The sequence below is a fragment of the Tenacibaculum soleae genome, assembly GCF_001693415.1.
Lineage (GTDB): Bacteria > Bacteroidota > Bacteroidia > Flavobacteriales > Flavobacteriaceae > Polaribacter > Polaribacter soleae.
In genome coordinates this window covers 57,672-288,357 of the sequence record NZ_MAKX01000002.1, presented here as the reverse complement: position 1 = coordinate 288,357, position 230,686 = coordinate 57,672, and the positions used below count along the sequence as shown (strand labels likewise).

The 230,686-nt window shown below is 29.5% G+C and carries 214 protein-coding genes and 4 tRNA genes (2 of these 218 only partly in view); 121 read left to right on the top strand and 97 right to left on the bottom strand.

Features of this window, described 5'->3' with window-relative positions; genetic code table 11:
• From BA195_RS08585 to BA195_RS08575, 3 genes are all read left to right on the top strand, one after another.
• A protein-coding gene (locus BA195_RS08585) for a FixH family protein (RefSeq protein WP_068704478.1) crosses the window boundary here: on the top strand, positions 1-355 show its 3' portion. Its footprint begins 92 nt before the window's first position; only the last 355 of its 447 coding nucleotides appear in the window; its start codon lies beyond the left edge, outside the window; the stop codon is at positions 353-355.
• 1 nt (position 356) lies between these two features.
• Positions 357-1,055 carry a sulfite exporter TauE/SafE family protein gene (locus BA195_RS08580; RefSeq protein WP_068704476.1) on the top strand — a complete coding sequence of 233 codons (699 nt, stop codon included), beginning with the start codon at positions 357-359 and terminating at the stop codon, positions 1,053-1,055.
• 86 nt (positions 1,056-1,141) lie between these two features.
• Positions 1,142-1,975, top strand: a complete 834-nt coding sequence (locus BA195_RS08575) for a universal stress protein (RefSeq protein ID WP_068704474.1) — start codon at positions 1,142-1,144, stop codon at positions 1,973-1,975.
• 74 nt (positions 1,976-2,049) lie between these two features.
• On the opposite strand, the gene BA195_RS08570 is transcribed toward BA195_RS08575, so the two are convergent.
• From BA195_RS08570 to BA195_RS08530, 10 genes are all read right to left on the bottom strand, one after another.
• Positions 2,050-2,754: a DUF4369 domain-containing protein gene (locus BA195_RS08570; protein ID WP_068704472.1), complete on the bottom strand. Its 705-nt coding sequence runs from the start codon at positions 2,752-2,754 to the stop codon at positions 2,050-2,052.
• 39 nt (positions 2,755-2,793) lie between these two features.
• Entirely contained in the window at positions 2,794-4,056 is a 1,263-nt protein-coding gene (locus tag BA195_RS08565; RefSeq protein ID WP_068704470.1) for a DUF819 family protein, read from the bottom strand.
• A gap of 30 nt (positions 4,057-4,086) precedes the next feature.
• Complete coding sequence (locus BA195_RS08560; RefSeq protein ID WP_068704468.1) at positions 4,087-4,746, bottom strand: DUF2490 domain-containing protein; 660 nt, start codon at positions 4,744-4,746, stop codon at positions 4,087-4,089.
• A gap of 100 nt (positions 4,747-4,846) precedes the next feature.
• Positions 4,847-8,059, bottom strand: coding sequence for a WD40/YVTN/BNR-like repeat-containing protein (locus tag BA195_RS08555; protein ID WP_068704466.1), 3,213 nt, complete (start codon positions 8,057-8,059; stop codon positions 4,847-4,849).
• Positions 8,060-8,260: 201 nt separating this feature from the next.
• Complete coding sequence (locus tag BA195_RS08550) at positions 8,261-8,425, bottom strand: type II toxin-antitoxin system antitoxin (protein WP_068704464.1); 165 nt, start codon at positions 8,423-8,425, stop codon at positions 8,261-8,263.
• A 2-nt stretch (positions 8,426-8,427) separates the two neighbouring features.
• Positions 8,428-9,336, bottom strand: a complete 909-nt coding sequence (locus tag BA195_RS08545; protein ID WP_068704462.1) for an alpha/beta hydrolase family protein — start codon at positions 9,334-9,336, stop codon at positions 8,428-8,430.
• Positions 9,333-9,836, bottom strand: a complete 504-nt coding sequence (locus BA195_RS08540) for a DUF6141 family protein (RefSeq protein WP_068704460.1) — start codon at positions 9,834-9,836, stop codon at positions 9,333-9,335. The genes BA195_RS08545 and BA195_RS08540 overlap by 4 nt, the downstream gene beginning before the upstream one ends.
• Before the next feature lie 3 nt (positions 9,837-9,839).
• On the bottom strand, positions 9,840-10,004 hold the full coding sequence (locus BA195_RS14200) for a DUF4177 domain-containing protein (protein WP_084443138.1): 165 nt from the start codon (positions 10,002-10,004) through the stop codon (positions 9,840-9,842).
• A complete protein-coding gene (locus BA195_RS08535) occupies positions 9,991-10,452 on the bottom strand; it encodes a hypothetical protein (RefSeq protein WP_068704458.1) in 462 nt (153 codons plus the stop codon). The genes BA195_RS14200 and BA195_RS08535 overlap by 14 nt, the downstream gene beginning before the upstream one ends.
• Positions 10,453-10,454: 2 nt before the next feature.
• Positions 10,455-11,315 (bottom strand): SPFH domain-containing protein, encoded by an 861-nt coding sequence (locus BA195_RS08530; protein WP_068704456.1) that lies wholly within the window; start codon positions 11,313-11,315, stop codon positions 10,455-10,457.
• 119 nt (positions 11,316-11,434) lie between these two features.
• Here BA195_RS08530 and BA195_RS08525 point away from each other — a divergent pair, with 119 nt between their 5' ends.
• The 4 genes from BA195_RS08525 (at position 11,435) to BA195_RS08510 (ending at position 15,303) form a co-directional block, all read left to right on the top strand.
• The gene (locus BA195_RS08525; protein ID WP_068704454.1) at positions 11,435-12,223 is read left to right on the top strand and encodes a S1/P1 nuclease; all 789 of its coding nucleotides are present in this window, start codon (positions 11,435-11,437) and stop codon (positions 12,221-12,223) included.
• 149 nt (positions 12,224-12,372) lie between these two features.
• Positions 12,373-13,416 (top strand): flavin-containing monooxygenase, encoded by a 1,044-nt coding sequence (locus BA195_RS08520; RefSeq protein WP_068704452.1) that lies wholly within the window; start codon positions 12,373-12,375, stop codon positions 13,414-13,416.
• A gap of 15 nt (positions 13,417-13,431) precedes the next feature.
• Complete coding sequence (gene ctlX / locus BA195_RS08515; protein ID WP_068704450.1) at positions 13,432-14,361, top strand: citrulline utilization hydrolase CtlX; 930 nt, start codon at positions 13,432-13,434, stop codon at positions 14,359-14,361.
• Between the two features lie 78 nt (positions 14,362-14,439).
• The gene (locus tag BA195_RS08510; RefSeq protein ID WP_068704448.1) at positions 14,440-15,303 is read left to right on the top strand and encodes an OmpA/MotB family protein; all 864 of its coding nucleotides are present in this window, start codon (positions 14,440-14,442) and stop codon (positions 15,301-15,303) included.
• A 76-nt stretch (positions 15,304-15,379) separates the two neighbouring features.
• Here BA195_RS08510 and BA195_RS08505 read toward each other — a convergent pair whose 3' ends face one another.
• The 4 genes from BA195_RS08505 to hglS all read right to left on the bottom strand — a co-directional run bounded on the left by BA195_RS08505 (position 15,380) and on the right by hglS (position 20,776).
• The gene (locus BA195_RS08505; RefSeq protein WP_068704446.1) at positions 15,380-15,823 is read right to left on the bottom strand and encodes a hypothetical protein; all 444 of its coding nucleotides are present in this window, start codon (positions 15,821-15,823) and stop codon (positions 15,380-15,382) included.
• 63 nt (positions 15,824-15,886) lie between these two features.
• Positions 15,887-18,784 (bottom strand): FAD-binding and (Fe-S)-binding domain-containing protein, encoded by a 2,898-nt coding sequence (locus BA195_RS08500; protein WP_068704823.1) that lies wholly within the window; start codon positions 18,782-18,784, stop codon positions 15,887-15,889.
• A 7-nt stretch (positions 18,785-18,791) separates the two neighbouring features.
• Positions 18,792-19,250, bottom strand: a complete 459-nt coding sequence (locus BA195_RS08495) for an Lrp/AsnC family transcriptional regulator (protein WP_068704444.1) — start codon at positions 19,248-19,250, stop codon at positions 18,792-18,794.
• Between the two features lie 98 nt (positions 19,251-19,348).
• Positions 19,349-20,776, bottom strand: a complete 1,428-nt coding sequence (gene hglS / locus BA195_RS08490) for a 2-oxoadipate dioxygenase/decarboxylase HglS (RefSeq protein ID WP_068704442.1) — start codon at positions 20,774-20,776, stop codon at positions 19,349-19,351.
• Between the two features lie 730 nt (positions 20,777-21,506).
• On the opposite strand from hglS, the gene BA195_RS08485 reads away from it, so the two are divergent.
• Together BA195_RS08485 and BA195_RS14195 are read left to right on the top strand one after the other, a co-directional pair.
• Complete coding sequence (locus tag BA195_RS08485; RefSeq protein ID WP_068704441.1) at positions 21,507-24,011, top strand: M14 family metallopeptidase; 2,505 nt, start codon at positions 21,507-21,509, stop codon at positions 24,009-24,011.
• Positions 24,012-24,121: 110 nt separating this feature from the next.
• The gene (locus BA195_RS14195; protein ID WP_084443134.1) at positions 24,122-24,277 is read left to right on the top strand and encodes a YqaE/Pmp3 family membrane protein; all 156 of its coding nucleotides are present in this window, start codon (positions 24,122-24,124) and stop codon (positions 24,275-24,277) included.
• A 238-nt stretch (positions 24,278-24,515) separates the two neighbouring features.
• Here BA195_RS14195 and pafA read toward each other — a convergent pair whose 3' ends face one another.
• On the bottom strand, positions 24,516-26,156 hold the full coding sequence (gene pafA, locus BA195_RS08480; RefSeq protein ID WP_068704439.1) for an alkaline phosphatase PafA: 1,641 nt from the start codon (positions 26,154-26,156) through the stop codon (positions 24,516-24,518).
• Positions 26,157-26,272: 116 nt separating this feature from the next.
• Here pafA and BA195_RS08475 point away from each other — a divergent pair, with 116 nt between their 5' ends.
• The 14 genes from BA195_RS08475 (at position 26,273) to BA195_RS08410 (ending at position 38,821) form a co-directional block, all read left to right on the top strand.
• On the top strand, positions 26,273-27,013 hold the full coding sequence (locus BA195_RS08475) for an MlaE family ABC transporter permease (protein ID WP_068704437.1): 741 nt from the start codon (positions 26,273-26,275) through the stop codon (positions 27,011-27,013).
• 1 nt (position 27,014) lies between these two features.
• Positions 27,015-27,779: an ABC transporter ATP-binding protein gene (locus BA195_RS08470; RefSeq protein WP_068704435.1), complete on the top strand. Its 765-nt coding sequence runs from the start codon at positions 27,015-27,017 to the stop codon at positions 27,777-27,779.
• A gap of 130 nt (positions 27,780-27,909) precedes the next feature.
• Positions 27,910-27,982 (top strand) — tRNA-Lys (locus BA195_RS08465).
• 50 nt (positions 27,983-28,032) lie between these two features.
• A tRNA-Tyr gene (locus BA195_RS08460) sits at positions 28,033-28,115 on the top strand.
• A gap of 177 nt (positions 28,116-28,292) precedes the next feature.
• Positions 28,293-28,365, top strand: a tRNA-Lys gene (locus BA195_RS08455).
• Positions 28,366-28,415: 50 nt separating this feature from the next.
• Positions 28,416-28,498, top strand: a tRNA-Tyr gene (locus BA195_RS08450).
• 116 nt (positions 28,499-28,614) lie between these two features.
• Entirely contained in the window at positions 28,615-31,014 is a 2,400-nt protein-coding gene (locus tag BA195_RS08445; protein ID WP_068704433.1) for a TonB-dependent receptor, read from the top strand.
• A 64-nt stretch (positions 31,015-31,078) separates the two neighbouring features.
• The gene (locus tag BA195_RS08440) at positions 31,079-32,194 is read left to right on the top strand and encodes a C1 family peptidase (protein ID WP_068704431.1); all 1,116 of its coding nucleotides are present in this window, start codon (positions 31,079-31,081) and stop codon (positions 32,192-32,194) included.
• A 108-nt stretch (positions 32,195-32,302) separates the two neighbouring features.
• The gene (locus BA195_RS08435; RefSeq protein WP_068704429.1) at positions 32,303-32,992 is read left to right on the top strand and encodes a GNAT family N-acetyltransferase; all 690 of its coding nucleotides are present in this window, start codon (positions 32,303-32,305) and stop codon (positions 32,990-32,992) included.
• Positions 32,993-33,143: 151 nt separating this feature from the next.
• Positions 33,144-34,589 carry a DUF389 domain-containing protein gene (locus BA195_RS08430; protein WP_068704427.1) on the top strand — a complete coding sequence of 482 codons (1,446 nt, stop codon included), beginning with the start codon at positions 33,144-33,146 and terminating at the stop codon, positions 34,587-34,589.
• Between the two features lie 231 nt (positions 34,590-34,820).
• Positions 34,821-35,177, top strand: coding sequence for a response regulator (locus tag BA195_RS08425; RefSeq protein ID WP_084443132.1), 357 nt, complete (start codon positions 34,821-34,823; stop codon positions 35,175-35,177).
• The gene (locus BA195_RS08420) at positions 35,174-36,067 is read left to right on the top strand and encodes a hypothetical protein (protein ID WP_068704423.1); all 894 of its coding nucleotides are present in this window, start codon (positions 35,174-35,176) and stop codon (positions 36,065-36,067) included. The genes BA195_RS08425 and BA195_RS08420 overlap by 4 nt, the downstream gene beginning before the upstream one ends.
• A 15-nt stretch (positions 36,068-36,082) precedes the next feature.
• Positions 36,083-37,513, top strand: a complete 1,431-nt coding sequence (locus tag BA195_RS08415; RefSeq protein ID WP_068704421.1) for a glycosyltransferase family 2 protein — start codon at positions 36,083-36,085, stop codon at positions 37,511-37,513.
• 18 nt (positions 37,514-37,531) lie between these two features.
• Entirely contained in the window at positions 37,532-38,821 is a 1,290-nt protein-coding gene (locus BA195_RS08410) for a YaiO family outer membrane beta-barrel protein (protein ID WP_176714974.1), read from the top strand.
• 7 nt (positions 38,822-38,828) lie between these two features.
• On the opposite strand, the gene BA195_RS08405 is transcribed toward BA195_RS08410, so the two are convergent.
• The 3 genes from BA195_RS08405 to pdxH are packed head-to-tail and all read right to left on the bottom strand — an operon-like array spanning position 38,829 to position 40,901.
• Positions 38,829-39,725 (bottom strand): Ppx/GppA phosphatase family protein, encoded by an 897-nt coding sequence (locus BA195_RS08405; protein WP_068704413.1) that lies wholly within the window; start codon positions 39,723-39,725, stop codon positions 38,829-38,831.
• 9 nt (positions 39,726-39,734) lie between these two features.
• Positions 39,735-40,223, bottom strand: a complete 489-nt coding sequence (locus tag BA195_RS08400; RefSeq protein ID WP_068704412.1) for a SixA phosphatase family protein — start codon at positions 40,221-40,223, stop codon at positions 39,735-39,737.
• 30 nt (positions 40,224-40,253) lie between these two features.
• The gene (gene pdxH, locus BA195_RS08395; RefSeq protein ID WP_068704411.1) at positions 40,254-40,901 is read right to left on the bottom strand and encodes a pyridoxamine 5'-phosphate oxidase; all 648 of its coding nucleotides are present in this window, start codon (positions 40,899-40,901) and stop codon (positions 40,254-40,256) included.
• A gap of 233 nt (positions 40,902-41,134) precedes the next feature.
• On the opposite strand from pdxH, the gene BA195_RS08390 reads away from it, so the two are divergent.
• Positions 41,135-43,294, top strand: coding sequence for a TonB-dependent receptor (locus BA195_RS08390; protein ID WP_068704409.1), 2,160 nt, complete (start codon positions 41,135-41,137; stop codon positions 43,292-43,294).
• 79 nt (positions 43,295-43,373) lie between these two features.
• Here BA195_RS08390 and BA195_RS08385 read toward each other — a convergent pair whose 3' ends face one another.
• Positions 43,374-46,436: a M43 family zinc metalloprotease gene (locus BA195_RS08385; protein ID WP_068704407.1), complete on the bottom strand. Its 3,063-nt coding sequence runs from the start codon at positions 46,434-46,436 to the stop codon at positions 43,374-43,376.
• A gap of 700 nt (positions 46,437-47,136) precedes the next feature.
• On the opposite strand from BA195_RS08385, the gene BA195_RS08380 reads away from it, so the two are divergent.
• Entirely contained in the window at positions 47,137-47,763 is a 627-nt protein-coding gene (locus BA195_RS08380; protein ID WP_068704404.1) for a hypothetical protein, read from the top strand.
• Positions 47,764-47,818: 55 nt separating this feature from the next.
• Positions 47,819-48,481 (top strand): HAD family hydrolase, encoded by a 663-nt coding sequence (locus BA195_RS08375; RefSeq protein ID WP_068704402.1) that lies wholly within the window; start codon positions 47,819-47,821, stop codon positions 48,479-48,481.
• 11 nt (positions 48,482-48,492) lie between these two features.
• Here BA195_RS08375 and BA195_RS08370 read toward each other — a convergent pair whose 3' ends face one another.
• Both BA195_RS08370 and BA195_RS08365 read right to left on the bottom strand, forming a co-directional pair.
• Positions 48,493-49,074 carry an SGNH/GDSL hydrolase family protein gene (locus BA195_RS08370; protein ID WP_176714973.1) on the bottom strand — a complete coding sequence of 194 codons (582 nt, stop codon included), beginning with the start codon at positions 49,072-49,074 and terminating at the stop codon, positions 48,493-48,495.
• 102 nt (positions 49,075-49,176) lie between these two features.
• Positions 49,177-50,823, bottom strand: a complete 1,647-nt coding sequence (locus BA195_RS08365) for a M1 family metallopeptidase (protein ID WP_068704398.1) — start codon at positions 50,821-50,823, stop codon at positions 49,177-49,179.
• A 96-nt stretch (positions 50,824-50,919) separates the two neighbouring features.
• Between BA195_RS08365 and BA195_RS08360 the strand changes: the two genes are divergently transcribed.
• From BA195_RS08360 to BA195_RS08345, 4 genes are all read left to right on the top strand, one after another.
• On the top strand, positions 50,920-51,720 hold the full coding sequence (locus tag BA195_RS08360) for an SDR family oxidoreductase (RefSeq protein ID WP_068704396.1): 801 nt from the start codon (positions 50,920-50,922) through the stop codon (positions 51,718-51,720).
• Positions 51,721-51,871: 151 nt separating this feature from the next.
• The gene (gene fsa, locus BA195_RS08355) at positions 51,872-52,525 is read left to right on the top strand and encodes a fructose-6-phosphate aldolase (protein WP_068704394.1); all 654 of its coding nucleotides are present in this window, start codon (positions 51,872-51,874) and stop codon (positions 52,523-52,525) included.
• 277 nt (positions 52,526-52,802) lie between these two features.
• A complete protein-coding gene (gene menD / locus BA195_RS08350; RefSeq protein ID WP_068704392.1) occupies positions 52,803-54,455 on the top strand; it encodes a 2-succinyl-5-enolpyruvyl-6-hydroxy-3-cyclohexene-1-carboxylic-acid synthase in 1,653 nt (550 codons plus the stop codon).
• 1 nt (position 54,456) lies between these two features.
• Positions 54,457-54,870, top strand: a complete 414-nt coding sequence (locus BA195_RS08345) for a S1 RNA-binding domain-containing protein (RefSeq protein WP_068704390.1) — start codon at positions 54,457-54,459, stop codon at positions 54,868-54,870.
• 68 nt (positions 54,871-54,938) lie between these two features.
• Here the strand turns inward: BA195_RS08345 and BA195_RS08340 are convergent, their stop codons facing one another.
• Positions 54,939-56,171 carry an alpha/beta hydrolase gene (locus BA195_RS08340; protein ID WP_068704388.1) on the bottom strand — a complete coding sequence of 411 codons (1,233 nt, stop codon included), beginning with the start codon at positions 56,169-56,171 and terminating at the stop codon, positions 54,939-54,941.
• 93 nt (positions 56,172-56,264) lie between these two features.
• Between BA195_RS08340 and BA195_RS08335 the strand changes: the two genes are divergently transcribed.
• The 7 genes from BA195_RS08335 (at position 56,265) to ftsY (ending at position 61,279) form a co-directional block, all read left to right on the top strand.
• Positions 56,265-57,104 carry a 1,4-dihydroxy-2-naphthoyl-CoA synthase gene (locus BA195_RS08335; RefSeq protein WP_068704386.1) on the top strand — a complete coding sequence of 280 codons (840 nt, stop codon included), beginning with the start codon at positions 56,265-56,267 and terminating at the stop codon, positions 57,102-57,104.
• A 186-nt stretch (positions 57,105-57,290) separates the two neighbouring features.
• Positions 57,291-57,899, top strand: coding sequence for a fumarylacetoacetate hydrolase family protein (locus BA195_RS08330; protein WP_068704821.1), 609 nt, complete (start codon positions 57,291-57,293; stop codon positions 57,897-57,899).
• Positions 57,900-57,938: 39 nt separating this feature from the next.
• The gene (locus BA195_RS08325; protein ID WP_068704384.1) at positions 57,939-59,207 is read left to right on the top strand and encodes a competence/damage-inducible protein A; all 1,269 of its coding nucleotides are present in this window, start codon (positions 57,939-57,941) and stop codon (positions 59,205-59,207) included.
• 236 nt (positions 59,208-59,443) lie between these two features.
• On the top strand, positions 59,444-59,683 hold the full coding sequence (gene rpmB / locus BA195_RS08320) for a 50S ribosomal protein L28 (protein WP_068704819.1): 240 nt from the start codon (positions 59,444-59,446) through the stop codon (positions 59,681-59,683).
• A 27-nt stretch (positions 59,684-59,710) separates the two neighbouring features.
• Positions 59,711-59,893 carry a 50S ribosomal protein L33 gene (gene rpmG / locus BA195_RS08315; RefSeq protein ID WP_029034962.1) on the top strand — a complete coding sequence of 61 codons (183 nt, stop codon included), beginning with the start codon at positions 59,711-59,713 and terminating at the stop codon, positions 59,891-59,893.
• A 37-nt stretch (positions 59,894-59,930) separates the two neighbouring features.
• On the top strand, positions 59,931-60,083 hold the full coding sequence (locus BA195_RS08310) for a DUF4295 domain-containing protein (protein WP_068704382.1): 153 nt from the start codon (positions 59,931-59,933) through the stop codon (positions 60,081-60,083).
• A 242-nt stretch (positions 60,084-60,325) separates the two neighbouring features.
• Entirely contained in the window at positions 60,326-61,279 is a 954-nt protein-coding gene (ftsY, locus tag BA195_RS08305) for a signal recognition particle-docking protein FtsY (RefSeq protein ID WP_068704380.1), read from the top strand.
• A 78-nt stretch (positions 61,280-61,357) separates the two neighbouring features.
• Here the strand turns inward: ftsY and BA195_RS08300 are convergent, their stop codons facing one another.
• The 5 genes from BA195_RS08300 to BA195_RS08280 all read right to left on the bottom strand — a co-directional run bounded on the left by BA195_RS08300 (position 61,358) and on the right by BA195_RS08280 (position 64,036).
• Positions 61,358-62,086, bottom strand: a complete 729-nt coding sequence (locus BA195_RS08300) for a YggS family pyridoxal phosphate-dependent enzyme (RefSeq protein WP_068704378.1) — start codon at positions 62,084-62,086, stop codon at positions 61,358-61,360.
• Positions 62,086-62,667, bottom strand: coding sequence for a MarR family winged helix-turn-helix transcriptional regulator (locus BA195_RS08295; RefSeq protein ID WP_068704376.1), 582 nt, complete (start codon positions 62,665-62,667; stop codon positions 62,086-62,088). Before BA195_RS08295 ends, BA195_RS08300 begins: the two co-directional genes overlap by 1 nt.
• 7 nt (positions 62,668-62,674) lie before the next feature.
• A complete protein-coding gene (locus tag BA195_RS08290; RefSeq protein ID WP_068704374.1) occupies positions 62,675-63,394 on the bottom strand; it encodes an AAA family ATPase in 720 nt (239 codons plus the stop codon).
• A 93-nt stretch (positions 63,395-63,487) separates the two neighbouring features.
• On the bottom strand, positions 63,488-63,745 hold the full coding sequence (locus BA195_RS08285) for a DUF2024 family protein (RefSeq protein ID WP_068704372.1): 258 nt from the start codon (positions 63,743-63,745) through the stop codon (positions 63,488-63,490).
• Positions 63,746-63,802: 57 nt separating this feature from the next.
• Positions 63,803-64,036, bottom strand: a complete 234-nt coding sequence (locus BA195_RS08280) for a thioredoxin (protein ID WP_068704370.1) — start codon at positions 64,034-64,036, stop codon at positions 63,803-63,805.
• Between the two features lie 406 nt (positions 64,037-64,442).
• Here BA195_RS08280 and rimO point away from each other — a divergent pair, with 406 nt between their 5' ends.
• The 7 genes from rimO (at position 64,443) to BA195_RS08245 (ending at position 71,435) form a co-directional block, all read left to right on the top strand.
• Positions 64,443-65,798, top strand: a complete 1,356-nt coding sequence (rimO, locus tag BA195_RS08275) for a 30S ribosomal protein S12 methylthiotransferase RimO (RefSeq protein ID WP_068704369.1) — start codon at positions 64,443-64,445, stop codon at positions 65,796-65,798.
• Positions 65,799-65,916: 118 nt separating this feature from the next.
• Positions 65,917-67,602, top strand: coding sequence for a hypothetical protein (locus BA195_RS08270; RefSeq protein WP_068704367.1), 1,686 nt, complete (start codon positions 65,917-65,919; stop codon positions 67,600-67,602).
• 126 nt (positions 67,603-67,728) lie between these two features.
• On the top strand, positions 67,729-68,316 hold the full coding sequence (locus BA195_RS08265; protein ID WP_068704365.1) for a Crp/Fnr family transcriptional regulator: 588 nt from the start codon (positions 67,729-67,731) through the stop codon (positions 68,314-68,316).
• Positions 68,317-68,411: 95 nt separating this feature from the next.
• Entirely contained in the window at positions 68,412-69,326 is a 915-nt protein-coding gene (locus BA195_RS08260) for a DUF6268 family outer membrane beta-barrel protein (protein ID WP_068704363.1), read from the top strand.
• A 10-nt stretch (positions 69,327-69,336) separates the two neighbouring features.
• Positions 69,337-69,726: a hypothetical protein gene (locus tag BA195_RS08255; RefSeq protein ID WP_068704361.1), complete on the top strand. Its 390-nt coding sequence runs from the start codon at positions 69,337-69,339 to the stop codon at positions 69,724-69,726.
• Between the two features lie 6 nt (positions 69,727-69,732).
• Positions 69,733-70,644: an NmrA family NAD(P)-binding protein gene (locus BA195_RS08250; protein ID WP_068704359.1), complete on the top strand. Its 912-nt coding sequence runs from the start codon at positions 69,733-69,735 to the stop codon at positions 70,642-70,644.
• A 53-nt stretch (positions 70,645-70,697) separates the two neighbouring features.
• Positions 70,698-71,435, top strand: coding sequence for a Dph6-related ATP pyrophosphatase (locus BA195_RS08245; protein ID WP_068704356.1), 738 nt, complete (start codon positions 70,698-70,700; stop codon positions 71,433-71,435).
• 121 nt (positions 71,436-71,556) lie between these two features.
• On the opposite strand, the gene BA195_RS14545 is transcribed toward BA195_RS08245, so the two are convergent.
• The 4 genes from BA195_RS14545 to BA195_RS08225 form a co-directional block, all read right to left on the bottom strand.
• Positions 71,557-71,937 (bottom strand): DUF6122 family protein, encoded by a 381-nt coding sequence (locus BA195_RS14545; RefSeq protein ID WP_084443130.1) that lies wholly within the window; start codon positions 71,935-71,937, stop codon positions 71,557-71,559.
• A gap of 2 nt (positions 71,938-71,939) precedes the next feature.
• On the bottom strand, positions 71,940-72,701 hold the full coding sequence (locus tag BA195_RS08235; protein WP_068704354.1) for a TIGR02757 family protein: 762 nt from the start codon (positions 72,699-72,701) through the stop codon (positions 71,940-71,942).
• A gap of 180 nt (positions 72,702-72,881) precedes the next feature.
• The gene (locus BA195_RS08230; RefSeq protein WP_068704353.1) at positions 72,882-73,544 is read right to left on the bottom strand and encodes an ABC transporter ATP-binding protein; all 663 of its coding nucleotides are present in this window, start codon (positions 73,542-73,544) and stop codon (positions 72,882-72,884) included.
• Between the two features lie 91 nt (positions 73,545-73,635).
• Complete coding sequence (locus BA195_RS08225) at positions 73,636-76,170, bottom strand: DUF5916 domain-containing protein (RefSeq protein WP_068704352.1); 2,535 nt, start codon at positions 76,168-76,170, stop codon at positions 73,636-73,638.
• A gap of 217 nt (positions 76,171-76,387) precedes the next feature.
• Here BA195_RS08225 and sucC point away from each other — a divergent pair, with 217 nt between their 5' ends.
• Positions 76,388-77,584 carry an ADP-forming succinate--CoA ligase subunit beta gene (gene sucC / locus BA195_RS08220; RefSeq protein ID WP_068704350.1) on the top strand — a complete coding sequence of 399 codons (1,197 nt, stop codon included), beginning with the start codon at positions 76,388-76,390 and terminating at the stop codon, positions 77,582-77,584.
• Positions 77,585-77,777: 193 nt separating this feature from the next.
• On the opposite strand, the gene BA195_RS08215 is transcribed toward sucC, so the two are convergent.
• From BA195_RS08215 to BA195_RS08145, 15 genes are all read right to left on the bottom strand, one after another.
• The gene (locus BA195_RS08215) at positions 77,778-78,971 is read right to left on the bottom strand and encodes a porin family protein (protein WP_245662335.1); all 1,194 of its coding nucleotides are present in this window, start codon (positions 78,969-78,971) and stop codon (positions 77,778-77,780) included.
• A 110-nt stretch (positions 78,972-79,081) separates the two neighbouring features.
• Entirely contained in the window at positions 79,082-81,070 is a 1,989-nt protein-coding gene (gene uvrB, locus BA195_RS08210) for an excinuclease ABC subunit UvrB (RefSeq protein ID WP_068704348.1), read from the bottom strand.
• 230 nt (positions 81,071-81,300) lie between these two features.
• The gene (locus BA195_RS08205) at positions 81,301-84,588 is read right to left on the bottom strand and encodes a T9SS type B sorting domain-containing protein (RefSeq protein WP_068704346.1); all 3,288 of its coding nucleotides are present in this window, start codon (positions 84,586-84,588) and stop codon (positions 81,301-81,303) included.
• A gap of 44 nt (positions 84,589-84,632) precedes the next feature.
• Positions 84,633-85,238 (bottom strand): T9SS type B sorting domain-containing protein, encoded by a 606-nt coding sequence (locus tag BA195_RS14390; RefSeq protein WP_068704344.1) that lies wholly within the window; start codon positions 85,236-85,238, stop codon positions 84,633-84,635.
• A gap of 379 nt (positions 85,239-85,617) precedes the next feature.
• The gene (locus BA195_RS08195; protein WP_068704343.1) at positions 85,618-87,480 is read right to left on the bottom strand and encodes a hypothetical protein; all 1,863 of its coding nucleotides are present in this window, start codon (positions 87,478-87,480) and stop codon (positions 85,618-85,620) included.
• Positions 87,481-87,530: 50 nt separating this feature from the next.
• Positions 87,531-88,379 (bottom strand): ABC transporter permease, encoded by an 849-nt coding sequence (locus tag BA195_RS08190; protein WP_068704342.1) that lies wholly within the window; start codon positions 88,377-88,379, stop codon positions 87,531-87,533.
• A gap of 10 nt (positions 88,380-88,389) precedes the next feature.
• Complete coding sequence (locus BA195_RS08185; protein WP_068704340.1) at positions 88,390-89,289, bottom strand: ABC transporter ATP-binding protein; 900 nt, start codon at positions 89,287-89,289, stop codon at positions 88,390-88,392.
• A 121-nt stretch (positions 89,290-89,410) separates the two neighbouring features.
• Positions 89,411-90,109, bottom strand: a complete 699-nt coding sequence (locus BA195_RS08180; RefSeq protein ID WP_068704338.1) for a response regulator transcription factor — start codon at positions 90,107-90,109, stop codon at positions 89,411-89,413.
• A gap of 10 nt (positions 90,110-90,119) precedes the next feature.
• Complete coding sequence (locus tag BA195_RS08175) at positions 90,120-91,685, bottom strand: sensor histidine kinase (RefSeq protein WP_068704337.1); 1,566 nt, start codon at positions 91,683-91,685, stop codon at positions 90,120-90,122.
• Positions 91,686-91,794: 109 nt separating this feature from the next.
• Complete coding sequence (gene coaE, locus BA195_RS08170) at positions 91,795-92,385, bottom strand: dephospho-CoA kinase (protein ID WP_068704334.1); 591 nt, start codon at positions 92,383-92,385, stop codon at positions 91,795-91,797.
• Positions 92,385-93,308 (bottom strand): CdaR family protein, encoded by a 924-nt coding sequence (locus BA195_RS08165; protein WP_068704332.1) that lies wholly within the window; start codon positions 93,306-93,308, stop codon positions 92,385-92,387. The genes coaE and BA195_RS08165 overlap by 1 nt, the downstream gene beginning before the upstream one ends.
• Positions 93,309-93,389: 81 nt before the next feature.
• A complete protein-coding gene (gene yajC, locus BA195_RS08160) occupies positions 93,390-93,698 on the bottom strand; it encodes a preprotein translocase subunit YajC (RefSeq protein ID WP_068704329.1) in 309 nt (102 codons plus the stop codon).
• Positions 93,698-94,165: a DUF1573 domain-containing protein gene (locus tag BA195_RS08155; protein WP_068704815.1), complete on the bottom strand. Its 468-nt coding sequence runs from the start codon at positions 94,163-94,165 to the stop codon at positions 93,698-93,700. The genes yajC and BA195_RS08155 overlap by 1 nt, the downstream gene beginning before the upstream one ends.
• Before the next feature lie 40 nt (positions 94,166-94,205).
• Positions 94,206-95,144: a transcription antitermination factor NusB gene (gene nusB / locus BA195_RS08150; protein WP_068704325.1), complete on the bottom strand. Its 939-nt coding sequence runs from the start codon at positions 95,142-95,144 to the stop codon at positions 94,206-94,208.
• 77 nt (positions 95,145-95,221) lie between these two features.
• Complete coding sequence (locus BA195_RS08145; RefSeq protein WP_068704323.1) at positions 95,222-96,322, bottom strand: Glu/Leu/Phe/Val family dehydrogenase; 1,101 nt, start codon at positions 96,320-96,322, stop codon at positions 95,222-95,224.
• Between the two features lie 162 nt (positions 96,323-96,484).
• Between BA195_RS08145 and BA195_RS08140 the strand changes: the two genes are divergently transcribed.
• Both BA195_RS08140 and BA195_RS08135 read left to right on the top strand, forming a co-directional pair.
• Positions 96,485-98,239 carry an ABC transporter ATP-binding protein gene (locus BA195_RS08140; RefSeq protein ID WP_068704321.1) on the top strand — a complete coding sequence of 585 codons (1,755 nt, stop codon included), beginning with the start codon at positions 96,485-96,487 and terminating at the stop codon, positions 98,237-98,239.
• A gap of 81 nt (positions 98,240-98,320) precedes the next feature.
• A complete protein-coding gene (locus tag BA195_RS08135; protein WP_068704318.1) occupies positions 98,321-98,695 on the top strand; it encodes a PUR family DNA/RNA-binding protein in 375 nt (124 codons plus the stop codon).
• A gap of 113 nt (positions 98,696-98,808) precedes the next feature.
• On the opposite strand, the gene BA195_RS08130 is transcribed toward BA195_RS08135, so the two are convergent.
• Positions 98,809-99,861: an isochorismate synthase gene (locus tag BA195_RS08130; protein ID WP_068704316.1), complete on the bottom strand. Its 1,053-nt coding sequence runs from the start codon at positions 99,859-99,861 to the stop codon at positions 98,809-98,811.
• A gap of 5 nt (positions 99,862-99,866) precedes the next feature.
• Complete coding sequence (locus BA195_RS08125) at positions 99,867-100,283, bottom strand: PaaI family thioesterase (RefSeq protein WP_068704314.1); 417 nt, start codon at positions 100,281-100,283, stop codon at positions 99,867-99,869.
• A gap of 57 nt (positions 100,284-100,340) precedes the next feature.
• Here BA195_RS08125 and BA195_RS08120 point away from each other — a divergent pair, with 57 nt between their 5' ends.
• Complete coding sequence (locus tag BA195_RS08120) at positions 100,341-100,829, top strand: IS1096 element passenger TnpR family protein (RefSeq protein ID WP_068704312.1); 489 nt, start codon at positions 100,341-100,343, stop codon at positions 100,827-100,829.
• Positions 100,830-100,899: 70 nt separating this feature from the next.
• Here the strand turns inward: BA195_RS08120 and BA195_RS08115 are convergent, their stop codons facing one another.
• Complete coding sequence (locus BA195_RS08115) at positions 100,900-101,484, bottom strand: Crp/Fnr family transcriptional regulator (RefSeq protein WP_068704813.1); 585 nt, start codon at positions 101,482-101,484, stop codon at positions 100,900-100,902.
• Positions 101,485-101,503: 19 nt separating this feature from the next.
• Positions 101,504-103,888 (bottom strand): TonB-dependent receptor, encoded by a 2,385-nt coding sequence (locus BA195_RS08110; protein ID WP_068704310.1) that lies wholly within the window; start codon positions 103,886-103,888, stop codon positions 101,504-101,506.
• A 127-nt stretch (positions 103,889-104,015) separates the two neighbouring features.
• Here BA195_RS08110 and BA195_RS08105 point away from each other — a divergent pair, with 127 nt between their 5' ends.
• The gene (locus BA195_RS08105; protein WP_068704309.1) at positions 104,016-104,636 is read left to right on the top strand and encodes an L-threonylcarbamoyladenylate synthase; all 621 of its coding nucleotides are present in this window, start codon (positions 104,016-104,018) and stop codon (positions 104,634-104,636) included.
• 187 nt (positions 104,637-104,823) lie between these two features.
• On the opposite strand, the gene BA195_RS08100 is transcribed toward BA195_RS08105, so the two are convergent.
• The 3 genes from BA195_RS08100 to BA195_RS08090 are packed head-to-tail and all read right to left on the bottom strand — an operon-like array spanning position 104,824 to position 106,857.
• The gene (locus BA195_RS08100) at positions 104,824-105,822 is read right to left on the bottom strand and encodes a glycosyltransferase family 2 protein (protein WP_068704307.1); all 999 of its coding nucleotides are present in this window, start codon (positions 105,820-105,822) and stop codon (positions 104,824-104,826) included.
• Between the two features lie 31 nt (positions 105,823-105,853).
• Positions 105,854-106,405, bottom strand: a complete 552-nt coding sequence (locus tag BA195_RS08095) for a nucleotidyltransferase family protein (RefSeq protein ID WP_068704305.1) — start codon at positions 106,403-106,405, stop codon at positions 105,854-105,856.
• Positions 106,406-106,413: 8 nt separating this feature from the next.
• On the bottom strand, positions 106,414-106,857 hold the full coding sequence (locus BA195_RS08090) for a type I restriction enzyme HsdR N-terminal domain-containing protein (RefSeq protein WP_068704304.1): 444 nt from the start codon (positions 106,855-106,857) through the stop codon (positions 106,414-106,416).
• Between the two features lie 17 nt (positions 106,858-106,874).
• Here BA195_RS08090 and holA point away from each other — a divergent pair, with 17 nt between their 5' ends.
• The 14 genes from holA (at position 106,875) to BA195_RS08020 (ending at position 120,748) form a co-directional block, all read left to right on the top strand.
• On the top strand, positions 106,875-107,876 hold the full coding sequence (gene holA / locus BA195_RS08085; protein ID WP_068704303.1) for a DNA polymerase III subunit delta: 1,002 nt from the start codon (positions 106,875-106,877) through the stop codon (positions 107,874-107,876).
• A gap of 165 nt (positions 107,877-108,041) precedes the next feature.
• Positions 108,042-108,455, top strand: a complete 414-nt coding sequence (locus BA195_RS08080) for a response regulator (RefSeq protein WP_068704302.1) — start codon at positions 108,042-108,044, stop codon at positions 108,453-108,455.
• Positions 108,456-108,998, top strand: coding sequence for a heme NO-binding domain-containing protein (locus BA195_RS08075; RefSeq protein ID WP_068704301.1), 543 nt, complete (start codon positions 108,456-108,458; stop codon positions 108,996-108,998).
• A complete protein-coding gene (locus BA195_RS08070; protein ID WP_068704299.1) occupies positions 108,995-111,361 on the top strand; it encodes a PAS domain-containing sensor histidine kinase in 2,367 nt (788 codons plus the stop codon). Before BA195_RS08075 ends, BA195_RS08070 begins: the two co-directional genes overlap by 4 nt.
• Before the next feature lies 1 nt (position 111,362).
• Entirely contained in the window at positions 111,363-111,683 is a 321-nt protein-coding gene (locus BA195_RS08065) for a histidine kinase (RefSeq protein WP_068704297.1), read from the top strand.
• Between the two features lie 6 nt (positions 111,684-111,689).
• On the top strand, positions 111,690-112,403 hold the full coding sequence (locus BA195_RS08060; protein ID WP_068704295.1) for a LytR/AlgR family response regulator transcription factor: 714 nt from the start codon (positions 111,690-111,692) through the stop codon (positions 112,401-112,403).
• 104 nt (positions 112,404-112,507) lie between these two features.
• Positions 112,508-113,206: a LytR/AlgR family response regulator transcription factor gene (locus tag BA195_RS08055; RefSeq protein ID WP_068704293.1), complete on the top strand. Its 699-nt coding sequence runs from the start codon at positions 112,508-112,510 to the stop codon at positions 113,204-113,206.
• 309 nt (positions 113,207-113,515) lie between these two features.
• Positions 113,516-114,157: a hypothetical protein gene (locus BA195_RS08050; protein WP_068704291.1), complete on the top strand. Its 642-nt coding sequence runs from the start codon at positions 113,516-113,518 to the stop codon at positions 114,155-114,157.
• Positions 114,158-114,401: 244 nt separating this feature from the next.
• Positions 114,402-115,190, top strand: a complete 789-nt coding sequence (locus tag BA195_RS08045; protein WP_068704289.1) for a WxL protein host-binding domain-containing protein — start codon at positions 114,402-114,404, stop codon at positions 115,188-115,190.
• A gap of 58 nt (positions 115,191-115,248) precedes the next feature.
• Positions 115,249-118,302 carry a porin family protein gene (locus BA195_RS08040; RefSeq protein WP_068704287.1) on the top strand — a complete coding sequence of 1,018 codons (3,054 nt, stop codon included), beginning with the start codon at positions 115,249-115,251 and terminating at the stop codon, positions 118,300-118,302.
• On the top strand, positions 118,295-118,897 hold the full coding sequence (locus BA195_RS08035; protein ID WP_068704285.1) for a hypothetical protein: 603 nt from the start codon (positions 118,295-118,297) through the stop codon (positions 118,895-118,897). Before BA195_RS08040 ends, BA195_RS08035 begins: the two co-directional genes overlap by 8 nt.
• Positions 118,898-118,902: 5 nt before the next feature.
• On the top strand, positions 118,903-119,493 hold the full coding sequence (locus BA195_RS08030; RefSeq protein ID WP_068704283.1) for a hypothetical protein: 591 nt from the start codon (positions 118,903-118,905) through the stop codon (positions 119,491-119,493).
• 134 nt (positions 119,494-119,627) lie between these two features.
• On the top strand, positions 119,628-120,293 hold the full coding sequence (locus BA195_RS08025; protein ID WP_068704281.1) for a hypothetical protein: 666 nt from the start codon (positions 119,628-119,630) through the stop codon (positions 120,291-120,293).
• Between the two features lie 2 nt (positions 120,294-120,295).
• Entirely contained in the window at positions 120,296-120,748 is a 453-nt protein-coding gene (locus BA195_RS08020; protein ID WP_068704276.1) for a hypothetical protein, read from the top strand.
• Here BA195_RS08020 and BA195_RS08015 read toward each other — a convergent pair.
• The 5 genes from BA195_RS08015 to BA195_RS07995 are packed head-to-tail and all read right to left on the bottom strand — an operon-like array spanning position 120,745 to position 122,929.
• Positions 120,745-121,116: a hypothetical protein gene (locus tag BA195_RS08015; RefSeq protein WP_068704274.1), complete on the bottom strand. Its 372-nt coding sequence runs from the start codon at positions 121,114-121,116 to the stop codon at positions 120,745-120,747. The two genes, BA195_RS08020 and BA195_RS08015, sit on opposite strands and share 4 nt — an antisense overlap.
• Before the next feature lie 55 nt (positions 121,117-121,171).
• Positions 121,172-121,897, bottom strand: a complete 726-nt coding sequence (locus BA195_RS08010; RefSeq protein ID WP_262509357.1) for a tRNA-uridine aminocarboxypropyltransferase — start codon at positions 121,895-121,897, stop codon at positions 121,172-121,174.
• 46 nt (positions 121,898-121,943) lie between these two features.
• A complete protein-coding gene (locus BA195_RS08005) occupies positions 121,944-122,288 on the bottom strand; it encodes a hypothetical protein (protein WP_068704269.1) in 345 nt (114 codons plus the stop codon).
• Positions 122,239-122,655 (bottom strand): hypothetical protein, encoded by a 417-nt coding sequence (locus BA195_RS08000; protein WP_068704267.1) that lies wholly within the window; start codon positions 122,653-122,655, stop codon positions 122,239-122,241. The genes BA195_RS08005 and BA195_RS08000 overlap by 50 nt, the downstream gene beginning before the upstream one ends.
• A gap of 1 nt (position 122,656) precedes the next feature.
• Positions 122,657-122,929 (bottom strand): hypothetical protein, encoded by a 273-nt coding sequence (locus tag BA195_RS07995; RefSeq protein ID WP_068704266.1) that lies wholly within the window; start codon positions 122,927-122,929, stop codon positions 122,657-122,659.
• Between the two features lie 413 nt (positions 122,930-123,342).
• On the opposite strand from BA195_RS07995, the gene BA195_RS07990 reads away from it, so the two are divergent.
• The 3 genes from BA195_RS07990 (at position 123,343) to BA195_RS07980 (ending at position 124,677) form a co-directional block, all read left to right on the top strand.
• Positions 123,343-123,819, top strand: a complete 477-nt coding sequence (locus tag BA195_RS07990; protein WP_084443124.1) for an Hsp20/alpha crystallin family protein — start codon at positions 123,343-123,345, stop codon at positions 123,817-123,819.
• 97 nt (positions 123,820-123,916) lie between these two features.
• Positions 123,917-124,177: a YodC family protein gene (locus BA195_RS07985; protein ID WP_068704264.1), complete on the top strand. Its 261-nt coding sequence runs from the start codon at positions 123,917-123,919 to the stop codon at positions 124,175-124,177.
• A gap of 11 nt (positions 124,178-124,188) precedes the next feature.
• Entirely contained in the window at positions 124,189-124,677 is a 489-nt protein-coding gene (locus BA195_RS07980) for a hypothetical protein (RefSeq protein WP_068704262.1), read from the top strand.
• 62 nt (positions 124,678-124,739) lie between these two features.
• Here the strand turns inward: BA195_RS07980 and BA195_RS07975 are convergent, their stop codons facing one another.
• The 7 genes from BA195_RS07975 to BA195_RS07945 all read right to left on the bottom strand — a co-directional run bounded on the left by BA195_RS07975 (position 124,740) and on the right by BA195_RS07945 (position 131,797).
• Positions 124,740-125,402 carry an AbiU2 domain-containing protein gene (locus BA195_RS07975; protein WP_068704260.1) on the bottom strand — a complete coding sequence of 221 codons (663 nt, stop codon included), beginning with the start codon at positions 125,400-125,402 and terminating at the stop codon, positions 124,740-124,742.
• A gap of 208 nt (positions 125,403-125,610) precedes the next feature.
• On the bottom strand, positions 125,611-125,940 hold the full coding sequence (locus BA195_RS07970) for a DUF3817 domain-containing protein (protein ID WP_068704258.1): 330 nt from the start codon (positions 125,938-125,940) through the stop codon (positions 125,611-125,613).
• A 24-nt stretch (positions 125,941-125,964) separates the two neighbouring features.
• Positions 125,965-126,711, bottom strand: coding sequence for an HD domain-containing protein (locus BA195_RS07965; protein ID WP_068704256.1), 747 nt, complete (start codon positions 126,709-126,711; stop codon positions 125,965-125,967).
• A 35-nt stretch (positions 126,712-126,746) separates the two neighbouring features.
• A complete protein-coding gene (locus BA195_RS07960) occupies positions 126,747-127,208 on the bottom strand; it encodes a hypothetical protein (protein ID WP_068704254.1) in 462 nt (153 codons plus the stop codon).
• 73 nt (positions 127,209-127,281) lie between these two features.
• A complete protein-coding gene (locus BA195_RS07955; RefSeq protein WP_068704253.1) occupies positions 127,282-128,196 on the bottom strand; it encodes a helix-turn-helix domain-containing protein in 915 nt (304 codons plus the stop codon).
• A gap of 196 nt (positions 128,197-128,392) precedes the next feature.
• A complete protein-coding gene (locus tag BA195_RS07950) occupies positions 128,393-128,950 on the bottom strand; it encodes a hypothetical protein (RefSeq protein ID WP_068704252.1) in 558 nt (185 codons plus the stop codon).
• 231 nt (positions 128,951-129,181) lie between these two features.
• Positions 129,182-131,797: a TrlF family AAA-like ATPase gene (locus BA195_RS07945; protein WP_068704247.1), complete on the bottom strand. Its 2,616-nt coding sequence runs from the start codon at positions 131,795-131,797 to the stop codon at positions 129,182-129,184.
• A gap of 165 nt (positions 131,798-131,962) precedes the next feature.
• Between BA195_RS07945 and BA195_RS07940 the strand changes: the two genes are divergently transcribed.
• On the top strand, positions 131,963-133,594 hold the full coding sequence (locus BA195_RS07940; protein WP_068704246.1) for an ABC-F family ATP-binding cassette domain-containing protein: 1,632 nt from the start codon (positions 131,963-131,965) through the stop codon (positions 133,592-133,594).
• 11 nt (positions 133,595-133,605) lie between these two features.
• On the opposite strand, the gene BA195_RS07935 is transcribed toward BA195_RS07940, so the two are convergent.
• Both BA195_RS07935 and tsaD read right to left on the bottom strand, forming a co-directional pair.
• Complete coding sequence (locus BA195_RS07935) at positions 133,606-135,456, bottom strand: LTA synthase family protein (protein WP_176714972.1); 1,851 nt, start codon at positions 135,454-135,456, stop codon at positions 133,606-133,608.
• A gap of 26 nt (positions 135,457-135,482) precedes the next feature.
• A complete protein-coding gene (gene tsaD / locus BA195_RS07930; RefSeq protein ID WP_068704240.1) occupies positions 135,483-136,511 on the bottom strand; it encodes a tRNA (adenosine(37)-N6)-threonylcarbamoyltransferase complex transferase subunit TsaD in 1,029 nt (342 codons plus the stop codon).
• Between the two features lie 119 nt (positions 136,512-136,630).
• Between tsaD and BA195_RS07925 the strand changes: the two genes are divergently transcribed.
• The 5 genes from BA195_RS07925 (at position 136,631) to BA195_RS07905 (ending at position 145,725) form a co-directional block, all read left to right on the top strand.
• Positions 136,631-141,091 (top strand): translocation/assembly module TamB domain-containing protein, encoded by a 4,461-nt coding sequence (locus BA195_RS07925; RefSeq protein WP_084443122.1) that lies wholly within the window; start codon positions 136,631-136,633, stop codon positions 141,089-141,091.
• A 9-nt stretch (positions 141,092-141,100) separates the two neighbouring features.
• Positions 141,101-142,024, top strand: coding sequence for a polyprenyl-phosphate transporter (locus BA195_RS07920; protein WP_068704238.1), 924 nt, complete (start codon positions 141,101-141,103; stop codon positions 142,022-142,024).
• A 25-nt stretch (positions 142,025-142,049) separates the two neighbouring features.
• Positions 142,050-143,057 (top strand): DUF368 domain-containing protein, encoded by a 1,008-nt coding sequence (locus BA195_RS07915; RefSeq protein WP_068704236.1) that lies wholly within the window; start codon positions 142,050-142,052, stop codon positions 143,055-143,057.
• The gene (locus BA195_RS07910; protein ID WP_068704235.1) at positions 143,038-143,802 is read left to right on the top strand and encodes a shikimate dehydrogenase family protein; all 765 of its coding nucleotides are present in this window, start codon (positions 143,038-143,040) and stop codon (positions 143,800-143,802) included. Before BA195_RS07915 ends, BA195_RS07910 begins: the two co-directional genes overlap by 20 nt.
• Before the next feature lie 78 nt (positions 143,803-143,880).
• A complete protein-coding gene (locus BA195_RS07905) occupies positions 143,881-145,725 on the top strand; it encodes a DUF349 domain-containing protein (RefSeq protein ID WP_068704233.1) in 1,845 nt (614 codons plus the stop codon).
• A gap of 1,029 nt (positions 145,726-146,754) precedes the next feature.
• Here the strand turns inward: BA195_RS07905 and BA195_RS07900 are convergent.
• From BA195_RS07900 to BA195_RS07880, 5 genes are all read right to left on the bottom strand, one after another.
• On the bottom strand, positions 146,755-147,873 hold the full coding sequence (locus BA195_RS07900) for an energy transducer TonB (protein ID WP_068704231.1): 1,119 nt from the start codon (positions 147,871-147,873) through the stop codon (positions 146,755-146,757).
• Positions 147,874-148,174: 301 nt separating this feature from the next.
• The gene (locus BA195_RS07895; RefSeq protein WP_141677672.1) at positions 148,175-148,780 is read right to left on the bottom strand and encodes a hypothetical protein; all 606 of its coding nucleotides are present in this window, start codon (positions 148,778-148,780) and stop codon (positions 148,175-148,177) included.
• 179 nt (positions 148,781-148,959) lie between these two features.
• Positions 148,960-149,889, bottom strand: a complete 930-nt coding sequence (locus tag BA195_RS07890) for a peptidylprolyl isomerase (protein WP_068704226.1) — start codon at positions 149,887-149,889, stop codon at positions 148,960-148,962.
• Between the two features lie 125 nt (positions 149,890-150,014).
• The gene (locus BA195_RS07885) at positions 150,015-151,607 is read right to left on the bottom strand and encodes a hypothetical protein (RefSeq protein WP_068704225.1); all 1,593 of its coding nucleotides are present in this window, start codon (positions 151,605-151,607) and stop codon (positions 150,015-150,017) included.
• Positions 151,608-151,638: 31 nt separating this feature from the next.
• On the bottom strand, positions 151,639-153,228 hold the full coding sequence (locus tag BA195_RS07880) for a peptide chain release factor 3 (protein ID WP_068704224.1): 1,590 nt from the start codon (positions 153,226-153,228) through the stop codon (positions 151,639-151,641).
• A 107-nt stretch (positions 153,229-153,335) separates the two neighbouring features.
• Here BA195_RS07880 and idi point away from each other — a divergent pair, with 107 nt between their 5' ends.
• The 3 genes from idi to BA195_RS07865 are packed head-to-tail and all read left to right on the top strand — an operon-like array spanning position 153,336 to position 155,234.
• Positions 153,336-153,854: an isopentenyl-diphosphate Delta-isomerase gene (gene idi / locus BA195_RS07875; RefSeq protein WP_068704223.1), complete on the top strand. Its 519-nt coding sequence runs from the start codon at positions 153,336-153,338 to the stop codon at positions 153,852-153,854.
• A complete protein-coding gene (locus tag BA195_RS07870) occupies positions 153,847-154,257 on the top strand; it encodes a 6-pyruvoyl trahydropterin synthase family protein (RefSeq protein ID WP_068704222.1) in 411 nt (136 codons plus the stop codon). The genes idi and BA195_RS07870 overlap by 8 nt, the downstream gene beginning before the upstream one ends.
• A gap of 5 nt (positions 154,258-154,262) precedes the next feature.
• Positions 154,263-155,234: a type I phosphomannose isomerase catalytic subunit gene (locus tag BA195_RS07865; protein ID WP_068704221.1), complete on the top strand. Its 972-nt coding sequence runs from the start codon at positions 154,263-154,265 to the stop codon at positions 155,232-155,234.
• Between the two features lie 43 nt (positions 155,235-155,277).
• Here BA195_RS07865 and BA195_RS07860 read toward each other — a convergent pair whose 3' ends face one another.
• Positions 155,278-155,628: a hypothetical protein gene (locus BA195_RS07860; protein ID WP_068704219.1), complete on the bottom strand. Its 351-nt coding sequence runs from the start codon at positions 155,626-155,628 to the stop codon at positions 155,278-155,280.
• A gap of 478 nt (positions 155,629-156,106) precedes the next feature.
• Between BA195_RS07860 and kdsB the strand changes: the two genes are divergently transcribed.
• From kdsB to BA195_RS07835, 5 genes are all read left to right on the top strand, one after another.
• On the top strand, positions 156,107-156,841 hold the full coding sequence (kdsB, locus tag BA195_RS07855; protein ID WP_068704217.1) for a 3-deoxy-manno-octulosonate cytidylyltransferase: 735 nt from the start codon (positions 156,107-156,109) through the stop codon (positions 156,839-156,841).
• On the top strand, positions 156,834-157,520 hold the full coding sequence (locus tag BA195_RS07850; protein WP_068704215.1) for an HAD family hydrolase: 687 nt from the start codon (positions 156,834-156,836) through the stop codon (positions 157,518-157,520). Before kdsB ends, BA195_RS07850 begins: the two co-directional genes overlap by 8 nt.
• On the top strand, positions 157,521-158,147 hold the full coding sequence (locus tag BA195_RS07845; protein ID WP_068704214.1) for a chloramphenicol acetyltransferase: 627 nt from the start codon (positions 157,521-157,523) through the stop codon (positions 158,145-158,147).
• 22 nt (positions 158,148-158,169) lie between these two features.
• Positions 158,170-158,436, top strand: coding sequence for a hypothetical protein (locus BA195_RS07840; RefSeq protein WP_068704212.1), 267 nt, complete (start codon positions 158,170-158,172; stop codon positions 158,434-158,436).
• Between the two features lie 138 nt (positions 158,437-158,574).
• Complete coding sequence (locus tag BA195_RS07835; protein WP_068704210.1) at positions 158,575-158,772, top strand: hypothetical protein; 198 nt, start codon at positions 158,575-158,577, stop codon at positions 158,770-158,772.
• A gap of 18 nt (positions 158,773-158,790) precedes the next feature.
• Here the strand turns inward: BA195_RS07835 and BA195_RS07830 are convergent, their stop codons facing one another.
• The 4 genes from BA195_RS07830 to BA195_RS07815 all read right to left on the bottom strand — a co-directional run bounded on the left by BA195_RS07830 (position 158,791) and on the right by BA195_RS07815 (position 161,883).
• Positions 158,791-159,264 (bottom strand): hypothetical protein, encoded by a 474-nt coding sequence (locus tag BA195_RS07830; protein WP_068704205.1) that lies wholly within the window; start codon positions 159,262-159,264, stop codon positions 158,791-158,793.
• Complete coding sequence (locus BA195_RS07825; RefSeq protein ID WP_068704203.1) at positions 159,264-159,800, bottom strand: hypothetical protein; 537 nt, start codon at positions 159,798-159,800, stop codon at positions 159,264-159,266. The genes BA195_RS07830 and BA195_RS07825 overlap by 1 nt, the downstream gene beginning before the upstream one ends.
• A gap of 33 nt (positions 159,801-159,833) precedes the next feature.
• Positions 159,834-160,379 (bottom strand): RNA polymerase sigma factor, encoded by a 546-nt coding sequence (locus BA195_RS07820; protein WP_068704201.1) that lies wholly within the window; start codon positions 160,377-160,379, stop codon positions 159,834-159,836.
• Positions 160,380-160,440: 61 nt separating this feature from the next.
• Positions 160,441-161,883 carry a nicotinate-nucleotide adenylyltransferase gene (locus BA195_RS07815; protein ID WP_068704200.1) on the bottom strand — a complete coding sequence of 481 codons (1,443 nt, stop codon included), beginning with the start codon at positions 161,881-161,883 and terminating at the stop codon, positions 160,441-160,443.
• A gap of 81 nt (positions 161,884-161,964) precedes the next feature.
• On the opposite strand from BA195_RS07815, the gene BA195_RS07810 reads away from it, so the two are divergent.
• Together BA195_RS07810 and yaaA are read left to right on the top strand one after the other, a co-directional pair.
• Positions 161,965-162,741, top strand: a complete 777-nt coding sequence (locus tag BA195_RS07810; RefSeq protein ID WP_068704199.1) for an MBL fold metallo-hydrolase — start codon at positions 161,965-161,967, stop codon at positions 162,739-162,741.
• Positions 162,742-162,839: 98 nt separating this feature from the next.
• Positions 162,840-163,598 carry a peroxide stress protein YaaA gene (yaaA, locus tag BA195_RS07805; protein ID WP_068704198.1) on the top strand — a complete coding sequence of 253 codons (759 nt, stop codon included), beginning with the start codon at positions 162,840-162,842 and terminating at the stop codon, positions 163,596-163,598.
• Between the two features lie 39 nt (positions 163,599-163,637).
• On the opposite strand, the gene BA195_RS07800 is transcribed toward yaaA, so the two are convergent.
• Positions 163,638-165,062: an L-serine ammonia-lyase gene (locus BA195_RS07800; RefSeq protein ID WP_068704196.1), complete on the bottom strand. Its 1,425-nt coding sequence runs from the start codon at positions 165,060-165,062 to the stop codon at positions 163,638-163,640.
• Positions 165,063-165,148: 86 nt separating this feature from the next.
• Positions 165,149-165,490, bottom strand: coding sequence for a DUF2853 family protein (locus tag BA195_RS07795; protein WP_068704195.1), 342 nt, complete (start codon positions 165,488-165,490; stop codon positions 165,149-165,151).
• Positions 165,491-165,720: 230 nt separating this feature from the next.
• On the opposite strand from BA195_RS07795, the gene BA195_RS07790 reads away from it, so the two are divergent.
• Positions 165,721-167,067 carry a tetratricopeptide repeat protein gene (locus BA195_RS07790; RefSeq protein ID WP_245662334.1) on the top strand — a complete coding sequence of 449 codons (1,347 nt, stop codon included), beginning with the start codon at positions 165,721-165,723 and terminating at the stop codon, positions 167,065-167,067.
• Positions 167,068-167,094: 27 nt separating this feature from the next.
• Here BA195_RS07790 and BA195_RS07785 read toward each other — a convergent pair whose 3' ends face one another.
• The 3 genes from BA195_RS07785 to BA195_RS07775 form a co-directional block, all read right to left on the bottom strand.
• The gene (locus BA195_RS07785) at positions 167,095-168,825 is read right to left on the bottom strand and encodes a sodium:solute symporter family protein (RefSeq protein ID WP_245662333.1); all 1,731 of its coding nucleotides are present in this window, start codon (positions 168,823-168,825) and stop codon (positions 167,095-167,097) included.
• A gap of 112 nt (positions 168,826-168,937) precedes the next feature.
• Complete coding sequence (locus BA195_RS07780) at positions 168,938-169,645, bottom strand: LytR/AlgR family response regulator transcription factor (RefSeq protein WP_068704192.1); 708 nt, start codon at positions 169,643-169,645, stop codon at positions 168,938-168,940.
• 10 nt (positions 169,646-169,655) lie between these two features.
• A complete protein-coding gene (locus tag BA195_RS07775; protein WP_068704190.1) occupies positions 169,656-170,717 on the bottom strand; it encodes a sensor histidine kinase in 1,062 nt (353 codons plus the stop codon).
• A 194-nt stretch (positions 170,718-170,911) separates the two neighbouring features.
• Here BA195_RS07775 and BA195_RS07770 point away from each other — a divergent pair, with 194 nt between their 5' ends.
• From BA195_RS07770 to BA195_RS07725, 10 genes are all read left to right on the top strand, one after another.
• Positions 170,912-173,995 (top strand): SusC/RagA family TonB-linked outer membrane protein, encoded by a 3,084-nt coding sequence (locus BA195_RS07770; RefSeq protein WP_068704184.1) that lies wholly within the window; start codon positions 170,912-170,914, stop codon positions 173,993-173,995.
• 3 nt (positions 173,996-173,998) lie between these two features.
• Positions 173,999-175,588: a SusD/RagB family nutrient-binding outer membrane lipoprotein gene (locus BA195_RS07765; protein ID WP_068704183.1), complete on the top strand. Its 1,590-nt coding sequence runs from the start codon at positions 173,999-174,001 to the stop codon at positions 175,586-175,588.
• Positions 175,589-175,733: 145 nt separating this feature from the next.
• A complete protein-coding gene (nagB, locus tag BA195_RS07760; protein WP_068704182.1) occupies positions 175,734-177,671 on the top strand; it encodes a glucosamine-6-phosphate deaminase in 1,938 nt (645 codons plus the stop codon).
• A gap of 119 nt (positions 177,672-177,790) precedes the next feature.
• The gene (locus BA195_RS07755) at positions 177,791-179,773 is read left to right on the top strand and encodes a beta-N-acetylhexosaminidase (protein ID WP_245662332.1); all 1,983 of its coding nucleotides are present in this window, start codon (positions 177,791-177,793) and stop codon (positions 179,771-179,773) included.
• A 110-nt stretch (positions 179,774-179,883) separates the two neighbouring features.
• Positions 179,884-180,465 carry a LacI family DNA-binding transcriptional regulator gene (locus tag BA195_RS07750; protein ID WP_068704180.1) on the top strand — a complete coding sequence of 194 codons (582 nt, stop codon included), beginning with the start codon at positions 179,884-179,886 and terminating at the stop codon, positions 180,463-180,465.
• A gap of 1 nt (position 180,466) precedes the next feature.
• On the top strand, positions 180,467-181,345 hold the full coding sequence (locus tag BA195_RS07745) for a BadF/BadG/BcrA/BcrD ATPase family protein (protein WP_068704175.1): 879 nt from the start codon (positions 180,467-180,469) through the stop codon (positions 181,343-181,345).
• Positions 181,346-181,414: 69 nt separating this feature from the next.
• Positions 181,415-182,398 carry a 6-phosphofructokinase gene (gene pfkA, locus BA195_RS07740; RefSeq protein ID WP_068704173.1) on the top strand — a complete coding sequence of 328 codons (984 nt, stop codon included), beginning with the start codon at positions 181,415-181,417 and terminating at the stop codon, positions 182,396-182,398.
• A gap of 23 nt (positions 182,399-182,421) precedes the next feature.
• The gene (gene gap / locus BA195_RS07735; RefSeq protein ID WP_068704171.1) at positions 182,422-183,414 is read left to right on the top strand and encodes a type I glyceraldehyde-3-phosphate dehydrogenase; all 993 of its coding nucleotides are present in this window, start codon (positions 182,422-182,424) and stop codon (positions 183,412-183,414) included.
• A gap of 153 nt (positions 183,415-183,567) precedes the next feature.
• On the top strand, positions 183,568-184,560 hold the full coding sequence (gene gap / locus BA195_RS07730; RefSeq protein WP_068704168.1) for a type I glyceraldehyde-3-phosphate dehydrogenase: 993 nt from the start codon (positions 183,568-183,570) through the stop codon (positions 184,558-184,560).
• A 67-nt stretch (positions 184,561-184,627) separates the two neighbouring features.
• Positions 184,628-184,990 (top strand): methylglyoxal synthase, encoded by a 363-nt coding sequence (locus BA195_RS07725; RefSeq protein ID WP_068704167.1) that lies wholly within the window; start codon positions 184,628-184,630, stop codon positions 184,988-184,990.
• A gap of 27 nt (positions 184,991-185,017) precedes the next feature.
• Here the strand turns inward: BA195_RS07725 and BA195_RS07720 are convergent, their stop codons facing one another.
• The 4 genes from BA195_RS07720 to BA195_RS07705 form a co-directional block, all read right to left on the bottom strand.
• Complete coding sequence (locus BA195_RS07720) at positions 185,018-185,470, bottom strand: DoxX family protein (protein WP_068704166.1); 453 nt, start codon at positions 185,468-185,470, stop codon at positions 185,018-185,020.
• 61 nt (positions 185,471-185,531) lie between these two features.
• Positions 185,532-186,098: a Crp/Fnr family transcriptional regulator gene (locus BA195_RS07715; RefSeq protein WP_068704165.1), complete on the bottom strand. Its 567-nt coding sequence runs from the start codon at positions 186,096-186,098 to the stop codon at positions 185,532-185,534.
• 48 nt (positions 186,099-186,146) lie between these two features.
• A complete protein-coding gene (locus BA195_RS07710) occupies positions 186,147-186,527 on the bottom strand; it encodes a Rid family detoxifying hydrolase (protein WP_068704164.1) in 381 nt (126 codons plus the stop codon).
• Positions 186,528-186,567: 40 nt separating this feature from the next.
• Positions 186,568-189,276, bottom strand: coding sequence for a putative LPS assembly protein LptD (locus BA195_RS07705; protein ID WP_176714971.1), 2,709 nt, complete (start codon positions 189,274-189,276; stop codon positions 186,568-186,570).
• Between the two features lie 93 nt (positions 189,277-189,369).
• Between BA195_RS07705 and BA195_RS07700 the strand changes: the two genes are divergently transcribed.
• The 9 genes from BA195_RS07700 to BA195_RS07660 all read left to right on the top strand — a co-directional run bounded on the left by BA195_RS07700 (position 189,370) and on the right by BA195_RS07660 (position 198,763).
• A complete protein-coding gene (locus BA195_RS07700; protein WP_068704161.1) occupies positions 189,370-190,569 on the top strand; it encodes an N-acetylmuramoyl-L-alanine amidase family protein in 1,200 nt (399 codons plus the stop codon).
• A gap of 64 nt (positions 190,570-190,633) precedes the next feature.
• Positions 190,634-191,599 (top strand): MlaD family protein, encoded by a 966-nt coding sequence (locus tag BA195_RS07695; RefSeq protein WP_068704159.1) that lies wholly within the window; start codon positions 190,634-190,636, stop codon positions 191,597-191,599.
• Between the two features lie 33 nt (positions 191,600-191,632).
• The gene (locus BA195_RS07690; protein WP_068704155.1) at positions 191,633-192,949 is read left to right on the top strand and encodes a 4Fe-4S dicluster domain-containing protein; all 1,317 of its coding nucleotides are present in this window, start codon (positions 191,633-191,635) and stop codon (positions 192,947-192,949) included.
• A gap of 106 nt (positions 192,950-193,055) precedes the next feature.
• On the top strand, positions 193,056-193,835 hold the full coding sequence (locus BA195_RS07685; RefSeq protein WP_068704153.1) for a (Fe-S)-binding protein: 780 nt from the start codon (positions 193,056-193,058) through the stop codon (positions 193,833-193,835).
• Positions 193,836-193,926: 91 nt separating this feature from the next.
• Entirely contained in the window at positions 193,927-194,844 is a 918-nt protein-coding gene (gene menA / locus BA195_RS07680; protein WP_068704151.1) for a 1,4-dihydroxy-2-naphthoate octaprenyltransferase, read from the top strand.
• A 41-nt stretch (positions 194,845-194,885) separates the two neighbouring features.
• Positions 194,886-195,398: an SRPBCC family protein gene (locus BA195_RS07675; protein ID WP_068704149.1), complete on the top strand. Its 513-nt coding sequence runs from the start codon at positions 194,886-194,888 to the stop codon at positions 195,396-195,398.
• Between the two features lie 101 nt (positions 195,399-195,499).
• Positions 195,500-196,540 (top strand): o-succinylbenzoate synthase, encoded by a 1,041-nt coding sequence (locus BA195_RS07670; protein WP_068704148.1) that lies wholly within the window; start codon positions 195,500-195,502, stop codon positions 196,538-196,540.
• 41 nt (positions 196,541-196,581) lie between these two features.
• Positions 196,582-197,511, top strand: coding sequence for a CPBP family intramembrane glutamic endopeptidase (locus BA195_RS07665; RefSeq protein WP_068704147.1), 930 nt, complete (start codon positions 196,582-196,584; stop codon positions 197,509-197,511).
• 205 nt (positions 197,512-197,716) lie between these two features.
• The gene (locus BA195_RS07660; RefSeq protein WP_176714970.1) at positions 197,717-198,763 is read left to right on the top strand and encodes an AMP-binding protein; all 1,047 of its coding nucleotides are present in this window, start codon (positions 197,717-197,719) and stop codon (positions 198,761-198,763) included.
• Positions 198,764-198,767: 4 nt separating this feature from the next.
• On the opposite strand, the gene BA195_RS07655 is transcribed toward BA195_RS07660, so the two are convergent.
• Complete coding sequence (locus tag BA195_RS07655) at positions 198,768-199,373, bottom strand: zinc-ribbon domain-containing protein (RefSeq protein ID WP_068704139.1); 606 nt, start codon at positions 199,371-199,373, stop codon at positions 198,768-198,770.
• 155 nt (positions 199,374-199,528) lie between these two features.
• Here BA195_RS07655 and BA195_RS07650 point away from each other — a divergent pair, with 155 nt between their 5' ends.
• The gene (locus BA195_RS07650) at positions 199,529-200,920 is read left to right on the top strand and encodes a vWA domain-containing protein (protein ID WP_068704137.1); all 1,392 of its coding nucleotides are present in this window, start codon (positions 199,529-199,531) and stop codon (positions 200,918-200,920) included.
• A 57-nt stretch (positions 200,921-200,977) separates the two neighbouring features.
• On the opposite strand, the gene BA195_RS07645 is transcribed toward BA195_RS07650, so the two are convergent.
• From BA195_RS07645 to BA195_RS07630, 4 genes are read right to left on the bottom strand one after another with little or no spacing between them, the layout of a single operon-like run.
• On the bottom strand, positions 200,978-201,697 hold the full coding sequence (locus tag BA195_RS07645) for a YebC/PmpR family DNA-binding transcriptional regulator (protein ID WP_068704135.1): 720 nt from the start codon (positions 201,695-201,697) through the stop codon (positions 200,978-200,980).
• 58 nt (positions 201,698-201,755) lie between these two features.
• Complete coding sequence (locus BA195_RS07640) at positions 201,756-203,744, bottom strand: DUF3352 domain-containing protein (RefSeq protein ID WP_068704131.1); 1,989 nt, start codon at positions 203,742-203,744, stop codon at positions 201,756-201,758.
• Positions 203,745-203,762: 18 nt separating this feature from the next.
• On the bottom strand, positions 203,763-205,391 hold the full coding sequence (locus BA195_RS07635) for an acyl-CoA carboxylase subunit beta (protein WP_068704130.1): 1,629 nt from the start codon (positions 205,389-205,391) through the stop codon (positions 203,763-203,765).
• Between the two features lie 59 nt (positions 205,392-205,450).
• Positions 205,451-206,929 (bottom strand): helix-turn-helix domain-containing protein, encoded by a 1,479-nt coding sequence (locus BA195_RS07630; RefSeq protein WP_068704129.1) that lies wholly within the window; start codon positions 206,927-206,929, stop codon positions 205,451-205,453.
• 150 nt (positions 206,930-207,079) lie between these two features.
• Between BA195_RS07630 and aceB the strand changes: the two genes are divergently transcribed.
• Positions 207,080-208,675, top strand: coding sequence for a malate synthase A (gene aceB, locus BA195_RS07625; RefSeq protein ID WP_068704128.1), 1,596 nt, complete (start codon positions 207,080-207,082; stop codon positions 208,673-208,675).
• A gap of 82 nt (positions 208,676-208,757) precedes the next feature.
• The gene (locus BA195_RS07620) at positions 208,758-210,380 is read left to right on the top strand and encodes an isocitrate lyase (protein WP_068704800.1); all 1,623 of its coding nucleotides are present in this window, start codon (positions 208,758-208,760) and stop codon (positions 210,378-210,380) included.
• A gap of 89 nt (positions 210,381-210,469) precedes the next feature.
• Here BA195_RS07620 and BA195_RS07615 read toward each other — a convergent pair whose 3' ends face one another.
• The gene (locus tag BA195_RS07615) at positions 210,470-210,937 is read right to left on the bottom strand and encodes a GNAT family N-acetyltransferase (protein WP_068704127.1); all 468 of its coding nucleotides are present in this window, start codon (positions 210,935-210,937) and stop codon (positions 210,470-210,472) included.
• A gap of 116 nt (positions 210,938-211,053) precedes the next feature.
• On the opposite strand from BA195_RS07615, the gene BA195_RS07610 reads away from it, so the two are divergent.
• The 10 genes from BA195_RS07610 (at position 211,054) to ettA (ending at position 219,223) form a co-directional block, all read left to right on the top strand.
• A complete protein-coding gene (locus BA195_RS07610) occupies positions 211,054-211,407 on the top strand; it encodes a DoxX family protein (protein WP_068704125.1) in 354 nt (117 codons plus the stop codon).
• A gap of 3 nt (positions 211,408-211,410) precedes the next feature.
• Positions 211,411-211,818 carry an OsmC family protein gene (locus BA195_RS07605; RefSeq protein WP_068704124.1) on the top strand — a complete coding sequence of 136 codons (408 nt, stop codon included), beginning with the start codon at positions 211,411-211,413 and terminating at the stop codon, positions 211,816-211,818.
• A 1-nt stretch (position 211,819) separates the two neighbouring features.
• A complete protein-coding gene (locus tag BA195_RS07600) occupies positions 211,820-212,350 on the top strand; it encodes an NADPH-dependent FMN reductase (RefSeq protein ID WP_068704123.1) in 531 nt (176 codons plus the stop codon).
• 10 nt (positions 212,351-212,360) lie between these two features.
• Positions 212,361-212,612 carry a glutaredoxin family protein gene (locus tag BA195_RS07595; RefSeq protein ID WP_068704122.1) on the top strand — a complete coding sequence of 84 codons (252 nt, stop codon included), beginning with the start codon at positions 212,361-212,363 and terminating at the stop codon, positions 212,610-212,612.
• 4 nt (positions 212,613-212,616) lie between these two features.
• Positions 212,617-213,054: a MarR family winged helix-turn-helix transcriptional regulator gene (locus tag BA195_RS07590; protein ID WP_068704120.1), complete on the top strand. Its 438-nt coding sequence runs from the start codon at positions 212,617-212,619 to the stop codon at positions 213,052-213,054.
• 57 nt (positions 213,055-213,111) lie between these two features.
• On the top strand, positions 213,112-213,981 hold the full coding sequence (locus BA195_RS07585) for a pirin family protein (RefSeq protein ID WP_068704118.1): 870 nt from the start codon (positions 213,112-213,114) through the stop codon (positions 213,979-213,981).
• A 111-nt stretch (positions 213,982-214,092) separates the two neighbouring features.
• The gene (locus BA195_RS07580) at positions 214,093-216,120 is read left to right on the top strand and encodes an oxidoreductase (RefSeq protein ID WP_420882848.1); all 2,028 of its coding nucleotides are present in this window, start codon (positions 214,093-214,095) and stop codon (positions 216,118-216,120) included.
• A gap of 101 nt (positions 216,121-216,221) precedes the next feature.
• Positions 216,222-217,208 (top strand): UDP-3-O-(3-hydroxymyristoyl)glucosamine N-acyltransferase, encoded by a 987-nt coding sequence (gene lpxD / locus BA195_RS07575; RefSeq protein WP_068704116.1) that lies wholly within the window; start codon positions 216,222-216,224, stop codon positions 217,206-217,208.
• A gap of 125 nt (positions 217,209-217,333) precedes the next feature.
• Complete coding sequence (locus BA195_RS07570) at positions 217,334-217,510, top strand: CAL67264 family membrane protein (RefSeq protein WP_245662341.1); 177 nt, start codon at positions 217,334-217,336, stop codon at positions 217,508-217,510.
• Positions 217,511-217,531: 21 nt separating this feature from the next.
• Positions 217,532-219,223: an energy-dependent translational throttle protein EttA gene (gene ettA, locus BA195_RS07565; RefSeq protein ID WP_068704101.1), complete on the top strand. Its 1,692-nt coding sequence runs from the start codon at positions 217,532-217,534 to the stop codon at positions 219,221-219,223.
• 543 nt (positions 219,224-219,766) lie between these two features.
• On the opposite strand, the gene BA195_RS07560 is transcribed toward ettA, so the two are convergent.
• The 4 genes from BA195_RS07560 to argS all read right to left on the bottom strand — a co-directional run bounded on the left by BA195_RS07560 (position 219,767) and on the right by argS (position 225,054).
• Positions 219,767-220,228, bottom strand: coding sequence for a hypothetical protein (locus BA195_RS07560; protein ID WP_068704100.1), 462 nt, complete (start codon positions 220,226-220,228; stop codon positions 219,767-219,769).
• A 99-nt stretch (positions 220,229-220,327) separates the two neighbouring features.
• On the bottom strand, positions 220,328-221,554 hold the full coding sequence (locus BA195_RS07555) for an erythromycin esterase family protein (RefSeq protein WP_068704098.1): 1,227 nt from the start codon (positions 221,552-221,554) through the stop codon (positions 220,328-220,330).
• A 62-nt stretch (positions 221,555-221,616) separates the two neighbouring features.
• Positions 221,617-223,005, bottom strand: a complete 1,389-nt coding sequence (gene lpdA / locus BA195_RS07550) for a dihydrolipoyl dehydrogenase (protein ID WP_068704097.1) — start codon at positions 223,003-223,005, stop codon at positions 221,617-221,619.
• Between the two features lie 273 nt (positions 223,006-223,278).
• Positions 223,279-225,054, bottom strand: coding sequence for an arginine--tRNA ligase (gene argS, locus BA195_RS07545; protein WP_068704096.1), 1,776 nt, complete (start codon positions 225,052-225,054; stop codon positions 223,279-223,281).
• A gap of 177 nt (positions 225,055-225,231) precedes the next feature.
• On the opposite strand from argS, the gene BA195_RS07540 reads away from it, so the two are divergent.
• Together BA195_RS07540 and BA195_RS07535 are read left to right on the top strand one after the other, a co-directional pair.
• On the top strand, positions 225,232-225,759 hold the full coding sequence (locus BA195_RS07540; protein WP_068704095.1) for a YkgJ family cysteine cluster protein: 528 nt from the start codon (positions 225,232-225,234) through the stop codon (positions 225,757-225,759).
• A 34-nt stretch (positions 225,760-225,793) separates the two neighbouring features.
• Positions 225,794-226,621: a sterol desaturase family protein gene (locus tag BA195_RS07535; protein WP_068704093.1), complete on the top strand. Its 828-nt coding sequence runs from the start codon at positions 225,794-225,796 to the stop codon at positions 226,619-226,621.
• A gap of 409 nt (positions 226,622-227,030) precedes the next feature.
• Here BA195_RS07535 and BA195_RS07525 read toward each other — a convergent pair whose 3' ends face one another.
• Complete coding sequence (locus BA195_RS07525) at positions 227,031-227,600, bottom strand: hypothetical protein (protein ID WP_068704090.1); 570 nt, start codon at positions 227,598-227,600, stop codon at positions 227,031-227,033.
• A 55-nt stretch (positions 227,601-227,655) separates the two neighbouring features.
• On the opposite strand from BA195_RS07525, the gene BA195_RS07520 reads away from it, so the two are divergent.
• The 4 genes from BA195_RS07520 to BA195_RS07505 all read left to right on the top strand — a co-directional run.
• Entirely contained in the window at positions 227,656-228,351 is a 696-nt protein-coding gene (locus BA195_RS07520; RefSeq protein WP_068704088.1) for a toxin-antitoxin system YwqK family antitoxin, read from the top strand.
• Between the two features lie 69 nt (positions 228,352-228,420).
• Complete coding sequence (gene mnmA / locus BA195_RS07515) at positions 228,421-229,632, top strand: tRNA 2-thiouridine(34) synthase MnmA (protein WP_262509358.1); 1,212 nt, start codon at positions 228,421-228,423, stop codon at positions 229,630-229,632.
• Between the two features lie 19 nt (positions 229,633-229,651).
• Complete coding sequence (locus BA195_RS07510; RefSeq protein WP_068704084.1) at positions 229,652-230,458, top strand: hypothetical protein; 807 nt, start codon at positions 229,652-229,654, stop codon at positions 230,456-230,458.
• A protein-coding gene (locus BA195_RS07505) for an NAD(P)H-dependent flavin oxidoreductase (RefSeq protein ID WP_068704082.1) crosses the window boundary here: on the top strand, positions 230,451-230,686 show its start. It continues 706 nt past the right edge of the window; 236 of the gene's 942 nt are visible here — the first part of the coding sequence; it begins with the start codon at positions 230,451-230,453; its stop codon lies beyond the right edge, outside the window. The genes BA195_RS07510 and BA195_RS07505 overlap by 8 nt, the downstream gene beginning before the upstream one ends.

The following is a 230,686-nucleotide window of genomic DNA, read 5'->3' as shown; positions in this document are numbered from 1 at the left end:
AAACTATAATCATGATTTGGTTACCGAAAAATATTATCAACAAGAATTAACATACCAAAACAGCATTAATGCAACAAGGAATGCTAAAGAATTAGAAGAAAATATTAAAATTAAAAGAGTTGCAGGAGGTTTAAAAGTTTATTTTCCTGCAATCTTTAAACCAGAAAATGTTAAAGGAAAAGTGTTCCTATACAGACCATCTAATAAGCAATTAGATTTTGAAATTCCTATTTCAATCTCTAATACATATTTGCTCGTGCCTGAGAAACGTTTGTTAGGTGGTCGTTGGAACATTAAAGTTTCTTGGAGCTACGAAAATACAGCATATTTATATCAGAAAGAACTAAATTATTAAAATGTTCTTATCAGCTCTTATATTTGGATTACTAGGTAGCTTTCATTGTATCGGTATGTGCGGGCCAATCGCATTTATGTTACCAGTTGATAGAAGTAATAGCATAAAACAGTTTTTTCAAATTTTTAGCTATCATTTAGGTAGGCTTTTTACTTATAGTTTAATTGGATTATTATTTGGTTTTTTAGGAAAAGGATTTTATTTTTTCGGATTTCAACAACAACTCTCAATTGTAGTAGGAATTTTAATGATTCTAACGATTATTTTACCTAAAGCTTTTAAAAAATATAACTTTTCAAAATCAATTAATAAATTGGTAATGAAAGTAAAATCAGCTTTAGGAAAAGAGCTTAAAAAGAAAGGAAATGATACTTTTTTTACTATTGGTTTTTTAAATGGTTTACTTCCTTGTGGCTTAGTGTATATGGCTATTTTTGGCGCTTTGGCAACAGCAAATACTTTTTCAGGAAGTTTGTATATGTTTGTTTTCGGGTTGGGTACAATTCCGTTAATGACTGTGGTTGTTTATATGGGGAATTTTGCCAATGGATTGGTGAGAAAAAGAATTCAACAAACAATTCCATATGTAGTAATTTTTATAGGTATTTTATTTGTTTTAAGAGGTTTGGGTTTAGGTATTCCTTATATATCACCTATACCAGTTACAAATTTAGTAACTTCGGTAAAGGGTTGTCATTAAGAGTATTAAATGATATTAATCATGTTTTTTATGAATAGTTTCTAGTAACTTTATGCTATAAGTTAAACCTAAATAAATCATATTCTATGAAAAAAATTATAGTTCCTGTCGATTTTTCAATTTATTCAGAAAATGCATTACAAACTGCCGCATTTATGGCAAAACAAAATAATGCAGAAATAGTGGTAGTACACATGCTTGAGCTTTCACATGCGTTAATAAATCAATCAGAAAGTGAAAGTCAGCAAGAAATGATTTTTTATTTAAAATTAGCTGAACGAAAGTTTAATGATTTTTTACAAAAAGACTATTTATCACCATTAAAAGTAACACCAATAATTAAACATTTTAAAATATTTAGTGAACTAGATGAATTAGCTAAAGAAGAGAAAGCCGATTTAATTATTATGGGGTCAAAAGGAACCAGTGGCTTACAAGAAATGTTTATAGGTTCTAATACCGAAAAAGTAATTCGTTATGCGAATGTACCAGTGTTAGTTGTTAAAGAAGATAAAATTACTAAAAAGGTTGAAAATGTTGTTTTTGCTTGTGATTTTACCCAAGATGATATAGCTCCTTATATAAGAGCAAAAGCTTTATTTAAAAAATTAGATTGTAATTTACAATTAGTATATGTAAATACACCAACATCAAAATTTAAAAACAGCAAAGAGATTAAAGAAAAAATGAAAGCGTTTTTTAAAAATGTAAATGAAGATGTTAGTAGTATCAAAAATGTTAAAGTCGTTGCTGATTATAGTGTAGAAAAAGGCGTTTTATATTATGCAGATGAAAGCAAGGCCGATATTATAGCAGTAGCAACTCATGGCAGAAAAGGTATTTCACATTTTTTTGAAGGAAGTATTTCAGAAGATATTGCAAATCATAGTAAATTGCCTATAATTTCATTTAAAATATAATTCATAAATATTAAAAAATTAAAAGACTCGATACCAATAAGTATCGAGTCTTTTGTTTTACAAAAAAGTTAAAATTATTTACCTTCTTTACTTTTTATATTGCTTACAAATTTTTGTAAACGTTTTCCGTAATTAGAGTTTTTAACTTTATCTGATAAACTATTATTAATGGTATCTAATAACATAATATTAGCATCATACAATTCAGACAAAGCAATGTATGGAGCGGCTTCACTATCAGCATTAGCAATAGCAAAGTTTGTTGAAAATAAAAAACGACGACGAATCATTTTTTTATAATCAACTTCTAATTGCTTTAATAATTCTTCATCTTTTGCCTTACGAGCTTCAAGATCTTTTTTAAGAAACTCTAAACGTTGGTCTTTAAATTTACGATCAATATCTCGAAATTTATCCATCACTTCTTGATTTTTAGATCCTTTTATTTCAGGTTTAAAACCAAATTCTTCAATATTATCGTTAATTGTAATCTCTCCTTCTTCTCCAAAAAACATTAAACTTTTTTCATTTGTATTTCCATCAAAAGTTAGGTAATACATTTCAGGAGATGTTACATTATCAGTTAAAATAAACTTATCATCACCTAATAAAGTCATAGAGTCTACCGATACTAATACAGTATCTTTCATCTTTTGAAGGTATAAGTTACCTTTTTTTAAACCTTTAATTTGACCTTTAACAATCATGTTTCCTTCTTTTTTAGAAGAACAAGCGAAAGCTAATATTGAAAACGCACAAATAGCGATAAGTTTTTTCATGTTATTTAAAATTTAGAGTTGCAAATATGCAGATTTCTCTTATAATGTAGCCGATAATTCCATTAAAATTGTACACAAAATTGCTCCATAGGTACCAACAACATAACCAAAAACTGCTAATAATACACCAACTGTAGCTAATGAAGGGTGGAAGGCAGCAGCAACAACAGGGGCAGAAGCAGCTGCACCTACATTTGCTTGGCTACCTACAGCTAAGAAGAAATAAGGGGCTTTGATTAATTTTGCAACTAATATTAACAAACCTGCATGAATACCCATCCAAACAATACCAATTATAAGTAAACCTGGATTGTCAAAAATTGTTGTTAAATCCATCTTCATACCTATGGTAGCGACTAAAATATAAATAAAAACACTACCAATTTTGCTAGCACCAGCTCCTTCATAATTTTTAACTTTTGTAAACGATAATGCAATTCCGATAAGAGTAGCTATGGTAACCATCCAAAAGAATTTTGAAGAAAAAGATGATAAGGATGATGTTCTATCAGCAACGGCATCAAAGTTGGTAATTAAATAACTTGATATATTGTCTGCGCCAAAATGAGCGATACCAACAGCACTAAAGGCTATAGAAAGAATAATTATCAAATCAGTTAAAGAGGGTATACGTGTTACGTTTTCAGTAAATTTTGAAACCCTATTTTTTAATTTTTCTATAGCAGTAGTATCTGCATTTAACCATTTATTTATTTTTTTGTTTTTACCAATACCAATTAATAAAATAGCCATCCAAATATTACCAACAATAATATCCACGAGTACCATTTTACCGTAATTAGCAGGGTTATATTGATAAATTTCGAGCATTGCAGCTTGATTAGCTCCACCACCAATCCAACTTCCAGCAAGTGTTGATAACCCCCTCCATACAGCATCAAATCCAGCACCGCCAACAGTTTCAGGAGAAAATAATGAGATTAATAAAATAGCAATTGGCCCTCCTATAATTATACCTATGGTACCTGTAAAAAACATAATTAATGCTTTAGGCCCTAAATTAAAAATTGCTTTTAAGTCGATGCTCAAAGTCATTAAAACTAATGATGCTGGTAAAAAATATCTACTAGCAATAAAATAAGTTTGCGTTTTCTCAGCAGAAATAAACCCCAATGAGTTAAAAACGGATGGGATTAAATAACACATTAAAACTCCTGGAACAATTTTATAAAATTTGTACCAAAAACCATCGGTTTTAGATTCTGTATAAAATACAAATCCTAATGAAAACATTAGAATTCCAAAAACAATTGCATCATTTGTAAAAGTAGGTGCTGTCATTTAATTTAGTTTTATTGCTAAAATAGCTTTTTATTTCTTTTTACGGTGATCTGTATTTATTGCTATACCTAAAAGTAGTCTATCAAAACTACCTCCATTATTTACACCTATTTTTTGATACCCAATTTTTAGTTTTGTAGCCTTTGAAATTTTGTATTGAAAGCCAGCTCCTAACCAGTTTTGATTGTATGCTTCATCATCAAAATCAAAAAATATTTCATTGTACAAATAAGTACTCCAATTATGGCTTAAAGGATAACTTAACCCAATTTGATAACGAATAAAATGTGCAGTTGTAGCATTAAAAAAACGTTGTTCAGCTCTAAAACGGTGCGCAAAACCTAATTTGTTTGCCTTGTGTTTTATATTAAAATCTTCATAAATTCGGTGTTCGTTTACGTTACCTCCCTCAAGACCAAAAGAACTATCGGTGTTTAAATAGGCATATCCTAAAGTAGCACTTAAATTATTGTTTATTTTATAATTACCGCCTAAACGACCAATAAATTGCTGCATATCATCTCCAATTTCAAAAAAACGAAAATGAGCCATTGTTTTTAAGCTAAATTTATCTGAAACTTGGTGTGAACCATTATACATATACCAAGCACCTAATTCGGTTTGCGAATTTTTTTGCGCAATACTTTTTAAAGAGCATAAAAAAATAAGTATTAAAAGCGTTTTTTTCATTTAAGTAGTGGTTTTTAAAATTAAAATTTGTTAAATTTTTTATTTGAAAAAATCCCCCACATAAGTAGGAGATTTTATTTTTAATAGCTGTCAAAAATACTTAATTTAAAGAAAAGTTAGTTGTTTTTTTAAATGGAGAAATTTCAATTTTTTCAACAGTCGATTTATATTTTGTCCAGTCTTCTTCGAAAAAAGTGTTTACCTTTTTTAAAGTTTCATTAAAAGAAGTTTTAAACTGATTTACTAATTGTTTTTCAGTTTCGGTTTGTACACCAAATCGACTACCTACATACCAACGTGCGGTACCAAAACGATTACTTACTGTAACTTCTGGGTTTCTAGTAATTCCTTGACGTTTATCTATTTTACCTAAATACATCGCAATTAAAACGTCAATTTTTTTAATGATTTCTTTAGATGATTTTATAGCTTCTTTATACTTTTTTTTGTCTTCTTTGGTAAATTTAGATTTTAAAGAACTAGCAGTGTTTTTGCTTTCTACTAATTGTTTTACAATAGTTGCCATTTTTTCTTGATAGGTTTCAAGCTCTTTACTAGCATTGTATTTTTGATTGATAGCTTCGTTTGAAATTTGTAATCTAGGATCAAATTCAACCTTAATATTTTGTTCAGAAACCACATCTCCAAAAGTCATTTTTAATTTATAAATTCCTGGTTTTACAGTTACACCACCAGGTTCTCTACGTTGTTTTCTAATACGTCTTGAAGCTCTAGTAACTCCTTTTTCTCTTAAATACCACGTAGTTTTGTGTAACCCGTTTTCTTTAGGAGTTTTAAATTTTAGAGTTCTTATTTTTCTTATTCCGTCAAAAATTTCTAATTTAATTGAGTCGTGTTTGATTTTTTCCTCTATTTTTTTAGAGTTCTCGGCTACGCTCGAACTGACATCTTTTTTCTTACCTCTTTTTTCTTGCTTCTTTTTCGCAGGTTTATTGATATAGTAAGAAATAATTGCACCACGTCTTCTGTTTTCACCTTGATACATTGCGTCTGCACCAAACCTACTTCCTGTTGGTTGTTGACTTGCAGCTTGATAAGTAGTTGGTGGCGCAAACAAGGTTAATTTTTGATTGGTAACATTACTTTTAGCCATAGCACGCAGTGGGCGAATGTCATCTAACACCCAAGCAGCTCTACCAAAAGTACCAATTACTAAATCGTTTTCACGAGGATGAATTACTAAATCTTTTACAGGAACGGTAGGAAAACCATTGGTCCATTTAGTCCATTTTTCACCAGCATTTAAAGAAATGTATAATCCGTCATCGGTTCCTAAAAACAATAAATTTTCATTTTTAGGATCTTCAATAATACAAAGCGTATAGCTTTCTACATCATTCTTATCAACAATACGTTGCCATGTTTTTCCGTAATCTTTAGTTCTGTATGCATACGGTTCGTAGTTAAAACGTCTGTAATCGTTGGCAACTAAAAGTGCTTCACCTTTATTTTTATTAGATGCTTTTATTTGTGTAATCCAAGAGTTTTTAGGTAAGTCTTTAATGTTGTTAGCAACGTTTGTCCAAATTGCACCACCATTTTTTGTGATGTGCACTTGTCCGTCATCAGTAGCAGCCCATAAAACATCTTTTTCAAGCGGAGTTGGTTCAATCACCAAAACGGTACAGTGATTCTCAGCACCAGTAGCATCCATGGTTAAACCACCACTTTCGGCTTGTTTTAATTTTGCTGGATTGTTGGTTGATAAATCAGGCGAAATCACCTCCCAAGTTAATCCTTTATCTGTCGATTTGTGCACAAATTGACTTCCAAAGTAAATGGTTGAGTTATCAAAAGGATCAATATTAATGGCCGAGTTCCAGTTAAAACGTAATTTTACATTCGCATCTTTATGTGTTGGTTTTACGTTGTAATTATTTCCTGTTTTATAATCGTAACGAGAAACCGAACCTTGCTGACTCATCGTCCATCCATAACGCGAATCATCTTTATCAGGAACCACATCAAAACCATCACCAAAACTAATTTCTTGCCAGTAGCTATTTCTAATTCCTTGTGCTTTCCAAACATAAGCAGGCCCGCGCCAAGAACCGTTGTCTTGCATTCCGCCATAAACGTTATATGGATATTCATTATCAACATTGATATGATAAAATTGTGCAACCGGAAGATTACCAATAAAACGCCAAGATTTACCGCCATCTTTGGTAATATTTAATCCACCATCATTACCATCAATCATGAATTTTCCGTTCTTCGGATGAATCCACCACGCATGATGATCAGGATGCACTCCGTTATCAACACCATAAGCAGGCATTAATTGTTTGAATGATTTTCCGCCATCTTGTGAAACATTGATGTAAGTAAAAACCGTATACAATCTATTTTCATTTTGTGGATCTACGTAAATTTCAGAATAATAAAAAGGACGATTTCCAATACCAGGCTTATCGTTAATTTTTTTCCATTTAAATCCTCCGTCTTCACTTTTGTAAAGCGCATTCTTTTTAGCTTCCACTAAAGCATAAATTACTTCAGGATTGTTAGGAGCAATGGCAACACCAATTCTACCTAATTCTCCTTTAGGGAAACCATCTTTTTCGGTAATTCGCTTCCAGTTTTCACCACCATCGTGTGTAATGTACATTCCACTTCCTTTTCCACCAGACTTAAAAAACCAAGGATCCCGTTTGTGTTCCCACATGGCAGCAATTAATTTATTAGGGTTTGACGGATCCATTATTAAATCGGCCGCTCCGGTTTTTATATTATTGAATAAAATTTGTTTCCAAGTTTTTCCGCCATCAATAGTTTTATAAACACCACGTTCTTTATGCTCACCCCAAGGCGAACCAATTGCGCCAACATACACAATATCTGGATTTGTAGGATGAATAATAACTCTATGAATATGACGTGTTTTTTCTAATCCCATCGCTTTCCAAGTTTTACCAGCGTCTAACGATTTGTAAATTCCGAAACCACCGTTTAAACTATTTCTTGGGTTTCCTTCACCAGTTCCTGCCCAGATAACGCTTGGGTTTGATTGCTGAATGGCAACGGCACCAATAGATGCTGTTAGTTCTTTTTCGAAAATAGGTTTCCATTTAATTCCGCCCGAAGTAGATTTCCAAATTCCGCCTGATGCTGTACCAACGTACATTATTTCGGGATTTGTTTCTACAACATCAATAGCAGTTACACGTCCGCTCATTCCACCCGGGCCAATGTTTCTTGGTTTCATGTTTTTTACCATTTCCATAGAAAATTCTTGAGAAAATAGGAGTGTAGTTGTCAGTAAAAACACGATTGAAAATATTCTTTTCATTATAGTTGATTTGTTTTTGCAGAACAAGTTACAAAATAGAAAACCACTCAATAATTCATTGAATGGTTTTAACATATTATTAAGAAATTATTTCTTTCAGATTATCATAAGTTTTGACTAATTATTAAGGTGTGATTCTGAAATAAATTAAGAATGACGTTCTGGTATCTTGTTATAGATTAAAGCGGATGTTTATTAATTTTATTCTTCTTTCTTTTTAGGTTCGCGTTTAGCTTCTTTTAGTGTTTGCATCAGCATCCATTCAATTTGTCCGTTGGTTGAACGAAATTCATCAGCAGCCCATTTTTCAATAGCTTTAATCATATCTTCATTGATACGAAGTGCAAACGCTTTTTTCTTAGCCATGGTTATTTTTTTACAAATGAAACTACAGTTTCGATTAATTTTTCTGATAAAGGAAAATCTGCCGAATAATACGATTTTATGTTATCTTCTTCTTTTTGAATATCTTTTAAAACATGATTCATATTATCAATAATTACTAAAGAAGCATTTGGTTTTGATTTTTTAAGGTTTTCGGCATCTGTTACTTGTACTTGTAAGTCTTTATTACCGTTAATAATTAAGGTTGGTATTTTTACTTTTTTGATTTCTTTTAAAGGATTTAGAGCGATCCAAGAACTTAAAAAGGGTTGGTTTTGTGGCGCAAACAAAGACCTTAAATTAAGGTCAATATTTTTTATTTGTCCAGTTTCTTTTAGCTCTTTTAAATATTTTTCAGTCAATTTTCCAAAATATTCGTTTTGTTTTGTAACCTGTTTAATTAATGTTTTATCAATGGTTTCACCAGTACCAGCAATAGAAATGTATTTTTCCACATCTTTTAAAGCTAACATTGCTACTAATGAACCTTGACTATGACCAACTAAAATGATTTTTGTAAAACGTTTGTCATTTTTAAAGTGATTGACTACTTTTTTTGCATCTAACACAAAATCGTTAAATAAAACTCCTTGTTTTAAAAAAATAATATTGTTTTTATTAGCAGTTCTTTTATCGTAACTAAAAAAGGCTATGTTTTGTTTATTTACAGCTTCTCTAAATTGTTTAATATATTGTGGTTGGTTTCCATTTCTATCAACACCGCCAGAACCGTGAATCCATATGATTAAAGGTGTTTTTTCTTTAGTAAACGATAAGGTTCCAGGTAATTGAATTCCGTCGTTTTTTACTATAACTTCTTCATTTGTAACCTGCGAAAATGAAAAAGCAATGGTTAAGATATAGATAAAAAGATAGGTTGTAAATCGTATCATGATGTTTTTATTTTTGTATTGTAATTAACTAACACTTGTTTGACCTCGTTTTCTTTTTTGGTACCAATTAAAACTTTTTTCCCATCTTTTAAATCAAGTTGAATACCTATGTTACCAGAAATTGTATAAGAACCATTCTTGATTCCCCAACCTCCGAATTCACCAATAGGATTGTAAGTTCTAATATAAATTTTATTAATGTCAGACCAATAAGTAGTTTTATCTTTTAAATGAAACGGAAAAAATTGATAATGAATTCCGATTTCATCAATACGTGTTTTTAGTTTAAAAATAAAAATTAATAAAGAAACTAATAACATGCTAATTGTAAATAAAATTAAACCAGAGTCAGACATTGGCTTGTCTCCGAAAGGAGTCTTATTAATTATCTGTTGATAAATACCATAAACACCAATTAAAAAAGGAGTTATAGTACATAAAATGATAATTAATATTAGCCAAGTTTGTGAAAAACGTTGTTCCTCTTTAAAAACTTTCATTTTTTAACGGTTTTTGTCTTTTTCTAATACAGCCATAAGTACACTGTTTCTTTCAAAAACATTAATAACTCTCCAGCCTTGTTTAGCATAATTATTTAGACTGTCTTCAAATTTTTGTAGAGAATTACTCCAACTAAAATCTTGTTTAATTATTTTATATTCTTTCATCTCTTATAATAAATCTACTATTACGTTTTTTTAAATATTCTATAAACTGTTTATAATCATCTTCAGTTTGTCTAAAAGTTATAGCTATTGTGCTAAATTTTCCTTTTAATTCAAAATCTATATTCCTTGGAGAATCTTCATCTAGACTTATAGTAAGTTTAGAAAGATTTTCAATTTTTATTTTATTAGACCAAACAGTTTTAAACCAACTAAAGTATATTAAAAACAAAACCAATAAGGTTAAAATACCATAAACAACACATGTGAAAATTAAATGGCCGAGCGAATGTTCTTTTTCTAATTTAAGAGTAATTCTATCATATAAATAAAATACACCAACTATTGAAAAAACCATCCCTTTTATCTTATTCCAAATAGTGTTTTTATCTGTTTTTATATGAGTATTATCTATTGAAATTTTCCCTTCTAAAAGATGAAATTTTTTCATATTTAATGACTTAAAGTTCCAGTGTTTACTACAGGAGAAGCTTCTTTATCGCCACATAAAATAACTAATAAATTACTAACCATTGCAGCTTTTCGTTCTTCGTCAAGCTCAACAATTTCCTTTTTATTTAATTCTTCTAAAGCCATTTCAACCATTTCTACAGCCCCTTGCACAATTTTATGACGTGCAGCAACAATAGCCGTAGCTTGTTGACGTTTTAACATGGCGCTTGCAATTTCTTGTGCGTACGCTAAATACCCAATTCGAGCTTCTAAAACTTCAATTCCGGCAATAGCTAAACGCTCTTCCAGTTCTTTTTCTAATGCCTCAGAAACTTCATTAACGCTAGAGCGAAGTGTAATATCTTCTTCATGACCTTCATCAGCAAAGTTGTCGTATGGGTACATACTTGCTAGTTTACGTACTGCAGCATCTGTTTGTACACGAACAAAATTTTCGTAATTATCAACATCAAAAGCAGCTTTGTAAGTTTCGGTAACTCGCCAAACTAAAATGGTAGAAATCATTACAGGATTACCTAGCTTATCATTTACTTTTAAACGTTCGCTATCAAAATTACTTGCTCTTAATGATATTGTTTTCTTTTTATATAATGGGTTTGCCCAGTATAAACCATTGTCTTTTATAGTTCCAACATATTTACCAAACAGTAAAATTACTTTAGACGTGTTTGGGTTGACTAAAATAAAACCAAATAAACCAATAAAACCGATAAGTGTAAGAGGAAGATAAGCAGGAGTTTCATTTATAATACTCATAATTATACTACCAAAGAAAAGTGTTAACGCTATTAATAACATTAGATAACCGTTTGCAGGTTTTATTATTTTTTCTGTTTTCATATTTTTTTATTTAAAGTGATGTTAAAATGATATCATAAAGATATAGTTATTTCTTTGTTAAATCCAAATTTTTGAGTAAATATTTTATATTTTAGCAAAAAATTAATAAGAATTTATTTATGAAAACTAAGGTATTATTATTGTTTTTTGCTTTGTTAATAAGTATTTCAGTTACAGCAAATGCTGATGATTTTTGGGGGCAAACAGGTCATAGAGCAACGGGTAAAATTGCAGAGGGTTATTTGAAAAAAAGTGTTAAAAATAAAATTGATAAATTATTACAAGGTGAAAGCCTAGCCTTTGTATCTACCTTTGCTGATGAAATAAAGTCTGACAGAAAAAAATATGGTAAATTTTCTACTTGGCATTATGTAAACATGCCTTTTGATACGAAGTATGAAGCTTCAGTAAAAAATCCGAAAGGAGATTTGGTTACCGGAATTAAAGAGTGTGTTAAAGTTTTAAAGGATAAAAATAGTTCACTAGAAGGTAAGCGTTTTCATTTAAAAATGTTGGTGCATTTAATAGGAGATTTACACCAACCAATGCATATTGGACGAAAGGAAGATAAAGGAGGAAACACAGTTCAGGTACAATGGCACGGAAAAGGAACAAATTTACACAGAGTTTGGGATGAGGATATGATTGGTGGCTGGAAAATGAGTTACCTAGAGTTAGCAAGTAATGCTAAAAAATTATCAAAACAGCAAATTAAAGTGCTACAAAGCGGAACCGTAATTGATTGGGTACATGATACGCATGAATTAACCAAAAAAGTATATGCTTCAGCAAAATCAGGGGATAAATTACGTTATCGTTATTCGTATGATTATTTTCCTATTGTTAGAGAGCAATTACAAAAAGGAGGTTTGCGTTTAGCTAAATTATTAAACGATATTTTTTGTTAAAAAGTAACTTTTATTAAAAATAAACGAAACTCGAAAGTTCATCTTTCGAGTTTTTTTATGGTTTCTTTTTACGTTATAATTATCTTTAAAAATAACTCATAGCTGTTATTTAGTTTATACCTTTGAAGGGTAAATATAAAATAAGATTGATGTTAGATTATGTAATTGTTGGAGGCGCTCAAGCCGGATTATCAATGGGGTATCATTTAAAAAAAATGAATAAGAAATTTTTGATAATTGATGGAGAAAAAGAAATAGGTGCTTCTTGGTTAAATAGATGGAATTCTTTAAAATTATTTACACCAACGGAATATAATCATTTACCAGGAATGAAATTTAATGCACCCAAAGGACATTATCCAACAAAATTTGAGGTTAGTGATTATTTTAAATCATATGTGCAAAAATTTGATATTCCTGTACAGTTAAATACTTTAGTAACTTCGGTACGTAAAAGTAAAAATACATTTTATGTAACTTATAACGAAGGTGAAATTGAAACAAAGAATGTAATTGTAGCAACAGGGCCTTTTCATATTCCATACACACCTCCTTGTAATACTAAAATATCTGAAAGTGTATTTCAAATGCATAGTAATTACTATAAAAATATAGATCAATTACAAAAAGGAGATGCTTTAGTTGTTGGAGCGGGTGATTCTGGATATCAAATTTTAGATGAAATTTCAAAAGATAAAAACAGAACAGTATATTTTTCAGGAAATACCAATGTAAAATCATTACCACAACAGTTTTTAGGTAAAACGCTTTGGTGGTGGTTTACCTTAATCGGTTTTTTAAGTTATAGTAAATATAGTTGGATTGGTAAACGAATTAACTCATCAGTACAACCCGTTATTGGTACCGATGTAAAAGAAATTTTATCGAGAAAAAATGTAATATCTGTAGGTAGAACAAAAGATGCTTTAGATGATGAAATCATTTTTGAAAAAGACACTATAACATCTATAAAAAATATTGTTTGGGCAACAGGGTATCGCCCGAACTTTAAATGGATTGAAGGTTTAGAACTAGATGAAGATAACTATCCAAAAAATTACAGAGGTGTAAGTAATATAGAAGGTTTATACTTTATAGGTTTACCTTGGATGTTTACAAGAGGATCAGCAACTTTGGGTGGAGTTTCAAAAGATGCAAGCTACCTAGCAGATATTATAAGTAAAAGAAATTAATAAATACATTTAAGCATGCAACAAACTACTAATACTATTTTAATGGTGCGTCCGGCTAGTTTTAGAATGAACGAGCAAACGGCGGTAAATAATTATTATCAAAAAGAATTAGCAGGTATGTTACCGGCAACAATTAATGCAAAAGCGCAACAAGAATTTGATGCTTTTGTACTTAAGTTAAGAGCAATGAAAGTTGATGTTATTGTTGTTGAAGATACTAAAACACCAGATACACCAGATGCGTTATTTCCTAATAACTGGATTTCTTTTCACGAAAATGGAGACGTTGCTATTTATCCGATGTTTGCAAAAAACAGGCGTTTAGAAAAACGAGAAGATGTATTAGAAATTTTAGAAGAAAAAGGTTTTGAAATAAAAAATGTAATTGATTATTCTGAAGCAGAAGATGAAGGCGTTTTTTTAGAAGGAACCGGGAGCATGATTTTAGATCGTGTAAATAGTAAGGCGTATTGTGCTTTGTCGCCAAGGGCGGATGAAGAATTGTTTATAGAGTTTTGTGAAGATTTTGAATACACGCCTGTAATTTTTACCGCCAACCAAACGGTTAACGGAAAACGAGAAGCAATTTATCATACCAATGTTATGATGAGTGTTGCTGAAACTTTTGCAGTTGTTTGTTTAGATGCGATAGATGATAAAAAAGAAAAAAAAGAACTAGTAAAGCAGTTAAAGTCTGATAAAAAAGAGGTGATAGCTATTACCGAAAAACAAGTACAGCAATTTGCAGGAAATATGTTGCAAGTAAGAAGTGTTAATAATGAATTTTTTTTAGTGATGAGTACATCAGCATATAATTCATTAACAGTACAGCAAATTAAAACGATTGAAAAACATTGTAAAATACTACATAGCTCATTAGAAACCATTGAAACCTGTGGTGGTGGAAGTGCACGTTGTATGATGGCAGAAATATTTTTAAAATAACAAGGTATTTATAATAAAGAAGATAATAATACGTTTCAGATTACTTAAACTATTAAAAACTATTAAAAACTATTAATAATGAAAAAAGTATCCCTTTTATTAACCATAGCAATTATTGCAACATCTTGTGTTTCTAAAAAAAAATATGTAGAGTTAGAGCAAAGATATACCAACACTAAAGGTACTCTTCAAAAAAGAACACTAGAAAAGGAAGAGCTAGAAGCTAAATTTGCTAAAATTGAAAAAAGAGTAGATAATTACAACAGTAAAATAAACTCTTTAAAAGGAATAAATTCAAATCTTAAAAAAGAAAATGATGTAAAATTAGATATGGTTGAAGGGGCTGTAATATCTAATTCGATGAAGGTTAAAATGCGTAAAACTTTGGCAAATGTAGATGCGGCTGAATTGGCAAAAGCAAAAACATTAAAAGATTCTATGAATTTAGCAGTTTCATACAAGTTAAAAAAATCAATTAATGTTTCTGAATTACAAAACTCTGATGATATTGATGTAAATATTGATAAAACGGTAGTAATGATATCTATTTCAGATAAAATGTTGTTTAGAACGGCTAGCTATAATGTAAATAGTAAGGCATACAAAACATTAAAAAAATTAGCAGAGATTATTAAATCAGAACCAAGCATGGATGTAATGATTGAAGGACACACCGATTCAAGAAAGATTCATAATGATGTAATACAGGATAATTGGGATTTAAGTGTAAAAAGAGCTACATCAATAGTTCGTATTTTAGAAAAAAAATATGGAATTAACCCTAACAGATTAATCGCTTCAGGTAGAGGTTCATCTTTACCGTTAGTAGATAATAAAACAAGCGCAAATAGAGCTAGAAATAGAAGAACTAAAATTGTTATTTTACCTAACTTAGATAAGTTTTTTGGTTTATTAGCTGAAGAAGAAGTAATTCAGCCATAATATATAATTCAAAACAAAAAAGCCTTCGATTTTAATCGGAGGCTTTTTTTTGTGTTTTAAATTAATATAAGAAAGATCAAATAACTACAGGTTTGTAGTTTTTATAATACTGCATTAAAATAAAAGAACAAATAACTGAAGAGGCAATTCCTTCAATAGCTAAAGCGAAAACAATTAAACCTAAACTTAAATTTTTTCCCCAAAAAGCAGCGTCTTCTAAGATGTTAATAAGAGAAGGATTTATGAAATCTACATAAAATATTAGTCCTATAATTGTAAATCCAACAGCAGCAATAGAGGTTCCTATACCAACAGAAAAATTATTAAAATATAAAGATTCTTTATTTGCATTGATATTCGTTTTTATGGCATTGTTTATTCCCCAAAGCACAAAAGCAAAATTTAAGAAACGTAATTCTGAAACATGATCTAAGCCTAAAATTTTCATCAATAGAAAAAAGCCTACAATTCCTGCAAAAATTAATAAAGCATTGTTAATTATTATTTTAGTACTACTCATAACATGGTGTTTTAAATTAACATATGTCTAAAAATACAAAATAAATAATTAGAAATCAACTAATTAAAGTAATGCTTCTTTTAAAATAGTAATTGGGTGTTTAGCAATTCGCTTGGTACCGTCATAAATTTGATGTCGACAACTTGTTCCCGCTGCTGCAATTTCAGTTTCAGCAGAACAATTTCGTATCTTCGGAAAAAGAGTGTCTTCACCAACTTGCATACTTACTTTATAATGCTCTTTTTCGTATCCAAAACTACCAGCCATTCCGCAACAACCGGTATTCATGATGGTAACTTTGTAGTTTTTCGGAATATTTAACATTGAAAAACTAGCATGTGTTGATGATAATGCTTTTTGATGACAATGACCGTGTATTTTAAGCTCCTTATTTTTATGTGTAAATAAAGAGGGATTGATGTTTCCTTTATCAAGTTCGGAAGCTAAAAATTCTTCAATAGTAAAAACGTTTTTGGCAATTTTTTCTGCAGATGATTTATCATCAGCTAATCGTATATATTCGTCTCTAAAAGTTAAAATAGCCGATGGTTCTATTCCTATTAACGGCGTTTTATCAGTAATTACATCTTTAAAAATAGTAATGTTTTTATTGCAAATTTCTTTAGCTTCATTTAAAAAACCTTTCGAAATATAACTGCGTCCACTTTCTTCGTGTTCAATATTTTTAACTTGATATCCTAATTTTTCTAAAATAATTACGGAATCTTTTCCTATTTCAGCATCATAAAAATTGGTAAATTCATCATTAAATAAATAAACGATTCTTTTTGATGCTTTAGCATCGTGTTTTTTTAACCAAACATTTAAAGATTGCTTGGCTAATTTAGGAACCGAACGTTGTGTAGCAACACCCATTATTTTTTTAGCTAATACTGTGTTGGTAAAGAAATTTGTGATGGTAGGAAGTTTGCTACCTAGCTTATTGTATTTAGCATTATTGGCAAACAATTTACTGCGAAAAGAATATCCGTTAGTTTCTTGATATTGGTATAAAAACTCAGCTTTCATAGAGGCAATGTCAACATTACTAGGGCATTCGGTAGCACAAGCTTTACAACTTAAACATAAGTCTAAAACTTGTTTTAATTCTTTAGAATCAAATTTGTTTTTGGTAGTGTTATTGGTAAGTACTTCACGTAGCATATTTGCTCTAGCTCGTGTAGTTTCTTTTTCGTTTTTGGTAGCTCTGTAACTTGGACAAAGAGTTCCGCCAGCTTCAGGAGATTTACGACAATCACCTGATCCGTTACATTTTTCGGCTAGTTTTAAAATGCCTTCGCTTTCAGAAAAATCTTGTAATGTTTTTATAACAGGTTCTTTTCTGTCGATTTCATAACGTAAGTTTTTATCCATCGGAAAAGCATCCGTAATTTTACCTTTGTTAAATATGTTGTTTGGGTCAAATGCTTTTTTAATTCGGCGTAATAATTCGTAATTTTTGTTACCAATCATTAACGGAATAAACTCTGCACGTACAATTCCGTCACCATGTTCACCACTAAAAGAGCCTTTGTATTTCTTTACAAGTTGAGCCGTTTCAGTAGTTATTTTTCTGAATAAAACGACATCTTTTTGCTTCTTTAAATTTAAAATCGGACGTAAATGCAATTCTCCAGCACCAGCATGTGCATAATACACAGCGTTTTGCTGATATTTATCCATTATCTGCGTAAATTCTTCAATATATTCAGGTAAATCTTCTAAGGCAACAGCAGTGTCTTCAATACAAGCAACAGCTTTTTTATCACCTACAATGTTACCTAGTAAACCTAAACCTGCTTTACGTAAATAATGTACTTTAGCAATATCCTCACCATATACTTTCGGATAATGATATCCGAAATTATTTGTTTTTAAATCTGCTATTAAATTATCGGCTTGTTCTTCTGCTTCTGCAACAGAGTTTGCTGATACTTCTAACATTAAAACGGCTTCAGGATCATCTTGTAAAAAGAAACGATTTTTAGCTTGTTCTCTATTGTTTTTGGTGCAATCTAAAATTACCTTATCCATTAGTTCACACGCATATAATTTGTGTTTCATAGCGGTTACGGTAGCCTTTAAGCTTTCGTTTACACTCGTAAAATGAGGGCAAACCATGATACTGTGTGTAGGCGGTAAGTTGTCTAATTGGATAGTGATTTCAGTAGAGAAAACCAAGGTTCCTTCGCTACCAGATAAAAATTTAGCAGGGTTTATAGTCGGTTGATTTCCGCCAAACAAATCCGAAGTTAAAAATTCATCAACAGCATAACCTGTGTTACGTCGGTGAATACTTTCCTTAGGAAATTCATTTTTTATTTCTTGTTGATTTTCTAGTAGAGAAAGTTCCTTGTAAATTGTTTTGTAAATAGTAGCTTCTAAAGAGTTTTCTATTTTCTTTTGATTAAATTCTTGCGAGGTGATTTCTGAAAAAAGTGTCTCGCTTCCGTCAGCTAATAATCCTTTAATAGCAATAACCTTATCACGTGTAACTCCGTAGCGAATAGAGGTGCTTCCTGAAGAGTTGTTACCAACCATTCCGCCAATCATACAGCGATTAGAGGTTGAGGTATTTGGACCAAAAAATAACCCAAAAGGTTTTAAAAATCGATTTAAATCATCACGAATAATTCCTGGTTGAACTGTGATGGTTTTTTGTTGCTCATCAAAAGCTAAGATCGATGTAAAATGTTTTGAAACATCTACGACAATTCCGTCTCCAACACACTGGCCGGCAAGTGATGTTCCTGCTGTTCTTGGTATTAAGGTAATGCTGTTTTTAGTTGCGAAATCAATTAAAATTTTAATATCTGTTTCGTTTTTTGGGTAAGCAACCGCAAGCGGAATTTTACGATAAACAGAAGCATCGGTAGCGTATAGGTTTTTATGTAAGTCATCAAAAAATAAACCGCCTTTTAGACTTTTTTCTAATGCTAATAATTGTGTGTTATTTGCCATTTTACTCTTATTCAATAGGAATGTTACGTTTAAAGCAAGTATCAAAACAAATAAAAGTATCGGTACCTGCAACTCCGTTTATTAAATGTACATTGTCATATAGTATTTTTTGTAAATGCTCATTATCTCTTGCGTAGATAAGAATAAAAATAGCATAATTACCAGAAACAAAATTACATTCGGTTATTTCAGGAATTTTTTTTAGTTCCTTCATAACTTCTTTAGCAAAACGAGCTTCTCGCAAACGAATACCGGTATATGATTTTGTTTTGTAGCCTAGTTTATTTTCTTCTAAAACAAATTCAGCATTTTTTATAACACCATCAGAGCTAAGTTTTTTTATACGCTGATGTACTAAAGAGTTGGAAACTTTTAACTCCTTAGCTATTTGTGAGTAAGCTTTTCGAGCGTCTAACCTTAGTTTAGATAGTATTTGCTTGTCTATATAATCAAAATGATTTTTCAAAAGAATAATTTTGTTATGTGCTATTAGTTTACGTTATAAAGGTAGAGTTTTTTTTATGAGAAAAATATAATTTTATAATAGACTGCGAAATTTTAATATTAAGCATTTATTTGCGCTAAACATTTATTAATGGTTTCATTTTGTATATTTTCATACCATTTCATTAATTCATAAACAGGTTCTCCTAAATCTTTTTCAAATAATGATTGATTAGAGCTTTCGTTGTATTCGTGTTTTGCATCATCAGTACCTAGGTTTGATGCAAAAATACCGGCAGCACTTACAGGTAAAAAATCTTCATAAACCAAAGGCTCTACAGTTAAATAATTATCTTTTAGTAGTTGATTTACATCTGATTTTGTGTAGGTTTTATCTTTAGCTATATTTTTTGATTTATTAGTTGTAAAGTAGTGGAAAAAGGCCAGCTTTTTTGATTGCAATTCTTCGTAAGTATCAGGAAAGGATTTAAAGTTTTCTTTTAATAATTGGTTGTATTCAGTTGCATTTTCAGCATTTGGTGATCCACCAATAGTTTTACGTGTTTTACCTAATAATTTATTGTATAAGTCTAATCCTTTTTGTGTTAATGCAGCTCCACGTTGCTCAATTTCTCCAAAACGAGCTTTGTGTTCTCCTGTTTTTTTATTTTTAGCATTATCTTTAAAAATTACTTTTTCGGTTAATGCTTTAAAACTTGTTTGACGTAATAAAATAGGACATTTTCTGGTAGGAGGGCCTTCTATAATGTCTTTAGGAGTAATGTTACGAGCTTCCATACTTGTTTGAACCTTGTCTATGTCTAAGGTTCTAGGTGTTAAATGATTGATGTGTGGTCCTTTAAAAGCAACTACATCAGCAATTAATCTGTGTTGGCCTAGTAATGCCTCATACATTTCATAATCAACCGTAGCAGTATCGTGCCATCTAAAAGTTTGTAAAGCTTCTTGAATAAAAATTTCAGCGTCTTCTTTATTTAAACCACCGTTTTTTTCATTTTTATCAATTAATTCCAATGCTTTTTTTGTGAAAATTTGACGGTTTTCTAAAATGGTTTCAATGTTGTTACGAAGCTCCTCGTCACTAATTAAATCTATACGTAATAAAGAGGTAAAAACTCTAAAGGGAGCTTGGTTAAGCGCTGTGTTTTCTATAGCTCTAAAGGCTGTAGCATGAACAGGAACACCAGCCGTTGCTAAATCGTAATATCCAAGAGGAAACATTCCCATGACTTTAAAAAGGCGTCTCATTGTAAATAATTCATATGGTTTACCTAAGCGAATTGCTCCATGGCGCTCCATATTTAGTCGTGTAATTTCACCAGTATGTACTAATTGTTCTTTTACCTCTTTAGATGTAGAAATAACATTGTCATTAATTTCATGAACCAAATCAAGTAATTCACCATAAAGAGGAACTTCATTTTTATACATATCAGACATAATTGTAGAAAAACGATTACGAATGTATTCTGGTGAGACAAATGTCTTTTCAATGTTTAAACTCTGTACTTTATTTTTTGATGACATAATTTGACTAATTTTAATACAAAATAAATGAATTTAATGTTTGGTTTGGGTTTTTACGATAAAATTTACTTATTAATGATTGATTATGTGTTTACTTGATTGTTTAAATATGTTTTTTTTAGTAAAAAGATTATTTTAATTTGAAAATAGGGCTCAGAAAATCAAATTGACTTTCATTTTAAATAAGAACTGCTTAGGGTATAAAAATGTTTTCGTTAACTGTTTTAATTTTAAATTGTTTGTTTTTAGACTAAAAAAGAAGAGATAGGTTTAAAAAAGAAAACGCTCCATTGTATTATAATGGAGCGTTTGTTGTTTAGTAACTTTTAATTAGTTATTAATAGCATAACTAGCAGCTTTGCCTAGTTCAGATAATTGAAATGCTGTAGTTTTTAAAACACTTAATCCCCATTTGTGTAATTGTTTAGCCATAATTTAATTTTTATTATTAATATTCCCCTGCTGCAAACTTACAGGTTTAATTGGTTGTTAATTAAAGAGGAAATATGTTATGTGTAATCGGTAATAAATCATGTGTAAGTGGTGTTTGGTAGTGCTTTTTTGTTAAAGGTTAACATGATGTAAGATTATCAAGTAGCTAAGAGTTGTATTTGATAAATATATTAAATCTAAGAGGCATGATGTTTTTTTAATTGTTAACGTGTGTTAATGTATTAAGACATGGATTTTAGATTTAATATATTTGTTAAATTACCAAACTATTAATTCAATGAAAAAAACCTTTTTGTTCCTGTTAATTTTAATAGCAACTTCGGTTGTAGCACAGGAGAGCATAGATTTATCGTATTATTTACCAAACGATGTTTCGTATAATAAAAACATTCCAACACCAAAATCAATTATCGGTCACGAAGTAGGTGAATGGCACATTACACATGATAAATTGGTGGAGTATATGACGGTTTTAGCAGAAGCTTCAGATAGAATTACATTTGAAAATAGAGGTGAAACTTATGAAGGAAGACCATTATTATTGTTGACGATAACTTCAGCTGAAAATCATCAAAATATACAAAAAATAAGAAAAAATCATATTAATGCCACGAATGATGCTTCAGTTGATGTATCTAAACAACCTATAATAGTTTATCAAGGGTTTTCAATTCATGGAAATGAAGCTAGTGGAACAAATTCAGCTTTAGCTTCTGCTTATTATTTAGCAGCAGCAGAGGGAGCTAAAATTGATGAATTGTTAGAGAGTACAATTATTTTATTTGACCCATCTTTAAATCCTGATGGATTACAGCGGTTTGCATATTGGGCAAATACTAATAAAGCAAGTAATATTAATCCAGATCCTAATGATAGGGAATATCATGAGGTTTGGCCCGGCGGAAGAACAAATCATTATTGGTTTGATATGAATCGCGACTGGTTACCTGTTCAATTACCAGAAAGTAGCGCGAGGATAGCATCGTTTCATAAATGGTTGCCTAATATTTTAACAGATCATCACGAAATGGGTACAAATTCTACTTTCTTTTTTCAACCAGGAATTCCGAGTAGAACCAACCCTTTAACTCCGCAAATGAACCAAGATTTAACAAAAGAAATAGGAACATACCATGCTAGGGCTTTTGATAAAATAGGTTCAACATATTATTCTGAAGAGAGTTTTGATGATTTTTATTACGGAAAAGGATCTACATTTCCAGATATTAATGGGAGTATTGGAATTTTATTTGAACAAGGAAGTTCTCGTGGGCATGCTCAAGAAAGTGAAAACGGAGTGTTAACTTTTCCATTTACCATCCGAAATCAATTTACGGCAACTTTATCAACCTTAGAGGCTGCCAAAAACATGCGTGTTAAAATCTTAAAATATCAACAAGATTTTTATAAGAGATCGAGAAGTTTATCAGAAAATAAAGCGATTGTTTTTGGAGATGAAAAAGACGGGGTGAAAGCATATCATTTAGCTAAAGTTTTAAAGAAGCATCAAATAAAAATACATCAACTAAAAGCTGATTTTACCTCAAAAGGGAAAAATTTTAAAAAAGGTTATAGTTATGTAGTACCTATGAATCAGAAAAATAATAGGTTAGTGAAAGCAATGTTTGATGTACGAACAACTTTTAAAGATAGCTTGTTTTACGATGTTTCTGCATGGACATTTAATCATGCTTTTGGTGTTGATTTAGTAGATGATGTTTCGTTATCAAAGGCAGGTGAAGAAATTGTAAGTTTGAAAAAGAAAGCAGGAAACATTAAACAAAAAAGTACAGTAGGATATTTGTTTTCTTGGCACGAATATGAAACTCCAAAAGCTTTAAACTCTATATTAGATAAAGGAATACGCGTTAAGGTTGCAATGAGACAATTTAAAAACGATAATCAATTGTATGATTATGGAACTATTTTTATTCCTGCTCAGAATCAAAAGTTAAACGGAGAAGCGTTATTTAGTTTTTTAGAGAAAATTGCAATAAAAAATCATCTAAAAATTAGAGGTGTTGCTACTGGTTTAAATGAAGGAATTGATTTAGGAAGCAGAAATTTTAAAGCTATAAAACAACAAAAAGTGGCAATGTTGGTTGGTAACGGAATAACGAGTTACGATGCTGGTGAAATTTGGCACTTATTAGATCAGCGCTATGAAATGAAATTAACTAAGTTAGATGTAGCATACGCTTCGAGAGTAAATTTAGATAAATACACAACAATTGTTGTTCCGAATAGTTACTCGATAGATAAAAATTTAGAAATTAAATTAAAAAACTGGGTAAGGAATGGCGGAGTTTTAATTGGCTATAGAAATGCAGTAAACTGGTTGTCAAATAAAAATTTTATTAACTTAAAGTTTAATAAAACAAAAATAGATAGCGTTGAAAATGTATCCTTTGAAAACAAATCGTTAAAATCAGGAGCACAAGTTATTGGTGGCGCTATTTTTAAAGCAAAAATAGATCGTTCGCACCCTGTAAATTTTGGATATAAAAATGATAAAATAGCATTGTTTAGAAACACACGTCAGTTTATTCAGGCAGATAGTAAAAGCTATAATAATCCGATTCAATATACAAACAAACCTTTGTTAAGTGGTTATATTTCAAAAGAAAATTTAAAAGCATTAAAAAACACGGTTCCGTTTAAAGTTAATCGATTAGGAGCAGGACGTGTTATTGTTTTTACAGATAATACAAACTTTAGAGCTTTTTGGTTTGGAACGAATAAGTTATTAATGAATGCTATTTTCTTTGGTAAATTAATGTAAAACTTAATTTAAGTATTCAGTTAAAATTAAACCCACTATTATATAGTGGTTTTTTTGTAACAAAAAAGTAAAATAAACGTCTTTATAGTATATTAATCAATTTAACATAAATGAGTTTATTAAGAGTTTTATTAGCTATTTTTTTTCCACCATTAGCTGTAATAGGTAAAGGATGTGGGTCAATTGTAATTGTATTTTTATTAACGCTTTGCGGATGGGTGCCTGGTGTTATAGCAGCACTTATAATTTTAAATAACCCAAAATAAAAAGTGTGACTTATTTAAAAATAAAGTGTCTAACTATATAGAAAACAAATTTATAACAATATGGTTTACCTTTTTTTAATAGCGTTTATAGTTTTTACATTTGATTTAATGTTTAATTTTTCAGTTAAAAAAATAAATAAAGTATACTGTAAGGTTAAGAAAAATAATAGATATAAATAATTCCCCTTTTTGTATTCTGAAAAAGAATAAAAAAAAGGCGCTCAATGAGCGCCTTTTGTTAGTTTAGAACCTCTTCGATAATTTTACCTGTTGCTCCGTTAGGAAACTCAATTTGTAATAAATTAGAAATTGTTGGTGCAATATCAATTATTTCATATTTCTTTTTTGACGCACCTTGTTTAATTCCATTACCATAAAAAATAATAGGAATATGAGTGTCGTATGAATAGCCAGAACCGTGTGTGGTTCCTTTTTTAGGATAACTAATAGTTGATGGGTTAGGAACTAATAAAATGTCTCCTGAAAATTTTTGATTATATCCGTTTTGTAATGAGTTTAATATTCCATTTGTAAACGTTGTGGTTTGTAAAGTTCTTGCAGTTACTGATTTGTATATTCCTTTATAGTTAATCACTTCATCAGCAATTTTTTGAGCTACATCATTTGTGTTTAATTTTAATTCTTCAATTTTTTCTTTATTTAAGAAAATTTGAAAGTTAGAAATATTCTCAATTAATTCATCAGATTTAAAATACTTTAAAGTTATACTGTTTACATACGCTTTAAATTTTTTATAACTAAAGTAATTAGCGGGTATCTTAACCGATTTTAAATAAGATGGAACCTGTACTGCTGCGTGATCTGCTGTTAAAAACAAGGTATAATTACCTTCACCAACTTGTGTATCTAAAAATGTAAATAAATTTGCTAAATCTTTATCTAAACGTAAATAAGTGTCTTCAATTTCTTTTGAAGCAACACCAAATTGATGTCCAACATAATCTGTTGATGAGTAACTAACTGCTAAAAAATCGGTGTAAGCAGATTGCCCTAAATTTTCACCAAGTATAGCCGCTTTTGCAAAATCGGTAGTTAAAGAATTTCCTGCCGGAATTGCTTTTATAATACTATAATTATTGTTTTTACTTCTTAAGTTAGGAATGTCGTGAGGAAAAACAGGTTTTTCTTCCCCTTTAAAAGTTATTTCATAATTATTATCATCGGCAATACTTTCGGTGTAAGTATTGATATCATAAAGTGTTTTCCAAGGTTTTGATAGGTAGTCGTCAACAATTTTAGAGTTGTTAAATTTTTCTACCCATCTAGGTAGTTTATCCATGTAATAAGATGAAGAAATCCAATCACCTTTGTTACCGCCATCAAACCAATAAGCGGCATTAGCTGTATGGCCAGCAGGTAAAATAGAAGAACGGTCTTTTATAGCAACTCCAATTGTTTTACCGTTCATGTTTTGTGCTAAACGTAATTGATCGGTAACGGTCGTGGTAAGCATTCTGTAAGGAGATTTTTTTCCTCCTTTACCATCGTTTCCAATGGTTTTGTAGTTTGCATCATCTACACAATAAATAGTTTCTTTTAAGTATTTATCATACCAATTATTACTAATAATTGCGTGGTTAACAGGTGTAGTTCCGGTGTAAATTGAGGTATGTCCTACAGCAGTATATGTAGGCATATAATTATAATGAGCATTTTCAAGTGAAAAGCCACCATTTAATAAACGTTTAAATCCGTTGTTTCCATATTTATCAGCAAATCGAGTAAGGTAATCATAACGCATTTGATCGATAACAATACCAACAACTAATTTGGGTCTTTTAGAACTTTTCTTTTTAATAGGTGTAAAACTGCATAAGCATATAACAGTTAAAAAGGTAAATGATAATAATTTTTTCATTTTTATTTTTAAAAATTTAAGAATCAAAGATAAGTAAACAGGCACTAAAACTGATAATAAAGTGAAGAGTTAATGGTTTTTTAATACTTTAGCAAAAAGAAAAATAACGTACTTTAATGAACTACATTGAGCATATTGGGAAATACTTTGTCATGCTAAAGCAAGTTTTTACAAAACCACAGCGTAAACGTGTTTTTAAAGAAGCTTTATTTAGAGAGATAGATGAATTAGGTCATAAATCACTAGGTATTATAGCTTTTATTTCATTTTTTATAGGTGGGGTAATTGCGTTACAAACCGCATTAAATTTAGAAAGTCCGTTTATACCAAAATCATTAATCGGTTTTGCAGCAAAACGCTCCATTATATTAGAGTTTGCTCCCACATTTTGTTCTATAATTTTAGCAGGTAAAGTAGGTTCGTACATAACATCAAGTATAGGCGCAATGAGAGTTACTGAACAAATTGATGCGTTGGAGGTTATGGGAATTAATTCTTTAAATTATTTGGTGTTACCTAAAATAATAGCAACGGTATTTTTTTACCCGTTTTTAATTGTTTTAGGAATGTTTTTAGGAATTTGGGGAGGATGGGTTGCAGGAGTGCTTTCAGGATTGTTTTCAGGAGCAGATTATATAATAGGAGTACAAATGGAATTTGATCCGTTTTTATTAACCTATGCAATTATAAAAACATTAGTTTTTGCTTTTTTAATAGCTACAGTGCCCTCGTACCATGGTTATTATGTAAAAGGAGGTTCGTTAGAAGTAGGTAAGGCAAGTACACAATCGGTAGTTTGGACAACCGTACTTATTGTAATTGCTAATTATTTATTAACTCAAATGTTGTTAACATAAAATGATAGAAGTAAATAATTTACACAAAGGATTCAGTGGAGTTGAAATTTTAAAAGGAATAACAACTTCTTTTTTGCCAGGAGAAACAAGTTTGATTATTGGACAAAGTGGTTCAGGAAAAACAGTGTTTTTAAAATCATTAATAGGGTTGCATATTCCTGAAAAGGGAACCATAGTTTACGATGGTCGTGTAAATACAGAAATGACTATTGAAGATAAACGAAACTTTAGAAAAGAATTAGGGATGGTTTTTCAAGGCAGTGCTTTATTTGACTCACAAACTGTTGAAGAAAACGTGATGTTTCCTCTTAAAATGTTTACAAAACAACCTATTGATGAGATGTTAGATAGGGTGAACTTTGTTTTAAAGCGAGTAAACTTAGAAAATTCGAATAAAAAATTCCCAGCAGAATTATCAGGAGGGATGCAAAAGCGTGTTGCCATTGCACGAGCAATTGTAATGAAACCAAAATATTTATTTTGCGACGAACCAAACTCAGGGTTAGACCCTCAAACATCAATTGTAATTGATAATTTAATTCAAGAAATTACGGATGAGTATAAAATAACGACTGTGATTAATACCCATGATATGAATTCGGTGATGGAAATAGGAGATAAAATAGTTTTTCTTAAAAACGGGAAAAAAGCTTGGGAAGGATCACATAAAGAAATTTTTAAAACAGATAATGAAGCTGTGGTAGACTTTGTGTATTCGTCAAATTTATTTAAAAAAGTAAGACAAGCATATTTATCTGAAAAATAATTTTAAAGTTAAATAATTGTAAAACAATACGCTAAAAGGAGTAGTGGTAATATAGTTGTTTTTTTTGTGTTTTTTTTTTGTAAAAGTGAAAAAGGAATGTATATTTGCACCCGCTAAGGAGAAAAATAATGACCTGGTAGCTCAGTTGGTAGAGCATCTCCCTTTTAAGGAGAGGGTCCTGGGTTCGAGCCCCAGCCCGGTCACTAAAAGCTTTTCTTAATTTAAGAAAAGCTTTATTTTTTTCTAAAGCTTTGGGGAGATACCAAAGCGGCCAACTGGGACGGACTGTAACTCCGTTGTCTTACGACTTCGCAGGTTCGAATCCTGCTCTCCCCACAAAACCTCAATCTTAAAATAGATTGAGGTTTTTTTTGTCAAAAAATATTTTGTTGTAAAGAGCACGTTTTCAGCAGTCTATTTTTTAGTGCTTAAAAAGCTTTGTTTTTTTGTTGTAAAAAGTTTGCAGAATCAAAAATAGCTTCTATATTTGCACCCGCTAAGGAGAAAAATAATGACCTGGTAGCTCAGTTGGTAGAGCATCTCCCTTTTAAGGAGAGGGTCCTGGGTTCGAGCCCCAGCCCGGTCACTAAAAGCTTTTCTTAATTTAAGAAAAGCTTTATTTTTTTCTAAAGCTTTGGGGAGATACCAAAGCGGCCAACTGGGACGGACTGTAACTCCGTTGTCTTACGACTTCGCAGGTTCGAATCCTGCTCTCCCCACAAAACCTCAATCTTAAAATAGATTGAGGTTTTTTTTTATCAAAAAATATTTTGTTTATTTTTTAGGTTAAAATTTTAAACATTTTATATTTTTGAAAAATTAAAACAACTCATTTATGAAAAAATTATTATCATTTGCATTAATATTACAATCATTTGTGTTTATTGGGCAAAATCAAGGGGTAATTACAGGTAAGGTAATTGATGAAAAAACAAGAGAAGCTATTCCTTTTGTAAATGTTTTAGTTTATGGAACATCTATTGGAATTGCTTCGGATGAAAATGGCGCCTTTAAAATAACGAATATCCCGTTAGGATATAATAAACTACAAATTTCGTTTATAGGTTATGAAACCTTAATTTCAGATGAATATTTGGTTACAAAAGATAAAGCTCCTTTTATAAATATCGAATTGAAAGAGAACAGTACCAATTTAAAAGAAGTAGAAATAAAAGCCAGTTTATACAAAAAATCATTAGAAAGTCCGTTGTCATTACAATCTTTAGGGGTTGCTGAAATAGAAAAAAATCCTGGAGGTAATAGAGATGTTTTAAAGGTAATTCAGTCGTTTCCAGGAGTAGCATCAAATCCTGGGTTTAGAAATGACATTATAATCCGTGGAGGAGCAACATCTGAAAATAAATTTTATTTAGATGGAGTTGAAGTTCCTGTGATTAATCACTTTCAAACACAAGGAGCAACCGGTGGTCCTGTTGGGATAATGAATGCAGATTTAATACGTAAAGTTGATTTTTATTCAAGTGCATTTCCTGCAAATAGAGGAAATACCTTAAGTTCAGTTATCGAGTTTACTCAAAAAAGAGGAAATCCTACAGCTTTAAATACCAGGGCAACTTTAGGTACATCAGATGCAGGTATCACTTTAGATGGACCTATTGGTGATAAAACTACATTTATGTTTTCGGTTCGTCAATCGTATTTACAATTTCTTTTTAAGTTAATTAAGCTACCTTTTTTACCAACGTATAATGATTTTCAGTTAAATGTAAAATCTCAGTTGTCAAAAAATAGTGAGTTATCTATAATCGCTTTAGGAGCGATAGATAATTTTAAACTAAATAAAGATGTAAATGACGGAGAAACCGATGTAGATAAGATTAAAAGCAATAAATTGTTTTTAAATACAGTTCCTGTAAATACTCAGTGGAATTATACAGTAGGAGCGAGTTATAAGTATTTTGATGTAAATGCTACACACCTTTTTGTTTTGAGTAGAAATGAATTGAAAAACAAGGCGGAGAAATATTTTATGAATAAAGAAACTCCATCTAATTTATTATTAGACTATAGCTCTAAAGAAATTGAAACTAAATTTAGGTACGAGTATGATTTTGAAACACAGAACTCTTTTAAAATAAATATAGGTACAAATCTAGAAAAGGCTACTTATATAAATGATACTTACCGAAAAGTTGCAAATTCAAATGGAGTTTTTGAAGATGTTTTTAATTCGGAGATTGATTTTATCAAATATGGTTTTTTTGGGCAGATTTCTAAGGAGTTTTTAAACAATAAGTTGGGAGTTTCTTTTGGTTTTAGAACCGACGGAATTGATTATAATACCGAAATGAAAAATCAAATTAATCAATTTTCACCAAGGCTTTCTTTAAGTTATGCTTTAAATGACAAAGTGTCAATAAATTCATCAATAGGGCGCTACTATCAGTTGCCATCTTATACTGTTTTAGGATTTAAAAATAATGTAGGAACGTTTGTGAATAAAAAAGGATTGAAATATATACAGTCAGACCATATTGTTGGCGGATTATTATACAAACCAACAGTAAGTTCTAAAATTACCTTAGAAGGGTTTTATAAAAAGTATAAAAACTACCCATTTTCAGTAAGAAACCAAATAAGTTTAGCAAATTTAGGAGCAGGTTTTGGTGTTGTGGGTAATGAAGAAGTTATATCAAGCTCTAAAGGAAGAGCTTATGGATTTGAAGTGTTGGCACAAAAAAAATCATATAATGGTTTGTACGGAATTGCTTCTTATACCTTTGTTAGAAGTGAGTTTAAAAACGCTATGAATGCGTATATTCCATCTACTTGGGATAATAAACATTTAATGACAATAACAGCAGGAAAAAAATTAAATAAAAATTGGGAGCTAGGAGCTAAGTTTAGGTTAGTAGGCGGTAGGCCTTATACACCTTATGATGAAAACGCTTCATCATTAAAATCTAATTATGATGTTATAAATGGAGGTACTTTAGATTATACAAAGTTAAACGGAGAACGCTTTGCTACATACACGCAATTAGATGTTAGAGTTGATAAAACATGGTTTTTAAAAAAGACTGCAATTAATTTATATATTGATATTCAAAATATTTATGCAAGTAGCTCAAAGCAACGACCATCGTTATTGCCACTAGAAGATGAAAATGGTCGAATTTCTGATCCTTCAGATAATAATAGGTATCTTTTAGAAGAAATAGAAAGTACATCAGGAAGAGCGTTACCACAAATAGGAGTTATTGTAGATTTTTAGAGATATAAATTATTAAAATAAATATAAAAAAGGTAAATTGCTTTATGAAAATAAAAAGATAAAAATGAAAAAAATAGTAATAGCAGCCGCTTTTAGTTTGTTGAGTATTGGTGTAATAACAGCACAAAAATACGAGTTTAAAACTATAAAGGATATTGAAAATACAGCAGTAAAAAGCCAAGGAAGAACAGGTACTTGTTGGAGCTTTTCTACGACTTCATTTTTAGAGTCTGAAATTATACGATTAACAGGTAAAAATATTGATTTATCAGAAATGTATACAGTACGTAATACTTATTCAGATAAGGCAAGTAACTATTTATATCGTCAAGGAAAAGCGCAGTTTAGCGAAGGCGGATTAGGGCATGATGTTATTAATTCGGTAGCTAATTATGGTTTGGTTCCTGAACAAGTTTTTTCAGGATTAGATATTGGGCAAAATGTACACAACCATGCTGAGTTAGTGGCAGTTTTAAAGGCAATGTTAAATACCTATATTAAAAACCCTGCGAAACAATTAAGTCCAAAGTGGAAAAAAGCAACAGAAAGTGTTTTAGATGTTTATTTGGGTAAAAATAAAGCGAAATTTAAGTTTGAAGGAAAAGAATACACTCCTAAAACTTTTGCAAAGCATGTAAAAATTGATCCATCAAATTACGTAACAATAAGCTCGTTTACACACGCTAAAATGTATGATAAATTTGTGTTGAATATTCCTGATAATTTTTCGAATGGTTCATTTTATAACGTATCTTTAAATGAGTTAGTTTCGGTAACTGAAACAGCGATTAATGAAGGATATACAATAGAGTTAGATTGTGATGTGTCAGAAAAAACATTTTCTTCAAAATACGGAGTTGCGTTTATACCAGCAAGTAGTACAGAAAATGAAAAAGGACTAAAAGAAATTGTAAAAGAAAAGAATATAACACCAAGTTTTCGTCAATCAGAGTTTGAAAACTTTAATACAACCGACGATCATTTAATGCATATTGTTGGTTTAGTTAAAGATCAAAAAGGAAATAAATATTTTAAAGTAAAAAATTCTTGGGGAGCAAAACAAGGAAATAAAGGATATGTGTATATGTCTATCCCATATTTTAAATTAAAAACAATATCGGTATTGTTACATAAAAACGCGATTTCAAGTAATTTAAAAAATAAATTGGATATCAATTAAAAACGTTTAAGAAATAGAATAAAAAAGTATAACCAAATATTTTGAACGTTTTATTTTTTAATAAATAATTAAAGTAATTTTGTGTATTATCAAACGTTGACATTCATTATGAAAAAAACCGAAATAATAGAAAAATTAAATAATCCTGTTTGGAATTCTTTAAACGAAACACATGACACATTTTCAATAAAATATGACGGAATTAAGTTTTACGCACCGGAATATTGTCCTTTTGGAGGTTTTATAAATCTTGAAAATTCCTCCGATGGTATTGATAATTACTCTGCAAAGAATAACAACTTTTATGTAGTTGGAAAAAAACCACTATTTAGTAATGCATTAACTTTAAATAAAAATTTAGTATGCAATCAAATGATTCTTGATAAGCCTATCAATATTAGTATAAATGAACAGATTGTTGAATTAAAAACCCAACGTCAAAAAACTGAATTGTTTCATTTAGTTAATAAGATTCAACCTGGTTATTTTAACAGTAAGACATCTGATTTAGGAAATTATTTCGGAATATATAAAGACGAAAAACTAATTGCTGTAACAGGAGAAAGAATGAAAATGAATGAATTCACAGAAATAAGTGCTGTTATTACTCATCCAGAGCATACTGGAAAAGGTTATGCAAAACAATTAATAAAACAAACTACAAATCAAATATTTAAAGAAAATAAAATTCCTTACTTACACGTTGCTGAATCAAATATTGGAGCAATCAAACTTTATGAAAAACTTGGATTTACAACAAGACGTAAAATAAGCTTTTGGAATTTCAAAACAGTATAAATAACGAAATGCCAATAACGTGTATAATTCGTTACTTGTTATAGTCTACTTACGGAAAGTCCTCGCGCACTTTCTATCTGTGTTTATTTGCTAACTTTAGTGCTTAAACAGGCAACAAAATCATACACAAAACCGAAAAAAAGAAATGTAAATGGAAGAAAAAATAAATCAAGATGAAAATGTAGAACAGTCAAAACAAGCAATTCAGGATGATGCAAAAGGGTTGTGGCAAAGTTCTAAAAAATTTATAATTGAATTATTAGATTTTCGTGATGATACAGATCAAGAAGCAACTATTGAGGCGATAAAGGTAGATATACCATTTAAAGGAGCAACTGCTTGGATTTTAATTTGCTCAATTTTTGTAGCATCCATAGGGCTAAATGCAAATTCAACAGCCGTAGTAATTGGAGCCATGTTAATATCTCCATTAATGGGGCCAATTTTAGGAATCGGTATGTCAATAGCTATTAACGATATTGACACACTAAAAAAATCAATGATAAACTTAGCAACTATGATTGTATTAAGTTTATTAACCGCATTTTTATTTTTCTTTCTATTTCCTTTAAAAGAAGAAACTTCAGAATTATTAGGAAGAGTAAAACCTGATATTAGAGATGTTCTTATCGCATTTTTTGGAGGTTTGGCATTAATTATAGCAAGAACTAAAAAAGGAACAATAGCATCTGTAATATTTGGAGTTGCAATTGCAACAGCGTTAATGCCGCCTTTATGTACCGCAGGGTATGGGTTGGCAGTAGGTAATTTTGATTACTTTTTTGGAGCAATGTATTTATTTATTATTAATACAATATTTATCGCATTAGCAACCTTTGTAGTTTTAAAACTATTAGGATTTACGATGATTCGTTATGTAAATTCCGAAAAAAGAAAGAAAACAGCTCGTTTAGCATCTTTTGTCGCTTTTTTAGTAATGGTTCCGGCAATTTTTACCTTTGTTAATGTTTATAGAGAAAGTGTAGAAAATGCAAATTACGATAAGTTTTTAAAAGATGAAATATATACTAATAAAGACTTATGGTTGCAAAGAGAAAAAATTCACAGAGATACCAAAAAAATCAATTTGTTTTTTAATGGAGATGTAACTGATGCTACAGAAACGTTTTTAAGAAATGAATTAAAAACTTACAATAAATTAGATGATTACGAGCTAATAATAAACGAAAATAAAGCTAGAAGTGTAGATAGAGTAGTAGATGCTTATGATAGAGCAATTGCAGATTTAGACCAAAAAGATAATGTGATTAAAGGTTTGCATAGAGAAATCGAGGATTTAAAAGGGACTATAACCAATTTAAATAACAGGATAGAGCAGGATGCTTTAATTAGAGATAAAAATAACGTACCGTTTAGTAAAGTTGCTAAAGAAGCTAAAATTAGATATAATGATATTAAAACCATAAGTTTTTCAAAGAAATTATCTTCATCAGATTTTATAAAAGTAGATACAATTCCCGAATTATCAGTTACATGGAATAAAAAAATAGCAGACTCAATTATTCAGAAAAAAGAAAAGGAACTTAAACTTTGGTTAGAAAAAGAACTTAAACTGAAAATAACTTTAATTAAATAATATTTATTTAATTTAACATATCTTTAACTATAAAGAAGGTTTGAGTGAAAACAAATAAAATAATTTTGCTTTGTAAGAATATAGTTTTTTAGCTCTATATAATATAAAAACATTCTCCCTTAAAAGATGTTTTTAGGTAATTGTTTTTATAGATCACATACAGCCCTCTGTGTTATTAAATATATTGTATAAACATACAAAAGTATGTAAGTAGTTATAATTTAATAAAGGATGAAAAATAATATTTTAATAATACATAATGATCAGAGTATTTCACATCTGATTAAAATGATGTTGTCAAACGTAAATACTACTTTTAAAATTAGTAATACGTATGAGGACATGAAAACCGCCCTTCATATAAAAAAATACGACCTTATAATTACAGATGCTGAGATTAAAGGAAGTTTTGTTTTTCAATATTTAGAAGATTTAAAAACAATGGCCAAAGACTCGCCAATAATTGTAATGTCAGAAATTGACCAAGAAGCTATTGTTAGTACAGCAAAAAAAATAGGGGTTAACGAATTTATTTCTTTCCCTTTTACTCAATTAGATATAAATAGTTGTATTAATCGCTATTTATGAATTTAGAACACTTACTTTATACGTTTATATTTTTTTTAATCACGATACTTGTTTTATTATGGGGTTTAATTATTTATAATATAAAAAAGAATAAAATATTAGAAAGAGAAAATATCGTTTTTGAAAAGAAAATTATCCAGGGGATTATTACAACTTACTCTAAATTAGAAGTAGAAGCAACAAAAAATAAATTAAAAAGATTAAAAAAATACATAAAAAAAGACCCAGAAACTCTTTGGAAATCGGCACGTATTTTTGTTAAGATAAATAGAGTTGTAAAGTTTTCTAAAGAAGAGCAATTTCAAGAAATTTTTAAATACCTTGGAATAAAGGGAGTTTTAAAGAAAAAAATAAAAGACAAAGATTGGTATATTAAGGCAAAAGCAATATGGTTATCATACGAATTTGAATTAGAAGGTAATTTACAAATGGTCATTCCTTACAGAGATGTAGAAAATACTTTAGTACGACGTGAAGCACAAATAGCTTTAGTGTCTTTTATTGGATGGAAAAGTTTAGTTTTCTTTCCTTACGTAACAAGACCAATGTCGTTATGGCAACAAATTAGAATAATAGAAAAATTAGAAGAAACAACAAATAAGTTAGATTTGCAATACCTAGACAAAGCACTACTGTCAAAAAATGAAAAAGTGAAAGAGTTATTGATTAGAGTTATCAAGAATTTTAAACTTGAACAATACAAATATTATATTATTGATCAACTTTTTTCTGACAATACGAGGCTTGTAGATGTCGCATTTGAAACTTTAAAAAATTTAGAGATAACCAAAAAAGAAATAAAAGGAATAAAATCACGGTTTTTAGAGAAAACGATAGAGAATCAACGCATGGATATTTTTAATTATCTGGATACAAGAATATTAGTTTAATTAAATGAAAATTTTATGAATCATTTAGTTAAAAATAGTATTGATTATTTTTTTTTAATATATGGGGTTATCATCTTTTGTATTTATTTTTCATTTATTTTTTTAGCATCTAGAGCTATCAGAAAAGCAAAACGGAAAGCGAATTTTTTAAATGTAGATTATATCAAGGGTTCTCATGATTTACCCTCTATAAGTTTAATTGCACCTGCATATAATGAGGGTAAAACGATCATTACCAATGTTAAATCGTTACTTTCTATACAGTATCCGTTTTATGAGTTAATTATAGTGAACGATGGGAGTAATGATGACTCTATAAAACAATTAATAACCGTTTTTAATTTAGAGGAAATTCCTTTAAAAGAAAATACTACAGGAATTTCATGTGCAGAAATTACAACAGCTTATAAAAGTACCAATCCTAAATATGCTAGTTTAACAGTTGTAGATAAATATAACGGAGGCCGTTCAGATGCTATTAATTGCGGGATAATTTTTGCTAAATCTAACTTAGTATTATGTACAGATGCCGATTGTATTATAGAGCAAGACGCCTTATTAAAAATGGTTAGGCCTTATATAGAAGCAACAGATAAAGAAGTTATTGCCAGTGGAGGTATTATAGGTTTAGCAAACGATTCAGTGATAAAAAATGGGATACTTAAAGAAGTGCGAGTACCAAAAAAAATGTTACCACGAATACAGGTTGTCGAATATATTAGAGCTTTTTTATTAGGACGCATGGCATGGGGTCAAGTAGATGGCTTAATGCTTGTTTCTGGTGCTTTTGGATTGTATTCAAGATACAGGTTGTTGGAGGTTGGCGGGTTAGATAAAGATAGTGTAGGTGAAGACCTTGAGTTATGCATTCGATTACGTACACATATGGAAGACTTAAAAAAACCGTATGAAGTAGTTTATATACCTGAGGTTTTATGCTGGACAGAAGCTCCACCAGATTTTAAAACTTATATATCACAAAGAGACCGCTGGGCAAGAGGTTTATGGGAAACGATGTATAAACATCGTTCTTTATTTTTTAATAAAAAATACGGTAATATGGGAAAAATATTTTTTCCATACTGGATTTTCTTCGAATTAGGAGCGCCTATAGTAGAATTTTTAGGAATATTATATATTATTTATAACTCAGTTTTTAATTTTATTAATTGGCCAATATCAATACTTCTATTGATTGTTGTGTATTTATTAGGATGTGTATTTTCAACAGTTTCAGTGTTTATGTATTCATTAAATTATAAACATTATTCGAAACCCAAAATGATATTTCAGTTATTAATAGCAGCTTATGTTGAATCTTTTTATAGCCACCCAGTAATGTTGTACGCACAATTAAAAGGTTTTTTTAAGAAGGTGTTTAAAATTGAGACAGGTTGGGGAGCTATGGCTAGAGCTGGATTTAATGAAGAAGCAATTGAAGAATAGTATTAAAGCATGTTAAAAATGATAATTAAAAATAGAGGTTTGTACACTAAAAAAATGTTTTATGGCATAGTTAAAAACATATTAGTTGTTTTTTGTTTTTTCTATATAACGAATACCCAAGCTCAAAAAAAGGAATTAAATGTAGATTCATTGTATTATAAAGCGAACGATTTTTATAAGAAAAAAGCATACACAAAAGCTTTACCTATTGTAAATTTAGCTCTTAATCTAGCTCCAAATTATATTGATATCCGTGTTTTACGTATCCGTGTTTTACAAAGATTAAAAAAAATAGAAGTAGCTGAAAATGACATTCAGTATATAGTATCACATGATAAAGCAATAACTTATAAAAATTTGGTGTTAGCACAAATAAACTTGATTAAAACTACAAATGAGCTCAATGATTTTATAACTAAAGTAGAAATTTTTTATGAAGCAGATTTAGATTTTGAACTATCAAAAGCCGAAGCGTATTTGCGATTAGAAGATAAAAAAACAACAGAATTTTTAGTAAATAAAATAAGTAATCATCCTTTAAATAAAGAGCAAAAATATAGATACCGTAAACTTTTAAAGAAAATAAAGAACAGTCAAATAAGTGTATATTACGATATTAATTCTTTCATGAAAGAATATCCAACAACAAAATCGTGGCATACAATACAGCTTGAATATATGAAGTTTTTAGAAAAATATTCATTAGGAGCAAGAGTAACTTACAGTAAACACTTTGTTGATGATGCAGTATTGTATGAGGTAGAGTCATACCCTGTTTTTTCTGACAAAATGTATGGTTTTATTAATATAAGTGCTTCGTCTAAAGCAGATTTTTTTCAAAATTATGGAGTAAAAGCTTCTTTATATTATACAGTAGTAAAATGGATAGAAGTTGAAGGTGGTTTTCGATATTTGAGTTATAATACCGATAATTTTCTTTCGTATGTAATCGGAGCAACTTCGTACCAAAATAAATTTTATTTAAATGCACGTGTTTTTTTAGGGCCTAAAATTAATGGAGATTTTATACAAAATTACCAAGCAAATGTTCGTTATTATTATGATAATACAGAAAATTATGTGTCAGTAAGAGTTGGAACTGGAATTTCACCAGACGAAGCTTCTAGGTTTATACAAGTTACATCAAATCCTAGTTTAAATTCTTATTATGCAACAATTGGAGCCACAAAAAGATTAAACGATAATTATAATATATCAGCAAATATTGGTTTTTTAACAGAAGAACTTACTGGTAATAAAAGAGGAAATCAATTAATTGGTAATATTGGGTTAAAGTATCGTTTTTAGACTTTTTTTATAATTTATTATAGTATAAGCTTTTAATAATACCATCTGATAAACCTATTTTTGGTACAAATATTTTACGGGCACCACTCCATTTCATTGCAGAAAGGTAGATTTTAGTAGCAGGAACAATAACATCAGCTCTATCAGGATTTAAACTAAGTTCAGAAATACGCTCTTTATAACTCATTTTTTTTAAGAATTGGTACTGAGCATTTAAATAAATATAAGAAATTGGCTTACCCATATCTCTTCCTGACATTTTAAATATTTTATTAATATTTCCACCTGAACCAATTAAAGAAATACGTTTATATACTTTCGTGTTTTCCTCAACCCACTCTTGTACTTTTTTAAAAATAAGTTTATTTTCAGATTTTTTATTGTTAATCAATCTTACGGTACCAATTTTAAAAGATTTTGAATTAATGATTCTTCCTTTTGAAAACAAAGTAAATTCAGTACTACCACCACCAACATCAACATAAAGATAGGTAGACTCTGATTCTATTAATTGATTTAAATCTGTTGAAAATATAATAGCAGCTTCTTTTTTACCATCAATAATATCTATTGCTATTTCTGTTTTTTTTAAAATAGTACTGATTACGTCATTACCGTTTTCTGCCTCTCTCATAGCAGAAGTTGCACAGGCTTTATATTTTTCAACACCATGAACTTTCATAAGTAGTTTAAAAGCTTCCATGGCATCAATCATTCGATTGGTATTTTCTTTAGAAATTATACCACCAACAAAAGCATCAGCACCTAGTCGAATAGGAACTCTAACTAATGAAGATTTTTTAAATTGCGGTTCTTTATCTTTTTCTTCAATAACATTTGCTACCAAAAGCCTTACAGCATTCGAACCTATATCTATAGCACCGTATTTTTTTATTTTCAAAATAATATAGATTTATCTATGGTTTTTAGGAAACTCTATTAAGGTAGTGTTTCCTTTTTTTATATCTTTCCAATGTTTGTCTTTAAATTGAATCCCAATTACACCGCACGTAGTTACATGTGCTATTGGTTTATTGCCAAATTTATTTACAAAACTATTTATTCCATGATCATGACTAAATACAATAGCACTGTCAAAACTATCATCTAAAGCTTTAACTGTTTTTACTAAGTAACCATCACTAAAACTGTATAATTGTTTTTTTATTTGCAGGTTAGATAGCGGATATTTAAAGTTTTCACAAAAAATAACGGCAGTATGTAAAGCTCTATTTGCGCTACTTGAAAGAAATACATCTGGTCTTTTAATTTTTTTTGATAGATGTTTAGATAAAAAGTGAGCATCTTTAATACCACGTTCTTTTAGCGGTCTATCAATATCATCTACACCTTCGTATTTCCAAGAAGATTTTGCATGACGAACAATATATAGTGTTTTCATTTATTTTTTTAAAGCTATGTAAATATAAAACTAAGGAGCCAAACGTTCAAGTTTCCAAGAAAAATCTTTTTCTAAAGTATATCGCATTCTATCATGCATTCTATTAGGGCGACCTTGCCAAAATTCAATCGAAATAGGTTTTACTAAAAAACCACCCCAATGTGATGGACGCGTAATTTCTTTTCCTTTAAATTTATCAGTGGTGTTTTTTAATTGTTTGTCAAGTATTTCACGAGACACAACAACTTCACTTTGGTTTGATGCCCAAGCGCCAAGTTTACTTCCGTTAGGTCTAGATTCAAAATAACCGTCTGATAAATTTTCGGCTAATTTTTCAGCTTTTCCTTTTATAATTATTTGTCGTTCTAAACCAGCCCAAAAAAAAGATAAACAAACGTTATTGTTGTTTAAAATAGCCTTTCCTTTTTCAGAATTATAATTTGTGTAAAAAATAAACCCTTCCCAAGTATATTTTTTAAGTAAAACAATTCTGTTTTTAGGAAAACCATCTAATCCAATTGAAGCAATATTCATGGCATTTGCCTCGTCTACCATTTCAGATGCATCTGCAGTAAAAAACCAATCTCTAAAAAGTTCAATTGGGTTTTCTGGGCAGTTTTCTTTTAGTAATTCTTGTTTTTCGTATGACTTTCTGTAATTGCTTAAATCGTGTGACATTGTAATTTTTTATGCTATGTAAAAATACATTTTTATCAAATATTTAAAACTTTTTTGATCTTAAAGTTTAGCAAGATTTGAAAAATGAGTAGCAAGATAGGACAAGTGTAATAATGAGTTGCTAATTAATTTGCGGTAAATAACAGTTGGGTAGTAATTTTATACAGTTGAGAATATATTTTTATGCAAAACTTTAAAAAGAACTGATTTTTGAGCTATCAAATAACAAAACAATGAAACGATTATTATTTATTTTATGCTTATTAATTCAAAGTTATTTAATGGCGCAAACTCCAATTACTGGAATTGTAACCGATAAAAAAGGAACACCAATTGAAGGAGCAAATGTATATTTAGACGGAACCTATGACGGAACATCATCTGATGAAAAAGGAAATTTTTCTTTTACAACATCAGCAAAAGGAACAAAAACATTAATCGTTTCCTTTATTTCTTTTGAAACGTTTTCAAAAACAGCATTAGTTACTGATTTTAATAAATTAATAATAAAATTAAGAGATGATGTAAATACATTAGATGCTGTAACTATTAATGCAGGAACTTTTGAAGCCGGTGATAATGCTAAAGTAACTGCTTTAAAACCGTTAGATGTGGTAACAACAGCAAGTGCGTTGGGAGATTTTGTTGGTGCTTTACAAACCTTACCAGGAACCTCAAAAGTTGATGAAGATGGTCGACTTTTTGTACGTGGAGGTGAAGCAGAGGAAACACAGATTTTTGTAGATGGAATGCGAGTGTTTACACCATACACGCCATCGGCAAATAACATTCCCACTCGCGGACGATTTTCGCCTTTTTTATTTAAAGGGATTACGTTTTCTACAGGAGGATATTCGGCGGAGTATGGGCAAGCTTTATCAAGCGTTTTATTGCTAAATACTACGGATGAAGCGGTTGAAGAAAAAACAGATTTGTCTTTTATGACTGTAGGTTTAGGGGTTGGAAACACGCAAATTTTTGGTGAGAATTCATTAAGTGTAAATGCTTCGTATGTAAACCTAGCACCATATCAAGGAGCATTTCCTGATAATAACCAATGGCATAAACCTATACAAGCGTTAAGTGGAGAAGCGGTGTATCGTTTTAAGTTTAAAAACGAATCAATGTTAAAAGTATATGGAGCTTTTAGTTATACCGATTTTGATTTAACGCAAGATGATATAAATTATGATGAAGGTGTACGTTTTGGGTTGAAAAATAGAAATTTATATTTTAACACATCGTACAAAAATAGTTTTGGAGATGGATGGAAACTAGCAACTGGTATAAGCTTTACAAACGACCATTCTGACACTAAAGTTATCAATGATAAAATTATTGATGAAGAAAACTCTGCTCATGTAAAAGTAGCCTTGAAAAAACGTTTTTCAAATCGCTTTAAGTTAAGTTTTGGAGCAGAATATTTTGTTACCGATTTTAATGAGGATTACAAAAACAGTAGTAGTAATGAGAAATTTAATTACGGTTTTGATAATAATATTTTAGCAAGTTATGTTGAAGCTGATATATTTTTCTCAAAAAAGTTAGCATCAAAAGTTGGTGTTCGTGGTGAGTATTCTGAATTATTAAATCAGTTTACAGTTTCTCCAAGAGCATCAATAGCTTATAAATCGGGTGATAATTCGCAATTTTCGTTTGCTTACGGTCGTTTTTTTCAAAATCCTAAAAACGATTATTTAAAGTTTAACACCAGTTTTAAAGCCGAAAACACTTCTCATTTTATTGCGAACTATCAATATGTAAAAAATAAGCAAATTTTTAGGGTTGAGGCTTATTATAAAAATTATCAAAACTTAGTAAAGTATGATACGAATTTAACTTTACCAACCTCTAATTATTCAAATTTAGGAGCAGGCTATGCACAAGGAATTGATGTTTTTTGGAGAGATAATAAGAGTATTAAAAATACCGATTATTGGGTTTCATATTCGTATTTAGATACCAAAAGAGATTATAAAAATTATCCGATAAAAGCAATGCCAAATTTTGCATCTGCACATAATTTATCGGTTGTAGGTAAGCATTTTATAACCGATTGGAAAAGTCAAGTAGGGGTAAGTTATAATTTTGCTTCTGGTAGAAATTATACAAATCCGAATAAAACAGGTTTTTTAAACAATAAGACTAAAAGTTATAACTCGGTAAGTGTAAACTGGGCGTATTTAATTAGTCAACAAAAAATATTGTATTTCTCAGTAAACAACGTTTTAGGAACTCAAAATATATTCGGGTACAATTATAAAAACACACCTAATATGAATGGTGTTTTTGATAGACAAGCAATTACACCAAATGCAGATAGATTTTTCTTTGTAGGTTTTTTCTGGACAATTAGCGATAATAAAAAAGATAATCAATTAGATAATCTATAACAGTATTATAAGAGTAATTTTTGATAAAAAAAGCCATCTGAATTCAGATGGCTTTTAGAACTAGTTAATAAAAATTGAATTATCTTATTAAAAGCTTTTTTAAAGTGATTCCTTTTTTTGTTTTCATTTTTAAAATGTACATTCCTTTGGTAAGGTGTTGTACAGAAAATTTATTTTTGTTTGTAAACTCTCCTACTTTTTTTCCTTGGATATTAAATAATTGAGCAGAAACATTTTCATTGGTAGTACTTCTTATGGTAATATAATCTGTAGCAGGATTTGGAAATACAGATAGTTGAAGTAATGTAGATGTTAATGAAGCAGTAGGACCTGTTACAGGAAGCGAAATATTTAGTTGATTACTCCATGCACTATTTTCAGTCGAGTTTTTTGCTCTAACTCTAAATGTGTAATTCGTGTCAGAATTTTGTTTCGATACCCAAAGATAATAAGTAGTAGAAGTACCTTCAGTTACCCAACTTCCGTTTTTAAGAAGTTGAACCTCGTAATCTGTAGCTCCAGAAACGGTATTCCAAGAAGCATAAAAACCTGTACTATATACTCCAGAGTCACCAATATTTTCAGGTGTTGGTAATGTAGGTGTAGGTTCGTTTCCACTTCCAGAAAATGAAACGGTATAATCTTCAGCTTCACCATCACCTATAACTGTACACGCATCTGTAGGTGAGCTATAATACTTCATAATTACACGCATTCTTGTAGTGCCAGAAGCAGCGTTATCAACAGTAAAGTTACCAGAAACAACTCCGTTACCAGAAAGACCATCTATAACTCTTTCAGAAGATTCAAATGTGTTATTTTTATTATAGTCAATAAAAATAGCCCAATGTTCAGTATAAGCAGAATCTGAAAAACCAGGTGTTAGACTAACACTAGTTGCATTTCCTGGAGTTAAATCAACTGTTTGAGAGGTGTGGTCTCCGTAACCATTAGCATCCACTCCAGAAGTGTTAGAAAAACTATCAATAGTTACATTTTGTATGTATTCATAAGTATTACTACCTGTAATAGTGCAGTAGTTTCCTCCACCAGTATCAGCATTTGTTGTTGCTGTTGTAGTGTTAGAATAACTTGAATTTGTATTTCCTGAGAAAGCACGAACTCTGTAAGAGTATGCTGTACTAGCAGTTAAACCTGTATTAGTATAAGTAGTCACGTTGGCTGCTGAAGTAGTAATTACAGAAAAACTACCATTAGTATTCATTTTTTCAATAGTGAAGCCATCTTCGTTAGATGAATTATCTGACCAATTTAATACTATTTCAGATGGGGAATTAGAAGTGCTGGTTAAATTAGTTGGAGCGTTAACAGGAGTAGGGTTATTGTCAATTATTGTTTGCCCTGCTCGTATATCACCATTTGGCTTTGTTGAAAAAGCATATTCATATATAGTCATACCACTTCCGTCAGAGGTAACACTTGCCTTCATCCAGCCATGAATAGGCTCGTTATTATGAACAGCAGAAAAACCAATGTAACCAGTTTGTCCATCCCAACTAGTATGGCTTGAAGTTCTTAAATCTAATTGATCAGGGTATGCACCTGGTGCTGTAAAATTGCTACTAGTAGAAATTAGTTGGTTGTTGTTAAGTAAAGTAATGTTTCTGGTAGTAGAAGATGTAACTAATTTTTTACCGTATGTTTCTAACTTTAAATGAGTGCCAGTATATTGCCATGCACCATAAGCTCCGTCTCCATTTATTTTAGTAAGAGAAAACCACTTCCAAGTTGCTCCTGTACTTGCAGATGCGTCAGCAATGTTTTCATAAATTATTTCAAAAGGATCGTAAAATTTAAAATTTAATCCTACAGAGGTGCATGATAAACTTTGGTTTGCACCAATAGCTGAATTGTTAAAAGTTAAATTAGCAACCAGATTGTTTGAAGTTAAATGATTGCTAGCAGTACCTGTAATAGTGATGTTTGCAGTTGTATATGATGTTGTTTGCACAGTTGCTGATAGTCCTTGTGGAAGAGTTAATAAATAATCTGTTCCAGAAACCAAGGTTGCAGATGGTGAAGCAAAGTTTGCTCCAGTAACTGTTATTGTTGCCGATTGGTTAAATGAACCATTATTAGAAATAAGTTCTTTAACAATAGCGTTATCTACACTTAATGTAGCACCAGAGTTGTTAACACCTGTGTCAATTAAGTTTTGTGATTGCCATAATGATTGACGAGCAGGGTGTTGTAAAGCTGCTAACATTCTATTAGTTTGCCCAACTGTAAACATTTTGTAACAACCATAAGCAGCTCCATTATATCCCATATAATTTTCGTAATTAATATAGTTTCCTTCGCAATTTGTACTCGGAGCACAACTTGTTCCTGTTGTAGACGCACCTTCAGGAGGTGTATCATTAACTTCATCATTAGGATAGGTACAACCACCGTCAAATGTATGTATAAGATTTAAAAAGTGCCCAAATTCATGAGTTAAAACAGAAGCAAATTCATCACCCGTATTCCCATGTAAATATTGACCATTATATACAACTCTAGCTGTGTTGCTATTAGACATTGATGTGTTTGGATACCACGCAACACCTGAGTTCGTAGACGAACCATCTGCATATAAATCACCTTGAATATAAACGTTCATGTATTTGTAGTTATCCCAAGCATCATTTGCTATTTGAGAATCGTAACCTCCGCCATTACCGTAACCAGACTTTTCTGGATAATAAACAACGCCCTCTGTACAGTTTCCATAAGGATCTAGTTTTGCTAATTTAAATTCGACGTTAAGTGTACTTTTTCTAGCGTTAAAATAAGAGTCTACAGTATTAAAATCTGGGTTTAAGCCTTGAAAGTCGTCATTTAATTTTTGCAAGGCGACTTTAATTTTATCTGTTGTAACTGTTTTTCCGTGCTGTATATCTCCATAGACATGAAATACAACAGGTATTGTATAGGTAGCAACTGCTGCTTTTTTACTTAGTTTATTTTTTGCTTGTTTTTTTGTGAATAAGTTAAATTTTTGATATTCAACTCTAGATTCTGGATGTTTTTTAAAATAAATTTCATTTTGTTCACTGGCTTTACAAGCATGTTCAGATTGTGAGTAACCTAAAAATGAAGTCAGTGCGAAAAGCATAATTAAATAGTTAATTTTTTTCATAATTGAAGGGTTTTGTTATTTTAATTAGTTAATTAAGTTGTAAAATTATGTTTTTGATATGGTTTTCATAATGCATAATTTACCTAAAATAGATACTATATTGTTGCTAATGTGTTGTTTTTGAGTGTTTTGTTGTGTGTAATGTTATTTGTCTGCGGTTTTTTAGTATCTAATTAAATTAATTAGATGGTTAAAAAGAAGATAGATTTAAAAATTACTTTTTTATTGAAAATTATTTTCAGGTTTGAATAAGAATTCAAAAAAATATTTAATTGAAGAAAGAAAAGAAATGCAAAGAAGTATTTTAATAGTGATATTATTTATAAGCGGAGCTATAATTATTATGGTTTAAGAAAAATATATAATTACCTTATGGGTAGGTAGTTAAATCTAATAAAGGAGGTTTATTTGTAGCCCTTTATAATACAAAAACTATCTTGTAAAAAAAAGCGAGTAAATAGTACCATTGTAAAAGTAGTGGTAATCGTTTTAAAAGACATTTCGGAAGGAGCATAGGCTATTTTTGATTTTTCATGATATTAGCGATAATAAAAAAGACAATCAATTAAATAATCTATAAAAACAACAATTCGGTTATAAAAACTTACAGTTCGGTTTTCTTTTTTATAGAAAACATGACAAAGTGAAGATATTTGAAGTGTCAAAAAAAATAAACTAAAAATCAATTAAACTAAGAAACATGAAAAAAGTAATTACACTGATAGTATTAGCATTTGCTATAAACTTATCAGCACAAAGTGAATATGAAAAAGGAATGACAAAAGCATTTTCACTTTGGAGCACGAATAACAGTACCGAAGCAGGGCAATTATTTGAACGAATTTCTAATGCTGAAAAAGATAAATGGTTACCACCTTTTTATGCCGCAACGGTTCAAATATTAGAATGTTTTCAAATAAAAGATGAAAATACATTAAAATCAAAATTAACAAAAGCGCAAACGTTTATCGATTTAGCAACTAAAAATTCGCCCAATAATCCTGAAATATTAATTACACAAGCACTTTTAAATACGGCGTATATTGTTTTTGATGGTCAAAAGTATGGTATGTCAATGTCTATGAAAAACACTGCTTTGTATGCAAAGGCATTAAAAATAGCGCCGAATAATCCAAGAGTTATTTTTAGTAAAGCAGAATCAGACATAGGAACGGCTCGTTTTTTTGGTCAGTCTACAGCCCCATTTTGTAAAGATGTAAAAAGAGCGATTTCCTTAAGTAAAGAAGAAAAAATAACGATAAAGTTTTATCCTACGTTTTTGTTAAAAAGAGCAGAAGAAGTATTGAGTAAATGTGAAGCAAAATAATCACCTTCTCTAAAGGCAATTGTTTACTTTTGTAACACAACACAAACTAAAAACAATGGCTTTAAAAGCAGTTTTATTCGACATGGATGGTGTAATTGTAGACACTGAACCGTTACACAAACAAGCATATTTTTTAATGTTTGCTAAAGTAGGTATTAACGTTTCTCAAGAACAATATAATGCGTACACAGGGCAATCAACAATTGAAATTTGTAAAGATTTAGTAAATACTTTTAATTTATCAATAGCAGCTACAGAGTTAGTTGCTTATAAAAGAGCTTTTTTTAAAGAGCTCTTTTTTTCTGATGATAATGATTTGCAATTGTTAGACGGAGTTTTAGATCTAATTAAAAATTATTACACAAACGGGGTTACGTTGGTTTTAGCATCATCAGCTTCAATGGTAACTATTAATAACGTTTTTAATAAGTTTGATTTAAATCAATATTTTAAAGGTAAAATTAGCGGTGCCGATTTAAAGGCGTCAAAACCACACCCTGAAATTTTTATAAAAGCAGCTGAAATTGCTGGTTTTGATAAAAAAGAATGTTTGGTAATTGAAGATTCTACCAACGGAATTAGAGCAGCTTATGATGGCGGAATTTATTGTGTAGCTTATAAAAGTGAACACTCTAAAGCACAAGATTATTCGTTAGCTCAAAAGGTAATATCTAATTATTCAGAAATTGAATATGAGTTTGTTAAAGATGTAGTATAGTTTTTAGAAAGCTAATGATTTTCAACTAACTGAATCATTTTTAAGAATGACTTTTTATTAGTTGTCCATTTTTTATAGTCTTTAAATGATAATTGCTGAAGTTTTTTAGTTGGATGTAATTGATGAAATATTGTTAATGCAACTAAAAAACTTCCAGCTTTTGATGGATGAAAATTATCGTAATCATATAAGTTATATAAGGTTTTATCTAAATTGTATTCTTTCCAGATTTCGCCAACAGGAAAAAGTATAGCGTTATTTTTGGCTGCTGCTATTTTATGATTTTCAATAACTTTATTAAAAGTATGATAATAGCGTTTTGATGGCCATACCATAAAGTAGCCTAACTTTATATTATGGTTATTACAAATTTTTTTTATTTTCTCACCATCTTCAATTAACATTCTTTTTCCTTCTGATTGAGATGATGGACCTTGCTGAATTATTAAATAATCGAACTTTTTTTTTGCTAATAATCTTTGAAGTTTTCCTTCATTTATATGATCAATAATAGCGTAATTAGGAAAACATAAACTCTTTGTTTTTATTGATACGCTTTGTTTTTTGCCAATATATTCTAATATTTTAGGCATGTTGTTAGCGTATGTTAAGCTGTTGCCTACAAATAAAACATTTTGAGAATGTAATGAAAGTTGGGTGAGTACCAGTAAAAAGAATAGTTTTTTCAAAATAGTTTAATTTACATTTTTACTATTTACATAAAAGTTTTTGTCTACTTTAATTTTAATTGAATTAACGTTCGTAGTTTGCCATTTTTCAGTTGGATGTAACAGTTGTTTTTTACCATCAATAAAAATAGTTAAAGGCATATTAAAATCATCAACAACATTGTTCCAACGATAAGAAAGTTGGTTGTTTTTTATTTTATATTCAAAAACAGGGATTTTAACGGTACGTAAATATTGATCGAAAACCTTGGTTAAATCTAATCCAGATTGCTGCGAAATATAGTTTTCAACTTGCTTTGTATTTACCGTTTTATGGTAGAAAACTTTGTTTAATCCGCGTAAAATTTGTCGCCATTTTTTATCATTATCAATTAAAGTTCTAATAGTATGTAGCATATTGGCTCCTTTGTAATACATATCGCCAGAACCTTCGCTGTTCACATCATATTGCCCAATAATAGGAATATCATTTTGTATACTTCTACGAGTACCAATTACGTATTCAGCAGCTGCTTTTTTACCGTAATAATAATCTAAAAATAGGTTTTCTGAATATGCTGTAAAACTTTCATGAATCCACATATCGGCAATGTCAATATTTGTAATGTTATTAGCAAACCACTCGTGTCCAGATTCATGAATAATAATAAAATCGAATTTTAAACCCCAGCCAGTTCCTGATAAATCTCTACCTAAGTATCCGTTCATATATTGATTTCCGTAGGTAACAGAACTTTGGTGTTCCATACCTAAATAAGGTGTTTCAACGAGTTTAAAACCATCTTCATAAAAAGGATATTTACCAAACCAATGCTCAAAAGCTTTCATCATTTTAGGAGCATCTTTAAACTGTTTTTTTGCTTTTTCTAAATTATCACGCAATACATAATAATCCATATCAAGTATTCCGTCTTCACCATTATATTTTTCAGAAAAATGCACGTAATCACCAATATTTACATTTACTCCGTAATTATTAATCGGGTTATTTACAAACCAATGATACGTTGTTGTATTATCTTTATGATGTTCGGTTTTACGTAATTTTCCGTTAGAAATATTCATTAAATTTTTAGGTACACGAACACTAATTGCCATACTATCAACTTCATCGTACATATGGTCTTTATTAGGCCACCAAACACTAGCACCTAAGCCTTGGCAAGAGGTAGCAGCAAAATGGTTTCCGTTAGTATCTTTTTTCCATGAAAAACCACCATCCCAAGGGGCACGTACAGCTTCTTTTGGATAGCCTTCGTAATAGATATCTAACGAATTTATGTTACCAATTTTTTGTTTGTCTTTTAAATGAATAAAATGCGCGTTTCCATTGGTAACTACTTTTAATTTTTTTCCGTTCTGAATTACTTTTATAATTTTTAACGGAGCCTGCAAATCAATTTGTAAAACATTATGAGGGTTTAAAACTTTGTACTGCACGGTATTTTTTCCGTTGATGAATTTTTTATCAGGATTTACACTAATGTCTAAATGATAGTAGGTTAAATCCCACCAAATTCTTTCAGGAGTAATAGATCCTCGTAAAGAGTCTTGTTTTGTAAAGGTTTTAGAGTGGTCAAACAAAGATGTTTGTGCTAAAAGGCTAAAACTGATAAAAAAAAATAACGTGCTAAAAATATATTTTTTACTCATAACTATTAAAATCTTGTAATATCTGGCTAAGATAAGTGATTAAACTCTTTTTTTATTGCGACTAACTTTAAGATATTTGCTTAAAAATTATTTAAAATGTCTAAAGTTATTCTAATAACAGGTGCTTCTTCAGGAATAGGAAAAGCAATTGCTACGTATTTACATGCTAAAAATTACACGGTTTACGGTACAAGTAGGAATCCTGATAAACTTAATTTACCCTTTAATATGGTTGCTTTAGATGTTACTGATGCCAAAACAATACAAACTGCAATTGCTAAAATAATACAAAAAGAAGGTAAAATTGATGTGTTAATTAATAATGCTGGTAAAGGAATAACGGGATCGATAGAAGATACTCCGACTGATGAAATGCGTGCTAATTTTGATACCAATTTTTTTGGGGTTATTGATGTTATTAAAACAGTATTGCCGCAAATGCGTAAGCAAAAATCAGGTGTTGTTATAAATGTTACTTCGATAGCGGGTTATATGGGGTTACCTTTTAGAGGAATTTATTCGGCAAGTAAAGGCGCATTAGAGTTGGTAACTGAAGCCTTAAGTATGGAGGTGAAAAGTTTTGGTGTTAAGATGATAAATGTTGCTCCGGGAGATTTTGCAACTAATATTGCTTCGGGTAGGTATCATACTCCAGTATATGAAGATTCGGCATATAAAGAAAAATATACTGAAAATTTAGCTTTAATGGATGGGCATGTAAGTTCTGGAATGGATCCTTTAGTAATGGCAAAAGCGATGCATCAAATTATAGAAAAAAGTAATCCGAAGATTCATTATAAAATAGGCGGATTTATGGAGAAGTTTTCAGTTGTTTTAAAACGTGTTTTACCAGATAAAACTTACGAAAAGTTATTAATGAATCATTATAAATTGTAAATTTGTATAGTATTTTGCGTTAGGGATTGCAGCATTTGTTTGAGCTCTTTTTAATTATTGAACGTAGTGAAATTATTAAAAAAGCGAGTGCGTAAAGCCCGCTCGAACGCCCAAAAATAAATAACACAACTTCAAAATAAATTATAATAGCATGAAATTTTTTATAGATACAGCTAACTTAGATCAAATTAAAGAGGCGCAAGCTTTAGGTATTTTAGATGGAGTAACTACAAATCCGTCATTAATGGCAAAGGAAGGAATTACTGGTGAGGCAAACATTATTAACCATTACAAAGCAATTTGTGAGTTGGTTGATGGTGATGTTTCTGCTGAGGTGATTTCAACAGATTTTGACGGAATGGTAAAAGAAGGTGAGGCATTGGCTGCTTTAAATCCGCAAATTGTGGTAAAATTACCAATGATAAAAGACGGAATAAAAGCGTGTAAATATTTTTCATCAAAAGGAATTAAAACAAACGTAACTTTAGTGTTTTCAGCAGGGCAAGCTTTATTAGCTGCAAAGGCTGGAGCAACCTATGTTTCTCCGTTTATTGGGCGTTTAGACGATATATCAACAGATGGATTAAACTTGATATCAGAAATTCGCCAAATTTATGATAACTATATGTTTGATACTCAAATTTTAGCAGCATCAGTACGTCACACAATGCATATTATTGATTGTGCTAAATTAGGCTCTGACGTAATGACAGGTCCTTTAAGTGCTATTGAAGGTTTGTTAAAACACCCTTTAACCGATATTGGTTTAGCTAAGTTTTTAGCAGATTATAAAAAAGGAAACTAGAAAATATTTTTAGTTATTAGTGTTTAGTTGATAAAATTAACTTATTGCAAAACACTAATAATTTAAATATTAAAAATAATTAGAAGCTATTTCCTGCTTTTCACTATATCTTTTTTATGAAAAATAAAAAAGGATGCCGTTTCAATCAGGGCTAAACTTATTTAGAAACAAATAGCAAAATTAAAAATGGTTTTTAGTGTTTATTTTAGTTTTTGGTGCTTACTAATAACTAACTACTAAACACTAATAACTTTTAAATCTTAAAAAGATTTAAAGAATGTATCCAAAAAAAGAACTTGCACAACTCGTTATTTCAGCCTGTAATCAATTTAATATTGATACAGTTGTAATATCGCCAGGATCAAGAAATGCACCGTTAACTATTGGGTTTTCAAATCATCCTGATATAAAAACGTTGAGTGTTGTTGATGAGCGATGTGCTGCTTTTTTTGCAATGGGAATTGCTCAACAAAAACGCAAACCTGTGGCAATTATTTGCTCGTCAGGTTCGGCATTGCTAAATTATTATCCTGCAATAGCAGAAGCTTTTTATAGTAATATCCCGTTGGTGGTAATTTCAGCAGATAGGCCAAAACATTTAATTGATATTGGCGACGGACAAACCATTCGTCAAGAAAATGTGTTTGAAAATCATATTTTGTTTTCTGCGAACTTGATAGAAGAAAAAAATAAATTAACAAATAACACCGATTTATTAAGGGAAGCTTTACATATAGCAATCACTAAAAAAGGACCGATACATATTAATGTTCCTTTTGATGAACCTTTGTATGAAACGGTTGATGATTTAAAAAAAATTAATTTTTCGAACGTCATTACGAACGAAGTGAAACAATCTGTTAACTATCAAAAACTATCTGAAATTTGGAATTCTTCAACTAAAAAAATGATTTTAGTAGGGAGTAATTTTCCAGATACTGAATTACAAAGCTTACTTGATGCGCTTACAAAAGATGAATCTGTATTGGTTTTAACCGAAACAACTTCTAATTTATACCATCCAAAATTTATTAATTCGATTGATAAGTTAATATTTCCGCTAACGGAAGATGATTTTTCAGAGTTACAGCCCGATGTTTTAATTACCTTGGGAGGGATGGTGATTTCAAAAAAAATAAAACAGTTTTTAAGAAAATACCAACCTAAAAATCATTGGCATATTGATGAATTAAAAGCAATGGATACTTACCATTGTTTATCGGAATTTGTACAAGAAAATCCAGTAGTATTTTTTAAACATTTAAACGATCATAAAGTTGTTGTAAAAAGTGATTATCAAAAAAAATGGTTAAGTAAAAAAACAGATAGAAATAAAAAGCATGAGGAATATTTACGTAATTGTGAATATTCTGATTTAAAAGTTTTTGAAAGTATTTTAAGTTTTACTCCTAATAATTCACAGATTCAAATAAGTAATAGTTCTACCATAAGATACTCTCAGTTATTCGATTTAGATAAAACATTACACGTGTTTTGTAATCGTGGTACCAGCGGAATTGATGGGAGTACTAGTACAGCAATTGGCGCTGCTTATGCTTATAAAAAACAAACTACCTTTGTAACCGGTGATTTGAGTTTTTTTTATGATAGTAACGCGTTATGGAATGCAAATATTCCGAATAACTTTAGAATTATTATTTTAAACAACGCAGGTGGCGGAATTTTTAGATTTATTCCTGGTCCTTTAAAAACAAATGCGACTGATTATTTTGAAACACCACATAGTTTAACTGCTGAACATTTGGCAAAAATGTATGATTTTAAATATGTAGCTGTTTCAAGTATTGAAGAATTAAATGTTGGATTGAACGATTTTTATTCAACATCAAGTCAACCAAAAATAATGGAGATTTTTACTCCAAAAGAAATAAATGATGTAGTTTTAAAGAACTATTTTAAAAACTTATAGAATGGAATTACAAGAAGGAGATCAGATAAACTTAAAAATAATTGAGCAAACACCATTAGGATACACTGTTTTGATTGATGATGAATTTGATGGTTTGTTATTTAACAGTGAAGTTTATCAAGATGTAGAAGAGGGGATGGAAACTTATGGCTATGTTAAAAATATAAGAGAAGACGGTAAAATTGATGTTACTTTACGACCTCAAGGTTTTAGAAATGTAATTGATACTGATACCGATGTGATTTTAAGAAAATTAGATGAAAAAGGTTTTTTGATGCTTACCGATAAAAGCTCGCCAGACGCAATTAAATTTCGTTTACAAATGAGTAAAAAAGCATTTAAAAGAGCTATTGGAAGCTTGTATAAAGATAAAAAAATATTGTTAAAAGAAGATAGAATAGAGTTGGTGAAGTAATTCTTAATAAAGTCAAATAAAAAAACCGCAATCTAATTAGGTTGCGGTTTTTTATTTGATATATAATACTATTGCTTTTCTTCTTCTTGATTATCTTCTTCGGGTAAATCCTCTATAATTTCTTCCTTTGGTTGGCTTTCTTTTAAATCTGTTACTCGTTTAATATTTTCATAAAAAGCGTTTGCATTTGGATTAGAAGGTTCCATTTTTCCATAAGCAGCTTTGTAATAAAACTCAGCTTTTTCGTAATCTTTTCCTTTTTCGTAATATTTACCTACATAAAAATCTCCTATGTGAGAGTTTGGGTATTTAATCATTACAAAATCACCTAAAACTCTAAGATAGTCACCATCTAGTTTGTCAATAACAATTCCTTCAATGGCAAAAATATCATCTAAACGAACATTTAAGTTAGAGCCGTATAAATACTGAATATCTAAATACTTTTTTTCTACATATTTAATAGCTTCTAAAGGATCTAAGTCTTTAATTTTTGAGTCAAATTCACTTTTAGTTATTTTAGCATATAAGTAAAACATTTTTTCAAAAGCTCTAGGAATTGTTTCACCAATAACAGATAAATGATTAGGAGCATTGGTAAATTTATCAAAAGTAAAGTGCATGTTTTCTGCATTAAAAGAAGATAAAAAAGTGCCTAATTGATTAAAGTAATTATTTTGTTTAGTGGTAATGAATTTTTTATTGTTACTCGCGTATAAAAAATAGGAGTTGTCAATAGAGGCAAGTCTGTTTAAAGAGTAAGATTCGATTCTACTTGCGCTAAATTGAGTAAGTTTTGGGGTAATACAAATCAATGAATTAAAAATAGGTTCAGCATCTTCTAAAAAATAGGTAATAAAATCAGCACCTTTCCCTTCTGCCGCAATAGTCATAAAAGGTGAAGTTCGGTAATTTACTTCCATGTGAGGAATTAACTCATTTTTTATAAATTTCTGGAATTTTTTAGCACTTTCAGTTAACGCATTGTTAGATGGGATAATACCAACATCATTGTTGTAAGTCGTTTCCATCTCTATCCCAACAACTATTTGCCTAGGTGCTTTGTCGGTATTGGCATATAATTTAGCATTTCCTACATACATATCAAAAAGATATTGATCACCTAAAACAATCGCTAAAGGATAATTTACCGTTTCGTCCTTGTCATAATTTTTAGGAACATAAATTTTTACAGCTCTACCTTTTGTAAATTCTTTAGAGCTAATGTTTTCAGGAATTATTTTTTGTGAAAAAAGACTTGTAGTTATTAATAAAGTAACTAAAAAATATAGTTGTTTCATAGGATTTGTATTATATCGTTCAAATATAAAAAAGAAAAACAAAGTTATTATGTTATTTTTGCGCTAACTTACTAACGATAATATTTTAAAATTATGATACAACCTCAATGGAAAGTTGCCAAAGAGTACGAAGATATTACTTATAAAAAGTCGCATAATGTAGCGAGAATAGCGTTTAACAGGCCAAATGTGCGTAATGCATTTCGTCCGCACACAACATCTGAATTGTTAGATGCTTTTCAAGATGCTCATGAAGATACAAATATCGGAGTTGTATTATTATCTGCCGAAGGACCATCAACAAAAGATGGAGTTTGGAGTTTTTGCTCTGGAGGAGATCAAAATGCAAGAGGGCATCAAGGTTATGTAGGTAAAGATGGTTATCATCGATTAAATATATTAGAAGTACAACGATTAATCAGATTTATGCCAAAAGCAGTAATTTGTGTGGTTCCAGGTTGGGCAGTTGGTGGCGGACATAGTTTGCATGTAACTTGTGATTTAACTTTGGCAAGTAAAGAGCATGCTATTTTTAAGCAAACCGATGCCGATGTAACATCATTTGATGCAGGGTACGGGTCGGCATATTTAGCAAAAATGGTTGGGCAGAAAAAAGCACGTGAAATTTTCTTTTTAGGAAGAAATTATTCGGCACAAGAAGCTTATGATATGGGAATGGTAAATGCAGTTGTGCCTCACGACGAATTAGAACAAACGGCTTTTGATTGGGCACAAGAAATTTTAGAAAAGTCACCAACATCAATAAAAATGTTAAAGTTTGCCATGAACTTAACAGATGATGGTATGGTGGGGCAGCAAGTATTTGCAGGTGAAGTAACACGTTTAGCTTATATGACTGATGAAGCAAAAGAAGGTCGTGATGCGTTTTTAGAAAAGCGCAAGCCAAACTTTCCAAAAACATGGATTCCATAGAGCGGAGTATTTAGTTTGTCAATTTGATAAAGTATTACGAGGCAGCCTTATAGTTATATTGCTTCATTTTATTTGCAATGACGCTCTAGCTTAAAAAATTAATATTGTTGTTACGAGAAAGTGTGGCAAAGTAATCTTATGGTTGGATTGCTTTATTTTATTCGAATAGATACCTCTATTTTAAATATGAAAATAATTTGTATTGGGCGCAATTACGCAAAGCATATTGAAGAATTAGCAAATGAAAAACCAGAAAACCCTGTTGTTTTTTTAAAACCAGATTCAGCAATTCTTCCTAAAAAAATGCCTTTTTTTATTCCTCCTTTTTCTGATGATATTCATTACGAGGTTGAGGTTTTGGTTAAAATAAATAAGGTAGGAAAACACATATCTCCAAAATTTGCTCCTAAATATTATGATGAAATAGGATTGGGAATTGATTTTACCGCACGCGATGTACAAGCAAAGTGTAAAGAAAAAGGATTGCCTTGGGAAAAAGCAAAAGCTTTTGACGGGAGTGCGGTTATTGGTGAGTTTTACCCGAAGGAAGCATTTAATTTAGAAAACATTTCTTTTCAGTTACATAAAAATGAAGAAATAGTTCAAGATGGAAAAACGGAATCTATGTTGTGGAAAATTGATGAGTTAATAAGTTACGTATCGCAATATTTTACCTTAAAAAAGGGAGATGTTATTTTTACAGGAACTCCAGCCGGAGTAGGAAAAGTGGCAGAAAACGATGTGTTAACAGGAATAATTGAAGGCAAACAGTCTTTTCAGATTAAAGTAAAGTAATTATAATCCCGCTTTTTGCGGGATTTTTTAATAAAAAATATGAAAGCAGAAATAATAACAATTGGAGACGAAATTCTTATTGGTCAAATAGTAGATACAAATTCACAATGGATTGGTCAAGAATTAAATAAAATTGGTGTTTCAGTATATCAAATAACTTCAATTCAAGATGAAAGACAACATATTTTAAATGCGTTAAAAGAAGCTGAAACTAGAGCCGATATTGTAATCTTAACTGGAGGTCTTGGGCCAACAAAAGATGATATTACTAAAAAAACAATTGCCGAATATTTTAATGATGATAAGGTTGTTGAATATCCAGAAGTGATTGAACATATAAAAGGTTTATTCAAAAAAATAAAACATCCGTTCAACGAAGTACAACGCTATCAAGCGGAATTACCCTCGAAAGCAACCCTGTTAATGAATCATTTTGGTACAGCGCCAGGAATGTGGTTTTATGAGAATAACACTATTTTTGTATCATTACCAGGAGTTCCTTATGAAATGAAAGGGTTAATTAGTAATACTGTTTTACCTAAAATTCAAAAAAAGTTTAAGCTGCCATTTATTTTACATAAAACAATTATGACAGTTGGTGTAGGTGAAACTATCATTGCAGAAAGAATTGAAGAATGGGAAAACAATTTGCCAACACATATTAAAATAGCTTATTTACCTTCTTTCGGTAAGGTTCGTTTGCGAGTTTCGGCAAAAGGGAATAATAAAGAATGTTTAGAAAAAGAGGTAGCCGACAAAATTTCATTATTACATGCTTTAATTTCAGATGTAATTGTTGGCTATGATGATGAAGCATCTATTGAAAAAAGCGTAACAACTTTATTAAAAAACAACAACAAAACATTAAGCGTAGCCGAAAGCTTAACAGGCGGTAAAATTGCAGCACAATTAGTGTCGGTACCAGGAGCTTCATCTTACTTTAAAGGTGGTTTTATTACGTATACAGCCGAATTGAAAATGCAATTACTTGGTGTGAAAAAAGAAGTGATTGAAAAATATACGGTTGTAAGTAAGCAGGTTGCTAAAGAAATGGCAGTAGGTTGCTTAGAAAAGTTAAAAACAGATTATGCAATTGCAGTAACAGGAAACGCAGGTCCCACCACCGATCATAACGATAAAAGTATTGGTTTGGTTTATATCGCTATCGCTAGCCAAAGTAATGTTGAAGTACATGAATTTAACTTTGGTCAACCTAGAGAAAAGGTAATAAACAGAACAGTTACAAAAGCATTTGAATTATTAAATGCAAGTCTTTTAAAAGTTAACAAAAGCTTATTGTCAGATTAATGTTGTTACTATGAAAGTGTTTGCACATAAGTTTTTAAAAAATTAATAATATAGGTTATTTTTATTAAAATAATTTGTAAATTTGCAAACTGTTACAATACCGATGGGTTAGATGCTTAACCTCAGTTAGAATAGATCAAAAATAATAAGAATTTAAATGAGTTTTTTTTGCGCAATAAATATAAATGCGTAAATTTGCACCTCGTTTAGAAATAATACTAAAAACTGTCAAGAAGATGTCTAGAGTTTGTGAACTTACAGGAAAAAAAGCAATGGTTGGGAACAATGTTTCTCACGCATTAAATAGAACTAAAAGAAAATTTAACGCTAATTTAATGACTAAGCGTTTTTATATACCTGAAGAGGATAAGTGGATTACCTTAAAAGTATCTGCTTCTGCGTTAAAAAATATTAATAAAAAAGGAATCTCTGCTGTGATTAAAGAAGCTAGAGTTAATGGTTTCTTAACGAAATAATTCCTTACTAGATAAAATTTTACAGAGATGGCAAAAAAAGGAAACAGAGTTCAGGTTATATTAGAATGTACTGAGCACAAAGCAACTGGAAAACCAGGAACTTCACGTTATATCACTACAAAGAACAAAAAAAATACTCCTGATAGAATGGAATTAAAGAAATTTAATCCAATCTTAAAGAAGATGACAGTTCATAAAGAAATTAAATAATTATAAAGTTTTTTAAACTTTAAAAAACCTATAAGACATGGCAAAGAAATCAGTAGCATCGTTACAAACAGGAGCAAAAAGATTAACTAAAGCAATTAAAATGGTAAAATCTCCAAAGACAGGAGCTTACACATTTGTTGAAGCTATTATGGATCCTTCAAAAGTAAACGATTTTATCGCGAAAAATTAATACTTTTTTCATAAAATAAATAAAAGCTACTTTCATAAGAGAGTAGCTTTTTTTTTGTGCTAAAAAACTGTATTTTTGGGCGTTACCCTTTGGGTCAGGCTTTCGGCAGTCGCTCTCTGCGAGGAGCTTCAACAAAAGCCTCAATCCTTAACGCGAGCGCAACAACTTAATGACAATTTGACTAAAATATAGCTTTGGTACAATTTTTAAGCTATTTTAAAAGCGATTATAAAATTTAAAAAATGAGTTTTTTTAAAAAAATATTCTCAACAGAGAAAAAAGAAACATTAGATAAAGGATTAGAAAAAACAAAAACAAGTTTTTTTTCAAAGTTATCTAAAGCCGTTGCAGGAAAAACAAAGGTAGATGATGATGTTTTAGATAATTTAGAAGAAATATTAGTATCATCAGATGTTGGCGTAGCTACTACACTTAAAATTATTGATAGGATTGAAGCAAGAGTAGCTAAAGACAAATATTTAGGAACCGAAGAATTAAATCAAATTCTTAGAGAAGAAATTGCAGGACTTTTATCTGAAACCAATACTGTAGATGCTTCTGATTTTACAATACCAGCAAACACAAAGCCATACGTATTAATGGTTGTGGGTGTAAACGGAGCAGGTAAAACCACTACGATAGGTAAATTAGCAGCACAATTTAAAAAGAAAGGCTTAAAAGTTGTTTTAGGAGCAGCTGATACTTTTAGAGCAGCAGCGATAGATCAATTACAAGTTTGGGCTGATAGGACAGGTGTTCCTATCATACGTCAAGAAATGGGTTCTGATCCAGCTTCTGTAGCGTTTGATACTGTTAAATCAGGTGTAAATCAAGATGCAGATGTTATCATTATTGATACCGCAGGTCGTTTACATAACAAGGTTAACTTAATGAACGAGTTAACGAAGATTAAGCGTGTAATGCAAAAAGTAGTACCAGATGCACCACATGATGTGTTATTAGTTTTAGACGGATCAACAGGACAAAATGCTTTTGAACAAGCAAAACAATTTACCAAAGCAACTGAAGTAACATCACTAGCGGTTACTAAATTAGACGGTACAGCAAAAGGTGGTGTGGTAATTGGTATTTCAGATCAGTTTCAAATACCTGTAAAATATATTGGAGTAGGTGAAGGTGTAGATGATTTGCAAGTATTTAATAAATATGAATTTGTAGATTCATTTTTTAAATAAGAGTTTTTATAAATTATAAACACCTTTCTTAAATGAAAGGTGTTTTTTTTATAATATAGATTACTAAAAGTAATTATTTTACGGAGTTGTTTCATTCCAGTAATAACTATCTGGATAAAAACGTTCACCAAAAATAGCAGTACCAACTCTAACAATTGTAGCACCTTCTTCAATAGCTATCTCTAAATCGCCACTCATTCCCATTGAAAGTTCGTTAATTTTTACATTTAAAATGTTTAGGTTATTAATGTCTAGTTGTAGTTGTTTTAAAATCTGAAAACATTTTCTTACTTCTGTTGATTTTGAACTTAGTAAACCAATAGTCATTAAGCCTTTAATATGAATGTTTTTGAGTTTAGAAATTTCTTTTACTAGATTAATTGCTTCATCTGGCGCAATACCAAATTTACTTTTTTCTAATGAGGTATTTACTTGTATGTAAATATCTATTTCCTTTTTTTCAAAAATTAATCGTTTTTCGAGTTTTTTTGCAATAGATATATTGTCTATTGATTCAATACAACTAGCCCATTTAATAACATCTTTAATTTTATTACTTTGTAAATGACCAATAAAATGTATTTCGGGCTTTAATTCATTAATGGCATTGTATTTCTGTTTTAACTCTTGTACTTTATTTTCACCCACAAGTATTTCCCCCTGTTGTAAAGCAAACTTGATGTGCTCAGAACTTACGGTTTTAGTAGCAAGTAATAAACGTACTTCTTCAGGTTTTCTATTTGCTTTTTCACAAGCTTGTTTTATTCTATTACGAATGATTTTTAAGTTTTTTATAATACTTTCCATTAGTTATGTAGTATTTGATGTTCATCGCAATCAATTCTTAATTCAATGTTTTTTAATGGTTTTTTCATTAAATTACAATAGTGATTATTCCCGTTTTTATTGTAATAATAACAAGTAAGACACATGCGTTGTGTAGAAATTACATCTTTTTGATTTAATTGATAAATAAATTCCATTAATTGTTTTAAAAAAACACCCTTTTCTATTTCTGTTAAAAAATCTATAGATTGGTTTAACACTGATGAAAAAGAAATCGTTTGTTTAACAATTTCTTTTCCTTTACTTGTTAATTCAACGGTAAAACTTCTTGAATCTTTTGGATTTACAACTTTGTTCAGTAATTCTTTTTTGAGTAAAATTTTAATTGAATCGCTAATAGTAGCCTTTGTTAAATCAAATTCATTTGCTAAAAAACTTACTTTTAAATTTTCTTTTTTATGATTACTGCAAAAAATTAATAGTTGTATTTGAATAGGACTTATTTTATATAATTTACTTTTTTCCCAAAGTAAAACCCGAAAAGCTTTCGAAATTCGTTCTAAACCATTTATTATTTTTTGATTAACATTATTGTTTTTCATATAAATGTTAGTTTATTTCTTTTGCTTCTTCGTTTTCAATTATCTTATTCTTAACAGCTCTAAAAGTTATATCTTTGGCTTCTGCATATGATATAGAGTAACAGCGTTCTAGTTTTCTAAACTCTTCTGGAAATTGAGTTAATAAAGCATCGTAATAATTATCTAATTCCTCATTATTGGGTGCTTCAAATTTTAGTTTTAATTGAAAACGTCTTAGCAATGCACTGTCAATAATACCAGAATGATTGGTTGCGGCTATTAATAAAGTGCTGTTTGGTAATTGATCAATAAGTTGAATAACAGTATTAACTATTCGTTTCATTTCACCAGAATCTTTGTTATCATAGTCGCGTGTTTTTCCTATATAATCAAACTCATCTAAAAATAAAACAGCTTCTTCTCGCGATGCTTTTTTAAAAATTTCGGTAATATTTTTAGCTGTTTCACCAAGGCGTGAAGAAATAATACCACCAAGATTTAACGTAAATATCTTTTTGTTTAATACTTGCGCAATAGCTTTAGCAGTAGTTGTCTTTCCGCAACCTGTATGACCAAATAAAAGGAGTTTATTATCTACGGGTAATTTATATTCATTTAAAATATTTACATACTTAAATTCTTTAAGTAGTTGTTTTAAAATTATCTGATTAGGTGCACTCAAATGAATGTTACTTAATTTAATAGTTGTTTCATTTTTTGAATTTAATATTAGATCATATAAAGCCATAGTGGTAATTGATTTAAAAATTCAAAGTTAGTAATCCTAATTAAAAAAGCCTAATACTTTTTTGACAGACGACTCAATAAATTATATACTTTATTAACAGTTTTCCATTTCAATAATATAATAACCATCTTTCCTAATTTTTTCTTCTATTTCACAAGTTACATTTTCTACATGGCAAAACTTACACTCTTTAGTTGTTAACTGTTTGTCAAATAGTTTTTTTGATGCCAGATATTTTTTTCCATAAGTAATAGCATCATTTGATGTTTTGCTTTTTTCTATTAATATATCGAAATGCATAATGCTGCTACTATTTTTTTTAACGTATGTATCGTAAACTGAAATTTTCATGTCTTTTTATTTAAATAAAGTAGTGAGTAAAATTAACTCACTACTTTATGTTTATTATTAACCTTTTACATCTGTTATAGATGCTCCAAAATTAAGATGTAATACATTTTTACTAGGAGTTAATAATGCCGGAACAGATTTTACTCCGGCTAATTCCGCCTCATTGATTCTTGATTTGTCTTCACCAATGTTAACAATTTCTACGTTATTTTTTCCAATTAATTCGATAATATCATGTTCTGCACTAATACATACACTACAACCTGCGTGATAAAAAATTGATTTACTCATCTGTTTTTTTTTAATGATTATTAAATGATTTATGTTATGAATTCATACTACAAATATAGTTAGTATTCCTAACTAAAAAAATAATTACCATATTTATTTAATTTGTGTTTTATCAAAAAAAGATCAGTTATTAAAATATAATAACAATAATTGTTTGTTTATTAGTAGTTTGATTGGTTGTTGTGTGTGGTGAAGTTTAAAATAAAAACACCATTTAGTATTATTTATTAAGTAATTTAAAAATAATAATATGATAAAAGAGTAAATAAAAGAACAGATAAAATGGTATTTAAATATGTTTTTAGTTAAGTGTAAATTTTATAATAGCGATAAATTTACAAGTAAAAAACAATAGGTAAGGTCTTTAATTAAACTGTATATTTGCAAACTAAATTTTTATAGCACAATGCGCACAAAATCACCAAAGCAGAACAAAATAAATGTAGTTACCTTAGGGTGTTCTAAAAATATTTACGATAGTGAAGTTTTAATGGGCCAGCTTAAAGCTAACGGAAAAGATGTTGTTCATGAAGATAAAAATGATGAAGGTAATATTGTTGTGATTAATACCTGTGGTTTTATAGGTAAAGCTAAAGAAGAAAGTATTGATACTATTTTGCATTATGCACAGCGTAAAGAAGCTGGAGAAATTGATAAAGTATTTGTATCAGGATGTTTGAGTGAACGTTATAAACCAGATTTAGAAGCTGAGATTAAAAATGTAGATCAATATTTTGGTACGCATGATTTACCTGAATTGTTAAAAGTTTTAGAAGCAGATTATAAGCATGAGTTAATTGGTGAGCGTTTAACAACAACACCAAAACATTATGCGTATTTAAAAATTGCTGAAGGCTGTGATCGCCCATGTTCTTTCTGTGCAATTCCTTTAATGAGAGGAAAACATAAATCAACACCAATTGAAGAAATTGTTATTGAAGCTACAAAATTAGCTGAAAAAGGAATTAAAGAATTGATGTTAATTGCACAAGATTTAACCTATTACGGATTAGATATTTATAAAAAACGTGCCTTAGCTGATTTATTAAAAGAATTAGTAAAGGTTGACGGTATTGAGTGGATTCGTTTGCATTATGCATTTCCTTCTGGTTTTCCGATGGATGTGTTAGATGTAATGAGAGATGAGCCTAAGGTTTGTAATTACTTAGATATTCCACTACAACATATCAATACCGAGATTTTAAAATCGATGAAGCGTGGTACCACTCACGAAAAAACAACAAGCTTAATTCATAAGTTTCGCGAGTATGTACCTAATATGGCGATTCGTACCACTTTAATTGTTGGGTATCCTGGTGAAACAGAAGAACAATTTGAAGAATTAAAAGCATGGGTTGAAGAAATGCGTTTTGAACGCTTAGGGGCTTTTGAATATTCACATGAAGAAAATACAGGTGCTTTTACTTTAGAAGATGATGTGCCTGCCGATGTAAAGTTTCGTAGAGTAAATGAAATTATGGAGGTGCAATCTCAAATTTCATGGGAACTAAATCAACAAAAAGTAGGAAAAACGTTCCGTTGTTTATTTGATAGAAAAGATGGAGAATATTTTTATGGTCGAACAGAGTTTGATTCACCAGATGTTGATAACGATGTAATTGTAGACGCAACTAAACACTATATAAAGCTAGGCGAATTTATTGATATAAAAATTAATGAAGCAGGCGATTTTGATTTGTATGGAGAACCGTTAACAAAAACTGAAAAGCCACTTAGTTTACATCAAAAAAGAAATAAATAAATTTAGAATCCTGTTTTTAACAGGATTTTTTTATTGCAAATAAATACCTAATTTTTAGTATTTTTAGAGGTAAAAGGAAAACGTATATTTGAGAAAATAAAAAATATAAAAAATAAACATGAATAATTTTTTTTTAAAAATATGTAGTTTATTATTAATTACAACAACAGTTTTTTCACAAGAAGCAGCGTTTAACACAACATTAAATAATTTATCTTCAAAGATACAAACGGTACAAAATTCAAAACAAACTTTTACACAAGAGGTAATTTCTGAAACTCCTGGTGTTATTAAATTTAATTTAATAGCAACCGACACTAAAGGAAAAGTAAAAGAAAAAGCGTACGAATTTAATTTAGCTGATATAGATATAAATACAATAAAACCAGTAACATCAAAAGATGTTATTCAGGTTCAATTGATTGCTAATAAAAATCAAAAGATAATTAAAGAAGTAATAGATAATCAAAAAATTTCTTATTTAAATAGAATAAATATTTACGCATCTAATATTGACAATGCAAGAGAACTTACAGAGTTGTTAAAAAAAAATGTACCTGTTAGTCATGAAATAGTAAAAAACAGGTTGAGTTTAAATAATTATGACGATCGCTTAGCATGGCTAACTAAAAATATCGTTAATGTAGATTTGATTGAAAAAACCTATGCGCAATCATTGTCATTAAGTCAAACAGAAGTTGGTAATGTAACAATTGTAAGTACGTTATCAAAAAGTAAATCAAGTAAAACAATTCATTATCAGTTTAACTTGTCAAATATAAACCCTAATTCAATTTTCTTTAAAAGTAACGGAAGTGATTTTGTTTTAAAGTTGGAAACAAAAAGAAGGTTAAAAACAATTAAAGTTATTGAAGACGGAGCTCAGAAAAGTTATATTAATAAAATTGAAATTCAATGTAGCAGCGTAGAGAATGCTAGAGATTTGCAAAAAGTTTTACAAGACATTATACCTTTAGCATCAAAAGGCTTTAAAGAAAGTTTACCTAAAATAAACACTGTTAAAGAAGGGGTTAATTTAATTAATAAAAAAGTAAATGTAATAACAACGTTAAAACTAACATCACAACAATCTTTTATACCAAATTGTGTTACAACTTACACAAAAATTGAAGAGACAAGTAAAAAGAAAGATGATTATTTATATGATTTTAATTTAATTGATGTAAATAAAGAAGATATTGAAGTAGCAATAAAAGGAATTTCAGTTTATGTTATCGTTAAAACAACAGCAAAGCAAAAATTTATAAAATTAATTAAAAACGATGTACTGCAAAATTATACAAATAGTTTTGTAATAAGTTGTAGTAGTATCGAAGATGCTCTTTATACTCAATATATTTTAAAAAAAATAGTAAGTTTATGTAGTAAAGCTTACAAAAGTCAACCAAGTTTAACATCAAAAAACGAGGCTTTAACTAAGCTTACAAGTAATATTAAAAGTGTACAATTAGCTAAATTAACGTACGAACAAAAATTAGAACCTATTGAAAAAGACGGCGATAATGCTTTAAGGTTTACAAATATTGAGGTATCAGATAAAAAATCGAAAAATAATGTTCAAGAATTTAATTTATCAGATATAAACTCTAAATCGGTAAAAATTAAAATATCTAGTAAAAAGGTAATGGTTGAGTTTTTTACTAATTATCAAGAAAAAATAATTAAAACTTATGTAGATGGCGAAATTAAAAAGTATACCAATAAAGTAACTATTTATTGTAATACTATTGAAAATGCTAGAGAAACCGCCTCATTATTAAAGTATTTAACAATAAAAAAATAACTATTATATTACTATTCAAATAAATCGAGTAAAAAACCTGCTTTTAGCAGGTTTTTTGTTTATCAAACTATTATTTTTTTTACATTTATCTTTAGTAAAAAACAAGAAGAACCTAAATCGATTATCTTGAAAAGGTTAATTAAATATATAAATAGCTATGTAACTCTTGAAAAAGAAGAGTTGGATATAGTCTTATCTTTTTTTAAAAGTAAAACGTTATTAAAAGATAAATTTATAATGAAAAAGGAGCAAGTGGTAACTGATTACTACTTTATAGCCTCAGGAGGACTTATTATTTATGAAATTAAAGATGAGGTTCAGTATACAAGGTATTTAGCTTTTGAAAATGAATTTATAGGAGATATAACCAAAATTAAAAATAAAAAGCGCTCTAAATCTTATATAAGAGCTATTGAAAATACTGAGTTGTTTAGTATATCTCATCACGATATGGAAATTTTATACAACCGCTTTCCTCTCTGGCAAAAATTTGGAAGATTAGTATGGGAAGATGCATTTGCTAGTGTATTATACGGCATACATAACTTTCAAACTTTAACAGCAAAAGAACGATATTTAGATTTATTAAAACGTTCAGATTTAGTATTTAGAGTTCCACTAAAAGATTTGTCTTTATTTTTAGGAATCACCCCACAATCTCTTAGCAGAATTAGAAAAGAGATTAGTACAGCAAAACGACTACAAACTTCCTAAAAAAAATAAATTAAAAATATGTTAATTACCATTTGGTAATTTTACAAAAGCTATTTCGGGTAATATTTGTATTAAATTTAATTAATACAAATAAAATGATTCGTAAAAAAATAGTAATTGTAGCATTGTTTCTTATCTGTAAAATATATGGACAAGTAACGGGAGATGTTTTTGTTTTAAATGAAGATAGAGATCTATTCTATTTACATTATACCCCCGAAATACAGGACAACTCATCGTATGATTATCAAAGAATAAGTACCAAGTTAGGCATAACTCCAATAACGTTTAATAAACTAGCCTTATATAACACTATTGGGATGGACTATCATTCAATAATTTATAAGGATAATAAATTACCATTTCTTAGAGACAAAGAAAAATATTACAATGTAAATTATAGTTTATTAGCTCAGTATCGAATTTCAAGAAATTGGTCGGTAAACGCTTTATTTATGCCGCATGTCGTTGCAAATTTTAATGAGAAGATGACAACGGATGATTTAAATATTAATGGAATTTTATTTGCTGAAAAAAGGTTTAGTAGCAAAAGAAGTAATAATTATTATGTATTAACTTTTGGTGTTGGCTACTTAACATTGTCTGGTAAAACAACAATAAATCCAGTAGTAAACTTTATGGGTAACATTAATAATAAAATCACTTTTGCCATTGGTTTACCCAATACTTATGTGAAATATAATTTTAATAAAAAACATGCTCTTAAAGTTTTGGGAGATTTAAATGATTTTACTGTGAGTGTAAATAAACCTTTATTAGAAAACCAACCTAGATTAAAAATAGTTGATAGATCTGTTTTTACAACAGTTTCTGTAGGGCTAGAGTATAATTACTGGTTAACAAAAAATATTGGTCTTATGGTTAGAGGATCACATTCTGTTTACGAAAAATATGGTTTTGAAGATGTTGATGAGAATGAAATTTATAAGTACAATACTTCGCTAAGAACTTACCTGTCAGTTGGAATAAAAATTAACCCATTTCGCTAATTATTAAGATATGAAAAATCAACATTTAACAGTTAGTAATTTTACAACAAAGGCATTTTTATTAGCTGCAATTCCTGCTTATTTTTTTCCTTTAGTAATGTCTTGGTTTTCAGGATGGATTTTAAATAATCCGATTTTAATGAAAGCGAGTTACACAAGTATTGCAATACCATCATTAGTGGCAACAATAATTGTACACCTACTTTTACAACAAATGAAGTTTGTGCAAAAATTTCCTAAAAATAAATATGTACGAATAATGGTAATGACAGTATTAATGGTCGTTTTTTCTTTAGTAATAATTAAACTAACCAACTTAGAGGCTTATATGTTAGATATTATTCCTTCATCAATATTAGGAGCAATAATAACCACTTGGAAATTTTCTTTTAAAAATTAAAATACAATGAATTTAAAAACACCAACTATTGTTGTTTTTGGTGCAACAGGTACTGTAGGAACTGAAGTTTTAAAACAACTGAATAAGCAAAACTGTTTTGTAAGAGGAATATTAAGAAATACAACAAGAGAGGTTCCGATTGTTTTAAGTGGAGAGCATAACACGGTTACATACATTGCGGTAAACTTAGAGTCAAAACAGGAAATTAAAAGAGCTTGTATTAATTCTGATGCTATTTTTTTACTAACAGCAACTTCTCCTAATCAAGTAAGTTATGAAACAAATATAATTGAAGTAGCACAGGAGTTAAAAATTAAAAGAATTGTAAAATTATCAGCACCCGTTTTACCAAATAATGTGTACGTTGAGGTAGGTGATTGGCATAGAAAGATAGAGAAAAAGTTAGCAAATAGTGGTATTGATTATTGCCTTTTACAACCACATTCATTTATGCAAAATTGGCAACGAAACACTTTTACAATTAAACATTTTGGTAAAATTTTTGGAGTTATGGAAAATGCTAAAAGAAATTATGTAGATGCTAGAGATGTAGCAGATATAGCGGTACATTATCTATTAAAACCAACAAGTTTAAAAGGCGAAGCTATTCCTATTTCAGGACCAGAGGCAATATCTCATAAAAGTATGGCAAAAAGAATATCACATGTTACTAATGCAAAGGTTGTTTATGAAAACATATCTAGAGATGAATATATGAAGAAGTTAACAAAGCAAGCTAAATTGCCAACTTGGTTGGCACGACATTTAGTTGAAATAGATGTTTTAGCTATAAAATATGCTGAGCCAACAAATACTACCGTTACAGCAATTTTAAAACGTGAGCCTAGAATAATGGATGCTTACTTACAGGAGTCGCGTGATTTATTTATGGCTTCTAAATGGCGATTTTTTATGTAAAAAAGAAAATGTGAATTTAGTTTTAAAAAGTTTTTTTTTACATCTTTACGGTTATGAAAAAAGCATATTTTAATTGGAGTTCAGGAAAAGATTCGGCTTTTGCGTTGTATAAAATATTTACGCAAAAAGAATATCAAATAGAAAAATTGATAACCAATGTAAATAAAGATTATCAACGTGTTTCTATGCATGGTCTTCATAAAAATTTATTAGAAGCTCAAGCTGAAAGCATTGGCATTCCGTTAGAAAAAATTGAGTTTCCGGCAGATGTAACAATGGATTTGTATAATGAAAAAATGAAGAAAAAAACGGATGAATTAAAACAACAAGGGTTTAATTATGGCGTTTTTGGAGATATTTTTTTAGAAGATTTAAGAAAGTATAGAGACTCAAAACTTACTGAAGTAGGTATTACAGGTGTTTATCCGTTGTGGAAAAGAGATACCAAAGAGTTGTTAAGAGAGTTTTTGGCTTTGGGTTTTAAAACAATTACAGTTTGTGTGAATGCTAAAAAATTAGGGGAGGAGTTTGTTGGTAAAATTATTGATGAAGATTTTATAAACGAATTACCAGACGATGTTGATGTTTGCGGTGAAAACGGTGAATTTCATACTTTTTGTTTTGATGGTCCTATTTTTAAAAATCCGATTGAATTTGAAATAGGTGAGAAGCTTTTAAAATCATATACTTTAAAGAAAGATGATTCTCAAAATTGTCATACAAATACTAAAGAAAAGGTTAAAAATTATGATACTAGTTTTTGGTATTGTGATTTAATTTTAAAGGAATAGCAGTTTTTTAAACGTGTATCATAGATTTTTAGCCCTGATTGAAGCATTTGTTTGAGCTCTTTTTTTGATTTTTCTTCAAAAAAAAGCGAGTGCGAAAAGCGGGAAATAGCTTCAAATTATTTTAAAATAGGCTTGTTATTAGTTTTAAAATAGGTTCTGCTGGGGTGTTTAAATAGCATGGTTTACATTGGTTATACATAAATAAACAGTCTATTAAATCGGTTAGCATGTGTAGTAAAAGCCCGATGGCGATAATGTTATAGGGCTTTTTAAAAAAGAGTAAAATTAAGTAACCAAGCATAGCGTAATAGGTGTGTAGAAGGTGAAAACCGAAGCTACACCTGTCTACTTGAAATATTGGATTTGCTAATAAATGATCTAAATCTACCAGCATAGTTGCTACTAGGATTAGATATACTTTTTTCCAACTTTTGTTGTAAAAAAAATAGGCTATTATTAAAGGGAAACCAAAATGTAAAAAGTAGTGTGTAAAGGTTTGCATTGTTAAAATTTTTCAAAAACTCCTAAGCCAAATAAGGCAAAGTCGTATTTAACAGGGTCTTTAACATCAAACTCACGTAAGGTAATGTCTAACTCCGATAATGCTTTCCAGTCGTTTTGTTTTCGGTTTAAAATACCTAGTTTACGAGCAACATTTCCTGAGTGTACATCTAACGGACAGTGTAAATGTGCAGGATTGTGGGTTTTCCAAATGCCTAAATCTACTCCAGTATTATCGTTTCTAACCATCCAGCGAAGAAACATGTTAATTCTTTTTGAAGCTGAGCCTTTTAAAGGATCTGAAACATGTTTTAAGGTTCTTTGTTGATGTTGTATTTCAAAAAATATTTGTTTGAAATTATGAATTGCTAATTTATAATTATCTGTGTCTTTTGTTAATAAAACGGCTTCTAATCCGTTGTGATTTTGATAGATGTTTTTAAGTGATTTTATAAAAAATTTAAAATCATCTGCGTTAAAAGTACGGTGGACAAATCCATCAAAATTAGCCAAATCATCTTCGGAATGATTCATTACAAAATCATAAGGTGAATTACCAAGTAAATCGACCATTTTTAAGGAGTTTCGTATAATCATTTTCCGATTTCCCCAAGCTATGGTAGCGGCTAAAAAACCTGCTATTTCAATATCTTCTTTTAAAGAGAATTGATGCGGAATTTGGATAGGATCACTTTCAATAAAATCTGGATTATTATATTTTAGAACCTTTTCGTCAAGAAATTCTTTAAGTTCAGTTTTATTCATAATTAACTTATCTTGGAATCAAAACTAATAAAAACAAAAAAGACATAGTGGTAATCTTTTTGACTATACTTAAGGATTAATAGCATAAAAACTGAAAATGATAGCTGTTATTTATAATCAGAATTTTAACCTAAAGTGTTTTAATTAATTTGTTAACTTGTTGTTGGTTAAAGGTTACTATTATTCTACTATAATTCCGTCCTTCATTGTTAAAGTACGATCTGCCATGTTTGCCAATTCTTTGTTATGAGTAACCAGCACAAAAGTATGTCCAAATTTATCACGCAATTCGAAAAACAATTTATGTAGGTTTGCTGCCGCTGTTGAATCTAAATTACCTGAAGGTTCATCAGCAAAAATAACATCAGGTTTGTTTATTAAGGCTCTGGCTACTGCAACACGTTGTTGTTCACCTCCCGAAAGCTCATTTGGTTTATGGTTTTCTCTGTGAGATAAACCAAGAAAATGAAGTAGTTCTTTTGCCTTTTTTTCAGTTTCATTTTTTGATTTACCACCAATAAAAGCAGGGATACATACGTTTTCTAACGCTGTAAATTCAGGAAGTAATTGATGAAATTGAAATATAAAACCGATGTGTTTGTTTCTAAAAGAAGAAACTTCTTTATCAATTAAATTGTTTGTAGAAATGTTATTAATAAGTAGTTGGGAGTTTTGTTTTTTTTCAGCCTTATCTAAGGTTCCTAAAATTTGAAGTAAGGTAGTTTTTCCAGCTCCAGATGGCCCAACAATAGCAACAATTTCTCCTTTTTTTATATGAAGATTAACTCCTTTTAAAATTTCAACATCTCCATAGCATTTATGGATATTTTTAGCAACAATCATAGTTTTATATTCTGTGTAACGAATGTATAAAAAAGAAATCAGATACACTTTTAAAGTATATCTGATTTTAAATTTTAAGTGTTTTTTCTTCTTAAAAAATATTTTTTAAATTGTTATAATCAACAAAATAAACAAGACGGACTGAAAATGTATGCTGGTTAGCTTCTTTAAAAAGTTGATCTAAATTGTTAGCAAAATTATGACGCGCTTGGTCATTTGAATTAAAAATAGCGTTTCTATAAAATGCAATTATTTGACTACCTGGAGCAAATTGCCACACGTAGTTTAAATCTACATTCCAACGATTAAAATTTTTATCATGAATTTCTTGATAATTATTAGCTATTAATTCCCCATTATTTTTATCTAGGCTATAAAATTGAGATTCGTACGGAACTTTACTCCAATTATGGCGAAAAGAAAGTGATAATGAAGATTTGGCATTAAAACTATATTTACCTGTTAATGAATTATTGTAAGTAGTCCAATCTCTTTGCCCAAAAACGATTTCGTTTAAATGAGGAGCTAAAGCATTGTTATCATTTACGTCATCAGTATCTATCTTATTAACAAAACCTTGATCATTATTTGTTTTATTAAATCTAAAATCATAAACTAAAGAAAATTGATTGTTGAAACGATATCTTGGAGCTATTTTAAATCCATAGCCTTCTTTAGGGTTGTTTTTAAAAAAATTGTAGTACCAATCATAATCAATGGCGAACTTTTTTCGATAATCAGTAGAGCCCCAGTGGTTGATGTTTATTCTTTGAGGTCTTTTAAAATAAATACCACTTGTACTTCCTTCACGAGCTTCAAAAAAGTCTTTTCTTTCAGAATTAAAATTTATATTTCCACCAAAACCAAAGCGTTTGGTTGTTTGTGCGCTAAAAGATAAGCTAGCATTAGTGCCTGTATACGTACCTGGGTTGTGTAAAAAATTAATGTTATAGGAAGTACTTATTCTGTAATTATTAAAAATTCCTATCGGATTTAGTTGGTGGTATGCAGCAAAACCATAAATAGTTTGTTCGTTATTGCTAAATAAAATACCCATATCATTAGGGTTGTAATCTTTGTTTTCGAAATTATAACCAATTTCTCCACGCCAATTACCAGCATGTTTACCAATACTGGTATCAAATGTATATCCAGTATTAGGGTTGTCTATATCATCAGATATAGCACTCATTTTAAAAGAACCGTCAACATTATAAGTACTTTTTTTATCCTCTACATGCCATAGTAATCCGGTAACATTAGCATCTCTAAACCTGCCATCACGAGTAACGTTTGTGTTAATTAATGTTACAGATGAGTTTTTATTAAACTGTTGGTCTAATACTAATATATTATAGTTAGAAAAAGGATTTACCGTAGTTTTATAAGTACTTGTATTAGTAATAGTATCTAGTCCAATGATTGTTTTTTCAGTTCTTTCTACAGTTGCTTCAGTCTTCTCTGTTATAGCGTTAAAAAAACCAATACCTAAACCACCTTTTGTTCTCCCCGAAATTTTAATGGCATTTAACATTTGCACTTTTTCAGGAGCATCAATAATTTCGTCATTTACTTTTTTGTTATTAATAAAAGCATCGTCGTTTTCGCGTTCGCTTGCAAACTGATCAATAGGGCTGTTTCCAATTCTACGAGAGTAAAACAAGCGTCCTTTTGTAAAAAGCTCTGTTCCTTCTGTAAAAAATTGACGTTGCTCTGAAAACTGTTGTTCAAAAGGCCCTAAATTTAGGGTAACATTATCAAAAGCTACTTGACTAAAATCAGGAATTAAAGTAGCGTCTAAAGTAAAGTTTTCGGTAATACCGTATTTTACATCCATTCCTACACTCCAGTTAAAATCAGTTTTTCCTTCAAAAGTAGTTGTGGTAGCTGATGCATACGGGTAAAAATTTAAACGAGTAGGAGGTGTAATATTTTTTAAATTCTTTACTAATCCATCGTATTGCGTCCAAGTACCTTGTGTGTTGTCAATATGATTCCAAGTATAGCGAGCATTCAAATTACGAATATCTCTATGATAATTAATTCCCCAGTCTTGTACAGACTCGTTTGCGAAACGTAAAGCTCTGTATGGAATTTTCATTTCTACCACCCAGTTTTTCTTGTTAATTTTAACACTACTATCCCAAACAGCACTCCAATTATAATCTTCATTATTACCATTGTTAGATACTTTAGCGTCTAATTGAACTCCTGAGGCGGTAACAATAAACATGGTGGGGTTTTGCCCATCATCATTAGGATTTATCATTAGCATAAAAAAATCAGAATTTCCAAATCGATCTCTATTTGTAAACTCGGCAGGGACTTTACTTCCGTCAGGTGTGTGCATTAAAGCTGCAATATAAATTGCATCATCATCGTAGGTAAATTTAACCTCAGTTTTATGCGTAACAGGTTCTGGTTTTCCATTATTGGGTCGCATCATTACAAAATCTTTTGCAACAGGGGCTTTTTTCCAAACAACTTCATCTATAATACCGTCAATTTTAGGAGGGTACTCTAAACGAGTGGCATTAATTTTTTTTCTTGTCTGATTAATTTCTTGTGCACTAACTCCTTTATAAATAAATAGAATAGCGATTAGTAAATTATTAATTTTATACATAGTTGTTTAGATAGTATAGTAGAGTGCAAAAATATTTATGAAATCAACTTTTAAATCATAAATTAGTGTTAATTACTGTAAAGACATGTTAAAAAAAGCTTTGTTACAGTTAAAATATTAAATTAATAAGAAAATAAAAATTGTAATAATTATGCTAAATAGTAATGTATTATAAATTGAATTTGTATTTTTGTTCGACTTTAAAAATTCATATCTAATGAACTTACACGAATATCAAGGTAAAGAAATATTAAACAGTTTTGGAGTTCGTATTCAACGCGGAATTGTTGCAAATACACCAGAAGAAGCTGTTGAAGCAGCAAAGAAATTAACAGAAGAAACAGGTACAGGTTGGCACGTAATAAAAGCTCAAGTACACGCAGGTGGTCGTGGAAAAGGTGGTGGTGTTAAGTTGGCTAAAAATTTAGATGAGGTAAAAAGTATTTCTAATGATATTTTAGGAATGATGTTAATTACTCCTCAAACATCTGCAGAAGGAAAATTAGTAAATCAGGTTTTAATTGCTGAAGATGTATATTATCCTGGTGACTCTGAACCAAGTGAATTTTATATGTCGGTTTTATTAAACCGTGCAACTGGTAGAAATATGATTATGTATTCTACAGAAGGTGGTATGGATATTGAAACGGTAGCTGAAGAAACACCTCACTTAATTTTTACAGAAGAAATTGATCCAGCTTTAGGATTAATGCCTTTTCAAGCACGTAAAATTGCTTTCAACCTAGGTTTAAGCGGAGGAGCATTAAAAGAAATGGTAAAATTTGCTACGGCATTGTATACTGCTTACATCAAGTCAGATTCAGCAATGTTTGAAATTAACCCAGTGTTAAAAACATCTGATGATAAAATAATGGCTGTTGATGCTAAAGTTACTTTAGATGAAAATGCTTTATACCGTCATAAAGATTATGCCGCAATGCGTGATATTCGTGAAGAAAATCCTATTGAAGTAGAAGCAAAAGCTGCTGGTTTAAACTATGTAGATTTAGATGGTAATGTTGGATGTATGGTAAACGGAGCTGGTTTAGCAATGGGAACTATGGATTTAATTAAGCAGGCAGGTGGTGACCCAGCTAACTTTTTAGATGTTGGTGGTACTGCAGATGCACAACGTGTTGAAACTGCTTTCGGAATCATCTTAAAAGATCCTAACGTAAAAGCAATTTTAGTAAACATTTTTGGAGGAATCGTTCGTTGTGATCGTGTTGCTCAAGGTGTTGTAGATGCGTACAAAAACATGGGAGACAAAATTAATGTGCCTATTATTTGTCGTTTACAAGGAACAAATGCTAAAGAAGCAAAAGAATTAATTGATAATAGCGGAATGGAAATTATTTCTGCTACTGAGTTTCAAGAAGCTGCAGATAAAGTTGCTGAAGTTTTAGGAGCGTAAAAAATTAGTTTTTAGTTAAATATATTTAGAAAAAAACCTCACTTTTAAAGTGAGGTTTTTTTGTTGGTTATTATTTTTAAGATTTGTTATGTGTAGTATGTAATTTAGCAAATAAATCACATATCAAAAGTTCTTAAAAACTTTCCTAAGGTTAGATTAGTAATTAATTTTATAAAGTATTATGGTGTGTTTTTTAAAAAAAGGAATACCCAAATATTACTGAAAATGTATTATAATCAGAACTCCAAGCAATATAATCACTTAAAACTTCCCTACTTGTTTGATATCTCAATTCCAGACTATACTTATCATTATACCTATAACCTATACCAAATGCGAAGTTATTTCTTGTTTTGATTTCTAAATCTGTTCCAATACTATAATCAACAATGGAATTATTACTGAAATCAAAAATGAATGAACCATTAACGAACATTTTTGAGTTCTCATTTAAAAAAAAATAATGCCTTATACCAACGGGTATTTCAATTGATTTATAGTCAGCTTTAACATTACGATTTCTTGTTTCTTTTTCCGACTTATAATATTGATAAGTTGGCTCGATTATTAATGACCATTTATTTTTATTAAAAGGCATAATAAATTCTGCCTCAATACCAAATCGAAACCCGAACTCATTATCAAAATCTGTATCTCTAGAACTATAAATACTATTTTGAACTGAAAGAGAAGAATTATTAAAACCAGGTCGAATACTTAAATTAAATAAGTCTTTTTTCTGTTTTTCTTCATAATTGGTATTTTTTTCACCGTTACATTCGTTATATTCTACAAAAAAATCAACTATGTCATTTTTTTGATAACTTAGATTTTCAACTTTGTTTATTTTCAAATTTGGACATTTTAGGTTATTCCAAAGTTGATTCTTAAACCTATTATTCTTACCAATTTGATTATTCGGAGTTTTGTAGGATTTGAAAATTAATTGTTCAATAGCCGAATTTTCTTTGTTAAAAAAGAATCTTCTCAAATTTCCATCTTCTAATAGATACAAGTTTGCTTTACCTTCAATTAATACTTTTAAAAAAAGTTTCTCTTCTTTAAATATAGGGTTTCTATCATAACTTAATTTTTTGATATCCTCACTGGACCTATCAATATTTACAATGCTCCTGACGTATTTTGAAATATTATTAATACCAAATTCTTTAATTGATTCTATAGTTTTTTTTTTCGATTCGCTATTTTCGGATAGTTTATATTCAAATTGAGTTGGATTATTTTTCCAATCAATATTTTTGATTAAACAATTGGTTTTTTGATTACTGTTATCAATGTAATATCCTTTCTCAAAAGAAATCTGTGAATAACAATTAAAACTTAAAATAGTTATTAAAAGGAATAAGAGTTGTTTTTTCATTTTCATTTTTAATTAGTTAATTTTGTCTAAATGTTAAGATATCCATTATTTCAATGATGGATATCGTTCAATTACGAAGTTACTTGATTTTACTTTAAGAATCAATCCAAATATTTCTACAAACTCTTCCTTAAAACTGCAATTTCATCACGCAATTGTGCGGCAATCATAAAATCTAAACTTTTGGCAGCTTCTTCCATTTGTTTACGTTTGGCACGAATACGTTTTTCTATTTCTTCTTTTGGTAAGTATTCTAAATCTTGTTCAGCAGCTTTTTGTATAGCATTGTCATACTGATAGGTAGCTGTGGTATCTTTAGAAAGTGTATTGTCTAATTTTTTATTTATTTGTGTAGGTGTAATTCCGTTTTTAGTATTGTAGTTAATTTGTTTTTCACGCCTACGGTTGGTTTCGTCCATAGTTTGTTGCATACTATTGGTAACTTTATCGGCATATAAAATGGCAAGTCCGTTTACATTTCTTGCGGCTCTACCAACAGTTTGTGTAATAGATCGATGGCTACGTAAAAAACCTTCTTTATCGGCATCTAAAATAGCTACTAACGATACTTCAGGTAAATCCAATCCTTCACGAAGTAGGTTTACACCAATTAAAACATCAAATATACCTTTACGTAAATCTTGCATTATTTGCACACGCTCTAAAGTATCAACATCCGAATGTATATAACGACAGCGAACCTGTATTCTGGTTAAATATTTAGCCAATTCTTCTGCCATTCGTTTGGTTAAAGTGGTAACCAAAGTACGTTCATCTTTTTCTACACGAATTTGAATTTCTTCTATTAAATCATCAATCTGATTTAAACTTGGTCGCACTTCTATTACAGGATCTAATAATCCGGTAGGGCGAATTACTTGCTCTACAAAAACACCTTCAGTTTTTTGTAGTTCATAATCAGCAGGCGTTGCAGAAACATAAATTACTTGGTTTTGTAACAATTCAAATTCATCAAATTTTAATGGACGATTGTCCATCGCGGCAGGTAAACGGAATCCGTATTCTACTAAATTCTCTTTTCTACTTCTGTCACCACCATACATGGCATGTGTTTGCGGAATGGTAACGTGGCTTTCGTCAATCACCATTAAATAATCTTCTGGGAAATAATCTAACAAACAGAACGGGCGCGTACCAGGATCTCGACCATCTAAATAACGAGAATAGTTTTCGATACCAGAACAATACCCTAATTCACGAATCATTTCTAAATCGAATTCGGTACGTTCTAACAATCGTTTAGCTTCTAGATGTTTACCTATTTCTTTAAAATAATCAACCTGTTTAACCATGTCTTCCTGTATTTTATGAATCGCATTTTGCAATACATCAGGCGAGGTAACAAACAAGTTAGCAGGGTAAATGGTTAGTTCGGTTAATTTTTCAATTATTTGGTTGTTCTCTATATTAAAAGTTTCAATTTCTTCAATTTCATCACCAAAAAAATGCACACGATAACCGCTATCTCCGTATGAAGGATAAATAGTGACCACATCACCTTTTACTCTAAAAGTTCCGCTTTTTATCTCTATTTCAGTCCTAGAATACAAACTGGTAACTAGTTGATGTAAGAATTTTGTGCGCGAAATTTGCTGATCTACTTCAATCGGAATTACATTTTTCTTAAACTCATTCGGATTTCCGATACCGTACAAACAAGAAACTGATGCAATTACAATAATATCTCTACGTCCCGAAAGTAGGGAAGAAGAAGTACTAATTCGTAAGCGTTCTATTTCATCATTTATAGATAAATCTTTCTCAATAAAAGTGCCCGTAACAGGAATATAAGCTTCTGGTTGATAGTAATCATAATAAGAAACAAAATACTCTACAGCATTGTTCGGGAAAAATTGCTTAAACTCAGAATATAATTGAGCAGCTAATGTTTTGTTATGCGCCAATACCAAGGTAGGGCGATTTACTTCGGCAACAACATTGGCAACGGTAAAGGTTTTACCAGAACCAGTAACACCCAATAATGTTTGGTGTTTTTCATTGGAGTCTAGCCCATTTACTAATTGTTTTATTGCTGTAGGCTGATCGCCGGTAGGTTTAAAATCTGAGTGTAATTCAAAGTCCATACAACAAAAATACGGATAGTTTTATTGATATACTATTGATGATTTGTTGAGATTTTACTTATGGTTTAATTGTGATAATTATAAATTTTACGATATTTTATTGGAGTAAATATCATGAATTATTAAAAATTAAAAAGAGTTGTACAATTATTTTTGATAATTTATCATAAAAAAACCTAACGAAAAATATTCATTAGGTTTTGTGTGAGTCATTAAAAATAATGTTGCACTTATTTTCTTAAAAGAGAAAAATGCCCTTGATGTTGGTGAATTTTACCTTTTCGGTCAACTAAATAAATTTTAAACCAGTAATCATTAGATGGTAACAATTTGCCTTTATAGGTTCCATTCCACCCCTGATTGTCAATAGGAATAATAGCTACAATTTTACCATATCGATCAACAATTGTAATGTTGCTTGAAGGATAAAAACTAGAATTAGCTCCTTTAATTTTCCAAGTATCATTTTTTCCATCTCCGTTAGGAGTTAAAAATTTAGGATATTCAATAACTGATATTTCTATAGTGGCATCGGGCTGACATCCATTTTTATCTCTAACAAAAACAGTATAAAAACCTCCTGAAATGTTATCAAATAAAGGTTCGTCTTGAAAACCTGTTATATTGTTATCTTCATCAGTAATAGCAAACTCGTAATCACCAATTCCTAAATTTTGATTTTCAGTAATTATTTTAATTGAATAATTATCTAATCCACTATTATTTGTGTCGTCAACAATAACAATATCATCATTTGTTAAAGTTGGGTTTATAGATTCATTTACTACAATTTCTCTACTTCTTTTACAACTAGTTCCGTCTTGCATAGTTGCGGTAACAACATAGGTTCCGCCTACTGTAACGTCATAAAAAGCATTGGTACTTAAAACAGTAGGGTTGCCTTTTAGTGTCCATTCATAACTATAAGTAGCATTAGGATTTATAGGTTCTAATCTTGTTTGAGGATTATTTAAACATACAATAACAGGACTATATACTATGAAATCTGGCAACGGATTTATGATGATGTTAAAAGTTAAATTGTTATTAACACATGAAGTTTTATCATTTTTAACCCTAACATATATCGTTTGATTGTTTGCAGTATTTTCATATTTGTTTTCATCAAGTGGGTTTGCTCCCGACTCAACATCCGATAAATTTTCATGAAAGGTAACGGTAAAATTACTGTGTTCGCTTGTAGGATAGTTTACAAGTATTTCTGTTGTTTTATTTTTAAGTGTAATATCTCCGTTTATTCCGTTAGCATCATCTAAAAAAGAGTCTGATTTATTATCACAATCTGTATAATTTGTGATATTTAAAGGAATAAGAGGTTCAGGATATATCACTAATTGTAAAGTAGCAATACCATATCTACAATTGGTGTTTTTGTTAAGAATACTAATATAAATTAATTCAGTTGCTGGTGCGTCAGTTGAAAAATCAGCAGGAAAGTTTGTGTGTGCAGGATCGTTAGTGTAATTTGTTTTATTGAGAGGCGACACTCCATCAATAGCATCTTGGTTAGTTCTGTGATATGTAATTTCAAATAAGGCAGGGTCTCTACCATTAAGAACATCGATATCTCTTTCAGATAAATTAATATTTTGCACAATTCTATTTCTAGAATCGCCATCACCTGATGTTATAACATCACAAATTTCTAGGTCAGGAATAGGGTTTGTTATAACTGGTAAAGGATTTATAATGATGTCAAAAGTTAGGTGGTCATTAAAACATCCGGTATCATTATTCTCAACACGAACATAAATGGTTTCTATATCTCTTGTTTGATTTGTATAATTGGTATCATTTGAAATGGGAGCATTTCCAGAATTAGCATCAGTAGGGCTAGTATGAAAAGTAACGGTGTAATCTGATGGTACTTGTGAAGTTCCTAAAATATTATTAACACTATCTCTTAAATTGATATCAATATTTTTACCATCATTATAGGTTCCACTAGCAAAGTCATCACAATACTCAAAATTTGCAACATTATTAGCAACAGGTATTGGCTTTACTTCAATAGTAAAGCTTCCCAAGCCTTCACAATTGTTGTTTGTTTTATCAATTATTTTAACATATAATGATTGTGGGGTGGTTGCAGGTATATTTTTATTACGGTAATTAGAAATATTAGTTATATTGTTAGTTACAGCGTCTCTATCAGCTATGGTTTCAAAAATTAAAACCGTTAAGTTGGCTCTATTAGCAGCAGGGAAAGTAGCTTTGATGTCAGGTTCAACAGAGCTTAAGTCAAAATTGGTAATTCCGTCAGTATCACTATTGCTAGCAGTATTATTTCCATCAGCATCTAAATAATCATCACAATTAGCAAATTCTTTAGGATAAATAACATCGGCTTGATAACCTACCGTAATTTTTATTTCAGATATTTGAGAACAGCCTTTATCAGAAATTGTTCTAACCCAAATAATATCTCCATCAGTAACAGGATGATTTGTTTGGTTGGTTATTTCGGCTGTATCGTTTATAGCGTCATTTTTAGTAGGGTAATATTTAAAAGTTTCATTTATATGATTGGTTGAGATATTTGTCTCTGCTAAAGTTAGGTTAATATTTGTGCTTAAATCAGTATCGGTATCGCATTGATTTAAGGTAATATTGGTTGTTATTGGAAGTGGTAAAAAATTAATAACAACATCGTCAGTAGCTTTATTACCTAAATTATCAGTAATTATACTTTTGTATGTTCCTGAAAGATTGTTGTTAATACTTAAAGTAGCATTGTTTTCTCCAGTAATTGTTGTAAATCCGCTACCAGTATCTACTTGCCATTCATAATTAGTAACGGTTCCAACGGTAGGGGTACCATCTAAAGTAACAGTAGTTCCATCACAAATATCTTGATCAGGACCTAGCTCTCCAGAAACAATTGAGCAATCAGTTGTTCCAGCACCAATTCCAGCATAATTAGTTTGTTCTAGTTTAATTTTACCTGTACCATTATCAAAGTTTGTTATTAATAAAATGTAAAACTCACCTGCTTGCGCATTAGTAATGGTAAAGTTTTCTCTACCAGAACCAGAATAACTACAATCAATAATATTGGTGTTATCTAAATTATTAGTGTAAAAAACAGGAGAGAAAACATTATCAGGACACGGTATTGAATTTCCACTACTATCTAAACATTCTTTAGCTAAGGTTGTACAGTTAGAATCTGAAGTAGAAAAAGGTCCCCAAGCTGCAAAATCAACATCAAGAGCAGATCCTATAGGGTTACCACTTGCATCAAAATCGGTAGATTGAATAATTTCAAACTCTAAATTTCCGGTTGATTCCACTTTAATATAAAACCAAGAAGGGTTAGGGGTTGTATATAAACAAGCAATATTACCAGTACCAGAAGTGTTTGTTGTATTGTTAAATATTTTTACACCATTATTATCCGAACACATAGGCTCAGAAGTGTCACAAGTAGTACCACCGTCTTGAGAGAGAATGATTGAAGGAAATAAAATTAATAATAAAAAAATGATTTTTTTCATAGCGAGAAAAATAAAAGTTTTGAGGAGGTAAATATAAGTCTAGTTTATTTTTTAAGAAGAGAAAAATGACCATTTTTTTCACGAACTAGACCATTGACGTTAATTAGTTTTGCGTTATACCAATAATCATTAGATGGTAGAACTGTACCATTGTATGTCCCGTCCCATCCTGTTGAGTTTTTATCAGTTATTTTTTTAATTAATTTTCCATATCTATTAAAAATTTGAACGTTGACAACTGTATAATAGTTATTATTAATGCCTAAAATATTCCAAGTATCATTATACCCATCGTTATTTGGAGTAAAATGACGTTGAAAATAAATTATAGAAATTTGGTTAGAAGATGTAATTCCACATCCATTTCGATCTCTGATTGATATAGTATTTAAACCAGGAGGGATATTTGTGAAAGTGTGAGATAAGTTTTCTTTTCCTTTTACAAAATCACTAAGATTTGTACTGTTTAAAGCATATTCATAATCACCAATACCATCTATAGTAATTTCAATTTTATTATTGTTAAGTATATCGTTGTCATCAACAGATGTTATTTTTACAACTAAAGCTTGGTTAGATTCTTTTACAAAAAAAGTATTATACCCTATGTAAGGGTTGGTTATATTAGGGTGGTTTCGATAAGCTTCCACTTTATATTCTCCCGCAGAAGTAGCATTATGTATAGCTGATGTTTCACCAGAGATTAAGATATTGTTTAAATACCATTTATAAGTGTCAGTAATAATACCTGTATCAGCGTTTAATAAAACAGTTTGAAGTTGAGGATTTTTTCTAGGGTTATCAATACATAAAATAGTTTCACTTAAATCACCTTGAGGAGTAGGTAGTTTTTCAACAAAAATTTTAAAATTACCTACCGCTTCACAGGAATTAACCCCTTTATTTGAAATTCTTACGTATATATCTGAGTTGTCCGTAAAAAATTCATCTTCGTATGGCGGTAAAATTTGATTTATTTGTAATGAAGCATCTTCAGGAGTACGATAATATTGAAAATCATGAGTTATTTCAGATAATGCTCCTAGAATTGGTTATTATTTGTTGGGTTTTTAATGAAAAATCAAAAATACCATTATTAGAACCAATACTAAATTGTGCATTTAAGGTTAATGCACTTTCATCTAACTCGGGAATATATTCATTGGTATAAGAAGTTAAACCAGTAGGGTTTACCTGTAAGTTGATTGTTGCTGTTTGATAACAATTTGTTATGGTGTTTGTAGCTCTTACTACTATTGAATGATTGATTGAAACACTATTTGTATAATTTGTTTTATTTAAAGGTGACAAGAAATTATTATCTGATGTTTCGAAAAAATCGAATAATATATTTGTAGTATCGTTTACTAAATTATTTTCTAAATGTTGAAGATTAAAAGAGGTAAACCCATCAACAGGGTTGCTGTCAAAATCACATTGAATATAGGTTGGTATATTGTTAATAGTAGGTTTAGGTTCGAAATAAATTTGAACTTTTCCGGTAAATGTTTTTTTACAATCTGAAGTAGATTCTATTTTAACTTCATATAATCCACTACCAAAATTGGTGCTATCAATTGTTAATGATCTGGTTGTTGCAATTTCAGCCCCATCTTTATACCAAGTATAGGTATCGGTAAGATCATTTTTTTCAGGTTCAATCTCGTAAGTTTCTCCAATACAGAATATTTGAGTAGCATTGGTTAAAATTTCGTTTGTTGCTTTGTTAACTATATTTACTGGAGCAAAAAAAGACTGTATAAAAGGAGGCAATCCTTGTGATGATATTGCACCTTCTAAAAAAACAGCATTTGGATTAAATATAATGTTTGCGGCTGCATCTTCTGGATTTTGAATAGCTCCTAAGTGTGTTTTATCAGGTATTGAAGCGTAAATTTTTCCATCCGGTCCTAACTGTAAAGCTCCTCGGTATCCAATACCTGACCAAACAGTTGTTTTGGAACTCGATATATTTGTATTTAATAAATCGTATTGAAGAATATTAAAAGTGCCAGAGTTTTGTTTATATGTAGAGGTGTATAATTTTGTTGAATTTTGTGAAAACTCTACTCCATAAGGGCTTCCGTCTGAATGTCCATTGGTTAGAATTTGACCGTTAGAGGTTATTTTTCCAGTAATATTATTAAAATCATATAAAACAAATCGACCACTTTCGTCATTTGTATAATCAGCTAACGCTATTTTAGTTCCATCAGGAGAAGCTTTTAAATAACCTCTTTTATCGTTTAAAAAATATGATGATAATGAAATAACTGGAGCAGTATTTTTTACACCATCTTTATCAATTTTATAAGCATAAAAAGTGTTTTGTACTATAGAAAGAATCCAAAATTCGGTACAGTTTTTTCCTTGAACTGCTGTTACTTTTTCTGACCAAGTTAAATCTTTTCCATCAGAAAGGTTTATTGGTCCATTAGTGATTTCACCTCCATCTCCTTTTGATATATCAATTGTATAAAAATTAAAACCAGGGTTAGTAGGGTAGGTGCTATTGTTTCCAACATAATCTGTTCCTACTGTAAAAATGTAATAAATGTCTTTATTTTCAGGGTTTGGAACAATTAAACCTGATTGTGTACTTGAAGGATTTCCTTGTAAATTATTAGCAAGTGAACCACTTGAATATTTCATTAATTCATGGTTCTTTGTCCAAACATTTATTCCATCTGAATAAAACAAAAGATTTCCGTTTTCATCAGCAATAGAAGAACAACCTTCATCGGTATTTAATAATCCATTATTTAAAGAAGTAACAATGTTATTATTAAAGTTTATCCCAGCATTCCTTCCAAAAAACCAAAAATTAGCTTCTTTTTGACTGTGTATGGTAAATGAGGTAAATAAGACTAATAATAATAGTGTTTTCTTCATTGTAGAAGTAATTTATGTTATGATAAAACAGCTAAACTACTTAATACCCTCTATAAATCTCTTTTTTTTAACAAAAAATATGAAGCATATATAAAAATAGATATCCAAACAAGAACAATTACAATATTAAGAAAACTAACAGTATAATCTTTCGTGAAATTTTCACCTATTTGATTTGCTACAGATTTAACAGCACCTAACCTTGTAAAGGGTTCTTTAATTAAGTTTGCCATTGCTTCAAGCGGAAAAAATTGCATGATTGAGTTTACAGCTTCTTCAGTGCTTGTTTTTAAATCTTTAAATGTCCAAAATAAATACCCTTTAAAAATGCTTTCTATAATTAACCACACAATCATTGCGGCAACAGCAAAGGCAGATCTTTTAATTAATATGCCTAAAAATAATCCGAAAGAAAAGAAGCCTACTAGTTTAATAAAAAAAGCAACTAAGTAACTTAGATTTGAGAAAATTATTGAAAGTTCATTAAAATCAGAATATAAAGCACCTAATATTAATGAAATAACAAAAACAAAAAGAGTTGATACTAATGCAAAAACGATTACGGTATAAAATTTAGAAAGGATAAATTCTTTTTTACTTAAACCATCAATTAAGTTTTGTTTTAAGGTTTTGTAACTGTATTCATTTGCCATCATAGATACTATTACCAGTAGTAAAAAAAACTTAAAAATGGCTGCCATATAGGTGTTAAAGTGCCAAATGTATGGAAAGTTAAAAATACCTTGGTCTGCTAAATGAAATTTTATAGGGCCGATATCAAATTTGATAGCAGCTATTAATGCAACTGAAGTTAGTAGTGCAAAATAGATGATTGAAAGTATTTTACTAGCTTTATTGTATCTTAATTTATGAAATTCTATATATAAAAGGCGTAACATAATAGTTGAATTAGTTGTTGTTTGTTAAATCTAAAAATTGTTGTTCTAAGCTAAGTTTACGCTTAACTAAATGCGATACAATTACTCCGTTATCATATAAGTATTTGTTTAATTGTGATGCTGAAATTTCGTTTTCTAAACGGGCAGTAACTAAATCTCCTTCAACATCAACAGTGGCAATTTCATAATAGTTTTTTAAAACATTAACTAATTTATCAATATCGTCATCGGTTTTTACTTCTATAACTCCGTTTGAAACAACCATGTTGTCTACACTACCGCTGTATAGTTTTACTCCGTTTCTAATAATAAGAACGTGGGTACAAACTTTTTCTACTTCATCAAGTAGGTGAGATGCTAATAAAATAGTAGTTCCGTTTTTGGCAATATTTTTTATGATTTGACGAATTTCGTGGATTCCTTGCGGATCTAATCCATTGGTAGGTTCGTCTAAAATTAATATTTCAGGATCGTTTAACAAGGCCGATGCAATTGCCAAACGTTGTTTCATCCCTAAAGAATAGGTTTTAAATTGGCTGTTTCTTCTTTCGTAAAGGTTTACTATTTTAAGTTTTTCTTCAATTTTATCAGCTGAAACCCCTTTTATTTTACAAATTAATTGTAGGTTTTGAACTGCTGTCATGTAAGGATAAAAGTTTGGACGCTCAATAATAGCTCCTACTTTTTTTAAAGCTTCATGTGTAGATAACTTTCCATCAAACCAACTAAAATTACCAGATGTTTTGTTTACTACATTTAAAATAATACCTAAGGTGGTTGATTTTCCACTTCCGTTAGGGCCAAGAATACCGTATACATTTCCTTTTTGAATATCAAAAGATAGATTATTTACAGCATGAACTTTACCGTATTTTTTATCGAGGTTTTTTATTGATAAAATGGTTTCCAAATTTTTCGGTTTTGTTGATTATAGATATTAGACGAATGACAAAAATTATTGTTACAATTTATAAAAAAGAAAAGACTTCCAATAAAAAGGAAGTCTTTAGTTAAAAATTACTTATAAGGTGTTATATTTTTTCAATTAATCGAAAGCCTTCACCGTGAATGTTAAGAATTTCAACATTTTCATCAGCCTTTAAATATTTACGAAGCTTAGCTATATATACATCCATACTACGAGAAGTAAAGTAATTATCGTCTCTCCATATTTTTGTTAATGCTAATTCACGTGGCATTAAATCGTTTTTATGAACGGCTAACATTCGTAATAATTTACTTTCTTTTGGTGAAAGTTTTTGAGCTTCTTCACCTTTAAATGATAAATGTCGAAGTTTTGAGTTAAAATCAAATCCACCAATCTTAAATTCAAACTCGTCTGAATCACTAGATTTTTCGTTTTCCTTACGTTGTAAAATTGCTTTTATTTTGTGTAATAAAACTTCAGAGTCAAAAGGTTTGTTTAAGTAATCATCAGCACCTACTTGGTATCCTCTTAAAACATCTTCTTTTAATGTTTTGGCGGTTAAAAAGATAATAGGGACTTCTTTATTACTAACACGAATATCTTGCGCTAAAGAAAAACCATCTTTACGAGGCATCATAACATCTAAAATGCACAAATCATATTCACCATTTTTAAACATAATTAAACCGTCGATACCGTCTTTAGCATGTGTTACATTATAATCATTTAAAGCTAAATAATCTTTAAGGACTGTTCCAAAATTTGGATCATCTTCTACTAATAATATTTTTTTACTTCCCATTTTCTTTATTTTATATTAATGGTAATTTTACTGTAAATAAGCTTCCTTTACCTTTTTCACTTTCAACATGAACGCTACCTTGGTGGCTGTCTATAATTTCTTTTACATAGGCTAAACCTAAACCATGGCCTTTTACATTATGTATGTTTCCTTTATGTTCTCTATAAAATTTATCAAAAACATATTTCTGAGCATTTTTACTCATTCCTATTCCTTCATCTTTTATTTTAAAGATAAAATATTTGTTAGTACTTTCTGTATATACATCAATTTTAGGTGCTTCACTGGAGTATTTTAAAGCATTTTCTAACATGTTTACAATTATATTTGTTAGATGAAATTGATTACCTAATACTTCGGTTGATATTGCTTGAAAATGTGATGTTACACTTCCTTTTTTATCATCTACAAGTAACTGAATATGTTCAATAGCTTCTTCTATTGTGTCGTGCATATCAGTAGCATCCTTACTTATTTCTATTTGATTTTTTTCTAATCTTGAAATTCGTAATACATTTTCAACCTGACCATGCATACGTTTATTTTCCTCACGGATCATTTGTACGTAGCGTTTTACTTTGTCTTGATCTGCAATTATTTTAGGGTTTCTAATAGCATCTAAAGCTAAATTAATAGTAGCAATTGGTGTTTTAAACTCATGTGTCATGTTATTAATAAAATCTGTTTTTATTTCAGATATCTTTTTTTGACGTACTAGTTGATACAATGATGTTGAAAATGCTGCAATAATAATACCAATAAATAATAATGAGAGGCCTAAAATTTTCATCATTCCTGATAATAAATTTTTACGCTCATTAGGAAATTTTATATATAACTTATATTTGCTATTACCATTATCATCTTTAAACAAAGGGTAGCTAGCATCTTTTGGGTGTATATTAAAATATCCAGATTTTAACTGTGTTGCTAAACCATCTTCATAAACGCCATACTTAAAACTTTGCGTTATGTTCATTTTAGCCAATTCTTCTTGTATCGTAAAGTTTAGTTCTTTATTACTGATGCGCTGATTAATTGGGTATAGTCTATTTCGTTGACGCAACATATTTTCAATTAATTGCCTGTTAAATTTTGGGTAATTTTTAAAAGTTGAAAAACTGTTTTCTTCAGTAAAAGAATTAAAATCATTGTTTTCAGCCTTGATTACCTGCGAAAAATAAAAGTCTTCCTTACCAGAATAACGCTTTAAAACTATTGAGTCATTATTTATAAAATCTCCTGGCATTTTTATACTTTCACCTAAAATGGTAGTACCAAAGGTAAATTTTCTTTTATTAGTGGTGTCTATTTGTTGAAAAAGATAAGTGGTTATTTCGGCATCAGAAACAAATTTTTTATCTTTAAGAAACTCCTGATTATTTTGAAGAAATTCAGAGTACTCTCTATCTTTTATCCTTTCAGAAGTTCTAGCCAATGCAATTGTAACGTTGTTGTCAAATTGTTGCTGTTTATTCTTTATAGCATCCTTAATCCAATAAATTTGAACAGAGATGATTCCTATTAAAGAAATACTCATTAAAACAACAATAAGAATAAAGATTTTTTTACCCATTACTCAAAAATAAATCAATAAAATGAAGGGATATTCTCTTTTAACTTAGATTAACAGAGTTTGTGTAAAATTAAGATAATTTTAAGATAAATTATTAAGAAACTGCAACTTATTTATTATTTTTTGTTAAAATATTATGAATACGTAATGTTTCTTGTTGAGATTTAGTAAGTGTAAGGTTTTCAATGATGTAATGAGATTGTAATGTTTTTTTTTCTTGGCCCCATTGATTTTTAATTCTGTTTTTAACGGCTTCTATTGTAGTGTTATCTCTTTTTAAAATACGTTGAACCCTGATGTTTTCAGGCGCGGTTACAGTAATTATCTTATCACAAAAAGTATTGCTCCCATTTTCAAATAAAATCGCATTCTCATATAAAATGTAATCTTTTTTGGAGTTTTCAGAAATGAAATCTTGAAAATGATCATTTACAACAGGGTGTACAATACTATTTAAAATAGTTAGTTTTTGTTTGTTGTTAAAAACAATATTGGCTAAATATGGTCTGTTAAGTTGGTTGTTTTTGTATACTTCTTCTCCGAATATTGAAATTAATTGTATTTTTATCTCTTCAGAAGCGTTCATTAATTTTTTAGCTTCATTATCAGCAGTATATATTGCGATGTTTTTAAATTGTGAAAACATCTTTACAATGGTAGACTTTCCGCTACCAATACCACCTGTTATACCTATGACCATTATTTATGTATTAAAAAATCTATTTTTTTGGGACTTACTCTTATTTGAGTAACAAAATTTGGTGCTTCTACTATTTTGGGGGTTAAAAAAGAGGCCTCATTATTTTTAACTTGGTTGTAATCACATACAACTTTAAAAAGATTTGGGTTTACTTTATTAAAATTTTTTAATCCAACTTTATAGGTTATCTTGACTTTCTTCGGGAAAATATTTATTCCTTTGGGTGCATTTTTTATTAAAATAGGAATTTCAGTTTCTCCTTCAGTAAATTTATCAACGATAATATTTACTTTCACATTGCTAATAGTTGCTTTAATGTTTTTAGGCACATTAATTGTAGTATTTATAGTAGTACTTTCAGAAACATTTTCAAGCTTTATACTTTGTAAATTCAAAAAGTTAATTTCTTTTAATAGCGATTGTTCTCCTGAAATTAACACTGAATCTGGGTTTAAATTTATAGGTTTTGCTAAATCATGACCAAGTTGAAAAGTGATGTCTAAATCGGTTTTTATAGGTACTTTTTTAGAGTGCAAAGTTCCTATTTTTAAAGGTATTGTATCTCTTTTAGTGCTAATTAATTTTATGCCTGATTTTAACTGATCCTGTATTTCTGTTTGTATTTTTTTTGTTAAAAAATAATAGTCAGTAGCTTTTTTTTTGTTTATTTTTTTTAAATCTAACCTCAAAGCATTACTTGTTAAATTTGTAGAAATCAATTTAAAACCACTGCCTTTTACAAGCAGGATTATTTTTTTTATAGGAGTGGCTATAATTGTTTTATCAACAGGTAAATTAGTATATACTGTATCTATTGTTATTTCAGTTGTATATTCTTTTGAAAGGTTTATTAGCAGCCAAAAGAAAACAGAAGCTAGTAAAAAGCCAAAAAAGGTTTTAGGTATGTTTAATTTTTTTTTCAAAATGATCAATATATTGCAATCTACATAAAAAACAAAAAAGAGCGCTAATTAGCGCTCTTTTTTTATGATAAAATACTTAGGTTATTTTTTAACCTCAGTATTGTATTTTTTGCTTAATTCCATAGAAATGGCTGAGCGTTCAAATTTTATTTTACCTGCGCCGGTTTCAATAATAATGGTATTGTCATTTTCATTAATTTCAACAATTTTACCATGAATACCACTACTTGTAACTATTTTGATACCCTTTTTAACAGTTGTTTGAAAGTTTTTTTCATTTTTTTGACGTTTCATTTGTGGGCGAATAATCAAAAAATAAAAAACACCAATCATGGCTACGAACGGAAGCATGTTCATAATGCTTTCTTGTGTGCTTGCTTGTAAAAACATTATACAGCTCTGTTTTTAGGAGTTACCATACCAGAAATTTTTAAAACTTCTCTTCCTTTTTTAGTGTTAGTAGTTAAGGTAATAGACTTTGATTGCCTGTTTGGTTTACCGTTTGTGTTAAAACTAACTTGAATTTCGCCTGTTTTACCAGGTGCAATAGCTTCTCTAGGCCATACAGGTACCGTACAACCACAACTAGCTTTTGCATTTGTAATAACTAAATCAGTTTTACCAGTATTGGTTACTGTAAAAGTCGTTTTTACAACTTCACCTTCGGTAACAGTACCAAAGTTATACTCTTCTTTATCAAAAGAAATAGAAGCTGCTCCTGCATTAATAGATACATCTCTTTTTTCAGCGTTTTCTATATTTTCTTTTTTTACTTTAGATGCTGCATTTCCATTACCACAAGAAACAAATACTCCTGTTGAAAGAATGAATGCAATTGCTACTGCTATTTTCTTCATTTTACTATGTTTTAATTTATTTGTTGTAAAAATAATAATTTTATAATAAACCTCTTCCAATTTTAACCATCTTATCAGAAGCTAAATAGTCTTTTGATAGTTTGTCTAAAACACCGTTAATAAAATAACCACTTTTATTGGTTGAGTAATCTTTGGCTAGTTCAATATATTCGTTAATACTTACTCTACTTGGTATTGATGGGAAATGTAAAAATTCGGTAATTGCCATTTTAATAATAATCATATCAATATCGGCAATTCTATCAGCTTCCCAATTCGGAGTTTTATCAATAATATCTTCTTGATATTTGTGTTGATTTAATACTGTTTTTGTAAATAAATCCCCCACAAATTGTTTGTCTTCACTGTCTTTATATAAGCTTCCTAAAATAAAAGGATTTTGTATTTTTTGTTTGTTTAATGATTTAACAATCCAAGTATTAACAAAAGGGATATCATCTACCCAAGAAATCATTTTATCTTCAAAATAATCTGCTAACTTTTCATTAGGAGCTATAATTTCTTTAAAAAAATCAATAATAAAAGCACGGTCTACATTGTATGAATCTTCTATAGTATCCATATATTTTAAATACAAATCACTTTTTTGTAATTCATCTAAAATGATACGCACGTATTCATTATCAAGTTGCCAAAAGTTTAAGTTGTTTAGTTCAACATATCCTTCAAGGCTAACGCTCTCATTAAGTTTATTAATAAGTTTGTTATTGATAAATTTTTCGTTAGGATTTAATTCTTCTTTTGTTGCAAGTATTTTTTTCTTAGCTAGTAATGCTCTTTTGTTAGCTAATTTTTGAACTTCAACTAATAACTGAAGATTAAGTACGTATAAATCATACATTTTTTGAATACTGTGTTTTAAGAATTTTTCTTCTTTTACAATATCATCACTCTGCGATTGCTGCATTGCATAAACCGACTGCATTACCTTAACTCGAATATGTCTTCTGTTAATCATTTTAAAGAACTTTAAAAAAAAGAGCGATAGAAACTATTTCTAACGCTCTGCAAAAGTAAAACTTTTTTATTTTTTATCTAGCTATTTTGCTCTTTTTTACGAGCATCAATTCTTGCTTGTGCAATATTAAAAGCAGCTTGATGTGTTGTGATGCTTTCTTTTTCTGCTAAGTTAAAAATATCTAAAGTTGTATTATAAATATTTTCGGTTCTTTTTAAGCTTTCAACCTTGTCATAGCCAGCAACTTCAGCATAAACATTTATAATTCCACCAGCATTAATTAAGAAATCAGGTGCATAAGCAATCCCTTTTTCTCTTAACAAAGTACCATGTTTTAATTCGTTAGCCAATTGGTTGTTTGCTGCACCAGCAATAACCTTAGCTTTTAATTGTGAGATACTGTGGTCATTTACCGTAGCACCTAAAGCACATGGAGCATAGATATCAATATCTAATCCGTAAATATCATTACCTAATACTACGTTTGCGCCGTATTTTTTACTTAATTCTTCTAAACGGGCTTCGTTAATATCATTTAATATTACTTGCGCACCTTCATCAGTAATGTGTTTTACTAAAGTTTCTCCAACATGTCCAACACCTTGTACTAATACTTTTTTACCATCTAAATTTTCTGTTCCAAAGCGGTATTTAGCAGCAGCTTTCATTCCCATGTAAACTCCATACGCAGTTACTGGAGATGGATTTCCAGACCCACCAATAGCTTCAGAAACACCTGTTACATGTGGAGTAACTTCACGAATAATATCCATATCACGAGTTTCCATACCAACATCTTCTGCCGTAATATATTTACCGCTCAAAGAATTTACATACTCACCAAATTTACGCATTAACGCGTCGTTTTTTTGAGTTTTTGCATCTCCAATAATTACAGCTTTACCACCTCCAAGATTTAATCCTGTAATGGCAGATTTATAAGTCATTCCACGAGATAAACGTAAAACATCGTTAAGAGCATCCCATTCACTTTTATATTGCCACATTCTAGTACCTCCTAAAGCAGGTCCTAAAGTTGTATTGTGAATACCAATTATTGCTTTTAAACCAGTATCTTCGTCGTTACAAAAAACGATTTGTTCGTGATTGTCAAAAGACAATTGACCGAATACTGGGTCGTTTTTAAGATCTTTAGTATCAATGATTTCTGATGTCATTTGTTTTGTTTTTTTATTTGAGAATGTTTTAATAATCTCAAAAATTAGAGTACAAAAATATGAAATCGTTAAAACATAAGCAAAAAATGATAGCTTAATTATGATGTCTTTAACAAAAGGTCTTTATTTGTATGAAATTTTAACTTAAAAATAATTTTTACATTGAAAGCATTAAAATACCTTAATAAGTACTTTATAAAATATAAATGGCGATTGTTATTGGGGATATTAATTACAGTGTTAGCAAAGGTTTTAACGCTTAAAATTCCAGATTTTGTTGGTGAGTCACTAAATGTAGTTGAAGATTATCAATTAGGAAAACTAACTGATTTATCTGAAGTGAAATCAATTTTGTTTAATAATATATTATTGATAATAGTGGTAACTTTATTAGGTGGTTTTTTCACTTTTTTAATGCGACAAACTATTATAGTAATGTCAAGAATGATAGAGTTTGATTTAAAAAATGAAATTTTTGAACAATATCAGCGTTTATCAATTAATTTTTATAAGAAGAATAGAACGGGCGATTTAATGAATCGTATAAGTGAAGATGTATCTAAAGTACGTATGTATTTTGGGCCTGCAATCATGTATTCTTTAAATATGCTGGTTTCGCTTATAATTGGTTTTAGTCAGATGTATGCAATTTCACCAAAGCTAACTTTGTACACCATGATACCGTTTCCTATTTTATCAGTATCTATTTTTGTGTTAAGTAAACAGATTAATAAAAAAAGTGTTATAGTTCAGCAATACTTATCAAAATTAACCACATTTAATCAAGAGTTTTTTTCAGGAATTAATGTAGTAAAATCATATGCAATTGAAAAAGCTGTTATTTCTTCTTTTGATGAAATAGCTGACCAAAGTAAAGATAAAAATATTGAGCTGCATAAGATTCAAGCCTTATTTTTTCCACTGATGATATTGTTAATAGGTATTAGTAATATTATCGTATTATATATAGGAGGTAAACAATACATCGCAGGTGAAATACAATTAGGTGCTATAGGCGCATTTGTAATGTATGTAAATATACTTACTTGGCCGGTAGCTGTTGTTGGTTGGGTTACATCGATGGTACAACAAGCTGAAGCTTCGCAACAAAGAATTAATGAGTTTTTAAAACAGGTTCCTGAAATTAGTAATACTGAAGATGTTGAGACAAAAGTTGAAGGAAATATTGAATTTAAAAACGTTTCATTAACTTATGATGATACCAATATTACGGCTTTAAATAATGTGAATTTAAAAATAAACAAAGGAGAAACGTTAGCTATTTTAGGAAAAACAGGAAGTGGAAAAACGACTATTATAAATTTAATTTCACGTTTGTACGATGCTAGTGAAGGAGCTGTGTTAATTGATGGCAAAAACATTAAAGATTGTAATTTATATGATGTAAGAAATCAGATTGGTTTTGTACCACAAGATCCTTTTTTATTCTCAGATACGATTCAGAATAATATAAAGTTCGGCAAAGAAAACGCAACAGAACAAGAAATTATTCAAGCTGCTAAAAATGCGGTAATTCACGAAAATATAATAGCCTTTAAAGAAGGATATCAAACCATTTTAGGTGAAAGAGGGGTTACCTTATCAGGAGGCCAAAAGCAACGAACTTCTATCGCAAGAGCGATTATAAAAAATCCTAAAATTTTAATTTTCGATGATTGTTTATCAGCAGTTGATACCGAAACAGAAGAACAAATTCTTTCTAATTTAGAACGTGTATCAAACGAAAAAACAACAATCATTATTAGTCATAGAGTTTCATCAGCAAAAAATGCCGATAAAATTATTGTACTAGATAAAGGTAGGGTTATTCAGCAAGGTGTTCATAATCAATTAATAAAAACAGCAGGTTATTATAAAGAGTTGTATGAACAACAACTTTTAGAAAAAGAAATGTAATGTTTCGTATTGCCAAATCAATTATTTTGTTAGATTTGTTGAGCAATTTTAAGTAAACAATTATTATTTAAGAATAAGATTATGAGTGAAAGGGAGAGAGTAGAACAAGAAGAGATTTTTTCACAAGTTTTAAGAGCAGGTAGAAGAACTTACTTTTTTGATGTAAGGTCTACCAAAGCAGATGATTATTATTTAACAGTAACAGAAAGTAAAAAGTTTACACACGATGATGGATCTTTTCATTATCAAAAGCATAAAATTTACTTATATAAAGAAGATTTTTCAGATTTTAAAGAGATGTTAAATAAAGCTACTGATTTTATTGTAAACGAAAAAGGATCAGAAGTAATAAGTGAGCGTCACCAAAAAGATTATAAAAAAGAAGAGGCAATAGAAGAGGTAGAAAAATCAGCCTCAGCTGAAAGTTTTACAGACGTTTCTTTTGATGATATATAGCAGAGAAAACTGTTAGTAAAATTAAATAAACGATTAGTTTATATTTTACTAAAAAATCAATTCAAATTCAATTTACACAAAGAAAAGCATTAACCTTATTAGGTTGATGCTTTTTAATTGAATAGCACTTTTTTCATCGTTTTTGTTTTAGCGACGGTTTCATTCCATTCATTTTTAGGGTTGCTTTCTTTGGTTATTCCGCCACCTACAAAAATATAAGCAGTGTTATTTTTAACTTCCATGCATCGTAAATTTACAAAAAGTTCAGAAGTGTTTTTATTTTGACTTTTTAAATTTAATTCTCCCAAAAAACCAGTGTAGTATGTTCGGTTGTAGTTTTCATTATTTAAAATAAAATCTTTTGAAGGTTTTAAAGGTAAACCACAAACAGCTGGAGTTGGGTGTAGTTTTTTTATTAAAACAGTGGTTGTAGTTAACAATTCGCCAGAAATTTGTGTTTTTAAATGCAATAAATTACCTGCTTTAATAGTTTCAACAGCACCTTTTGTTATTTTTTTGCAAATAGGTGCTAATTTATCGGTAATATAATCAGTAACAAATTGCTGTTCAGTTATTTCTTTTGGTTGCCAATTAACTTCTTTATTAACTTCATAAACCTGTGTTCCTGCCAACGACATTGTTTTAAAATTGTTGCCCTTAATTTTAACTAAAGTTTCAGGAGTAGCTCCTAACCACATGCCAACTTTAGGATGAAACCATAAATAAGTAAAAGCATTTGGGTAGTTTTTAAGTAATTTTTTTAAAGTTATTATTGGGTTAAAATCAGTTAAATCAATAGCTTCTTTCCTTGATAAAACCACTTTTTTAAATTGCTTATTATCAATAGCGTTAATCCCTTTTTTAATTAATTCAATATGTTTTTCTTCTGATGAATTGTTTGGTTTAATTTGATTCTTTTTAATGTAATCAAGAGTTGTAGTTATGTTTTCTTCAAAAAAAAAGGATTGATTTTTTGGGAGTAAAATAGCATCATATTTATCGTTAAAAGGAGCAAAAATAAAGCCGCTTTCATCATATTTATCCGAAGTAAACAACGTGTCATTTTTTTGAAACCATCCTTTTAAAATTGATGAATTTGGTTTAGAATAAACAACAAACGGAAGTTGATTATCGAGTGCTTTTTTTATGTTTAAAAATATATCCAATCTAATTATTTTTTATCTAAAACAATATTGGTAATCTTACATAGAGAAATTAAATTATTATTTTCATCAACAATTTTAACTTCCCATAAATGCGTTGTTCTTCCTTGGTGAACTGCTTTAGCAGTAGCAAAAACCACTCCTTCTTTTTTACTTTTTAGGTGGTTAATACTTAACTCAATTCCTTTTACAATTTTAGTTGAGTCGTTTAAAAAAAAAGCTGAAGCAGAGCTCCCAACAGTTTCAGCTAAAGCAGCTGTAGCACCTCCATGTAAAATTCCGTAAGGTTGATGTACTTTTGAGTTTACAGGCATTCTTGCAGTTAAAAAATTATCGCCAACCTCAGTAAATTCAATCTGAAGTGTTTCCATCAATGTATTTTTGTTAAAACCGTTAAGTATATCGAGAGATTTTTGTGTATCCATTTAATTAAAAATTATCATTCAAAAATACGTATTTTTGTGGCGACAAAAAATGATAGAATGTATAAAGTACGCGTAATTTTAGATACCAAAGAAGATGTTATTAGAACCTTAGTTTTTGATGAGGTTAAATCGTTAGAAAATTTACATTTTGATATTGCAAAATCATTTGGTTTTAATGGGCAGGAAATGGCTTCTTTTTACCGTACTGATGAAGATTGGAATCAAGGGGAGGAAATTCCATTATTTAACATGGCAGAAGCTGGTGAAGGTGTATCAATGGCAACTTGTATTTTAAATGAAACACTACCAAATATCAATGATAAATTGATTTATGTGTATGATTTTTTACAAATGTGGACGTTTTACGTTGAAATCGTAGAACAATCAGATGAGGTAGTTACCGAATCTAAAATAATTTTAACGGTAGGTGAAATTCCTGATGAAGCTCCTGAAAAAGAGTTTAAAGCAACAGCAACCGATGATTTAGAGGATGACTTTAATGATGATTTTCCAAGTTTTGAAAATATAGATGACTTTGATTTTTAATGAAGAGTTAGTTTAATTTTTGTAATCATTAAAAAAGCTCCTTGTTTTAAATAAAACAAGGAGCTTTTTATTATATGTTTTTGTTATTTAAAATACGTTTTCTTATTCTACTTAAAGCTTCAGGAGTAATACCTAAGTAGGAGGCAATCATATACTGTGGTACTCTTTGTGTAACCTTAGGCCTCTCTTTCACTAAATTCTCATATCTTTCTTTTGGGGTGTTTAAAATAAAAGAAGCTTTAATATCACAAACAATAATGTATAAGTTCTCAGCTAATTTTTTACCAAAAACCGTAAAGTTAGGTATAACTTTATAAGCTTCATCAACCACTTTCTTATTAAATATAATTACAGTACTATCTTCAATAGCTTGTAAATAGCTAAGTGAATTTTTTTGAGTAAGAAAACTACTATAATCTGTACAAAAGTTTTTCTCAAAGAAAAATTGTTTACTGTATTCTTGTCCATCAACACTATAAAAAGACCTAAAAGCACCTTCATTAATAAAAGCAACAAAATCACACACTTTTCCTTGTGTTAGTAAAAAATCATTTTTAGCTATTTTTTTTACGACGGTATTAGTCTTGATAAAGTTCGCAGACTCTTCGCTTATAGGGATAAATTGCTTAAAGAAATCAATAACTTGTTTATGCATGGTAGGTAAACTTTTGTTGTTAAAATTGAAAACGATAGCCAAAGTCTGGAAAAAAACCAGCTTGATTTACTTGTTCTACGGTATTGGTTGTTCTGTTGTACTTTTTTACAAAAATATTCTCTTTATCTGTAATATTTTGCAGATCAACATATAATTTATGAGAACTTTTTCGCTTTTTACTATTAAAAATTACTCCTATTTTTAAATCTAAGCGCATGTAGTTGTCATATTGCTTGCTAAACGCATTGGAGTTATCTAGTATTTGATAACCAGCAACTTTTGAAGCTTCAAGATTTACAGGTGTAAAATATTTACCACCTGCAGTAACAAAACGAGTATCTATTGAGAGTATCGTGTTTTTACTAGCTCCTAATTTAAATTCTTTTCCTGTTAAAAAATTAAAAACATACCCGTTATTAAAAGGAGTGTTTCTTTTTATACCATCACTTCCTTTGTAAGTACTATCGAATATTGAGCTTGTAATTAAAGCATGGTAACCTTTACTAAATGATTTTTCTAAAGTAAGTTCAAGTCCTTGATTAATTCCTGTACCAGCATTAGTTAAATTGGTTTTATCTGAAGAAAAAGTAAAATCGGCTCCTTCAGTTAGTGAAGAATAGCTAGATGGAGTTTTATCAACCGCAGCATTTTTAATTGTTTGATGATATAATTCTAATTTACCTCTCCATTTTGGCGCTATTTTCACATCATACCCAAGTACAAAATGATTACTTTTAATAAAATCAAGGTTTTTATTTGGTTGCGTATTTATACCATCTATTTTCTTATTTAAAAATACTAATGGACTCGGTGTGTTTTGATGATGTAATCCATATCCAAAATTAAGAGCGTGTTTAGGATGCAATTGCCAGTTTATAGATGCACGAGGCTCAATAACAAATTGCTCGTTTAAATCACTATACATTGCATGTAACCCTGTGTTAAGAATCAACTTTTTCGAAAGCCTATATTTACTTTGTATATAAGGTTGAAAAATGGTGTAGTCACCTTTAATTTTTCTAATAGTAACTAAATCAGGATTACCATCATTATCGTTATCAGGCTGTTCCGATCTGTCTTTTCTGTCATAATCTATATTAAAGTTTTCAGCTAAAAACCCTGTTCTTAACGTTAGTCTTTGATTTATTTTGGTGTTATACATTGTTGAAAAAATAAGACGAGTCTCCTTATCTATATTTTCTGTATATTTTAAATTACTTTGTAAAGGTGTGTTTAAATTTAGTATACGTTCTTCTTTGTAATCATTTTTATTAAAAGTACCAGCTATAATTGTCTTTAAATAAGAGTTATTTGTAAGTTGTAATTTATGTTTTAAGCCAACAAGTGCTACATTAGATATAACGAAAGAATTTTCATCTGGAGCAGAGAATAAATCATCTTTATCGTAATCTTTACCTAAGAAATCAATACTAGAGTCTCCAATAAGCCCAAATAAAGAAAACTCACCTAACTTACTTTTACCGAAATCTATATTAAAAGAAACATCCATATAGTTAGGAGTATCACTAGTACCTCCACCATTTATTAAGCCTATTAAAGAATATCTGGCAGCAATTAAAAAAGAACCATTATTTTTTTTGTTAAAAGGCCCTTCGGCACTTAATTCTATTCCTGAAAAAGCACCCATTTGAAAAGAAAATTCGTTGGTATCTTTATTTCCTTTTCTAAAACCTAAATCAAAAACACCACCAATAGCATTTCCGTACTCAGCAGGGAAAGCAGAAGTAATAAAGTCAGAATTTTTAAGCATATTTGGATTTAGAGCAGAAATTGGGCTTCCTGTTGTACCTAGGGTTGAAAAATGATTAGGACTTGGTATTGGAATACCTTCTAAACGCCATAATAATCCAGTAGGTGAGTTTCCTCTAACTACAATATCATTTCTACTGTCGTTAGGAGCAGCAACTCCCGCAAAATTACTAGCAAGTCTAGCAACATCACTTCTTCCACCAGCGTATCTACCAACTTCTTTAATACCAAACTGACGGGCTGATATTGAGGTGAATTTATTTCTAGCTTTAAGTTTACTGGTGTTAGAACTTGTAATAACTATTTCATTAAGTTGATTAAAGTTTTCAGTTAATGCAATTGTAAGAGAAATATCTTTACCCGAATTTACTTCAATATCTGGTATGGTACTATTTTCGTAACCCACGTAGCTAACTCTTATAACTTGTCTTCCTAAAGGAATGTTATTAAGAGTAAAATAACCATCAATATCGGTAGTTGTACCTATAGGTGTTTTTGAATTTAGTAGTTCTATTGTCGCTCCAATAAGAGGAAGTTCAGACTGTTTATCTATAACCAAACCCTTGATAACCCCATTTTGTCCGTATAAAAAACAACTTAATAAAAGTAAAAGAATACTGCTTATTTTTTTCATAATAAAATAAATGTTAATTTCATACAAAGATGTTTTATAACAATTATCTTTTCATTGATGATAATCAATAACGTATTTTTTAACTAAAAATTAGGAGTATTTATTCACAAAAGATTACTTTTATAGTATGGCACAACTTATAAAACTATATAACGACAATCCAAACGCTAAAGAAATAGCAAAAATTGTAAAAATATTACAAAATGGCGGATTAATAATTTACCCAACCGATACTGTATATGGGTTAGGTTGTGACATAACCAATACAAAAGCATTAGAAAAAATAGCCAAAATAAAAGGAGTAAAGTTAGAAAAAGCTAACTTTTCTTTCATTTGTAACGATTTGAGTCATCTTTCAGATTACGTAAAACAGATAGATACAGCTACTTTTAAAATTTTAAAAAGAGCTTTACCAGGACCATACACTTTTATTTTGCCAGGCAGTAACTCGTTGCCAAAAGTATTTAAAAAACGTAAAACAGTCGGAATTCGTGTACCAGATAATAATATAGCAAGAGAAATTGTAGCGGCTTTAGGCAACCCAATCGTATCAACTTCTATTCACGATGAAGACGAAGTTATTGAGTATACAACTGATCCTGAATTGATTTTCGAAAAATGGCAAAACATGGTTGATCTTGTTATTGATGGTGGTTTTGGTGATAACTATGCATCAACAGTAATAGATTTAACCGATGGTTACCCAGAGGTAATTAGAGAAGGAAAAGGGAGTTTAGATATTTTGTAATTAATTTTTTGAAGCTATTTCCCGCTTTCCGCACTCGCTCTCTGCGAGGAGCTCAAACAAACGCTACAATCGGGGCTAGGCTATTTTTGAGGTTTGTTTTTTAAAATTTATTTTTTCGCTGAAACGATGTTAAAAAAACATCATCATGCTGAATTTATTTCAGAATCATATTCAAAAGGGTAAAAAATTACTTTAAATCCTCAAACTTCTTCCTACCCAAAGCATAATATTGCCAAACAACAGAAGGTGTTTTGTAATAAGAGTTGCTTTTTGTGGTGTTTTTTCTTTTATTTAAAAACTTAAATAAATTAACATAAAAACTAAAATGTGCTTTTATAATAGCAAAAGTATGATTCGGTTTTCCTTCAAGTAAAAATTTAATTCCAGCCAATCCGTCAAAAACTAAACGAAAAAATATAATTATAAAAAGTTTAGAAGTAGGTAAGTTTTTTAATAAGCTTAATAAGCTATTTCTAAAATTTAAATACGTTTTTTTTGGATTTAAAGTTGAAAGTGTAGCTCCACCAACATGATACACGGTAGCGTTACCAACATATTTAATATCAAAATTGTTGTTTTTTGCCCGCCAACACAAATCAATTTCTTCTTGATGTGCGAAAAAATCTTCGTCAAAACCGTTTAGTTGATGAAAAACACTGGAGCGAATAAAAAAACATGCTCCTGAAGCCCAAAAAATTTCAGAAACATCATTAAACTGACCGTTGTCGGCTTCTAAATCGTTAAAAACACGACCTCTACAAAACGGATATCCAAATTTATCAATAAAACCACCACCAGCACCTGCGTATTCAAACTTTGTTTTATCCTTAAAATCTAAAATTTTAGGTTGAATAATAGCGGTATTTTTTTCGTTTTTAAAAACCTCTAAAATAGGTGTTAGCCAATTTTTGGTTACTTCAATATCTGAATTTATAAGGCAATAAATATCAGCTTTAATATGTTGTAAAGCATCATTATAGCCTTTAGCATACCCACCGTTTGTAGTATTTTGTACAATTTTTACAGTAGGATAGTTTTGCTTGATAAATTCAATAGAATCATCAGTTGAAGCATTGTCGGCAACATAAACATCGGCTTCTTGCGAGCTAAAATTTACGATTGATGGTAAAAACTGTTCTAATAACTGTTTACCATTCCAATTTAATATAACGATTGCTGTTTTCAAGAGTGCGAATTTACGTTATTAATATTATTTTTTAAGCGTAAAAAATATGTAGTTTAGGCCAATTGTTTTGCCAAGATTTATTTTTAATTCTTTTACGGTATATTTCTAAATCAAAATGCGGAGTTGGTTTTACAATAAGATTGAATAAATCTTCTAAACCATGTGGAGCAATAATTTGAAATGAGTTATCTATAGTTAGTTTTACAGCAATAGCAGTTGCTGTTTCTGGCCAAAAAGAAATCGCATGGTAACAGTTATTATAGTGAGGCTGCTTATTACGAATATGCATACGCGCTTGGTTTTTTACAGACCAATTTACTGTTGAATTAATGCGAGTCAACTGTTGTTCAAGCAATATATCTATCTTTGGCGAGCAATTGTTGGCATTGAAATAAATAAGATCAATATCATGTAAAGGAGTTCTAGCTTTATGATGCTTATGATCCCAAATTTTATTTCGAATAAAACCGGCCCCAATCCAGCAATCAGGAAGATTCAAATTCCTAACAGTTTTTAAGATGTTGAGCATCCACTCATCATTTTTGATTATTTCAATCAACTCTAAGGTTAAGTTTGGTTTCATGAAATAAATTATTGATAATTAGGAATGTCTTTTAAAAAAATATAGGTTTCATTTTCTTTATCTAACTTGCAAAAATAATGATGTAATCCGTTTGTAACCACTAAGTAGTTGGCGTTTAATTTTAAATTGTAACGTGCAATTTGATCAAAAGTATCTTGTGAAATTTTAATTTTAGGTGCTTTACATTCTACAATTATATCTGGCATTCCATCCGAAGAAAAAATAACAATATCGGTACGTTTTTTTAAGTTATTTATTGTGAGTTGTTTTTCAATAGCAATTAACGAAACAGGGTATTTTTTTTCATCAATTAAATACTGTACAAAATGTTGTCGCACCCACTCTTCAGGAGTTAGTACCAAGTATTTTTTTCGCCATTTATCAAAAATAAGCGTCTTATTTTCGTTACTTTTGAGCTTAAATATATAGTTGGGCAGATTTAGTTTTTGCATGCTTCAAAAGTAAGGAAATGAACGAAATTAAAAATATTATATCTGATATAAAAGGAGGAAACATACAACCTATTTATTTTTTAATGGGTGAGGAATCGTATTATATTGATAAAATTTCAGATTATATTGAAGAAAATGTGCTCGATGAATCTGAAAAAGGTTTTAATCAGGTAGTTATGTATGGTCGTGATGTTACCATTGATGAAATTATTTCATCAGCAAAACGGTATCCAATGATGGCAGATCGTCAGGTAATTATTGTAAAAGAAGCGCAAGATTTAAGTCGCACGATTGATAAAATTGAGGCCTACGCTGCAAATCCGCAACCAACTACGGTGTTGGTTTTTAATTATAAATATAAAAAGTTAGATAAGCGTAAAAAAACCTACAAAGCCATTGCTAAAAACGGATTAATTTATGAGAGTAAAAAATTATATGAAAATCAGGTTGCTGATTGGATTCGTAGAGTTTTAGGTGGAAAAAAATATAATATAGAGCCAAAAGCTTCACAGATGTTGGTTGAGTTTTTAGGAACTGACTTGAGTAAAATAGCAAATGAGTTAGATAAATTAACTTCAGTTTTATCAAAAGATACCATTATTACCGATAAGCATATTGAAGAAAATATTGGAATTTCTAAAGATTTTAATAATTTTGAGCTACGTAAAGCTATTGGGCAAAGAGAGGTGGTAAAGGCTAATAGAATTATTAATTACTTTGGGCAAAACCCGAAAAATAATCCGTTAGTGATGACTATCTCATTATTAAATAGTTTTTTTACACAATTACTGATGTATCACGGATTAAAAGACAAGTCAAAAGCATCAGTAGCTAAAAATTTGGGAGTTAATCCTTATTTTGTTGATGATTATACTTCGGCAGCACGTAATTACCCAATGCGAAAGGTGTCACAAGTAATCGCTTTATTACGTGAAGCAGATGTGAAAAGTAAAGGAGTAGGAGCCAATCAATCTCATGCTGATATCTTAAAGGAATTACTGTTTAAAATTATGCATTAATTTTTAAATTTATAGAGTTTTTAGGTGTTTTGACAAACAGCGTTTTACCATTCACCTGTACTTTGATGTCATTCGTCGATACTTAATTTTTTTTAATCGATGGTTATTCATATTCTTCCTTTTTTAATAGATTTTTACATTTGCTATTTAATTAAAAACATATAAATGCAAGAAAGATTGAAAATTTTATTCATAGAAGATGATGTGGTAGAAACGATGAAGATGAATAGAACAATAAAAAGGTTGAAGGCTCATCATGATATTAGAGAAGCTAAGAATGGTGAAGAAGCTTTACTAGCATTGAAAGATGAAAATGAATTACCAGATATTATTTTATTAGACCTTAATATGCCAAAAATAAACGGAATAGAATTTTTAGGGATCTTAAAAGCAGATGATAAATTAAAATATATACCGACAATAGTTCTTACAACATCAAATAACCGTAAAGATGTTTTAGAATGTTATAAAATAGGTATTGCTGGTTATGTGTTAAAACCTCTAAAATACGAAGACTATGTATCTAAACTAGAAAAGTTATTATCGTATTGGAGTATTAACGAATTAATAAAAGGTTAAATGAAAGGTATTGTATTTACAGAGTTTTTAGAGTTAGTCGAAATTAAATTTGGTTTAGAAGTTGTTGACGAAATAATTGAAAAATCAAACCTTCCTTCGCAAGGAGTTTATACATCTGTGGGTACTTATGATTTTTCAGAAATGTTATCACTTTTAATTAGTTTAAGTGATAAAACTAAAATAAGTATAGACGATTTATTATTGGTTTATGCAGAGCATTTTTTTAGTGTGTTGGTTAGTAGTTATCCAACTTTAATTGAAAAATATAATGACCCTATTGAAATGTTGGCATCTATAGAAAATCATATACATGTTGAGGTTATGAAAATATATCCAGAAGCTGAACTGCCTACTTTCGAAATTGTTGAAAAAACAAATGATTCGTTAATTATGATTTATAAATCTAGTAGAGCTATGTACTATTTTGGTTTAGGTTTAATGAATAAAACTTTTGAACATTTTAATTCTAGTGCAAAAATTGTATTAGAAAAATTAAAAGAAGATGGTACCGAAGTTAAGTTTATTATAACTAGAGATAAATGAGTACTAAAAGAATTGAAATATTAGAAAGAGCATTATTAAGAGAGAAAAAAGCAAGGAAAGCAGCTGAAAAGATATTAGAGCAAAAGGCTTTGGAGCTGTATAAAGTAGCTGGTGAACTTAAAAAAACTAATAATACTTTAGAAAACCTTCTTTCTCAAAAAGATATTGAACTTAAGGGATTTTATAAGAATATTGTTGATGCATATTGTGTTATGGATATGCACGGTAATGTGATAGAAATGAATAATGCTGCAATTCAATTATTGAAAATTGAGGAGGACATGAATACTTTAAACCTCACAGATTTTACTTTAAGAGAAGATAAGGGACTTGTTATAAATGCCTTTAAGTCATTAAAAGAGAAAGGAGAATTTAAAGATTTAATAATTAGAGTTGTAGATGCTAAAAAAGCAATAAAACAAGTACATATTAATGCTAGTTTAATTTTTAATGAGAATGGTAAACCTTTTGCTATTCAGGGAATTGCTAGAGATATAACCGAAGATCAAAAGCTTAAAAAAAGTATATCAGAATCAGAAAGTAGGTTAAAGATTTTAATCGAAAATCTTGATAGTGGAATTTTATTGGAAGATGAAAATAGAAATATTATAGTATCCAATAAAAAATTCTGTGAAATATTTTCAGTACCAGTTGCACCAGAACTATTAATTGGTCAAGATTGCAAAGCTGCATTAGAAAATTTAAAACATTTAATAAAAAATTCAGATGAGTTTGTTACTACTATTAATCAGTTAATAGAAAATAAAAAAGAAGCCCTATCACAAGAAATAAAAATGGCTAATGGTAAAGTTTTATTAAGAAATTATACACCAATTTTTAGCGGTAAAGAGTTAAAAGGACATTTATGGAGTTATAAAGATGTTACTGTTGAAAGGCAGATTCAAGAAAACCTTGTAGAGTCTGAAAATAATTTAAAAACCTTAATTCAGAATCTAGATCATGGGATATATATGGAGGATGAAAATGGTATTGCAATACTTGCCAATAAAAAGCTATGTGAGCAATTTTATATGCCTATGTCTCCTGATTTAATTACAGGTCAAGATTTTTCAAATGGAGCTGAAGAAAGCAAAATATTGTTTACAAACCCAGAAGAATTTTATAATCGTTACCAAGAAACTATAACCAATAAAAAAGTAGTTATTGGAGATGAGTTAGAAATGGTAGATGGTAAAATATTAGAACGAAACTACTTTCCGATATTTAAAAATAATAAGTTTAGTGGTCACCTTTGGAGTTTTAATGATGTTACCTTAAAGAGGTCTTATGATAAAAACATAGAAACACAGAAACAAAAATACAGTAATATTATTGCCAACATGAACTTGGGTTTGGTAGAAATAGATACTGATAATAATATTATAATGATAAATCAAAGTTTTATGGATTTATCAGGCTATACTAAAGAAGAACTAATAGGAAGATCTGCAATAAATTTTTTAATAGCTGATCAAAGTAAAAAGAAGGCAAGTAAAATAGCTAAATCAACTTTTAAAGAAGAGTTAGGTTCTTTTGAACTAGAAATAAAAAATAAAAAAGGAGAATTAAAATCATGGCTAATAAGTACAGCTCCCAATTACGATGAAAAGGAAAACGTAACAGGCTCTATAGGTGTGGTTTTAGATATTTCAGATTTGAAAAACTTACAAAATCAGAAAGAAATTCTTCTAAAAAATTTAGAAAAAAGTAATGAAGAACTAGAGGAGTATGCACATATAGTATCTCATGATTTAAAATCGCCGTTACGAAGTATTTTTGCACTAGTATCTTGGCTTAAAGAAGATAATCAAGATAAATTAGAAAAAGAAAGTTTAGAGAACATAAAGTTAATTGAATCTACTTTAGAAAAAATGGAACAATTAATAACAGATATTTTAAATTACTCTAGTGTAACCTCAAATACCAATACGATTAGCTCTGTAAATTTAAATACTGTAGTTGAGGGTATTAAACAACTATTATTTTTTCCAGATCATATAACCTTAAAAATAAAAAATACATTACCCATTATTCAGGGTGATAAAGTAAGGTTTCAACAACTTTTTCAAAATTTAATAAGTAATGGAATAAGATACATTGATAAAGAAATAGGAGAAATAATTATTGATGTACAAGAATTTAGTACACATTATAAATTTTCAGTTAGTGATAATGGAATAGGAATCGAAAAAGAATATTTTGATAAAATTTTTAAAATTTTCCACTCACTTAATGAAAATAAAGAATCTACGGGAATTGGTTTGTCAATCGTAAAAAAGATAGTTTCATTATACAATGGTGAAGTTTGGTTAGATAGTAAAACAGGAGAAGGCACAACGTTTTACTTTACAATAAAAAAATAAGATGGAAGAAAAACCTAACATAAATTATATAAATGAACTGGCAGGAGATGATATTGCTTTTAAAAAACAATTAATAGCTGTAATAAAGAATGAATTTCCGACTGAGATTAAAACCTATTTTGAAAATTTAGAAAAAGAAGATTACAAAAAACTAGCTTCTGATGTACATAAAATTAAACATAAAATTAGTATTTTAGGACTTGAAAAAAGTTATAATTTTGCTGTAGATCATGAAGATAATCTAAAAGAAGGTAATCCGAGTTTAAAAGACGGGTTTAACACTATCTTGCAAAATATTACAGAATTTTTAAATAAGCTTTAAAATTTTATGACAAGTATTATTATTGATGACGAAGCTACGGCAAGAATTATATTACAACACTTATGTGATAATATTGACGATATTGATGTCATAGATTCTTTTTCAAACGCTATAGATGCTATAAAGTTTTTAAATAAAAATGAAGTAGATCTTATTTTTTTAGATATACATATGCCTGGTTTTACGGGAATGGATTTTGTTCAAACTCTTAAAAATCCTCCCAAAATAATATTAATATCATCAGATAAACAATTTGCCATAGAGGCATTTGAATATAATTTTATTTTAGATTATTTAATTAAACCATTATCATTACCAAGGTTAAAAAAAGCACTTAATAAAGTAGCAGAAAGTAAAAGTGTAAAGCCAAAAGTTACTGAGAACTCGTCAGAATCAAATGTTTCTTCAGGTAAAGAACTATTTATTAATATAGATAGACGCTTGATTAAAATAAACATTTCAAGTATAAAACTTATACAGGCAAAAGGTGATTATATTTTATTAAAAACAGATTCACAAAATTATACAGTACATTCAACTCTAAAGAAAATTGTAGATAAACTTCCTACAAATCAATTTTTAAAAGTACATAGGTCTTATGTTATTAATACTTCAAAAATTATTGATATTGAAGATAATAGTGTGTTAATAGATAGAGATGTAATTCCTGTAAGCCGTTCTAATAGACCAGAACTTATGAGACGTTTAAATTTACTTTAAACATATTTATATACTATTCAACGATATATAAAGTTGCTTCATCGAATAAGTAAATCATAATTTTTACAGATTATTTATTTTTGATATCATTCAAAATAATAAATATGAACTGTATTATAATTGATGATGAAGAAACTTCTAGAAGTATACTAAAAAGACTTATTTCAAAGGTAAAAAAACTTCGTTTTATAGATGAGTTTTCTAATGCAAAAGAAGCATTTGATTACTTAGTTGTAAACAAGATTGATTTAGTTTTTTTAGATGTACATATGCCAGAAATTACCGGTTTTGATTCGTTACATTTATTGACAGCAAAACCTAAAGTAATTATTACTACTTCAGATAAAGAATTAGCTATAAAATCTTTTAATTATAGCTGTATTGTTGATTATTTACAAAAACCTTTTAATTATGCTACGTTTTTAAGAGCGATAGACAAAGTGAATGAATCGCTAATAGAAAAAGATTCTATTTCTGTAGAATACTTTCCTCAAAACAATGATTTACTTATTAAAGTAAATAGAAGAAACATTTATATAAAAATTGATACTATTTCTTTAATAAAAACTAAAGGAGAAGAAATTAAAATATTTACAGATACTTTAAATTATAGTATAAAATACACTTTAGACGAAATTATAAAAAAACTACCCAATGATTTTTTTATGAAAATAAATCAAAATTATGCTATTAACATTAACAAACAAATAAATATTGAAAAGAATAATGTTTTAATAGGCAGCGAAATTATTCCTGTCAATGATGCCAATAAATTTAAACTGATTAAAAAAATTAAACCATAATCATTTTTATGAATTAAAAATATATATAACAATAACTACGCTGTAACATTTATATAATTATTTGTTAACCAGTTGTCTATTCGTATTGATTTTTAATTAATATAGATGGGCAACTTCTTTTTTTGTAAAACAATTAACAGTTTTAAATCGAATTATAAACATATTATTTTTAATAAAGAGGTGGTATGTTTTTTTAAAAGTATTTTAAGGCTATTCGTCTATAGATTAGGTTTACTCATCGAAAAACAGAATTTATTTATTAGGCTCGATTATATATTTGTGTCAATATTAATTAAATCATCTCATCTTATGAAAAAAGTAAATCTATTTATGATCGCATTAGCATTAGCTTTCACAACTCAAAAAACTGTAGCTCAGGACAATAATGATACAAATCAGGCAACTCATCAACTAGACGTAAATGTTCCTGAGTTAGCTCTTATTGATATCTGGGATGCTAACGAAGGTGCAGAGGCAGCAACAATTTTAATGGATATGGCAAATGTTACTTTAGTAGGTACTAATGCAGAAGCAGGTTTATATGCTTTTCAAGATATGGATTATCAAAATTTATATTTAAACTACACAAGTGTAACAGGTGCAGGAGGTTCTGGTTTTGATGTAACAAGACAAATTGATGTGCAATTTGAAGCAGGAAGTACTTTTCCAGGGTCTTTAGATCTTAGAATTACTCCAGAAGCTCCATTAGTAGTAGTAAATGGAGGAACAGTAGATTCTGCCGGTACAGTAACTGCTGGTGGTGTGGCATTAGGCGCAACAACACCAATAGGTACAGATGTGTTACTAGTTAATAGTATTGAAAGTGTATATACAGGTGATGAAACTCAAGGTGTAAAATTAGCTTATACATTAGAGCAAAATGGAAATTTTGCAGGTTATCAAGCTGGCTCTTATTCAGCAGTTATACGTTATACTTTATCAGATAATTAACCCTCTTTAATTTTCCTTCCCCCATCCCCTTAAAATCCCTATTTTTTAAAAGCCCTTTACGGGGCTTTTTTTATGTTTTTTAGGATGAGATGAGGAATTTACAAGATGATTAAAAACATTCATACAATTTAAATTACTGTTCGTCGACACTTAAATGTGAACTATCGAAATACAAGATGAGATTAAGTGATATAGCTGTTAATTTACATTAGATATAATAAAAAACACTTTAAATCAAAAGGTTATGAATAAAAGTAGATTAATTTTTTTCGCTTTTCTTTTTTTTACAATAATCACAAAGGCAAACGTAATTGTTGTTAATGGTCTTACTCATAAATTTTCAGGAGTATCAGGACAAACATTTAAAGGAGAAGTTATATTAATAAACCCTACAAGTATAGATCAACGTGTAATTTTTAGTTTAAATGAAGCTTTATATAATTGTGAAACAGGTAGAACTTTTGTAGAGAAAGCTGCACATATTAATTCTTCTACCACTTGGTTTAATGGATCGGTATTAGAAAAGGTTTTAGCTCCTAAAGAAAAATTTATTTACAAGTTTAGTATTACCATTCCTAATGATGCTCTTTTAAAAGGTTCATATTGGACAACCCTTATGGTTGATGTAGATAAACCTGTTAGAAAAGAAGTGTCAAAAGGTATTGGATTAAGTACCAAAATGAGATATGCTATACGATTATTAACGGATGTTAACTTAATGGATGATGTAGCGTTAGATTTTAAACAAATTGAACTAAAACCTGAAAGTCAAAAAAATAAAAGAAAATTAACAGTTAAAATTTTTAATGAATCTCTTTTTATAGAAAATGTAAAACTATCATTAGAGGTTTATGATTTTAATGGAAATAAAATTTTGATGTCTAAAACTCAACGTTTATCTGTTTTTCCAAATGTTTGTAGAGATTTTAATATAGATGTTTCTAACTTAAAAAAAGGTGATTATAAATGTATTGTTCTTGCTGATTCTAGAGAAGAGTTTACAGGAGTTAATGTAGATTTAAAAATAGATTAATTTTTGTTTATAAGAACAGGTATTAGTCCTAGAATATAAATTTTTAAAGCTTAAAATTATGAACAAATATTTATACATATTTATTGTAGTTCTTTTTTGTTTAGCGTGTGCTAAAGAAGTAAAGGGTGATTATTTGTTTACAACACCAGCTCTTTTAGAAGAAAATATTAAACTAAATAAAAAAGACTCTCTTATAGAATTTAATAAAACAATAGCTATAGATAGTTTTTCTGTTGAAAAAACACATAAAAAATATTTTAATAAAACACAAAATAAAGCAGTACTAGACACATTAATTATAGGGAAGCAAGGTGTAAAATCTAACAAAACCCAAACCGATTTTGTAATTAATAAACCCAAAACTATTCTAAACCCAAAACAAGATTTAGGAATTCAATTTAATACTAAAGAATTGGCAACAGTTCAGGATAAAAATCAAACTATATCTTTTAATGAGTTGAAAAAAAATGATATACATATAAATATAATAAACAAGCAAAATGATTACACTACAAATAGTACTTACACGGTTATTACACAGATTACCAATAACAAAAAAACATTTAAAAATATATCACTTGAAGCCAATTTACCTAAGGAATGGAAAATAATATCAATCAGTAAAATAGGTAGATTACAAAAAGGTGAGAAGAAATTATGTTTCTTAACTTTTTATATACCAACTCAATTTAAGTCTGGTCTTTCAGATGCCGTTTTAACTCTTAAAAAAGATGAATCAATAATTAAAAAACATAATTTTACTTTAAATGTTAACCCTAATTATAGTTTAGAGGTTTTTGCAATGGAATCACCAAAGCAATTACAAGCAGGAGAATCAATTAACTCTAATTTTGTAATTAAGAATAATGGTAATTTGGCACAGAAAATTAGTTTAAAAACCAAAAATATTTTAAAAAGTAAACAAGAGTTTTTTTTACCTAAAGATTCAACTATTATAGTAACAGTATCTCAAAAAACGAACAAAAAGGCTAATAGTTTTAGAAGAATTGGTACCAATTTGGAAGTTTTAAATATTACTGGAAATAAAAAATATTATGTAACAAATAGTGTTGAGGTAATACCAACTTCAATAAAGAAAAAGGATCCTTATTTTCGATACCCTATTGAAGCAAGTTTAAATTTTAACAGTTTATCTACAAAAGATTATCATTTTTCAATGTTATCTGCCGAAGTAAAAGGAAATGGTTTTTTAGATATCAATAAGAACCATCGTTTAGATTTTATAATTAGAGCTCCAGAAAAACAAAACTTAAAATATTTTAGTATTGTAGATCAATACAGTTTTATTTATAAATATAAAAATTCAACAACTATATATTTAGGTGATCATGCTTATGATATAAATAGATTGGGTTATGGTAATCGTTATGGAATGGGATTTAAAATTGACCAAAATATTAAAAAATGGACTTTATCTACTTTTTACAGTAAACCAAGGTTATTTGATTATAATAATAAGCCTATTTACGGTGTAAAAGCTGTATATAATAAGTCTGATTCTCTTCGAATTGGAGTTTCTTTAGTGAAATCAGAAGGAAATAATTATAGTTATAAAAATCAAATAGAACAAGATGGTAAAGGTCAAATAGCAACTTTTGATTATTATTATAGAAATAAAGGTACTTATGTTGAGGCTGAAATGTCTACAAGTTTTAGTGAAAATAATTTAGATTATGCATCAAGACTTAATTTTTCGCAAAAGTTTAAAAATGTTTCATTTAATAGTAACATAACTTATGCTAGTAAAAATTATTTAGGTGCAATTTCTAACAGCTTACAGTTTAGTAACAGTTTTGCATATTACTTGAATGGATTTAATTTTGCACTAGGGCATGCTGTTTCTAAATTAAATAGAAAATTAGACCCGATTTTGTATGAAGTAGAGCCTTATTATGAGAATTTTTATGCAACATTTGGATACAGACACAATAGAAAATATAATATTAGTTTCAGATTTGATAAAAGAATCAGAGAGGATCAGCTTGAACCTGTAAATTACAAATATCAAGAATATGGTTTTGATTATAGGTTTAACTATGTTGGAAATTCTTTTACTGGTAGCTTTGGTGGGCGTTTTGCAAAAACACAGAACTTACTAATAAGTAATCAAGATTATAGAAACACGTATACACATAATTTAAATTTATCTTATAGAATTCTAAGAAATTTGAGTTTAAGAACATCAATAAATCACACTATTACAAATCGTTATGGATATTCGGGGTTAAAACAAAATTATTACAGATATAATTTTGGTGCAAATTACAATGTGTCTAGGTTTTTTAGAATAAATGCAAATTACAATAGTGGTTTTAGCCCTGAGAAAAGTTATAGAAAAAGAGATTATATAAATTTAAATATAAACGCAAAAATTAATAATCATCATCGTTTACAATTAAGAGCTAATTATTTTGAAAACCCATCAGAATTAAACAATAAACAACTACAAACATTTGTAAAATATACTTATTCATTTGGTGTAGGTCTTAAACGAATGTTTGATCAAGGTGGAATAGAAGGTTATGTGTCATGTAAAGATGAGAAGGTAAATGTTAAAGGAATAAAAATATTTACCGCGGGTAAAACCGTTATAACAAACAAGTTTGGTAATTTTGAATTAAATAACCTACAGCTAGGTAAAAACTTTATTTATGTAGATGAATCTTCTTTGCCTAATAATGTAGTTTTAGCTCAAAAAAATCCTATTGAGATTAATGTAGAAAAAGATAAAAGTAATTTTTTAGAAATTGCTTTTTTAAAATCGAGTAGTTTATCTGGTCGTTTAAATTTAACGAATACAGGTAAGGTAATTAACAAAAATCTTAGAAGCTATGTGAAAATTAGCAATAATGACTTTAGTTATTATGCAGAATCAGATGAAAAAGGATTTTTTAAATTCAAAAACATAGTTCCTGGTACCTATGATTTTAAGTTGATACGTTTTAAAAATAATAATTACATTAAAACGGTTAAAAGCACTTCGATTACAATAAAAGATGATGTGAGAAATCAATTAAATATTGATGTAGAAGGAAAAGAAAGAAAAGTTAGGTTTATCAAAAACAATTTAAAAGTATTATATAATGACTAAAATTATAAAAATTACATTGTGTTGTTTAATAATGTTTTCTGTTAGTACTATTAAGTCTCAAGAAACATTAAATGCAAATGATCCTAGTTCTTTTGTTTTAGGAGGAGGTCAAAATGTTAATCCAATTAATATTTCTTTATCAGAGTTTGCTATTGTTGATGTAGAACCAGATCCTGATAATTCGATTTCTTTCGGAGGTATAAACTCTTCTCTCGAAGCAGGTTTGTCAGCTTTAAGTGGCAATGCAAGTATTAATGAAGAGTTGTGGGTTAATTTTTCTATCAGAACAAATACAAACACATCAAATACAACTCTTAGTGTTAGAGCAAATCAAAACTTGCCAAATGGAATGGGAATAACAATTCAAGTAATTAATGTGAATGTTAATAGTTCAGATATACAAAATCCATCACAGATATATGATTTAAGAACCGTTAGTCTTGATGCCAATTTTAAAGATTTAGTAAAAGATATTAAAGGAGGTGGTGTTTCTGGCGATGGCGTTAATAATGGTTTTCAATTACGAATAACTATTAATAATCCGAATATGTTAAGCTTACCAAACGGATTTGCTTTAGAATATGAATTAAATTAAAAACTATGAAAAAACATATAATTACCTTAATTTTTATTTTGAACACATTTTTTATTTTCGGTCAAGTTTTGCCAGGTACATTAAGTGTTGCAGGTCAGCCGTTTATTATAGAATCTACTTTTGAATTGCCCACAGAAGCAGGTGATGGGCAATCAGGTATTGCTTCTGAGAGTGGTATTAACGGTCAAGAAATATCATTTGTGTTAAACCCAACATTATTAGGGCCTATACCTACAACTTCAGAGCAAAATTGTACCGCTAACGTATATTTATATAAAGTTTTTATGCATACTGAAGCTATACCAAATGGAGTTTTAATAGAAGCAAGAGCATCGACAGGAGGAACAGCTGTTCCTGTCTCAAGCCCTTACGATATACTTAACATTCCTTTTGGACCAAGGGCAGTAACTTTAGAAAATGGAGGCGCCTACATTACATTACCAGATGATGGTAGCCAAGCTATTAAGGTTTTTGAATTTGTTGGGTGTAGAGAAAATGTACCAGTTCAATTTAGAGTTAAAGCAAAGAGTAAAGTTTCTACAGATTTAATAAGTAATGTAAATATATTTTATACCATTACTGCAACTATAAATTAAGTTTAGTTAAAATAAGTTATAGTGTTGCTGATTTTAACATTTTTATTAAAATAAGTTTCTTGCAGTTAGGCTTTTTGTCATTTGACAAGTCACATCGAAAAAATCAATAATACTTTTGATATAAAGATTGAAATATGACACCAAACTTACCACTTTACATTTCAATTTCGTTTTTACTAATAACAGTTTATGTAATTTATGCGTTTGCAAAATCGAACAGCTTAAAAAAGATAACTTTAGCTATAATAATGGGGTGGTCTGTACTAATTTGCATACTTGCTTATAACGGTGTTTACCATTATACAGAAGGTGATAAGTACTCAACTTTTCCATTAGTAATGGCGCCGCCAGTATTTTTTATAGTGTATTTAATTAGAAATAAATTTTATAAAAACAGAGATATTCGTTGGAGTACCGCTGTACATATTGTTCGTTTTCCGGTAGAATTATTGTTGTTTGAATTGGCGATAAGAGAATTACTACCAATAGAAATGACTTTTAAAGGTTTGAATTTTGATATTATTCCAGGGATTACCGCTATTTTATTATTACTTTGGATGAAATACGGAAACGTAAACAAAAAACTATTATTAGGATGGAATGTTTTAGGATTAATCTTTATTCTTTTCATTTTAACAAATGGATTTTTATCACAAGAATTATTATATAAAAACTTTGGGTATACGGTTCCAAATACTGCGATTACTTATTTTCCTACCATATTATTAGGTGGTGTAATTGTGCCGATTGTAATTTATACACATATTTCAGATATTATTTTATTAGCAAAAAAACCATAAAAATGAAGAATATTTTTAATAAAGAAATAACGAACGAAGTAATTAACAGAATAAAGCAATTAACACCAGCAAGCCAACCGAGTTGGGGTAAAATGGGTGTTGCTGAAATGTTAGCGCATTGTTGTGTTGCTTATGAAATGATTTATACAAGCAAGCATCCAAGACCAAATGGTTTTGTTAGAATGATGCTTAAAATATTCGTAAAAAAAGCGGTAGTAAACGAAGTGCCTTTTACTAAAAACGGAAGAACTGCTCCACAATTTATAATTACTGATGAACGTGAATTTGAAGTAGAAAAAAAGCGTTTAATAGATTTTATAATAAAAACTCAAGAATTAGGCGAGCAGTATTTCGATGGAAAAGAATCACACTCTTTTGGTAAGTTATCTACAAAAGAATGGAATAATTCTTTTTACAAACATTTAGAACATCACTTAACGCAATTCGGCGTTTAAAAAAAGGTATCTAATTTAAAGGTTAACATAAAATACAACATTCCTATTGTAACCAAAAAATGAAATCCGAAACCAATATAATTGATCACTTTCACAACGGTTTTACTATAAAAACCGCTAATGGAATAAAGGGCTGCTATTAAAATAGAAACTTCTACACTTATTACAGATAATTCTATAAAATCGAAATTATGTTGTTTTGCATTTATGTTGTCAATGATCCAAAAAATTAAGAAACCAATTATAATAACTGCGTTTAAATAAGAAACTATTAAGGTCGTTTTTTGTTTTTTATAACCAATGAGAATAGCTGCTAAGTGGCAACCTAAAATAAGAATCACTGTAATGCTTGCATCTATATCATTCATAATTATTTTGTGGTTGTGTTTTTTAAATCACTTATGTATTTTTTAGTAGTTTTATCTACTCTTGTTCAAAAATAATATTTCTTTCTGTTTTTTTCTTGTACATGTTCTTAGTAATCATCTCTTTGTTAGTTGTTGAGCAATAATTTTTACTATTTGGATTTAGTGCATATTCAAGTTGATGGTCTATCATTTTTTCAAAAGGAAGCAAGAAATTTTTTGTATTACATTTTTCTAAATCAGCCTTCTTAAGTAAGTTTATTACTGTGTAAACAGACTCAATTGTACTAAGACAAAGCGCTGCTGGTTGCTGTTTAATAATAAATTTAGATTTAATCTTATTATCAAAACTGACTCTTTTTAATTGTTGTAGGTTGGTACTTAGTTTAAGCATTTTACGAGCGCAAGGCCAGGTACCATCAAGAATAAAAATGTGTGGACTATCTCCCATAAAAGAATTTATTTCAGCATTTTTTCTTGTAGAGAAGTTAAAATTATCTTTTCCTGGATACAGTAAGAAAGCGTTATTTTCTTTATTAGCAATTATTTCATTTACTCGACTATTATTCGTAAAATCGACACCAACTATAATTTCTGAATTTACAAGTTGAAGTTTCGTAATATGCCCTGTTCCGCTTTTTTCTTTTCGGTATTCCTTCGGGTGCATCAGAATAATAAAACGAGTATTGGTGCGAAAAGGGTTAAGATGTTTACAAATACAGGTGCTTTTTGGTCGCATACATTTGTAACATTTTATTCGTGGATTTTTTATTTCTACTTGCAAGAGGAATATCTGTTTATTTTAATTGGCTATAACTAGTTATATTTTCTTATATCATAATTTTTTCTCCTTGTTCAATTAACTTGTCTGAACTATCATTATTCTCAATAATTTCAAATATTTTAAATTGCACGTGTTTATAAAAGTATTTATTTAAATTTGTTTTAATATGTTCTTTATTTAAATCCATTTGTTTGGTAAGTTCTATTCCAATAACAAAATATGGTTCTTGATATTTTTCTACATTAACAAACAAGGCAACATAAAAATTTTTAACAGGAACAATATTTAAGTCATTTTTCTTTAAAGCTTTAACAATGTTTTTTTTGTCTGAGATATTGACTTTAGAAAAGATGTTGTGAATAATTTGAATATTTACTTCTCTTTTTTTCAAGATGTTCTTGCGTTACATTAATCACAACATCTTTGGTTATATCTATTCCTGTTTGTGGTTTAATATCGATCGGGCAAGGATTTTGTAAAATATTAATTCCTAATGATTCAGGGATATTAACATTTACACTTTTCGCAATTGATTTCCTTTTATTATAGATTTTAACAATTCGTTTACCTTTATCTCGTTTAATTACATTTGCTTCTATTCGACCTTTCTTTTCCTCTGATTTATCCTTTTCTAATTTCTTTATTTGGTAGTCATTAATAAGTTCAGATTGTTTTTTTATTTTTATGTCATGATTGAAATAAGTGAAAATAGCCAATAAAAGGGCAATAATTGATATAATAAGTCCAATTATTTCCATGTTATTTAAATTTAATATTTTTATTTCCTTTGAAGGTTTCTTTTAGTATGTTATTCATTTTTTGTTGTAAATTAATTTGAACTTCTTTTTTAGTTTTCTCAATTTCTTGTGATATATTTTCTTGATTTAATTCTACTAATTCATTATATTCTCCGTTATATTCTTTTTCACATCGATTACATTTAATCCAAGATTTATCATCATTATATTCAAAATCGGAGTCTCCACAAGTTATACATTCAAGTTTTACTGATTTATTGTAATTCTCTTTCATAGTTAATTTAGTTTATTTTTTTACCTTATAGCTAACATTTTTATGTATGATTTCGTTGCGTTGATTAAGCACTAAAGTTAGCAAATAAATCACAGATAGAAAGTCCGTGATGACTTTCGTAAGTAAGCTGTAACTAGCAATGAATTATACACGTTGTTGTGTGTAGTGCTTATTCCAAGATTTTATTTCCTACAATTATTTTCTAGTTTTATTATAAATGCAAAATGAAAATATGTCATTTTATTGTGAGTAAATATGTCAATTATTTATAATTGTGACAAAATTTCATTTTTTAATGTATTAAATTCAGTAAAATAACTATTTATTCGTAATGGTATTTTTTTTGCACAAAGAATATAGAAGTCGAAGCGATTTCAAATTTGAAATAATGTTTAATTTAAAATTTTATAATTATGAACAATTTAGTAACTGTTCCTAAAAATGGAAGTTTAGCGAACAACAATTCAAATCAAAACTTTCCAACTTTGTCAAATTGGTTAGATGACATTTTTAATAGAGACTTACCATCAGTATTTACTTCAAATTTCAATACTGGTATTACTTTACCAAAAGTAAATATTAAGGAAACTGCCGATGCTTTTATGATAGAAATGGCTGTTCCAGGGTTAAAAAAGTCAGATTTTCAGCTTGACCTCGATAATCAATTATTATCGATTTCGACAGAAACGAATGAAGAAAATGAACACAAGGAAGAAAATTATACTCGTAGAGAGTTTGGTTATTCCTCGTTCAAAAGAACCTTTAATTTACCAGAAAGTGTAAACGATGAAAAGATTAATGCAAATTATGAAAATGGTATTTTAAGTATTTTTTTACCAAAAAAAGAAGAGGCAAAACAAAATCCTGCCAGAAGCATTAAGATATCATAATTGTTTCATTAAATTTTAGAGTAAAATGTTAAGAAGGATGCTGATTTTTTTCAGCATCCCCTTAATAATAAGTTTAATTCTTTAAAATTATAATGTTATGCCAAGAAAGTTTAAATCTGGGGAATGGGTAACAGTTAAAGGAAAACTTACCTCCCCAAAAATGCAAGTTATCAAATATGTCCCAAAAAAAGATTCAATATTTGGTTTAGTTAATAATGACAATTATTTGGAATGTGTTTGGTATAAAAATGGTGAAAGAAAATCAAAAGTATTCCACCAAAACAAATTGATTAAAATGATAGAAACTAGTGGTTTGTTAAAAAGAGATACAACAAACCCAGAATTAAGTTTAGCTTAAAATTTAAAGTGATGAAAAAGTATATTTTAATATTTATGGTTAGCTTGTTAAGTATTAGTTGTAACGGACAAGAAAATGAAACTAAAAAGCTTGAAAAAGAAGATAATAAAACTGATATAGTTGAAGAGCCTAAAGGTACTTGGAAAGTTGATAAAGAATTTGATGAAAAAGGAAACTTAATTAGATATGACAGTATTTATTCTTGGTCTTCCAACGATAAGTTCGATAATCTCTCATTGTCAGATAAAGGTAGTTTGATGCAATCTTTTAAATCACGATTTTTCTCAAACTATTCAGGATTTGAAAATCAAGGATTTGATGATGTTTTTTCTCAAAATTCACTTTTCAGCAAACATTTCTTTAATGATGATTTTTTTGGAAGTAATTTTGGTAAAGACTTTATGGACATTGATAAATTAAGGCAACAAATGATTGCAAGACAGAAGAAATTTTTAGAAAAATATCAGTCAGAATTTATCAAACCTGAAGACGAAAACTAAATAGTTTTCGTCTTTTTTTTTCTTGAGTAGGCGAGAACCAGCCATTAATTATATACGGTATTCTACGCTGGCTTTTCATTCAATATTTTCCAGATTTGGTCTAAATCATCACTCCATTCATTTTTCAAATATTTATCTAATAATAGTTTCCTTATTTTGTGATATTTAGATAGATTAATGATTTCATCTGGTGGGTTTTTCCATATATTGAAAAGAGCATCAGAGCTTTTAAAATGAGATAGAATTTTTTTATAAATCGTCTCTGATTTTTCAATAGTTTCGTACATATCGATTAACCGCAAATCGTATTCAATTGTATCTTTATTTTTATCTAAATGAGCATATTGATTATTTCTTAAGGTTTTTATCTTTTCAAGATTATGCTCAATTAAATCATTTATTTGTAACTCAAGTTGGTTCAGTTCAGCTTGAGTCATTTGATTATTCCATTCAATTTTATGAATATTTGATTTTGCAAAATTTATTGTCTTTTTCAAGCTAAAATACTCTTTTGGATTCAGTATTTTATGAATGTTCAAGACTAAAAGTTTTACTGAATTAAAATATGTTCTATAAAGAAATTTTGATTTATCTACAGTAATTTTAAAATATTCTTTTTCCGTATTAGATAAGTGTTGAATGTCGCTTTTTAATATCTCTAATTCCACTAAGAGTTTGTAAGTTTCGCTCATTTTTTCTTTAAATATGGAATTTGGATTTTTCATTTTTCAATTTGCCGACAACGTTTAGTATATGGCAAGTAGGGCATGTTATAAGTACTATTGTTTCGGTTTAAAACTTAGCTAAATATAAATATTTTGTTTTTCGTTTAAATGCTAAATTTTATATTTAGCGGACTTTGTAAAAAAAAACACAGAACTTTGAGGTTAACACCAAAGCCCTATGTTTTTTATATATTGTTACGCACTGGCTTTATTTTATCTTTTTTAAATGTATTTCATATAAGGGTTTCAATATTTTATAGTCTATATAGATTGTTCCAAATGGGGTAAAACAAGCAATTAAAATTTTCCAAGTTGTTTTTTTGAATTTTAGGTTATTTTCTATTGATATATTAATAGCACTTATAACAAATAGCAGAAAAAGTATACCGTGAATAGGACCTAAAATTGAAGTTAATAAAGTCATATTGTAAAGTTGTTTCAAAGGCATAGAAATAAAGAGTAATATAAGTAAAGAACTACCTTCTAGAACTGCTAACAAACGTAGTCTACCTATATTTGAGTTTAAAAATGATTTCATTAAGTTAATTATTAATTAAAGGAATTAGTAAGTGTCTAATATGTTTTTGTTAGCTAGTTTATCAAATCCCATTTTATAAAGAATATTAGCTCTAGTATTTTCTTTGTGATTTAATGTTTCTATTGTTTGTATGATATCTTTTTTAAAGTTAATTCGGGGATAATTTTTGTGAGTATCTGTAATAAATTTATTAGGAAGTTGAAAATGATGACTCCCAACAACATCCATTGTAGCACCTTTTGCTAATAAATAAGGTTCATTACCAAATTTATTTATATCCACATTAGGGTATAAATGCATATCAATGGCTTTTTTTATAATATTAGCTTTATTAATGGGAGCTCCATTTTTAATGACAAATTTTTTAGCATAATCTCCGCCGTAATTAGCAAAACATTGTTTAGAGCAAATATGATTGTGTTTGTCTGTTAATCCAGAATCGTGTAAAATAGAAGATATAAATAGGAGTTCATTGTCTGTTTTTATTCCTTCTGAAATGGCGATTCCTGCACTCCAAAAAAAAGTTCGATAACAATGTTTTAGGAGAATAGGGTTATAGATATCATTTGCTTCTTCAATAGCTAAAAGAGCTAATTTTGAATCTGGAATTTTTAAATCATTGAAGTTAAATTTAGAATACGATTTTAAACCTAATTGAACTGATATTTTTTTTATATTTTCACTTAATTTTGATTTTATAAGTAAAAATTTAAAACTTGAAATTTCCTTTTTGTTTAAAACACCTGATTTTGTAAGAGTATTATTATTCATTTTTATTTTTTTAAATTATTATTTCTGCTCAATATTTAAAATCTTAAATAAGGTCTGTTAACCAATGGTGAAAAAGGCCAAGGAATGGCAATAAATATTATGAAAAGTGCAATTGAAAAATAAACAAGCATTGTTTTAAATTTCTCAAAATCTGACTTTTTACGTTTTGCTTTAGCTGAACCTATTGTAATGATTACTATTGCTGAAATCATTAGGACAAAATGAAATAAACCAAAAAAAGTTAATTCCCAATTAGAAATTAAATTTTTAAAATCTGAAAAAAAATGTTTTACGATAGGACTTTTAGTATACATAAACATACCTATTGTAAGTTGAATATGTGCAATAGTTGCTGTCCAATGACGTACTTTATTGTCAAGATGTGTGAAGTTAGATTTTGATTTATAGCCTTTATATGCTCTGAAAATGGCATAAACTAAAGAAAATAGTACGATCCACCTGAAAATAGAATGTATAAAAAGTATTGTTGAGTACATAATATGTCTTAATTTTTACAGGTACAAATATCTATGTTTCTGTAAAAATGATGTAGAACCTATTATGCTATAATTAGGATTTTTCAATCATTTTTCTAAATTCAGTTGGAGAAATTTTTTCAAATTTCTTAAAGAATCTTGTAAAATAAGAAGAGTCTAAATATCCCATTTTATAGGAGATTTCACTTATTGATAATTGAGATTGATATAAGTAATATTTAATTTCAATCAGTTTTACCTCACTAATAATTTCAGAGGCAGACTTAGACGTGATTTTTTTTACGGATTTATTTAAATGATTAGGACTTATATTCATTATTTCTGCAAAATCTGTAACTTTTAGATTTTCGTTTACTTTTTTATAAACTAAAGTTCTAAATTGAGACGTAATTTGATAAGACGCATTTTGATTAACTAAAACGGTTTTCCCTAATAAAGCTTGTAATTCTGTAAGTAATGTATAGATATAAGAATTAATAATATTTTGGTTAGGAATATTTACGTTTTTAAATTCGGTAATTAATCTTTCGAAAATATTCAATAAGGCAGGTTTTGAATCTGCTTTTATATCTATAATAGGGTAGTTTCCTGTATTTAGAAAATCAAATTCTGAGATTAACTCAACGTTTCCAAATTTTCCGATAAGTATATTGGGGTGAAAATGACAAATGAATCCTTTTACATTTTTTAATTTTTCTGTTACAGAAAATACAGTTCCTGCTTGTAATACGACAATTTTATTTGGAGTAATTGTATATTCTTTAAATCCTATTTTTGTTTTATATGAACCTTTTGTTACAAATATAAGTGTATGACTTTCTTCTCGTGAAGGACGTATTGGTTTCAAAATACTACCTGTCAAATCTTCAATTCTCAAACAAAAAAAATCTATTATAGTTTTTTTAAAAAGCTCATTTAATTTAGGGCTATCATTAAAGAATTCTTTTCTAAAACCTTCAGAATTGTATTTTTTTATTTCAGATTTCATTTATGGATAAACTGCTTTTTTTAGCTAGTAGGTAACGGTTTTATGTAAGGAAAGTTGCGATTAAATATGCGTCTACTTTCCAATTTAAAGATAATAATAATTTAATAAACGGAAATAATGAGAAATAATAGAATTAGCAAATTTTTTTACACGGTGTTAGCAACCGTTTTTTCGTTTTATAATCGTTCCGAAAAAATTAGTTATTATCGTTCTTTTGAATATTGGTTTGATAATATTCCATTTGTTGAAAGGAGTTTTCTAAATTTAGTATCTTTTTGGATTTTTCTAATAATTCTTTTTCAATCAATATGTTTTGGTTTTTTAATTCATTCAATCTTGATTCGAATTCTTTAGATTTGTTTTCACTTGTAAAAACAGTAAACATAGTTATTGAACCTAATATAATTGTAAAAATAATAGATGTAATATTGCTATATAAATTAGTGTTTAATGTTTTTCCTTCGTTTATTAATTCAAATGAAGAATACAATTCAATTCCGTCATCTAAAATACAACAATATGGATTCATTAATTCAGTTTCATTCTTTTTAAAATGAAGTAAATTTTTATAAAATAAATAGTCAGAAATCTCATACACATCTTCATACTTTTCATTAATTTTTGATGAAATTTCTTTTAAAGAGAAGGTATATTGTTCAACAGGATTTTTTCCTCCGTTTTTCATTCTCTCTTTTGATAAGAACTTTAGAATTTTATGCTTAACTCTATATGATTTTGGTATTAAGTATTTCATTTTTAAAAAGTGTGATTGGTAATGTTTGCCAACGGTTTTGTATAAGATTAGTGTGGGAGGTAGACAATTCGAGAATTGTCAGCCGAGCCACTAAGCTTATACTTATTTTGTGTTTTTATTTTGTCGACTTAAAAATAATCAAATAAGAAAAGCGACATTGTAAATAAAGACAAAATTTTGGGCTAAAATCAAAAACCCACATTAATTTTATACGTTGTTGGCAACTGGCTTTTATAAAGTATATTTTAATTCTCTCTTTTTAAAAGCTTCAAAACCTCCTTCTAAAATTTCACAAACGTGTTGTTTTATTCCTTGTGAATATAAAATTTCTTCAACACTATCGTCTTTATTTTTAGAACTTTCTAAACTACCTGATACATAATCAAATTTGTATTCACTTGTGTTTTTGGAATCATTACCGTGCTGATTAGATACAACTACTAATTCACTATCTGAACCAACAACAATATTTGGATTGTGTGTTACTATAATAATTTGTCTGTGTCTTTTTTTATTTTTTATATAAGTAACCAATTCATTGTATATGGCTCTATTGTCAAGGTCGTCTTCAGGTTGGTCAATAAAAATTGGACAGTCTTTATTACTAAAATCTAACAAAAGTCTTAAAACAACAAAGGCTTTTTTACCTTCCGACATATGTTTAAAAATATCTTCATAAATAATATCGTAAGAAATTTTAAAAAAATTTGTGCATAATATCTTAAGAGAAAGATTTACATTGTTGTAACTGCCTTTTAATGTTATTTTGTTAAATAATAATAACTCGAAAAGTTCGAAAACAGAAGTGAAAAAATCTTCAAAAGTGTCTATTTTTTGTTTTACAATTTCTTGACCTTGTTGACTCTGTTGGTTTATACTTGAAGTTAATATTTGTCGGTACTTGTTTATATTTAAATTGGCAGTAGCTTTTATTTCAAGTTTATCAGATTTTATACTAAGCTTTTCTTTTATTAAAATAATTTTATTGTGGTATTCTCGAAAATCAGTTTTTACTGATTCTTTAATTTGCTTGTATTGTTCTTTTAATGCTTTCTCTTGTTTTTTTAGTTTTTCTATTTCGAATATTTTATCAGTTTGAATTTTTAATTTACTTTCAATTTCTTTGTATTGTTTATTATTATCAAATACACTACTACCTTTTAAGTATATTGGATCTTTAGTTATTTCTTCATTTGATGATTTTATTGTAATAATTTCATCCTTAAGAGATTTAATTAATTCTTCAATCTTTGAACTCCAAGCTGTTTGAAATTCTGTTTTTAGGTTGTTGAAAACTTCATTAACTGATGATTTTGTTGGTTCTAATAATTTTACAAAATCAAATTCTAAATTTTCGTTGTAAATTTTTTTGTCTTTTATTAAAAAGAGCTTAAGTATTTCACTTTCTGTAGATGTTATTTTATTAGTATTATCATTAAATTTTGAAACTAAGGCTTTATATTTTATAGTATCTTCCTCTGATATTTCTATTTTAGCTTTTAATCCTTCTAAGTTTGCTGTAAGTTTTAATTTTTCTTTATTAATACCTTCTTCATCTCCAAGTTCCTTTTTTTCTTTTAATAATTTACTAAAATCATTTATAGTTAGATAAAGCTTGTTTATTTTTTCATTTATTTTTGAGTGATTACTTTTACTAAAACTATTATATAACTCTATTTCATTTTTTTTATCTTCATTTTGAGTTATTATTTCCTCAATAAGTTTATCTAAATCATTGTTTTTGTTTTTTGCAAGATGATACATATAACTTTGGGGGAAATATTCAATATTTCTGTCATTATTTTTTTCGCCATCTTTCCAAGTTACACTCAGATTAGAAACAATTTGAGAAATATAATTTGAATATTCTTCATTTTCAAATTTAACTTCTTTGTCTGTATTTAATTTTTTTGCAATTGAACCTAATAGTATAGATTTTCCTGTAGACCTACCACCAATGATTGTGTTTAAATTTTGATTTAGATATAAAGAAATTGGAGCAAAATCTGAATGATTAATTGTTATATTGTCAATAGCTTGATAACCTGATTTTTCTTGAGGTTTATTGGCTTGAATTCTAACTCTTTCACTTGGTTCATATATAACTTGTTTAAGTCCTTCAAATGTTTTATCTGCTTTAATCCAGCAATTTTCCTTTAGAACGTATTTTTTAATATTATGATTATCAGAAGCTATAATCATAGGTATATGTTTTTTAATATGTGGAAAGACTATGTCTAAGTACCCTTCTTTGTCTTCAACTTTGCCTAATTCATAAAAATCAACAAGTTTAGCTATATCTGTTTTTTGAGCAATTGAATGAGATAATGAATTAGTAATATTTTCAATTGAATTAGTCTTAGTACCAGCGTGAATTGTTACAATACCTCCTAATTCTTTTATTAATTCAGAGGTATCTTTTAAAACACAATAAACTTCATTGTGTTTTTTACTCTCACTTTTTATTTTAAGTAAATCAGTTTTGTTTTCTAATTGTCCCCAAATGAGTTCTAAATTAGCGCTTTCTGAAAAAATCCCAATATAATGTATAGGTTCTCTATCTCTTAATTCAGCTAAAAATTCAATACCAGGTAGAACGGTTATGTTTTTTTCTTTACCAAGTTTTTGAAGTTCTTTAATTCTTTCTATGTCAATTGTATGATGGTCAGTAATAGCAACAACAGATATGTTTTTCTCATATAAACCATCAATAATTTCTTGATTTGTTACACTTTTGTCTTGATAATCATAAGATGTTGGTGTGTGAAAATGTAAGTCCCATTTTCTCCACTCTGAACCTCTTTGAATTTCTTTCATAGTTTCTTTTTTTGCTTGTTGCCAACTCATTATATGCGTAACTTTATTCTCATTATTCCACTTTTAAAAAGAATAACACAAAGTATCAGCAATTTTTTTCTTGTAAATATAACAAAATCAATAAATAGCATTCCTTAAAGTTTTTAATAAGTTATGCACAGTTTTTGCTAATTTCGCCATTCAAAATATAGATGCATGATTACTGTAGATCAATTAACGGTTGAGTTTAGTGGAAAAACCTTATTTAAAGATGTTTCGTTTGTAATAAACGAGAATGATAAAATTGCTTTAATGGGTAAAAACGGTGCCGGAAAATCAACTATGATGAAAATTATAGCAGGAGTTTCTAAAGCTAGCAAAGGCGGAGTTAGAAGTCCGAAAGATACAGTAGTTGCATACTTGCCACAGCATTTGTTAATGGAAGATAATTGTACGGTTCGTGAAGAAGCATCGAAAGCTTTTGATGCTGTTTTTAAAATGAAAGCCGAAATGGATTCATTAAATAAACAGTTAGAAACGCGTACCGATTACGAATCGGAAGAATACATGAAAATTATTGAGCGTGTTACGGATTTAGGCGAAAGTTATTACGCATTAGAAGAAGTAAATTACGAAGCTGAGGTAGAAAAAGCACTAAAAGGATTAGGATTTAAGCAAGAAGATTTTGATAGGCTAACATCAGAGTTTAGTGGTGGTTGGCGTATGCGAATTGAATTGGCTAAAATTTTATTACAAAAACCCGATTTAATTTTATTAGATGAGCCTACGAATCACGTAGATATAGAATCAGTGATTTGGTTAGAAAACTTTTTATTAAACAAAGCCAAAGCAGTTGTGGTAATTTCGCACGATAAAGCATTTATCGATAATATTACCAACCGAACTATTGAGGTTACCATGGGAACGATTCACGATTATAAAGCGAATTATTCGCATTATTTAGAGCTTAGAAAAGAACGTCGTTCACATCAAATAAAAGCCTACCAGGAACAACAGAAAACAATTGCTGATATTAAAGGATTTATAGAGCGTTTTAAAGGAACGTATTCTAAAACAAATCAAGTTGCATCGCGAGTGCGTATGTTAGAAAAAATTGTTCCTATTGAGATAGATGAGGTAGATACAACGTCGTTAAAATTACGTTTTCCGCCCTCACCACGTTCGGGAGATTATCCTGTAAAAGTAGAAAGTTTAACCAAAAAATACGGCGATTTGACCGTTTTTGAAGAGGCTAGTTTTTCAATTGCTCGTGGCGAAAAAGTGTCGTTTGTTGGGCGTAACGGAGAAGGAAAATCAACCATGATAAAAGCTATTATGGGCGAAATAGATTTTGAAGGCGAATGTGGCTTAGGGCATAATGCAAAGGTTGGATATTTTGCACAGAATCAAGCCTCATTATTAGACCCTGAATTAACCGTTTTTCAAACCGTAGATGAGGTTGCAGAGGGTGATATAAGAACTCAAATAAAAAACATTTTAGGACGTTTTATGTTTGCTGGCGATGATATTGAAAAGAAAGTAAAAGTGCTTTCGGGTGGAGAAAAAACACGTTTAGCAATGGTTAAATTATTGCTAGAACCTGTAAATGTGTTAATTTTAGATGAGCCTACAAATCACTTAGATTTACGATCTAAAGATGTGATAAAAGAAGCTTTAATGCATTTTGACGGAACTTTAATTTTGGTATCTCACGATCGTGATTTCCTACAAGGTTTATCAGAAAAAGTATTCGAATTTAAAGACCAACGTGTTATTGAGCATTTTGAAACTATTGATGCCTTTTTAGAGCGCAATAATATAAAAGCATTAAAAGAAATTGATTTATAAGGTTGATTGTCTTATCTATCTAAAAAATCTTGATAGGCTTTTTGGCTAATTGCTTTTCCTAAAGAATCTAAAGGTTTGTAATTTCCTTTTTTAATTACGGGTTTGTTGCTAACATAATCGTAAACAAATGTTCCGTTTTTAGAAATAGTACCAAATCCTTTGTTAAAAACATAATGAACATACTGATTTTTAGAGTTGTTAAAAATATGTTTTCCGTATTCAAATTGTTTCGAATTTCCGTTTAGTAAATCGGTTAATGTATATGCAAAATCACTTTGGGCACTAAAGTTATCAATTGTAATTCCTGTTTTTGCTAATGCGCCACCTAACCAAACCATTGGTATTTGAAACTTTTTAGGAGCGTTAAAATAACCTTCGTGCTTTGGTAATGGATGTCCGTGATCAGACATAATTACAATTAATGTATTATGCCACCAAGGTTGTTTTTTAGCATCTTCAATAAATTTACCAATTGCTTTATCAGTATAAGCCTGTGCACTTTTGTATAAGTTTTCTTCAGAATCTTTTCCGAACTTGTATTCATCAGGAAACTCATAAGGTTCGTGACTTGTTAAGGTTAGTCCGATTTGAAAAAATGGTTGTTGTAGTGTTGGTTCAGATAAATCTTTCATAAAACGATCTAAAAAAATATGATCGTGCGCACCCCATTTCGAATTCCAATTTTCTTTATCAAATTCGGCCCCGTCTATAATTTTATCAATACTACCGTTGCGTAAATAGGTAATCATATTACCAAAATTACTGTCGCCACCATAATAAAACCCGGTATTATACCCTAAATTTTTCATTTCTTTGGTTAATGTAGGTAGTGATTTTGATTTATGTGGCATTTTCATGATACTGGTTGTAGGTTGTGGATAATAACCACTTAAAATTGCAGGAACACCTTTGTCGGTTCGATCGCCATTTCCGTAAAAATTGGTAAATAAAATACCTTCTTCTGATAATTTATTTAAATTTTCGGTAACATTATGTGTACCTCCTAATACTGCTACAGATTTTGCAGATAAACTTTCCCAAATAAGCAGGATAACGTTAGGTTTTTTGATGTTTAAAATAGTATCAGATCCTATTAAAAGTTGATTTCTTGTTTTGTTTATAATATTTTCAGCAACCTTTTCTTTATAATGTTTGTACGGGTTTTTATCATCTATTTTATGGGTTAATGTGTTGGCAAAATTCCAAATAAAATTTACTGCCGCATGATTAGCAAACATTTTTGTAGAAAAATATACATTACTTTGGTTGATAGGAATATTTGCAAATCCGCCTCGTATAGGAATAATTAAAAAACCAATCATTAAAAGTAAAATAGGTATTTCTAAAAAAGAACCTTTCGTTAAATTATTGGTGATTTTTCGGATTACTTTATTGAAAAAATAAATTATGATAAGAGAAATAAGAATCCATATAAAAACACCACCTATAAGTTGTATTGTAGCAACAGAAGCTAACATTAATTTAGGGTTACTTAAATAACTTACTAATGTAGCATCGATACGAACTCCCCAAGATCTATATAAAATAATATCAATTAACATTAATAAAGTAATACCAAAAATGAGGATAAAGGTGTATGTTTTAATACAATAAGATATAATTTTTTTGGGTATCCAAATAGAAAAAATAATAATTAAAAACGGAATAGCAGTTAAATATGCTGCAAACGAAAAATCTAATTGAATTCCGTATAAGAAGGTTTTTAAAATAGTAATAAAACCTAACTCAATAGTTTTATCAAAATAAAAAGTTAAAAATAAAAAACGAGCAAGTAAAAAATAAGTTACCCATAAAAAGTAATACGTAACATTAAATAAAAATCTGTTTTTAAAACTATTCATAATGATTTTATTTCGAAGAGGTTTTTTTATTCGGTAACTTTTAAACGTGCTTTAGCGGTAACTGAAATATCAGAAAAATCGGCATCTAAATACTTTAAGTAGCCAGCAATAGCAATCATTGCGGCATTATCGGTAGTGTATTCAAATTTAGGAATATAGGTTGTCCATCCCCAATGTTTTTCGGCAAGTGTTAAGCGTTTTCTAATTTCTGAATTTGCCGAAACGCCACCAGCAATGGCAATATGTTTAATACCGGTTTGTTTTACAGTGTTTTTTAATTTCTCCATCAATATTTCAACAATAGTGTATTGAATAGAGGCACAAATATCATGTAAGTTTTCTTTAATAAAATTAGGGTTTTCTTTCACGTTTTTTTGAATGAAACGTAAAATACCTGTTTTTAATCCACTAAAACTAAACTGTAAATCACCAACTTTAGGTTTTGTAAATTGGTAGGCTTTCGGGTTTCCTAACTGAGCATATTTATCAATTAATGGGCCACCCGGATAAGGTAAACCTAATATTTTAGCTGATTTATCAAAGGCTTCACCTACAGCGTCATCAATAGTTTCGCCCAAAATTTCCATATCAAAATAATTGCTAACTTTTACAATCTGTGTATGTCCGCCACTTATGGTTAAACATACAAAAGGAAAAGGTGGGGTTTTACTATCCTCTTCATCAATAAAATGCGCCAAAATATGTGCTTGCATATGGTTCACATCTATTAATGGAATGTTTAATCCTAAGGCAAAAGATTTAGCAAAGGAAGTACCAACCAATAACGAACCCATTAAGCCAGGACCACGAGTAAAGGCGATAGCATTTAAATCGTTTTTAGTAATATTAGCCTGTTCAATAGCTTGCTGTACTACCGGAACAATATTTTGTTGGTGCGCTCTTGAGGCAAGTTCAGGAACTACACCACCATACTTAGCGTGTATTTCTTGATTAGCAACCACGTTACTTATTACTTTTCCGTTGTAAATTACCGAAGCACTTGTATCGTCACAAGAGCTTTCAATACCTAAGATATAGCTGTTTTTTGTACTCAATGTTTTTTGTATTAAAATGCAAAAATATCGATATTGCGTTAGAATTTCGTTAAAATTAATATTTCTTTAAAATAAGGCAGCATTTTTGCAGTTAGCTGATTACATTTGTTGGTCATTTTATGAAAGGTACTATTATTAAAAAATTAGGTAAAATACTATGGAGATTCTTAAAGTACGTGTTGCTTTTTATAATCTTGCTTATTATTTTACTATCATTACCTTATGTACAAAGTAAGTTAGCAAAAGAAGCAACAAATTGGGTTAATAAAGAGTTTAATACTAATATTGTTGTAAAAAGAATTGATTTATCGTGGTTAGGAAGCGTTCAGTTAAAAGAAATTGAAATAAGAGACCATCATAAAGATACCCTTATTTTTGTTCAAAATTTAAGCACTTCACTACTAAATGCCAAAAAAGTATTAGAAAATCGCGTTGATTTAGGCGAAGCTTCTTTAAAAGGCGCTTATTTTAATATGAGAACCTATAAAGGAGAAAAAAATGATAACATGGCTGTTTTTTTAGATAGCTTTGAAGATGGTAAACCACGAGATAGTTTGGCAACTCCTTTTGTTTTAGGAAGCGATAAAATTGCTATTGAAAATTTAACTTTTAAATTACTTGATGAAAACGATAAAAAGCCATTAAAATTTGCAGCTTATAATGCAAGTGGTAATTTATTAAACTTTTCAATTGTAGGACCTAATGTTTCTCTTAAAATGAGAGAAATGAATTTTACTGAAAATAGAGGTATTAAGGTAGTTAATTTTTCTACAGATTTTATGTATACTAAAAAATACATGGATTTTAAAAATACACTATTAGAAACCAACAATGCCTCAAAATTACAAGGAGATATAAAATTAACATACAACCGTAAAGATTTCGTTAATTTTAATGATAAGGTAAACTTTAAAGCACAATTATCAAAAAGTGCTCTTGCAATTAAAGATTTAAATAAATTATATAATGAGTTAAACGGAAATGATATTTTGTATTTTACAGGAGTCATGGAAGGTGTATTAAATAACTTTAGCGCCAATAATGTTAAACTTCATTCTAAAAATGGAATGAAAGTAATTGGAAATATGGGGTTTGTTAATGCTATAAAAACAAGTAGAGGTTTTGTTTTTGACGCTGAATTTGATAATGTAACGGCAAATTATTTTCAATTAAAAAACGTACTTCCTAATTTATTGGGTAAGTCATTACCATCAGAGTTTCAGCGATTAGGAAACTTTTCTCTTAACGGAATTGTTAGGATTACTCCTGAACAAATGAATGCAACACTTTCTGTAAAATCAGAAATTGGTACTATAATATCTGACTTACAATTAACAGAAATAGATAATATTGATGAAGCAGCTTATGTGGGTGAAGTAGAGTTTGATAAATTTGATTTAGGAGTTTTTACTAACGATCCTATACTTGGCCAAATATCGCTAAAAGCTGATGTAAATGGTAGAGGGTTTAATGTAGACAATATAAATACTATTATTATTGGAAAGGTAAGTAGTCTTAGTTTTAATAATTATGAATATAAAAATTTAAACGTTAATGGTCAATTTCAAAATAAAAAATTTGATGGATTATTAGATGCAAGAGACATTAACTTTAAAATGAATTTTGAAGGATTAGCAGATTTTTCATCAGCAATAAATAAATTTGATTTTGTAGCGAATATTGATAAAATTGATTTAAAAAAAACAAACTTATTTACACGTGATAGTATTGCAAAATTAAAAGGGAAAATCAAATTAAATATCTCAGGAAATACTTTTGATGATATTATAGGTAAAGCAATATTTAAAAATGTAGTGTATACAAATCAAAAAACACAATATCCTTTTAAAATTTTTGAAATAAATTCATCCGTAAAAGATAGTATTAAAACCATAGCTGTTAACTCAGAAGATATTGTTAAAGGTGAGCTAAAAGGAAAGTTTTCATTTGAAGAGTTAATGCCAATAACTCAAAATGCTTTAGGAAGTGTTTATACAAATTATGTACCGAACAAAGTAACTCCAAATCAATTTTTAGATTTTGATTTTACAATTTACAATCAAATTATTGATGTGTTTTTACCCAATATATCCATTGGTAAAAATACAAGATTAAAAGGGAAAATTAATTCTGATAAAAATGCTTTAAAACTAACATTTACATCGCCTCAAATAAATGCATACAAAAACGAAATAGAAGACGTAATATTAAGATTAGATAATAAAAATCCATTATACAATACCCATTTAACCGCAGGTAAAATTAATACCAAATATTACAATATAGAAAAGTTAAACTTATTAAATAGAACACAAAATGATACCTTATATTTTAAATCTGTTTTTAAAGGAGGTATAGATTATACAGAAAGTTTTAATGTAGATTTTTATTATACAATTAATGAGTTGCAAAAATCAGTTGTAGGCTTACAAAAATCAACCTTTAACTATAAAGGGTATGATTGGGTTGTTAACAATAAAGAAAACAAAGAACATAAAGTAACTTTTGATTTAAAAGAAAATAATTTTTTAATAAGTCCATTTACACTCGAATCTGGACAGCAAAAAATTCAATTTAAAGGAATTGTTAGAGATACCACTTACAAAGACTTAAAAGCTGATTTTAATAAGGTAAAATTAGGTAGTTTTTTACCTATAATAGATAATTTGAAATTAACAGGAGACCTAAGTGGTAGTGTTGATTTTAAACAAGAAAATAAAAAATTAACGCCCAAAGGAAATCTGCTGATAGAAAATTTTCATATAAATGATTCATCTCAAGGAGACTTGGCATTAAACGTAACAGGTGATAATTCATATGAAAAATATAAAGTAAACCTTTCTTTAATAAGTGAAAAGGCAAAAAATATTTCAGCAATAGGAGGGGTAGATTTATCAAAAGAAAAGCCAACAATTGATTTAAATGTTTCTTTAAAAGAATATGAAATAGCTGCTTTTAGTCCTTTAGGAGAAGAAGTTTTAGATAAACTTAGAGGAAAAGTAACAGGAGATTTTACAGCAAAAGGATATTTAAATAATCCTGATTTTCAAGGGGTTTTAAATTTTGAAGAAGCTGGTTTAACATTTCCGTATTTAAATATTGATTTTGATTTAAAAGGAAACACAAGTATTGTTTTAGAAGAGCAGCAATTTAAATTAGATAACGTTTTATTAGAGGATACAAAGCATCAAACTCAAGGAACTTTATCAGGTTATATTGCACACCAAAACTTTAAAGATTGGTTTTTAAAATTAGATATAGATACTGATAATTTATTAGTATTAGATACAAAAGAGAAAGAAGAAACATCGTACTACGGAACTGGATTTTTAAATGGGAATGCCGAAATTAGAGGACTTACAAATAATTTAGATATTGTTGTAGAAGGAAAAACAAATAAAGGGACAGTGTTTGTAATACCTTTAAACGATGTAAAAACGATAGATAATTATAAATTAATCCGTTTTAAAACAGGTAAACCAAATGAGGAAAAAATAAACAAAAGTATTAAAGATATAAAGGGGCTCGATTTAAAAATTAATTTAGAAGTTACTAAAGATGCTATTGCACAGGTTGTTATAGATAAAGTGTCTGGGAGTGAATTAAAAGGTAGTGGTGAAGGTAATTTAAGAATTGATATAAATACGCTAGGTAAATTTAAAATGTATGGCGATTTTGAAATAGACAAAGGACTATATAATTTTAAATACGCAGGAATATCAAAACCTTTTACCGTTCAAAAAGGAGGAACCATAGCGTGGAATGGTAATCCGTATGAAGCAGAATTAGATTTAACCGCCATTTACCAAACCAAAGCAAATCCAGCACAATTGTTAGATAATATTAATTCTAACCGTAAAATACCGATAGACTTATACACAAAAATAACAGGAGGTCTATTTAATTCTAAACAAGAATTTGATATAAAAATTCCAAACGCAAACTCTACAGTTGCCTCTGAGTTAGAGTTTATATTAAACGGAAACGATTTAAATACGAAAATGCAACATTTTTCTTTTTTATTAGCTTTCGGAACCTTTTATAATGAAGATGCAATAGGTAATAGCGCAGCTTCTGGTTTAACAGGAACTGCCTCAGAAATAGCATCAAGTATTTTAACAGATATGTTAAATAATAAAGATAATAAGTTTCAATTAGGATTAGGTTATACGCAAGGAGATAGAGGTAATGTAAATGATTTAAGATCAGATGATCAGGTTGATGTATCTATTACAACACAATTAAGTGATCGCGTTTTAGTAAATGGTAAAGTAGGTGTTCCTGTTGGAGCAAATACCCAAACAAGTGTAGTTGGCGAAGTAAAAGTAGAGGTGTTATTAAATGAAGAAGGTAGTTTAAGAGGTACTGTTTTTAATAGACAAAACGAAGTGCAATACTCTACAGAAGAAGAAGGTTATACACAAGGTATTGGTCTTTCATATCAGGTTAATTTTAATAACTTATCAGATTTAGGTAAAAAATTAGGATTAAAGAAAAAAAAGAAATCAATAAAAATAGACACATTACAACTTAAAAAAAATAAGTTAATTAAATTTAAACCAGCAAAGAAAAAAGATTAATCAATTTATATGAACAGAACAAGTAAAGATTACCTTGTAATAATATTAAAAGGAATGGCAATGGGAGCTGCAGATGTTGTTCCTGGGGTTTCAGGAGGAACTATTGCTTTTATTTCAGGAATTTATGAAGAGTTACTAAACTCAATTAGTAATATTAATTTAAAACTTTTTAAAACATTAAAAAAAGAAGGAATAAAAGCAGCTTGGCAACAGTTAAATGGTAACTTCTTAGCATCTCTTTTTGTTGGTGTTTTTATCAGTATTATATCTTTAGCAAAAGTAATTTCTTGGATGTTAATAAGCCATCCAATTTTATTATGGTCTTTTTTCTTTGGATTAGTTTTAGCAAGTATAATATATATAGCTAAACAAATTACAAAATGGAATATAATAACGGTTGTGTTAGCTATTTTAGGAGCTGTATTAGCATACTATATTACCACTTTAAATCCTATGATATCTGAAAATTCCTCAACACTTTTTATGTTTTTTGCAGGTGCAATAGCAATTTGTGCGATGATTTTACCAGGTATTTCAGGTTCTTTTATATTAGTGCTTTTAGGGGCTTACAAACCCGTTTTAGAAGCAGTAAATAATCGAAATATTACAACTATAGCAGCTATAGGAGCAGGAGCTATTATTGGATTATTGTCTTTTTCTAGAATTTTAAAGTACTTATTTAAAAACTATAAAAATTACACATTAGCGGTTTTAACAGGTTTTATAATTGGTTCTTTAAATAAAATATGGCCATGGAAAAAAGTACTAACTTTTAGAACAAATTCTCACGGCGAAAAAGTACCCTTTAACGAACTTTCTATTTCTCCTTTTTCTTATGAAGGAGACTCGCAAATAATTTATGCATCTGCACTAATAATTTTAGGATTCGTATTAATTTTAATACTCGAAAAAATTGCAGTAAAGCAGCAATAATATTTTAGTTATCTAATAAATAAAGATGTATATCAAACGTACTTTATCTGAAAAAACTAGTCTTTTTTTTAAAGGATTAATTATGGGAGGAGCAAACAAAGTTCCTGGGGTTTCAGGCGGTATGGTTGCTTTTGTAATGGGGTTTTATAATGAGCTTATTTATTCTTTTCAAAAAATAAATGGTAAAGCCTTTATGCTTTTGCTAAGAGGTAGGTTTAAAAGCTTTGTACAATATACGAACTTGCAATTTTTGGCATTGGTGATGCTTGGGAGTATGTTTAGTTATTTTAGTATTTCTTTAATTTTAGATTACTTTCTAAAAAATTATGAAGGCTATGTTTGGTCATGGTTTTTCGGAATGATAATAGGATCTATTTATTACATTTCAAAAGATTTTAATGACTGGAAACTTAAAAACGTTATTTCATTAATTATCGGTATTTCAATCGGAATATTTATTAGTTTTATGACTCCTGCAAAAGAAAATGACAATCTTTGGTTTGTGTTTATTTGTGGAATTATTGGTGTTTCAGGAATGACTTTACCAGGTTTATCAGGCTCATTTATTTTAATATTATTAGGTAATTATGTATTATTATTAGTTGATAGTGTAAATGTTTTAGGAGGGGTTTTAGTAAATGTTTTATCTGGTAATTTTGAAGTTTTAAAAGATCAAACAAAAATTAAATATCTAAAAATTATAACTGTTTTTACAGCAGGATCAGCTTTTGGATTGGTATCTATGTCTCATATATTAGGATATGTTTTAAAAAAATGGAACCAAATTGTAACAGCAATAATTATCGGATTTATCACCGGCTCTTTAGGTATTGTTTGGCCATGGAAAAAAACAATATTTAAAATAAAAAACAAAAACTTTTTATTAGATCAAAAAGGAAATAAAATAGTTGAAAACTACGAACGTTTTATTCCTGATTTTTCAATAACTCAAACATGGATTTCAATCATGTTTATTCTTTTAGGTATTGCCTTAATTTTAATAATCGATTTTTATGGAAAAAAAAGAAAATAAAAGTATTTACGCTTTAGTTGGTAAAAATATTTCATATTCATTTTCTAAGGGATATTTTACAGAAAAGTTTAAAAAATTGAAATTAGATAATAGTGAATATATAAATTTTGATATTCAATCAATCAATCAACTTCCTGAAAAAATAAAAGAATACAAAGGTACTTTAAAAGGAATGAATGTTACGATTCCGTATAAATTAGAAGTTTTTAATTTTTTAGATAAAATAGATAAAAAAGCACAAAAAATAGGAGCTGTAAACACAGTGAAAATTTCAAAAAAAGGAAAACTAAAAGGGTTTAATACAGATGTATATGGCTTTAAAAAATCATTAAAACCTTTATTAAAAGCACATCATACAAAAGCATTAATTTTAGGAACAGGAGGTGCTTCAAAAGCTATAGCTTATGTGTTAAAAAAACAAAATATAAAATATAAATTTGTATCAAGGAATCCTAAGGGGAAGAAAGAAATTTCTTATCAAGATGTAATTAGTAAAACTATTCAGTCTAATTATTTAATAATTAACTGTACTCCTTTAGGTACACATCCTAATATTAAAGAATTTCCAAGTATTCCTTATGAATTTATAACAAGTAAGCATTTATTATTTGATTTAATATATAATCCAACTGAAACGATGTTTTTAAAAAAAGGAAAAGAAAAAGGAGCAGTAGTAAAGAATGGATTAGAAATGCTAGAGCAACAAGCCGAAAAAGCTTGGAAGATATGGAATAGTGATAACTAGTTTAAAATAAAATTTGGTATTCTATAAGAATCCGTATATTTATAAAATAAATCTAAAAGGAACCCAAACATTGTAGATATGTTAGAAAATAACGAGGAAATAATACAAGAACCAACAGTTCAAAAAAATTCAGTCATTAAAGAACAAACTAATGATGCAGTAAATGAAGTAGAGAACGAAGTAGCAAACGAAGCTGAAAAAGCAGAGGAGAAGCACACAATACCAATGTTAGATTATGCTGCAATGGAGTTAGAGTTGTTGGTTGAAGAATTAAAAAAGTTATTGAATAATTATCAAGTTCAACAATTAAAAACCAATGTTGATGCACTTAAAAATGCTTTTAATACAAAATTTGGTGTCTTATTATCTGAAAAAAAGGAAGCTTTTTTAGCAGAAGGAGGAAACTCTATAGATTTTCAGTTTTCAAGCCCAGTAAAATCAGAATATAATAAATTATTAGGAGAATATAAGGTTAAAAGAGACGCTTATTATTCACAGTTAGAAAAACAGTTAAAGGAAAATCTTGACAAGAGAAATAGCTTAATTGAAGAGTTAAAAGCACTAATTGTTAATGCAGATGCAAAAACAATGTATAATGATTTTCAAGAGATTCAAAAAAAATGGAAAACAATTGGGCCAGTTCCAAAAACAAAATATAACGATACTTGGAAAATATATCATCATCACGTTGAGCGTTTTTATGACCTATTGCATTTAAATAAAGATTTTAGAGAGTTAGATTTTAAACATAATTTAGAAGAAAAACTAAAGTTAATTTCACGAGCAGAAGCTTTGAATGATGTAGTAGATGTAAATGTAGCATTTAAAGATTTACAAGACTTACATAGATTGTGGAAAGAAGAAATAGGCCCAGTAGGTAAAGAACATAGAGAAGATGTTTGGAATAAGTTTAGTGAGGCAACAAAAAAAATACATGATAAACGTCATCAATATTTTAGAGAATTAAAATCTAAATATCAAGAAATGATTGACGCAAAATTAGAGGTAGTAAATCAAATTAATGTATTTGATACTTCTAATAATAAATCACATAGTGATTGGCAAAAGAGTATTGTCGAAATTGAAAAATTAAGAAAAAAATATTTTGATATAGGAAAATTGCCGTACAATAAAAGCGAAGCAGTTTGGCAAAAATTTAAAGAAGCAACAAAAAAGTTTAATAGTGCTAAAAATGTTTTTTATAAAGCAGAGAAAAATATTCAAAATGAAAATTTAAAAAATAAAATAGCATTAATAGAATTAGCTGAAAGTATTAAAGATAGTGAAGATTGGATTGAAGCAACAAATACTATGAAACGCATTCAATCAGACTGGAAAAAAATTGGCCATGTACCAAGAAAATTTTCAGATGATATTTGGAAACGATTCAAAAATGCTTGTAATTATTATTTTGATAGGTTTCATGCTCAAAAAAATGAGCAAAATAAAGAGCAACTAGCCATTGTAGAAGCAAAAAAAGTTTACATAGAAGAAATTAAATCTTCTGAAAACTTAACATTAGATACGATAAAAGAAAATATTTTAAAATGGAGAGATTTAGGTGCTTTGCCAAGAAATGCTCGTCATTTAGATGAAAAATTTAATAAAGCAATAGATGCACATTTAGGTAACTTAGATATGAGTAAAAATGAGATTGAAATGATGAAGTTTAAAAACATCATTGATACTTATTTGTCGCAAGAAGATTTTAAAAAAATAGATAATGAACAATACTTTATCCGTAAAAAGATAGATGAATGTGTAAAAGATATTCAGCAATTAGAAAATAATCTAAGTTTTATTTCAAATGCTAAAGATGATAATCCGTTAGTATTAAATGTTAGAAAGGGAATAGAAGAATTTAAAACTAAATTAACTATTTGGAAAACTAAACTGAGCTATATAAAAAAAATAGACTACTAAACAAAATATAACTACTTAAAAGGAACTGTTTTAGAACCTCAGATTAAATTATAATCTGAGGTTTTTTTATTCATTAATTTTAAATATTACATGGGTCAAAACTAAAATAATTATTAAATGAAGACCTTTTTAAAATAAATTACGAATGTACTTGAGTTAACCTTTTTTTTAGAAAAGCTACATAAACAAGATATTAAAAAGTTATTAGAAAATGAGTTAGATACTCATTTAAATCACGAAAATAACTATAAAAGTAAAGACACTAAACTTGGTAATAATTACAGCAATCGACAATTTAATAGGGTTACTGATACAATAAAACAATTTTACTTAACTTTCACTAAACGAATCAATACTGTATGTTAAATAAGAAACCTTTGTTGTTATGTAGTTTGGATTGGTAAAAGAAGCTTACTATTAACATGTAAAAAATATATATTTGATCAATAAAATAGGTACCCAAATCAGTTTTAAAAGGTTTCAAAGATTAAATGATAGCCAAGTATTCTTACGTCATTAAAAGTTGAAAAACAATTAGGTTGCACTCACCGTGTTTTCATCTTTCTTATTGAAATTAGAATAATCATTTACATTACCAAACTTATAAGAAAACCTAAATAGAAAAATTAAAAAATACATCAAAAATAAACTCTCGTTACTAACGCGCTTGATGTGGTTATGAAATCAGTATTTTATGCCTTAGAGAAAGTGCTAAAAAATTGACCATGTTAATCAGGAATAGGGGAGTTCATATTTTAAAACAGGATTAAACTATAAATAATTTAATCCTGAGATTTTAAAAGTTACAAACTTTTGAGTTAGCGTCTTAAAATTTATCAATCTAAATTAATAATTAACTACCAACTTCTATTTATTTAGATTTGTTGTGTTACAAGTTACTCAACGTATAACTATTTTAATTTTGTACTAATATTTTTACGTAAAAATATATATTTTTTTAATCACAAAAAAGAGTCTTAAATTATATATAATTTAAGACTCTTTTTCTATTGTTTACGTAAAATTTTTTTATTGATTTTGTAATGTAAAGTTAATAGGAATAAAATATTCAACATTAGCAAGTTTTCCATCATGCTTACCAGGAACAAAAGTAGCAAGTTTGGAAACCATTCTTTTTGCTTCTTGCTCTAAAAGTTCTCCGTTTTCAGGTCCTCTCATTCTAATATTACTTACTTTACCTTGTTTACCTATAATGAAACGAACCCAAACTTTACCTTCAATACCTTGTGTAGCGGCAGCTTCTGGGTAGTTAAAATTTCTTTGAATATGACTAATCATTCTGCTGTTAAAACAGTTGATTTTCTCACTGTCTTTAGCTTTTAAACAAGCATTAAATAAAGGAATAGTTTGTACATCATTAAATTTAACGAAGTCAGTAATTAATTTTTCTTTTTTAATAGTTTTCTTAACTCCTTTTTTTATTGTTCTTTTGGTAGTGTTTTTAACCACACTAGCATCAGGATGTTTAAATGTAATTGGAACACCGTATTTAACCTTTACAGCCTTACCATTATGTTTACCAGGAATAAATTTTGGAAGTTTATTTACAATCCTACTAGCTTCAGCTTCTAATGAAGAACCTCCTTTAGGCCCTCTCATTTGAACTGTAGCAACATTACCCTGTTCGTCAATGGTAAACTGTACAAGTACTCTTCCCTGAACACCTGCATCAATAGCATCTTGTGGATATCTAAAGTTTTTTATAATATGTTTGTGCATTTGAGTTTCAAAACACTTAGATTGTTTTATTAATGGAACATTGTTACATTTAGAAAATAAAGGAATTTCCTCAACAAGGTTAAAAGGTATTCTTTCAATAGTTTCAGAATTATCTTCTAACTCAAGTTTACCAACTAATAAAGTATTTTTCTTAATATTCGCCACTTTTTGAGAAGTAGTATTTCCACCAATAGCAGAAACAGCCTCATTCTTTTTACGAACAACACGTCTTCTTGTTGATACTTCAATGGTTAATTGCTTTTTACCTCCACCATCGGTATCTTCAATAGCACATTTTGTAATACTGTTTGGATCTGCTATAGATTCATCAGAAGTAGCACAAACTTCTTGTGCAGCAGCAGTGATAGACATAAGTACGGCTATAACTAATAAGGGAAATTTCTTCATAATCAAACTCTATTTAAGGGGTTAACAAGAGTCGTTAACTTTTATTAATGATGTAAAAATATGAAAAAATATTATATAATCAAACTTATTTTTATTTTAATGTATTGATAACTACGTTTTTATTGTAGTAAGTTTGTTTTTTTAGTTTATAAAGGTGCTGTTTTTATGTTATAATTTATTACCTGTGTTATGTGTAAAATATAGATTTGTTATGATAATAATATTCTTTTTATTGCTTTATTTCTAAAAAAAAACTTGTTTTGTTAATATTTTCTTTATTAATAAAATAACGTAATATTATTTAGTTTAGTGTTAGGTTAAAAGGAAACGAATAAGTAACAATAACCGGAAGCCCTTTTTCTTTACCAGGGGTAAAGTTTGGTAGTTTATAAAGTATTCTGCTTAACTCTCTATGAAGTAATTTATCTTTATTTTTACTTTTAATTTGTGGATTTATTACTTTACCATAAAGATCAATGCTAAATTGTATAAAAATTTTATCCTTAATCATTCTATCACCAAATTTTTCTATATGAAAGTTTTTGGAAAAATGCTTGTTAATCCTTCTTTTAAAGCATTTTTTATTAGAGGATTTTGTTGATTTTTTACAAGATTCAAACATCGGAATTTCTTCAACTAACGTAAATAACACCTTTTTAGATGTGGCTAATTTATTTTGTTTTTTATCAATTTTTCTATTTCTGTGATTCATCCTTTTTCTAGAAACTTTAGTTTTAATAATGTTTCTAGTTGTAGTTTTTTCTTCTTTAATATCACATTTTTTTATAGATATTTCATTTAAATCGATAACATTTTCGGTCGGAGTTTCACAAACAGCTTGACTGTAAATATTCGTGTAGTTAAAACAGAATATGCTAATAATAATCAGGGGGATAAATTTTTTCATTTGTTGTTTTTTTACATTGTAAAGATGAAAAATCAAACCCATTTACAGTTTATGTAATTGTAATATGTGTTTTAATAAAAATGATAATAATTGTTAAGAAAGTTAACTTAGCGTAAACAAAAAACTCCCCATTTTTCAATAGAGAGTTTTATAAATATATTTAATTAAGAACGCAAGTGTTATTTTACATCCATTAATTCAACATCAAAAATTAACGTTGCATTTGGTGGAATTACACCTCCAGCACCTGCTTCACCGTACGCTAAGTTAGATGGAATTACTAAACGGGCTTTATCGCCCACTTTTAGTAACTGAATACCTTCATCCCAACCAGCAATTACTTGACCTACACCAATAGCAAAATCAATTGGTTGCTTGCGTTTATATGACGAATCGAAAACCGTACCGTCTAATAATTGACCTTTGTAGTGTACAGAAACCGTAGCGCCTTTTGTAGCTTGTTTTCCGTCACCATTTTGTAAAACTTTATAACGTAAACCCGATGCAGTTTCATCATAACCAGCAGCAACAGAATCTAATAATTCTTTTTGTTTTGCTAATTCTTCTGCTTCACGTTTTTCACGTGAACCTTCAAAAGTTCTAAAAGCTTCAACAGCGTTAAATTTTTCAGCAGCCTCACCAACACGAATAATTTCAACATCCATCGTATCATCTTGGGCAATAGCATCAACCACATCCTGTCCTTCAATAACACTTCCAAAAACAGTATGTTTACCGTCTAACCATGGTGTAGCAACGTGTGTAATGAAAAACTGAGAACCGTTAGTTCCAGGACCTGCATTTGCCATAGATAATTTACCAGGTGCATCGTGTTTTAAATCTGCATGAATTTCATCATCAAATTTATAACCAGGATTTCCAGTTCCAGTACCTTGAGGGCATCCACCTTGCACCATAAAATCTGCAATTACACGGTGAAACTTTAATCCATTATAATATGGAGTTCCTTGTGGCTTTGCGTCATTTTCTAAATTTCCTTCTGCTAAAGCAACAAAGTTACCTACAGTTCCAGGAGTTTTTTCATGTTCTAAATTCACTAAAACATCACCTTTCGATGTTTTAAACTTTGCGTAAATTCCGTTATTCATTTTACTATTATTTACTAATTAAACTATTATTTTGGGCGCTCGAGCGGGCTTTTCGTTATATCTTTTATTCATTCTTCATAAAAGGATGCCACTTCAATCCCTAGCGCAAATAAACTATGTACTTGTTATTTTATTGATAAGGTTGATAAGTTATAACTTATACCTATATTTATATTGTTTGATTTTACATTGCCAAAAGGCGAATAATATTTACCCACAGAAGCTAAAACAGCAATACTCTTGCTAACATCATAGCTTAAGCCTAATGTTGGGCGAATAATAATTCCTTCATCAGTATCTACACCTGCACCACCACCAGCACCAGCCATCATCTCAGCAAAACCACGCATTTTGTTGTTTAAAAATCGGGGAGAATATATTCCACCACCTACTAAACCATGGGCATAACCACCCGAACGACCATCGTAAGCAAAACTTGCTTCACCAGCAATGTAAAGCCATTTATTAAGGTCGTAATTAACTTTTAAACCAATTAATTGTAAATCAATTTCAGTCGCATTGTAAACGTCATCAGTTTTAGCTACATTAAAATAGGTTTGATTCTGAATTTCAATTCGTAAACCTTGAGTATAAAAATTGGTGTAATTTTTTTCTTCATTGGTTGTTCCTCCGTTTAAGCCAAAGTATTTTAAACCAAACCCAAAAGTATAAGCTTCTAAATCGCCGTCAATAGCACCATAATATCCAGCATGACCACTTAAGGCTAGTTTTTTTGAAATTTTTAAATCTACTCCTGCAGAAGGGTAAATCATCAATCCACCTTCAGGAGCCACACGACCACCTGCAGCACCAATACCTAATTTGGTGAAAATATTAATGTATTTTGATCGATATGGATGATAACCAGCACCAAAAAATAAATCCATAAAACCAGCACGTAAACCTTTGTAAATAGCATCTGTATGAGCAAATAAGAAGGTGTTTTCTGATACGTATTTCTGATATTCAAATCCAATAACATATAAGGTTTCGTTTAAAGCATCACCGTTATCTTTTTTAGAATTTCCTATCGGCTTAAAAAAGTCGAAACGAACTTGTTGTGCGTTTTTTACAATTGGCTTGCTCCAAAAATCATCGGAAGAAAGATTGTCAGCGATAAAATCTTTATGAGCTTTATTGTAATCGGTAAAACGTAAAACACTCGGTATTTCAACAAAAACTGAAACAGAATTACTTTTTATTTTACCTGATAAAAAATTTAAGTGACTGTATTGCACCCCAAACGAATAGTTGTTTTTTTTGTATTGCAATCCAATATTCGGATTTATAAATCCGCCATCGTTTATCAAATTACGGTATCCACCACCACCACCAAAATGGAAGTTGGCATCAAAATAAATGTTTTTATAAAGTTGTTTGTTTACCCCAATTTCTGCACCTAAGGTAAATAAACCTCCTTGGTCACCAGTTACAGCAAAATGAAATCCTGCACCACCATATAACCAGTTGTTAATTGGTATTTGATAATGTAAACCAGCCAATCCCATAGTTGGTTTTAAATTAGGAAACTCATCCGTAGGCATTTGAACAGGAATAAAGTTTAAACGAACTTTATTGTGCAGTTGTTTCCCTTTTAAAGAGGAAAGGTTTTGTTGAGAAAAAGAGAAAAAAGAACATAGAAAAAAGAGCAAAGAAATTAATGTCTTAAAAAAAATTTCTTTATTTCTCGAAATGATAGAATGTTTTTTGTTTTCCATTTTCTAAAAAATATTAAAAGCCAATTATTGGCTATTCAAACTCACTGGTAAAATGTAGTTTTACGGATGGGTATTTACTTTGTGTCATTTGAATGGTAAAAGCAGAATCGGCTAAAAACACTAATTTACCTTCTTTATCTTTAGCTAAATAACGTTGTTTTACACGCTTAAATTCTTTAAACTCTTCGTTTTTTTCATCTTCAGGTTGTACCCAACAAGCTTTATGAACAGCAATGTTTTCGTAACTACATTTTGCTCCATATTCATGCTCTAAACGATATTGAATAACTTCGTATTGTAAGGCACCAACGGTACCTACAATTCTACGACCATTCATATCCATGGTAAATAATTGCGCTACACCTTCGTCCATTAATTGGTCTAAACCTTTGTATAATTGTTTAGATTTCATTGGGTCGGCATTGTTTACATAACGGAAATGCTCTGGAGAAAAACTTGGAATTCCTTTAAAGTTTAATTTTTCACCTTCGGTTAAAGTATCACCAATTTTAAAATTCCCAGTATCGTGTACACCAACAATATCGCCAGGAAAAGATTCGTCTACAATTTCTTTCTTTTCAGCAAAAAAGGCATTTGGGCTCGAAAATTTCATTTTCTTACCATTACGAACATGAAGGTATGGAGAGTTTCGTTTAAAAGTACCTGAAACAATTTTTATAAAAGCAAGTCGGTCTCTGTGTTTAGGATCCATATTTGCATGAATTTTAAACACAAATCCTGATAGTTTTTCTTCTTTCGAATCCACTAAACGTTCCTCAGCTTTTTTAGGTTGTGGTTGTGGTGCAATTTCAATAAAAGCATCTAGCAATTCTTTTACACCAAAATTATTTAAAGCAGAACCAAAAAAGACAGGTTGTAAATCACCAGCTAAATATTCGTCTTGATTAAATTCAGGATATACTTCATAAACTAACTCTGATTCTTCTCGCAAGGTTTCGGCAGCAGTTTCACCAATAATTTCATCTAACTGTGGGTTTGATAAATCGTCAAAAACCACACCTTCAGAAATGGTAGTTTTATTTTCAGCAGAAAAAAGGTTTAGTTTCTTCTCCCAAATATTATAAATACCTTTAAAATCGTACCCCATTCCTATAGGAAAACTCATTGGCGTAACGCGTAAGCCTAATTTTTGCTCAACTTCGTCTAATAAATCAAAAGCGTCTTTACCTTCACGGTCTAATTTATTTATAAATACGAGCATTGGTATTTTTCGCATGCGACAAACTTCGACTAATTTTTCGGTTTGTGGCTCAACACCTTTAGCAACATCAATCACCACAATCACACTATCAACAGCTGTTAAAGTTCTAAAAGTATCTTCAGCAAAATCTTTGTGACCAGGCGTATCTAAAATATTTATTTTTTTGTCTTTATAGATAAAAGCTAATACCGAAGTAGCTACCGAAATTCCACGCTGACGCTCAATTTCCATAAAATCAGAAGTAGCTCCTTTTTTTATTTTGTTGTTTTTTACGGCTCCGGCTTCTTGTATTGCACCACCAAATAAAAGTAACTTTTCAGTTAAAGTAGTTTTACCAGCATCGGGGTGAGATATAATTCCGAATGTTCGTCTTTTCTGTATTTCTTCTAAAAAACTCATCTATAAATTTTAAGGTTGCAAAGATACGTTTTAATGCTAACTGTTCAAAAGGTTTAATTGTTGAACTGCTATCTATTTTGTAAGTTTGTTTTTCGTAAAATTAATCAATGAAAGAACAGGTAATATTAGTAGACGCGCAAGACAATCAAATAGGATTGATGGAGAAAATTGAGGCGCACGAAAAAGCTTTATTGCATAGAGCATTTTCGGTTTTTGTTTTTAATGATAAAAAAGAACTGATGTTGCAACAAAGGGCAGCTGATAAATATCATTCGCCTTTATTATGGACTAACACCTGTTGTTCTCATCAGCGAAATGGAGAAACAAATTTAGCTGCTGGTAAAAGAAGATTACAGGAAGAAATGGGTTTTGTTTGTGATTTAAAAGAAGTGTTTTCGTTTATTTACAAAGCGCCTTTTGATAACGGATTAACCGAGCATGAACTAGATCATGTAATGGTGGGATGTTTTAATGAACAGCCAAATATTAATAAAGAAGAAGTTGAGTCTTATAAATGGATGACTTTAGAGGCGGTAAAAAAAGACATAGAAGATAAACCAGAAATTTATACAGCTTGGTTTAAAATTATTTTTAAAGAATCGTACGAAACATTAAATAATGCCTAGAGTAACTGTACATAGAAAAGCACATTTTAACGCCGCTCACAGGTTGTTTAACCCGAGTTGGTCAGATGAAAAAAATAAAGAGGTTTTTGGTAAATGTAGCAACCCTAATTATCACGGGCATAATTACGAGTTAATTGTTTCCTTAACAGGCGAAATAAACCCAGAAACGGGTTATGTATATGATTTAGGAATACTAAAAAATTTGATTAAGACTGAAATTGAAGATGCTTTTGATCATAAAAACTTAAACCTTGACGTTGTTGATTTTAAAAATTTAATTCCCACAGCAGAAAATATATCTGTTGTAATATTTAACAAATTACGTGTAAGTATTCCTGAATTTTTAGACTTAAAAGTTACCTTGTATGAAACACCAAGAAACTACGTAACTTATAGCGGATAATTTTTATGATAGATCAATTACTACGATTTGAGCCAATTTTGAAACCTAAAATTTGGGGAGGAGAAAAATTAAAAACACTACTTAATAAGCAATCAGATAGAACAGACATTGGTGAAAGTTGGGAGATTTCTGGTATAGATAAAGATATCTCTGTAGTTAGTAATGGTAACCTAAAAGGGAAATGTTTAAATGATCTTATAAAAGAATTTAAACAAGATATTTTAGGTGAAAAAGTGTATCAAATTTTTAAAGATAAATTCCCGCTACTTATTAAATTTATTGATGCTAAGAAAAAATTAAGTTTACAAGTACACCCTAATGATGTTTTGGCACAAAAAAGACACAATTCGTTAGGTAAAACAGAAATGTGGTATGTGGTGAATGCTGATAAAAAAGCAAAAATTATAGTTGGTTTTTCTGAAGAGTCAGATAAAAAAACATTTTTACAAACCATAAATTCAGGCAATGAATTAGAACTATTAAATGTTGATTTTGTGAAAAAAGGAGATACTTTTTTAGTGCCTGCAGGAAGAGTACATGCTATAGGTAAAGGCGTTTTGTTAGCTGAAATACAAGAAACATCAGATGTTACCTATCGTATATCTGATTGGAGTAGAAGAGATAATCAAGGTAAAGAAAGAGATTTGCATGTAGATTTAGCCTTGGATGCTATTGATTATTCAGCAAAATCAAATTATAAGGCAGAATATCTTAAAAAGAAAAACAACCCATCTAATATTGTAGATTGTAAATATTTTACTACTAATTTTTTACATCTAACAAAAGATTATATGCCAAATCATGAAGACAAAGACAGTTTTGTGATTTATATGTGTGTAGAAGGAACTGCGATATTTGAGTATAAAAATCAACAAGAAAAACTACAAATGGGTGAAACAATTTTAATACCTGCTTGTATAAAAAAGATTAATGTTATAACCGAAAATGCAAAACTTTTAGAGGTGTATATAAAGTAAAACAGGCTTAAAATTATTAAGCCTGTAATTCATAAAAATAATTTTAAGCAATTTTTTGTAAGCTATAACCAAATGTAGCTTTACATATAATGTTTTGTTTTTTTTCTTCTTTTTTAGATACGGTTATATAAAGTATAACTTCGGTATCACTTAATTTTTTTATATTATTTTTTATAATAAGCTTATCGTTTAGATAAGCATTTTTAATAATATCAAACTCAATGTTTTTAAAACTTAAGTTTAAAGAGTTTTTATAATATGTTAGTGAAGAGTTTACGCTCGATTCAATTTTGTTGTATAAGATTGAAGTTTTTAGCGTTTTGTTTTTGTTAACCTGTTTTTTGTTAACAATAAAATATGAAGGATTGTTTTTTAGTTCTATGTAAGTATTCATTTTTTTAAGGATTTATAGGTGGAAGTTTGGGTGTTGTAAAAAAGACATTTCGTATTAAAAACATTGTAGTTTGTAAATACATGTTAATTTGCTTGGTAATTTTTAAGATGTTCATAGTTATATAAAATTTAAAATGTTGTTAAATAAAAAAAGGTGCTTTTTATAAAAAGCACCTTTTGTAGTTTGTATTAAATATCGGATTTTAAAACCGCTGTTTAAGTCTTTTTTTTGGAGCACTTTTTATATACACATATTTTTTTTGCATACGGGTGTTACACATTATTAAAATAATAATGTGTAAAGTAGTGGTATATGTACGTAAAAGTGTATTCATAGTGTACCTCAAATGTAACAAAAGTTTTTGTTAAAAAATAAAAAGATAAAAATATTAATATTAAACTTTTAATAAGTGAGTATTTATAAAGTTTTAAAAACTGTTTAAATACGTATCTTTGAAGTGTCTAAATAAACAGATTTTATGAAAATAATAGCAATGATTCCTGCACGTTACAATGCATCTCGTTTTCCTGGAAAATTAATGAAAAATTTAGGAGGAAAACCGGTAATTGTTAGAACTTATGAAGCAGCTGTTACAACAAAATTATTTGATGAAGTATATGTGGTAACTGACTCTGATGTTATTTTTAAAACAATGCAAGAGGCAGGCGGAAAAGTGATAATGAGTAAAAAAGACCACGAGTGTGGTTCGGATAGAATTGCTGAAGCTGTTGAAAATTTACCAGTTGATATTGTGGTAAATGTACAAGGAGATGAACCTTTTATTGATACCATTTCTTTATCAAAATTAATTCAGGCTTTTAAAGAAGATACCAAAGAAGAAATAGATTTAGCGTCTTTAAAAGTAGCAATGACAAATATTGAAGATGTTGAAAATCCGAATAATGTAAAAGTAATTACTGATGTAAATGATTTTGCCATTTACTTTTCGCGAAGCGTTATTCCTTTTCATCGAGATAAAGATTTGAAAGTTACTTACTATAAACATAAAGGTGTATATGCGTTTAGAAAAAAAGCATTAATCGATTTTTATCATACCCCAATGACCCCAATTGAAGCTTCCGAAAAAATAGAGTGTATTCGGTATTTAGAAGTTGGAAAAAAAATAAAAATGATAGAAACGTCGGTTGAAAGTATTGGTATTGATACTCCAGAAGATTTAGAAAAAGCAATAAAACAACTAGAAAATGACTAACATAAAAGTAATTGCTTTTGATGCAGATGATACACTTTGGGTAAATGAAACCTATTTTAGAGATGCCGAAAATGAGTTTGCTAAACTATTATCTGGTTATGAAACTGAAAATAAAATTCATCAAGAGCTTTATAAAAAAGAAATTGATAATCTTAAAATTTACGGTTACGGTGTAAAGGGATTTGTTTTGTCGATGGTTGAATGTGCACTAGAAATATCAAATAATAAAGTAAATCAAAATACAATAAATAAAATTCTTGAAATAGGTAAAGAAATGCTTGAGCAACCTATTGATTTATTAGATGGAGTAGAAGAGGTTTTACAAAAATTACAAGGTAAGTATAAGTTGATTGTTGCAACAAAAGGTGATTTGTTAGATCAAGAACGTAAATTAGAAAAATCAGGAATTTTAAAATATTTTCATCATACAGAAGTGATGAGTGATAAAAAAGACAAAGATTATTTAAAATTAATTAAACATTTAGATATTGATCCGTCAGAATTATTAATGATAGGGAATTCATTAAAATCAGATGTATTACCTTTAGTTAAAATTGGTGCATCAGCAATTCATATACCGTTTCATACTACTTGGGCACATGAAGAAGTTAGTGAAGAGCAAAAATCTGATAATTATAAAACAGTTTCTAAAATTACAGATGTATTAAATTTCTTGTAGATGAAGTATTTAGATATTGAAAAGTGGAATAGAAAACAGCATTTTAATCACTTTAAAAATTTGGCCGACCCAACTTTTGGAATTGTAGCTGATGTTGATGTGTCTAAATGTTATCAATCAGCAAAAGAAAACAAACAATCATTTTTTGTTCGTTACCTACATGCTTGTATGATGGCTATTAACGCAATTGAAAATTTTAAATATAGAATTGAAGATGATAAAATTGCTATTTACGAAACAGTAAATGCTTCAGCAACAATAGCTAGGTTAGATAATACCTTTGGGTTTTCTTATATTGATTTTTCTAATAATTTTGAAGAATTTAGCCTTAATTTTAAAAATGAAAAAGCACGTATTTTAAATTCTACCGATTTATTTCCTCCAAAATACTCCTTAGGCTGCATACATTGTTCTGCTTTACCATGGGTGTCTTTTACAGCACATAAAGAACCATATTCAGGAAATAAAAACGATAGTGTGCCTCAATTGTCTTTTGGTAAAATAAAAGTTGAAAGTGGTAAAAAAATAATGCCCGTCGCAATAAATGTAAACCATGCTTTGGTTGATGGATTTCATATAGGACAATTTTTTGATAAATTTCAAGCTCAATTAGATAAAATCGATTAATTTTGCAAAAAATATAATAATTATGGCAAGCATTAAAAACTTAAAAAAAGATATTGATTACACTTTAGGAGATATTATTGACATCTGTAGATTAACAGCGCAATTAAACCCTAATGTAGATGTAGATAAATCAGAAGCAATTGTTGATGAAGTTTTTGAAACGTTTGATACTTTAATAGTAAAAATAAACGCTAAGAATGTTGAAAATAAAAAAGCTCATTTTAAAGCGATAAGCGTTGAATTAGAAGATAAAGCAAATGCTTTAATAGAAAAGGTAAATAACTTATAATTGTTTGTAAGTTAAATGTTTAAAGCCGATACTTTTTTAAGTGTCGGCTTTTTTTGTAAAATTTTAACATCTGTAAAGGAATAATTTTTTGTAAATTACGTTCTGTAATAATGAAACAATTAACCCCCTTTTAAAAACATGGCAAGAGCAATGTATGAGTACACAAAAACTGTACTTAGAAAAGTAAGTTTTAATACAGATTTATTTTGTAGAGAACTAGAAAAAGCATTAAATAGATTGTTACCTTATGAAGTAAATGAGTTAACAATTTGGTTAAAAGAATATACAGCAAACAAACCTAATTTATATGTTTGTTTAGCCTTGGTAAAAAAATAAGAATAAAAAAAGAAGCTTTTAGCTTCTTTTTTTATTCTTATTAGCACGATACTTTCTCATAAGTTTTCGATTAAACTCATGTTCAGCTATTTTTAAGGTAAGTATTTTTTTAGAAGATAATATTTTTGATAACTTGTACTGAAACAAGGTTTTTACTTCATGCTGTTGTTTATTAATAGATTGAATTGTCTTTAAAATTTGTTGTGAATCTTTTTCTGATAATTCATCAATACCTCCTTTTTTTAATATTTTTTTCTTTATACTAAAACGTTCTTCTTTGTGAAGTTCTATTCTTTTTTTGTCATATTTGTTATAAATAGGCCAAAATTTTTGAGCTTCAATTTCTGTCAGGTTTAATTTTTCAGTTAAAAAAGCGATTTTATATGCGCGAATTTTATCTGAACTACCTTTTTTTGTTTGTGCTTTAGAGGTAAAACTGTTTAAAAATGCAATGTGCATTAAAAAAAGTAAGAGTATATTTTTTTTCATCATTATTCAATTTCGTTTATAAATGTAGCTTCGTCAATATTGTCTATATAATTTTCTAAATTATTATCGTTTATAGATGTTAAAAAGTCATCTTCAAAATCTTCAGATTCTAAAAAAGTTGCCAAGTCAGTATTATTGGTTTCTCCGTATCCATTTTCGTACCATGATGTTATTTCAGTATAAGTTATATCATCAAAGGTGTTTGTATTGTTAGTGTTAAAATAATTTAAACCTATAAATAATAAAACAGCTGCCGCTGCTGATAATGGAACAAATTGTAGTATTCTTTTTTGTAAAGAAATAACTTTTGTTTCTTTTGATGTTGTTATATCTAATTTAGTTAAAATAGTATTTTCAACAGTATTAAAGTAATTAGATGGTGTTGTAAAAACTTCTTTTTTTGAAAGGCTTCTAATAGTTATTTCTGAGGTAAAATTGTCTTCTAGCTCATCAAAGTAATTTTCAGGAATTAAAAACCCTGTATTCTTACCTGTTTTTTGGTTTATAAAATCGGTTATATTTTTTGTCTCTTTATCCATCTCTATAGTAAGACTTTAATTTTATTAAAAGGTTTAATTATAGTTTTTAATAAATTGTTCTATTTTTTTTACGGCAATATGGTAAGATGCTTTTAAGGCACCTACTGAGGTTTCTAGTATCTCAGATATTTGCTGATATTTCATTTCATCAAAATATTTCATATTAAAAACTAATTGTTGCTTTTGAGGTAAGGTTGCAATTGCTTTTTGTAAAATTAATTGAATCTCTTCTCCTGTAAACCAATTGTCATTATCTAAATTAGAAACAAGTTCTTTTTGATAATCTGCAATATCAATGTTTTTTTCTTTGGCTCTTTTATTAATAAAAGTTATTGATTCGTTGGTTGCAATTCGGTACATCCATGAGTAGAGTTTGCTATCTTTTTTAAAGCTATCGATATTTTTAAAAATTTTGATAAAAGTATTTTGTAACACATCATCTGCATCATGATGTGAAATAACAATTTTTCGTATATGCCAATACAACCGTTCTTTATAGAGCGATACTAATTGTTTAAATGCAAGCTCCTTTGTTTTGGGAGATTGCAATTGTATTATAAGTGTAAGTTCGTCTGTCAACTAAAATTGTTTAGCTGTTAGACATTAAAGATAATAAAAGGTTTAAAAAAAGACTAAAAAATTATGATCGTTTTCTTGAACAACCAAACAAACGTTTCTCTTTAATAGTTTCAGAAACACCTTCTGGAAGCATGTTTTCCCATCCTTCTTCGTTGTTTTTAATCATTTTTAAAACTTTTCTTGAAAAAATATGTAAAGATTCTTGATCAAAATTTTTAATATCTATAAGTCTACCATTATTTTTAAAGAACTTATAAAGTTCTTTCATTCGTGGGTGTACTTTTAAATTTTCGCTAGTAATGTACTCTCCCTTTTCTTCATCTTTATAAGGATACATGTATACCTTTAAGTCTTTATAAAAAAGTTTACCAAAAGCTTCTAAGATACCACCACTTAAGTCGCGATAGTATTTTTCATCAAAAATTTGAATTAAATTATTAACACCCATGGCTAAAGCCATTCTTTCTTTGGTAAATTCACTAAAATAATCAACTAATTTAAAGTATTCTTGATAGTTGGTTATCATTACATTTTGCCCCAATGCACATAGTAATTCAGCTCTATCTAAAAAATCACGTTCGTTAATTTCACCTTCAGCACGAAGATTACTTAAGGTAATTTCAAAAATAACTTGTGTTTTTTCTGGATTTACTTTTTTCTCTGCTAAAAATAATTGTTTAGAACGCTCAAACATGTCCATATTTACTTTGGTAACAGGACGATAACTACCACGAAGTGCTAAAATATTCTTTTTATATAATACTTGGGCTGGTAATAAATTATTTCCGTCAGGACCAAACATAACGGCATTCGTCATTCCGTTTTTAACAAGTTGTAAACTCATTAAACGATTATCAACATACATAAAACGAGGTCCAGAGAAATTAATCATGTCAATTTCTAAGCGGTCACTATCAATATTGTCGTAAAAAGACTTTAATAACTCTTTAGGGTTGTCGTTTAAATAATAGGCTCCGTAAACTAAATTTACTCCTAAAACACCTAAGGTTTCTTGCTGCTGACGAGCATCAGTTTCTTTAAAACGAAGGTGTAAAATAATTTCATTATAATCTTCAAGAGGGTCTAATTGAAAACGAATACCTACCCAACCATGACCTTTAAATTTTTTAGAAAAATTAATGGTTGCGACTGTATTAGCGTAACTAAAAAATAATTTTTCAGGATGTTTTTGACGATCAAGACGTTCTTCAATCAAGTCCATCTCATGTCGTAACATTTTTTTTAATCTTTTTTCGGTAACATAACGATTGTCACTTTCAACACCATAAATGGCATCAGAAAAATCTTTATCATAAGCACTCATTGCTTTTGCAATAGTACCTGAAGCACCACCAGCTCTAAAAAAATTACGAACCGTTTCTTGCCCAGCACCAATTTCTGCAAATGTTCCATAAATATGGGCATTCAGGTTGATTTTTAAGGCTTTACTGTTTGTAGTAGGTACAGTACTTATTTTTTGATCTCCTTTAAGCGTAATTGCCATTTTATTAATTTTTGTTACGGACAACAAATGTACTGAAAATAGGAGTTATCAGGCAATATTTGTCGTATTTTTGTGTTAACAATGGAAGAAAAAAAGCAAATAAAAGTAACTTTTTTAGGAACAGGTACTTCAACAGGTGTTCCAATGATTACCAGTAAACACCCCGTAGCACTTTCTAAAGATACAAGAGATAAAAGATTACGTTCATCGGTAGTAATATCATGGGATAATTATAATTATGTGATTGATTGTGGCCCTGATTTTAGACAACAAATGATACGAGAAGAAATCGCATCGATTAACGGGATTTTATTTACTCATGAACATGCTGATCATATTGCGGGTTTAGATGAAATACGACCTTATTGTTTTCAAATGGGAGCGGTACCAATTTATACTTCAAAGAGAGTGCTAAAAGTTTTAGAAAAAAGATATGATTATATTTTTGCCACTGAAAATAGGTACCCAAGTGCACCAAAAGTAGCACCGAACATTATTTCTCATCAGCAAAGTTTTTACTTTAATCATGTAAATGTAATTCCGATTGAGGTAATGCATGGACAATTACCAATTTTAGGCTATCGATTTAATGACGTTGCTTACCTTACAGATATTAAAACAATTACCGAAGAAGAAAAAAAGAAATTATATAATTTAGATACACTTATTGTAACAGGATTAAGAAGAGAGCCACATGCAACGCATTTTAATTTGGAAGAATCTTTGGCTTTTATTAAAGAATTAAAACCTAAAAAAGCATATTTAACGCATATAAGCGAGTTGTTAGGTTTACATGAAGAAGTAGAAAAAGAGCTGCCTGAAAATGTGTTTTTAGCTTATGATGGATTGAAAATTTAGGCAGTATTGAATTTATTAATAGTACTATTAATTTTTAATTCTAAAAATGATTTTAGATTAAAAGAAGGCTTCTTATTTTTACACTAAATATTAGTTGAATGAAAATAATTATATCTCCTGCAAAATCATTAGATTTTGAAACAAAAGCAAACACTAATTTATACACACAACCACGTTTTTTAGAACAATCAGCAAAACTGAATAAAAAACTAAAAACACTTTCTAGAAAAAAGTTAAGTGACTTAATGAAAATTTCTGATGATTTAGCTAATTTAAACTATGAAAGAAATCAAAATTGGCAAACACCATTTGAATTAGAAAACGCAAAACAAGCCATTTTTTCTTTTACGGGTGAGGTTTTTAGAGGGATAGATGTAACTACATTGGCAGAAGATAAATTGCCAGTTTTACAAGAACGACTTCGTATTTTATCAGGATTATATGGATTGTTAAAACCTTTAGATTTAATTCAGCCTTACCGTTTAGAAATGGGAACGAAGTTAAAAGTAGGTCGTACTGAAAATTTGTATAAATTTTGGAACAATGAGTTAGTAGATTCTTTAAATAAAGAACTAGCAGATGATGAGTTGCTGGTAAATTTAGCAAGTACAGAGTATTTTAAAGCGTTGCCTAAAAAAGTACTAAAAGTGCCAATGGTTACTCCTGTTTTTAAAGATTTTAAAAACGGACAATATAAAACAATTATGACCTTTGCTAAAAAAGCACGTGGTTTAATGGTTCGTTATATAATTGAAAACGAAATTGAAACCATAGATGGTTTACAGGGCTTTAACATTGATGGTTATTTGTTTTCAAAAGAAATGTCATCAGAAAACGAATTGGTTTTTACACGTTAATATTTAATTGACGCATTTTTTTATTATGCGTCAATTATTTTAACAAGCGGCCAAACCAACAGTAATAGCTAAGCCACCTTCAGAAGTTTCTTTATAGTTTCGGTGCATATCTTTAGCTGTTTCCCACATGGTATCAATTACCTTATCTAAAGGCACTAAAGAATTTTTAGGATCTGTTTCTAAAGCCATCTCAGCAGCATTAATTGCTTTAATAGCTCCCATTGCATTACGTTCAATACAAGGCACTTGCACTAATCCACCAATAGGGTCACAGGTTAAACCTAAATGATGTTCCATTGCTATCTCGGCAGCAACCAAACATTGTGCTGGTGTACCACCTAAAAGCTCGGTTAGTGCTGCTGCTGCCATTGCAGATGAAACACCTATTTCTGCCTGACAACCTCCCATAGCTGCTGATATTGTCGCATTTTTCTTAAAAATACTTCCTATTTCGCCTGCAACTAATAAGAATTTTTTAATATGTTCAAAATCAGCTTTATGGTTTTCAATTACTAAATAATACATTAAAACAGCGGGGATAACTCCAGCACTTCCATTGGTAGGAGCGGTAACAACCCTACCTAAAGCAGCATTTACTTCATTTACAGATAAAGCCAAACAGCTTACCCATTTTAAAATTTCACGAAACTTTACTTCGGTACTTCTAATGGCAGTAATCCATTCATCTTGATTTGTGTAATTAGCTTTTTTTATGAGTTTTTTATGCGTGTCAAAAGCTCTTCGTTTTACATTTAATCCGCCAGGTAAAACACCTTCGGTATGACAACCGATATACATGCATTCTAACATGGTTTCCCAAACTCGTTTTAATTCGGTGTCTATTTCGGTAGAAGATTTTAAAACAAGTTCGTTTTGATAAACAATGTCAGATATTTTTTGTTGCTCTTTGTCGCAGTATGCTTCTAATTCGGTAGCTCTGTTTATTGGAAAAGGAAAGTTTTGTTTATTAATTTCAGTATCAGAAGGAGTGGTTACTTCTTCTTGAATAACAAAACCACCACCGATAGAGTAGTAGGTTTCGGTAGAAACTTCTTTTCCTTTAGTAAAACCTCGAAAGGTTAATCCGTTAGAATGAAAAGGTAAAAAATCTTTGTTAAAAACAATGTTTTCGGTTGAAAAAACGAGTTGTTTTTCTGCATTAAAATTTAAACGATTCGTTTCTTTTATTTTACTGATAATAGTGTCTATATTTTCAACAGGAATATATTCTGGATCCGTACCACTTAATCCTAATAATACTGATAAATCAGTAGCGTGTCCTTTACCTGTTAGTGATAAAGAGCCATATAAATCTATTCTAATACCATCAATGTTGTTAAAAAGAGTATTTTTTTTTAACTTTTCAATCCATTGTTGGGCGGCTCTCCATGGACCTAAAGTGTGTGAGCTTGAGGGACCAACGCCAATTTTTAGCATGTCAAAAACACTAATAAATTGCGACATAAATATAGTTTGTTTGTTGTGGCTAAAATAAAAAAAGTCCTGTATTAAAATCAATACAAGACTTTTTTTTATGAAAATAGTAAATTTTACATTCCGTAAACAGCTTCTTTATCAAATTTTTTAGCTAACATATAATAAACTACAGCACGATATTTGTTTCTTTCAGATCTTCCAATTCTTTCCATAACTTCATCAATAGCCTTATCTAATTCAGGGCTATCAGCTAAACCTAATTTTTTCATTAAAAAATTTTTCTTTACTGTTTCTAGCTCTTTAGCATCAGTACCAGATACAGTTTCAGCGTCTTTTTTGTAAATAGAAGGACCTAGGCCTTTAGTAACAGCTTTTAATAAATCTGTGTTAGAGCGAATATCTCTATCGTCCATAAATTTTTTATACAACTCTACTTTTTCGTCAAATTTACTCATGATTTTTTTTATTTTTTATTAGATATAAGTTTTTGTAAAACTTTAGTTATTCCAAATATAGAAAAATAATTGGTTCTTTCAAACAAGAAAAATAAAAGAGATCATACGTATATTATTGTTAATTAAATTGTTGAAAACAAAAATTGGTAATAGTGAAAAACTCTTATTCTTGTAGTAAATTTATATATACATGAAACATGTAACTTATGTCGATATTGAAATTTGAGTCTATGTTGAAAACCAACGATGTATATTTTTTTGATGCTGTTGAGTTTGAAACAATTATTGAGCATTATTTAAATATAGCAAAACATTCGTTGGCAAAAAAAGCTGTACAGTTAGGTTTAGAACAGCACCCTACTTCAATTCAATTGAAATTAATGAAGGTAGAGATTTTAATTTTTGAAAATAAACTACAAGAAGCAGTTAAAATGTTAACTGATATTGAAGCAATAGAACCTCATAATGATGAAGTTTTTATTCAAAAAGCATTAATTTTATCTAAAAAAAAGCAACATATAAAAGCGATAAATGTTTTAAAAGAATCATTATCATATGTTGAGGATCCTGCTGATATTTGGTCAATGTTAGGTATGGAGTATTTATATTTAGATGATTTTGAAAATGCCCGATTAAATTTTGAGAAGTGTGTAGCTGAAGATTATGAAGATTACTCGTCTTTATATAATGTTGTGTATTGTTTTGATATGCAAAAAAAACATATTGAGGCAATAAAGTTTTTAAATGAATATGTAGATGTTAATCCTTATTGTGAAGTGGCTTGGCATCAATTAGGAAAACAATATTCTGAATTAGAAATGCATAAAAAGGCACTTAGGGCTTTTGATTTTTCTGTGTTGATAGATGAAAGTTTTATTGGAGGGTATTTAGAAAAAGCAAAAACATTAGAAGAGTTATGTCGTTATGAAGAGGCAATTAGTAACTATTTAATTACCCTTGAATTAGATGATCCTACTGCTTTTGCCTACATAAGGGTAGGTAAGTGTTATGAAAAATTAGATACTATTCATACAGCAATACATTTTTATAAAAAAGCGGTTCACGAAGATCCTTTATTGGATAAAGGTTGGATGCTGTTGGCAAGTGCTTGTTATAAAGATAATGACTATCAAAAAGCATTGTATTATATTAATAAAGCAATACAGATAGATGAAATAAATTCTTTTTACTGGAAAATATATGCTGACATTAATTTGAAGCTAAATTTTTATGAAGAAGCTGTAAAAGCTTTTTATACCGCAGTTAGTATAGAAGAGCAAGAGGTAGAAGTTTACATTACATTGGCAGATGTTTTATTGTTTTTAGGGAATTTTAATGAAGCTTTAAAAGTGGTTGTTAAGGCAAAAAAAATATATAAAGAATTTGCTGAGATAGAATATCGCTTGTGCGGGTTATTCATGATTTTAGAAAAGGAAGATTATGGTTTAACACATTTAAGAAATGCAATAGCGATTAACTACGAATATCATACAATTATTAAAGAATTATTTCCTACCGTTTTTGAAAACGAAAAAGTTCAAATCATATTATCAAGTTATAAAAAAGCCTTAAAATAAATTTATCTTAAGGCTTTTTTTTTGTTTTTAAGAGATGTATTTCCAAATTCTCCTCAAAATATATATACATAGTAAGGTAACTATTGATAGCGTGATAGCTAATAACATTTTACCATAAATAAAGTTACCTGTTGCAAATAGGAAGCTGTAAACACCAATAGTACCTGTAATAAAACCTACTATTTTAGCACCAATATTTTTAAACTTACTTTCTCCGTCAAAAATTAAGTTTTCAAAATTTGCAATAGTTTCAGGGGTACTAGGCTGTGTTAAAAGTGTTACTGTAACCCATCCGATGGTTGTTATGATTACTCCTATAATTAATTGCCAGTATCCTGCGATTTCAACCATTGGTGTTTCCATTTTTCCATTAACAAAAAAGAAAACAGCAATAATAAAAGAAATAGCCATTGCTGCAATTTCACTATACGGATTTATTCTACTCCAAAACCAACGTAAAATAAATAACAATCCAGTTCCGGCTCCAATTTGTAATAATAAATCAAATACATCTTTTGCAGATTGTAAGTAAAAAGAAAATAATGCGGCAAATAACATTAATAAAACCGTTGATACTCTACCTACAACAACTTTTTGTTTTTCAGAAGCATCTTTATTTATAAATCGGCTATAAAAATCGTTTACTAAGTATGAACTACCCCAGTTTAATTGCGTTGAAATAGTACTCATAAAAGCAGCAATTAATGAGGTTAATACAATACCTAACAATCCGGCAGGTAAATAAGTCATCATAGCGGCATATCCAACATCATGTCCTTGCATGTCTGCTGATAAACTTGGAAAAGCTTGGTTCATGCTATCTAAACTCGGAAAAATGATTAATGAAGCTAATCCAACAATAATCCATGGCCAAGGACGTAAAGCGTAGTGTGCAAAGTTAAAAAATAAGGTTGCCCAGGTTGCGTTTTTTTCATCTTTGGCAGCTAACATACGTTGTGCAATATAACCACCTCCACCAGGTTCGGCACCAGGGTACCAAGTACTCCACCATTGCACTGCAAACGGAATTATAAATAATGTAATTAAAGCTTCAGTATTAGAAAAATCAGGAAAAAAAGCTAGTTTATCGCTTACATTTGGATGGCTTAATAAATTAGATAATCCATTTATTTCTGGTAAGTCTAAAATGTAAACAGTTGCCCAAACTGAACCGACCATCGCTATTAAAAACTGCACAAAATCAGTCAATAAAACACCTTTCAATCCTCCTAAAGAAGAGTATATTACAACAATTATCGATGAGTATAAAAGCATTTCACCTTGCGAAATACCTAATAAAATGTTGGCTATTTTAGCTCCCGCTAAACAAACACCCGCCATGGTAATAATATTAAAAATTACCCCTAAATAAATAGCTCTAAAGCCCCTTAAAAAACTTGCCATTTTACCAGAGTAACGCAACTCATAAAATTCTAAATCGGTGCTAATTCCAGATTTTCTCCAAAGTTTAGCATAAAAAAAAACGGTCAGCATTCCTGTTAGTAGCATTGCCCACCAAACCCAGTTACCTGAAACACCATTTTTTCGGACTAGTTCAGTCACTAAACCAGGAGTGTCAGCAGCAAAAGTGGTTGCAACCATTGAGACTCCTAATAACCACCAAGGCATGTTTCTACCAGATAAAAAGAATTCAGCACTGCTTTTTCCTGCAGATTTTGAAGCCCATATACCAATGAGTAATGAGAGAATGAAAAAACCGATGATGATTGAAGAATCGAGCAAGCCTAAGTTGATCATTTATTTTAAATTTTAGATTTTAAATTTAGGGAAGTTGAACACCTTTGTGTTAATAAATTCTACTAACAACGTTATTTTTTTGTTAAACAACATTTAAATAAAGAGATTCATTTTATTCGTCGTTTGTCTTTAAAATAATTTGCTTGGTGATGTTTAAATACTTTCGTCCGATAGGGATTCTTTTATTATTGATGTTTAAAGAGTTTCCTTCAATATAATTAACTTTATCAGAGGCAATAGTGTAAGATCTGTGTATTCTTAAAAAATATTCACTTGGTAATTCTTCAGTTATACTTGTTAGGGATTTGTGTACAACGTAATTGTTTTCTATTGTGGTAACTTTTATATAGTCTTTTAAACTTTCAATATATAAAATGTCGTTATGTTTTATTTTAACGAGTTTTTTATCAACTTTTAAAAATATGTGAGAGTTTTTGGTTATTTCTATATCCGTGTTATTACTTTGTATGCGTTGGGTTAGTTTGTTAATGGTTTTTAAAAATCGAGGAAAAGGAATTGGTTTTACAAGGTAATCTAAAACATCTAAGTCGTATCCTTCAATAGCAAATTCTCGATAAGCAGTAGTAATTATTACGTATGGTTTTATTTTTGTATTTCGTAAAAATTCTAACCCGCTCATTTTAGGCATGTTGATATCTAAAAAGATGACATCTATTTTATTACTTTCAATAGTATGCATCGCTTCAATAGGATTGTTAAAAGTATCAACAATTACGATGTTTTTAAATTCCTGTAAATGATTTTTAATAACCTTTATAGCTAAAGGTTCGTCGTCTATAATAACACAGTTTATGTTCACTTTTTTATTTTTAAGTTAAAGGAATTTTAAGGTTTACGGTAAATTTTTTTACCTTTTTTTGAATATTTAAACGATAGTTGTTTTTATAAATAAGGTCTAGTCTTCTTTTTGTGTTAGAATTTCCGACACCTCCTTTTAAATTATTATTCATAAATACATTGGTATCATCAATTGAGTTTTCGATGTTTAAAATAAGAAAATCATTTGATTCTTTTTTTACTTTAATACAAATATAAAAATCGCTACTATTTTTGTTACCATGTTTAAAACAGTTTTCAATATAAGATAGAAAAATTAAAGGAGGAATTTTTACGTCATTAATATTTCCTTTTATATGAATATCTATTTTTGAATTTTCATGACAACGTAAAAGCTCTAAATCAACATAATTTTGAATATACTTAATTTCATCTAATAATTTCACCTTACTTTTTTTTATATCATAAATAACATATTGCATAATGTCTGATAATTTTAAAACAACATCAGGAGCAAGGTTAGATTTTTCTAGAGTTAAAGCGTATAAATTGTTAAGAGTGTTAAAAAAAAAATGAGGTTGTATTTGAGATTTTAAAAAGTTTAATTCACTTTTTAAATGCTCTTTTCGTAAGGTTTCTATTCTGTTTTTTTGATTAATCCAATCTATTGTTAGTTTTATGGCAGTAGCTAAAGCAAGAACATAAAGTTCGCCAATAGTAACTGCTGTAATATGATTAAAGGTAAAAGCTTGTTGATATAGTTCTGTTTCAGGCCAAATATTTTTGGTAACCAATATATAATTTAAACCTGTTCTAACCATATAAAGCATACCTAAAGCTAAAAGCAATAAAGCAACATAAGTTTTATACTTTTTGGTAATTAAGTATTTAGGTATAAAAAAATACACGTTTGTATAAACTAATATAATATGTAAGGGAAATTCAACTAAATTTGATTTTAAAGAATACCAATAATCATCAAAATAGCTACCCCATCGTACCACGTTAAAAACAAAATAACTTAACCAAAATATAATATGGTGTTTTCTTGAAATAGTTCTGTTGCTTTTTTTATTTAATATTTTATTGGGCATTTATCTTTTAATGTGTTGAAAAAAGCAGAAAAATAATTTTTTTTTAGTAATAAACAATAAGAAAATTTATAGAATTGTCATTTTTATAAAAAACATGTTGTTTGTTCTTGTTTTTAAGTCGTTCGTATATTTTTTTTTAAAGTCTTTTTTTATTTAACCTAAATTTAACAAAACAAATAATTAACTTTTATTTTATGAAAAAAATTAAAAACCTGTTATTCTTTTGTTTTTCGTTGATGTTAACCTACAACTCGTTAGCACAAGAAAAAACAATTACAGGAACAGTAATGTCAGCCACTGACAAGGAACCTTTACCAGGTGTAAGTGTAGTAATAAGCAATACAACTAAGGGTGCTGAAACAGATTTCGATGGAAAATATAGTGTAAAGGCTGCCAAAGGAGATGTTTTAGTCTTTTCGTTTGTAGGTATGAAAACAGCATCGGTAACAGTAGGAGATGCTAATGTTGTTAATGTGTCATTAGAAAATGATAACGTCTTAGATGAGGTGGTTGTAACTGCTTTAGGTATTAAAAAAGAAAAGAAAGCGCTTACTTATTCTGCACAAGAAGTAAAAGGTGATGAATTAACCAAAGTAAAGCAAACAAATCCTATTAATAGTTTGTCAGGTAAATCTGCTGGGGTTACTATTACAAGAAGTTCTTCTGGTTTAGGAGGGGCTGCTAAAGTTGTTTTAAGAGGTAATTCTTCTACAACAAACAATGATCCTTTATATGTTATTGACGGTGTGCCAATGTTAAATAGTGGTAATGGTTCTAACGGATCAGAGCCAGGAACTGATATTTTTGGTAGTCAAACAGGAAATAGAGATGGTGGAGATGCTATGTCTTTAATTAATCCTGATGATGTTGAGTCTATTACGGTATTAAAAGGTGCGTCAGCATCAGCTTTATATGGTAGTCAAGGAGCAAATGGTGTAATTTTAGTTACCACAAAAAAAGGTAAAGAGGGTAGATTGTCAGTAAACGTATCATCTAGTTTTACGGTTGATAATGTAATGTCTTTGCCTAAGTTGCAATCAGAATATCAATCAGCTTCTGTTGGAGGTGCGATTGCTGAAAATGGTAATGTAGCAGATCCTAAATCATGGGGGGCAAAAACTGCAGGATTATCTAATGATGCTAAAAGTTTTTTTAATACGGGTTATACAGCAATCAATTCAATAGCTTTAACATCGGGTAACGCTAAAGTACAAACATACTTTTCTTATGCTAATACCTTAGCAGAAGGAGTAATACCTCAAAATAAATTAATTAAAAACAATGTAACGTTAAGAGAAACAGCTAAGTTTTTAAATGATAAAATTGATATTTCAGCTAGTATTAACTTGTCGGATCAAAGAATTAATAACAGACCTACCAATGGTTTGTATGCAAATGCATTAACAGGTGTTTATTTGCATCCTGTTGGAATTGATAGAGATATTTACAAAAATAAATTTGAGTATTTTAATCAAGTAACGAATATGATGGATCAATATACGACCTCATTTGATGAGAATATTCAACAAAATCCATATTGGTTAGTTAATAGAAATTTAAGTAAAGATGTTGCGCAAAGAATTTTAGCAAATGTGTCTGCTAAATATCAAATAACAGATGATTTTTCGTTACAATCAAGAGTTAGTTATGATAAATCATTTTTTACTTTTGATAAGAGAGAGTATGCAGGTACAGATCCTGTAAATTCTGGTGATAATGGAAGATATGTGTTAGAAAAAACTGAAAACACACAACAGTATGTTGATTTAATCGCAAATTATTCTAAGGATTTTTCAGAAAATATAAGTTTTACAGGATTGTTAGGTACTAGTTTAACTAAGTATACTATTGGAGATCAAGTTTTATTAGATTCAGGAAGAGACGGAATGGGATTAAATTTCCCTAATGAATTTACAATAGCAAATTTTGCAACAACTAATAATATTAGACAATCAGTAGGAAATAGAGAAGTACAATCTGTATTTGCATCAGCAAACTTTGGGTACAAAAAGAGGCTGTTTTTAGATATAACAGGTCGAACAGATTGGTCTTCTACATTAGTAAACACAGAGTCTACCTCGTTTTTTTATCCATCAGTAGGTTTAACAGGGGTTTTATCAGAAATGTTTGAAATGCCAGAAGCAATTAATTTTGCAAAAGTTAGAGTTTCTTATGCTGAGGTGGGTAAAGATATTCCTGTTTATGCAACGATACCTTTAAATTCAATAAATCAAACAAATACCTCTGTAAGTTCTCCAACTTTTGCTCCAATTGAAGGGGAAACATTAAAACCAGAAAGACAAAAAGCGTTTGAAATTGGTACAGAATGGCGATTTTTAAATAATCGTTTAGGTTTAGAATTAACATATTATAATACTAAAACTGAAAATCAAATATTTTTTATTCAAGCGGCACCTAATCCAAACGGATATTCACAAAATATCGTAAATGCGGGAGAGATATCAAATAAAGGTATCGAATTAGTATTAAATGGTAAGCCTATTCAGAATGATAATTTTACATGGAATTCAGCATTGAATTTTGCACAAAATAAAAATGAAGTAGTAGCAGTACATCCATCACTACAGAACGGAGAAGCTATTATTACAGCAAGAGGTGTTAATGGTTATGAGTTTTCATTAATTGAAGGAGAAGACTTTGGTAGTATTAAAGGACGTTCTTTAGTAAGAGATGCTAATGGAGTGCCAGTAGTTAATGCATCAGGAACTTTAGAATCTACTGATTTTGAAACAATAGCTCATGCGCAACCAGATTTTACTTTAGGTTGGAGTAATACTTTTGATTATAAAAACTTTACGTTTAGTTTTTTAATTGATGGTAAATTCGGAGGAGATGTAGTAAGTGTAACAGAAGCTGTAAATGATAAGTATGGTGTTTCACAAGCAACTGCTGATGCTAGAAATATTAATGGAGGAATGATTAACGTTGTGGATCAAGCAGGTGTTGGATCTCAAATTACTGCACAGAGTTATTATAATACAATAGGTGGTAGAGATGGTATGTTAGGCGAGTATGTGTATGATGCGACTAATGTAAGTTTAAGAGAATTATCTATTGGATATAAACTACCTGTAAAAAATGATTTCTTTAAAAGTGTAAGATTATCACTAATAGCAAATAATTTATTCTTCTTTTACAAAGAGGCTCCATTTGATCCAAATATTTCTGCAAGTACAGGTATAGGTTTGCAAGGGGTTGATATTTATAATCAACCATCAACAAGAAGTATTGGAGTTAATGTTAATATAAACTTTTAAGAAATGAAAAAAACAATTAAATATATACAGCTATTAATAGTTTTAGTTATTGTTAATGCATGTACAGATGATTTTACAGGGATTAATACCGATCCAAACAAAATATCTAACGAAAGTTTAACGCAAAGAAATAACCATATCGGATCTAGGTTTTCACCAATGTTCTCAAATGTAATTCGTGTTGAACCAGCTTGGAATTATCAATTGCAACAAAATTTAAGTGCAGATATTTTTTCTGGTTACATGGCTTCTCCAACTCCGTTTGCAGGAAATATAAACAACCAGACTTATGCTTTAGTTAATGGATGGAATGGTTTTATATGGACGGATGCTTATGACGCGGAGAATGGGAACGGAGTGATGCCTTATGCTAGGGGTATAAAAGAACAGGTTGAGTTAACAAACTCAGCAGGTGGAGAGAAATTTATCTTTTTAGCAAACATTATTAAGGTAATGGCAATGCATAGGGTGTCTGATAATTTCGGGCCAATACGATATTCAAAATATGATGATTATGCAACTACCGGAGAGTACGATTCTCAAGAAAATGCATATAAAGCTTTCTTTGCAGATTTAGATGAAGCTATAGATGGTTTAAAACAGTATGAAGGAGATGTACAATTTATTCCTTTTGACGAATCTAATTTAGGAGGAGATATTGCATTATGGAGAGCTTTTGCAAATTCAGTACGATTGCGATTAGCTATTAGAGTTTCTAAGACAGATCAAGCTTTAGCAAAAACTGAAGGAGAAAAAGCCTTAGCAAGTGATGCTGGTTTTATTACTGAAACAATGACAGTTGATATGGGAGGCTTTACGCATCCAATAGCAACAATTAGTGGGTGGAGAGATATTAGAATGAGTGCGGAAATGGAAGTCATTTTAAAAGGATTTAATGATAATAGAATAAGTGAATATTTTAATATCCCAGTTGATGTGACTTTAAGTGATTATAAAGGGATTCGTCAAGGAATTGATATTACTGCTAAATCTCAGTATGAACATCATTCTGCAATAGGAAATATTGTTACAAATGCTAATAGTAAAGTATGGTTAACAACAGCAGAGGTGTTTTTCTTAAAAGCAGAAGCAGCTTTAAGAGGTTGGGCAGGAGCCGGAGATGCTAAAATGAATTACGAAGCAGGAGTAAGAGCTTCTTTCATGCAGCATGGTTCTTCGGGAGTAGATGCTTATTTAGCAGATAATACAAGTACACCAAACGATTTTGTAGATGCGTTAAATAATGCAAATGATATAGCGTATGCAAGTGATGTAAAAGTAGCTTATAACGATGCTGGTTCTAATGAAGAGCAGTTAGAGCAAATAATTACTCAAAAATGGATTGCAATGTTTCCTGATGGGCAAGAAGCTTGGTCAGAATTCAGAAGAACAGGATATCCAAGAGTTTTCCCTGTTGTTGTAAATAATAGTGGAGGAGATATTGATACCAATATTCAAGTGCGTCGTATTAACTTTGTAGATATTGAAAAGAATACTAATGGAGCAAATGTAACAACCGCTGTTGGGTATTTGAATGGTCCAGATAATGGAGGTACAAGACTTTGGTGGGATACCGGAGCATCAAATTTTTAAGTAGCACACTGTTTTTTTATTTGAATAATACAACCAGAAGTACATCATGTATTTCTGGTTGTTTTTTATGCCTTTTTTTTAGCTTTTAGTCGAAAAAGTTAGCAAAAAAAAGAGATAGCCATTAAATTTACTAAAAACAAATACGATGATTAAAGACGTACAAATATATAATCACCAAAGTATAGTATATCAACCTGCAGGTCAATTTGAGGAGACTCGTTATGAGAAAAATCATAATATAATTTTTAACAATTCTCTTGAAGCTTCAAAGATTGTAGCTAATGAAATAGCTGAGCTGATAAAACAAAAAGAGAGCGAAAATAAAAAATGCGTTTTAGGTTTAGCAACCGGATCTTCACCTATTAAAGTATATGAAGAGTTAGTTCGCTTACATAATGAAGAGGGATTGAGTTTTGCCAATGTAGTTACTTTTAACTTAGATGAGTATTGGCCAATGCAACCAGATGATGTGCAGAGTTATCATTATTTTATGCACGAACATTTATTTAATCATATTGATATATTACCAGAAAACATCAATGTTCCAGACGGTACAATAAAGGCAGAAGAAATTCATCAATATTGTGTAGATTATGAGTTGAAAATAAAAGAATCAGGAGGGTTAGATTTTCAATTGTTAGGTATTGGTAGAACTGGTCATGTAGGTTTTAATGAGCCAGGATCGCATTATAATTCAGGAACAAGAAGTATAACCTTAGATCATATAACACGACAAGATGCAGCACCTAGTTTTTTAGGGATAGATAATGTACCTAGAAAAGCAATAACCATGGGTATTAATACCATTAGAAACGCAAAGAGAGTTGTGTTGCTAGCTTGGGGTATTAACAAAGCTGCAGTTATTAAAGAAACAATTGAAGGAGAAATAACATCGCAAATACCAGCTAGTTATTTACAAAAACATAAAAATGCAACTTTTATTCTTGATGCAGAAGCATCAACAGAGTTAACAAGAATTAAAACACCTTGGTTAGTAACATCATGTGTTTGGACAGAAGAATTAAAGAAAAAAGCAGTGTTTTGGTTAAGTGAAGAAGTTGATAAACCAATTTTAAAACTTACTGATAAAGACTACAACCAGCACGGTATGTCTGGTTTATTATCAGAAGAAGGGGGAAGTGCTTATGATTTTAACATAAAGATATTTAATAAGTTACAACATACAATTACAGGTTGGCCAGGAGGTAAGCCAGATGCAGATGATAGTAATCGCCCTGAAAGAGCAACACCCTCAAAAAAACGAGTACTTATTTTTAGTCCGCACCCAGATGATGACGTTATTTCTATGGGAGGAACATTTGATCGTTTGGTTGAACAAGGTCATGAAGTGCATATCGCTTATCAAACATCAGGTAATATTGCAGTAGCAGACAGCGACGCTTTAAAATTTGCAGAGGTAGCAAAAACATTAACATCAGATCATGAAGGTTTAGATGCGATTATAAAAAGTATTAAAAATAAAACATTAAATCATATTGATTCCCCAGAGGTTAGAATGTTAAAAGGTGGAATTAGAAGAGCAGAATCATTAGCTGCAACAAGATACTTAAGCCTTGAAGATTCGAATGTTCACTTTTTAAACCTTCCTTTTTATGAAACAGGAAAGGTAAAAAAAAATAATCTGTCAAAAGATGATTTAGATATTATGTGTGCTTTGATAGAAGATATTAAGCCGCATCAAATTTATGCCGCAGGTGATTTAGCAGATCCACATGGAACTCATAAAGTGTGTTTAGATGCTTTGTTTGAAGCGATAGAAATACTTAAAACTAAAGAGTATATGAAAGACTGTTGGGTTTGGTTGTATAGAGGAGCTTGGTTTGAATGGGGATCACATGAAATTGAAATGGCAGTACCTATGAGTCCTGATCAGGTAATAAAAAAGCGTCACGCAATTTTTTACCATCAATCTCAAAAAGATGGTGTTATGTTTCAAGGAAACGATGCTAGAGAATTTTGGGTAAGAGCTGAAGATAGAAATAGATTAACAGCAGAAAGATATCATAAATTAGGAATGGCTAATTACGCAGCTATCGAGGCATTTAAAAGATACCACTTTTAAAACAAAAAAAATATAAGATAAGCAGAACAATAGTCGTAAAATTTTCAGAAAAATAATAATAGATGTTAAAAATAATAATAAAAAAGCTTTATATAGTTTTCTTACTTTGTTTCTTAAGTATGACTAGTCAACATAAATTATCAAAAAAATATAATTTAATGCCTTGGCCACAAGAAATAATAGAAAATAAAAATAAGGTAATTGTTGATGAAAATTTTACGATTAGTTTGTCTAAAAAAGAGAGTAGAATTTATGAATATGCAACTAATTTTATTAGAAGAGTAACGAATAGAACGGGTGTTTTTATTAACGAGGGGTTTCCTTTGGTAAAAAAAGAAAAAGCAACGGTTAAAATTACTTTTAAAAATGTAAGTGCTTTAAATTCTGATACAGATGAATCATATATTATTCATGTAAATAAGAGTCAAATTGAGATTGTTGCAAATACTGATATTGGCGCAATAAGAGCTTTAGAAACAATATTGCAATTAGTAAATTTTGATAAAAATTCTTTTTATATAGCTGGGGTTGAAATAAAAGATTCACCTCGTTTTGTTTGGAGAGGTTTAATGATTGATGTTTCAAGACATTTTCAGCCAATAGATGTAATTAAAAGAAATTTAAGAGCCATGGCATCGGTAAAGTTAAATGTTTTTCATTGGCATTTGACAGATGATCAAGGGTTTAGGGTAGAGTCGAAGGTGTATCCAAAATTACAAGAAATTGCAGCCGACGGATTGTATTATACGCAAGAACAAATTAAAGATGTAGTTAATTACGCTACCAAATTAGGAATTAGAGTAGTACCTGAATTTGATGTCCCTGGGCATGCATCAGCAATATTAGCAGCTTATCCACAGTTAGGAAGTAAAGATAATTATGAGTACGGTGTTGAGCGTTTTTCTGGAGTTTTTGATCCAACATTAAATCCGTCTAAAGAAGTTACTTATTTATTTTTAGAAACCATATTTAGAGAAATAGCACCGTTGTTTCCAGATGAATATTTTCATATTGGAGGTGATGAAAATGAAGGGAAACATTGGGATGAAAATATAGAAATTCAAGCATTTAAAAAGAAGCACGATTTAAAAACAAACCATGATTTACAAACTTTTTTTAACATCAGATTAGAAAAAATATTAAAAAAGTTAGATAAAAAGTTAATGGGTTGGGATGAAATATTAACACCATCTTTACCAACTACAGCAGTGATTCATTCTTGGAGAGGAAAACACGAAGGATTAAAACAAAGTACTTTAATAGAAGCTGCTAAAAAAGGATATCAAACCGTACTTTCTAACGGATATTATATTGATAGAATGTTGTCGGTAGAACATCATTATTCAGTAGATCCTATAGGAGATGCGATACTAACTAAAGAAGAGCGAAAAAGAGTTTTAGGAGCTGAGGCAACCATGTGGAGTGAGTTGGTAACTCCGCTTACAATTGATTCTAGAATTTGGCCAAGAACCGCTGCTATTGCAGAACGATTTTGGTCTTCAAAAAAAGTGACAGATGTTGATAATATGCGAAAAAGATTAACTGTTGTTAATGGTCAATTAGAAGAATTAGGAATTACGCATCTTAAAAATAAAGAATTTATTTTAAGAAACATCAGCAAAACAAAAGATGTTACTTCGTTAAAAATATTGACTAATATTTACGAGCCTTTAAAAGTATATTCAAGAAACAAAGGCGGTACAGAGTACAAAACGTTTTCACCATTTACACTTTTTGCAGATGCTTGTTCAACCGATGCTGTAGATGCGATTACTTTTAATAAAGCAACCGAAATATTTTTAAAAGAGGCATCAAATGAAAGTAAAGAAGAGATAATTATTTTACTTCAAAGATGGACTCAAGGGTTTAGTAATTTTTCAACAATACCAAACAATCCGTTATTAAAAAACATAAAAACATCTTATAGTGATTTAAACAACGTCTCCTTATTACTTTTAAAAGTTTTAAAAGAAGGGCAATCTTTTAATAAAAAAGAAAATATGGAACTTCAAAAAACTTTAAAAAAATTAAGTAACCCGCTTGAGGATACAGAGTTAATGGTTTATTCTTCATTAGAAAAATTAGTAAAAAAGTTAACTTGAATGTAACCGATTCATGTTAAGTGAAGGGTAAAGAAATGATATATAATATAAGTTGATAAAGATTTTTTTTGAATCTTTTATCTATAAATCAGCGAAAAATCTTTTTAAAAATGCAACAAAACACAGTAACACTAAAAAATATAGCTTTAGAAACAGGATTTTCGATATCAACAGTCTCAAAAGCTTTGAATGATAGTCATGAAATTAGTACACTAACTAAAGAGAAAATAATAAAAATAGCCTCAGCGTTAAATTATACACCTAATTTTTTTGCACGAAATTTAAAAAAGAAAAAAAACTTCATAATAGGTGTTATTATTCCTGATTTTAGAAACGATTTTTTTTACAATTTAGTAAACGGAATAACAGAAGAAACAAGTGAAAATAGTCATCGGGTTATGATATATCAAACTTGTAATAATCCTAATAAAGAAGTGAATTATATTAAATTATTATCAGAAGATATTATTGACGGGTTAATTGTTTGCACCTCTTTTTTTTCAGAAAAATATTTAGCAGGTAATAAAAGTTATTATAATATTTCAAAAAGTAATACTCCATTTACAATAATAAATAAAAAGAATGTTGTTACAGAAGATACTAAAGAGTTGACAACCAATTATGGTAAAAAAATAGTAAACGATTTAATCGTTAGGATAAGACAAAATAATGTACAATTAAAAGCTTCTTAAGGTGATTTTAATAGCAGATAGTGGTTCTACAAAATGTGATTGGTTTTTGTATGAACTTATAAATAATAAGGTTGTCAAAAGGTTAAGAACGGCAGGTGTAAACCCTTCTGTTTTAAAGAAAAAAAGTATTCATCAAATTCTTACGAATAGTAAAGAGTTGAATGAGTTTAAAAATGAAATAACTGCTGTTTTTTTTTTTGGAGCAGGTTGCAATAATATAAAAGCAGAACGAAAAGTAAAAAAAGTGTTTAATAGCTATTTTAATAATTTATCAAAAATAGTAGTTAAAGAAGATTTAATGTTGGCAGTACTGTCAGCATCACGTAAACCATCGGTGGTAGCTATTTTAGGTACAGGCTCTAATTGCTGTTTTTTTAATGGAAAAACAATTGAGCAGAGAGTAAAAGCAATGGGATATATTTTAATGGATGAAGGTAGTGGTAATCATTTAGGAAAAGAAGTTTTAAGAGCTTATTATTATAAAGAATTACCGGAAGATTTAAAGTTTTCGTTAGAAAAAGAATTTAATTTAAATAACGATAAAGTACTTTCTAAATTATACGGATCAAAAATGCCTAATAAATATTTAGCCAAATACGCTCGTTTTCTATTTGAAAATATTGAGCATCCGTATGCTAAAAGTATAATAACCAGTTGTATATCTGAATTTATTGATAAGCAGTTGCTTAAGTATAGTAATGAGTTAAATAAAGTACCTATATATTTTATTGGATCTATAGGATACCATGCCCGAGAAATAATAAAAGAAGTATTAGAAAAAAGACAAATAAAAGCACCTGAAAACTTTATTAGAAGACCATTAATAGCGTTTATAGAATCAATAAAAGACGATAATTCTTTTTTAAAAAAATTAGCATAAGTAATGCTTTTTGGTAATATTTCTCTGTATTTAAAATAATTTAAAATGAGTAAATTTGATATTCATCTTATGGGAAAAATAAAAAAAATAGCAGTCATGACCTCAGGAGGGGATTCTCCTGGCATGAACGCGGCAATTAGATCGGTGGTAAGAGCATGTGCCTATTACCGTACTGAATGCATGGGAATTTACAGAGGGTATCAAGGTTTAATAGAAGGCGATTTAGTTCCGTTCACGGCTCGTAGCGTTAATAATATTATTCATAAAGGAGGTACTATACTAAAATCAGCAAGATCAAAAGATTTTAGAACTAAAGAAGGAAGGCAAAAAGCTTATGAAAATTTAAAAGAGCATAAAGTCGATGCCCTAGTTGTAATTGGAGGAGACGGTTCTTTTACAGGAGGTGTTGTGTTTAATAAAGAATTTAATTTTCCAATTATAGGAATACCAGGTACAATAGATAATGATATTTCTGGTACCACACACACTATCGGGTATGATACCGCCTTAAATACAGCGGTTGAAGCTATTGATAAAATTAGAGATACAGCATCATCACATAACCGATTGTTTTTTGTGGAGGTGATGGGAAGGGATGCAGGGTTTATAGCTTTAAATGCCGGAGTTGGTGCAGGAGCAGAAGAAATACTAGTGCCTGAAGAAAATTTAGGGCTAGAAAGAATGTTAGAGTCATTAAAAAAGAGTAGACGAACCGGAAAATCATCAAGTATTGTAGTGGTATCAGAAGGAGATAAAACAGGAAAAAATGTTTTTGAATTAGCTGATTACGTAGAAAAAAACCTACCAGAGTATGAAGTTAGAGTTTCGGTTTTAGGACACATGCAAAGAGGAGGGTCTCCAACATGTTTTGATAGAGTTTTAGCAAGTAGATTAGGTGTAAAAGCAGTAGAACTTTTATTAGATAATCAAACAAACTTAATGGTAGGGTTACAAAATAATAAAGTGATTACTACCGATTTAGAAAAAGCAATTAAAGGACAAGATAGTATTGATTTAGAACTGTTACGAGTTTCTGATATCATGACTACATAAAACAGAAAATTAAAATAATAAATATGATTAAAATAGGAATTAACGGATTTGGAAGAATAGGTAGAATTGCTTTTAGAGCTGCAATTAATAGAGATAATGTAGAAGTTATTGCAATTAACGATTTACTAGATGTCGATTATTTAGCATATTTATTAAAGTATGATTCTGTTCATGGGCGTTTTAACGGTGAGGTTACTGTAAAAGACGGACAATTAATTGTAAACGGAAAAAAAATTAGAGTTACTGCTGAAAGAAATCCAGAGAATTTAAAATGGAATGAGGTAGGAGCTGATTATGTAATTGAATCAACAGGTTTCTTTTTAACAACTGAAAAAGCAGGACTACATATTAAAGGAGGGGCAAAAAAAGTATTCATTTCAGCGCCATCAAAAGATGCTAAAATGTTTGTAATGGGTGTTAACCATACCGAAATGAAAAAGGAAGATACAATTGTGTCAAATGCATCATGTACAACAAATTGTTTGGCACCCTTATCTAAAGTATTAAATGAAAAATTCGGAATTGTTGAAGGATTAATGACAACTATACATGCAGCCACTTCAGGACAAGGAGTAGTTGATAGCCCGAATGGAGATAGAAGAAGAGGAAGGTCGGTTTTAAATAATCTAATTCCAGCATCAACCGGAGCTGCAAAAGCAGTAACAAAAGTAATTCCTGAATTAGAGGGTAAATTAACAGGAATGGCAGTTAGGGTTCCTGTAGCTGATGTATCTTTAGTCGATTTAACTTTTAAAACTGAAAAAGCAACCTCTTTAGTAGAAATTAAAGCAGTTTTAAAAGAAGCGTCAGAAGGTAGTTTAAAAGGAGTTTTGGGATATACAGAAGATAAAGTAGTTTCGCAAGATTTTGTGTCTGATACGAGAACATCTATAGTTGATGCCGACGCTTGTTTAGAACTAAATAGTAATTTTTACAAGGTGATATCATGGTATGATAACGAATATGCTTATGCAACTAAAATTGTTGATTTATTAACGTATTCTGCATCATTGTAATCTTTATTTACATAAGTTAAATAGCCTGATAGTTTTGATAATTATCAGGTTTTTTTATTGCGATAATCTTTATATTTGTAATCTTCTTTTTTTTAAGAAAAAAATTAAGTTTTTTTTAATAAAACGACTCATAGTATTCAAAATATAAAGAAAATGATTAAGATAGGAATTAACGGATTTGGAAGGATAGGTAGGCTAGCTTTTCGCTCGGCAATTAATAGAGATAATATAGAAATTGTAGCAATTAATGATTTGTTAGATGTAGATTATTTAGCATATTTATTAAAATATGATTCTGTTCACGGGCGTTTTAAAGGAGATGTAGAAGTAAAAGATGGCAATTTAATTGTAAACGGAAAAGTAATTAGGGTTACAGCTGATAGAAATCCCGAAAACTTAAAATGGAATGAGGTATCGGCTGAATATATTATAGAATCAACAGGTTTTTTTACAGATAAAGATAAAGCAGCATTGCATATAAAAGGAGGGGCGAAGAAAGTAATAATTTCAGCACCTTCTAAAGATGCAAACATGTATGTAATGGGGGTAAATCATACTGATTTAACAGCAAGTGAAAATGTTTTTTCAAATGCATCTTGTACAACAAACTGTTTGGCACCATTGGTAAAGGTTATTAATGATAATTTTGGTATGACAGAAGGATTAATGACAACGGTGCATGCGGCAACATCAACTCAAAATACGGTAGATGGACCTAATAAAAAATGGAGAAGAGGGCGTTCGGTAGTAAATAACATCATTCCAACATCAACAGGAGCAGCCAAAGCAGTAACAAAAGTAATTCCTGAAATGTTAGGTAAGTTAACAGGAATGGCTGTAAGGGTTCCTGTAGCTGATGTTTCACTAGTTGATTTAACTTTTAAAACAGCAAAAGCAACTTCATTAAATGAGATTATGGTTGCTTTTAAAGCAGCCTCTGAAAATGAGTTTAAAGGTATTATAGGCTATACTGAAGATGAGGTAGTTTCTCAAGATTTTGTATCAGAAACAAGAACATCAGTAATTGATGCTGAAGCAAGTTTAGAACTAAATGAAAACTTTTTTAAAGTAATTTCTTGGTACGATAACGAATTTGGTTATGCTACGAAGATTGTTGATTTATTAGAATATTCAGCATCTTTGTAAAAAAAGATGATTTTAATTTAATATTGATTCCCGCTATTAGCGGGAATTTTTAATTAGTTTTATAATTATGGAAATAGCAATTATTGCACATGATGGCATGAAAGCAGAAATGGTACAGTTTTTAAATGAACATAAAACCGTTTTGCATCAAAAAAATATAACACTTATATCAACTGGAACTACAGGAGCTAAAGCAGAAAAAGCAGGCTTTAAGGTAACAAAATTTTTATCAGGACCTTATGGTGGTGATGCTCAAATAGCAAGTAGAGTAGCCGAAGGTTTATGTAATATGGTATTGTTTTTTAGAGATCCGCATGAAAAACATCCACATGAACCAGACATTACCATGTTGTTGCGTTTGTGTGATGTACATGACGTTCCGTTAGCAACTAATCCTGCGACAGCAGAATTATTAATGAAAGCTATTTAAAAATTAGTTAGTTAAATTTAAGGAAGGTTAAAAACGAATAGAACTAATATAGGTCCAAATAATAAAAAGGATTTGTAAGGGTATTCTAAACCATAGATAACTAAGTCCATTACCATCAAATGTACCTTTTTGGTAATTTATTTTGTTTAATGAAGCATATATATTAGCAGGTAGCATTAAAACTAGGAAAATGATGAGTAACCATCCTGAAATTATTTGAAATTTGGGAATTAATAGTCCTACGGCTAAAAGTATTTCAAATATACCTGTTAAATAAATAATATTTATTTTATAAGGTATAAAGCTAGGAATCATCATTGACATTCCTTTTGTGAAAATAAAATGCCCTATAGCTGTAAATAATAACATTGTTGCTATTGCTATTCTGGCTGAAAGAGTAAAGTTGTGTTCTTTTTGTGTAAATTTAATAACAAAAAGAACTACTACGAAAGTTAATAAAAGAACGGTTAATGGTTTCATTTTTTTTGTATTTTATAAATACAAATGTCAGAAAAGAATAAGGAAAATAAATGAATCTAAGTTAACTAATACGTTTTCTTATTCTGCTTAAGGCTTGTGGCGTAACTCCAATATAAGAGGCTATATATTTTAATGGAATTTGCTGTAATAGTATTGGTCTTTCAGTAAATAAATTTAGGTAGCGTTCTTCAGCGCTTTTATTTAATAAGGAGAGTTCTCTTTTAGATTTTAATAGAAACATTTTTTCGGCCATTTTTCTTCCAATAATATTTCCATTACTTGTATTGTTGTATACTTCTTGTAAATCGTTATTTGAAATTTTTAACAGGGTTGTTTCGGTTAGTGTTTCTATTTGATATTTGGATGGTGTTTGTGTTAAAAACGAATCATAAGCGGTAACAAATTCGTTATCAAATAAAAAGCCAAATGTTAAATCGTATTTAACATTTGGAATATAAAGTCTTACTATTCCTTTAGAAATAAATGATAGATGATTTTCTATCTTTCCAGCTTTTAATAGTGTTGTATTATTTTTTAACCTAACTTCTTGTAGTTTTGAAGAGAAAAATTGCCAATCGATATCATTCATTGGCGAAATAGTGTCAATAAATTTTCTAAGATTGTTCATTTTTTATTGTAAAAGATAATAGTAAAAAATTAAGCTTAAATTTAATTACTATTTAACAGCAATCATACTAATTTCTACATTTACAAATTTAGGTAAATTGGCAACTTCAACGGTTTCTCTTGCAGGTGCAGTGGTTTCATCAAAGTATTGAGCATAAACATCATTTATTTTAGAAAAGTTATGCATGTCTGATATAAAAATAGATGATTTTACTACGTTTTCGAAAGTCATTTCAGCAGCGGCTAAAACTTCTTTCATGTTTTCCATTACCTGTTTTGTTTCGTTTTCAATAGAATTTATAACTAGTTCCCCTGTGGTTGGGTGTAGCGCTATTTGACCTGAGGTATATAATGTATTTCCGCTTAAAATAGCTTGATTGTATGGGCCAATTGGAGCAGGAGCTTTGTGAGTCGTTATAATTTTTTTCATTCTTTTTTTATTTTCAAAAGTTGTTTTTATTCATAATATTTTAGAAAAGAACTCTATCAGGTGGTTTATTTTTATCCCACTTTAAATCACTTAGCATAGAAGATTTTACACCGATAAAGAAATTGTAAGAAGAATTTATACCAAAGGGAGTCCAGTTAAAGTTTAAACGCCAGCTATCTAAATCTCTAGAAAAAGAAAGCCTGGTGTAAGTAAATGCGTTATCTTTTATGTCGTAACCAGAAGAAAAACCAACTTTCCATTTTGGAGATAATTCAACATCACCACTAAACATTAAAGAGTTACTACCAACACTACTTTCAAGTCCGTTGTTTGAGTAATTCATAGCGTAGGCTAAATTTAATGTCCAAGGAATTTTTGCTTTGTATAATTCGGTTTCTTTCGTTTTGTTTTCTTCGTTGTTTTGTCGATTATTAGGATTATTTGCAAAACCATTAGTAGGAGACATGTTTTGACCAAATACATCAGGAGTATCTTGGGCTCCGTTACCATTGTTTTTGGTGTCTTCTTTTTTTCCTTCTTCTTTTTTTTCAAAATCTTTACTCGATAACGAATAGTTTGCGGTAACTCCAAAGCGTGTAAGCCTTAAAATACCAGCATTAAATCTATTTATTCTTTGTCCTTTATCGTTAACTTGATAAGGATCAAAACTAGCATTTACATTTAAAGCTAATTTATCTTTAAATAAACGAGTACCAGCATTTGCACTTACAGGACTCCATCGTAAACTATCAGCAGCAATATTGTAACTAGTACTAAAGTTTAAATTGTTTAAAATGGTTATTTTTTTATCTTCTTCATCACTATCTGGGTCTTTTGGGGCCACCTTAGCTTCTAAAACGTTGTTAACCGAAATACCGATAGAGTTAGAAATACCACTACCAGGAGTACCATAGATGCCTCCTTCAAAAGGAGAATAGGTAAGTAAATCGGTAGGATCTGAATTTTGTCGTACTTTTAAATCGTGATCTTGCGCAAAATTAGGTCGATATCCGTAAGAAATAGAAGGTCTTATAGTGTGTCTAATGGCTTTTAATCGTCCTTTTTTAAAATTAAAAGTTCCGTATATATTTGTTGATAACGAGGCACCAAAATTGTATTCATGAAAACGGTTAAAACCACTGATGGTGTCATTTACAGCAGCTCCTAAATTTCCATTAGAATTTACAAAATTAGGGTCGTATCGTTTGTTAATTTTATCAAAATACCAAACTTCTTTATAATTTATACTTGGTGATAACGTAAAGTATTTGAAAGCTTTTATGTTTGTGTTTGTACTTAAATTGTGTTGAATCCCCTTTTTTGCTGTTCTAAACATTTTTTCGGTAAAAAATTCATCATCAGTAGTGTTAATCTGATATTTACCTTGCATGCTATAATTTAATCCCATTTTTTGAATAGGTGTTCTTTTAACACCGTCTTTTCCTGCAAAAGGGTATATACGATCCATGTTTAATTGTAAAGATGGAAGCGTCATTGTTATTTTTTGAGTATTCGTGTTTTGAGAATGGGTAGCAGTAACGTTAATATTAAAAGGTGTACCAACAAACTTTTTATAGTAAGAAATGGATGAGCTTAAAGTATTGGTTAAAAATTGAGAGTTATTAAATTCATTTAACGATTGTCTATAGTATTTACTACTACCTAAATTAACTGAAGCAGAAAAACGAGAGTTTGGACTCGATTTTGCGTCCTGACTATGGCTCCATCGAATATTAAAGTTCGATGATTTACTATAATCACTTAAGCCCCTAAGACCTCTAATAATATTTTCAAAACGTACACTAAAGTTTCCGTTAAATTTATAACGAACATAATAATCTGAGTCAGCTCGTAATCCCCAACTACCATTGGTGTATAAATCTCCTAAAAGGGTTAAGTCAAAATAGTCACTTAGGGCAAAATAATATCCTCCATTTTGTAAAAAGAAGCCTTGAGTGTTGCTATCTCCCCATGAAGGAATGATAAATCCAGAAGTTCTTTTGTTAGTCATAGGAAAATAAGCAAAAGGTAAATATACTGGTGTAGGTACATCTGCTAAAACTAAATTACTACCTCCTACAATTATTTTTTTTCCAGGAACTAACTTTGCTTTATTTGTTTGAATATAATAATCAGGTATTTTCTTTTTTGAAGTAGTAAAACGCAATCGACGCATATAAATAGTTGAGTCATTTACACGTTTTGTTTTTTGAGCATAGGTAATAATTTCACCTTGCACGGTTTTTACTCCATAAATTAAAGCCTTTTTAGTTTTAAAGTTAAATATAATTGAATCTTGTTCTGATTCCTGACCACCTTGTTTAAATACTGGTCGTTGATGATAGCCTAAACTATCTTTTATACCTCTTGCATAAACAGTATTGTTTTTATAATCTAACACAATTATACCAGATTTTAAGTCAATATCAGTATAAGTTACTTGAGCATTATTATATAAAGTTACTGTTTTGTTTTTAGCGTTTTGAATGGTGTAATCTTCAGCATTGTGAGTAATAATACCTTCAATAACTTCTTTGGGTTTAATAGAATCGTTATTGATGGAGTCTTTTTTAATGGGTAAAAGATCTTTTAAATTTATTTTAGGCAAAGAGTCTTTAGGCGTGTCTAAAGAAGGCTTTTTTTTAGTTTTTTGATTAGGTGTTTTAGTGTTACCAAAATCTTGCGCTACACTTAATTGAAAACAAAAAAGGTAGAAAACTAAAAGTATGTAAGTTAGATTTGTTCGCAATGTTATAAATACTATTTTTGTGTTATATTTAAAAGCTTGGCAAGCTCTTTGAATATCAAAATATAAAAAACCAAAAATAGTTAAATTTTATTGATGCAATTCTTAAAATTACGTAAATATAATCACCTAAAAATTTATTTTTTATTTTTAATCTCATTATTCTTTATTTTGGGGTTTTCAGCAAAAATTTCTGCTCAAAAAAAATATACTGTAGTACTTGATGCAGGGCATGGAGGTAAAGATCCTGGTAATGTTGGTAATGGTTATAAAGAAGCAAAAGTTGCATTAAGAGTTGCTTTAGATGTAGGAAAAGAGTTGTTAACAGCTAGAGATATAGAGGTGATTTATACTCGAAAGAAAGACGTTTTTGTTGAGTTACATAACCGAGCAAAAATTGCCAACACAAAAAAAGCCGACTTATTTGTGTCTATTCACTGTGATGCATTTCACAAATCAGAACCTAATGGAGCAAGTACATTTGTGTTAGGGTTAAATGGAAATAAAGAAAATCTCGAAATCTCTAAACGAGAAAATGCCGTGATTTTATTAGAGGATAATTATAAACAAAACTATGATTATGATCCAAATTCACCAGAGTCAGTTATAGGTTTATCAGTACTTCAAGAAGAGAATTTAGATAATAGTTTAGGAATTGCCAGTTTTGTTCAAGGTAATTTTGTGGCTTTAAAAAGAAATAACAGAAAGGTAAAGCAAGCCAACTTTTTAGTGTTAAGAGAAACAGTAATGCCAAGTGTTTTAATTGAGTTGGGTTTTTTGACAAATAAAAAGGAAGGGAAGTTTTTAAATACAAGGTCTGGACAAATAAAAATGGCAAAAGCAATTGCTGATGCAATAAAAAAATACATAAATAGGTTAAAATTAAATACGGTTCAACAAGTAGTTGCAACAAAAGTGGCGCCTAAAAAAGTTTCAAAAAAAATAACACAAAAACCAGCACCAAAAGTAATACCCAAAAAAGTACCAGCTAAAAAAGTAATTGTAAAAGCTAAAACACCAGCTAAAAAAATAGTTGCAGCAATTACATTTAAAGTGCAAATAGCAGCTTCAAAAACCAAATTAAATAATACCAATTTTAATTTTAAAGGTTTAAAAAATGTAGAATCAATGTTTATTGATGGTTATCATAAATATTACCATGGTAATTCTTCAAGTTTTACAGAGATAAAAAAGATTTTATCAAAAGTTAGAAAAACAGGATATAAAGATGCTTGGGTTGTTGCTTTTAAAGGTAAACAGAAAATTTCAATCAAGGAAGCATTGAAAAACCTTTAATTTAGAGGGGTTCTATATTTATAGAACCAAAATTATTACTATTTTCGTGCTATAATTTTTTATAATGTCAAAAGAACTTAAAACAGGAATTGTTGCTGTAATAATTATAGTGTTATTTATTTGGGGATACAATTTTTTAAAAGGACAGGACTTATTTAATGGTAATAATCGTCACTTTTTTGTTGAATATGAAAATATTAATGGGCTTAATACCGCTAGTTTAGTAACTATTAATGGTTTAAAAGTTGGTAAGGTTGATGATATCTCATTTAATCCAACTCCTGAAAAAAAAGGAATTTTATTAGTTAAAATATCATTAGACACTGATTTTAGTTTTTCTAAAAATAGTATTGCTAAAATATATTCAGCTAGTTTAATGGGAGGGCAAAATTTAGCAATTGTTCCTAAATATGATGGTCAAACTGCGGTTTCTGGAGATTATTTAATAGGTAAAGTCGAAGCGGATATTTTTTCATCAGTAGGAGAAAAATTAAATCCTATTCAATCAAAATTAGAAAACGTATTGGTAGGAGCAGATTCTTTATTAAATGGAGTCAATGAAGTGCTCGATAAAAAATCACGTAAAAGTTTAAATAGAAGTATTATTGGTTTAGAAGGCGTAATTTATGATGTTCGCAAAACGCTATCATCAGTAAATACACTATTGGTAACTAATAAAGATAATTTAGATTCGACACTTAACAATGCTAAAAAAATTACCGATAATTTTTCTAAAATATCAACAGATTTAGCAAAAGCTAATTTAGGAGAAACAGTTAAAAAATTAGAAACAACATTAACCAATGTAAACGGTTTATTAGCAAATATGAAAGCTGGTAAAGGAACCTTAGGAAAGTTAATGACCGATGATAAGATGTATACAAATTTAACCAATGCATCTAAAGAAATGGAAGAGTTGTTACGTGAAATGAAATTAAATCCAAAAAGGTTTGTTCATTTTTCATTATTTGGTAAAAAAGCCAAAGCATATAATGAAGAAAATAACACAAAAAATATAAGTAATAAATAAGCTAAGGTTAACCAAAAAAATAATTAACTAACAATGGAGAAATATTTATCAAACATCATTTTCGCATTTATTTTAGTTGCAGGAATTGGATATTTTATATTGAATGTTCGTAAACTTATTAGGAATATTAAATTAGGAAAGGATATTGATAGAACCGATCGCAAACCTGAACGCTGGAAAAATATGGCAAAAATTGCTTTAGGACAATATAAAATGGTACGTCGTCCGGTTTCAGGAATTTTACATGTAGTAGTATATGTAGGTTTTATTTTGATAAACATCGAAATGTTAGAAATCGTTATTGATGGATTATTTGGTACACACCGTGTCTTTCAACCAATTTTAGGTAACAGTATTTACGGTTTTTTAATCGGTAATTTTGAAGTACTAGCAGCCTTAGTGTTTGTAGCAGTAGTAATTTTTTGGTTTCGTAGAAATATCGAAAAAGTAAAACGCTTTTGGAGTAAAGAAATGACAGGTTGGCCAAAAAATGATGGAAACATTATTTTATATTTCGAAATGGTATTAATGTCATTATTTTTAATAATGAACGCAACCGATGTTCCTTTTCAAGAAGCAGGTGTTGGTAATGTTATTTCTCAATTTATAGCACCTTGGTTTAATAGTTTTTCAGTTGAAGAGTTACATACTATTGAAAAAGCAGCATGGTGGGCACACATTGTTGGAATTTTAATTTTCTTAAATTATTTATATTACTCAAAACATTTACACATTTTATTAGCATTTCCAAATACGTTTTTTGCAAATTTAAAACCAAAAGGACAGTTTACAAATGTTGAGGCTGTTACTAAAGAAGTAAAAATGATGATGGATCCAGATGCAGATCCGTATGCAATTCCTGAAGAAGGAGCTGAAGAAGAGGAGCCAGCAAAGTTTGGAGCTTCTGATGTTACCGATTTAAACTGGGTGCAGCTAATGAATGCGTATACATGTACAGAATGTGGGCGTTGTACTTCGTCATGTCCAGCAAATTTAACGGGTAAAGAGCTATCTCCACGTAAAATTATGATGGATACACGTGACCGTTTAGAAGAAGTTGGTAAAAATATTGATGCAAATAACGGTACTTTTAAAGATGATGGAAAACAATTACTAAACGATTATATTTCTCCAGAAGAATTATGGGCGTGTACAAGTTGTAATGCTTGTGTACAAGAATGTCCAATAGGTATCGATCCATTATCAATTATTACAGAAATGCGTCGTTATTTAGTAATGGAAGAATCTGCAGCTCCGCAAGAGTTAAATATGATGATGACAAACATTGAAAACAATGGAGCACCTTGGCAATATAGTCAACAAGATAGATTAAACTGGAAAGACGAATAATAAGTCTAGGCTAATTGTTAATTCGAGTAGTTTTTTTAATAACAAAGAAAAATTGTATCGATAATATTTACAGAAAAAAGCATATCAATAAAAAAAACATAAAATTATGAACGTACCAACAATGGCAGATATGATGGCTCAAGGAAAACAACCAGAAGTGTTGTTTTGGGTAGGAGCAGCAGGAAGTTATGATGATAGAGCAAAAAAAATAACCAAAGCGTTTGTAAAAATTTTAACCAAAGCAGGAGTAGATTTTGCAGTATTAGGTACCGAAGAAAGTTCAACAGGTGATGCAGCTAAACGTGCAGGAAACGAATTTTTGTTTCAAATGCAGGCAATGATGAATATTGAAGTTTTAAACGGGTATGAAGTTAAAACAATTGTTACTTGTGACCCACATTCATTTAACACTTTAAAAAATGAATATCCTGAATTAGGAGGTACATATAAAGTATACCATCATACACAGTTTATTAATAAATTAATTAGTGAAGGACGTTTATCAATAGATGATGCCAATTTAAAAGGTAAACGATTAACTTATCATGATCCATGTTACTTAGGTCGTGCAAATGATGTATATGAAACACCAAGAGAACTAATTAGAAGTTTAGGTGTTAAAATGACCGAAATGAAACGTCATAAATCTACCGCATTATGTTGTGGTGCTGGAGGGGCGCAAATGTTTAAAGAACCTGAAAAAGGAGCAATGGATATTAATGTACTGCGCACTGAAGATGCTTTAAAAACCAATCCACAAATTATAGCAACAGGTTGCCCTTATTGTAATACAATGATGACAGATGGTGTTAAGTTTAAGATGAAAGAAGATCAAATAGTTGTAAAAGATATTGCCGAGTTAATAGCAGAAGCAAACAATTTATAAAAAATAATACAACTAATAATTATCGACTGCGTTTGAACAGGCAAAATATGTCTTATCAAGCGCAGTCGAAAAGTTTTAATCAAAATTTAAAATGCTAAAAAACTATATAAAAGCAGCACGTTTACGAACATTACCATTATCAGTTTCAGGAATCATTGTTGGAAGTAAATTGGGTTTTGATAACGTAATGTATGCTGATAGCACAATAACTTTATTGGAAACTCCAATATTTTGGTTAGCAATTTTAACAACCATCGGTTTTCAAGTACTGTCAAATTTTGCAAATGATTATGGAGACGGAGTTAAGGGAGCTGATGATAATAGAGAAGGTGAAGCACGTATGGTTTCATCAGGAGCCATAAGTCCTAAACAAATGAAAACAGCAATGATAGTAACAGGTATTGTAACGTTGTTTATTGCGTTGTTACTTATATATGTTGCTTTCGGAAAAGAAAATTTTTTATATTCGGTAACTTTCTTTGTGTTAGGAATTGTTTCAATTGTAGCCGCAATTAAATATACCGTTGGTAAATCAGCCTATGGTTATAGCGGGTTTGGAGATGTGTTTGTATTCATTTTCTTTGGGTTATTAGCCGTAGTAGGAACCTACTTTTTATACACAAAACAGCTAAATTTAATTATTTTTTTACCAGCAATAACCATCGGATTGTTAAGCACCGCAGTTTTAAATTTAAATAACATGCGTGATATAAATAACGATGCAAAAGTTGGTAAAAACACTCTGGTTGTAAAAATCGGAAGCCAAAAAGCAAAAATATATCATTATATATTAATTATAGGAGCTTTAATAACTACTTTAGTTTATACTCTTTTGCAATACAAATCTCCAATTCAATTTATATTTTTAATAGCATTTATTCCGTTATTTTTAAACATTGTAACAGTGGCAAAAAACAAAATTCAGTCAGACTTAGATGGTGAACTAAAAAAAGTAGCATTAAGCACTTTTTTATATGCAATTCTTTTTGGTTTAAGTAACGTTTTATAAATAACAATAAGAATTTAAAATATAATTTTATACAAATAATAATGAAAACAGTAAAAATAGTTTTAGGTATTGTAACAGCTCTAGTAGTAGTGTTTTTGTTAACAGGAATAGTAGTTACAGAAGTAAAATATACGGTAGAAATAGAAGTAAATAAACCAATAGAGGAAGTTTTTAAAAAATTTGAAGACACCGATTTAATGAAACAATGGTTGCCCGACGTTAAATCGATCGAAATTCTTGAAGAGAAACCAGGAAAAGTTGGAAGTACTTACACGATGGTTGTTGAAAATAACGGACAAGAAATTAAAATGATCGAAAAAATAACAGCCTATATTCCAAATAAAAAAATCACCCTTCAATTTCACTCCGATCAAATGGTAAAAACCGATGATTATAATTTTATCGCCAACGGAAACACCACCAAAATAGTACAAAATTGCGGAGTTAATAGTAAATCATACATGTCAGCATGCATGTTCCCTTATTTTAAAGGCACCTTTAAAAGTTTAAGCCTAAATTATATGAATCAATTTAAAAAAATAGCAGAAAAATAATTTTTTGGGCGTTCGAGCGGGCTTTACACTACAATCTTTTGCTCGTGCCTCACAAAAGGATTTTCATTGCAATCCCTAACGCAAACCAATAGTAGGCTATAATGATAAAAGCAACCTATAAAAAATATATTTTAAACTTTAAGCAAGCCAGCGGAACATCACGCGGAATATTACGTACCAAAGAAACCTGGTTTATAACATTAAAAAAACAGGATGAAATAGGTTTTGGAGAATGCGGATTGTTTAGAGGTTTAAGTATCGATGACACGCCCGATTATGAGCAAAAACTACAATGGGTTTGTCAAAACATTAATCTAGGGTTAGAAAATTTATTGATAGCAACCATTCATTACCCAAGTATTCAATTTGGATTAGAACAAGCTTTTTTATCATTAAAAGCTAAAAATCCGTTTAAATTATTTCCATCAGATTTTACAGCAGGAAAACAAAATATTGCTATCAACGGATTAATTTGGATGGGCGATAAATCTTTTATGCAACAACAAATAAAAGATAAACTAGCACAAGGGTTTTCAACCATTAAAATGAAAATTGGTGCAATTGATTTTAATACTGAAATCAATTTGTTAAAATCAATACGAAAAGAATTTTCATCAAAAGAAATCACTTTAAGAGTAGATGCAAACGGTGGGTTTACACCAAAAAATGCTTTAGAAAAATTACAACGATTGGCTGCATTAGATATTCATTCAATCGAGCAACCAATCAAGCAAGGGCAATGGCAGGAAATGGCAGCTTTGTGTGAAAAAACACCTTTGCCAATAGCATTAGACGAAGAGTTGATAGGTGTTTTTACATCCGAAGAAAAAGAAAAATGCATTCAAACCATACAACCGCAATACATTATTTTAAAACCAAGTTTAGTGGGTGGATTTAAAGGAAGCAATGAGTGGATTTTAATAGCTAATAAATACCAAGCAGATAACTGGATTACTTCGGCTTTAGAAAGTAATATCGGGTTAAATGCCATAGCGCAATATACCTACACTTTACAAAACCCGTTACCACAAGGTTTAGGAACAGGTAGTTTGTTTACAAATAATTTTAAAAGCCCGTTAACGGTTTTAAATGGTGGATTGGAGTACGATTTGTCTAAAAAGTGGAAATTTAATTTAGATTAACATAACTTTGAATTTGTTTTAAAATAGTAATACGCTTACACATGAATTTTATACAACAAGCATATAAAGGTAGTAACGATTGGCCTTATTATTTAGGGGGTATTTTATTAATAATATTTGGTTGGCAATTTATAGGAATTACACCTTTGGCTATAACGGCTGTTTTATATTCAGAAGATTTTAACGAATTTTCAAGCGCCGCAAATAATAGTTTCATGACTTTAGGTATTAATAAAAACTTGTTTTTATTTTTAATGATATTAATGTTTGCAGTCGGTTTACTTTTTTTGTTTTTAACAATAAAATTTATACATAAGCGCGCAGTAAAAACCTTAATAACAAGTAGAAAATCTATTGATTGGAGTAGGTTTTGGTTTGGTTTTGTTGTTTGGGGAATCGTAGCAGTTAGCATCACATTATTAGGAATTTTTTTAGAGCCAGAATATTATACATGGAATTTTAAACCAATACCGTTTTTTACATTGGTAGCCATATCTTTTTTGTTTTTACCATTACAAACCAGTTTTGAAGAATTGCTTTTTAGAGGTTATTTTATGCAAGGTTTAGGAACGTGGTTTAAAAATAGATGGGTTCCTTTAATTATAACTTCTGTCGCTTTTGGTTTGTTACATGGTGCAAATCCTGAGGTTGAAAAACTAGGCTATATTTCAATGGTATTTTATATAGGTACTGGTTTCTTTTTCGGAATTGTAACCTTGATGGATGAAGGAACAGAGTTAGCCTTGGGCTTACATGCTATAAATAATATTGTAGCAGCATTTTTGGTAACTACCGATTGGATGGTTTTTCAAACAGACGCCTTGTTTATTGATACTTCTGACCCTTCAGTTGGTATAGAAATGTTTTTACCTGTTTTTGTATTATACCCGTTACTGTTATTGTTGTTTTCAAAAAAATATGGTTGGACAAACTGGAAAGATAAGTTGGTGGGTAAAATTGAAAAACCATAAAAGTTGAACAGTTATTATTTTTAATTGATGGTAAATATAATTCGTCAAACTGAACTTGTTTCAGGTTCTCATACTAAGAAATTGTTTTTTGGTTGATGAGATTCCGAAATAAATTCGGAATGACGTGAAAAGTATAATTATGGCAGGGAAATAAATACGAACGTTACTAAGGGGGCTAAGAACGAAGTAATCATTAACTATAGATATGAGAAATCAGTTTCATGAAAATTTTAAATTAAACGGAGTATCTTTTTCATCCGAAGAAGAATTGGTTGCATTTTCTAGAACGATTTCAAATTCAATAGCTAAATTTTTAAGTGATTGGTTTCATCAAAAGGACTTTGTAACTGTGCAAACATCAGGTTCAACAGGTAAACCAAAACCTATTCAGTTAAAAAAAGAGTTTATGAAAAACTCAGCTTTAGCAACGGGTACATTTTTTAATTTAAAAGAAAATACAGTAGCATTGTTATGTTTATCTACTGATTATATAGCAGGTAAAATGATGTTGGTACGAGCTTTAACTTTAGGGTGGCAATTAGATGTTGTAAAACCAGAATCGAACCCGTTAAAAGGCATAGAAAAGCAGTATGATTTTTCGGCTATGGTACCCTTACAGTTAAGAAGTTCGTTGAATGAATTACATAAAATAGATAAACTAATTGTTGGTGGTGGAGTTGTTACTGCTGATTTAATAGCTGCAATTCAAAATATTTCGACAAAAGTATTTGCTACTTACGGAATGACAGAAACGATAACTCATATTGCTGTTAAAAAACTGAATGATTTACCACTTATGGCGGAGTCGAGAAGTGTTTATAAAACGCTTCCAAATATTCTATTAAGCAAAGACGATAGAAATTGTTTAGTAATCGAAGCACCAAAAGTAACAATAGAAAAAATTGTTACAAACGATGTTGTAAATATCGTTTCTAAAACAACATTTGAGTGGCTGGGACGAATAGATAATGTTATAAATTCAGGAGGTGTAAAATTACATCCGGAGAAAATAGAAGAGAAGTTATCAGAAATTATCGAGCAACGTTTTTTTGTATCAGGAATTAAAGATGAAGTTTTAGGAGAAAAGTTAATTCTTGTAATTGAAGGAGTAAAGAAAGAAATTGATTTTTCTGAATTAAATACACTTTCAAAATTCGAAATACCGAAAGCAGTTTATTTTCTACCTCAGTTTATAGAAACAGAAACAAAAAAAATCCAACGAAAAAAAACGCTGGATTTGATTAAGTTTTAAACAACTATCTATTTATATCATAGAATAAGCCCTTGTCAAAAAGTCCTTGAATTTCATTTTTACCTAAACTATAAGGTGCTGTTGTATAATTTTTAGCCTTGTCGATACCAGAAATTCCTTTCTTTTTATCTGTTTCATAATCATTTTGAATTACGAAAATAGAATCATTAGTGACCGATTTAATTTTTAAAGTAGAGTAATACCCTGTTTGAGTAACTCTAAATTCAATTACATCACCAACAGCAGGTTCTTTAATATAATTTACTAAATCTTTTTTATGTTTACCAGCTGAATATGCGCCGAAAGCTATTATAAGAGCAATAATACCCAAGCCAGACCAATACCAAATAGGAGTTTTTACATTTCGCTTTACCTCTATAGCAGCATCTTTAAGTTTTTCGTTCATTTCTTTGTAAGCCTTGGTTGTCTTGCAATTTGAACACTCTGAAAATACTTTTTTAGTCATAGGAAAAACAGGAATCCAGTATAAGTAGGCGTATTTACCATACACGGAAATTGTGTGATTTGTAATTTCATTACAATGATCACATTTTATACCTCCTCTTCTTTCACTTTTTAGGTGTGAACCTTTTGTTCCGTAAAAAATCATATCAATTTTATTTTTTTGCTAAATATATTAAAAATTGACACATTTAGACTAATTAAATAGCTGAGTTTACTTACTTAAAGTAAGTGTTCACTCATTGCCGATTTTTTATCCTTACAAATAACAATAGGTTTATATCAAATTTAAAATCTATAATTATGCTAAAAAAAATAACTTTCATATTTTTAATAACTATTGTGTCATTACTACAAGCACAAGAGAAAAAAATAAAAGGAATTGTTTCTGATAATTCTGGTGTTTTGCCAGGAGTTACTGTTTTAATTAAAGGAACAGAAACAGGTGTTGAAACTGATTTTGATGGCAAATATGCTATAAAAGCAGGTAAAGGAGATGTATTAGTTTTTTCATTTATAGGAATGGAAACGAAAGAAGTTCTGGTAAAAAATAAAACTATAATTAATGTTTTACTAACTGAAAACACTCATGTTTTAGATGAAGTAGTAGTAGTTGCTATGGGAATTAAAAGAGAAAGTAAATCATTAACATATTCATCAAAAAAAATAAAAGAACCATCTTTTGTAAAAATAGATACACCACAATCAGGACAATTAACAGCAGGAGAAATTAATGATTTAGAAAAATGGGATGATTGGAAGTTGTTAATGAAAAACGATATGTTTTTAAAAGTGAAAAATAATTGGAAATTTTCTTTAAAAGAAAAGGTTGATGTATTAGTGAAAGATGTAAATAATATTCCAATTATAAATGCTACGGTTTTGTTTTTAGATGATAAAAACAGGATGATTTTTAAAACAAAGACAGATGTTTTTGGTAAAGCTTTAGTTTTTAAAAATGATAGTAAGCATTATACACTTCAGGTAATTTATAAAAATGAGATAAAAGGAATAAGAATTAATAGAGAAACTACAAAAATTGAATTTTCATATAATTTAAATGAAAAATTAAATGACATTGACATCATGTTTACCATCGATGCAACAGGCTCAATGGGCGATGAGATTAATTACTTAAAATCTGAAATAAAAAATATCATTACCCGTGTAGATTCAAGTGTTCATAAAAAAAGAATTGGTTTAACATTTTATAGAGATCATGGAGATGAATATGTTGTTAGAGATTTTGATTTTACTACCGATATTACTAAAATAAAAGAAAATTTATCTCATCAAACTGCTGGTGGAGGCGGTGATTACGAAGAAGCTGTAGAGGAAGCGTTAAGGGTTTCATTATCTAAATCATGGAATATAAATGCAAAATCTAGGTTGTTGTTTTTATTATTAGATGCACCGCCTCATTTAAATAAAGAAAACATTAATACGATAAAAAACCAAATAAAGAAAGCGCAAGAAAAAGGGATTAAAATTATTCCGATTGTTGCTAGTGGTGCAGATAAAACGGTTGAATATTTAATGCGTTATTTTAGTGTTTCTACAAATGGAACCTATGTTTTTTTAACTGATGATAGCGGAATTGGAAACAAGCACTTAAAACCAACAACAACCGATTTTAAAGTAGAAAAGTTAAATAACTTAATTGTTCGATTGATAAATAAATATGCAGGGATATAAAATAAAACCTCTCTATATTTTTTATAGAGAGGTTTGTTTTTGTTATGTGTAATATAACTATACTATAGCCATACTGTGGTATACGTTTTGAACATCGTCTTCGTCTTCTAGTTTTTCTAAAAGTTTTTCAACATCAGCCTGTTGTTCTTCTGAAAGTTTAGTTGTTGTTGTAGGAATTCTTTCAAAACCTGAAGATAAAATTTCAAGATTATTTTCTTCTAAATATTTTTGAATTGCACCAAATTGCTCAAACGGAGCGTAGATTAAAATTCCGTCTTCATCTTCAAATATTTCTTCTACATCAAATTCGATCATTTCTAATTCAAATTCTTCTAAATCTATCTTTAAGTCTTCAGCTTTTATTCTAAAATTACAAGTGTGATCAAACATAAAAACAACCGAACCAGAAGTTCCTAAATTTCCATCACATTTATTAAAAGCTGCTCTAACATTAGCTACAGTACGGTTATTGTTATCGGTAGCGGTTTCAACAACTAAAGCGATACCATGTGGAGCATAACCTTCAAATAGAGTTTCTTTATAATTGGCAGTGTCTTTGTCAGATGCTTTTTTTATAGCGCGCTCAACGTTATCTTTAGGCATGTTTGCAGCCTTTGCATTTTGTATAACGGCACGTAAACGTGCGTTAGTTTCAGGATTAGGACCTCCTTCTTTAACTGCCATAACAATGTCTTTACCAATTCTGGTAAATGTTTTAGCCATTGCCGACCAACGTTTCATTTTTCTTGCTTTCCTAAATTCAAATGCTCTTCCCATTTCTTAAAAATTATATTTACGCAATGGCAAATGTAACTATTGCGTTATTTATTTACAATTAAAATCTTTTTTTGATAATAAGTTTACCATCCTTTTCACTGTAAGCTTTCCAGGTACCCGATTTTTTTCCGTTTTTATAATTTCCTTTTATTTTTATCTGCCCGTTAGGGTAATAGCTTTTATAGTTACCGTCTAATAAACCATCATCTAGCTCAACTTCAAACTTTAGTTTTCTGTTATTATAATATTCTTTATAAGTGCTTGCGCTTAAATCGGTAGGATGAATTTCTTTAAAATTAAATAAAGAGTTTGTAGCGATTGTGTCTTTTTTTGATACTAACTTTAAAGTGAGTTGATTTTTTAAATCTTGTTCTGCAATAATAGTTTCGTTTACTAACTTAGGGTCGTTGAAAGAAGCGGTAATGCTGCTTTTAAAAATATTTCCATCTGAGGTTAGTTGGATACCTAGTTGTGAAAAACAGGTAAAATAATCTTTATTTTTACTTAATTGAAGTTGTGTTTTTCGGTCAACAAGACTTATTAAATCACTGTAAATATATGGTGTATTTATATAAGTGAAAACAGTAGATTTGTTGTCGAATAAATATGAAAATTCTTCAAAGTTTTTTGAAGAAGCCAAGGTATACTTCATTATATTGTTATTAATAATTTCTTTAAGCGTATTCGGGCTTGCGCTAAAAACTACAAAATCATCAATTATTGTAAAATAAGGTTTTTCCATTTTTTTAAACATATTACCAGCCACTATTTTAAAAAATCCTTTTAAATCTAAAAAGTTAATAGTATGGTTTTTGTAAGGTATTTGTTTAAATTTTAAAGGTGTTTTTTCTTTTATTTTTGAAAGGATAAAGTTTAAATTTTCGGTAGCATCTTCAATATCATTGGTTTTAAAAATCGCCGCAATGTCTTTTTTGTTTTTTGAAAGTGAAGAGTTAAAATGAATCAACGCAACTTCATTTCCTATCCAACTATATACATTTTTTTTAATATTAATGTCTAAAAGGTTTTCAATTTCAGTAATTTGTGTTGTGTAGCTTTTAAACTCTTCAGTTTTTTCTTTTTTCAGAATTTCAAAATTTTCATGAAAAGTTTCAAAACTATCAAAAGCAAAACTCGAATATAGTGCGGTGTTTCTTGGTGCTATATTTGCAATAGATCTTTTACCTTTTCCTGATTTTTGAATGGCAGTTAAATAGGTTTCAGTATCTTCTTTTACATTTGTGTAGCCTTCTGCTTGAATAATGGTTCCTTCAATTAAAGAAACATCAAATCCTGAATAATGAAGCGAATTTTGAATATTTTCAACTACTTCTTTGTTAGTTTTATTGGTAAAACAGGCAAGATATTTGTGTAAATATTTATACTGAAAAAAAACTTTAAAAAAGCCATCTTCTGATGTTTCTTTGGTAATCTCAACAAAGTTAACATCTCTACCAATTATAGGGGTTTGATATTGATTTATAGCGTTTTCAACTAAAAGGTGCGTGTATGAAGCAATTAATTGATTTTTTATAAAGGCAATATGTAATGTTTCCCTTTTCTTTTTATCGTAAAGCTCAGTTATTTCGTGGTCTTTGTATAACCTGTTAGTAATTTTATAATTATTACCAGCTAAGTTTGTAATACTGTTTTTTAAAAAATTAAGTTTTGATAATTTTTCAAGGTCTACAACGTATAAAAAATCATAATTTTTAGGTTTGTATACGTGTGCAGATATTAATACATCACGTTCGCCAATAAAATTAAGAATACTTCTTTGTTCTTTTATAACCTCATCGAGAGTGTTGATGTTTTTATTGATGTCATTAAAATAAGCGTTTTTTTGTAGATGTTTCCAAATATCGCTAGCATTAATTTCATCCCAAGTATCAATGGGTCTTTCAGTATCTAAAATAAAAATAGCATCTTCAGGTATCAGATAAATAGGTTTGATATTATCTTGTTTGGCAAGTGTAAAAACATATGCTTGGTAGGCTATAAACCCTAAAAAAACGAGTAGAATGACCCATAAAATCTTTTTTCTCATAACTGATGATGCGTAAAATTATACTTGAATAACGCCTAAATTAAATTTCTTTTCAATAGGTGCATGATTTGCAGCTTCTATTCCCATTGAAATCCATGTTCTAGTGTCTAACGGGTTTATTACGCCGTCTGTCCAAATTCTTGCAGCAGCATAGTATGGAGAGATTTGCTTGTCGTAACGAGATTTTATTTTGTCAAATAATTCAGCTTCTTTTTCAGGGGTAATTTCTTCTCCTTTTTTCTTTAATGATGCAGTTTCTATTTGTAGTAAAACCTTTGCTGCTGAGTTACCACTCATAACTGCTAATTCGGCACTTGGCCAGGCAGCAATTAACCTAGGATCATAGGCTTTACCACACATAGCGTAGTTACCTGCTCCGTATGAATTACCAATAACGATGGTGAATTTTGGTACAACAGAATTACTTAGCGCATTTACCATTTTTGCGCCATCTTTTATGATACCGCCATGCTCAGATTTAGAACCAACCATAAAACCGGTAACGTCTTGTAAAAATACCAACGGAATTTTTTTCTGATTACAATTTGCAATAAAACGTGTTGCTTTATCGGCAGAATCGTTATAGATAACGCCGCCAAACTGCATTTCTCCTTTTTTAGTTTTTACTAATTTTCGTTGATTGGCAACAATACCAACAGCCCAACCATCAATACGGCCATAACCGGTAATAATTGTTTTACCGTAACCTTCTTTATATTGTTCAAATTCAGAATTATCAACCAAACGATTGATAATTTCTAGCATGTCATATTGTGCATTCCTTTCTTTCGGAAGGATTCCGAAAATGTCTTCTTCGTTTTCTTTTGGAGGAAAAGCTTCTTTACGATTGTATCCAGCTTTATCAGCATCTCCAATTTTATCAACAATAAACTTTATTTTATCTAAAGCATCTTTGTCATCTTTAGCTTTGTAGTCGGTAACGCCTGAAATTTCGCAATGCGTAGTTGCTCCACCAAGTGTTTCGTTATCAATACTTTCACCAATAGCAGCTTTTACTAAATAACTTCCGGCTAAAAAGATACTTGCAGTTTTGTCTACAATTAAAGCTTCATCGCTCATAATTGGCAAATAAGCACCTCCGGCAACACAACTGCCCATAACGGCAGATATTTGTGTAATCCCCATGCTGCTCATTACGGCATTATTTCTAAAAATACGTCCGAAGTGTTCTTTATCAGGAAAAATTTCATCCTGTAAAGGTAAATAAACACCAGCAGAATCTACTAAATAGATAATAGGTAACTTATTTTCTATTGATATTTCTTGCGCTCTTAAATTCTTTTTCCCAGTGATAGGAAACCAAGCGCCTGCTTTTACTGTTGCGTCATTGGCAACAACAATGCATTGCTTACCGCTAACATAACCTATTTTTACTACAACACCACCAGAAGGGCAACCACCGTGTTCTTTATACATTTCTTCGCCAGCAAAAGCGGCTATTTCTATAGATTTAGAATCATTATCTAAAAGGTAATCTATACGCTCTCTTGCGGTTAATTTTCCTTTTTCGTGATGCTTATCGATACGCTTTTGACCACCCCCTAATTTAACTTGGGCAAAACGCCTTCTTAAATCTGATGCTAAAAGTTTATTGTGGTCTTCGTTTTTATTGAAGTTAAGATCCATTTGTAAGTTATTTGTTTGCGATTGCTAAATTAAGAAAAACGGTTTATAATACAAGTCGTTTAAATGTATGATTGTAGTATGTTGTCTATTGTTTTTGCAATTTCATTATTTCTAAATTGTTTATTTAAAACACGAGGTTCGGCTACGCGTTCGGTACAGTTTTTTACGGCACAGGTTTCACAAGTAACACCAACTTGTTTATTTGTAAAAGTATTCTCTTTAAAGAATTTAATTTTTTTCTTTAAATGAGGCGATAGTAATATTCCAATGCTTACGCTACGATTGTTTTTTTCTTTAAAAGGATCAGAAGTGGCGGCAGATAATACTAAGTATTCATTCGTCGAATTTTCATAAGATGATATTTGTATACCATAAGAAGAATTTTTATCAACAGCTTTCTCTAAATCTTGAATTGTTTTTATAGAAACCCATCTTCTGCAATAATGCTCGTTATTTCTATTCGCATGTGGTGCTTGTTGTTGGGTTATGTGTAACTCTTTTGATAGTTTAAAAACAGGTGAGTTTTCTTGATGTGTAAATCGTAAAAAAAACAGATTTTTTATATTAAAATGTTTTGGTAGTATGTTGGTTAATCGCTGATAAAAGGTTTCGTCTGAGCAATTGTAGTTTTTAGTGATTTTATGTAATTGTAACGGTTGCCATTCCTTTAATGAGAAAAAATGTGTTAAGTTTTTGATAAGATTTTCTTTCGGAATTATAAGTGCCCCAGCAAAATAAGAAGCAATAAAGTTATTTAAAACTTGGTCAAAACTTTCGAATTTTATCCAAGGAAAAGTATATAGCCTGTTTTCAATTTTTAGATAGTTGTAGGCTAATTCTTTTGCGTAGATAAACGTTTTTTGAGCTTCACTTATATCGTTATAAATAAGTAATGTTTTGTTTTTGGGAATGTAAATGTTTCTTATTTCTGATAATTTTTGATGTTTAGAAAGTTCCTCGGTATTAATCGTATAACCATATTCTTCGATCAAAATATCTTCTAAATCGCTAGCACTTATAGGTTTGTTTAAGTTTATATGATAAGCTTTGGCAAAGGCAATAACACTACTTTCAATATCTTCAAAATAATTATTATGTGCTTCTTGATAAGAACGCAAAGAAGCTAAAAAGAAATTTTCACGTGTTAAATTATAGTTTTGAGCTATTTTTATGATAGTACTAATAAACGCATTTACTTTGGCGGGTGCGTTGGCAATAATGTCGATTAAGTTGCTTTCTTTAATACCGAATAAATCTAACGGAATTTCTTTTAAAACTTTCGATTGTAATATTTCACCAATTGGTGCTAAGTTTTTATCTAGTTTTAAAGAAACCAAATGATCGTACGTAACTTCTAGTTTTTCAGAAAGAATTACAATTTTATCTGTTTTGGGATATTTTTTTCCTTTTTCAATCTCATTTAAATAAGATTTAGATAAGCCTGTTAATTTAGCTAATCCGAAGAGTGATAATTTTTTATCAGTACGTATTTGTTTTAGTTTTAATCCAAAAACAAGTCTAATGTATTCTTCTTCCAAAGTTTTTTATTAAAAGATTCGTAATTCAAAGGTATTAAAATTAGCGAATTAATAAAAATTTGAATATTTAATTAATTTAGCGAACGTTCGCTAAATTAATTAAATTATTTTTTATACTATTGGTGTATCAATAAATAAAAGTAAGTTATTATGAATCAACATGTTTTAGAAAAAGAAATTGAGTGTGTAGGATTTAATGAGGGTAATTATAAAAATATTTTAACAAATGATGCTAAAATATTTTTAACTCGATTACACGAAAAATTTAATAATAAAAGATTGCAATTATTAGAAGAGCGAGAAATAGATCAAGCGTATTTTAATATGGGAAATTATCCAACTTTTCCATCAGAAACAAAAACTATTAGAGAGGGTGATTGGGTGTGTGCAGAATTACCTGACGACTTATTAGATAGGAGAGTGGAGATTACTGGGCCGGTAGATCGTAAAATGGTGATCAACGCGTTAAACTCGGGTGCAAAAACTTTTATGGCCGATTTTGAAGATAGTAATTCACCTACAATTGCTAATTTATTAGATGGGCAGGTAAACTTAAAGGATGCTGTAAATAAAACTATTTCGTTTTATAATGATAAAAAAAATAAAACTTATCAGTTAAATGAAACCTCAGCTACTTTATTGGTAAGACCAAGGGGTTTGCATTTAAATGAAAAGCATTTTTTAATTGACGGTGTTCAAATGTCAGGTTCGTTGGTCGATTTTGGGTTGTTCTTTTTCAATAACATCAAAGCTTTATTAGAGCAAGGTTCGGCAACCTATTTTTACCTACCAAAATTAGAGCATTACAATGAAGCTCGTTGGTGGAACGATGTTTTTGTATTTGCACAAGAATATTTAAAAGTGCCACAAAAAACAATAAAAGCAACGGTATTGATCGAAACTATTACGGCTAGTTTTCAGTTAGATGAAATTATTTATGAGTTAAAAGATCACATGGCTGGTTTAAATTGTGGGCGTTGGGATTATATTTTTTCTTACATCAAAAAATTTAGAAATCATCGAAATTTTGTAGTTCCAAATAGAGATCAAGTAACTATGAAAACACCTTTTATGAAAGCGTATTCTTTACGTGTAATTCAAACTTGTCATAAACGAAACGTACACGCCATGGGTGGTATGGCTGCTCAAATTCCTGTAAAAAATGATGATGCAGCCAATGAATTAGCGTTTTCTAAAGTTTTAAAAGATAAAGAGCAAGAGGTTAAAAATGGTCATGACGGAACTTGGGTAGCGCATCCAGGATTGGTAAAAGTTGCGATGGATGTTTTTAATAAATCAATGCCAAATGCAAATCAAATAGACAAAAAACTAACAGCTTTAAACATTGCTGAAGCTGAGTTAGTAGCGCTTCCAAAAGGAACAGTTACAGAAAACGGAATTCGTAAAAATATTAATGTAGGAATCTTATATATAGAATCTTGGCTAATAGGGCAAGGTGCTGCGGCTTTGTATAATTTAATGGAAGATGCAGCAACGGCAGAAATTTCTAGAACACAGATTTGGCAATGGTTACATAAAAATATAACACTTGAAGATGGAAGAGTTTTTACAGTAGCAATGTATCAACAATTAAAACAAGAAGAAATTAAAAAAATAAAAGAATATGTTGGTGAAATTCGATATGAGAAAGGAGAGTTTGAAACGGCAATTAAGTTATTTGATGACTTAATTCTAAATGAAGAATTTGTAGAGTTTTTAACGTTACCTGCATACAAATATTTATAAAAAAATGTCTCGTAACTACGGCAATAGATTACGAGACGTAATTATCAAAACCTATAAAATTTCAATAATAAAAAACAAATTTATGAAAAATTTAGCGCAACAAAACTATAGTTCGGTATTAGAAAAAGTAAAATCTCTAAAAGAAAAATATGGAAGCAGTTGGAATGCTATAACTTCTGAAAATGCTGCTAGAATGATTACTCAAAATCGTTTTAAAACCGGTTTAGAAATTGCAAAATATACCGCTACTATTATGAGAAATGATATGGCTGAATATGATGCGGATTCATCAAAATATACACAATCTTTAGGTTGCTGGCACGGATTTGTAGCGCAGCAAAAAATGATTTCAGTAAAAAAACATCATCAAACTACCAGTAAAAAATATTTGTATTTATCTGGTTGGATGGTGGCTGCTCTTCGTTCTGAATTTGGGCCGCTTCCCGATCAATCAATGCATGAAAAAACAGCAGTTTCTTCTTTAATAGCTGAGATTTATGATTTTTTACGTCAAGCAGATGCAATTGAGTTGAATGATTTGTTTAGACGATTAGAAAATGGTGAAGATGTGCAAGAGCAAATTGATAATTTTGAAACACATATTGTGCCTATAATTGCTGATATTGATGCTGGTTTTGGTAATGAGGAAGCAACATATCTTTTAGCTAAAAAAATGATTGAAGCAGGCGCTTGTGCTATCCAAATTGAAAATCAAGTTTCTGATGCAAAACAATGCGGGCATCAAGACGGAAAAGTTACAGTGCCGCACGAAGATTTTATAGCAAAGTTAAATGCAATTCGTTATGCGTTTTTAGAATTAGGTGTTGAAGACGGAGTTATTGTGGCACGTACAGATTCAGAAGGAGCAGGTTTAACACAAAAATTACCAGTAAGTCAAAAACCAGGAGATTTAGCATCCCAATACCTTGCTTTTGTCGAAGCTGAAGAGATTGCTATAAATGAAGCTAAAGAAGATGATGTCTTGCTAAAAAGGCAGGGTAAATTAGTGCGTCCAGTAAGATTATCAAACGGGTTGTACAAGTTTAAAGAAGGTACTAATATTGATAGAGTAGTGTTAGATTGTATTACAAGTTTGCAAAACGGTGCCGATTTATTGTGGATTGAAACTCCAACACCACATGTAGGCCAAATAGCCAATATGGTTAATAGAGTAAGAGAAATTGTACCTAATGCAAAGTTGGTGTATAATAATTCACCCTCTTTTAATTGGACGTTAAATTTCCGTAATCAAGTATATGATGAAATGTTAATGAAAGGAAAAGATATGTCTTTTTATGATAAAAATAATTTAATGGATGCTAAATATGATGGTTCTGAATTGTGTAAGCTTGCTGATGAAAAAATTAGAACTTTTCAGGTAGATAGTGCACAAAAAGCAGGAGTTTTTCATCATTTAATTACGCTACCAACTTATCATACGACAGCACTTCATATGAATGATTTAACTGCTGGTTATTTTGGTGAAGACGGAATGTTAGCATATGTAAAGGATGTGCAAAGGCAAGAAATTAGAAAAGGAGTTGCTTGTGTAAAACATCAAAGAATGGCAGGGTCTAACTTAGGTGATGATCATAAAGTATTTTTTGCAGGAGATAATGCATTAAAAGCAGGGGGAGAAAAAAACACGTCTAATCAATTTGAAACAAATAAAGAAGAAACTAGAAAAATTGAAGCTGCCGTTTAGGTTATTTATATTAAATTATAAATGTATGATTAGTTAGTTATATATTTTATTTTGAAGTGAAAACTCCAGCATTAGCTGGAGTTTTTTTATTAGCTAAAAGGTAATTCCATTTTAATATTACAACGTTCGTATGGGCAATTTTCTTCAACAGGAATTTCTGTAAATCCATATTTTTTATAGATGTAGATAGCGTTTTCTAATTTGGTGTTAGAGTATAAAATTAAGTTTTTTAATTGCAATTCTTGTTTTGCAAAATTTATGCAGTATTCCATTAATTGTTGCCCGATTTTAAAACCCCTATGTTTTGGAGAAACTGCCATTTTTGTTAACTCAAAAGTAGTTTGTTTAGGCATTAAGGCAACAGTACCAACAATTTCATTATTTAATTTAGCAAAAAATATATGTCCGCCCTTATTAATAATATATGTAGTAGGATTGCTTAAAACTTCTTCATCAAAAGGTTCAACATAAAAAAAAGTTTGTAACCATTCTATATTCAGATTGTAAAAATGAGTTGAATATTCAGTTTTAAAATGTTCTATTTCTATTGTATTCATTTTACAAAAATATAAAAATAGTATTGTTTTTATGTTAATAATATTCCATGTAATTAATTTCCGTGGAAATTAATATTTAATTTTGTATCTTTGTATAAAATTTAAAACAGATAAAGATGAGAAAAAATAAAATAATTTATTATGCAGCAAAAGGTTTGTTAACCTTACTGATGTTGTTTTCGGCAGGAATGTATTTGTTTAATTACGAAGCGGTAGCAGGAATGTTTACTAATTTTGGATATCCAACATATATAATTTATCCGTATGCAATAGCAAAAATATTAGGTCTTGTTGCTATTTGGTTTATCAATAATAAAGTAATTAAAGAATGGGCGTATGCAGGTTTTTTCTTCGCTTTTATACTAGCCTTTTTTGCACATGTTATGATTGGTGATGGTGAGCAAACAGGAGCTTTAGTTGCAATGATTTTATTAATAATATCATATGTTTTTGGTAAAAAAATAATATAATAAATGGCTAGTAAAGTATCTTCAAAAACAATATTAACAACAAGTAATTATTTTGCAGAGGCAACTATGCGAAATTACAAGGCTGCAATTGATGTGCCTATAAATAAAGGTGGTAGTAATAAAGGGCCTACACCTGTAGAATATTTTTTAACAGCCATAGGCGGATGTGTTGCAATTACAATAAAAATGTATGCTGAACGTAAAAATTGGGACATTGGAGAAGTTACCGTAAATGTAATCCAGAAAGAAGAATTAACATCTGAAGGAATTAAAAAAACATTAATTGAAGAAATTTCGTTTGAAAATGAAATTACAGAAATGCAACGTGTAAAATTATTAGAAATGGCAGGAAAATGTCCTGTTGCAAAAATGGTAAAAGGAGCAACACCAATTACATCAAAAATAAAATAAAATGAAAAAAATAGTAGCTTTTGCGGGTAGTAATAGTAAAAAATCAATCAATAAAGAATTAGCAGTATATAGTTCAACTTTTATAGATGAGGTTGAAACGGTTGTGTTAGATTTAAATGATTTTCCATTACCTATATATGGAATAGATGAGGAAACCAAAAATGGAATTCCAGAAAATGCACAAAAATTCTTTGATATTATTCAAGGAGCAGACGGAGTTATTTTGTCATTAGCAGAGCATAACGGAAATTTTACAGTAGCATTTAAAAACATTTACGATTGGATGTCTCGTATTAATCAGAAATTATGGAATAATGTTCCGATGCTATTATTGGCAACTTCTCCAGGAGCAAGAGGTGGCGCTTCTGTAATGTCAATTGCTAAAAACGGATTTCCACACATGGGCGGAAATGTAGTTGCTGATTTCTCATTGCCTAGTTTTTATGATAATTTTAATGACGGAAATATTGTTGATAATGTATTAAAAGAACAGTTAAAAGAAGAGATAACAAAATTTAATAACTCATTATAATGTAACTATTATGACAAAAAAAGTAAGAGTAACTTTATATGGTAAAAAGGGACATGCACATACGGTAGCTTTTAAAAATTATTTAAAAATGGGAGATATTCCGTTTATTTATAAAGATATCATGATAGATGAAACAGCTAAAAATCATACAAAAAAATTGTATGGAGGTATGGTGAAATTTCCAACATTATTTGTCGATGATAAGGTGTATTTAGAACCAACAACAGATGAATTTAATAAAATAATGAGAGATTTAATTTAATAAGATGGGAGATATTTCTAAAGACATACAATCTAAGTTTCCAAATAACAAAGTAAAGGCCCTAATTAACCTTAAATATACTACAAATTGGTTATGTAGTAAAGAAAATGATTTTTTTAAGCCTTACGGAATATCGCCACAACAATTTAATATTCTTCGAATTTTAAGAGGCGCAAAAAAAGCAATTAAAGTACAAGTTATTAAAGATAGAATGATTGAGCGAGCACCAAATGCAACTCGTTTAATGGATAAATTGAATGATAAAAAATTAATAGAAAGAATTAGGTGTGAGCACGATAGGAGAGTGGTTTATATTAATATTTCTAAGCAAGGTTTAGAGTTATTGTCTACCATTGATGCTTCTTTAAAATTAGATTTTTTAGAAAATTTAACAGAAAAAGAAGCTATTCAGTTAAGTGATTTATTAGATAAAATTAGGTAACTGTTTAGTGAAATTAAAAATAATATTCAGGAGTATTTTTATTAAAATAAAACACCAATGAAAAATTTAAAAACAATACAACATAAAGTAGATAGTCCGTTAGTAAGTATGGGCCCTATAAGACTACGTCAACCTTTACCTGCACAAGGTATTGAAAATGTAGATCCGTTTTTATTATTACATCATTATGGCCCTTATGCAATTAGTGTATTTAATAATCCGTTTGATTTAGGAGCGCATCCACATCGCGGTTTCGAACCGATTACATTGTTATTTAAAGGGGAACAATTACATAGAGATTCTTTAGGGAATGAAATGTTGGTAAAAGCAGGTGATGTACAGTGGACAACAGCTGGTAGGGGAATCATGCATGCTGAAGGACCATCGAAAGAATTTATCGAAAAAGGAGGCGAGTTAGAGGGGATTCAACTTTGGTTAAATCTTCCAGCATCAAAAAAAATGATGCCAGCAAATTATCAACATTTAAAAAGTGAAGATATCCCAGTGATTGAAAATCAATCTAAAACGATTCGTTTAAAAATTGTTGCTGGTAAGCAAGGCATTGAAAAAGGGTTGATAAAAACACAAACAGCAGTAAATGTTTTTACTTTAAAAGCTAAAGGAGCAGGAACGATGATGGTAGATATTCCTGAAACACATCAGTCACTAGTCTATTTATTAGATGGTGAAGCAATAATAAACGGTGCAGAAATCTTAAAAAAAGGAGCAATTCAAATGCTAACTTTTAATAAAGAAGGAAAAACAATTGATATTGAAACGAAAAAAGAAAGTAATTTATTAGTACTATCAGGTGAACCTATTAATGAAAAAATAGCACAATACGGGCCATACGTAATGAATACACAAACAGAAATTATGGAAGCGATGCGTGATTTTCAGAAAGGAAAAATGGGATATTTATATTAATAATTAAATATAATTTATTAAAAAACTCGAAGTGTATTCTTCGAGTTTTTTGTTTTCTAAAAAATTGTATCTTGCAATTTATTATGCATGCATAATAAATTAAATACGCAAATGATGAAATACAAACATATTTTTGAGCCCTTAGATTTAGGTTTTACAACATTAAAAAACCGAATTTTAATGGGGTCTATGCATACTGGTTTAGAGGAAGAAAAAAACGGAACAGAAAGAATTGCAGCATATTATGCAGAGCGTGCCAAAGGTGGAGTAGGATTGATTGTTACTGGTGGAATTTCGCCAAACATTCAAGGATGGACAGCACCATTTTCTGCTCGAATGAGTACCAAAAAACACGCTAGAGAGCATAAAGTAATTACAGAAGCTGTTCATAAAGAAGGCGGAAAAATATGTATGCAAATATTACATTCTGGTCGTTATGGATACCACCCTATTACAGTTGCTCCATCAAAAATACAAGCGCCAATTAATCCATTTAAACCATTTGCATTAAAACAATCAGGAATTCGTAGAACCGTAAAAGATTTTGTGAATTGTGCTAAGTTGTCAAAAGAAGCAGGTTATGATGGTGTTGAAATTATGGGATCTGAAGGTTATTTAATTAATCAATTTATAGTAAAAAGAACCAATAAAAGAACAGATAACTACGGAGGAAGTTACGAAAATAGAATTCGTTTAGCTGTGGAGTTAGTTCATAAAATTAGAGAAGCAGTTGGTGAAAATTTTATTATTATCTACCGATTATCAATGTTAGATTTGGTTGAGCAAGGAAGTACTTGGCAAGAAGTGGTACAATTAGGTAAAGAAATAGAAAAAGCAGGTGCAACTATAATTAATACCGGTATTGGTTGGCACGAATCAAGAATACCAACAATTGCAACATCAGTACCTAGAGCTGCATTTACTTGGGTAACTCAAAAAATGAAAGAAGAGTTAACCATTCCGTTAATTACTTCTAACCGAATTAATATGCCAGAGACGGCAGAAAAAGTACTAGCTGAAGGTCATGCAGATATGATTTCAATGGCACGTCCGTTTTTAGCAGATCCAGCATGGGTAAACAAAGCAAAAGAAGCAAAAGATGATGAAATAAATACCTGCATCGCATGTAATCAAGCTTGTTTAGATCATGCATTTCAAAAGAAAGTAGCAAGTTGTTTGGTAAACCCTAGAGCCTGCCATGAAACAGAACTAAACTATTTGCCTACTGATAATAAGAAGAAGATAGCAGTTGTAGGAGCAGGACCAGCAGGATTGGTTGCAGCTACAATAGCAGCACAAAGAGGTCATAAAGTAACTTTATTTGATAGCGAAAGTGAAATAGGAGGTCAGTTTAATATTGCTAAACAAATACCAGGTAAAGAAGAGTTTTACGAAACAATTAGGTATTACAATAAGCAAATAGAACTTCATAATGTAAATTTAAAACTAAATACACGAGTTACTGCCGATGATTTAGCAAATGGTAATTTTGATGAGGTAGTGTTAGCTACAGGTATCACACCAAGGACTCCTAAAATTGAAGGTGTAAATCATGAAAAAGTATTAAGTTATATAGATGTTGTTAAACATAAAAAGCCAGTGGGTAAACGTGTAGCTGTTATTGGTGGTGGTGCCATCGGTTTTGATATTTCTGAGTATTTAGCACATGAAGGAGAAAGCACTTCACAAAATATAGATGCCTGGTTAAAAGAATGGGGAATTGATAAAACATTAGAAGCTCGTGCTGGTATAGAAAACATGAAAGCAGATATTCATCCATCACCTAGAGAAATATTTATGTTTAAACGCAGCAAAGGTAAGTTTGGTGCAAAATTAGGAAAAACTACAGGTTGGATTCACCGTTCGGTTTTAAAAAGAAAAAAAGTAAATTTTATAAGCGAAGTTCAATACACTAAAATTGATGATGAAGGAGTACATTATGTTCAAAATGAAGAGCATAAAATATTAGCTGTCGATAACATAGTTTTATGTGCTGGTCAAGTTCCGTTTAAAGAATTACTAGCCCCTTTAGAAGCTAAAGGTATTAAAACTCACGTAATTGGAGGAGCTGATTTTGCAGCAGAGTTAGATGCGAAAAGAGCTATCAGTCAAGGAAGTAGATTGGCTGCTCAAATTTAAAATATGAAACCCTCGAAATATTAAAAGTCCTGCTATATGCAGGATTTTTTTTGTTAAAAAATTAAATAGTATTTTTAGCAAACTAATCAGAAAAATCAAACATGAAATCATTTACAATAAAAGAGATTAATTCATTATTAAACGGGGAATTAATAGGAGATTGTTCCGAAAAAATTACAGCCCCAGCGCAAATTGAAAAAGCGGAAAAAGGTCAAATTACTTTTATTGGAAATAAAAAGTTTGCTCGTTTATGGCAAACTTCAAACGCAAGTGCAGTAATCGTTGATGAAAAAATAATAATAGAACCAGGAGAAAATAAAGCGTTGATTAAGGTAAAAAATGCTGATTTAGCAATGGCTATCATATTAGAAGTTTTTCAACCTGAAGCACCTTATTTTGAAACAGAAATTCATCCAACAGCTGTAATTGATAAAACAGCAAAAATAGGCGAGGGTTGTAAAATTGGAGCAAATTGTTATGTAGGTAAAAACGTAATTTTAGCAAACGAAGTTATTTTATATCCAAATGTTTCCATTTTTGATGACACTACAATAGGAAATAATACAACGGTTTGGTCAGGTACCGTAATAAGAGAACGAAGTGTAATTGGTAGCCACTGTATTTTTCATACAAACGTTAGTATTGGTTCAGACGGATTTGGATACAGACCAAGCGAACAAGGGTTAACTAAAATTCCGCATATTGGTAATGTTGTAATAGGTAATCAGGTTGAGGTAGGCGCAAACTCTTGTATTGATAGAGGTAAATTTAGCGCTACTATTTTAGGTGATGGCTGTAAAATTGATAATTTGGTACAGATTGGACACAATTCGGTATTAGGGAAGTTTTGTATTATGGCAGGAAATAGCGGGTTAGCAGGTTCTGTTACCTTAGGCGACGGTGTTGTTATTGGCGGTAGCGCATCTATAAAAGATCACACAACCATTCATTCAGGAGCAAAAGTAGGAGCAGGATCTGGAGTTATTGCTGATGTGCCAGCAGGAAAAACAGTTGTAGGGTACCCAGCAACTGACTCAAGAGAAATGATGAAACAATGGGTAGCTTTACGTAAGTTGGCAAGAGAGTAAAAAATAAAGACACTTTTTTAAAATCTCACTATAAAAGAGGTTTTTGAGTAAACTTTTTAAACAGAAAAGATAAAATAAATACCGATATTTGCGGTTCACATTTTTATAAAGAATAGATTATGGCAATGAATAAAAATACCGTTTTAGGATGGGCTACTTTAATAATGATTTTAATAGGGCTTTTACTAGTATGTTTAGGCGCTTTTAGGTATGATGAGGTAGCAGGTTACGGATTTGCAGCAGTAGGTTTAGGTTTTTTTGCAAATGCATGGGTTTTTAATGCATTAAAAGGACGCGTTTAATTAATAAAAAAATACAATAAAATGTCAGACGATAAGAAAGTCATTTTTTCAATGAATAAGGTCTCTAAGACCTACCAAAGTACCAACAAACAAGTTTTAAAAGATATTTATTTAAGCTTCTTTTACGGAGCCAAAATTGGTATTTTAGGTTTAAACGGATCGGGTAAATCTACCTTATTAAAAATTATTGCAGGAGTTGAAAAAAACTTCCAGGGTGATGTAACCTTTTCACCAGGTTATAAAGTTGGTTATTTAGAACAAGAACCAAAATTAGACGATTCTAAAACAGTTATTGAAATTGTAAAAGAAGGTGTTGCAGAAACAGTTGCTATTTTAGAAGAGTACAATAAAATTAACGACATGTTTGGATTAGAAGAAGTATATTCTGATGCAGATAAAATGGATAAGTTAATGGCACAACAAGCAGAACTTCAAGATAAAATTGATGCTTCTAATGCTTGGGAGTTAGACACGAAGTTAGAAATTGCCATGGATGCATTACGTACTCCAGATGGTGATACGCCAATTAAAAACTTATCTGGAGGGGAAAGAAGAAGAGTTGCTTTATGTAGATTATTATTACAAGAACCAGAAATTTTATTATTAGATGAGCCTACTAACCACTTAGATGCAGAGTCTGTACACTGGTTAGAGCATCATTTAGCACAATATAAAGGAACGGTAATTGCTGTAACGCACGATAGATATTTCTTAGATAATGTTGCTGGTTGGATTTTAGAATTAGATAGAGGAGAAGGAATTCCTTGGAAAGGAAATTATTCTTCTTGGTTAGATCAAAAGTCAAACAGGTTAGCACAAGAAAGTAAAACAGCTTCTAAACGTCAAAAAACGTTAGAACGTGAGTTAGAATGGGTTCGTCAAGGGGCAAAAGGTCGTCAAACAAAGCAAAAAGCACGTTTGAAGAACTATGAAAAATTGATGAGTCAAGATCAAAAACAAACAGATGAAAAACTTGAAATTTACATTCCTAACGGGCCACGTTTAGGAACTAATGTTATTGAAGCTACTGGAGTATCAAAAGCATTTGGAGATAAATTATTATATGATAATTTAGAGTTTAATCTTCCGCAAGCAGGAATTGTAGGTATTATTGGGCCAAACGGTGCTGGTAAAACCACAATTTTTAAAATGATTATGGGTGAGGAGACTCCAGACGATGGAAATTTTAAAGTAGGTGAAACTGCAAAAATTGCATATGTAGATCAGGCACACTCAAACATTGATCCAGATAAATCTATTTGGGAAAACTTTTCTGAAGGGCAAGATTTGGTAATGATGGGCGGTAAGCAAGTAAATTCTCGTGCGTATTTAAGTCGTTTTAATTTTGGAGGAAGTGAACAGAATAAAAAAGTTTCTACACTTTCTGGAGGTGAACGTAACCGTTTGCATTTAGCAATGACTTTAAAGGAAGAAGGAAACGTTTTATTATTAGATGAGCCAACGAATGATTTAGATGTAAATACATTAAGAGCCTTAGAGGAAGGTTTAGAAAACTTTGCTGGTTGTGCAGTTGTTATTAGTCACGATAGATGGTTTTTAGATCGTATTTGTACACACATTTTGGCTTTTGAAGGTAATAGTGAAGTGTATTTCTTTGAAGGAGGTTTCTCAGATTACGAAGAAAACAAGAAGAAACGTTTAGGTGGAGATTTAATGCCAAAACGAATTAAATACAGAAAGTTAATTAGATAGATTAACTTTTACATTTTTTTATAAAAAAAAACAAAAACTCGAAGCTAGCATACTTCGAGTTTTTTCTTTCCTTTTCATTTAACAATTCTCCCACCAATTAAAACTGTTAAGTAAATAGTTCTTCATAGTTTGTGATTTGTGTTAAAGATTTGTTAAAATCAATAAGTGTGCCGAAAACATAATTTTATATTATTTTTTTTAATTATTAATAGAATACAAGTTAAATTATTGTGCTTATGAGTTTAAACTTATTTAAATTTCACATTATTATCGTAAAAATTAGCTTCTAAATCTAAAATTAGTATTTATGTTTTAGGCTTCCTTAATTTTTATAATTCTTTTTAAGGTAATGTTCCCTTCATAAGGTAACTCTATGATAAAGTCATTTTTACAAAAGACGTTGTTGAATTTTCAACTTTACAACCATATGCAATTTTTAGTTCTATATTTAGCCTATCAAAGCCTTTTAAATCCGTGGTTTTTACAAATACAAAAAAACCTCACCAAAAAGGCAAGGTTTTATAGTATAAGTTTTATGTGTTTTTAGCTATGAAAAGCAGCATTATGCGCTAAATCGCTAGCACAACTTTTACATTTTCCAGCAGCATCAGCACCCCCAGCACATCCATTGTTACAAGTATAATGATATTGTCCCGCAGCATTAGGACCTGAAGCAGGTAACGGAGCTACAGGAGTTGAAACTGGTGAAGATGGTGCTTGTGGTGTGTTATGAAATGCTTGGTTGTGTGCAAGAGGTGTTTTACAAACAGTACAAGCAGTACCTTTAACATTTGAAGTTCCACCTTTACATTTTTTAGGGCAAATATAATGTGCACCACCTATAACATTAACAGAAACATTGCTAACGTTTGGAAGAGTTGGTACAGGTCGTTCGTTAAAAGGAAGATTTAAAGGGTGTGTAGGAGTTGAGGCTTTTTTTTCTGCTGTTTTACAAGAAGAAAAACATACAATTATTAGTACGAATATTGGGATAAATTTTTTCATGTTCAAATATAAAAAAACCTTACTAATCAGTGAAATTCTTAAATATGTAATTTTTTTAACCTAAGAATTGATAAATTTAGAGTTAACACTTAAAAAATATTATTTATGAAAAAAAAACGAAGGAGTTGAATGTTTTATGAAAATTATAATATCAAACATTTTAGTAATATTATATTTATTAAAGCTATTAGTGTATATAGTAGATCCAACTTCTCTATGCTTACGTTTTTTTAAAAACCATTTACTATAATTACTATTTTCATTTTTTATAGTCCTTAAATCTATTAAAAATAAAGGTTCATTTAATTGATTAAGAATGTGTTCGTAACTGTTGGTAGGAGTTTTATCTAATAATATTTTTCTTTTTTTATTATCATATTTAGTGCTTTTTGCTGCTATGCTTCCCTCATATAATAGAAAGCCGATTGAGATATAATTACCTTTAAATTGTTTATTTAAAAAATGACCTTGTGTAAACTTGTCTTTTCTTAGATGAAGATTATGAGCTGAAACTAATATCTTAGATTTTGGATGTTGTTTTTTTATCCATAGAATATTTTCAGCCATAGCTTTATCTCTTGTGTACCTATTTTTATAGTCAATGAACTGAGTTAATAGTTTTAAATTTTGATTTAGCCATTCTTTTTGTTTATCAGAGGTTTCTAGTTTTTCTAATTTGTTTTTTAATAATTTAATATTTTTAAAAAATAGACCTCTATCTTTCTTAGATAAAGAAATAAAATCTTTTGATGCTAACCTTTTCTTAAATGTTGATGTTAAAATTCTATTTATTTCAGAAATTAAATTTAAAGATGTTTTATCTTTTAATTCTTTTTTAATTTCAATAATAGATTGTTGAAAATACTGTATATCAAAACCATAAAAATCAATTTTATTATAGTCTTTCATCCAATTTAGTAAATCAATAAATTCTTGAGATTGATAAATTCCATGTACATTTTGTAAAACCTCTTTGGGAGAACTGTTTGTATTATTATGAATAAAATTATTAATAAGACTACCTTTAGCCATATTAGATTCTAAAGCATAAACGTTAAAAGAGCTGTCTCTTTTAGCTAGAAATTGTACAATTTTATTTTTAATAATAAAATTTTCATGGCTTCCGTGAGATACTTCGCCTAAGCCAATAATATTAATATTTTTAACTGTTTGATAAAACCAATTTAAACCTTGGTCTTTGGAATTATCAATGTTTTTAATTGGATGAATATTCTTTTTTAACCAATTAATTTTTTCAGAGTTTATTTGTTGACTGAATGTTATAAAAGAATATAATAAAAAGAGGGTAGAAGTAATTTTTTTCATTTAAAATTTGGGTAAAAAAAAGCCTCGCAAAATGCGAGGCTTAAATATAATACTATAATTTCTTATAAATGAATTACCTCATCATAAGCATCAGCAACAGCTTCCATAACCGCTTCACTCATTGTTGGGTGCGGGTGAATAGCTTTTAATACTTCATGACCAGTAGTTTCTAACTTACGTCCTAAAACAGCTTCGGCAATCATATCAGTTACACCAGCACCAATCATGTGGCAACCTAACCATTCTCCATATTTAGCATCAAAAATTACTTTTACAAATCCGTCAGGAGTTCCAGCTGCTTTAGCTTTACCAGATGCCGAAAATGGAAATTTACCAACTTTTAATTCGTAACCCGCTTCTTTAGCTTTTTCTTCCGTTAAACCAACAGATGCAATTTCTGGAGTAGCATAAGTACAACCAGGAATATTTCCGTAATCGATAGCTTCTGTATGTACACCAGCCATTTTCTCTACACAAGTAATTCCTTCAGCAGAAGCAACGTGTGCTAATGCAGGTCCAGGAGTAACATCACCAATAGCATAATAACCAGGAATGTTAGTTTGATACCAGTCGTTTACTAAAATTTTATCTCTATCAGTTATAATACCAACATCTTCTAAACCGATGTTTTCAATATTCGTTTTAATTCCAACTGCCGATAATACGATATCAGCCTCTAAAATTTCTTCACCTTTTTTAGTTTTTACGGTAGCTTTAACTCCGTCACCAGAAGTATCAACAGATTCTACAGAAGAATTTGTCATTACTTTAATTCCAGCTTTTTTGAAAGAACGCTCCATTTGCTTAGAAACATCTTTATCTTCAACAGGTACAATATTTGGCATAAATTCTACAACAGTAACCTCAGTTCCCATTGAGTTGTAAAAATGCGCAAATTCAACACCAATAGCACCAGAACCTACAACTATCATAGATTTTGGTTGACTTGGTAAGCTCATTGCTTCACGATATCCAATAACTTTTTTACCATCTTGTGGTAAGTTTGGTAACTCACGCGAACGCGCACCAGTAGCAATAATAATATTGTTTGCAGAATATTCAGTTACAGTACCATCTTCGGCAGTAACATCTACTTTTTTACCAGTTTTAATTTTACCAAAACCGTTAATAATATCAATTTTGTTTTTCTTCATTAAAAACTGAACACCTTTGCTCATTCCTTCAGCAACACCACGACTACGTTTAATAACAGCTTCGAAATCTTTATCGATTGCTTCTGCCTTTAAACCATATTGATCAACATGTTTTAAGTAATCGTAAACTTGAGCAGATTTTAATAATGCTTTTGTAGGAATACATCCCCAGTTTAAGCAAATTCCACCTAAATTTTCTTTTTCAATTACTCCAACCTTAAATCCTAATTGAGATGCTCTAATTGCAGTTACATATCCTCCAGGACCACTTCCTATTATTAATACGTCGTATTTCATGTGTATGTCTTTATTGTTGTTTGTTTATTATTTTTATTTATGTCACTTCACTTTAATTGTTTTCTCAAAATTATATCGAGAATTTTGGCGTTCGAGCGGGCTTTCCGTTATATCTTTTTAAAAATGTCATTACGAAGTTTCCTTTCTTATAAACTAAGGAAATCTCTTAATCTAATGAGATTACTTCGTCGTTTCTCCTCGTAATGACGCGTTTATTGTAATTTTTTAAAAAGGATGCCACTTCAATCCCTAACGCGTGTACTTGTTAATTATCTACATTCTCTCAGGAACCTGAATTCCTAACAATCCAAATGCTGATTTTATAGTATCGGCTACCTTTTTAGATAACTGAACTCTAAATACTTTTTTATCTTGATTCTCTTCTCCTAAAATGTGTACGTTTTGGTAAAAAGAATTAAATTCTTTTACTAAGTCGTAGGTATAATTAGCAATAACAGCTGGTGAATAATTACTCGCTGCTTGCTGAATTATTTCAGGATATAATTCTAATTGTTTTATTAATTCTTTTTCCTTTTCGTGTAATTCAATCGATACTGCATTTGAATAATCAAAATCAGCTTTTCTTAAAATAGATTGAATTCTAGCATACGTATATTGAATAAAAGGTCCTGTGTTTCCTTGAAAATCTACCGATGCTTTTGGGTCGAATAAAATACGCTTTTTAGGATCAACTTTTAAGATAAAATATTTTAAAGCACCTAAACCAATAATTTTATACAATTCTTCTTTTTCTGAATCTGAATACCCTTCTAATTTACCTAATTCTTGCGAAATAGCTTTTGCAGTACCCGTCATTTCATCCATTAAATCATCCGCGTCAACTACGGTTCCTTCACGAGATTTCATTTTTCCAGAAGGTAAATCTACCATTCCGTAACTTAAATGATGCAGTTGCTCTGCCCAAGAATATCCTAATTTTTTTAAGATTAAAAACAATACTTTAAAGTGATAATCTTGTTCGTTACCAACCGTGTATACCATTCCACCAACATCAGGCATATCTTTAGAACGTTGTATAGCAGTACCAATATCTTGTGTCATGTAAACTGCTGTTCCGTCAGAACGTAACACCAATTTTTCATCTAAACCATCATCCGTTAAATCGCACCAAACAGAACCATCTTCTTTCTTATAGAAAACACCACTTTTTAGTCCGTCATCAATAACATCTTTACCTAATAAATAAGTATTACTTTCGTAGTATAATTTATCAAAATCTACCCCAATACTTTTATAAGTAACATCAAAACCTTTATAAACCCAAGAGTTCATTGTTTCCCAAAGAGCAACAACTTGTTCGTCTCCAGCTTCCCATTTACGTAACATTTGTTGTGCTTCAATAAATAAAGGCGCTTGCTTTTTAGCATCGTCTTCAGAAGTACCTGAAGCGACTAATTCAGCAATTTCTTTTTTATATTCTTGATCGAATTTCACATAATAATTACCAACCAGTTTATCACCTTTTAAACCTGTTGATTCTGGAGTTTCTCCTTCACCAAACTTTTGCCAAGCTAACATCGATTTACAAATATGAATACCACGATCGTTAATAATCTGTGTTTTGTATACTTTTTTACCTGAAGCTTTTAAAATTTCAGCAACAGAATATCCTAATAATACATTACGTACATGACCTAAATGTAAAGGTTTGTTTGTATTAGGTGATGAATATTCAACCATACGAGAAGAATCATCCGCAGAAGGGGTAATAAATCCGTAAGAAGAATCTTTGGTAATTTGATTAAAAAAGTTAGTGTAAAAACTATCGTCAATTACTAAGTTTAAGAATCCTTTTACCACGTTGTAGTTGGTGATTTCTGTTACGTTTTCAACTAAAAACTTCCCTAAATCTTCACCAATTTGAACAGGGTTTCCTTTTTTATACCTTAAAAGAGGAAAAACCACCACGGTGATATCTCCTTCAAAATCTTTACGAGTTGCTTGAAATTCTACTGTAGGAATTTCTATATTATATAAGGTTAAAAATCCTTCTTTTACTTTGGCTTCTATTAAGGTTTGTACGCTCATTAGTTGTTGAAAATTGAAGTGCAAAATTACGTAATTTATTTGGATGATATTTAAACTGATTCTAACAATTTATATGGTTAGTTTTGCAGTAAGTTTTGTCTTTAATATTTCAGAATATTATTTCAGATAATTATACGTTAATTAATAGCATCGAAACTCCTTCTTAAAATAAAAATTATGGATAAAGATTTAGATAATTTAGAAAAGTTAGCAGCAGATGTAGAAAAGCAAAATAAAAAATATTTTGCCACCATAAAAAAACGAGTACCTAAAAATTTTGATGTTGTAGTGCATGATATTCATGATAAGGAATTTGAAAAAACAGATTGTTTAGATTGTGGAAATTGTTGTAAAACTACGAGTCCGATTTTTACAGATAAAGATATTGAGCGTATCTCTAAACATTTAAAAATGAAGGTTCGTGATTTTGAAGCGCAATATTTAGAGCGTGATGCTGATAATTTTATGGTGTTAAAAACAGCGCCCTGTTCATTTTTAGATGAAAGCGATAATTCATGTTTTATTTATAATGTACGCCCGAAAGCATGTGCTGAATATCCTCATACAAATCGTAAAAAGTTTATTCAATTAGCTGATTTAACAATAGCTAATACCGTTATTTGCCCTGCAACTTATAGAATTGTTGAAGAATTAAAAAAACGTTTACCAGTTAGATCTAACGAGAAAATAAAAAGATTAGGTTAGTTTTTTTTTCTTATTTTTAGAGAAATATTTTACGTTGGAAACCCTAATTCATTATTTTGAAACCATTCCGTCTAGTCACCGAAGTTTAATTTTAGTTGGTGGAATTACTTTTTTTTGGTTGTTAGAAAGTGCCTTACCATTATTTAATTTTAAATATAATAAATGGAAACATGCCTTACCAAACCTGTTTTTTACAGGAACAACAATTATCATCAATTTTACTTTGGCTTTTGTATTACTAAAAACTGCCGATTGGGTGCAATTAAATAATTTCGGATTGATTAATTGGTTACCAGAAATGCCGTTGTGGTTATATGTAGTTTTAGGAGTGTTATTTCTAGATTTTTTTGGAGCTTATCTTGCACATTTTACTGAGCATAAAATTCCTAAACTTTGGATGGTTCATTTGGTGCATCATACCGATCATGAAGTAGATACAACTACAGCAAATCGTCATCATCCTTTAGAAAGTGTTATTCGTTTTGCGTTTACTTTGTTAGGTGTTCTGTTAGTTGGTACGCCAATTGCAATTGTAATGTTATATCAATCAATGTCGTTAATATTCACGCAGTTAACACACGCAAATATTAAAATGCCAAAAAAACTAGATAAAATATTGAGTTATATAATTGTATCGCCAGATATGCATAAGGTTCATCATCATAATATGCTGCCTTACACGGATTCTAATTACGGGAATATTTTTTCTATATGGGATCGTTTATTCGGTACGTATATGGAGCTCGATAGAGAGAAAGTTGTGTACGGGGTAGATACTTTTCCTGATGAAGAAAAGAATTCAAGTTTAAAAGAATTACTAAAACAACCGTTCGTTGGTTATAGAAAACCTACTAATATGTAATAGATTAAATAAGAAGCGTGAATTAAGATTCACGCTTCTTTTAGTTTAAAGTTAATTAAGTTTTTTAGATAAGTAAACTATAATCTACAGACTTCCTAGAGCAGGAATTGCAATACAAAAATATCCTTGTTTTTGAAGTATATTAGTTGCAGCGTTTGTGCTAGAAAATGTGCATCCGAATACAGTATGACAACACTTTGCGACAAAATTATTTGAAAATCCACCATTAATAACCTTTTGTTCTGTCTTCTCTAAGGTTTTTCCTAAGTTTGCAATCTTTTTTAACATAATTTATAATTTAATTGTTAATATTGATTTAAATATAAGTTTTATCTTAAAAAATAATAGAAGCCACTTTGTGAATGGTTAAATTAGTTTGTGAAAGGTAAGTATTTGATAATTAATTGGTTTATTTCTTAATCAACTCTAAAATATATTTTCCACGAGCTTTACAACCTTTGCTTTCATGAATAATCTTAGTGCTAATTAAATGTTGTAGTTCTGGATGTACCCAATCTTTTTGTAAACCGAACAGGTATAAAAAATTCATAGTATAAGCCCTAACCGCAATTTTTTGATCGCTAATTAACCAATCGAATCCAGTTTCAATAATTGCATCAATATGATTTTTTTTTAAAGTAGTTTTAGTTTTATTGTCTTTTTTTGAAGTAAAAGCATTGGCTAAATGTTCGCAAATTTTAGCGCAAGGACGCACAGCACTATCAAAATGGACGGTTGAAATATTTGTAGCAAAACTATCCAAATAAGGTAAAATATGTTCAATTCCATGATGTGTACAAATCCATTCTAATACCCAAGCAGCCTTAATTGATAATTTATTATTTACATCAAAAGTTAAATCAACTAAATATTTTATCAATTTAGGTTCATTTAATACAATATTTGCTGCTTTATCTCGGTTTACTTTAGCAGGATTCTGCATGTCATCTAAAACAGAAATTAAAAAATCAATACTCATTTTGGTATGGTTTGTGTATTTTTGATATCAGTTAAGTAACAAAATAAAATAATCAATGTTAAATATAAAAAGGATATTTTCAATAGCGCTTCTATTATCTGTTTTTTTTACAATTTCTATTCAAGCTCAAAAATTAAATCAATTTGATAGTAACGGAAAAAGAACTGGAGTTTGGAAAAAGTTTTATGATAATGGAAAAATTCGTTATTCAGGTACTTTTAAAAATGGAAAAGAAATAGGTGTTTTTAAATTTTATAAAATAACATCATCTTCACAACCCACAATTATAAAAGAATACGCTAAAGATACTGCTACTGTCAAGTTTTTTGATGCACAAGGTAGATTAAAAAGTACTGGTAAAATGCTTGCTAAAAACCGTGAGGGAAAATGGATTTATTATTTTACAAACGGAAAACTTTTTTCAGAAGAAAAATATAAGGAAGGAAAATTAGATGGAGTTGTTAAAAATTATTATCCAAACGGAAATATAACACAACAAACAAGTTACAAAAACGGAAAAAAAGAAGGAGTTTCTAAAACATTTACGGATTCTGGTGTTTTAATAGAAGAAGTGTTTTATGCTAACGGAAAATTAGAAGGAGAAGGTAAATACTATGATTTAAAAGGAGGCATAAAAGAAAAAGGAATGTATAAAGCAGGAAAAAGAATTGGGAAGTGGGAGTTTTATATGGATGGAGAAATCGTTACCAAGCGAAAAAAAGAAAAACTATCTGACTTAAAAAATAAATAAATCTATCTATCAATTAAATTGATGTATCTATCAGTTTTATCCATCATAAAAACAGAAACTTATTCGTAAATTTGCAGCTTAGAAAAGTATAGAATGAGAAGAGTAGTAGTAGGACTTTCGGGAGGTGTAGACAGTAGTGTAACAGCTTATTTATTAAAAGAACAAGGATATGAAGTAATCGGGTTGTTTATGAAAAACTGGCATGACGATTCAGTAACCATATCTGATGAATGCCCTTGGTTAGAGGATAGTAATGATGCAATGATTGTTGCTGATAAACTAGGAATTCCTTTTCAAACAGTAGATTTAAGTGACCAATATAAAGAACGTATTGTAGATTATATGTTTAATGAATACGAAAAAGGTCGTACACCAAATCCGGATGTTTTATGTAACCGAGAAATTAAGTTTGATGTTTTTATGGACATCGCTTTAAGTCTTGGTGCCGATTATGTGGCAACGGGTCATTATTGTAGAAAAGATGAAGAAGTTATTGATGGAAATGCTGTATATAAATTATTAGCAGGAAAAGATAACAATAAAGATCAATCGTATTTTTTATGTCAATTATCGCAAAAACAATTATCTAAAGCAATGTTTCCTATTGGTGAATTAACAAAACCAGAAGTTAGAGAAATTGCAAAAAAAGCAGATTTAATTACTGCGGATAAAAAAGATTCTCAAGGATTATGTTTTATAGGTAAAGTTCGTTTACCTGATTTTTTGCAACAAAAATTACAACCAAAAGAAGGAGTAATTGTACAAATTCCTTCAGATTTTGAACAGTATACAAAAATAGCACCTGATTTTAAAAGTAAGGAAGAAGAACTTGAGTATTATTCAACAAAATTCTCTTACAATAAAGAGGACGGAAAAATAGTAGGTAAACATCAAGGAGCGCACTATTTTACAAAAGGGCAACGAAAAGGTTTAAATGTAGGAGGAACCAAAGAAGCTTTGTATGTTATTGAAACGGATGTAAACGAAAATGTAATTTATACAGGTGAAGGTAAAAATCACCAAGGTTTGTATCGCAATGTATTATTTGTGTCTAATGAAGAATTACATTGGGTTCGTGAAGATTTAGCTTTAAAACAAGGAGGAATCATGGAAGTTGAAGCTAGAATTCGTTACCGTCAGCAATTAGAAAAAGCAACGCTTTATAAAGTCGAAAGCGGATTATATGTTGAGTTTAAAAATAAGCAATCTGCTATTCAAGAAGGGCAGTTTGTAGCTTGGTATATAAACGAAGAGCTTTTAGGTTCGGGAGTTATTTCTTAAAAAAATAAAAGAAAAAGATATGAAAAAAGTATTGCTATTATTAATCTTACTAGTGAGTTTTAATGGTTATTCACAAAAAGATTCTATTGTTAATTATTTAGATAACAATAATGAAATAACTAAAATAAAAAATAGAACTTTATTTATAGAAACCAAGGTTAATAAAGGTGATAAATGGCTGGTTAAAAAATTTAATAGATTAGGGAAGCTTCTTACTGTTGGCTATTATAAAGATGGGGATAAAAAATATGCAATAGGAAATCATAAAACTTTTTTTAGAGGCCAGAAATTAACATCTGATATTAATTACAATTCATTTGGGGATTATCATGGTTTAATACAAACATGGTTTTACAATGGTGCTAAAAACTTTATAGGAACTTATGAAAACGGATATAAAGTAGGTGTTTGGAAGTATTATTATTTAAACGGAAACATAGCATTAAGAGAGTATTACACTAAAGGAAAATTAATAAAAAAAATAGTGTATAATATTGATGGTGTTAAAAATTTACAAAATCCAACTATTCTAAATGAGAAGCTTAGTTATGAGGGAGGTATGAGTATGTTTCATAAAAGAATGTCTAATATACATGATTTTATAAAATTTCAAGTTGTTGGTTATATTTATTTAGATTTTATTGTCGATATTGATGGAACTATTTCAAATGTTGATATTTTATCTAATATTCCCAAAGCTCTTAAAAAAGATATAGAGATTTATCTAAATAATATCAAAGAATTTCGCCCCACTATTTCTAAAGGTAGAAAAATACCAACACATTATATTTATCCATTAAATTTTAGAGTCGTATTCAATGAATAACAAAATCACACAACTTTTTAATATAAAATATCCAATTATTCAGGGAGGAATGATTTGGATTTCTGGATGGAAACTAGCATCTGCTGTATCAAATGCAGGCGGATTAGGTTTAATCGGTGCAGGGTCTATGTATCCAGATATATTGCGTGAGCATATACAAAAATGCAAAAAAGCAACAGATAAACCTTTTGGAGTAAATGTACCAATGTTATACCCTGATATTGAAAA

Bases quoted from the DNA above. Each gene is read 5' to 3' on its own strand.
- BA195_RS08345 (WP_068704390.1), top strand. From the start codon at position 54,457: ATGGAATTACAAGAAGGAGATCAGATAAACTTAAAAATAATTGAGCAA.
- BA195_RS08470 (WP_068704435.1), top strand. From the start codon at position 27,015: ATGATAGAAGTAAATAATTTACACAAAGGATTCAGTGGAGTTGAAATT.
- BA195_RS14200 (WP_084443138.1), bottom strand. From the start codon at position 10,004: ATGAAAGAATATAAAATAATTAAACAAGATTTTAGTTGGAGTAATTCT.
- BA195_RS08435 (WP_068704429.1), top strand. From the start codon at position 32,303: ATGAAAAAAACCGAAATAATAGAAAAATTAAATAATCCTGTTTGGAAT.
- BA195_RS07860 (WP_068704219.1), bottom strand. From the start codon at position 155,628: ATGAATACTTACATAGAACTAAAAAACAATCCTTCATATTTTATTGTT.
- BA195_RS08335 (WP_068704386.1), top strand. From the start codon at position 56,265: ATGATACAACCTCAATGGAAAGTTGCCAAAGAGTACGAAGATATTACT.
- BA195_RS07770 (WP_068704184.1), top strand. From the start codon at position 170,912: ATGAAAAAAATTAAAAACCTGTTATTCTTTTGTTTTTCGTTGATGTTA.
- nagB (WP_068704182.1), top strand. From the start codon at position 175,734: ATGATTAAAGACGTACAAATATATAATCACCAAAGTATAGTATATCAA.
- ctlX (WP_068704450.1), top strand. From the start codon at position 13,432: ATGCAACAAACTACTAATACTATTTTAATGGTGCGTCCGGCTAGTTTT.
- BA195_RS07660 (WP_176714970.1), top strand. From the start codon at position 197,717: ATGAGAAATCAGTTTCATGAAAATTTTAAATTAAACGGAGTATCTTTT.
- rpmG (WP_029034962.1), top strand. From the start codon at position 59,711: ATGGCAAAAAAAGGAAACAGAGTTCAGGTTATATTAGAATGTACTGAG.
- BA195_RS08040 (WP_068704287.1), top strand. From the start codon at position 115,249: ATGAACAAATATTTATACATATTTATTGTAGTTCTTTTTTGTTTAGCG.
- BA195_RS08205 (WP_068704346.1), bottom strand. From the start codon at position 84,588: ATGAAAAAAATCATTTTTTTATTATTAATTTTATTTCCTTCAATCATT.
- BA195_RS08440 (WP_068704431.1), top strand. From the start codon at position 31,079: ATGAAAAAAATAGTAATAGCAGCCGCTTTTAGTTTGTTGAGTATTGGT.
- BA195_RS07880 (WP_068704224.1), bottom strand. From the start codon at position 153,228: ATGAGTTTTTTAGAAGAAATACAGAAAAGACGAACATTCGGAATTATA.
- BA195_RS08135 (WP_068704318.1), top strand. From the start codon at position 98,321: ATGAGTGAAAGGGAGAGAGTAGAACAAGAAGAGATTTTTTCACAAGTT.
- BA195_RS08420 (WP_068704423.1), top strand. From the start codon at position 35,174: ATGAATTTAGAACACTTACTTTATACGTTTATATTTTTTTTAATCACG.
- BA195_RS07595 (WP_068704122.1), top strand. From the start codon at position 212,361: ATGACAAAAAAAGTAAGAGTAACTTTATATGGTAAAAAGGGACATGCA.
- BA195_RS07510 (WP_068704084.1), top strand. From the start codon at position 229,652: ATGAAAAAAGTATTGCTATTATTAATCTTACTAGTGAGTTTTAATGGT.
- BA195_RS08060 (WP_068704295.1), top strand. From the start codon at position 111,690: ATGACAAGTATTATTATTGATGACGAAGCTACGGCAAGAATTATATTA.
- BA195_RS08025 (WP_068704281.1), top strand. From the start codon at position 119,628: ATGACACCAAACTTACCACTTTACATTTCAATTTCGTTTTTACTAATA.
- BA195_RS07765 (WP_068704183.1), top strand. From the start codon at position 173,999: ATGAAAAAAACAATTAAATATATACAGCTATTAATAGTTTTAGTTATT.
- BA195_RS08580 (WP_068704476.1), top strand. From the start codon at position 357: ATGTTCTTATCAGCTCTTATATTTGGATTACTAGGTAGCTTTCATTGT.
- BA195_RS07795 (WP_068704195.1), bottom strand. From the start codon at position 165,490: ATGAGTAAATTTGACGAAAAAGTAGAGTTGTATAAAAAATTTATGGAC.
- BA195_RS08105 (WP_068704309.1), top strand. From the start codon at position 104,016: ATGGCACAACTTATAAAACTATATAACGACAATCCAAACGCTAAAGAA.
- BA195_RS07555 (WP_068704098.1), bottom strand. From the start codon at position 221,554: ATGAAAAAAATTACTTCTACCCTCTTTTTATTATATTCTTTTATAACA.
- BA195_RS08030 (WP_068704283.1), top strand. From the start codon at position 118,903: ATGAAAAAACATATAATTACCTTAATTTTTATTTTGAACACATTTTTT.
- BA195_RS08410 (WP_176714974.1), top strand. From the start codon at position 37,532: ATGATAATTAAAAATAGAGGTTTGTACACTAAAAAAATGTTTTATGGC.
- holA (WP_068704303.1), top strand. From the start codon at position 106,875: ATGAACGAAATTAAAAATATTATATCTGATATAAAAGGAGGAAACATA.
- BA195_RS08365 (WP_068704398.1), bottom strand. From the start codon at position 50,823: ATGAGTAAAAAATATATTTTTAGCACGTTATTTTTTTTTATCAGTTTT.
- BA195_RS08020 (WP_068704276.1), top strand. From the start codon at position 120,296: ATGAAGAATATTTTTAATAAAGAAATAACGAACGAAGTAATTAACAGA.
- BA195_RS08360 (WP_068704396.1), top strand. From the start codon at position 50,920: ATGTCTAAAGTTATTCTAATAACAGGTGCTTCTTCAGGAATAGGAAAA.
- BA195_RS07870 (WP_068704222.1), top strand. From the start codon at position 153,847: ATGCCTAGAGTAACTGTACATAGAAAAGCACATTTTAACGCCGCTCAC.
- BA195_RS07910 (WP_068704235.1), top strand. From the start codon at position 143,038: ATGGAAAAAAAAGAAAATAAAAGTATTTACGCTTTAGTTGGTAAAAAT.
- BA195_RS08535 (WP_068704458.1), bottom strand. From the start codon at position 10,452: ATGAAAAAATTTCATCTTTTAGAAGGGAAAATTTCAATAGATAATACT.
- BA195_RS08095 (WP_068704305.1), bottom strand. From the start codon at position 106,405: ATGAAACCAAACTTAACCTTAGAGTTGATTGAAATAATCAAAAATGAT.
- yajC (WP_068704329.1), bottom strand. From the start codon at position 93,698: ATGTTTTTACAAGCAAGCACACAAGAAAGCATTATGAACATGCTTCCG.
- idi (WP_068704223.1), top strand. From the start codon at position 153,336: ATGAAAGAACAGGTAATATTAGTAGACGCGCAAGACAATCAAATAGGA.
- lpxD (WP_068704116.1), top strand. From the start codon at position 216,222: ATGAAATCATTTACAATAAAAGAGATTAATTCATTATTAAACGGGGAA.
- BA195_RS07810 (WP_068704199.1), top strand. From the start codon at position 161,965: ATGGAAGAAAAAAAGCAAATAAAAGTAACTTTTTTAGGAACAGGTACT.
- BA195_RS08235 (WP_068704354.1), bottom strand. From the start codon at position 72,701: ATGAATAAAACTGAACTTAAAGAATTTCTTGACGAAAAGGTTCTAAAA.
- sucC (WP_068704350.1), top strand. From the start codon at position 76,388: ATGAACTTACACGAATATCAAGGTAAAGAAATATTAAACAGTTTTGGA.
- gap (WP_068704171.1), top strand. From the start codon at position 182,422: ATGATTAAAATAGGAATTAACGGATTTGGAAGAATAGGTAGAATTGCT.
- BA195_RS08035 (WP_068704285.1), top strand. From the start codon at position 118,295: ATGACTAAAATTATAAAAATTACATTGTGTTGTTTAATAATGTTTTCT.
- yaaA (WP_068704198.1), top strand. From the start codon at position 162,840: ATGAAAATAATTATATCTCCTGCAAAATCATTAGATTTTGAAACAAAA.
- BA195_RS07905 (WP_068704233.1), top strand. From the start codon at position 143,881: ATGTTAGAAAATAACGAGGAAATAATACAAGAACCAACAGTTCAAAAA.
- BA195_RS08475 (WP_068704437.1), top strand. From the start codon at position 26,273: ATGAACTACATTGAGCATATTGGGAAATACTTTGTCATGCTAAAGCAA.
- BA195_RS07950 (WP_068704252.1), bottom strand. From the start codon at position 128,950: ATGAAATACTTAATACCAAAATCATATAGAGTTAAGCATAAAATTCTA.
- BA195_RS07725 (WP_068704167.1), top strand. From the start codon at position 184,628: ATGGAAATAGCAATTATTGCACATGATGGCATGAAAGCAGAAATGGTA.
- BA195_RS07540 (WP_068704095.1), top strand. From the start codon at position 225,232: ATGGATAAAGATTTAGATAATTTAGAAAAGTTAGCAGCAGATGTAGAA.
- pfkA (WP_068704173.1), top strand. From the start codon at position 181,415: ATGGGAAAAATAAAAAAAATAGCAGTCATGACCTCAGGAGGGGATTCT.
- BA195_RS07635 (WP_068704130.1), bottom strand. From the start codon at position 205,391: ATGGATCTTAACTTCAATAAAAACGAAGACCACAATAAACTTTTAGCA.
- BA195_RS07945 (WP_068704247.1), bottom strand. From the start codon at position 131,797: ATGAGTTGGCAACAAGCAAAAAAAGAAACTATGAAAGAAATTCAAAGA.
- BA195_RS07620 (WP_068704800.1), top strand. From the start codon at position 208,758: ATGAAAAATTTAGCGCAACAAAACTATAGTTCGGTATTAGAAAAAGTA.
- aceB (WP_068704128.1), top strand. From the start codon at position 207,080: ATGAATCAACATGTTTTAGAAAAAGAAATTGAGTGTGTAGGATTTAAT.
- BA195_RS07710 (WP_068704164.1), bottom strand. From the start codon at position 186,527: ATGAAAAAAATTATAACGACTCACAAAGCTCCTGCTCCAATTGGCCCA.
- BA195_RS08540 (WP_068704460.1), bottom strand. From the start codon at position 9,836: ATGAAAGTTTTTAAAGAGGAACAACGTTTTTCACAAACTTGGCTAATA.
- BA195_RS07695 (WP_068704159.1), top strand. From the start codon at position 190,634: ATGTCAAAAGAACTTAAAACAGGAATTGTTGCTGTAATAATTATAGTG.
- BA195_RS08295 (WP_068704376.1), bottom strand. From the start codon at position 62,667: ATGAAAAACAATAATGTTAATCAAAAAATAATAAATGGTTTAGAACGA.
- BA195_RS07900 (WP_068704231.1), bottom strand. From the start codon at position 147,873: ATGAAGAAATTTCCCTTATTAGTTATAGCCGTACTTATGTCTATCACT.
- BA195_RS08190 (WP_068704342.1), bottom strand. From the start codon at position 88,379: ATGTTACGCCTTTTATATATAGAATTTCATAAATTAAGATACAATAAA.
- BA195_RS07985 (WP_068704264.1), top strand. From the start codon at position 123,917: ATGCCAAGAAAGTTTAAATCTGGGGAATGGGTAACAGTTAAAGGAAAA.
- BA195_RS07585 (WP_068704118.1), top strand. From the start codon at position 213,112: ATGAAAAATTTAAAAACAATACAACATAAAGTAGATAGTCCGTTAGTA.
- BA195_RS07990 (WP_084443124.1), top strand. From the start codon at position 123,343: ATGAACAATTTAGTAACTGTTCCTAAAAATGGAAGTTTAGCGAACAAC.
- BA195_RS08090 (WP_068704304.1), bottom strand. From the start codon at position 106,857: ATGCAAAAACTAAATCTGCCCAACTATATATTTAAGCTCAAAAGTAAC.
- BA195_RS07840 (WP_068704212.1), top strand. From the start codon at position 158,170: ATGGCAAGCATTAAAAACTTAAAAAAAGATATTGATTACACTTTAGGA.
- BA195_RS08415 (WP_068704421.1), top strand. From the start codon at position 36,083: ATGAATCATTTAGTTAAAAATAGTATTGATTATTTTTTTTTAATATAT.
- BA195_RS07670 (WP_068704148.1), top strand. From the start codon at position 195,500: ATGATAAAAGCAACCTATAAAAAATATATTTTAAACTTTAAGCAAGCC.
- BA195_RS08430 (WP_068704427.1), top strand. From the start codon at position 33,144: ATGGAAGAAAAAATAAATCAAGATGAAAATGTAGAACAGTCAAAACAA.
- BA195_RS07520 (WP_068704088.1), top strand. From the start codon at position 227,656: ATGTTAAATATAAAAAGGATATTTTCAATAGCGCTTCTATTATCTGTT.
- BA195_RS07560 (WP_068704100.1), bottom strand. From the start codon at position 220,228: ATGAAAAAATTTATCCCAATATTCGTACTAATAATTGTATGTTTTTCT.
- BA195_RS08075 (WP_068704301.1), top strand. From the start codon at position 108,456: ATGAAAGGTATTGTATTTACAGAGTTTTTAGAGTTAGTCGAAATTAAA.
- BA195_RS08510 (WP_068704448.1), top strand. From the start codon at position 14,440: ATGAAAAAAGTATCCCTTTTATTAACCATAGCAATTATTGCAACATCT.
- BA195_RS08245 (WP_068704356.1), top strand. From the start codon at position 70,698: ATGAAAAAAGCATATTTTAATTGGAGTTCAGGAAAAGATTCGGCTTTT.
- BA195_RS07640 (WP_068704131.1), bottom strand. From the start codon at position 203,744: ATGAGAAAAAAGATTTTATGGGTCATTCTACTCGTTTTTTTAGGGTTT.
- BA195_RS07525 (WP_068704090.1), bottom strand. From the start codon at position 227,600: ATGAGTATTGATTTTTTAATTTCTGTTTTAGATGACATGCAGAATCCT.
- BA195_RS07605 (WP_068704124.1), top strand. From the start codon at position 211,411: ATGGCTAGTAAAGTATCTTCAAAAACAATATTAACAACAAGTAATTAT.
- BA195_RS08280 (WP_068704370.1), bottom strand. From the start codon at position 64,036: ATGAGTAAATCAATTTTTTATCACGCAGGTTGTAGTGTATGTATTAGT.
- BA195_RS07825 (WP_068704203.1), bottom strand. From the start codon at position 159,800: ATGGATAAAGAGACAAAAAATATAACCGATTTTATAAACCAAAAAACA.
- BA195_RS07610 (WP_068704125.1), top strand. From the start codon at position 211,054: ATGAGAAAAAATAAAATAATTTATTATGCAGCAAAAGGTTTGTTAACC.
- BA195_RS07975 (WP_068704260.1), bottom strand. From the start codon at position 125,402: ATGAAAAATCCAAATTCCATATTTAAAGAAAAAATGAGCGAAACTTAC.
- BA195_RS07685 (WP_068704153.1), top strand. From the start codon at position 193,056: ATGAACGTACCAACAATGGCAGATATGATGGCTCAAGGAAAACAACCA.
- BA195_RS08525 (WP_068704454.1), top strand. From the start codon at position 11,435: ATGAAAACTAAGGTATTATTATTGTTTTTTGCTTTGTTAATAAGTATT.
- BA195_RS07865 (WP_068704221.1), top strand. From the start codon at position 154,263: ATGATAGATCAATTACTACGATTTGAGCCAATTTTGAAACCTAAAATT.
- BA195_RS08225 (WP_068704352.1), bottom strand. From the start codon at position 76,170: ATGTATAAAATTAATAATTTACTAATCGCTATTCTATTTATTTATAAA.
- hglS (WP_068704442.1), bottom strand. From the start codon at position 20,776: ATGTCATCAAAAAATAAAGTACAGAGTTTAAACATTGAAAAGACATTT.
- BA195_RS07700 (WP_068704161.1), top strand. From the start codon at position 189,370: ATGCAATTCTTAAAATTACGTAAATATAATCACCTAAAAATTTATTTT.
- BA195_RS08375 (WP_068704402.1), top strand. From the start codon at position 47,819: ATGGCTTTAAAAGCAGTTTTATTCGACATGGATGGTGTAATTGTAGAC.
- BA195_RS08250 (WP_068704359.1), top strand. From the start codon at position 69,733: ATGAATTTAAAAACACCAACTATTGTTGTTTTTGGTGCAACAGGTACT.
- ftsY (WP_068704380.1), top strand. From the start codon at position 60,326: ATGAGTTTTTTTAAAAAAATATTCTCAACAGAGAAAAAAGAAACATTA.
- BA195_RS07940 (WP_068704246.1), top strand. From the start codon at position 131,963: ATGATTACTGTAGATCAATTAACGGTTGAGTTTAGTGGAAAAACCTTA.
- BA195_RS07970 (WP_068704258.1), bottom strand. From the start codon at position 125,940: ATGAAATCATTTTTAAACTCAAATATAGGTAGACTACGTTTGTTAGCA.
- nusB (WP_068704325.1), bottom strand. From the start codon at position 95,144: ATGATTAACAGAAGACATATTCGAGTTAAGGTAATGCAGTCGGTTTAT.
- menA (WP_068704151.1), top strand. From the start codon at position 193,927: ATGCTAAAAAACTATATAAAAGCAGCACGTTTACGAACATTACCATTA.
- BA195_RS08260 (WP_068704363.1), top strand. From the start codon at position 68,412: ATGATTCGTAAAAAAATAGTAATTGTAGCATTGTTTCTTATCTGTAAA.
- BA195_RS08330 (WP_068704821.1), top strand. From the start codon at position 57,291: ATGAAAATAATTTGTATTGGGCGCAATTACGCAAAGCATATTGAAGAA.
- BA195_RS08370 (WP_176714973.1), bottom strand. From the start codon at position 49,074: ATGCCTAAAATATTAGAATATATTGGCAAAAAACAAAGCGTATCAATA.
- BA195_RS07915 (WP_068704236.1), top strand. From the start codon at position 142,050: ATGTATATCAAACGTACTTTATCTGAAAAAACTAGTCTTTTTTTTAAA.
- BA195_RS07890 (WP_068704226.1), bottom strand. From the start codon at position 149,889: ATGAATAACGGAATTTACGCAAAGTTTAAAACATCGAAAGGTGATGTT.
- BA195_RS08145 (WP_068704323.1), bottom strand. From the start codon at position 96,322: ATGACATCAGAAATCATTGATACTAAAGATCTTAAAAACGACCCAGTA.
- BA195_RS08270 (WP_068704367.1), top strand. From the start codon at position 65,917: ATGAATAATTTTTTTTTAAAAATATGTAGTTTATTATTAATTACAACA.
- gap (WP_068704168.1), top strand. From the start codon at position 183,568: ATGATTAAGATAGGAATTAACGGATTTGGAAGGATAGGTAGGCTAGCT.
- pafA (WP_068704439.1), bottom strand. From the start codon at position 26,156: ATGAAAAAATTATTATCATTTACCTTTTTAACTGTTATATGCTTATGC.
- BA195_RS08080 (WP_068704302.1), top strand. From the start codon at position 108,042: ATGCAAGAAAGATTGAAAATTTTATTCATAGAAGATGATGTGGTAGAA.
- BA195_RS07995 (WP_068704266.1), bottom strand. From the start codon at position 122,929: ATGAAAGAGAATTACAATAAATCAGTAAAACTTGAATGTATAACTTGT.
- BA195_RS07935 (WP_176714972.1), bottom strand. From the start codon at position 135,456: ATGAATAGTTTTAAAAACAGATTTTTATTTAATGTTACGTATTACTTT.
- BA195_RS07885 (WP_068704225.1), bottom strand. From the start codon at position 151,607: ATGGAAAACAAAAAACATTCTATCATTTCGAGAAATAAAGAAATTTTT.
- BA195_RS08195 (WP_068704343.1), bottom strand. From the start codon at position 87,480: ATGAAGAAAACACTATTATTATTAGTCTTATTTACCTCATTTACCATA.
- BA195_RS07665 (WP_068704147.1), top strand. From the start codon at position 196,582: ATGAATTTTATACAACAAGCATATAAAGGTAGTAACGATTGGCCTTAT.
- BA195_RS08125 (WP_068704314.1), bottom strand. From the start codon at position 100,283: ATGGATACACAAAAATCTCTCGATATACTTAACGGTTTTAACAAAAAT.
- ettA (WP_068704101.1), top strand. From the start codon at position 217,532: ATGTCAGACGATAAGAAAGTCATTTTTTCAATGAATAAGGTCTCTAAG.
- menD (WP_068704392.1), top strand. From the start codon at position 52,803: ATGTATCCAAAAAAAGAACTTGCACAACTCGTTATTTCAGCCTGTAAT.
- BA195_RS07920 (WP_068704238.1), top strand. From the start codon at position 141,101: ATGAACAGAACAAGTAAAGATTACCTTGTAATAATATTAAAAGGAATG.
- BA195_RS08570 (WP_068704472.1), bottom strand. From the start codon at position 2,754: ATGAAAAAACTTATCGCTATTTGTGCGTTTTCAATATTAGCTTTCGCT.
- BA195_RS07835 (WP_068704210.1), top strand. From the start codon at position 158,575: ATGGCAAGAGCAATGTATGAGTACACAAAAACTGTACTTAGAAAAGTA.
- BA195_RS08485 (WP_068704441.1), top strand. From the start codon at position 21,507: ATGAAAAAAACCTTTTTGTTCCTGTTAATTTTAATAGCAACTTCGGTT.
- BA195_RS08290 (WP_068704374.1), bottom strand. From the start codon at position 63,394: ATGGCTTTATATGATCTAATATTAAATTCAAAAAATGAAACAACTATT.
- BA195_RS08520 (WP_068704452.1), top strand. From the start codon at position 12,373: ATGTTAGATTATGTAATTGTTGGAGGCGCTCAAGCCGGATTATCAATG.
- BA195_RS08565 (WP_068704470.1), bottom strand. From the start codon at position 4,056: ATGACAGCACCTACTTTTACAAATGATGCAATTGTTTTTGGAATTCTA.
- BA195_RS08115 (WP_068704813.1), bottom strand. From the start codon at position 101,484: ATGCATAAACAAGTTATTGATTTCTTTAAGCAATTTATCCCTATAAGC.
- BA195_RS08155 (WP_068704815.1), bottom strand. From the start codon at position 94,165: ATGAAGAAAATAGCAGTAGCAATTGCATTCATTCTTTCAACAGGAGTA.
- BA195_RS08000 (WP_068704267.1), bottom strand. From the start codon at position 122,655: ATGGAAATAATTGGACTTATTATATCAATTATTGCCCTTTTATTGGCT.
- BA195_RS07570 (WP_245662341.1), top strand. From the start codon at position 217,334: ATGAATAAAAATACCGTTTTAGGATGGGCTACTTTAATAATGATTTTA.
- fsa (WP_068704394.1), top strand. From the start codon at position 51,872: ATGAAATTTTTTATAGATACAGCTAACTTAGATCAAATTAAAGAGGCG.
- BA195_RS08325 (WP_068704384.1), top strand. From the start codon at position 57,939: ATGAAAGCAGAAATAATAACAATTGGAGACGAAATTCTTATTGGTCAA.
- BA195_RS08425 (WP_084443132.1), top strand. From the start codon at position 34,821: ATGAAAAATAATATTTTAATAATACATAATGATCAGAGTATTTCACAT.
- coaE (WP_068704334.1), bottom strand. From the start codon at position 92,385: ATGGTCATAGGTATAACAGGTGGTATTGGTAGCGGAAAGTCTACCATT.
- BA195_RS08065 (WP_068704297.1), top strand. From the start codon at position 111,363: ATGGAAGAAAAACCTAACATAAATTATATAAATGAACTGGCAGGAGAT.
- BA195_RS07720 (WP_068704166.1), bottom strand. From the start codon at position 185,470: ATGAAACCATTAACCGTTCTTTTATTAACTTTCGTAGTAGTTCTTTTT.
- BA195_RS07675 (WP_068704149.1), top strand. From the start codon at position 194,886: ATGAAAACAGTAAAAATAGTTTTAGGTATTGTAACAGCTCTAGTAGTA.
- BA195_RS08045 (WP_068704289.1), top strand. From the start codon at position 114,402: ATGAATAAAAGTAGATTAATTTTTTTCGCTTTTCTTTTTTTTACAATA.
- BA195_RS08175 (WP_068704337.1), bottom strand. From the start codon at position 91,685: ATGGGTAAAAAAATCTTTATTCTTATTGTTGTTTTAATGAGTATTTCT.
- uvrB (WP_068704348.1), bottom strand. From the start codon at position 81,070: ATGGACTTTGAATTACACTCAGATTTTAAACCTACCGGCGATCAGCCT.
- BA195_RS07615 (WP_068704127.1), bottom strand. From the start codon at position 210,937: ATGAATACAATAGAAATAGAACATTTTAAAACTGAATATTCAACTCAT.
- pdxH (WP_068704411.1), bottom strand. From the start codon at position 40,901: ATGTCACACGATTTAAGCAATTACAGAAAGTCATACGAAAAACAAGAA.
- BA195_RS08300 (WP_068704378.1), bottom strand. From the start codon at position 62,086: ATGGAAAGTATTATAAAAAACTTAAAAATCATTCGTAATAGAATAAAA.
- BA195_RS08110 (WP_068704310.1), bottom strand. From the start codon at position 103,888: ATGAAAAAAATAAGCAGTATTCTTTTACTTTTATTAAGTTGTTTTTTA.
- BA195_RS07960 (WP_068704254.1), bottom strand. From the start codon at position 127,208: ATGTACTCAACAATACTTTTTATACATTCTATTTTCAGGTGGATCGTA.
- BA195_RS08285 (WP_068704372.1), bottom strand. From the start codon at position 63,745: ATGAAAATTTCAGTTTACGATACATACGTTAAAAAAAATAGTAGCAGC.
- BA195_RS07830 (WP_068704205.1), bottom strand. From the start codon at position 159,264: ATGATGAAAAAAAATATACTCTTACTTTTTTTAATGCACATTGCATTT.
- BA195_RS07590 (WP_068704120.1), top strand. From the start codon at position 212,617: ATGGGAGATATTTCTAAAGACATACAATCTAAGTTTCCAAATAACAAA.
- BA195_RS07845 (WP_068704214.1), top strand. From the start codon at position 157,521: ATGAAGTATTTAGATATTGAAAAGTGGAATAGAAAACAGCATTTTAAT.
- BA195_RS08390 (WP_068704409.1), top strand. From the start codon at position 41,135: ATGAAACGATTATTATTTATTTTATGCTTATTAATTCAAAGTTATTTA.
- kdsB (WP_068704217.1), top strand. From the start codon at position 156,107: ATGAAAATAATAGCAATGATTCCTGCACGTTACAATGCATCTCGTTTT.
- BA195_RS07600 (WP_068704123.1), top strand. From the start codon at position 211,820: ATGAAAAAAATAGTAGCTTTTGCGGGTAGTAATAGTAAAAAATCAATC.
- BA195_RS08555 (WP_068704466.1), bottom strand. From the start codon at position 8,059: ATGAAAAGAATATTTTCAATCGTGTTTTTACTGACAACTACACTCCTA.
- BA195_RS07850 (WP_068704215.1), top strand. From the start codon at position 156,834: ATGACTAACATAAAAGTAATTGCTTTTGATGCAGATGATACACTTTGG.
- BA195_RS07785 (WP_245662333.1), bottom strand. From the start codon at position 168,825: ATGATCAACTTAGGCTTGCTCGATTCTTCAATCATCATCGGTTTTTTC.
- BA195_RS08545 (WP_068704462.1), bottom strand. From the start codon at position 9,336: ATGATACGATTTACAACCTATCTTTTTATCTATATCTTAACCATTGCT.
- BA195_RS07790 (WP_245662334.1), top strand. From the start codon at position 165,721: ATGTTGAAAACCAACGATGTATATTTTTTTGATGCTGTTGAGTTTGAA.
- BA195_RS07750 (WP_068704180.1), top strand. From the start codon at position 179,884: ATGCAACAAAACACAGTAACACTAAAAAATATAGCTTTAGAAACAGGA.
- BA195_RS14195 (WP_084443134.1), top strand. From the start codon at position 24,122: ATGAGTTTATTAAGAGTTTTATTAGCTATTTTTTTTCCACCATTAGCT.
- BA195_RS08560 (WP_068704468.1), bottom strand. From the start codon at position 4,746: ATGAAAAAAACGCTTTTAATACTTATTTTTTTATGCTCTTTAAAAAGT.
- BA195_RS08055 (WP_068704293.1), top strand. From the start codon at position 112,508: ATGAACTGTATTATAATTGATGATGAAGAAACTTCTAGAAGTATACTA.
- BA195_RS08180 (WP_068704338.1), bottom strand. From the start codon at position 90,109: ATGGGAAGTAAAAAAATATTATTAGTAGAAGATGATCCAAATTTTGGA.
- argS (WP_068704096.1), bottom strand. From the start codon at position 225,054: ATGAGCGTACAAACCTTAATAGAAGCCAAAGTAAAAGAAGGATTTTTA.
- BA195_RS07775 (WP_068704190.1), bottom strand. From the start codon at position 170,717: ATGCCCAATAAAATATTAAATAAAAAAAGCAACAGAACTATTTCAAGA.
- BA195_RS07895 (WP_141677672.1), bottom strand. From the start codon at position 148,780: ATGAAAAAATTTATCCCCCTGATTATTATTAGCATATTCTGTTTTAAC.
- BA195_RS07815 (WP_068704200.1), bottom strand. From the start codon at position 161,883: ATGGCAATTACGCTTAAAGGAGATCAAAAAATAAGTACTGTACCTACT.
- BA195_RS07715 (WP_068704165.1), bottom strand. From the start codon at position 186,098: ATGAACAATCTTAGAAAATTTATTGACACTATTTCGCCAATGAATGAT.
- BA195_RS08530 (WP_068704456.1), bottom strand. From the start codon at position 11,315: ATGAAAACAGAAAAAATAATAAAACCTGCAAACGGTTATCTAATGTTA.
- BA195_RS07925 (WP_084443122.1), top strand. From the start codon at position 136,631: ATGAAAGGTACTATTATTAAAAAATTAGGTAAAATACTATGGAGATTC.
- BA195_RS08050 (WP_068704291.1), top strand. From the start codon at position 113,516: ATGAAAAAAGTAAATCTATTTATGATCGCATTAGCATTAGCTTTCACA.
- BA195_RS08070 (WP_068704299.1), top strand. From the start codon at position 108,995: ATGAGTACTAAAAGAATTGAAATATTAGAAAGAGCATTATTAAGAGAG.
- BA195_RS08500 (WP_068704823.1), bottom strand. From the start codon at position 18,784: ATGGCAAATAACACACAATTATTAGCATTAGAAAAAAGTCTAAAAGGC.
- BA195_RS08310 (WP_068704382.1), top strand. From the start codon at position 59,931: ATGGCAAAGAAATCAGTAGCATCGTTACAAACAGGAGCAAAAAGATTA.
- lpdA (WP_068704097.1), bottom strand. From the start codon at position 223,005: ATGAAATACGACGTATTAATAATAGGAAGTGGTCCTGGAGGATATGTA.
- BA195_RS08445 (WP_068704433.1), top strand. From the start codon at position 28,615: ATGAAAAAATTATTATCATTTGCATTAATATTACAATCATTTGTGTTT.
- BA195_RS08230 (WP_068704353.1), bottom strand. From the start codon at position 73,544: ATGATTGTTGCTAAAAATATCCATAAATGCTATGGAGATGTTGAAATT.
- BA195_RS07655 (WP_068704139.1), bottom strand. From the start codon at position 199,373: ATGATTTTTTACGGAACAAAAGGTTCACACCTAAAAAGTGAAAGAAGA.
- rimO (WP_068704369.1), top strand. From the start codon at position 64,443: ATGCGCACAAAATCACCAAAGCAGAACAAAATAAATGTAGTTACCTTA.
- BA195_RS07965 (WP_068704256.1), bottom strand. From the start codon at position 126,711: ATGAATAATAATACTCTTACAAAATCAGGTGTTTTAAACAAAAAGGAA.
- BA195_RS08120 (WP_068704312.1), top strand. From the start codon at position 100,341: ATGTATAAAGTACGCGTAATTTTAGATACCAAAGAAGATGTTATTAGA.
- BA195_RS07980 (WP_068704262.1), top strand. From the start codon at position 124,189: ATGAAAAAGTATATTTTAATATTTATGGTTAGCTTGTTAAGTATTAGT.
- BA195_RS08340 (WP_068704388.1), bottom strand. From the start codon at position 56,171: ATGAAACAACTATATTTTTTAGTTACTTTATTAATAACTACAAGTCTT.
- BA195_RS08575 (WP_068704474.1), top strand. From the start codon at position 1,142: ATGAAAAAAATTATAGTTCCTGTCGATTTTTCAATTTATTCAGAAAAT.
- BA195_RS07580 (WP_420882848.1), top strand. From the start codon at position 214,093: ATGATGAAATACAAACATATTTTTGAGCCCTTAGATTTAGGTTTTACA.
- BA195_RS08400 (WP_068704412.1), bottom strand. From the start codon at position 40,223: ATGAAAACACTATATATTGTTCGTCATGCAAAATCTTCTTGGAAATAC.
- BA195_RS07650 (WP_068704137.1), top strand. From the start codon at position 199,529: ATGCTAAAAAAAATAACTTTCATATTTTTAATAACTATTGTGTCATTA.
- BA195_RS08255 (WP_068704361.1), top strand. From the start codon at position 69,337: ATGAAAAATCAACATTTAACAGTTAGTAATTTTACAACAAAGGCATTT.
- rpmB (WP_068704819.1), top strand. From the start codon at position 59,444: ATGTCTAGAGTTTGTGAACTTACAGGAAAAAAAGCAATGGTTGGGAAC.
- BA195_RS07690 (WP_068704155.1), top strand. From the start codon at position 191,633: ATGGAGAAATATTTATCAAACATCATTTTCGCATTTATTTTAGTTGCA.
- BA195_RS07955 (WP_068704253.1), bottom strand. From the start codon at position 128,196: ATGAAATCTGAAATAAAAAAATACAATTCTGAAGGTTTTAGAAAAGAA.
- BA195_RS08215 (WP_245662335.1), bottom strand. From the start codon at position 78,971: ATGAAAATGAAAAAACAACTCTTATTCCTTTTAATAACTATTTTAAGT.
- BA195_RS07800 (WP_068704196.1), bottom strand. From the start codon at position 165,062: ATGTCGCAATTTATTAGTGTTTTTGACATGCTAAAAATTGGCGTTGGT.
- BA195_RS07755 (WP_245662332.1), top strand. From the start codon at position 177,791: ATGACTAGTCAACATAAATTATCAAAAAAATATAATTTAATGCCTTGG.
- BA195_RS08385 (WP_068704407.1), bottom strand. From the start codon at position 46,436: ATGAAAAAAATTAACTATTTAATTATGCTTTTCGCACTGACTTCATTT.
- BA195_RS08550 (WP_068704464.1), bottom strand. From the start codon at position 8,425: ATGGCTAAGAAAAAAGCGTTTGCACTTCGTATCAATGAAGATATGATT.
- BA195_RS08505 (WP_068704446.1), bottom strand. From the start codon at position 15,823: ATGAGTAGTACTAAAATAATAATTAACAATGCTTTATTAATTTTTGCA.
- BA195_RS14545 (WP_084443130.1), bottom strand. From the start codon at position 71,937: ATGCAAACCTTTACACACTACTTTTTACATTTTGGTTTCCCTTTAATA.
- BA195_RS08015 (WP_068704274.1), bottom strand. From the start codon at position 121,116: ATGAATGATATAGATGCAAGCATTACAGTGATTCTTATTTTAGGTTGC.
- BA195_RS07645 (WP_068704135.1), bottom strand. From the start codon at position 201,697: ATGGGAAGAGCATTTGAATTTAGGAAAGCAAGAAAAATGAAACGTTGG.
- BA195_RS08380 (WP_068704404.1), top strand. From the start codon at position 47,137: ATGAAAAAAGTAATTACACTGATAGTATTAGCATTTGCTATAAACTTA.